Consider the following 230686-nt stretch of genomic DNA (forward strand, 5'->3'; position numbering starts at 1 on the left):
ATCTCGTCGAGGACCTCGACCTGCCCTCGCCGCTCGGCCCGCCTGTCCCTGACGCGCCGAGCTGCGTACGGCACCGTCGCACCAGCAGCGAGGGCGAGGAGCAGCCACTCCATCGTGCCTCCTCCCCACGGCGTGCGAGGCCCCACGGCTGCCCGCGGAACCTCGTGCTCCGCGGGCAGCCGCGCAGTCCCCTGGCGACTCGCCGTCATCCGCAACCACTGGTCCGTAGACGCTACGCCTCGTCACGGCGCCCGGCGAGGTCACTCGTCGGTGACTAGTCCAGCGGTTCAGCCGAAGAGCTCCCCCAGCCAGTGCTCCTTCTTCTTGCCGCGATGATCGCGGTCGTCACGACGGTCACGGTCGTCGTAGTCCTGTCGGGGGCGCCCGCGCGTGTCGCGGGGAGCCGCAGCCGGCGGAGCGGCCGCGCGCGAGGCATCCAGCTCCGCACGCTCGAGGATCTTGTCCAGCTCGCCGCGGTCCAGCCACACACCGCGGCACTCCGGGCAGTAGTCGATCTCGACGCCCGCCCGCTCGGACATGACCAGGGTCGTGGAATCGTTGGGGCACTTCATGGAGTCCTCCTCGGGACGGGCGAGTCCTGCCACCCTAGGCCGGTGGCGCCCACACCGGGGTCCGTCGACCTCGCGGACCACGCCTCCTGGCGCACCGCCGTACGAGCGCCGGACCTGTTCACGAGATCCACATCCGGCGTTCATCGACTCGGCTGCCGGGTCGGGGGGACGGTGGGACGGCGGGAGACGACCCACCCCGCCCCCACCTCGGAAGGACTCACGTGAGCCACCCCCACGACGCAGGCCACAGGCACGACCACCCGCACGACCACGCGCACTCCCACGACCACGAGCACGACCGCGCGCATGACGACCTGAGCGACGTCGCCCACGACCCGTCCGTCCCGGACAGCGACCTCTCCCCCGCCGAGATGACGCGCCGCGGCATGCTCCGCGCGGCCGGGATCACCGGTGCCCTCGTGGCTGGCATGTCGGGCATGCAGGGCGTGACGCCCGCCGCGGCCGCGGCCCCCGCGTCGGCGTACCGCGGCCGGGGTCGCGGTCGGCCGCTCGCCCGGTACTGGTTGGCCGGCGACCACCACATCCACACCCAGTACTCGTCGGACGGCCAGTACCGCGTCATCGACCAGGCGCAGCACGCCGCGGCGTACGGCCTCGACTGGCTCGTCATCACCGACCACGGCGGGGCGACCCACGCCCGCATCGGCGTCGACCTGGTCAACCCCGACATCGTCGCGGCTCGCGCCGAGCTGCCCGGGACCCTGATCTTCCAGGGCCTGGAGTGGAACATCCCGGCCGCCGAGCACGGCACGGTCTTCGTCGCCCCCGGGCCCGGCGAGGTCGAGGTGCTCAAGCAGTTCGAGAACGCCTACGACGGCTCCGTCAAGGGCGCGAGCGGCAGCTCCCCCGCCAACGAGGCCCTCGCGGTGACTGCCGTGCAGTGGCTCGGCCAGCAGGTGGACCGCCGACGCGTCGACGACGCGCTGTTCCTCGCCAACCACCCGGCCCGCAACGGCATCGACAGCCCGCACGAGATCCGGGCCTGGCGCGACGCCGACCCGCGCATCGCCATCGGCTTCGAGGGCGCGCCCGGCCACCAGGCGGCCGGCCTCCCCGCCGGCTACGGACCGGGCTCGGCCCGCGGCTTCTACGGCAACGCGCCGGGCGCGGCGTCGTTCCCCGGCTACCCGCCGGAGAGCTACCGCACCTGGGGCGGCTTCGACTGGATGACCGCGACCGTCGGGGGCCTCTGGGACTCCTTGCTGGCCGAGGGCAAGCCGTGGTCGATCACCGCCAACTCCGACTCGCACGTCAACTGGAGCGACACCTCCCGCCGACCCGACGGGTCCGACTCCGCGCAGTTCAACCGCGACGGACGCTACGGCGGACCGGTGTACGCCGGCGGGATCAACCTGACGGCCGGTGACTTCTGGCCCGGCTTCTACAGCCGGACCCACGTCGGCGCGACGAGCCGCGACTACCGCGCCGTCATGAGCGGCATGCGCGACGGCCGGATCTGGGTCGACCACGGCGGCCTGGTCAAGGCGATGGACGTCACCGTCCGGGCCACCGGCGGCCCGGGCCGAGGTCGCTCGGAGACCCTCGGCGGCACCCTGGCCGTCAAGCGCGGCACCCGCCTCGAGCTCGTCGTCACCATCGACGCGCAGGACGTGCCCAACTGGTCGCAGTTCGTCCCGCAGCTCAACCGCGTCGACGTCGTCCGCGGTCGCGTCGACCCGATGTCCGCCGCCACCGACCGGGACCGGTTCACCGCCCCCGACACCAAGGTGATCGCCCAGTCGGACACCTCGGGTCGTGCCGGCCGGTTCACGCTGACGTACGACCTCGGTCCGGTCGAGGAGCCGTTCTACGTCCGGCTGCGCGGCACGGACGGCAACCGGTCGCAGCCGGGCTTCCTCGGCCCGCAGGTCGACCCGGCCGGGCCGGCGATCGACGTGGTCGGCTCGGCCGACCCCTGGGTCGACCTGTGGTTCTACACCAACCCGATCTGGGTCGTGCCGACCAGGTGACGACCCGCTCCCCGCGGGCGTCCACGACCTGCGTGGCCGTGGACGCCCGCACCAGCGACAACGCCGGCGCCGAGCACCTGGTGCACCTGCTCGACGCCGTCCTGCCTGCGGCCGAGCCCGGGTACGTCGCGTCGACGCACCTCGTCCCCGGCGAGGGTCCGCACACCGCCGTCGCCGCGTCGTGGCCGTGTGTGGAAGGAAGCGCGCCCGCGGCCGAGGACGTGCTCGAGCTGGTGGCAGCTGCGGTCGACGCGCTCGGCGGCGTCGGGATCGTGGTCCACGGCGAGACCGGCACCGCGTCGCGAGGTCCGGAGGAACTGGTCGCGGGAGCGCTGCGGGCCGGCGGCGAGCACCGCGCCCGCAGCACCGGCCGGCTGGCGCGCTACCACGGCCGCTCTGACGTGGAGCGCCGCACCACGGTGGCCGAGGTGGTCGCCCTCAGCGTGGTCGACGCGGTCGAGGCGCTTGCCGGGACGGACGTCGAGCCGACCACACCTGTCGACCTCACCGGGTGGGCGCGTCCGACCTGGCAGCACGGCCGGGTGGTCCTCCTCGTGCAGCAGGGACACGCAGGACTCGTGCCGTTCGAGTCGCGGGACCAGATCCCCTGCTGCTCCCACCACTGACCGTCGGGGGCCGCAGCCGCGCCGGCGCCGGGCTCAGTGCACCGAGAAACCTCCGTCGACGAAGATCGACTGACCCGTGACGTAGGCCGAGGCGCGGCTCGCCAGGAACACCGCCGCTCCCGCGAAGTCCTCCGCGAGGCCGTTGCGGCCCACCATCGTGCGCGCGGCCAGCGCCGCCGTCCTCTCGGGGTCGGCCGACAGCCGCGCGTTGAGGGGCGTCATCACGAACCCCGGGACGAGCGTGTTGCAGGTGACCCCGGACGGTGACCACGCCTCGGCCTGTGAGCGGGCCAGCGACTCCAGCGCCCCCTTCGAGACACCGTAGGCGCCGCTCTGCACGAACGCTCGGTGCGCCTGCTGCGAGGAGACGTGGATGATCCGCCCGAAGCCTCGCTCGGCCATGCCGGGCCCGAACCGCTGTCCCAGCAGGTACGGCGCCTCCAGGTTCAGCGCCATGGTGGCGTCCCAGACGCCCTCGTCCAGCTCATCCATCGCCGGCCGCAGGTTGATCCCTGCAGAGCTGACGAGGATGTCGGGCTCCCCCCACACTCCCGCTGCCTCCTCGGCCGCCGCGGCGACACCGCCGCGAGTGCCCAGGTCGGCGCTCACCCAGGCCGCCCGGCAGCCGTCGGCCGCCAGCTCGTCCACCGTCGCGACCAGCTCGGACTCCCGGCGCGCCACCACGACGACGCTCGCGCCCGCGCGGGCGAGTGCGCCGGCGATGGCTCGCCCGATGCCCGAGCTGCCGCCCGTCACGACGGCAACCCGGCCGTCCAGGGAGAACAGGTCCGAGAGGAAGGCCTGGGAGCTCATCGCAGCACCCTAGACGGGGCCGGGCCGGCACTGCTGGGACGCGGCCGCTCACTAGGGTGGCCGCGTGAGCGAGCTCCCCCGCGCCGACATCGCCGTGATCGGCGGGTCGGGCTTCTACTCCTTCCTCGACGACGCGACCGAGCACGACGTGACCACGCCGTACGGCGACCCGTCGGCGCCGGTCGCGGTCGGCGAGGTGGCCGGCCGCCCGCGCCTTCCTCCCCCGCCACGGCCGGCACCACGACCACCCGCCCCACGCCATCAACTACCGCGCCAACGCGTGGGCGCTGCGCGCGCTCGGGGTGCGCCAGGTGCTGGCCCCCTGCGCCGTCGGCGGCCTGCGGGAGACCGTCGCCCCGGGCGACCTCGTCGTCCCCGACCAGCTCGTCGACCGCACGCACCGGCGCGTCGGCTCGTTCGTGGAGTCGGGCGCTGTCCACATGCCGTTCGCCGATCCCTACTGCCCCGGGATGTCGGCCGCCCTCGCCGGAGCCGACCCCGACGTCCGCGCCGGCGGGACCATGGTGGTCATCGAGGGTCCCCGCTTCTCGACCCGCGCCGAGTCCCGCCACTACGCCGAGCAGCGCTGGGACCTGGTCAACATGACCGGCGCCCCGGAGGCAGCGCTCGCGCGGGAGATGGGCCAGTGCTACGCCGCCCTCGCGCTCGTCACCGACATGGACGCCGGGGCGGACGCGGGCGACGGCGTCGGCCAGGACGAGGTCTTCGCCCGCTTCCGGCAAAACCTCGAGCGGCTGACCGGGCTGCTGTCCCGCGCGATCGCCGCGCTGCCGGACCCCACCGGGTGCACCTGCAGCACCTGGGCCGACGGCCTCGAGCTCACCTACGACGTCCCGGCGCGAGCGAGCCGCCCGCCGGGGTCCATCACCTCGACGTCCGGCCCCAGCCATCGATCTGAGGCGAGCAGGTGATGACCACCCGGTTCGGGTGACCAAACGGCCTCAGCCCGTCCGGCAGGCTCCCGGCATGCCTGGCACCAAGGTGAACGCGGACAACTTCTCGCGAGCCGAGACCCACCGCATGATGGCCGACCTGCAACGAGACGCAGGGCGGGTGAACCAATTCATGCACAACCGAGAACCGGCCGCAATCGACAAGCAGACCGTGATCCGACTGAACCGCGACACCCTCTACAGCTTCGCGGTCGTCGACATCTCCGCCGGGGCCGTCCTCACCGTCCCCGACGCCGGCGATCGCTACCTGTCGGTGATGGTCGTCAACGAGGACCACTACATCAACCGCGTCCTCCACGACGCAGGGGACCACCACCTCACCGCCGAGGAGCTCGGCAGCCCGTACGTCGTGGTCGCCGCTCGCACTTTGGTCGACCCGCGGGACCCCGACGACCTGGCCGCCGTCGCCGCCGTCCAGGACCGGCTCGGCATCAGCGCGGCGTCCGGGCGACCGTTCGGGCTGCCCGACTACGAGACGGGCAGCTTCGACCGCACCCGGAGCGCCCTGCTGGCTCTCGCTGCCGAGCAGGCGTCCTTCGAGCGGAGCTTCGGCCGGCAGGAGGACGTCGACCCGGTCCGCCACCTCATCGGCTCGGCCGCCGGGTGGGGCGGACTGCCGGACGCCGAGGCGGCGTACGTCGGGGTGGCACCCGGCCTTCCCGTCGGCGAGTACGAGCTCACGGTGCCGGTCGACGTCCCGGTCGACGGGTTCTGGTCGATCTCGGTCTACAACGCCGACGGGTTCTTCGAGCCGAACGTGCACGACGCCTACACCGTCAACAGCATCACCGCCGCCCGCAACGGCGACGGCAGCGTCACCGTCCGCTTCGGCGGCAGTGGTGAGAACTCCATCCCCGTCCCGGAGGGCTGGAACTACCTCGTCCGGCTCTACCGACCGCGCCCCGAGATCCTGTCCGGCGCCTGGAGCTTCCCGGCGCTCGATCGCTAGACCCTTGTCCGCGCAGGCACCGCCCCGGTTCAGCTGCTCGCGAGCAGGTGGCACGCGTCCGACGTGGCCTCGTCGGTCGGCAGCCAGTGCTCGATGCGCAGCTCGTCGAGGGCGACGTTCTGGGGGGCCTGGAACGCCGTCACGAGCGTGACGAACCGCAGCTCGAGGTCCCCGAGCCGGAAGTGCACGACCACCGCCGGGTCGGCCGCGACGCCCAGGTCCACCGAGCGCCAGTCGTCGTGGACGGTCGGCATCGCGAGGACGTCGTCGAGCAGTCCCCGCAGGACCGGGTCCCCCGGCTCGGCCAGCACCTCACGCTGCAGCCGCCACAGCAGCAACCGCCCGACCTCGTCAAAGTTGACGATGACCGGGTGCGCGCCGCCGGGGTCGAACGTCGTCCGCACGAGGTTCAGCCCCGTCAGCCCCACGTCGTCAGGCAGGATCGTCCCGAGCAGCCGGTGCGCCGCCGTGTTGGCGTCCACCACGTCGTACGCCCGGTCGACCACGACCAGCGGGAACGGCTCCGAGTGCCGCTTCAGGTGGTCGAGGGCGGTGCGGGCCAGCGGTGGGAGCGAGTCGCCCTCCTCGTACGCCGCCGGGTGGCCGGCCGACCTCAGCATCGTGTTCACCTGGCGCAGCGGCACGTCGAGCGCCGTGGCCAGGCGGAGCACCATCTCGGCCGAGGGCGTGGCCCGGCCGGTCTCCAGGAAGCTGAGGTGGCGGCTGGAGACGTCGGCGGCGATCGCCAGGTCGAGCTGGCTCAGTCCGCGCTGCCCGCGCCAGTACTTCAGCAGGGCCGGGAGAAGACCCCGGCGTTGGTCGTGGTCGGGCACCCCGCCACCGTAGGGAAGGACCCGATCGCGCGCACCTACCTGCCGAGGTCGTTGTCGCGCCGGCAGGGCCGTCCGATGCTTGCCGCATGACCCTCCTGAGCGCCTCCGCCGCCACCGACCTGTTCCGTCGACCACCGTCGCGATTCGTCGCGGTCCCCGGCACCGGTGCGGAGGTGGCGGTCCGCACGGTCGGCTCCGGTCCCGACGTCGTCCTCGTCCACGGCTGGCCGGTGTCGGGTGCGACCTTCCGCCAGCTGCTGCCGCTCCTCGCCGAGCACCTGACGTGCCACGTCGTCGACCTCGTCGGAGCGGGTCAGAGCAGGTTCGACCGGTCCGTGCGGGTCGGCCTCGCCCTCCACGTGAGCGGCGTGCGCGCGGTCCTCGACGACCTGGGGTCGGACTCGGTCGCCGTCGTGGGCCACGACAGCGGTGGGCTGGTCGCGCGCCACGCGGTGGCCGACGACCCCCGCCTGCGCGCGCTGGGCCTGATCGACACCGAGCACACCGGCCGGCCCGCGCCCCTGTTCCGCGCGGTGCTGGCCGCCGGCCGCCTGCCCGGCTTCGGCCATGCCCTGGCCTGGGCGGCGCTCCGTCCGCGCGTACGCCGCCTTCCGCTCGTCCTGGGCGGCGCGTTCCGCGACGACACGCTGCTCGGCGGGGAGTTCGAGGAGTTCTTCCTCCGGCCGCTCCACGACGACCCCGACCGGCAATGGGCGGCCGGACGACTCGTCGCGAGCTTCGACCAGGGCTACCTCCGCGACCTCGAGTCGTTGCACCGGCGGATCGCCGCGCCCACCCAGCTGGTGTGGGGCGAGCACGACCCGTTCCTCCCCGTCGCGCGCGCCCGGGCGATGGTCGCGACGTTCCCCGACGCCCGCATCCACGTCGTGCCGGGTGCGAAGCTCTTCGTCCACGAGGAGGAACCGGCGCAGGTGGCCGCCGCGCTGCTGCCGGTCCTGGCACCGAGGGCCATCCGCGGAGCTCAATGACGCAGCACGTCGAGTGCGTCCTGCAGCGCCTCGGCCAGCGACACCTGCGGGTCGTCGAGCCACCGATCGACGGCGCAGTCGAACGCCGCGGCGGCGCACCGTCCGATCACCCGGGCTGCCTCGCGGGCCGCGCCTCGCGCCACCAGCTCCTCGGCGATGACCTCGGCGTGGCGGTCGAGCTTGACGAGATGGCGCGCGGTGAGCGCGGCCGAGCCCGTGACCAGCCGGCGGCGTCGTACGCCCTCGCGACGCTGGTCGGCCCACAGGTCGGTCAGCTTCACCAGCGCCGCCTCGACCGCCGACCACGCGTCCACCTGCGCCGGCTCCTTGCGCAGGACCTGACGCAGCTCCTCGTCGACCACCGCCTCGTCGGCGAACACGAGCTCGGCCTTGTCGACGAAGTAGCGGAACACCGTGCGGCTGCCCACGTCGGCTGCCGCGGCCACGTCCTGCATCGTGACCGCGTCGAAGCCGCGCTCCGAGAAGAGGTCCACGGCGGCGGCCGCCAACCGTCGTCGGGTCTCTGCCTTCTTGCGCCCGCGAAGTCCTGGTGCCGTCACGAACGGCATTGTGGCACTCGTTGTCTTCTGGCAGTGGCTGCCATATTCTCGCCGGTATGTGCGTCCTCGTCACAGGAGTCACGAGCGGTCTGGGACTGGCCGTCGCCGAGGCGCTGCGTGCGCAGGCAGTGGAGGTCTGGGGCACCGGTCGGGACCCGGTGCGGCTCCGGTCCGTCGCCCAGCGGACGGGGCTGCACCCGGTGGGGCTCGACCACCGCAGCCTCAGGAGCGTGTCGGCGGCGGCCACGCAGCTGCCCCGCTTCGACGCGGTCGTGTGCAACGCCGGCGTCCAGGTGCTCTCCGGTCGCGCCACGACCGACGAGGGGCTCGACGAGACCGTGGCGGTGAACCACCTCTCCCACCTGGCGCTCCTGGACGCCATGCGCCGCGGCGGGAACCTGCCGGCGACCGTCGTGCTCATCGGCTCTGCCACCCACGACCCGGAGCAGTGGACCGGCACCCCTCCTCCGGACGGGTCGGGCGTCGTCGCTGTGGCCCATGGCCGTCGGAGCGAGGCATCGGTGCGCGACGGACTCGCGACCTACACCACGACGAAGCTGATGGCCGTCGCCATGTCCCAGGCGCTCGCGCGCGAGCTCCCCGACACCACGGTCATCGCCTTCGACCCCGGGCTCATGCTCGACACCCGGCTCGGTCGCCAGCACCCGGCGCTCCTGCGCGCGATGTACCGCTCGGTCCTCCGCGGCGTGCGCTTCCTGCCGTTCGCCTCGACGAGCACCGTCTCCGGCCGGGTGCTCGCCGGGCTCGTGACCGGCTCCGACGCCGTCGCCTCGGGCTCGTACGTCGACCACCGCCGGCGGCCCCTGAAGCCGTCGGCGAAGGCCCTCGACCGGGACTACCAGGCCGCCCTGCTGGCTGACAGCCGGCGGATCGTCGCGGACGTGGTGGGCAGGTCAGAGGAGTCCGCAGGTGACGCAGCCGGTCATTGAGGCCGTCGCTGCGCCGCTGGGCGGTCGTTCGCCGGGGCGTACCTCACCACGAGCAGGGCCAGGTCGTCGGCGAGCTCGTCGCCGTGGAACTCGCGGACGGCGGCGAGCACCACGCTCGCGAGCTCGTCGGCAGAGGATCCGCGATGGGTGCGCAGGAGCTCGGCGACCCGCCCGGAGCCGAACTGGTCCCGGCCGTGCCGGGCCTCCACCAGGCCGTCGGTGAAGAGGCACAGCACGTCACCGGGAGCGAGCTCGACCTCGGCGTCGTGCAGCTCGGGGTCGTCGAAGAGCGCGAGCGCCGTGCCGAGCTGACCGACCTCGTCGACCGTGCCGTCCGCTCGCAGGACCAGCGGCCAGTGGTGCCCGGCCAGGGTGAGGGTGATCCGCACCGGGGCGCCGGAGGTGTCGTCGCCGCGAGGCGGTCGCAGGTGGCCGAAGACGAGCGTGCAGTGTCGCTCCGACTCCGTCTGCGCCTGCAGCACCGCATTCACCTGACGCAGCGTCGCTGCGGGCGTCGCGCCGGGGGCCGCGAGCGCGCGGAGCGTGTAGCGGGCCGCCGCCGTGACGGTGGCCGCCTCGGCGCCCTTGCCGCTGACGTCGCCGAGCACGAAGGCCCACGCCTGCTCGTCGAGCGCGAAGACGTCGAGGAAGTCGCCGCCGATCTCGCCGCCGTCGCCGGCCGGGACGTAGCGGCTGGCCAGCTCGCACGCCGGTAGGACCGGCAACCGGGCCGGCACCATGCTGGCCTGCAGCGTCGCGGCGACCCGGGAGCGGTCGTCCAGGACCTGCTGGAGGCGCCGCTGGTCGTCGACCCGCTGGGTCACCTCCCGGAGCACCAGCAGCTCCCCGGCCGTGCGGCCCGAGACGTCGGTGAGCGGCTGCAGGTTGACGTCGAAGGTCCGCGGGTCGCCGCTGTCCGGGTCCATCAGCACGAGCCCACTGGGACCCACCTCCGCGATGCCCGCGACCGACAGCAGGTCGCGCCCGCGCCGGCCGATCAGCTCGCCGCGCGTCCTGCCCGCGAGGGTCGCGGCGGCCGGGTTCACGTCGACGACCCGTCCGAACGCGTCTAGCACGAGCACGGCGTCCGTCATGCTCTCCACCACGGCGCTCCGGGCGAGCGGCGCCAGGTCGATCAGCCGCTCCTCGAACAGGCCCCACACCAGCAGCCCGCCGGTGACGATGAAGGCGAAGGGCGTCAGGTCGATCCGGGCGAACCAGCCGACCTCGAGGTTGTGCAGGAGGTTCGCCGCCCAGGGCAGGAGCGCCGACAGCAGGAGCACCCAGGCCATCCGGCGATAGCTCCGCGCCAGTCGCACCATGCTGGCGAGGAACAGGACGGTGGCGGCGACCAGCAGGACGTTGTTGTAGGCGAAGATCGCCCAGAAGGCCGGACCGGTCTCGACGATCGGGAGGTCCTCGGTGTGCGCCTCCGCCGGGTAGGAGCGCACCAGGTCGTGCGTGGCCGGCACCGCGAGCACCGCCAGGGCGATGACCGGCGGGATCGCCAGCAGCGCCACGAGCCGACGGGTGACCAGCCGGCCGCGCCCGGTGTACTGCAGCACGAAGACGAACCACGCCGGCGCCAGCGTGACGATGCCGGCGTACTTCAGGTCCCCCCATCGGCTCTTGACCGCGACGTCGTCGGCGGAGAGCTCGACGGAGTACGTCACCCCCCACCACGCCACGGCCACGAGCAGCACCGCGAGGCTCCAGCCCATGAGTGTGCCGCGGCGCCAGGCGACGTACGCGGCCAGCACGGCCAGCACCACGCCGGCGCCGGCCATGAGGGAGGCGAGCAGGGTCAGCACCCGGGTCCCTCCGCCATCGTCGTCCTCCCACGCGACGCCGCGCGGCCGAACGCCCACGGTAACCGGAAGACGCACTAGGGTCTGGGCACCACACGTTCTCGGGGGAGACACACATGCGACTCGGACACCTCGGCCCTGCCCGCGCACGCGCCGGCGTCATGGTGGCGGCGGTGGTGGCACTGTGCGCCACGCTGCTGTCCGGCGGCCCGGCCGCGGCGGCGGAGCGCCGCTCGGACGGCCTCACCGGCTACGCCTTCGACGCCCGATGCGCGCCGACGCAGGACCAGATGGACGCCTGGCTGACCTCGTCGCCGTTCTGGGGTGCCGGCATCTACATCGGCGGCTCGATGGCGTCCTGCCAGCCTTCAGCGGTCGACCCGGGCCAGCCGCACCTCGACGCCACCTGGGTGGCCCGGCAGCGCGCCAACGGGTGGCGCCTGCTGCCGATCTGGGTCGGACCGCAGGCCGCCTGCCACCCGCTCTACGCCGACCGGATCGACCCGGCGCCCGCCGGCTCGTACGCCGCGGCCGACGCCCGCGGGCGCGCCGAGGCCGCCGCAGCGGTGGCCCGTGCCCGCGCACTCGGACTGCCCGCCGGGAGCACCCTCTGGTACGACCTCGAGGGCGGCTTCGACGTCGCGGGCGAGGACTGCCGCCGCTCCGCCCTGCGCTTCCTGAGCGGGTGGACGCTCGCCCTGCACGACCTCGGCTTCCGCTCCGGTGTCTACTCCAGCGTCTCGGCCGGGATCCACGCCCTCGACAACGCCGACCACCTCTCGACGGGCTCGTACGCCATGCCGGACCAGGTCTGGTACGCCTGGTACAACGGCCGGGCGGACGTCGACATCGACCCGCGCTGGGTGCGCGCGGACAGCTGGGACGGCCAGCGCGCCCACCAGTACGAGGCGCAGACGACGGTCGCCCACGGCGGCGTCGCTCTCACCATCGACCGCAACTTCTTGGAGATCGACGGCGGCTCGCAGCCGCCCCGCTCGCTGAGTGCGTGTGGCGGCACCGGCCTCGACTTCGGTGCGTACCCGCGCCTGAGGTCGGGCGCACGCGGCGATCGCGTCGAGGCGCTGCAGTGCCTGCTCAGGAAGAACGCCCGCTACCGGGGCAAGCTCGACGCCCGGTTCGACCAGGACGTCGTCACGGCGGTGCGGTCCTTCCAGCGCCGTCAGGACCTGCGTGTCACGGGCAAGGCCGACGCTGCCACGTGGACGGCGCTCTTCGCGCGCGGCTCAGCGCCCCTGCTGAAGGTCGGCTCCGCCGGCGAGCCCGCCCTGCGCCTGCAGCGGGCCCTGCGCGCCGCCGGGTTCCGGTCGGTGCAGCCGACCGGTGTCGTCACCGACCGCACGACGAGGGCCGTGGGCCGCTACCAGCGGCGCCTCGGCCTCGACCCCACGGGCGTCGTCACCGCCGACACCTGGGCCGCGCTGCAGCAGGGTCTGCGCTGATGCCGGTGGCTGTCGTCGCGCGGCCGGTCACGGACGGAAGGGAGCGGCGGACCGGGCTCAGGATGACAGCCAGCTCGTGAGCCCCACGACCCCGCTCACCAGTACCCACCCGAGCACCAGGGCGACCAGCCGCCACTTCCACACCGCCAAGCGCCTCGCCGCGCGGCTGGGACCGTCGATCGCCGCCACCTGAGTTCGTCGACGCTGCTGCCGTTCGGCCGCCTCCGCCTCGTCGGGGGCCACCGGGATGGGGATCGGCTGCCAGTCGTCGAGCACGCGCCGAAGCGCGCGGTTCTCGAGCAGGTCGAGCACACCGGCGGCGACGGCGAGCAGACCGGCCAGCACGCCGAGGACGGTCGCGACGGCCTCGTTGGCCCCGCTGCCCGCAGCCCGCACCCACACGACGGAGAGCGCGCACAGCGCGACGAGGAGGAGGGTGTAGCCGGGCACGATGGCCCGGTCGTCGGTGCGCAGACCTCGGCGCAGCTCGTCGCACCCGTCCCGTCCGACACGGTCGAGAAAGGCTCCCATCGCATGGCCCGAGCCGGCGAGCTGGAAGGCGAGCGCCGATGACCTGGCACTCATTCCGGGGCCATCCTCACCACGGGCGCCGGCGCGGGTCTGTCGTGGGACAGGGCGTGCCAGTTGGCGTCGCGCCAACCCCCGATCGTGGCGAGCAGCGCCCGGGTGGCGGCCTGGTCCCCCTGGCGCCAGGTGGCGGAGCCGAGGAAGGAGGACCCGGCGACGCCGGTGGCCGGGTAGTCCGCCAGCAGGGACTCGTACTCGCCGAGGGTCCACGACGCATCCACCTGCGCGAGCGCGTCGACCAGGCGCGTCATCGCGGTGCGGTAGCGGATGACCCGGTGCGGGTCCCACTCGAACTGCTCCACGAGCCGGTCACCGGCCTCGGCGCCACGGGCGACCAGCGCCATGATCACGTCGGGCGGCATGGCGAGGTTGAGACCTCCCTCGCCCGGCCGGAGCCGGATCTCGACCACCCTCTCGGCGTAGCCGCGCTGGGTCACCTGGGTGTTGTCCGACCAGTTCTGCACCGTGTCACGCAGGGCCTGGGCGAAACCGGGCACCGTCTCGAACGGCACGGCGCGCGGGTCGACGCCACCCGTCGCCGCCGGCGGCAACCAGGTGAGGTCGTCCGGGTGGACCGGGTGCGGCGGCGACAGGTTGATGCCGAACGTCGGGCGCGTCGGCAGCAGCGAGTCGAAGAAGTGCATCGGGAAGTTGCTGCTGATCCCGCCGTCGGAGAAGAGGTGCCGTACGACGCCCTGGTCCCCGTTGCGGTCCACCGCATAGAGCGGCACCGCCGACAGCAGGCCGGGGAAGCTCAGGCTCATCCGAGCCATCACCACCAGGGGCAGCGACTCCGGACCCGGACGCACGTCGCCCCGGCTCGACCGGCCCGGACCCGGGAAGTAGAACAACGGCTCCCCCGTCGCCGGATGGCGATGGCGTGACGCCGCGACACCGCCCTTCATCGTGGCGACCACCCGGTCCGGGAACAGCCGCCGCATCTCCTCCTCGTCGAACAAGAAGTCCTGCTGACCGAACGGCAGCCGGAACGGACGACGCAGCGTCAGGTCCGTCGTCATCGTCTGGAGATCGATCGCCCGGGCCTGCCGGACCTCCCCCACGGGCGTGCGGCCGCGACCCTCGACGTACGCCGTCCATGCCGTGAGGCCCTCCGGCCCCCACAGGTCCCCCAGCGTGAGGCACCGACCGGCCGGGAGTCCGGCCACGCCGTCGACGGCGTCTGCCAACCACTCGGTGAGCCCCGGCTCCCGGGGGCTCCCTGAGTACGTCGCGCCGTCGGTCAGCCCGTAGTCGTGCTGCGGCAGCACCCGGAGTGCCGCGGACGCGAAGCCGGCCACCGCCGCGGCCACACCCACCACGAGCGCGAGGGGCAGCACCAGCAGGAGGCCCACGCCGATGCGCACCCACGTGACGCCCTCGATCGGGAACCCGGCGGCGAGCACCTGGGCGCCGAACGCCAGCGCGAGCACGAGTCCCAGCCCTGCGCAGAACGCGAGCCGCTGCTGACGCACCACCGCGGCCACCGCTCCCCGGACGCCGTCGCCTCCGATCGCGGACAGCAGCACGCGGAAGACGCCCTCGGTCTCCCGCGTCGGCTGGAACAGCGACTCCAGGCGCTGCGACACGTCGAACGGCAGCACGGCGAGCGACTGGAAGCCGGCTGCCGGCGCTCGCTCGTCGTGCCGCCGCCGGTACTCCGCGGCCGCCGCGACCACCGCCGCGATCGCACCCGCGGACGTGCCGCCGATGTTGCGCAACCGGTAGCGCGTCGCCAGCTTGCAGATGGTGAGGGGGTAGACCACACCCGACGTGATGCCGCCCTTCATGATCACGTCGCACTCCACCGGGCGGGACGCCGACCCGGTCTCGGGGACGTCGTACGTCGCCATGCTGAGCACGTCGATCTCCCGCTGCGCCCGCTCCTGCTCGGTCTCGGCCATGTCCCAGAGTCCGCCCCGTGCAGCGGCGGCGCAAGGTGGTCTGGCGCGCCCGTCCGATGCTCGCGACTGCGTCGCCCCACGGAGCGTGGGACGACCATGAGTAGCGTGCGCGTTGTGAACACATCGACCTCTACCGGCATGACGCGGACCCTCCGAGGGGGCGAGCAGTGACCGGGCCTGAGCTCCTGGACGAGCTGGTGGCCCAGGAGGCGCGCCTCGTCTTCGACTCCTTCGACGAGGAGACCGCGTGGGCGCTCGGCGTCGCCCTGCGCGACGCCGCGCTGGCCGCCTCCCTGCCGGTGGCCATCTCGATCCGTCGCAACGGTCAGCGCCTCTTCCACGCGGCGCTTCCGGGCGCGTCAGCGGACAACGACGGCTGGCTCGAGCGCAAGAGCGCCGTGGTCGACCGCTATGGGCGATCCTCGCTGCGCGTGGGCGAGCAGTTCAGGGTCGGCGGCGGATCCTTCGACGCGGACTCCCGCCTGGACGTGTCCGACTACGCCGCCCACGGTGGGGCGTTCCCCGTCCTCGTCCGGGGCACCGGCTGCATCGGCACCGTCGCGGTCTCCGGGCTGCCGCAGCTGGAGGACCACCAGCTCGTCGTCGACACCATCGAAGGCTTCCTCGCCGCCCGTCCCGAGTAGCACGCCTGCCGACGAGGAGAACCCACGCCCATGACACGGATCCTCTTCGTCACGCCCCACGCAGGCGGCAACGTCCCACCCACCCTGGCGGTGGCGGGCACCTTGAGCGAGCGCGGTCACGACGTGCGCGTCCTGGGTCACCCGCAACTGGCGTCCACCGTGGCAGCGGCTGGAATCTCGTTCTCGTCCTTCCGCCACGCTCGTCCATGGAGCCCTCACTCGGCGAACCCGGGCCTGCGGAGCATGCTCCAGTGGTTGCGAGTGGCGTCGGACCGCGGGATCGCCACCGACCTGACCAGCGAGCTCGAGCGATCAGCCGCCGACGTGGTCGTCGTGGACTGCATGACACCCGTGGCGCTCGGCGCCGCTCGACGTTCCGGAGCTGGGGTCGTCCTGCTGATGCACGCCTTCTCCGGATACTGGACGAGCCAGTGGTCGACCACGAGCCCGATCGGCATGTGGTTGCGGCTCACCCGCACGCATCCCACCCGATGTCCCGCGGACTGCGCCATCGTCACCACGGCGCCCGAGCTCGACCGCGTTCGCGCGGATCTCGTTCCCGCCCGGGGCGTCCACCAGACGGGTCCGATCGTGCCGCCGGTGCACCGGCCGGCCCAGCTGCGGGACGACGACCCCGTGCTGGTCAGCTTCAGCACGATCAGCTACCCCGGACAGCAGGACGCGTTGCAGAGGACCTTGGACGCGATCGCTGGTCTGCCGATGACGGCTGTCGCCACGATGGAGCCGCTGCTCGCCTCGGGACTCCGGGTCCCGCCCAACGTCGAGCTCCGCCGGCCGGAGCCACACGCCGATGTCCTGCCGGGGGTGCGCTTGCTGATCGGGCACGGGGGTCACGGCACGACGATGGCTGCGCTGGCCCACGGGGTGCCCGTGCTGGTGATGCCGATGAGCCGTCACGCGGACCAGCCACTCGTCGGCACCGCCGTCGCGCGGGCGGGGGTCGGCCTCGAGGTCAGCCGCAGGGCCTCGGTGCACGACATCCGTCAGGCCATCCAGGCCGTGCTCAGCAAGCCGGCGTACGCGGCGAGAGCCGCCGAGATGGGGAAGCCGTTCCGGGACGGAGCAGGGGCTCGGGACGCGGCCGACCACATCCTCGAGGCCGCCAGCGATCGAGCCGCGGGATCGTGATCGGGTGTCAGAAGGCCGAGACGGAGCCGGCCGAGCGCTCGAACCGGCTCAGCGCACGCAGCACGCCGGTCTGGCCGCGACGCCGCGCGGCCAGTGCCGCAAGAAGCGCGAGCACGGGCTCGAGCACGTCCGGACCGAGCGCCGGGGGCGGTACGCCGACGCTGCAGGCCAGGTCGTCGGCATGCACCACGATCTCCATCAGCCGCACCACGAGGAAGTCGTCGGTCGGCAACGAGCAGTCCTGCCACGGCACGTACGTGACGGGACCGGCCGCGCCGATCGCCGAGTCCAGCTCGGCACGAGACCGTACGAGCGCCTCGACGCACTCCGCGTGCCCGGCCAGGCCCATGTGGTTGAAGTCGTCGCGGATGGAGGTGTTCTCGGCAGCGTCGACCGGCGCACGCCACCAGTCGACCAGGTCGTAGTGCCCGACCAGGGTCATCACGGGAGCGTCCGCGGGCCCGGGAGTGGTCAGGAACTCGACCGCGCACTCGGACTGGCTGACCAGGTGACGGGCGACGCCACCCACGGTCATGCCCGCCAGCGCCGACTCCTGCTCCCACGCACGGGCCACCTCAGGTGATCCGACCAGCTCCCGGATCTCGTCGAGCGCGGCGCTCACTGCGGAGCGATCGAGGGTTCCGACGAAGGTGAGCGGCATGCCGCCACGGTGACACCTGATCCGGTCGTTCGCCATCCGCAATGTTCCGGCAACGGACGGGCTGGTCCCGGGTCGGGACGTCGCGGCGAGGGGAGCTCAGGCGTGCTCGTCCGACGCGTGTTCGCTCGGCTGGACGGACCACTCCGGCGGCTCGTCCGCACCGGACTGCTCGTCCCGCTCGGCGTCCTCGGCCGTCGCCTGCACAGCGTTCGCTGCGTGGTGCACCGGTGCGTACACCGCGTACAGGCGGAGCGGCTCGTCGCCGGTGTTGGTGACGTTGTGCCAGGTGCCGGCGGGGACCATGATCGCCCAGCCGTCCTCGACCACCTGGTCGAAGTCGAGCTGGTCCTCGGCGGAGCCCATCTGCACGCGACCGCGCCCGCCGTCGACGCGGAGGAACTGGTCGGTCTCGGGGTGCGACTCGAGACCGATGTCGTCGCCGGGCGGGATCGACATGAGCGTCACCTGGAGGTACGTGCCCGACCATGCGACGGCTCGGTAGTTGTCGTTGGCCAGCGTTGCCTTCTCCAGGTCGAAGCTCTGGGGCTGAGGTCCGATGTCAGCGATGGTCATGGTGATCTCCTGATAGACGACGGTGTTCCGGGGCGCGCGTTCCACGCTAGGCCACGGTGGTTCGAGTTCCTGACCCGGAGCATCGCGCACCGGGTGGAGGGCGCGACACACTTGCGGAGGTCAGTCCTCGAGCAGCGCGAACGTTGCGAGCGCGTGGACGAGCGACGAGCCGTCCTGTTCGACGTCGGCCTCGCACACGGTGAGGCTCTCTCCCCGCTTGCGGACCTCGGCGGTGGCGCGCAGCTCGCCTGGCTTGCCGGGGCGCAGATAGGTGATCGTGAGCTGGCTGGTGGCAGGAGTCTCCCCGTCCACGGCACTCCGGATGGCGGCACCCATTGTCGCGTCGACCAGGGTGGCGAGCATCCCGCCGTGGACGGTGCCGGCAGCGTTGAGATGCCGCTCGTCGGCGTCCACCGTCAGCGTTGCTCGTCCGTCGTCGCCCTCGGGGGCCTGGGCGCCGATCGTCGACATGAATCCGTTCTGTGTGTCCGTCACGCGCTCTCGTACCCGAGATCGAGCCGTTCACGCCGACCGTCGGTGCCGCGCCCCAGCCGTCGCGAGCCGTGAGTGACGACTCGTGCTCAGCGACGTCCTCGGCAGGCCCGAGCGGCTGAGCAGTCGTTGTGACCTCGCTCTGATCTCGTGATGAGGGACGTCGACGACCGTAGGACCTAGACGGCGAAGCACTCGCCGACCGAGGCGCAGGCCTCTCCAATCAGCAGAGATGAGTCAGTCATGCCCACCATCCACCGCAGCATCCAGGACAGCACCGCGGCGATCCCCGTACCGGGAACCGGGGACCGCGATGTCGAGTTCGTCTTCGACGCACCCGGGCTCTCGGCGTCGACGAGCCGGGACGACCGGCCCTTCCTGTCGTACACCGTGAACCCGCTGTCGAACGCCGAGGCCAACCTCGTCGTCTCCATCAACGGGACGGAGATCGTCAACGAGACGTTCACGTCCTCCCCGAAGCGCACGCTGGTCGAGATCTTCGACCGCTCGGTGCTCGACAGGACCGACAACGACCTGCGGGTGCTGGTCCCCAGTCCGGGCTCCCTGTCGGTGTCCGACCTGATCGTCGGCTACACGTCGGCCTGACCCCGACCCGCAGGACGACGCCGGCCCGGCGGAGCTGAGCGCCGCCGGGCCGGCGTCACGGTCTTCAGTGTTCGACGCGGAGCACCTTGTCGTTGCCCTGGCTGTCGGTACGCGAGTCCCAGCCGTCGCCGCCGTCGAGGAGGTCATCTCCGGCGTCGCCACCGAGGAAGTCGTCGTCCACCCCACCGAGCACCGAGTCATCCCCGTAGCCGCCGTGCAGGTCATCACTCCCCTCGTCCCCCGCCAGGCAGTCCCTGCCGGGCCCTCCGAACAACGCGTCGTCGCCGGGACCGCCGATCAGCACGTCGTCACCGCCGCCGCCGATCAGGACGTCGTCGCCGCCGAGCCCGAAGATGCGGTCGTTGCCGGGTCCGCCGGTGAGCACGTCGGGGCCGGCGCCCCCGACGATGACCAGCCCGCCGGCACCGCAGTCGCCGCTGACCACCGGGACGGCGCCCGCCGCCACAGGGGCGAGGACGGCAGCCGACAGGCCGGCGGCCAGCGCTGCACGGGCGACCCGGGCGCGGCGGCGTGACGAGGTGTGATAGTGCGTGTGGTCCATGGCGTGGTCTCCTGAGAGTCGCGGTTGATGCCAGGACGGTCGCACGCACCCGTCACAACGCGGTCACAACCGCCGATCCGGGGTCGCGGAGGCGTCGTCAGACGTCCGTCAGCCGCGGCCCGCGCTCCGGTGGTGGAGCGCCGATCATGATCATCGCCTCGCGCCACCGGTCGAAGGCCCGCTCGGCCTCGCCATGTCGACCGGACCCAGCGAGCGAGCGGACGAGCAGCCGGTGGACCTGCTCGTCGAACGGCTCGATCGCGAGCAGCCGGACGAGGGTGTCCTGGGCTTGCGCGGCCCGCCCCAACCGGCCGAGCGTCGTCGCGAGGCGGCGCAACGTGCGCAGCTGGGCGATGCGGACCTCCTCGCGCAGCGGCGCGGCCCACGCCTCGTCGGCCTCGTCCTCCAACGCCTGACCCGGATGCCGTCGGTCGAGGTCCGCCAGGACCAGCAGCGCGGCCTCGGCCCGTCCCTCCTGCAACAAGGAAGCGGCCTCGTCGGCGTCGGTGAGGTAGTCCTCCACGTCGACCGAGACCGTGTCGAGGTTCAACCACAGGCCCCGGCCGTCGGAGGCCACGAACTGCTCCGCCGGCCACGCCTTGTCCGGATCCAGCACCGTGCGCACCGTGGAGAGCAGGACCGAGAGCCGGTGCGGGGTCCGGACGGGGTCGTCATCGGGCCACAGCAGCTCACACAGCCGCTCACGGGACACCGGACGACCACGGTGCGCGACGAGCACCTTGAGCAGCGTGCGCGCCTGCCGCGAACGCCACTTCTGCAGCGGTACCACGCGGCCCTGCACACTGACCCGGAAGCGACCCAGCACACGCACCCGGATGGCGCGATCGCTCGAGCCCGCGCCGTGCAGGACCCGCGACTCGGGCACGCCCAGCCGGCGCAGGGTGTTGGCGGCGTCGCGTGCCGTGGCCCGAGCGGTCGCGTCGGCACCGACCAGGCGCCCGAGCTCGACCTGCACGCGGGCGCAGGCCGGGGTCGCGCCGCCGGCGGACCAGATCGACAACGCCTCGTTCAGCAGCATCCTGCTCCGGTGCGGGTCGGTCTCCACGGCTGCGGCCAGCTCGAGCGACTCGGCCAGCAGGTCGGCGGCCGCCTGGTCGCGAGACTCCCGGACGGCTCGCTCCACGGCGTCCCGAGCCACGGGCCACTGCTCCAGGGACACCGCCGTCCATCCCAGCCCCAGCAGCGCGAAGGGCAGCAGGGCGGGTGTCGCCAGCTCGACCGCCCGGGTGGCGGTCGCCATGGCCCGATCGTCGCCGTGGCCGGCCTCGAGGCGAGCCAGCCCGGCCAGCGCGGGCACGAGCACCTGCAGCTCCCCCGTCGCCGTGGCGAGGTCGACCGCCTCGCCGTACGCCGCCCTGGCCTGCTCGTCGCGACCGAGCTCTCGATGGATCTCGCCGATCCCCAGCAGGCCGAGACCTGCGCGGCCGGCGCCGAGCCTGCTGGAGACAGCCGCTCCCCGGCGGTACTGCCACGCAGCCTCGCCGTAGTCGCCGATCCGCATGAGCGCCTCGCCGAGGTTGTGCATCGCGGCCGGCAGGCGTCCCGACCCACCAGCCAGGGTGCACAGTCGAACCGCCTCCCGTCCGACGCGCGCTGCCTCCAGGAACCGAGCGCCGGCGAGCAGGAGATGGGCCTGGTTGACCCGGACACCCGCGGCGGTGGCCAGGTCACCCGCCTCGACCGCGTGCCGCAGCGCCCGGTCGAGGTGCAGCTCCTTGCGGGTGCCGGTGGAGACCCGGGAGGCTGCCAGGTGAGCCGCTGCCAGCGCTCCCGGCGTGCCGTCCTCCACAGCTTCCCGCAGTGCCTGCGCCGCCACGTCAGCAGCCGCACCTCGTCCACCCAGCATGGACAGCACCTGTGCCCGAGCGGCCAGCCACTCGACGCGCACGATGCCCGAGCCAGCTCCGACGTCCGGCACGCGGTCCAGGGCGGCGAGCGCTGCCCGGTGATCGCCCTCGGTGTAGAGGCAACCCGCCAGGCACGTCGCCAGCCCGGGCGGCAGATCCGTCCCACGGCTCTGTTCGAGCAGCGGGCGGAGGATCCGGCGCCCCGCCTCCGTGTCGCCCGCAAGCCGCAGGGCCTCGGCTCGTACCAGCAGCACGCTCGGGTCGGTTGCCGCAGCCAGCAGCTCAGCCACCTCATCCGGGTGTCCCCCGCGCGCCAGGAGACGGCCGTGCTCCGTCGCCAAGGCGATGACCGCCCGCTCGTCACCCGCCGTGGTCCACGCGCGCAGCGCCGACAGCCACAGCCCCTCCTCCTCGTAGGCCCGCGCCACCCGCTCGAGCACCTCGCCAGGCACGGCCGCCGCTCGGTCGGCAAGACACGCGCCCACCACCGGCACGACCGTCGGCGGCCCCGACCGGTCGAGACCCGGGCGTCGCACCACGAGACCGGTCTCCTCGAGCTCTCGCAGGACAGCCTCAGGATCGGTGGCGCGCGGGCCCGGCACAGCGTCGACGAGAGCGGTCATGACGCCCGGGACGGCAGGCCCGAGCCTGAACAGAGTTCCGAGGAGGGACGCGGTTCCGGGAGGCAGGAGTGCCGCCACGTGAGCGTCCACCCAACCCGCGCACCCGGACCCCGCCCGCGCGAGGTGCTCCACGATGTCGGCTGTCGGATCTCGACGCAGGACGTCACCCGCGAAGTGGACCAGGGCCGGCCAGCCATCGGTCGCCTCCACCACGGCCGATGCCGCCTCGGGGTCGTCGATGGCGTACTCCTCCTCGAGCACTCGAGCGACGCGATACTCGCCGAGCGCGAGGTCGGCCGGACCGCTACGAAACACCGGACCACGGAGCTGTGCGAGGGCGGCAGCAGCGACGGGCGTGCGCGAGGCGAGCATCAGGGTCACGGAGGGCGGCACCTGTCCGAGCCGGTGGGCGAGCCGCGGCTGGTCGTGCGCGTCGAGGCGGTCGACGTCGTCAACGCCCAAGAACGACACGGCGGGGAGGTCGCCGTCGAGCAGCGACGTGGCCGGGGCGACGAGGCCGTCAGCCGGACAGGCGATCTCGAGGGCCGCGGACTTGCCGTAGCCCGCAGCCGCGACGATCAGGCGAACAAGGCCATCGCGGTCCCGAGCCGTCTCGATGCCCATCGTGCACCTCCGCATCGGTGGTCCTCGTCCATTCGACCGCCGAAAAGGGAACTTGTCGAGATCTGGACGACGAGCGACGGCGCCGACACGGACGCGGTCGACGACGCCACGAGAGGACTCCACTGAACTGCCCGGGTCTGCCGCGATCAGCTCGCCCGGATCCGCGGATGAGATTGCACTGTCGAGGTCGTCCCGGACGCTGCGATCGACCCGGTCAGACCACGTCCTTGCTGCATACTGCAGTCATGAAGGTTGCTCGCGATACGTGGCACCTGGCCGTCACGCGAGTCAGACGGGCAACGCAGATGTCACGGCTGCTGTGGTGGGGCTCGATGCTGGTCCCGCCGCTCGTGGCCTTCGTGGCTTTCCCGGAGTTCCTCCTGGAGTCACTCCTCGCCGCCTGTGCGTCACTGGTGGCCATGCGTCGTACCGCCTTCCGTCTGCTCGCAGGGGAAACCGTGCGTTCCATGCAGACAGTGATCAGCACGTCAGGTCCGGACCTGACGTGGCACCAAGTCGCTCAGCTGCTTCGTGACGGCGCCACCCCGGGCAAGGGCATCACATGGGTGACGGTGCACAACGGGACGCACGTCCGCCTTGTTGCCGAGGGAAGTGAGCCCGGTGCGCCTCCACGTTCGTCTTCGCCGTGGGTGTGGGCCATGGGCGGCGGCGGGGGCGTCTGACCACGGACCGCGTGAGGTTCCGTTCACGTCCGGAACTGCCGCGATCCGAGCATCCGCACATGCCGATGAGCGGATGTCGGCAAGAGCATCCGGCCTGAGGACGGGGCGCATGTTCTCTGCGGGGGGGCCGCGCACTCGAGGCGAGCGAGGGCACGTGGGCAGAGGGATGGCTACGGCCACCGAAGCCAAGGCAACTCACCAGTTTCAGTGCGCATGTTCCCCGCCGACGGACCCCATGATCGTGGCCCGGGTGACCTCGACGTGGGTGATACAACGAGAGTCATGAACCGACCCCGGACTGCTCCAGCCACCGTTGCCATCGCCCTGGTCCTCCTGAGCGGCTGTGGTGTCAACGCGGTGCCGCAGGCCGAGTTGGAGAATGGCGTCGGCGACAAGGTCACCGAGCTGGTGGGGACCGCGCCCGACGCCATCGAGTGCCCAGGCGACCTGGACGCCGTGGTCGGCACGACCATGCGCTGCACCTTCACAGACGGTGAGGACGAGCTGGGTGTCACCGTCCGGGTCACCCAGGTCGACATCGGGGACGTCAGCTACGACGTCGCGGTCGACGTGAGCTGAGCCGCGGCCCGCCTCGGCCAGGTGGGAACCCGAGACGCCGACCCCCGGGTAGTTTCCGTGGGGTGACGAACGGCTGCTCCAGCGTCCGGATCTGCCGGGGCCAGCTCACGGATCTTCGATGAGCGGAGTTGTCGGCGCTAGCCTGCTGGCCGTGCCCGAGGACCACCTGACGACGCTGCTGGCGGAGGCTCTTCGCGACCTGGTGCTGTTTGTCGAGAACCGACCCGAGGATGCGACGCCCGAGGACGACGTGCGTGCTCTGGAGGATTTCGTCTACGTGCTCGGTCAGGCTTCGCCAGCCGACAGGGCGCGGGTGAGGCATCTGCTGGGCGATGAAGTCTCCGCGTTCCTCGGCTGGGACTGAGGGCGCACGACATCCCGATCTGCCGCGATCAGCTCGATCGGATCTTCCGATGACCGGACGACCCTGCCCATAGGCTCGTCCGCGTGATCGTCGAAGGCGTAGATCCTCGGGACACCCAGTGGGAAGTCGACTGGCCGGTCTACTGCGTCTACTTCTGGCATCAGCCGCCCGCGCCGGCTGGCGTCGCGCAAGAGCACGCGATGTGGCAGTGCGACGAGTACCGGGTGAGCGATGTAGCCGACGTCGAGGAGGTCCTTGATTGGGCACGGAACAAGGCGCGGTCAGACCAGACCTTCGTCATCTACGTCGAGCAGCGTGACGCTCACCGACGCGGACTCGTGCGCCTTTTCGGAGTCGACCCCGACAGCGCCGCTTAGGCGCCCGGATCTGCCGATGAGCGATCAGTCGCTTAGCGCTGCTACGCGGTCGAGTACCGCCGCAGCAGGTGCGTGCCGATCGAGTGCCGCGAAGCTCCAATAGGTGCTGTCGAGTGCTTCAAGGACCAACAGCGGCTCGGCCTCTTCGGGCATGAAGGCTGAGATGCGCCCATCGATCAACTGGTCCACCTTCGCCGCGAAGACCAGCAACTCATCCCATGCGAAAGACACCGGCTCGCCGCGATCAGGCGCTTCTCAAGTTCGAGGGCGTTGACCCCTACGCCCGGCACAGTCGTGCCGTGGAACTCCTCCAGATGCCATGTCCAGTCGTTGGCTTGGACTACGTCGAGCAAAGCATGTAAACCGAGGTACTCCCCGTCGTCGTTCCACGCCTGCGCGATGACCTCCACGGAGCCAGCGTGTCAGACAACCGGGGTTCGGCGCGGACGGAGTGCGCACTCATCTGCCGCGATCAGCTCGACCGGATCTGCCGAGATCCGGTAGCCAACGTTGCCGAAAGCCCCTTGTCCGAGTGAGCAGGGACGACTGGGCTCCTAGCGCTTCTTGAGCGTTGCCGTGATGGCTTCTACGAAGGTGTCGACGTCCTGTTCGGTGGTGTCGAAGGAGGTCATCCACCGCACTTCGCCGATAGCAGGGTTCCAGTCGTAGAACCTGAACTGCTGCCGGAGTTCGTCGGCGGCGCCGGGGGGTAGTACCGCGAACACGGCGTTGGCTTGCGTGGCATGGGTGAACTCGAGTCCCGGCAGATCGGCTTGTTCGAGTGACGAACGCAGCCGCGCGGCCATGGCGTTGGCGTGCCTGGCGGAGCGCAGGTAGAGGTCGCCGGTGAGCAGTGCCAGGAACTGGGCCGACACGAACCGCATCTTCGAGGCGAGCTGCATGGAGAGCTTGCGCAGGAACAGCAGCCCTTCGGAGGCTGTCGGGTCGAGAACGACGATGGCTTCGCCGTACAGCATGCCGTTCTTGGTGCCGCCGAAGCTGACGATGTCGACGCCGACGTCGGTGGTGAAGTCGCGGAAGGGGGCGTCGAGTGCTGCGGCTGCGTTGCTCAGGCGGGCGCCGTCGAGGTGGAGGACCATCCCGTTGGAGTGGGCATGCTCGGCGATGGCCCGGATCTCTTCGACGGTGTAGAGGGTGCCGAGCTCGGTGCTGTTCGTGATGCTCACGGCAAGGGGTTGGGCACGGTGCTCGTCGCCCCATCCCCAGGCTTCCTGGTCGATGAGGTCGGGGGTGAGCTTTCCGTCGGAGGTCTCGATGGGGAGAAGCTTGAGGCCGCTGATGCGTTCGGGGGCGCCGTTCTCGTCGACGTTGATGTGGGCGCTCTTGGCGGTGATGACGGCGCCCCAGCGTGGGAGCAAGCTGGTGAGGGCGGTGACGTTGGCGCCGGTGCCGTTGAACACCGGGAACGTCTCGGTGGCCGGGCCGAAGTGCTCCTTCATCACCTGCTGCAGGTGCGCCGTGTAGGTGTCCTCGCCGTACGCGGGTTGGTGTCCACCGTTGGCTTGTGCCAGCGCGGCCAAGATCTCGGGGTGTGCTCCGGCGTAGTTGTCGGAGGCGAAGTCGCGCTGGTGGGGGTCGTGGAGCTGGCGCATCGTTGTTCTCTCAGTGTCGGTTGAGCGAGGGGGTCGGACTGGACGTTGCTGCCGTGACCGTGACCGTGGCCGTGGCCGTGGCGGTGTGGGCGGGTGGTCATCTGACGGGGTCGAGGCCGGGGACGCCGTTGGCTCGCATGGTGGCGATGGCGTCGCGAACCTGGTGGCGGGTCGTCGGGTCGAGTCCGCGGACTGGACGGGGGAGGTTCGGGTGCGCCACCAGGCCGAGTTCTTCGGCGACCGCGGAGGTGACTCGGTAGCTGCCGTGGTCGAAGAACAGGTTCCACAGCGGCATCAGCCGGTTCGAGAGCTCGGCGGTTCGGGCGGCGTCCCCAGCGCCAGCGGCATCGACGATGGCTCGACACGGGTCGGGGACGGTGCCGGCGAGGACGCTGTACCAGGTGTCGCAGCCGGCGTTGAGGCCTTCAGCGGCGACGTCGTCGCCGCTGATGCCGATGGTCACGCCGGCGGGGAGCTGGGAGCGGAGGTTGTCGACGCGCTCCCGCAGAGCGTCGGGGCCGTCGTGGTCGGGTGGGATCTTGATGGAGGCGATGGCGGGGAGTTGGGCGATGCGGGCGTGCAGGTCGTCGCTGAAGGTGAAGTGGGTGGTGCCGGGGTTGTCGTAGACCACGACCGGGACCGACACGGCGGCGGTGACGTCCTCGAACAGTGCGTAGACCTCCTCGTCGGACAGCGGCTGGTAGGACACGGGTGCCAGTAGGAGGGCGGCGGCGCCGGCTTGTTGGGCGTCGTCGATGTAGCGGAGCACGTCGCGGGTGCGGGTGGCGCCGACGCCTGCCAGCACGGGAACGTCCCCGGCCTCCTGGACAGCGAGCTGCACGACGCGACGGCGTTCGTCGCGGGCGAGGTAGGCGTAGCTGCCGGTTGAGCCGAGCACGGTGATCGAGTCGACCGCCGCGGCGGCGGCTCGGGTGACGAGGGTACGGAACGCGCCTTCGTCGATGCCTGCGTCTGTCTCGTCGGTGAGGGGGGTGAGGGGGAAGGCGCTCAGACCGGTGAGCAGTCGTGGCGCCACTGGGGGTGCGGGCTGGGCCATGGTGCTCCTCGGGGTGGGTGGCAGCGATGCGTCGGCACGGGTGCGTGCGCCGGTGGGACGGGGTGAGTCAGTGGATGAGCCCGGTGACGGCGGTGCGCGCTGTCCCGGACAGGTGCACCCGTCCGGCGGTGCCGGTGTCGACTCGCAGTGCTCCGCCGCGCGGTGATGCTTGTTCGGCGAGGAGGGTGGTGCCGAGCTGGTCTTGCCAATAGGGACCGATGGTGCAGTGGGCTGAGCCGGTGACCGGGTCCTCGGGGATGCCGTAGGCGGGGGCGAAGTAGCGGGACACGACTCCACCGGTGCGCGTCTTCGCGGTGACGATGAGACCGCCGGCCGGGAGCTGCGTGATGGCCTGCAGGTCGGGTGCGAGACCGCGCACGGCGGCCTCGGTCTCGAGGATCGCGAGCACGTTGCGTTCTCCCGGGTCGTCGTTGCTTGCGATGCCCGTCCAGACCGGGACCGCTCCGTCGAGTGCCGCGCGAAGGTCGGCGTGCAGGTCGGCGGATGGTGGCACCGGCTCGGCGGGGACGGACGGGAAGTCCAGCACGACCTGGTCGCCGTCACGCACCGCGCTCAGGGGACCGCTGGCGGTGGTGAAGGTGATCGTCGAGCCGTCGGAGACTGTCCCGCTCTCCCACAACCAATGCGCGCTGGCGAGGGTGGCGTGACCGCATAGGGCCACTTCAGCGACCGGGGTGAACCAGCGCAGCCGGAACGACGCCGGATCCTGCGCCGGCACGAGGAACGCTGTCTCGGCCTGGTGAAGCTCATTGGCGACGCCCTGCATCCACGCGTCGTCGGGGTAGGCGTCCAGGACCACGACCCCGGCCGGGTTGCCGGAGAACGGGTGCTCGGTCGTGAACGCGTCGACGATGGCGAAGGTGGTCTCGACAGGCATGGTCAGCGCGGTCCGTAGGCGGTGGTGAGGGCGGCTCCGAGGTCGGCCATGAGGTCGTTCTCGGCCTCGAGACCGATGGCGAGGCGGACGAGCCCGTGCTCTCGGAACGGCTGCGCGAATGCCTTGGCGGGGCCCTCGGGGTACTCCTCGTAGGCGACGAGGGTCTCGTCGTGACCCAGGCTCACCGCGGAGGTGATGACGCGCAGATCGTTGACGAACGTCAGCCGGTCGGTGTGGGTGCCGCCGATGGCGAACGAGACGACACCACCGAAGCCGCCGGAGAGCTGGGACACGGCGGCGGCGTGCTGGTGGTGGCTGACCAGTCCCGGGTAGGAGACATGCACGACGCGGGGATCCGCTTCGAGGAACTCAGCGACCGCCTGGGCGTTCTCGCACTGCCGCTGTAGACGCAGCGGCAGCGTGGTGGAGCCGCGCATGATGAGCCAGGCGTTGAACGGGGAGATGGCGCCGCCGGCGTGCCACATCGCCCCGGTGCGCGTCGGCTCGACCAGGTCGCGGGCGCCGATGACGACGCCGCCCATCGCGTCGCCATGGCCGTTGTAGTACTTAGTCAGCGAATGGATGGCGAGGTCGGCGCCGTGGTCGAGGGGGCGCATCATCGGTGGTGGCGTGAACGTCGAGTCGATGGTCAGCAGCGCGCCGGCGTCGTGGGCGATGCCGGCGAGTGCAGGGATGTCGGCGACGCGGAGGTCGGGGTTGGCGATGACCTCGGTGTGCACGAGGCGGGTGTTGGGGCGGAGGGCGGCGCGGACGGCGTCGAGGTCGGTGATGTCGACGAAGTCGACCTCGATGCCGAGCTTCTGGGGGAACACGTCGGTGAAGAGCCCAGCGACGCGCATGTAGACGACGTTGGACACAATGGCGTGGTCGCCGGGGTTGAGGATGGTGAAGAAGGCGGCGTGCAGTGCGGCCATGCCGGTGCCGAACACGGCGGCGGCTTCGCCGTGGTCGAGCTTGGCAAGCTTCTCCTCGAGGCCGCGCTGGTTGGCGCCGTGCTCGCGCGTGTACACCAGACCCTGGTAGTCGGGGTGGTCGATGTCGCTGGGGTCCTCGGGAAGTCGGTAGGAGTTCGCCATGACGATGGGGGTGCGGATGGCGCCCGTGGTCTCGTCGGCGTGGTTGCCGCCGTGCACCGACCAGGTGTTGCCGGTGAGGGTGGCGAAGTCGTGCTTGTCCGGGCGGGTGCCGGCCGTCGGGGCCTGGGTCATGACTGCTCCTGATGGGTGGCCCGGTCGGTCGGCTGGCCGGCTGGGGGGTCTGAGGTGGTGGCTGAGTCTGGGGTGGTGTGGGCGGAGGGTGGCGCTGGGAGGCGCCCGTCGCCGTAGGTGGCGCTGACGTCGGAGACGACGATGCGGTAGCCGTCGTACCAGCGCGCGACCTGGCCCTTGGCCTGGCGGTGCTGTGGGAACCGGCCGAGCTGCGCGACGGACGAGCGGTCGGCGAAGTAGTACATGGCGTTGACGACGTCCCCCTCGGGCGAGAGCCACTTCTCGACCCGGTCGAAGCCCGGCAGGGCTCTGGCGTAGTCGTCAATCTCTGCGTCGAGGCGGTGGAACTCGTCGTCGTAGGTGCCGGGCTTGAAGATGAACTGACAGCAGATCACGGGTGGTCCTGTCGGTGCTGCGGCGCGGTCGGGGCGGTCGAGGTGCTTGGGGCGATGAGGCGGGTGGCGACCTCGACGCGGGGACCCAGGCGTGCAAGGTGCTCGGCGAGCTCGTCACCGGCGGCGACGAGGGCCCCATCGGACAGCGGGGCCAGGGCGTCGAGGATGAAGACTGCCGACGTGGTCTGCGGGGTGAGCTGAGTTCGGCGGCATTGGCGCCAGTTCCAGCGCCGGCATGTCACACCGACTGCGTCGCGCCACACGACCTCCCCCGGTTCGGGGTTCTCGTCGACGTCGGCACCGGCCGCGACGGTGTCGAAGACCTCGGAGCCTGTCGCGCGGACGAGTCGCGGTGGACCGGCATACGCCGGGAGGTCCTCGCCCCCGAGCGGCACCTGGTGGATGACGCTGATGGCGTTGTAGACGTCGGTGAGGCGGTTGACCCGCGGCAGGCCGGCTGCGGCTCGGCGCACGAGGGCTTCGAGGCTGTTGCGGGTGCGCTGCGGCTTGGCGCCGAAGGACCGGTACGCCTCACGCCAGGCTGTGACGTGCGGCAGGTCCTCCACCGCGGTGCCAGCGAGGAGTTCGCGAGCGACCGACTCGGCTCGCACCAGCATGCGTTCGCTGGCGTCGTCACTGGCGCCCGGCGTCATGCCGTCCACCGCGAGCAGCAGCACGCGGTAGTCCGGGCGGAGGGCGACTACGGCGGGGTCCACCTGTGCGGCGGCCAGAAACGCCTGGAGGTCAGCGGGGCGGGGGTGGTTCTCAGTCATGGCTCGGCTCCGCGGTGGTTGAGGCGCCCACGCCGGGCTCGAACACCGTCAGCGCGAAGCGCGCCGGCTCGTCGCTGTCGTTGGCATAGGAGTGCGTGACGTCGCTGGCGAAGGAGATGGCGTCGCCTACGGCGAGGACTTCCACCTGGTCGGCGACCCGCACGGTGACGCTGCCCTCACGTACCTGGAGGATCTCCTTCGTGCCAGGCACGTGGGCCTCGCTGTCGTGCCGGTCCCCGGGCGCCAGGGTCCAGTCCCACAGCTCGAGCACGTCCGGCGGTGTCGTGCCAGCCAGCAGGACCCCGCGGCCGCCGCCGGGACCGGTCCACAACGCGGCCCCCTCGCCGCTACGAACCACCTTCACGCGCTTGGTCTGCGGGACCGCCACGAGCGCCTGCAGTCCGATGCCGAGCGCGTCACTGATCCGCAGGAGCGTGGTGACGCTGGGGTTGGCCGAACCCTGTTCGACGTTGATGAGCATGCGGCGGCTGACGCCGGTGGCCTCGGCGAGCTGGTCAAGCGTCCACTTCCGCGACTGTCGCTCACCACGTACCTTGCCGCCGATGGCGGCGGAAAGCTCGTTCGCCCGGTTGTCCATGAAGTGCAGCATAGTGCATTCTTGGTGCAACGCAACGAGGAGTTCCACATGCCTGCCACGGCGACCACGACCGACACAACTGCCGACACCTCCGATACCTCCGATACCTCCGGAGCCTCCGTCGACCGGGCCGGTGAGTCCGGCGATGTGCTCCGCTCCGTAGCCCAACGGGTGCTCTGGCTCTCGGCCGCGATCGTCGACGCCGCCAACCGCGGCCGCCCGAACAGCAGCGGCGTGAAGGTCGGCGGCCACCAGGCCTCATCCGCCTCGATGGTGGACATCATGGTCGCGCTGTGGTTCCACACGCTCCGCGGCGAGGACCGGGTCTCGGTCAAGCCGCACGCCTCCCCGGTCCTGCACGCCATCAACTACCTGCTCGGCGACCTCGACCCGGCCTACCTGACGACCCTGCGCGACAAGGGCGGCCTCCAGAGCTACCCCAGCCGGCTCAAGGACCCCGACACCGTCGACTTCTCCACCGGGTCCGTCGGCATTGGCGCCACCGCCGCGCTGTGGGCCGCCATCGCCCACCGCTACGCTCGCAGCCACTTCGCCGACACCCCTGACGCGGGCCGGTTCGTCAGTCTCCTCGGCGACGCCGAGCTCGACGAGGGCGCCATCTGGGAGGCCGTCGCGGACCCCCAGGTCGCCTCGCTCGGCGAGCTGCTGTGGGTCGTCGACCTCAACCGGCAGTCCCTCGACCGTGTCGTACCCGACATCCAGATCGAACGCCTCCAGGGCATGTTTGCCGCCGCGGGCTGGCAGGTCGTGACGCTCAAGTGGGGCCAGTTCGTCTCCGAACTGTTCGAGCGACCCGGCGGCGCCGAGCTGCGGCGGCGGCTGGAGGAGATGCCGAACGAGGAGTACCAGCGCATGCTGCGCGTCCCGGCAGGCGAGGTCGCCGAGCGCATCCTGGCCGGCCAGGACTCCTTGGCCCTGCGCAACCTCGTCGGCTCGCTCGGCACCGACGACCTCGCCCACGCGGTGCGGGACCTCGGTGGGCATGACCTGCCGCTGCTCGTGGACACCTTCGACGGTGCCGACGACCACCGCCCGACCGTCGTGTTCGCGTACACCATCAAGGGCCGCGGCCTGGCCACCGAGGGCCACCCGAACAATCACTCCGCCCTGCTGACGGAACCGCAGATGCGCCATCTGGCCGACGTCTGCGGCATCGACACGACCGACCCGTGGGCCCCGTTCCCCACCGACACCGCCGCCGGGCGGCTCTGCACGCAGCGCGCCGACGCGCTCGCCCGCCCGGCCACCACCACGACCGGAGCCGTCGAGGTGCCGACGGCGTTGGGGCACCCGCACCGCAAGCCCGTCTCCACCCAGGCCGCCCTCGGACGGCTGCTTGCCGACGTCGTGCGCGACGCCCCGGAGCTGGCTGCCCGGCTGGTGACCTGCAGTCCCGACGTCGCTTCGTCGACCAACCTCGGAGGGTGGATCAACAAGACCGGCGTCTGGTCGGTCAAGGAACGCCACGACTGGTTCGCCGACGACCGCGAACGAGTCCTGCGCTGGTCCGAGAGCGAGACAGGACAACACATCGAGCTCGGCATCGCCGAGGTCAACCTCGTCGGCCTCCTCGGCGAGCTCGGCACCACCTGGTCACGCTGGGGCCAGCGTCTCATCCCCGTCGCGACCATCTACGACCCGTTCGTCAGCCGCGCCCTCGAACCGTGGTCGTACGGCATCTACGCCGGCGGACAGTCCATCCTCGTCGGCACCCCCTCCGGCGTCACCCTCGCGCCCGAGGGCGGCGCGCACCAGTCCATCACCACCCCCTCCATCGGTCTCGAGCAACCCGGCTGCATCGCCTGGGAGCCCGCCTTCGCCCAGGACCTCGAATGGACGTTCCTTCACGCGGCCAGTCGCGTCGGGGTGGAGGGTGGCACGTCGTCGTACTTCCGGCTCTCCACGCGACCCTTGGACCCGGCTCTCGCAGAGGTGCCCGATGAGCCGGCGCTGCTCGAGCGCCGTCGCCAGCAGGCCATCGCCGGCGGTTACCGCCTCAGCCAGCATCCCGCCGACCAGGACGAGGTCACGCTCGTGGGCGTTGGCGCCCTCATGCCCGAGGTCATCGACGCCACCCGGGTCCTTACCGCGAGCGGCGTCCGGACGGGGGTCGTCTGCCTGACCAGCCCCGACCTGGTCTTCCGGTCCTTCCAGCAGCGCGGCAACCGCGCTGCACGCGACGGCAACGTCATCGACGAGCTGTTCCCGGCCCACGCACCTGCGCCTCTCGTCACGGTCCAGGACGGGCACCCGCACACGCTCGCGTTCCTCGCCGGGGCGCGCGGGGACCGCATCCGGTGCCTCGGCGTCTCCGAGTTCGGACAGTCCACCAGCCTCGCCGACGCCTACGCCTTGCACGGCCTCGACACGGCGTCCATCGTGGACGCCGCGCTCGGGCTGCTGGGGCGTTGAACGGAGTGCTTTAACGTCCGGATCTGCCGCGATCAGTTCGCCTCGATCTGCCGGTGGGAGCCTGCGTAGATTGGCACTCAGCCGAGGGGGGCCTCATGTCAGCACGGAAGCGCGGGACGCTTCAGGTTGCGGTGGTGGTGGTTGGCGCCCTGCTGTTCGTCAGCAACCTCGTAGACGGTGTGGGGGTCTTGGACTTCCTGCCCTTGGGCGCTGCGGCCTGTGTCCTCGTTGCGATCGACCAAGGACGTCGGGATCGGGAGCGCGACCTGTCGGACTAGCAGCAACGACCGGATCCGCCGCGATGGACGCGCAGCATCTGACGCGATCGTGGGCTGACAACACGAATACGATCCGATCGTGACCTTCCAGCAGGCGGCGAGAAGGGCTCAGTCCAGCGCCCTGCCGATGGGCGCCCGGGTGATCGCCTTGCACCAATGCGCGGAGAAGTACTCCCCGATCGGCTTCCACGCGACCCTTGACTACCTGGAGTCGACCGCTGGGCCTTACCGGTCGAACGAAGCTGCCCTTGTCGCGGCGGTTGCGGTGCTCCGGCAGGCGCACTCCCTGTGGCAGGAAGAACTAGGTAGTTATGCGGCAGAGCGGCGGTCCGCAAAGCGCGCCGGGCAACGGGTTCCGCGACGGAGCGACCCCAATCCCAACGCGCTCACGACCTGGCACGGGCACCAGAGAGTGGCAGCCTTGTTCGCCGTCGGCCGTTGGAGGAGGCTCACCGGGGACGGTCACTCGAGCAGTGACCAGGAGCGCCTGGTGAGGGAACTTGCCGATCTGGCGCTCTCATCGAAGTTCTCACCCGACGACGACGCAGCGCTCGAAGAACTCCGTGCTGTCTTGGATGAGTCGGCTTCCTGGGACTTGTACCGACAAGATCCCGCCGCGTACTTCAGAGCTCGAAGCCTCGGCCGGATCGTTCACCACCTACGTGTGGCTACCCGGGAAGCGGCTGACGCGTAGAGGGCATTCGGCCCACCCGGTGAGCGATCGCGACGCCACTCATATCGCCGCCTGTGAGATCGCCCCAGCCCGAGATCCGGAAGCCCTGCGGCCCGGGTGCGTCACTGCGGTTTGGCACCGCTGCGACGGAAGCGTCTCGAGGCCCACCACTACGGTCCGAAGCTCGACACGTCCGAAGCCTCGTCCCTCGCTTGCCGGGTCGCCGCCACGATGAGCGCCTTGCGCATGCGCTCGCGGGCCTTCTCCTTCGCGGCCGTCAGAGCCAGATGGGTCGCGAGCGATTTGGATGCTGCCGTCCGGTCTCGGACCGTCGCCCGGCGTGACACGGACCGATCCAGCCGCCTCGTCGCCGTTGCGGGGTTGGACACCCCGTCCGGGCACACGTCACTTGTCACCGTCACGGACGCTGTGGCGGTGCCTTGTCTCAGCACCCGAGCATCCGCTGTGAATCCTGGGCCAGCGCGCGTCACGCGGAGCATCTCCACCTCTGTCAACCGCACAGTCACCGACGAGGCGAGAACCTCCTTCGAAGATTCCGTCTCCGGACAGACGCGTACGACTGCGCGTGGCTGTCCGGCCGCGGCCGGGGCGCCCGGAAGCATCGCGACAACCAGCGCAACCAGCACCGTCACGAACGTTTGCCGGACTTGTACCGGACCGCTCATCAGTGACCTCCCATCTGGGCCCACCCTATGTAGCCCGACGTCCGGATCTGGCGCGCTGAGCGCACGAGCTGAGTCGCTACGCACCTCGATCCGGCGCCGACACGGTGCTCGCCTGGACCGGCCAGTCGACCGGTTGGTCTTCACCACGTCGGCCGAGCGCGGGCGGTTCACGTTCCGCGGCACCAGCGGCACCGAGCACGTCAAGGTCGTCGCGCCGACGACGTACGACCGTGACGTCGCCCTCCGCGGCGGCAAGGACTCCTACGAGTCGAACAGCCTGGGAGGGAGGTCGACACGGCTCAAGGGTGACGGCGGGCGCAACGAGCTGCTGCTCGAGCTCGGCAGCCATGACCGGGTGCGCGCCAACATGAGCCGTTCCCGGGTGACGGCCACCAAGGCGGGCAAGGACATCGTGATGGGGCGTTCGGGCGGGTTCGATGTGTGCCAGGACGAGAAGATTTGGGAGTGCGAGAAGCGCACCTGACCGTGCCTCGGCGCACGAGCATCAGCGGTCAGTCGTCGAGTGCGTCCTGGTCGTCGCGGGTCCGCACCCAGGGCGGCGGTCCGAGACCACTGCCGCCCGGAAGGGTCACGGAGACGACCGCGATGGCTCCGTCGTCGTCCTCGAAGAGGTCGATCGTGAGCTGGCACCCGAGCTCTGGTCCGTCCCCCGGCCCGTCGCCGGCTCGTGCGCCGCTGGCTGTGAGCACCACTCGGGTGGGAGCCCCAGCGACGCCGGACGGGCTCGGGGTGGGGACGCCGCACGTGGTGGGCGGTGGCGACCCACGCGTGATCGAGACGACCGGCTGACCCAGGTCGTTGGCCACGGGGCGCACCGCGTAGGCCACGACGGGGTCGCGCAGGCGCCGACGCCAGTCGGGCGAGGTGGCCGACTGGGTCCCGTCGGCCGTCCCGGCCGCCTCGCCGTCGACGTAGAGCCGCACCTCGGGCGCGAGGCGCGGGCGGGCCGAGCCGGAGACGAGGAAGCGCAGGAACGCCCACGCCTGGACGCGGCCGGCGGCGTCGGCGGGACAGCGCCACGACGGCGTCGCCGTCGCGATGACGACCACGACCTCGTCGGGCCCGACCGTGTCGCCGGACGGCGGCACGGACCCAAGCACCTGCCCGGCCGGGTCGCACTGGGGCACCGGGTCGACCCGGGTCGCGATCCCGGCGCGCCCCAGCGCGCTGACGGCCTCGGCGGAGGTGAGGCCCACGAGGGCGGGCACCGTCGCGGCCCTCCGCTCGACCTCCTCGCGGTCGGGCGCGCCGGTCACGATCGCGACCGCGAACGCCGCCGCGACGACAGCGGCGAGCACCAAGACCGCGAGCGAGGGGCCGCGGGACCGCCGGCCGAGCACCTCCTCCCGGAGCGCGGGAACGACGACCTCGTCGGGGTCGGCAGATCGAACGATGCGGCGCCGCTGGTCCTCGATCACACGATCGACCACCTCCGCGGCCTGGTCCGCCGGCACGCCGAGCTCGGTCGCCATCTCGACGAGTCGCCGGTGGCGCGCAGCTCGGTAGTCCCTGAAGTCCATCTACCGCCCCTGGTCCCGAGATCCGGGGTCGTCGAGCCCGGCGCCGTTCCGTGCGAGCCACTTCTCGTCATCGGTGGGCGCCATCCGCTGAGTTTCGCACGCCGAGGACGGCGCAGCTCTCTATCGTCCTCGAGCGATGGTCACCCAGAACGACGTCCGGCCGGGGTGGGCGACTGTGTCGCCCTCCCCGGCCGAACGATGCTGCTGCGGGCTAGGCCCCGAGCGACCTCAGCTGGCCTCGGCCTCGTGGTCGTGGTCGTGGCCGTCGTCGCCGCCGAGGGGCCCGGCGAAGGTGTGCTCCGGACCGGCGGGAGCCGGGATGGTGAACTTGCCCGGCACCTTGCGACCCGGCACACCGTTGACGCCCTCGGTCGAGTAGGCGTAGGTGAGCACGGCGAACGCGACGGCGTCGGAGTTGACGTCGAGCGCCTTCTGGTTGACGTTGTCGATCGTGTCGCAGGCCAGGTGGTAGCACTGGTCGAAGGACTCACCGGCGACACCACCCCAGATCGCCTGCTGCTGCGGGGTCTTGACGACCTCCGCGCCCGTGAAGAGGCCGCCGGACGGGATGCCGTTGTTGATGAAGGCCTGGTAGTCGCTGCGTCCGCTGAAGGCCGAGTCGTCGTACGGCTCGCTGCGCACGGTGTAGAACGACTCCAGCGTCCCCTCGATGTGCTCCGAGCCCTCGGGCACCGGCACGGGCGCCACGAAGCTCGACTCGTTGGCGTCGTAGATGCCGAAGTAGTAGTTCGGCGAGCCGATCATGTCGAAGTTGAGGTAGAGCGCGATCTCGTCCTTCTCGGCCTGGGTCCGCTGCCCCACCCATGCGGTGGACCCGAGCAGGCCGATCTCCTCGGCACCCCACCACGCGAAGCGCACGGTGTTGTGGGGCTTGGAGTTGCCCATGGCCTCGACCACGTCGAGCAGCCCGGACGAGCCGCTGCCGTTGTCGTTGATGCCCGGTCCCGCAGGCACCGAGTCGAGGTGGGCGCCGGCCATGACGACGTTGTCGTCGACCTCGCCCTCCAGCTCGCCGATGACGTTGAAGTCGGTCACCTCGCGGAAGTCGACGGCGACCCGCGCCCGCGAACCCGGCTGGGCCAGGGCCTGACCGGCCGCGAAGCTCGTGCCGACGACGGGGATGTCGACGACGATCGGGTCCTCGGCGGTCGGGGCGAGGGTCGGGCTGATCACGCCGAAGCGATCCCCGGCGGAAGCGTCGCCCTGGTTGAAGATGATGACCGCGGAGGCGCCGGCCTCCTCGGCGTTCAACGCCTTGACCCGGAAGGAGCACGTGGGTGCGGGTGCCGGGGGGCCACCGCGCTGGAGGAGCGCGATGGAGCCGGCCGGGAAGCCGGCGAAGTCGGCGTCCTCGCATCCGCTGGTGTTCTGCCGGGTGCCGGCCAGGTTGATGTCGACCGGTACGACGGCTTCCGTCACGTCGCCCTCACCCGTGCCGGTCGCGCCGGCGTGGGGGTGCGCCGTCTGCGTCGGCGCGACCTGCTGGAGCACCGTGTCGGTGGCGTTGTAGGTGAACGGCACGACGTCGGCCGACCAGCCCGACTTCTCGAGGACCTCGACCACGTAGTCGACGCTCGCCCGGTAGCCGGGGGTCTCGGTGGCTCGGGTGCCGCCGTTGGCGTCGGCGATGGCCTGGAAGGCCTGGAGGTGCTTGGTGACACCTTCCGCCGAGACGCACTCGAGCAGCTTGGAGTAGCTGTTGTTGTTGCGGCTGTCACACGCCTTGCCGGCGGGTGCCGCGGCCGAGGACGACGCCGTCACCGGTATCACCGCACCGGCAGAGGCGACCATCAGACCGGCTGTGGCAACGCCGAGAGATCGTCGAGAACGCTTGCTGACCATCGAGGACTCCTTTGTCACTCGTGCATGGAGCGCGGGCACTCGGGGGTGTTGCCCGCAAGCGCTCAACCTAGGCACAACGATGCTGCGATGACTAGGGCTCCTCATCCCCAGGAGCCATGTCGGCACCCCCCGTCCAGACCATGCCGAGGTGGCCCGTCCGGGTCACCCGCCCGTCCGAGGAGAACCTCCTCCCCGATCGCGACGTCGGGCAGCAGGCAGAGGCCCCGCGGCCACGAGGGGATCCGGCCGCGGGGCGTGCTCCCCCCAGGGGAACCCGGCAGCCACGGGAGGCCGTCGGGGTCCCGATCAGCGGAGTCCCCACTACCGCCGGTCGTTGCTCGGATCGTACGGCGTCCAGCGGGGTGGGTGTTCCACCCTTGAGGCGGGACCGACCACATTCCCCCCGCGACCTGCCCCGGTAGTCCCCATCAAACGGGTCGTTGGAACGGGCCCCGGACGACCCGTTCGATGGGGACTATCCGGAGGCGGCGCGTGGTGGGTGGGCGGTGGCGGCCCGCTCCTGTGCCGGCTAGCGCGAGGTGGCGGCGTACCACGCGGCGAGGGCCTCGAAGCCCGCCTCGAGCCCGACGGTGGGAGCCCATCCCAGCAGAGTCCGGGTGCGGCGCTGGTCGAACCAGTGCGCCGTCGTCAGCTGCTCGGCGAGGAACCGGGTGACCGGCGGGACGTCCGTACGCCCGGTGACCGCCCAGACCCGGTCGGCGACCGCGCCGGCGGCCAGCGCGAGGGGCACGGGAACGTGGCGCCGCGGTGGGGGCACCCCGGCCGCCCGGCAGACCCGGTCGAGGATCTCGGCCACCGGTCGGGGGTCCCCGCCGCTGACGACGAGCGCCTCCCCGTGGGCGTCGGGTCCGCAGGCGTCGACCGCAGCGACGAGCGCCGCGGCGGCGTCGTCCACGTAGGTGGTGTCGATCAGCGCGGTGCCGCCGCCGAGCAGCGGCAGGCGCCCGCTGCGGGCGCGGGTCACGAGGCGGGCGACGAGCTGGACGTCCCCTGGGCCCCACACGAGGTGCGGACGCACGGCGAGCACCGCGAGGTCGGGCCCGTCGGCGGACAGGGCGAGCACCTCGGCGGCGGCCTTGGTGCGCGAGTAGTGCCCGCGGGCGTGCTTCGGGTCGGCCGGCTCCGCACCGGCGCCGACGAGCGGTCGGCCGGTGTGCGCGACCGACGGGGACGACACCTGCACGAACCGTCCCACCCCGGCTGCACGGGCGGCGGAGACGACGGTCGCTGTTCCCGTCACGTTGGCACGCTCGTACGCCGCCCGCGGACCGACCACGTCCACCTTGGCGGCCAGGTGCAGGACGGCGTCCTGGCCGCGGACGGCGCGCGCGACCGCCTCGTGGTCGGCGACGTCGCCGAGCACCTCGCGGCAGTCGAGACCGGCGTGGCGGCGTTGCATCACCGTGACGTCGTCACCACGGGCGACGAGCAGCCCGGCAGTGGTGCGCCCCAGGAGCCCGGAGGCGCCGGTGACCAGGACCTTCATGCCCTCACGAGCCCCCGCGCCCGGCGAGGGTCCGTGCCGCCTGCCGCGCGACCTCGAGCCGGTCGACCTTCGACGCGTGGCGGATGTCGAGGGGCAGCCGGTCGCTGCGCAGCACCGCCGCCAGGGCGGTCCCCGCGGCTGCACGGACGTCCTCGGCGAGGTCGTACGGCGCCACGCCGAGGTCCATCGCACCCCGTCCGCCGGCGCGCGATCGGTCCGGGGCGCCCTCGGGGACGACGACGGCCACGACCACCTGCGCCCCCGGGGGGCCGACGCCGACGACGGCCGCAGCGCTCACGGCGTCGAGGGACTCCAGCCGCTGCTCGATCGCGACCGGCGTCACCAGCGCGTCCGCGGTGCTGACGACGTGCGCCGCGCGGCCCTCCACCCACAACCGGCCCTCGTCGTCCAGGTGTCCGACGTCGCCGGTGGCGTGCCAGCCGGGGTGGCGGCTGGCGGTGTGCTCGGTCCCCCACAGGGAGTCGTAGCGGTCCTTGACGTGCGCGGCGCGGACGCAGATCTCGCCCGTCACCCCGGGCTCGACGACCAGTGACGTGTCGCCGTCGGAGTGCGTGAGCGGCTCGAGGGCCACCTCGACGCCGGGCAGCGGCCGGCCGACGCAGACGCCTTCCCCCGCACCGGCCTCCGTGATCTCGTCGAAGGAGACGTCGGTGACGGGAAGCACCTCGGTCATGCCGTACGGCGTGTGGAGGCTCGCGTGGGGCAGCACCTCCCCCACGGCGGCGAGCAGCGAGGCGGGCACGGGTGCACCGGCCGACATCAGCAGCCGGACGCCGGACAGGGCGTCGCGCTGGCCGGCGGTCAGGCCGGCCCGCGTCGCCACCACGCGTCGCAGGGCCGCGGGAGAGGCGAACACGATGCGCGCGTCGACGGCCTTCGCCGCGTCGGCGAGGAGCGGGGCGGTGAGGGTGTCCGGCGCGGTGACGTCGATGTCGGGCACGACCGAGCCGAGCCCCAGCGCGGGACCGAGGATCGAGAACGGAGCGAACGCCGCGACGAACGTGTCGTCCGGCTGCAGGCCGTACGTCGCGCGCACGAGGTCGACCTGCGCGCGTACCTGCCGGTGCCGGTAGACGACTCCCTTGGACGGCCCGGTGGCCCCGGAGGTGAAGACCACGGCGCAGTCCGCGTCGGGGTCCGGGGGCGTCGGTGCCGCAGCGGTGCGACCGCGGCGCGCCAGCTCGTCGAGGTCGTGGTCGACGCCGAGGAGGCGTCGCGCCGACGCGGGCAGGGGGTGCGCCGCGATGCGCGAGCCCGGCAGGCCCATCGCCCGGGCCGCGGCGAGACCGGCCCGGCCGGCGACGAGGTGGTCGAGGGAGGCCCCGCGCAGGGCCCGGCGCATGCCGGTGAAGCCGAGTCCCTTGTCGGCCACCACCACGACGGCACCTGCCCGCCACACCGCGTAGACAACCGAGGTCAGGTCGGCGGACGGCTCGACCAGCAGGCCGACCCGGTCGCCGGGGCGTACGCCCGCCGACGCCAGCCCGGCGGCCAGCTCGGTCACCCGCCGCGAGAGCGCGGCCCAGCTCACCGTGGTTCCGTGAGCGGAGAAGACGGGGCTGGTGTCGTGGGAGCGCCGCTCGAGCGGGGCCCACAGCGGCTCGTGGTGACCGGTGTCCGGGGAGGCCGGGGACGCCGGGGACGCCGGGGACGCCGGGGAGGTCGCGGCACCGGCGGGACCCGACAGCTCGTCGAGCTCCTGCACCCAGGTGGACACGAGGTCGGCGTACTCCGGCGCGTCCTCGGTCACCAGGTGCGAGGCGCCCTCGAACCGGTGGACCCGGGCGTGCGGCAGCCGCTCGCGCAGGTCCGCCAGGTAGCGCTCGCCGAACACGGGGTCGCGGGGCCCCCAGAACATCAGGGCCGGCACGTCCAGGGTGCGCACCCCCTCGGCGAGCTCGGCCACGACGTCGTACGACGGGTGGCCGGCGGAGAACGGGATGTCGGCGACGAAGGCCCCGACCGCCCGGCGGTCGTCGGCGGTGCGGTAGGGCGACGCCAGCGCGTCGCGGACGTCGCGGGGCAGCGCGGGCCGCGACAGCGCCGAGGTGGCGCGGACGAACGTGGGCGTCACCACGCACCCGAGTGGACGCACGCCCGGCAGGTGGGCGAGGCGGATCAGCGGCGGACCGAGGTCCCCCGGCGGCTGTGCCACGGCGGTGTTGCCCAGGACAACACCGCGCAGCTGGTCGCGGTGCGCCAGCGCCCAGCCCAGCGAGATGATGCCGCCCCAGTCGTGCCCGACGGTGACGACGGGACCGGTGACGCCCAGGGCGTCGGTGAGCCGGCCCAGGTCGGCGACGCGCTGCGCCACCGAGCGGTCGGCGTCGGGGCGCTCGGACCAGCCCATGCCGAGGTGGTCAGCGGCGACGACCCGCCAGCCCGGCGGTGCTGCGGCGAGGAGTCCGCGCCAGAGGTAGGACCACGTCGGGTTGCCGTGCACGCACAGCAGGGTGCCCGTCGTGGGCTCGACCCCGTTGTCGAGCACGTGCCAGCGTCGCGTGCGGCCCTCCGCATCCGGTGCGTCGACCATGCGTGACCAGGCCGGGTCGAGGCCCGGCAGCTCGTCCAGCTCAGGTCCTCCACGGGGTTGCGCTGATCCTGGCCGCGAGGGCGACCTCACCAGCGGACCTCGATGCAGCTGGCGTTCAGGCCGGACCCGATGCCCATGAGCAGGACACGGTCACCCGGTGCGAGGGTGTCCGCCTCACCGGCGAGCGTGAAGGCCACCGACGCGGGTCCGATGTTGCCGAACTCCGGGAAGCTGCGCGGCACGAGCTCGGGGTCGATCTTGAGCCGCTCGCAGATGGCGTCGGTGTGGACCTGGGAGATCTGGTGCAGGAAGTAGCGGCTGATGTCGTCGTCCCAGCCGAACTCGCTGGCGGCCCCGTCCCAGAGTCCTGATGACAGGTCGAGACCGGCCTCCAGCAGGCCCTTGAGGTCGGTCCTCATGACGTCGTTGTCCCCCACGCACAACTCATGGTGCTGCGTGGCCGCCCGGCTCACGCCCGCCACCAGCCCGTGGCCCTCGGGGTGCTGGTCGGCGCGGGCCAGGACCATCGCCACCGCACCCGAGCCCAGGGTCAGGGCGGCGAACTCCGACATCAGGTCGCGCGACGTGACGCCGTCGACCGACAACCGCCTGATCGTCGACTCCTGGACGGGCTGCGAGTCCTCGCTGTCGACCACCAGCGCGACGTCGATCATCCCCGACTCGATCATCGCCGCGGCGATCTCCATGCCGTTCATGAACCCGAGGCAGGCGTTGGTGACGTCGAAGTTCTGGCACCCGGGCGACAGGCCCAGCGCGTCGTGGATGACGACCGCGGTCGAGGGCTCCAACCAGCTGCGACTCAACGAGGTGTTGACGAGCAGGTCGACCTGCTCCGGCCGTACGCCGCTCACTGCCAGCGCAGCCTCACCGGCAGCGACGGCACCATCGGTGAAGGCCACGTCGTCGGCCCACCGACGCCGTTCACGGATGCCGACCAACCCCTCGAGGAGCCCCGGACGCATGCGCGTACGCCGGTAGACGTCGCTGAGACGCTCGTCGAGCTCCGCGGACGTGACGACCACGGACGCCTCCACCCGCTCGACCCCCAAGATGACGGTGCGGTCGTAGCGATGGGTCGAGTTCCGGGACATGCTTCTCCTGACGCGCCTCTGAGGCGGTCGCTGCGGAGGCCGTCGAAGAGTACCCGTGCTGCACGTCTGCATGCGCTTCGGCGATCGTTCGGGGTCAGTCGGGCTCGACGGTGAGACGCGTGTCCATGAACCCGCGCTGGGCGACCTCGAACGACGCGACCAGGTCGATGAGGAGGGTCGAGGCGGCCCCGGCCAGCTCGGCTGCCTCGTCCACCCGGCGCGCGGTGGTGAGGACCTCGAGGAACAGGTCGTTGTGCACGCGCACCACGTCGAGCAGGCCGACGGACTCCTGCATCGCGCGTCGCCCCAGCTGGTAGGCGGCCTGGAGCCCGGACTCGTCGCGCTGAGCGAGGTGGCGCAGGAGGAGCGGCGCGTAGTCGAGGCGGAAGCGCTGCAGCGGGTCGGTCACTGCCCCAGCCACTCGAGGCCCTCCTCGAGATCCAGTGCCGTCTGCGTGAGCGGGATCCGCACACCGAGGCGGACCAGGGTCATGGCGACGTCCGGGGCGATGCCGACCACGACGGTCCGCGCACCTCGCAGCTGGGCCATGTAGGCGAGGTCGGCGAGCGTCCTCGCAGCGAAGGAGTCGAGGACGTCGAGCGCGGCGACGTCGATCAGGATCCCCCGCGAGCGCTCCCGGCCCACCCGCTCGAGCAGGTCGCGCTGCAGCCGGACGAGCTGCTCGTCGTCGAGGGCGGCGTGGATCGAGACGATCAGGTTCGGCCGCTGCGAGAGGATCGAGGCGGGCAGCGGCGCGAGCGGGGCGGTGGGCGTGTCAGTCGGCATCAGGCACCTTCGAGACGCGGAACCCGAGCTGTCGCTCCGCTTCCTCGATGCCTCCCTGCAGGTCGCCGACCGTGTGCATCTTGCTGAGGTCGACCCCGATGGTGACGAGGGTCTGGGCGATCTCGGACGACAACCCGGTGATGATGACGTCCGCACCCATGAGCCGGGAGGCCGTCACGGTGTCGACGAGCGAGTTGGCCACGGTCTCGTCCATGTCCGGGACCCCGGTCACGTCGATGACCACCAGCTTCGCCCGGTGAGCGCGGATGGCGTGCAGCAGCTGCTCGGTGAGCTGCCGGGCGCGGTCCTGGTCGAGCACGCCGATGATCGGCAGGATCAGCAGCCGCTCGCGCACCTGCAGCACGGGGGTCGACAGCTCCAGCAGGGCGTCCTGCTGGTCACGGATCACCCGCTCGCGCTGGTCGACGAAGCTGACGGCCACGGTGTTGGCGATGCGGTTGGCTGCCGGCTCGTAGGCGTTGAGCACGTGGGTGAGCAGCTCGAAGTCCTCGCGGTACTTCTCGAAGAGCGAGCGGGCGAGCACGTCCCTCAACAGCAGGACGATGCCGATCACCTCGTGGGTCTCGACACCGCGCGGGATGATCCGCTCGGACAGGTCACGCGCGTAGTCGCGGAGCGCCTCGACGCTGCCGGTCTCGAGCACCCCGACATAGTTGTCGTAGACCGAGGTCGCCTCGGAGAAGACCTCCTCGTTCGTCATGGCGGACAGCAGGTGGGCCCCGGTGATCCGCTCGGCCCACTGCTGCCGCAGCTCGGTGCGGTGGTCGCGCAGGTGGGCGACCAGCTCGGGGAGCAGCTTGTCGTCGCTGCGGTCGGTCTGGGCCGCCCCCGGGATGGTGGAGTCGTCGGTCATGTCTGGACCTCTCTCGTCTTCTTCGCTGGTAGGTGCTGATCGGTTCACCGCAACCACTTCTCCATCGACACGGTCGTCCCCTCGCCGGGGACCGACCGCAGGTGGAACCTGTCCATGAGGCGCTTCGCACCGGGCAGGCCCAGGCCGAGGCCCTGGTAGGTGCTGTAACCGTCCTGGAGGGCCTCCTCGAGGTCTGCGATCCCCGGCCCCACGTCGCGGACCACCACGCGGATGCCTCGGCGCCCGTCCTCGTCGAGCAGCGAGATCGTCACCTCACCGCGCTCGGCGAACTTGACGATGTTGCGGGCGATCTCGGAGATCGCCGTGGCGATGACCGTCTGGTCGGACGCCGTGAAGCCTGCCTGGGCCGCCGCCTCGCGACCCTGCTGCCTGGCCGCGACCACGTCGGCGTCTCGCGACACCGGCACCCGCACGAGGCTGTCCTCGGGGAGGCGCCCGCGGCGCTCGAAGAGGCGGTCGGCGAGCTGCGCGCACGCCCCGCACCCGAGGAGGTGACCGTGGACGTCCAGCTCCCCCTGGCGCCTCCGGTCGCCGATCGACAGCGCTCGCAGGACCGGCCGGCACCGGTCTGTTGCCGGGTCGACGCCCTCCGCGACGAGGAGGTACTCCACCCGGAGGCTGGCTCGGGCGCGAGCCAGCCTGGCCGCGACCGCACCCGGAGTGGAACCCCGCTCGGCTGCCATCGTGCTGGTGTCGTCGCCGTCGACCTCGTGGGCGACCAGCAGGTCCCGGTCGTCGGCGGGCAGCTGGGCCAGCGCGGCCGCCATGAACGCACGGTCCTCCTGCCGCAGCACCCCGTCGGTCGGCGGCTCGACCTCCTGAGCCTCGACGAGGAGGTGGGACCGGCTCCGGGCGCGGTCGTTGCGCTCGGCGTACGACGCGACGACGTGTCGCGCCGTCACCGCCGCATAGTGGTGCAGCTTGGCCGGATCGACGTGCGTGGAGGACGACATCAGCCGGGCCAACGTCTCCTGGACGAGGTCGTCCAGCGTGTGCGGGTCCTTGATCCTCGCCCCGACCACCCGGCGCAGCACGGGGACGAGCTCCGCCACGACGCTCTCGTCGTACGGATGCGCACCGCCACGCACGGGCTCGCTCGGCACAGGGTCCTCCTCCCCACCGAGAAGCAGGACCTGCGGTCCCTTGGATAAACCTGCACCAGTCTATGACCAGCCTCGTCACGACGCATGACGCGAGCCTCTCGCCGCTGGTCCCCCGACGACGTCTCGTACGGCGCCCGGACCCGGCCGGCCGCGCCCGGTGCCCGCGTCATGCACCGGCGCCGAGCAGGTCATGGGACGAACGACGACGACAGCAGGACCGAGGAGGGACCACGTGCACGACCGAGACGAACAGCAGGGCGACCACGCGCAGGGGCTGCGCGAGCGCGACCTCGAACAACGGATGGCCGAGCTCGAGAAGCAGATGGTGACGCTCGCCGCGGCGGTCGACGCCGCCTCACGGATGCAGGTCGCCACGCCGAACCGGCTCGACCACGACATCAGGATCGCCGGGGGCCGGCTGGTGCGCCGGATCCTCGAGAAGGGTCGTCTCGTGGAGGACTACCGCGACACGCGCCGCGCCGACTAGCCCCGGCGACGCCGCGTGCGGTCAGACCCCGCGGCGTCGTCGGTCATCACCGCCGGCATGCCGGTGCTGCCCGCACCAGGACCGAACCCATCGGCCGATCCGGCCGTCGACAGATCGGAGTCACGAGTGACACAGACCATGCAGATGAACGGGACGAGGGACGTGGCGCGGACCCCATCGAGGGTGCCTGCGGTCCGGACGAAGGGCGGGACCGGCGCACGACCGCCGCTGCGCATCGCGCAGGTGGCGCCCCTCTACGAGGCGGTGCCCCCCGGTGCCTACGGTGGGACCGAACGCGTCATCGCGACGCTCTGCGACGGCCTCGCCGCGCAGGGGCACGACGTCACCCTGTTCGGGCCGGCGACCTCCGACACCGCGGCACGGCTCGTGGCCTTCGAGAAGCCGCTCCGCGAGCGCTTCAGCGCCGACGAGATGGCCGGCGTGGCGCCCCACCTCCACCTGGAGATGATGGCCGAGGTGGCCGCCCGGGCCGGTGAGTTCGACGTCATCCACTCCCACCTCGACCTGCTGGCGCTGCCGTTCACTCCGCTGATCGCCACGCCCAGCGTGCTGACCCTGCACGGTCGACTCGACCTCGACTTCGTGCGCGAGCTGCTCCCGCGCTACGGCTCCGTGCCGCTCGTGTCCATCAGCAACGACCAGCGGCGCGCGGTCGAGGACCTCGACCTGACGTGGGCGAGCACGGTCTACAACGGACTCGACCTCGGCCACTACCGCGACGTGCCGCACGACCCCGACGGCTACCTGGGCTTCGTCGGCCGGATCGCCGAGGAGAAGGGGCCGCTGGCGGCGATCGAGGTCTCCCGCCGGACCGGCCTGCCGCTGCGCATGGCGGCCAAGGTCGACCCGACGGACGTCCGGTACTACGAGGACGAGGTGGCGCCGCACATGGGCAGCCACGTCGACTTCGTCGGCGAGATCACCGAGGACGAGAAGCCGGCCTTCTACGCCGGCGCCCGCGCCACCCTCTTCCCCAGCGACTGGCCCGAGCCGTTCGGGCTGGTCATGATCGAGTCCCTGGCCGCCGGCACCCCGGTGATCGCGCTCCGCCGCGGCTCGGTTCCCGAGGTCATCGAGCACGGCGTCACCGGCTTCATCTGCGACGACGTCGACGACATGGCCGACGCCGTCAGCCGGATCGACCAGATCGACCCGGACGCGTGTCGTCGCGGCGCCGAGCGCTTCACCGCCGAGCGCATGTGCCGCGAGTACGTCGACGTCTACCGCACGCTGCTGCGCACGCGCCGCCCCGGGCCGGGTCAGGGTGTCGCGCAGCAGCTGCTGTCGGCCACGGGCGAGAACTGACCATGACGTCCGACCGAGTCGTGTCTCCCCTCCGGTCCGTCAGGCACCGGTCGCCAGCCGGGCGCCGGCTGGCCCGTGAGCTGATCGAGGACCACCACGACGTGGCCGTCTCGATGGCGTGGCGCTACCGCAACCGCGGCGTCGACCTCGACGACCTCCAGCAGGTGGCCCTCCTCGGACTCACCAAGGCCGCCCAGCGCTTCGACCCCGACGCCGGACACGCCTTCATGTCCTTCGCCGTTCCCACCATCCGCGGGGAGATCCGGCGCTACTTCCGCGACAACGGCTGGATGGTCCGACCGCCTCGACGCGTGCAGGAGCTGCAACCACGGATCCACGAGGCACGCGAGGAGCTCGAGCGCGAGCTGGAGAGATCACCGCGACCCACCGAGATCGCGGAGCACCTCGGCGAGCCGCTGGACTCCGTGGTGGAGGCACTGACCGCGGAAGGAACGTTCGCACCGACCTCCCTGGACGGCGTCGTCGGCGACGGTTCCACCACCTTGGGCGAGCTGCTCGGTGGCGCCGACCCGGCCCTGCGGGCGGTCGAGGCGAAGGTCCTGGTGCAGCCACTCCTCGCCCAGCTGTCCGAGCGCGACCGTCACGTCGTACGGCTCCGCTTCTACGAGGACCGGCCGCAGCGGGAGATCGCCGACGACCTGGGGATCACCCAGGCGCAGGTGTCGCGCATCCTCGCGCGCCTGCTCGCGCAGCTCCGCCGCGGCCTCGAGGGAGAGCCGACCGCCACCCTCGCGACCCGCTGCGCCACCCACTCCACGCCCATGACCCGCGCCAGCTAGCCCTTCCAGCACCGCAGCGGGACCCGTACCCCGCGTCGGCGCGGGACGATCAGCCGACGAGCGCGCAGGTGGCCGTGACCCGCAGCGTCTTGGTGCCGTCGGTGTCGTTGAAGCCGTAGGCCGCGCCGCTGTTGAGGTTGGGGTTGATGCTGGTCGCCGTGGGCCGCACGCTCGCAGTCCAGTCACCGGAGACGCCGAGGATCTTCTTCCCGCCCGGGCACACCGCGACCACGGCGCCGCCGACCCCGGCCGACAGGTCCTTGGTGGCCTCCAGGTGCTGCAGGCCGTTCGCGCCGTTGGACCCGACGATGGACCTCGAGGCTCCTGCCGCCCGCTCGTGGCTGCGCCTGGTGCACCTGGCGGTCGACGACATGGAGGCCGGCGGTGCGTTGTTCGGCTCACCCCTCGCGGCCGTGCACTTCGAGCAGACCCTCATCTCCGGACTGCTGGCGCTCCAACCCAGCTCTGCGCAGGAGGTGGAGCGGCCGACGCGACCCTGCCCACCCGTCGTACGCGCCGTCGTGGACCTCATCGAGGATCAGCCCGAGCACGCGTGGACGATCGCCGAGCTGGCTCGGCATGCAGGGGTCTCGCCGCGCACCCTCCAGGAGGCGTTCCAGCGCGAGCTGGGCATGAGTCCGCTGGAGCGACTGCGTCGCACACGCCTGGAGCGCGCGCGTCGCGACCTCGTCTCGGCAGATCCCGCGCGGACCTCGGTCACCGACGTCGCGGCTCGCTGGGGCTTCTTCCACCTCGGCAGGTTCGCTCAGACCTACCGGGCGGCCTACCAGGAGCTCCCCTCGCAGACACTGGCGGGCTGAAGCCGCTCGGCACCGGCGTCTCGCCGACCGATGCCGCTCGGCCCGTGGGGCAGCGCAACGTCGTGCCGTGGCAGTCATTGACACTGTCGCCCCCGATCGAGGCCGTCCTAGCGTGATCTCGCCGCGTCGGCAGGGCGACCAGCCCCCGCCCGACGCCTCCCGGACGCAGCTCCGCCCGCGTCCGCCACCTCGATCCTCGATTCTCGATCCTCGAAGGAGATCCTCATGCGCAGATGGTTGGTCGTCACCGGCCTCCTCGGCTCGCTGGCCCTCACCGGGTGCGGCGCGTCCGACACCTCCGACACCTCCGGCGCCGTCGACGATGCCATCACGGCAGCCGCGGACAGCGGCCCGGTGACCGACACCTCGGACCTCGCGGCCGACCGGGCGGTCCTGACCGCGCTGTGCGAGCAGCACTGCGCCTCGCTGAGCCTGGACGGCATCTCGATGTGCGAGTCCGGCGCCGAGTGCGACGCCAACGTCGCCGAGGCGCACGGGCGGCTCGAGGCGCTGGTCGACGCGGCGGCGGAGAAGGGGCTCGACATCACCGCCGCGCCCGCCATCGAGGGCCCGATCGCTGTGTCGCGGCGCGCGCACGAGGAGTACGGGTCGACGCAGCCCTGCCGGGACGAGGTCGCCGGGGAAGAGCTGTCCTCGACCTGCTTCGCCGGCGTCGCCGACTACCTGGTCACCGTCCAGCTCGTCGGCATGAGCCTGGAGCGGAACTCGTGATCGTCACCGGGACCTACACCACCACGACCACCACCACACCGGCAGCGCGAGAGCGCCGGGACGTCTCCCAGGTCCCTGCACGCCGGTGACACTCGCGCACCCACCGCGACGTCGCGATCGTGCGGGCACCGGGACCGCTGACCGCTGTGCGGAGGTCACCCGGTCACCGGGCGGCTGGTGACGCCGCGTCCGGGACAAGAAGGACGCAAGGACGGGGCAAGTGGCCGACGTGAGACTGCATCGACGCCCAGTGCGTACGACGACCACTCGAGAGGACCTTCCATGCACCTGAAGAACCCCGCCGGCGCAGCTCGGCGGTTCCGCCCGGGACCACGAACGGCGGCGATGTTGGCCGCTGCGTCCCTGACCGCGAGCGTGGTGCCAGCAGCGTCGGCCGAGCCACCGACGCGGCCCGACCTCACCACCACGTCGGTCACCGTCACAGCCGCGGCGAAGCCCGGCGAGGCCATCTCCGTCTCGACGACGGTGAAGAACGCCTCCAAGCGCAAGGCGCCGGCCACCCGGACGACGTACGCGCTGTCGACAGACACGTCCGCCGGCGGCGACATCACGCTGCCGGGGACGAGCAAGGTCAAGGCGCTGAAGCCGGGAAGGAGCGCGTCGGTGAAGACAGCTGTGGCGCTGCCCGGCAGCACCCCGGACGGCAGCTACTTCGTGATCGCCTGCGCTGACGCCGCGAAAAAGGTGCGGGAGAGCAGGGAGAAGAACAACTGCCGCGCCTCCGACGCACCCGTCGAGGTCTCGGGCGACATCGAGGGAACCCTGTCCGGGACCCTCACCTTCACGGACGTCGGCGCGAGCAGCACGGGCCTCTGGGACACGTGGAACCGCTCGGCCCAGGCCACCGTGCACATGTCGGTCAGTGGTCCCCGGCTCGACGAGGTGTTCGCCTCCACGGGCAGCACCTACACGGTCAACGGCACGCGGGACGACGCCAACACCGCCCCCGGCTGCCAGCGTCGGCGCAGCGAGACAGGTGGAGGCACCCTGGCCTACACCGGCAACCCGTACACCGACAACGTGCAGGGCAAGTTCACCAAGACCGACCTCAGCGGCCTGGGACTGCTCGTCACCATGCCCTACACCGCGGTGACCACCGAGTCGGGCTGCGAGGAGCCCAGGACGACCACCTCCTCGTCGATCGACCTCAACGACATCACGCTCACCCAGGTCAGCCGGACGGCGACCAGCGTGACCTACCGGGTCTCGGAGTTCCTCGGGCCCTACAGCGGTACGTCGGAGTGGGACTCCATCACGGGCGACCTCGTGCTCACCCTCACGTGACCCCCGACTGACGGTCCAGGCGCGACCGGGTATCGCACCCGCAGGCCACGACGTAGCCCGGGCTTCATCGTTGGCTCAGGCCCGGGTGCTCTGGAAGCGGGCACCCGGGCCGCTCGACGACATGCGAGAGCCAGGCTCGGGGTCAGCCGATCGACAGCGGCAGGGCGAACTGGTTGCCCGTCGTCGCCGGCAGTCCCAGCTCGTCGGTCGTGGCCGAGCGCATCTTCCAGGCGGTCTGGTTGGGCTGGCTGGCCGGGACGCCGCAGTTCCAGCCGCTTGCGCCCGAGTTGTCGAAGCCCCCGATGACGGGCATCGCGGCCGAGGTGGCGTAGCCATCGGCGACCGTGCCGATCACCATCCACTGGTTGAGCGAGTGCGAGTAGACCGCGCTCTTGCCGTACATCGTCTGCGGCGTCGAGCTGCCAGCGTTCCAGTAGGCGTCACCCGAGCAGCTGCCGGTGTAGTAGAGCTGGCCCTTGGCGGCCTGGCCGTCCCAGCCGACGTTGACGATGTAGCCGGTCGAGGTCTTGATCAGCACTCCCCGGCTGTACTGGGCGACCCCGTTGCCGCCGACGGGCGAGCCCGCGGACACGATCGTGCCGAGGGTCACGCCGTTGCGGTCCTTGAGGACGGCGCCGCTGCCCGCGGCACCCGCAGGGCCGGCCGGACCTGTGGCGCCCGCGGCGCCCTGCGGACCGGTCGCACCGGTGTCGCCCTTCGGCCCCTGCGGACCGATCGGACCCAGCGGTCCGATCGGGCCCTGCGGACCGGTGGCGCCGGCGGTGCCCTGCTGACCGTTGGCACCCGGCGCGCCCACGGCCCCTGTCGCGCCAGTCGCACCAGTCGCACCGGCCGCACCGGCAGCTCCCGTCGCGCCGGTGTCGCCCTTCGGTCCGACCGGACCGCGGAGGTTCACGACGGCGGCCCAGCCGCCGGCGGTCTTCTCGTAGGCGTCGTAGGTGGTGGTGTTCAGGTACCAGTCGCCCACGACACCCGTGGCGGCCGCCGGGGCGGTCGTGCCCTGGAGCCACTTGGTTCCGTCGACGCCGGTGTCTCCCTGGTCTCCCTGGTCGCCCTGGTCACCCTTCGCGCCGGTGTCGCCCGTGTCACCCTTGGCGCCGGCGTCACCCTCCGCGCCCTGTGCTCCCGTGTCGCCCTTGGCGCCGGTGGCACCGAGTGCGCCCGCCGCTCCCTGCGGACCCACCGCTCCGGGCGCGCCGGTGGCGCCCATGATGTTGACACGCAGCTCCCAGCCCGACGGGGTGTTCTTGTAGGCGTCGCCGGTGGCGGTATCGAGGTACCAGTCCCCCACGACGCTGCCCTCGTCGGTCGGTGCCCCGACACCCGAGTTCCACCGAGTCTTCAGCGTGGCCACGGCCTCGGTGCTGAGCTGGCGGGTCTCGATGGTGCGGTTCTTGATGTCCGCGGACGTGATCGAGCCGTCCTTGATGTCGCGGCCCGTGATCATGGCACCGGCGGTGGCGCCGCCGACACCCGCCGAGACGATCAGGGCACCGGCGACGACCAGGGCAGGAATGGTGCGGCCCTTGAGGCGGGCAGGGATGGACAAGGGCACGACGAGGACTCCCGGAGTGGGGTGGCGCCCACCCGGTTGGCGGCGCGGCGACTGGAGCCTGTCAGCGTCTCGGACGCGTGTCCGGCGAATGGAGCAAGAACGCGAATCGGTGGCGGCCGCGTCAGACTCGGTGCTAGCGCCGGGCGAGATCGCGGCCCCCACCTCGCCGCCCCGGGCGGCGTCGGGCTCGCCCTCTCCTCGCTGCTGTTCGTGGCCGGCGCCGCGACCAGTCCGCCCCAGGAGGACGGCAGCGCGGGGGCCCACATCGAGTCCCTGGGTGCGGATCCCTTCCTCGCCGGTCTCTCGGGGAACCTCTTCCACTGGGTCGATCCAGTTCACCGGCCTGCTCTACAGCGACTGGGTGCTCCCGGCGCTCGACCACCAGCTGTTGCTGCCGATGATCGCGTTCGGGGTCGTCGGCGGCCCGCTCGGGATCACGTTGGCTCTCGCGTGCTACGCGCCGTCGTACGTCGTGGGCTGGCGGCTCGTGCAGCGTGCCCGAGTGCACGCCTGACGGCGCAACCATCGGCGACGACAGCCTCCTGCGACGAGGACCCGCCTACGACACGGGCGGGTGGTCGGCGTGCCTCAGCCGCGAGCATCCACCAGACGTGCCAGCTCGGTGCGCGAGCCCACGCCGACCTTGCGGAAGATGTTGCGCAGGTGGCTCTCCACCGTCTTGGTCGACAGGAAGATCCGCTGGGCTATCTCCGGGTTGGTCAGCCGGTCCACCACGAGGTCGGCGATCTCGCGCTCGCGTGCGGTGAGTGAGGCGAGCCCCGCGACCCCGGATCCCGGTGAGGTCCTCCGGTGGGGTCGCCGCCCCACCCGTCCGAGCTCGCGCTCGGCCTCGTCGCGGAAGCGACGTGCGCCGCAGGCGTCCAGCGTGGCGGCCGCCTCGGTCCAGAGCGCGACAGCGCCCTCGAGGTCGCCCGTCCCTTCTACGGCTCGACCTGCGAGGGTCCTGGCCCGGGCAGCGTCGACCCGGGCGCCGACGAGGTCCGCAGCGGTTGCCGCGGCGCGGGCCGCCTCGGCCGCTCGAGCGTGGTCGCCGCCGGCCAAGGCACACGCCGCCACCGCCCGGCGAGCCAGGGACTGCGCGAACGGCAGCCCCACGACGTCCGCCCACGCGGTGGCGCCAGCGGCACATTCCTCTGCCCGGCGTACGTCACCGCGCGCCACGTGGGCACGTACGGCGATGTCGAACGCGTAGGTGCGCCACCCGCCGGGGATCCCCGTCAGCTGGGCCCCGCCGCAGGTGGCGTACAACGTCTCGAGCGCGAGCTCTGGGCGCCCGCTCTCGACCTCGATGAAGGCCAGGACCGCTCCCGCCCACGCCTCGATGCCGGTGTTGGAGCGGCGCCCAGCCAGCTCGAGGCTCTCGCGCCCGCGGTCGGATGCCTCCTCGAGGCGGCCTGCGACGGCCAGCGCGAAGGCCAGGTTGAACAGGCCCCAGGCCGTGGTCTCCGGACGCCGGGCAGCGCGCGCCGCCTCGACCATGGTGTCGCAGTGGCGGATCGACTCCTCCACCCGACCGGCGACCCACAGTGCCGTGCCATAGGCCGGGCCGAGGGTGGGGACGGCCCACATGTCCCCGCTGGCCAGAGCGAGTGCGAGACCGCGGGCACCGTGCGCGATGCACGCGTCGTAGCGGTCGAGGTAGAGCTCGGCACCGGCCATCCCACCCAGGACGTCGAGTCGGCGGGCGAGGTCGGCGTCGGTGAGGAGCGGCAGCAGCTCGAGGGCGGAGCCGAGGTGGGCCTCCGCAGCCTCGGTGGCTCCCCCCAGAGCATGGGCGAACGCCGCACCGGCGTGGGCGGCAGCGCTCAGGACCGGCTTCTGCAGTCGTTCGGCCTCGCTCGCCGCGGCGGACGTCCAGGACCTGACCGCCTCGTGGTCGCGGTTGTAGAAGGCGTCGAGCACCATGGCGACCATCACCGAGACCGCCGGCTCGCTCCGGCGGTCCAGTGGCTCGAGCGTCCGGACCAGGCGACGATGAGCGTCGGCGTACCGGCCCAGCCCCTGCTCGATGGCGACACTCGTCAGCGCGAGCTCCACGCGGGTGGCGTCGTCGGTCGCGAGCTCCAGCGCCTCGACGGCCGATGCCAGCGCGGCCTCGGGCTCGCCGAGCGCGGCGAGCAACGGCGGCTGCCGCCGCGCCAGACGCAGCCGTTGGCTCGGGTCCGCCGTTCCGGGAAGCAGTCGCAGTGCAGTGCCCAGCCACCGCACGGCGCTCGCGGGGGCGCGTGCGGCTGCCTGGTCGGCCGCCTCGACCAGCACGTCGACAGCCTCCTGGTCCCCCACTCGTGCGGCGTGCTCCAAGTGGCCCGCGAGATCGGTGGCCGGCGCGCCGAGTTCCGCGAGGCCGGCGACGCACCGCTCGTGCAGCGCGAGCCGTCGCCCCGGAGGCAGCGCGTCGTAGACGGCGCGACGCACCAGCGGGTGGCGGAACGCGAACTGCCGAGGGACGTCGCCGCTCTCGACGATGCCGCGCAGGACGAGCTGGTCGATGAGCTCGTACGCGCTCTGCTCGTCCACCCCGGCGACCCAGCCGGCGAGGTCCAGCCCGAACGGGTCGCCCACCACGGCCGCGCCCTCGGCCAGGCTCCGGGCCGGCCCGGCACGGTCGAGCTCCGCCAGGATCGCCTGCGAGATCGCAGGCGGGAGCCCATCGTCCAGCTGCGGGGCGTGCTCTCCGGTGCCCGCCAGCGTGAGCAGGTAGAAGGGGTTGCCACCGCTCACACGGTGCAGCTCCTCGGCCGAGCGACGGTCCGTCACGCCCATCAGGTCGCCCACCTGCTGGACGTCGAGGGGGTTCACCTCCACGTACCTGGCGACCCCGTCGAACACCGCGCGCGCCACGTCGGCGGCCAGGTCGGCGTCCACCTGCCGTGGTCGGTAGGCACCCACGAGCAGCAGCCGGGCCGCGCCGGGGCGACGCAGCAGGAAGGCGAACAGCTCCAACGAGGAGCGGTCGGCCCAGTGCAGGTCGTCGAGCACCAGCACGAGCGGACGCTCCCGCGACACGAGCTCCAGCAACCTGCGGATCGCTGCGTAGCCGCTCACCCGGTGCTCGGGCGTCCCCACCGACACCCCGCCGGCAGGAACGCGGATGCCGAGCGACGGGAAGAGCGTCGCAAGGCGAGTCCGGTCCTCGTCGCTCATCGCCTCCAGCACCGTCTCGTCCAAGGCGTGCAGGTGTGCGTCAAGGGCGTCGACGAACGGGCCGAGCGGGTGCTGCTCGAACTCCGAGGCGCGCCCGGTGAGAACGAAGCCACCCAGCTCGTCCACCCTCGTGCGCAGCGTGCTGAGCAGGAACGTCTTGCCGATCCCCGGCTCCCCGGCGACGACGACGGCCGTGCTGTCACCGCGGAAGGCTTCGTGCACCGCACGCATCAGTGCCTTCAGCTCGCCATCACGTCCGACAAGTCCAGCGCGCAGCACGCCTCCCCCTCCTCGCTCGCTCAGGATAGGACGAGAGTGCCGTCGGCCTCCATGCCTGAGACGAGGTACGTCCACGACGCCGCCTCCCGCAGTGCGGGGCCTGGCCCGACACGGCTCAGGGTGCGCCTCAGGGTGTCCGCCCGATGTCGGTGCGCCGGCTCGTCGACACCATCGACAGGTGCCTCGATTCAGACTCTGCCACCACCACACACCCGACGAGTGCGCCGCCGCCATGGCGTCCTGGCGCGTCTTCGCGAGCCCCCTGCGTGGGCAGTCGGCGACGGCGTCCTGCGCTCACGGTGGCCACCACGTCTGGTTCGACGTCGAGGCACCCGACCGGGAGGCAGCCCTGTCGCTGCTTCCCGGCTTCGTCGCCCACCGCACGGAGGTCGTGCGCGTGGCCGAGCTCGACCTGCCCTGAACACCGTCCGAAGGAAACCGTCATGACGTTCACCACCTCACCTGCGCCTGTCCACCGGTCGTCGACTGCTGCCGTCGCGCTCATCCTCGGCAAAGCCGGACGCGCCGGCGCATGAGTGACCCACTGTCCGCGGCTCTCAGCCTGCTCGGCGTCGCAGCGCTGGTCATGGCGCTGTGTCTCGGAGGGACGCTCGTCGCGGCCGAGACCTGGCACGTCCGTCGGCGCGGCCGGACCGCTCGCAGCCCGAGGGCGTCGGCGCAGCCGTCCACGTCCTACGGCGCTCCCCCACAGCCGACACGAGTGCATTCGGGCGGAAAGCCATGAACACCGCGCGCAGGCTGGCCGTCGCCGCCGTCCTGGTCATGGGCGCGTCCCTGGCCGTCCAGGGATCGGCCGTGCTCACCCACCCGATGTTCGCCGAGCTCGGCGCGAGCGGGGTCTCGGGGTTGCGCTTCCTCCTGGCCGCCGGTCTTGCTGTCGCGCTGGTGCGACCGCGCTGGGCCGGGCGCTCCACGACCTCATGGACGTGGATCGTCATCTACGGCTCCATCATCGCGGCCATGAACGTGGCGATGTACCGCGCCCTCGAGCACCTTCCGCTCGGAGTCGCAGTCACCATCGAGCTCCTCGGTCCACTGGCCCTGGGCGCGACCCGTCTGCCGCGCCGTTGGCTGCGTGGGCTTCCCCTCGTCAGCGTCGCCGGTCTCGTCCTCGTTGCCCGACCCGACAGCGACCTCCCGGTCATCGGGCTGGTGTTCGCAGGCTGTGCGGCCGCAGCCCTGGCGGCGTACGCCGTGGTCGCTGAGCGGATCAGCACCATGACCACGGGCAACGGCTGGGACGAGCTCGCCCTGGCCCTGGTGGTCGCCGCCGCGTGGACACTGCCGCTCTCGTGGCATGCCTTGCCGACACTCGGGGTGACCCACCTGCCCCGGCTGCTCGTCGCCGCAGGGGTCGGGGTGCTGCTGGCCTTCAGCCTCGACTTCCTCGCCGTGCGCCGAAGCTCCGCCCGCATCGTCGCCGTGCTCCTGTCGTTCGACCCGGTCCTCGGAGCCGCCCTCGGGTGGGTGTTCATGGCGCAGACCCTCAGCGTGGCGACGCTGCTCGGCATCGGCCTCATCGTGACCGCCGGCGTGGCGACCTGCGCATGGCACACAGAAGGCACCAGCCGAGCTGGGCACGAAGGGACAGCAGCGACCGGGCGGCTGGGCAGTGCCGGTGATTGAGAGCTGGTTGAACGGGGCACCAGTGTCGTGGACTGTCCGGGTGATGTGGGGGCAAGACCCGGCAGCCCGGCCCGGGCGCTCGACTCGAGCGCCCGGGCCACCTGCTCCTAGCAGCTGCGGCGTCGGGTCGCGGTCGCCACGAGGACGCGGCCATGGGCGAAACTCCTCTGGCGCACCTGACTTCAAGTCGATAGAGTCAGACCGTGGAGATCGCCCGGCGTCTTCTCGGACGGCACGCAGAGCAGGAGCAGATGCGCGTCCTCCTGGGTCATGCCCGCAACGGTCGGGGTGGTGCGCTCTTCGTCACGGGCGAACCGGGCATCGGCAAGACGACACTCCTCGATGCGACCACAGCCAGCTTGCCCGGGATGCGGCTGCTGCGGGTGAACGGCTTCGAGGCGGAGGCGACGATCCCGTTCGCTGGGTTGCAGCGGCTCGCCATCCCCCTACGTCCGCACTTCCACAAGCTGCCTGAGAATCACCGCAACGCGATGCGGATCGCTGCGGGCGCGGCAGAAGGGGCGCCGCCCGACCGGTTCCTGGTCGGGCTCGGCGTGCTGGGGCTCCTGGCTGCGGCGGGCGACGCGGAGCCCGTCGCCTGCGTGATCGACGACGCACACCTGCTCGACTCCGAGTCGCTGGACGTCCTGGGCTTGGTGGCGCGCCGACTCGAGGCGGAGTCAGTCGCGCTCGTCCTGGCGGCCCGAGACACGTCGCACCTCGAAGCGCAGCTGGCCGGGGTTCCCGTCCTTCGCCTTGCAGGTCTCGAACCCGAATGGGCGCTGCGGCTGTTGACGGCATCGCTTCCCGACGCGATCGACCCGGCTGCCGCGGCGCAGGTCGTGGCTGCAACAGGAGGCAACCCGCTTGCCCTCGTCGACCTGGCCAGCGAGCTGAGCGCCCGACAGCTGACCGAGAGCAGCCTGGCCGACGAGCCCCTGCCCATCGGACACCACCTGGAGACGCTGTACCTGCGCCGCATCCGCCACCTCTCGGGCGACCTGCAGCTGTGGCTGCTGCTCGCTGCTGCTGACTCGACCGGCAGCATCGACCTCGTCCGTGCCGCCGGCCACGCGTTGGGGCTCCCCGGTGATCCGGTCGAGGAGGCGGAGTCCGAGGGCCTCGTCGAGCTGGGGCGGACGATCGCTTTCCGGCATCCGTTGGTGCGCTCCGCTGCCTACAACGCTGTGCAGGGCGCGCAGCGGCGGCGCGCGCACCGTGCGCTCGCGTTGGCTGCCGAGGAGCTCGGACTGCTGGAGCTGGAAGCCTGGCACGCTGCCAAGGCCACGCTCGGCACCGACCCCGACGTGGCCGACAGGCTGGAACGTGTCGCGGACACGGCCGGGCGACGAGGAGGCCTCGCGTCGCGTGCCCGCGTGCTGGCGACGTCCTCGACCCTCACACCACCAGGGCAGGTGAAGTTCACGCGACTCGTAGCGGCTGCCGAGGCGGCGCTCGCGTCGGGCGCCGCCCAGCTGGCCAAGTCCTACCTGGACGACGTCGACGAAGACGCTCTGGATCCGATCTCGCGCGGGCGGCTCGTCTCGACCCGAGCAAGCATCGCGTTGTTCACGGCCGACCCGGCCCTCATGGAAGCCGGCGCCCAGATGCTGGCAGCAGCGGAGTGCTTCCACGGTCATGACGTGGCACTCGAGCAGGACGCCCTCATCAAGGCGTTCGAGTACACGCTGCCGGCAGAGCGCCTGGCACAAGGGCTGACACTGTCCGAGCTCGGCGCTCGGCTCCACAAGGGAGCCGAGCTGCGCCAGGGAACGGCCGGCACCATCCTGCGCGGACTGAGCGCGCACATCCTGCTCCCCTACGAGCACGCGGTGCCGTTGATGCGCAGCGCCGTCGACACGATCCTCGCGTTGGACGCTTCCGAGCTCCTGCGGTACGGCGCCACCAGTGTGGCTCTCACGACAGCGCTGTGGGATGCCACCGCCCGTCGCGAGTGCCTCACCCGCACTGCCACAGCAGCCCGAGACGCCGGTGCCCTGCAGCTGCTGGACTCGACGCTGTGGATCATGTCGCTGGCGGAGCTGACAGGCGGCACACCGCGCCACGCCCGCCAATACATCGAGCAAGTGCGCGAGCTGCGGCGAGCGATCGGCTACGACGCCGAACACGTCATCAACGTCGCCCTGCTGGCCTGGGCGGAGGCACCGCGACCGCAGGTGGAGACGATCGCCGAGGGCGCCGGCGCGATGGGCTTCGGCGGGGTGCAGTCCGCGGGGGCGGCTGCCCTGGCCGTCCGGGACCTCGCCGAAGGCGACTACGAGCAGGCCTACCGCCGGCTCAAACCACTCATCGAGGACCCGTTCCTCCAGGTGACCCCGCTCGAAGTACCTGACTTCGTCGAGGCGGCGTGCCGCAGTGGCCGCGCCCACGAAGCCACCTCGCACGTGACACATCTCGAAGAGCTGGCCTCCGCCAACGGCTCGCCGTGGACCCAGGGCGTGGCCCACCGATCTCGGGCGCTCATCGAGGAGGACGCAGAACCGCACCACCAAGCAGCCATCGAGACGCTGACCCCGACCGACCTCGACATCGAGCTCGCCCGGGCCCACCTGCTGCATGGTGAGTGGCTGCGACGGAACAGGCGCCGGCGTGATGCACGCGAGCAGCTCCACACCGCCTTGCGCCTCTTCGAACAGGGACAAGCCCCGGCCTTCGCGCAGCGAGCGCGCGCCGAGCTGAGCGCGATAGGCGACCGGCAGCCTGCAAGAGGCTCGCGAGACAACCTCGATCTCACTCCCCAGCAGCTGACCGTCGCCCGGCTGGCGGCGAACAACCACACCAACGCCGAGATCGCCGCCACCATGTTCCTCAGCCCCAACACGGTCGACTACCACCTGCGCAAGGTGTACCAGAAGCTGGGGATCTCCTCGCGACGCCAGTTGGCGGAGCGCCTCGGAGCCGACACCTAGCAGCAGGACACGGCCGGCGGGTCAGCAGCGCGACGGCCGCCGCCACGACTACGAGCGACACGTGGTCCAGCGCCGTCCGGTCTGCCTCACGCTCGGACACACCCCGAGCCAAGGAGGCCCCCATGCCCTTCGTGACCGCCGACGACGGCGCCCAGATCTTCTACAAGGACTGGGGCACAGACGGCACCCCAGTTCTGCTCAGCCACGGCTGGCCACTCAACGCCGACGCCTGGGAGTCCACCGCCCGCTACCTCGCCGAGCACGGGCACCGGGCGATCGCACACGACCGACGAGGACACGGTCGCTCCACCCAGACCTGGCACGGCAACGAGATGGACACCTACGCCGACGACCTGGCCTGTCTGATCGATGCGCTCGACCTCGCAGACCTGACGCTGGTCGGCCACTCCACCGGCGGTGGCGAGGTCGTGCACTACGTGGGCCGACACGGAACAGCTCGAGTCGCCAAGCTGGTCCTTGTCTCGGCCGTGCCCCCACTCATGCTCCGGAGCGACGACAACCCCGAAGGTCTTCCTGTCGAGGTGTTCGACGAGATCCGCGCCGGCGAGGCCGCCAACCGGTCCCAGCTCTATCGCGACCTGGCCGACGGCCCCTTCTTCGGCCACAACCGCAACGACGTGGCCCAAGGCTTCCGGGACGCTTTCTGGCTGCAGAGCATGGCGTGCGGGCACCGGGCCGCCTTCGAGTGCATCGCCGCCTTCTCGGCCACCGACTTCAGACCCGACCTGGACAAGGTCGACATCCCCACCTTGGTCGTCCACGGCGACGACGACCAGATCGTCCCGTTCGAGGTGGGCGGCAAGCGTTCCGCGGAGATGGTGGAGGGCGCCGTGCTCAAGGTCTACGAAGGAAGCGGCCACGCGCTGCCGGACACCGACCGCGACCGCCTCCACACCGACCTGCTCGAGTTCATCAACGCCTGAAAGGAAGCAACCTCATGGACGACACGACCCACGAGACCATCGTCCTCGTGCACGGACTGTGGATGACCCCCCGCAGCTGGGAGCACTGGGTGACCTACTACGAAGCCAGAGGCCACACCGTGCTCACTCCCGGCTACCCGGGCTTCGACATCGAGGTCGAGGGCCTGCGGGCCAACCCCCAGATCATCGCGGACCTGACCGTCCCGGAGACGGTCGACCACATCGCCGCGGTGATCCAGTCGCTACCCGCGCCGCCGATCATCATGGGCCACTCCTTCGGCGGCACCCTCACCCAGCTCCTGCTGGCGCGCGGGCTCGGGTCGGCAGGCGTCGTCATCGACTCGGCCCCCACCGAGGGCGTGCGGGTCAATCCGATCTCTCAGGCCAGGTCGCTCTTCCCGGCGCTCAAGAACCCCGCGAACCGCCGCAAGGCCGTCGGCTTCACCCCCGAGGAGTTCCACTACGCCTTCACTAACACCCTCTCCGAGGAGGACTCCCGAGCCGTCTGGGACCGCTACCACATCCCCGCTCCCGGGAGCTGGGTCTGGGAGTTCGGTCTGTTCGCGAACTTCAAGCCCGGCCACCAGGACACGTGGGTCGACTACAGCGCCGACCGGGCACCGTTGCTGTTCCTCAGCGGATCGGAGGACCACATCATGCCGCCCTCGGTGAACAAGTCGAACGCCAAGCACTACCACAAGTCCCCCGCGGTGACCAACTACTACGAGTTCGAGGGTCGCGACCACTGGACGTGTGCCGCGCCGGGGTGGGAGGCCGTCGCCGACCACGCCCTGGCATGGGCGCAGGACCACGCACGCGGCCCGAAGGCGGCAGTCCCCGACGCCTGAGCCGTGTCACCCACCGACGGGTCCGACCCCACCCGCCCCGGGTGCGGTCGGACCCGTCCTCGACTGCTGGACCGAGCCATCGCGAGTGCTGATGGTGCGGACGAAGCACACGCTGCCGCACCACGTACGAACTACAGTGACGAGGTGTCCATGAACCTCGAGGGGGCGCTCGCCCATCGTGACAACAGACCCGTGGGTGCCTACTGCTCCATCGAGCGAGCCCTCGACGTGCTGAGCACTCGATCCGCCATGCTGGTGCTGCGCGAGGCGTTCTACGGGGCCACTCGCTTCGAGGAGTTCGCCGCCCGCGCCGACCTCACGGACGCCACCACCGCGGCCCGCCTCCGCGACCTCGTCCGAACCGGCATCCTGGACACACGCCCATACCAGGAACCCGGCCAGCGCCGTCGGCACGAGTACGTCCTGACACCAGCCGGGAACGACCTGATGCCTGCGCTGTTCGCGCTGCTCCAGTGGGCCAACCGCCACGACCCCCCGCCGTACCCCCCGCAGCTCACCCACCACCAGTGCGGCCAACCCGTCAGCATCGAGGCCCGCTGCGAGGCAGGACACCCGGTGACGACGGACGACATCACCGTGACGGCTGCAGGCCCCTTCGGGCTGGACGATCCCATCGCGCCGGACGGCTAGCCCACCCGGGCGCCGTTGCTGGGATCGACGAGGTGGTCGACCGGTGCGTGGCATGCGCCCGCGCACAGCAGACGTGGGGCCGGCGCACGCGCCGGCCCCACGTCTGTGCCACTACCGTGCGGCTCGCTGGATCAGCTTCGTGACCGCTCGCGGGTGACTCATCATCACCACGTGCGAGCTGTCCACCTCCACCACCTGCGCACCGGCCCGCTCCGCCATGGCCCGTTCGGCCTCCGGCGGGATGATGCGGTCCTGGGTGGCCACCATGTACCAGCTCGGGATCTCAGCCCATGCCGGAGGCCCGGAGGGAAGCCCGAGCGCGGCCAGGGCCCCCGGGCGCTGGGTCGCCGCCATGAAGCGAGCGGTCCTTCGCGGCAGGTCTTGGGCGAAGAGCCGGGGGAACCACGCAGGGTCGATGTAGGCGTCGGCGTCCCCCTCCGCCGCCCCGGGGAACGGCCGCAGCACCAGGTGGTCTGTCACGACCGTGTCCCCACCGCCCAGGTGGTTGGCCTCCGCGACGCTCTCACCCTCTGCCGGAGCGTACGCGGCGACGTACACCAGCGACTTCACGTCAGGGTTGCCGGTCGCCGCGTTGCTGATCACCACGCCGCCGTAGGAATGACCGACCAGGACGATCGGGCCCTCGACGGTGCTCAGGAACGTCCGGAGGTACTCACCGTCGGCGCCGGGTCCGCGCAGCGGGTTCGAGAACGCCAGCACTGGATAACCCTGGTCCATCAGCTGGGCGGCGACCTGACTCCAGCCGCTGGAGTCCGCGAAAGCGCCGTGGACCAGCACCACGGTCGGCTTGGCGCGGTGCGGCCCGTCCGGGCCGCTGTCGTGGGCGGAAGCACGCGCGCGCTCCCCCGGTGGCGATGCCGCTCCTGCGGCGCCGAGCAGCACTCCCACCAGCACCAGCGCCAGCACCACTGCGCTCAACGGACGGGACAACATCTTTCGCATCATCGGGACTCCTCGAGGTCGAAGGGTGACTCGCTGATCGTCGGCGGACACACGCCGTGTCGGACCACGTACGCCTCGTAGTCCCCTCGGCGAGGGCCGACAGGTCTCTGGTGGGCCGGCCAACCAGCTCGGGCCCGCAGCCCCCGTCCGGGGCGCCGGGCATCTCCATCCCCGTGCCACGATGCGGAACGGCGTGCTCGAGCTTCCTGTGGTGGTCCTTGAGCCAGCCTTGAGCCGTTCTGGCCATCCATGCGCACACCGGTTGCTACGTTGATCGAGCTCATTCCGGGGGGCGGTCCGACCAGTTACCGAGGATGCGATGTCCGGTGCCGCGAGAGTCACGCTGACGCTGTCGCCTGAGCCGGTTGCGGCCAGCCGCGCGCGCCATGCCGTGCGGGAGGCGTTGACCGAGTCGGGTGCTGAGCACCTGCTCGACGCGGCGCAGCTGGTCGTGTCCGAACTGGTGACGAACGCCGTCGTGCATGCGGGCACGCCCGTCCACGTGCGTGTCACCGCGGAGACCGATGCGGTGCGCGTCGAGGTGGAGGACGCCAGCCCGCACCTCCCGGCCGAGCGGAGCAGAACGGTCACAGCCGGCACGGGCCGCGGTCTCAAGCTCGTCACGGAGCAAGCCGACCGCTGGGACGTCGTAGCCACCGGCGAAGGCAAGATCGTCTGGTTCGAGATCGGAGTTCTCTCCGTCCCGTTCGCGGGACACCGGAGGCCCGCCACGCCGCCACCGCGAGTGACGCCGGTGGTCCTGCGTCACGTTCCGCTGCTGATGCACTGGGCATGGCAGGAACATGCGGCGGCACTGTTGCGCGAGTACCTGTTGTTCCGCCTGGACAAGGACGACGCGGCGATCGACGACCACGCGGCCGCGAGCACTGCACTCAACGTGCTGGACGCCCAGCTGCCCAGACCGGAGCTCCCGGAGGATCCCGACGCCCTGCTGGCAACCGTCGTGGAGCCGCAGGCCACGTGCGACGAGGTGGTCGTGCTGGTCCCGACCGTCTCGGTGCATCACTTCGTGGTGTTGGACGACCTCCTGGAGCGGGCCATCGCAGCCGCGCACGACGGTCGACTGCTCAGTGCGCCCATCCAGCCGGAGATCCGTCAGATGCGTGCCTGGCTCTGCGCCCAGGTGGGCAAGCAAGCAGCGCACGGACCGCCCACCCCGTGGCGGCCCGCCGCGAATCCCGGCGTTGACATCGGTGACGTCCTCGACCGTCGGCCGGCGTACGCGCGGCTCCTCGCTCCGGACTCGCTCGCACTGGTCACGAGCGACGCCCACGTCATCCTCGCCGTCTCCCCACGCCTGGTGAGCTTCCTGCGCTACCGCGAGTCGTCCGAGCTCCTCGGACGACGCGTGCTGGCGGTGGTTCCTCCCCGGTTCCATCAGGCCCACGTCGCCGGTGCCACGCTGCACGCCACCAACGGGCGTGACGTGCTGCTGCACCAGTGGGTGTCGGTTCCCGTTGTTCGCGCCGACGGCGGGGAGTCCCTCGTGGAGCTGCACGTGGAGCCACAGCACGTGGGTGACGAACGCGTCTTCGTCGCCGAGTTCCGGGAGCTGTGAGCGCGGCCGGGCGAGAGCAGTGTGGGCAGCAGGCGCGATGCGCGGCGGCGGTCCCTCCCGTCTCGGCCGATGCGGCACCGCAGCTGAACCTGCTGGACGAGACGCGCCCTATCGCTCACCCAGCCCATTTGGTAGGCATTCCGGACGACCGCCAGCGAGGGAGGCCCACCATGTCCGACCGTCCGCACCACCCACCGTCCCATCCGGTCGCACGCCGCCGTCGCCTCGCCGCCACCGCAGCTCTCGCGATGACTGCTGTGCTCGCACCGGCGACCGACGTGTCGACGGCCGGCGCCGCCCCGCCTAGCACCTCGTCACCGGCCGGCGCTGCTCCTCGCGCCGCTGAGATCTCGACCGGCGCACTGGACCGGCTGGTCCAACGCCTCCGCACGGACGGCAAGGCCGTCGCTGTCACCGCCGAGCTGCGCCGCGGCGCCCGGACGTGGACGTTCGACGCCGGTCGAGCCCGCCGGGCACCTGCCCGGACGGTGCAGCCAGGCAGCAGCTTCCGAGCCGCCAGCGTCACCAAGCAGCTCGTCGCGGTCCTCGCGCTGCAGCTCGTCGAGAAGGGGACGTGGACCCTCGACACCACCATCGGCGACGTCGACCCGGGCCTGTGGCCCGGCCGGGAGGCGATCACCGTTCGCCAGCTGCTGAGCCACACCAGCGGCATGCCTGACCACCTCGGCGCGGTCGTCGCGGAGGCGACGACCGGTCGGAAGTTCGTGCGCGCCATCTCGCGGCGCTCGACCGACCAGGAGATCATCGCCCTGGGACGAAGCCTGCCGTGGGCGGCCGAGCCGGGCACCTTCTCCTACAGCAACACCGGCTACGTCGTGGTCGGCCAGATGCTCGAACGGGCCACCGGCACATCGGTCCGCCGTCTCGTCGAGCGACGGATCCTGCGACCGGTCGGCATGACGGACAGCGCCTTCGCCGTGAGCAAGAGCTCTCCACGGCCGGGCCTGCACGAGTACGCCCGATGGCCAGGACGCACCCTCGACCTCCGCTCGTTCGAGCCGTCCCTCTTCTCCTCGGCCGGGGCACTGGTGTCCACCGCCCGCGACCTCAACGAGTTCCGACGCGCGCTCGAAGCCGGCGAACTCATCGGCAAGCGATGGGTACGCGTCATGCAGCATCCGCTGACCGACCAGGGCTACGGACTCGGCAGCTACCGCCTGCCGAGCCCCTGCTCGTCCGGGCCGCGGTGGGTGCATGGTCACGACGGCGGGTCGTTCGGCACACTGACGTTCTCGGTCGGGCTCGGCGGCAACCGGCAGCTCACCATCGCCATGACCGGCCGCGGCTACACCGAGGACACGATCACCTCCCAGAGCCGTCTGCTGCAGAAGTTCGCCTACACCGCGCTGGCCGCCACCTGCGCCGACGACCGCAAGGACCGGCGGAAGGACCGGCGCCCGGGCGGGGCTCCTGAGTGGCCGCAGCTCCTGGACGTGGTGGCCGCGCGGGCCCCCGCCTCCTGAAGAGAGCCTTCTCGCGGGGTTCGACCCGGAAGGCGGGCGCAATCGGGCCCCCGTGGGTCTTCCCACCGCGTCCGAGCGCGGGGTACAACGAAGGTCCCTCACGCTTTCTCGGACACGGCGGCCACGGTCGCCGGAAGGGACCCACCGATGCACCTCAATTCTCGGGTCGGAGGAGTCGGCGCTGCCCTCGTGACGCTCTCCCGGGCAGCAGCTCTCGCACCGTTCACCTCGTCGGCCTCCTCGGCCGGTTCACCACCAGCGGGTCCACCCGGCGGAGGCGCCGGCTTCCAGGGTGAGGACTCCGCGTCCCGCGACAAGGACGTCCGTGACGGCCGGGCCGCGCCCACCGCCCGGCAGCGGTCCGCGCTGGACGACCTCGACGCCACGGCCCGCTGGAACAAGCTCGGCACACCGGCGGTGCTGATGGCCACCGACACGCCCCTCGCGACGGGGCTTCCCGCCGACCCCGAGACAGCCGCGCTCGAGTTCCTCGCCGGGACCCGCGACGTCCTGGGTCTCACCGCGCGGGGCGCCGAGTCGGTCGAGGTGCTCGCCAGCCGCCCGCTGGGTGAGGACGCCGACGTGGTGATCGTGCGCCAGCAGTTCGGCGACCTCGCCGCCGGTGTCGACGGCATCGCCGCCGTGGGGATGCGCAACGGCTCAGTGCTCTACGTCAGCTCGTCGCTGGCGCGCGACGCGGCGGCGCCGGCGCCGGCCACCCTGACGGAAGCCGACGCCCAGGGCCTCGCCGCGCGCGACGCCGGCATCGCCGACCCCGTCGTCCTCGGCACGACCGAGGTCGCCGTACCGGTGCCGGGGGCCGCGGCCCGCGCCGCCTTCCAGGTGGTGCTGCGTTCGGAGGACGACGAGACCGCCGGCTTCGCCAGCTATGTCGACGCGCGCTCCGGCGAGGTGCTGGTCCGCGAGGACCTCGTCGACCACGACGCCGACAACCCCGAGTGGGAGGTGTTCCCGAGCAGCCCGCCGGTGGACTACTCCTCCCGCGACACCCGGGTGACGTGGTGCTGGACGCCGCTGACGGGGTGTGAGGAGACGGTCGGCACCAGCGCCTCGCTGCCCTGGGACGTCGACCCGACGACCAACCAGCCGACGTTCACCACGCTCGGCAACAACGCCATCGCGGTCGAGAACCGCAACAGCAACAACTCCCGCACCGTCGGCACCGAGACGGCGACACCGTCGCCGACCCGCGACTACGCCGACCCGTGGACCAACCAGTGGTACGAGGAGGGGTGTGACCCCGCGACGTTCGGCTCCCCGCAGAACGTCGACCTCGACGCCGCCCGCGCGAACCTCTTCGCCATGCACAACCGCATGCACGACTGGTCCTACCACCTCGGCTTCGTCGAGAGCACCTGGAACATGCAGAAGGACAACCTCGGCCGGGGTGGTCTCGGTGGTGACTACGAGCAGGGCAACGCCCAGGCCGGCGCCGTCTCGGGCGGTCCGCCGACCTTCGCCGCACGCAACAACGCCAACCAGTTCACCCCGCCCGACGGCCAGGCGCCGATCACCAACATGTACATGTGGCAGCCGATCGCCGGCTCCTTCTACGCCCCGTGCGTCGACGGCGACTACGACATGAGCGTCATCGGCCACGAGTACGGCCACGCGATCACCAACCGGATGATCGCCGGACCGAGCGGCGGCGTCAGCTCGCCGCAGGGCATGAGCGAGAGCTGGAGCGACCAGCTGGCCATGGAGTACCTCCACGAGCACGGCTACGCCGCCCCGGGACTCCAGGCCTTCACGATCGGCCAGTACACGACCGGCGACGCCGTGGCCGGCATCCGCAACTACAACATGAGCCGGAGCCCGCTCAACTACACCGACATCGGCTACGACGTCACCGGACCGCAGGTGCACGCCGACGGTGAGATCTGGACCGCGACCAACTTCGACATCCGGCAGGCCTTCATCGCCCGGTACGGCGCCGGCGACGCGGCCCTCAACAAGTCGTGCGCCAACGGGCAGACCCCGGTCAGCGGCTGCCCGGGCAACCGGCGCTGGATGCAGCTGGTGTTCGACTCGTTCCTGCTGATGGCCAACAGCCAGGTCAGCCAGGTCGACTCCCGCAACGCGATGCTGGCCGCGGACCTGCTCCGCTTCAACGGCGCCAACCAGGACATCCTCTGGAACGCCTTCGCTGCTCGGGGCCTCGGCGAGGGCGCCACCAGCGCCGGCAACGCCGACCCCGACCCCACGCCGAGCTTCCGGTCGGCGTACGCCAGCGAGTCGGCGGTCACCTTCGCTCCGCGCGACGAGCGCGGCCGCCTGGTGCGCGGTGCCCAGCTCTACGTGGGCCACTACCAGGCACGGGCCGTGCCGGTGGCCGACACCGACCCGACCACGGCGCTGCCCGACCGGGTGGAGATGGTGCCGGGCAACTACGAGTTCGTGGCCCGCGCCCCCGGCCACGGCCACGCCCGCATCCCGCTGACGGCGCTCTCCGCCGGCCGGGCCAAGACACTTGCACCGCGGATGGACACCAACCTGGCGTCCGTCACCAACGGCGCGGCGGTCGAGGGCACGGGCACCGACCTGGTCAACCTCGTCGACGACGAGGAGGGCACCCAGTGGGCGGCCCTGGGCGCTCCGGTCGCGCAGCAGCACGTGGTCGTCGACCTGGCCGGCACCAAGCGTCAGGACGTGCGGCGGGTGCAGGTCAGCACCCACCTGCGGCCCGCACGCACCAACCCGGACGGGACCCCGGCCGAGCCGAGCCAGAGCCGCTACTCGGCCCTGCGTCAGTTCGAGGTGTGGTCGTGCTCCATCGCCCGCGGGGTCGACTGCGACGAGCAGGACGAGTTCACCCGGGTGTTCCTCAGCCCGGAGGACGCGTTCCCGGCCACGGCCCCGCGGCCGCGGGCGCCGGACCTCGTCATCCGGTCGTTCGACATCCGACGCACCAAGGCGACCCACCTGTGGCTCCAGGTCGTCACCAACCAGTGCACCGGAGGTCCGGAGTACGCCGGTGAGCAGGACCAGGACCCGCGCGCCGTGACCGACTGCTCGGCGGGCAGCGACCAGGACCTGAACGTACGGGCGACGGAGTTCCAGGCCTTCGGCCGCTGACGTGCACCGCTGACTGAGTCCGGGGCCCCGACACGCTCGCGTGTCGGGGCCTCGGCACGGTCACTTTCGCCCGCCACCACAGGGGGCGGTGCAGCCAGCCCGCGGGACGCAGGTCCGGGAGGCCACTTCTCGGTCGGGCGGACGAGATGTGGATCCCGCGTCATGCCGAGCCGCGCGGCAAGTCATGGGTGGCATGCAGCCCACGACAACGACACGCAGTCCCCGCGCCCGGTCCTCCCAGGAGGGACCAGCGACGAGTGGCGACGACCCCGCAGCGCTGGTGTCTGACGAGGACCACGGGAGCGAAGCGGAACACGATTCGAGCCCGGCTGTGGGCGGGATGGCCGACGACGCCACCGTTCCGCCGTCAGGAGCGCTGCAGCCAGACCCCACGGGGCTGGGAGCACTTGCCTGATGTGTCCGGCGCACCTCCCACGACCCCGTCAGCGTCGTTCCGACATGCTCGACCACCACTGGGGCTGGCGGCCGGAGTGGACCGAGGACCGGCCCTGCTTGTACTGGTACCTGTCCTTCGACCCGGCTCAGGTGGCCCGGGCAGTCCCGTCCGCGCTCCTGGACTCGATCAGTGACACATCGTGGCTCGAGCCGATCCCTCTCCGCTGGATGCACCTGACCTTGTGCGAGGTCGCCTTCGTCGACGAGGTGACCGACGGTCAGGTCGACGAGGCGGTCCGGAGCATCACGCGACGTCTCCCGGCGCTCGACCTCACTGCGCTCACGGTGGGACCCCCCGGGGGGATGGGCAGCGCGGTCGTGCTGGGAGCCCGGCCACGGCAGCAGCTCGCACGATTGCAGCAGAGGCTGTGCGCGCACACCCAGGATGCTCTCGGCCTGACCACGGACCACACGGTCGAGGACGACTTCCAGCCACACGTGAGCCTGGGTTACGTCAATCGCTCCGTGGCGGCAGCCGAGGTCCAGGAGCTCACGTCGCGACACAGCGACTTCGAGGCCGAGCTCCCGGTCTCGTGCCTGATCCTGGCCGAGGTGACGCGCAACCGCACGCACTACGAATGGACGGTGCGAGCCGCGGTCCGCCCGCCTGGTGCGGTCGCCCGTCACGGTGCGGGTCGGCAGACGACGGGCTGACCGCTCGCGGAGCTCGTGGGCAGCGCCGCTGGCTCCTTACGTCCGCCCACCATGACCGAGGACGAGGATCGATCGCGGATCGCCGGCTGAACTGCTCCGAGTGCTCTGGACCCCCTCGCGCCGCTGAACCGATCGCTCAATTCCGAGTCTGACCAGACACCGACCCCCGTCGGACGTAGTGTGTGGCTCGATTGTTACTCGATTGAGGCATTCCCGAGGAGGGAGTGACGGGGCAGCGTGCCGTCACGTCGGGGGCGCCCCGGAGCTGTGAAGGACCACCATGCTGGGCGCTCGTACCCCCGTCTCCTCGTGGCTGCGCATCGGCGCCTCGCTCCTGCTCGTGGCGGTGAGCCTCGCCCTCGCGGTGGTGCTCCCGGCCGACCGGGCGGACGCGGCGGTCATCCGTCCCTTCACCGAGGTGTTCTCCACCCAGACCAACGGCTCGATCCAGGTCACCGGCAACTCCGTGCTCAGCTGCGGGACGGCGACGGGGTGCGCCCAGGCGCTGAGCGGCGCGACCGCGTCGAGCAACAACAACTTCACGATGGTGCCGCTGGACACCGACGCCGACCCGTCCACGACCCGCTCGTCGTCGGCCAACCTCGCCATCCCGCCAGGCGCCCGCGTCCTCTACGCCGGTCTCTTCTGGGGCGGCGCGCGCACCGCCGGCACCAGTGGCGTGGCCGCGTCCGGGACGGTCGGCAACATCCGGTTCCGCGTGCCCGGCTCGGCGTCGTACCAGACGGTGGCTGCGCAGCAGGTCGACAACCAGACGACCAGCGGAACCCTGGACTACTCGGCATACAGCAACGTCACCGACCTCGTCCGTGGCGCGGGCCCCGGCACCTACTGGGGCGCCGACATCGTGGCCGCCACCGGCGTCGACCGGTATGCCGGGTGGAGCCTCGTGGTGGCGGTCGAGGACCCCGCCGCCCCGCTTCGCGACCTCACCGTGTTCAGCGGCTATGCGACCGTCGTCAGCAACGAGACCGTCGACACGACCATCTCCGGGTTCCTCGCTCCTCCGACCGGCGCCGTCGGCGCGCGGTTCGGGGGCGTGACCTACGAAGGGGACGCCGGCATCACCGGCGACTACTTCCAGGTCGGCACCAGCCGCCTCGCCGACGCCCAGAGCCCCTCGGCCAACTTCTTCGGCAGCCGCATCACCAACGGCGGCGCCAACCTCACGAACCGCACGCCGGCCTCGCTCAACAACCTCGGCATCGACGCCAAGGTGGTCGACGCGCCCGGCACCATCCCCAACGGCGCCACCTCGGCGAACCTGCGCTTCGCCTCGACCGGCGACTTCTACTACCCCGCGGCCCTCACCACGCAGATCGACCTCTACGCGCCGACGATCCAGGGCAGCAAGTCGGTCACCAACCTGTCGGGCAACACCCCGGCCAAGGTCGGCGACGTCCTCGAGTACTCCGTGACGTTCAGCAACACCGGCGAGGACGCGGCCACGAACGCCGTGGTGACCGACCCCATCCCGGCCGGGACGTCCTTCGTGCCCGGTTCGCTGCGCGTGACCGCCGGCGCCAACCAGGGCGCGAAGACCGACGCGGCCGGCGACGACCAGGGCGAGTTCGTCGCCGCCAGTCGCACCGTGCGGCTGCGGGTCGGCACGGGGGCGACCGCGACCGTCGGTGGCCGCCTCGCTCCCTCCGCGACGACGACCGCCGCCTTCCGTGTCCGCGTCGACACCGCCGGCGCCGGCACGACCCTGCGCAACAGCGCCGCGCTGGCCTACCGCGCGGAGACCATCGGTCGCGACTACACCTACACGACGGCCGAGGTGGCGACCCCGGTCGCTGCGGAGGCGGACGTCTCCCTCACCAAGTCCGCCGCCCCGGAGCCGGTGCTCGCCGGCAACCAGGTGACGTACGCCCTCACCGCCCGCAACGCGGGCCCGAACGCCGCCGCCGGGGTGCAGGTCGTCGACACGCTCCCCGAGGGCGTCGTCCTGGTCTCGAGCAACCCGTCGACCGGGACCTGCTCGTTCAGCAGCCCGACCCTGACCTGCGGCCTCGGCGCCCTCGCCTCCGGCGCCACGGCGACGGTGTCGGTGGTCGTGCGCGTGCCTCCGGGCTCGGCGGCCACCGCGCTGACCAACGTCGCCCGGATCTCGGCGGCGACCTCGGACCCGAACCCCGGCAACAACAGCGCCTCCGCCACCACCACGGTCCTTCGGCAGGCCGACCTCGGCCTCACGAAGTCCGCGTCCCCGACCGACCCCGTCCCCGGGACGGCCGTGACCTACACCCTCGTGGCGACGAACGACGGCGCCTCGCGGGCAGCCGACGTCACGATCACCGACACCCTTCCCGCCACCCTCGCGGTCCGCTCCGCGACGACGGACCGCGGCACCTGCGAGGTCACCGGGAGCCAGGTGTCGTGCACCGCAGCGGGTCTCGACCCGGGCGAGTCCGCCACGGTCACCGTGGTGGCGGACGTCCCGTCCGGTGCCACGAGCGTCCCGCTCACCAACAACGCACGCGTCGGCTCCACCACGCCGGATCCCGACTCCTCCAACAACGCCGCCACCGTCACCGTCACGCCCCAGGCGCCGCGTGCCGACCTCGTCGTCACCAAGGAGGCGGTCACCTCCCCGGTGGTCGCCGGACGCGGCGTGCAGTACGTCGTCACGGTCCGCAACGACGGACCCTCCGACGCTGCCGCCGTGACCCTCGACGACCAGGCGCCGGCCTCCCTGTCCGGCGTGGCAGCCACCCCGACCGCCGGCTCCTGCACGGTCTCGGCCGCCGGTCGCGTCCAGTGCGACCTCGGGACGCTCGCCGCCGGCCGCTCGGTGGAGGTGGCCGTCAACGCCCAGCTCGACGCCGGAGCCACCGGCACCCTCGTCAACTCCGCGACGGCCACCTCACCCACCGCGGACCCGGCGCCGGGCAACAACACCGGCACCTCGAGCGTCCCGGTCACCACCAGCGCGGACCTCTCGGTCACCAAGTCGGCCACCCCGGTCCCCGTGCTCGCCGGCAACGTCGCGACGTACTCCGTCGTGGTCACCAACGACGGTCCGTCGATCGCCCGCTCGGTGACCGTGGTGGACCCGGTGCCCGCCCCGCTGACCTACGTCGGCTCGTCGACCACGCAGGGCACCTGTGCCACGAGCGGGACGCCCACGACCGTGACGTGCGCCGTGGGCGACATCCCCGTCGGCGGCAGCGTCACCGTCACCGTGCGCGCCGGCACGCCGCAGGACGGGAGCGGGCAGGGCGTGACCAACACGGCGAGTGCCTCCTCCCCGACCCCCGACCCGGTGGCCGGCAACAACAGCGCCGCCTTCACCCTCCCCACCGCCGCCCAGGCCGACGTGGAGCTCACCAAGACCGTCACCCCGAGCCCGGTCGTCGCGGGTCAGACCGTGACCTACCGGATCGTCGCCCGCAACACCGGCCCGTCGGCCGCCAACGGCGTCACGGTGACCGACACCATCGGCGCGCGCGTGACCGGGGTGGTCGCCACGTCGCCCACGACCGGCGCGAGCTGCGCCGCGACGAGCGGCAACAACGTCTCCTGCACGGTGGCCACGCTGGCCAGCGGGGCCGAGCTCGTGGTGGAGGTGACCGGCACGGTGGCTCCCGGCGCGGCCGCCGGCGCCCTCACCAACGACGCCCGGGTCACGTCCGCGACGCCGACCGACCCCTCCCTCGACAACAACACCGCCTCGGCGACCACCGAGGTGGTCCGCAGCGCCGACCTGTCGGTCACCAAGAGCGGTACGTCGACGCTGGCCGCGGGTCGTGAGGGCGAGTGGACGCTGCTCGTGAGCAACGACGGTCCGTCGACGGCCACCGACGTGCGGCTCACCGACTCCCTCCCCACCGGGGTGACGTTTGCGGGCGCCACGGGAGCGACCTGCACCGTCGACGGCGGTGTCGTGACCTGCCCCCTCGGTGACCTCGCCCCCGGCGCCTCGACGACCGTCACCGTCCGCGGCACGGTGGACTCGGGCGTCGTGGCGGGCACGGAGCTCGTCGACACCGGCAGCGTCTCGTCCACGACCAGCGACCCGGCCCCGGCCAACAACACCGACGACCACACCACGACCGTCACCGAGGTGACGGACGTGCGGGTCGCGAAGTCCGCCCAGTCGGACTCCTTCGTGCCGGGCGCCGAGGGCGTCTACCTCGTCGACGTGACCACCGACGGGCCCTCGGACGCCCGCGACGTCGTCGTGACCGACACCCTCGACGCGTCGCTCGACGTGCTGGAGGCGACGTTCGACGGCGGCACCTGCACCGTCGTGGGCCAGCTCGTCACCTGCCGGCGGGACCTCCTGCCCGCCGGAGCGACGGCGCAGGCGCGGATCCGCGTGTCGGTCGACCCCGACCGGTCGACCCCGGTGACCAACGTCGCCGAGGTGACCAGCAGCACCGACACGGGCACGGGCGGCAACAACCGCTCCGAGACCACCACCCCGGTGACCCCCAGCGCTGACCTCGCGATCGTGAAGACCGCCTCCGCCACGGAGGTCGCGGCCGGTGAGGGCGTGACCTACACCCTGACGGTCGTCAACAACGGTCCGTCGCTGGCCGCGGACACCGTGGTCGCCGACGTGCTGCCCGCCGGCATCGTCCCCGCCGCCGCCACCGCCTCCGCCGGCTCCTGCACGATCAGCGGCCAGGTCGTGGCCTGCGACCTCGGTGACGTCGAGCCGGGCGCCCCGGTGACCATCGTCGTGGTGGGCGGCACGGGTCCGGGCGCCGCCGCCGGTGCCCGGGCGAACCAGGCGGAGGTCTCCTCCGCCACGGCCGACCCCGTGCCCGCCAACAACACGTCGCAGGTCACCGTCGACGTGGTGACGGAGGCCGACGTCCAGGTCACCAAGACCGCCAACGGGGACAGCCTCGTTCCCGGTGGCGCCGTGAGCTGGAGCATCGTCGTCAACAACGCGGGCCCGTCCACGGCCCGCGGCATCGTCGTCACCGACACGGTGCCCGCCGCCGTCACCGTGACGTCGGCGTTCCACGGCACGGCCACCCCCTGCACGGTCTCCGGTCAGCAGGTGACCTGCGACCTCGGTGACCGGACACCGGGCCAGCGCGTGGTCACCATCGTCGGCACGCTGGCGTCGTCGTACGCCGGCGCCACCCTCGCCAACACGGTGCAGGTGAGCGCAACGACGCCCGACCCGGTGCCGGGCAACAACACCGCGACGGCGACGTCGCCGATCACCCGGATCACCGACCTCGAGATCATCAAGACCATCGACGACCCGACCCCCGTCGCCGGGCAGCGGATCACCTACACGCTGTCGACCTACAACAACGGCCCCTCCGACGCCCTCGACGTCGACTTCATCGACCAGCTGCCCAGCGGCCTCACGGACGTCGTGGTGCGCCGCCCGACCCTCGAGGGCCAGCCGGCGACGGCGGAGTGCGAGCTGCGCCAGCCCGTCAACGCCGGCACGGTCGACAACCCGGCGGCGGCGACCGTCTTCTGCTCCGGACCCGTCTTCAGGTCGGGGCTGCCCGCACGGGTCATCGGCTATGTGGACGCCACCATCGCCCCGGGATTCACCGGCGCGCTGACCAACTCCGCCCGCATCAGCTCCGAGACCATCGACCGCGACGCCGAGAACAACGAGGACTCGGTGACCACGCAGGTGGGGACCAGCGCCGACCTCTCGGTCACCAAGACCGTCGCCCCCGAGCGACCGGTGCCCGGCGCGGACGTGACGTGGACCGTCACCGTGGCCAACGCCGGCCCGTCCGTCGCCCGCCAGGTGCTCCTCACCGACGACGTGGCGGACGCCGTGACCGGCCTCACCGCGACGGCGGCCGGACGTCCGGGTGCGTGCACGGTCGCCGCCGGCAACGCGGTGACCTGCGACCTGGGGGACCTGGCCGCCTCCGGCACCGGCTCCCAGGCCGTCGTGACGTTGTCCGGACGCCTGCCGGCCGACTACACCGGCGCCCTCGACAACACCGCGACCGTCACCTCCCCGACCGACGACCCCGTGCCGGGCAACAACAGCGACACGGCCGAGTCGACGGTCCTCGCCCAGGCCGACGTGTCCATCACCAAGGCCGTCGCGCCGAACCCGCCGGTGCCCGGCCAGGACGTCACGTGGACCGTCACCGTGGCCAACGCCGGACCCTCCGTCGCACGGGACGTCGTCGTCGCCGACGACGTCGACGACGCGATCACGGGCCTGACCGCCACGACCGGCGCCACCCCGAACCCGTGCACGGTCGCCGCGGGCAACGTCGTCACCTGCGAGCTGGGGGCCGTGGCGCCCGGCTCCGTCGTCGTCACGCTCACGGGCGGGGTGCCCGCCGGCTTCACCGGCTCGCTCGGCAACACCGCCACCGTCGCCTCCCCCACCGACACCACCCCGGGCAACAACAGCGCCTCGGTCAGCACCGGTACGGCGCCGAGCGCGGACGTGTCGGTGACCAAGTCGCTGGCCCCCGCCGCACCGGTCCCGGGCGAGGAGGTCGCCTACACCGTCGTCGTCACCAACAACGGACCCTCCGTCGCCCGCGGGGTCGTCGTCCGCGACGACGTCGCGGACGCCCTCACCGGCCTCACCGCCACCACCGGCGCACCGTCGAACCCGTGCACCGTCGTCGCCGGCAACGAGGTCACCTGCGAGCTCGGCGACCTCCCGGCCACCGGTCCCGGCGCCACCGTGACCATCACCATCCGCGGCGACCTGCCCGCCGGCTTCACCGGCGACCTCGACAACACCGCCGCCGTCACCGCCCTCACCCCCGACGGCGACCCCGCCAACAACACCGACACCGCGAACGGCACCGCCGCCCCGACCGCCGACGTCTCGGTGACCAAGTCGCTGACCCCCGCCGCACCCGTCCCGGGCGAGGACGTCACCTGGACGGTGGTCGTCGCCAACAACGGTCCGTCCGTCGCGCGCGACGTCGTGCTCACCGACGACGTGCCGGTCGCCGTCACCGGCGTGACCGCCTCGAGCCAGGTCCCGGACGCGTGCACGGTGTCGGGCAACGAGGTCAGCTGCGACCTCGGCGACCTGCCCCCGTCGAGCACCACCGTGACGCTGACGGGCCGGCTCGACGCCGACTTCACCGGCACGCTCGCCAACACGGTCACCGTCGCCTCGGCCACCCCGGACGCCGACACGGACAACAACACCGCCACCGCGACGGGCACCGCCGCGGCGCGGGCCGACGTGGGGATCACCAAGACGGTGTCGCCCGCGAACCCGGTCCCCGGCGCGGAGGTCACGTGGACCGTCCTGGTCACCAACACCGGCCCGTCGGTGGCGCGCGACGTCGTCGTGCGCGACGACGTCGACAACCGCATCACCGGCCTCACCGCCGGCACGGGGTCGAGCCCGAACCCGTGCACGATCACCGCGGGCAACGACGTCACGTGCGACCTCGGCGACCTGCTGCCCAGCACCTCGCCCGTCGTCATCACCCTGACCGGACAGGTGCCCGCGGGCTTCACCGGCCCGCTGAGCAACACCGCCACGGTGGCCTCCCCCACCGACGACACTCCCGGCAACAACTCCTCGACCGCCGACCCGACGACCGCACCCGGCGCGGACCTCGAGATCGTGAAGACGGTCTCGCCCGCCACGCCGGTCCCGGGACGCGACATCACCTGGACCGTCACCGTCACCAACCGAGGCCCGTCGGTGGCCCGCGACGTGGTGGTCACGGACGACGTCGTCGCCGAGCTCACGGGCGTCACGGCGAGCTCGCCGTGCAGCGTCGGGACCGGCAACCGCGTGTCGTGCGACCTCGGCGATCTCGACGTGGGCGGCGCCGCCTCCACCATCACGGTCACCATCACCGGTCGCGTGCCCGCCGCGTTCACCGGCGACCTCGACAACACCGCCGAGGTCTCCTCGGCCACGCCGGACGGCGACCTGAGCAACAACAGCGACACCGCCCAGGCGACCGTCGCACCCGAGGCCGACGTCTCGGTCACCAAGCAGGTCGCCCCGGCGAGCCCCGTGCCGGGTCGCGACGTGACCTGGACGGTGGTGGCCACCAACGCCGGCCCGTCGGTCGCTCGCGGCGTCGTCCTGACCGACGACGTCCCCGACCAGCTCACGGGCGTCACCGCGACGACCGGTGCGCCCGCCACCTGCAGCGTGGCGGCCGGCAACGAGGTCACCTGCGACCTCGGCGTCCTCGCGCCCGCCACGGGCGTCACGGTCACGATCACCGGTCGCGTCCCGGCCGGGTTCACCGGGGCCTTGGCCAACACCGCAGTGGTGGACGCGGACACGCCAGACCCGGTCCCGGGCAACAACAGCGCCACCGCCAGCAGCGGCACGGCGCCGAGCGCCGACGTGTCGGTCACCAAGACCGCGACGCCGGCCGACCCCGTGCCCGGCCGGGACACCACCTGGACCGTCGTCGTCGCCAACGCCGGACCGTCCGTGGCTCGCACCGTCGTCCTGACCGACGACGTACCGGACGAGCTGACCGGCGTCAGCGCCACGACAGGTACGACGACCTGCACGGTGGACCCCGGCAACGAGGTCACCTGCCAGCTCGGCGACCTCGCCCCCGGTGAGGACGTCACCGTGAGCATCACCGGCGGCGTCCCCGCCGGTTTCACGGGCGAGCTCGAGAACACCGCGGTGGTCGAGGCCGACACTCCCGACCCGGTCCCGGCCAACAACACGGCCACCGCCACCGGCGACGCCGACGCGCGCGCCGACGTGTCGGTCACCAAGACGGCGACGCCGGCCGACCCGGTGCCGGGCCAGGACACCACGTGGACCGTCGTCGTCGCCAACGCCGGACCGTCCCTCGCCCGCGCCGTGGTCCTGACCGACGACGTGCCCGACGAGCTGACCGACGTCACCGCCACGACCAGCGCCACCGCCACCTGTGAGGTGGACCCTGGCAACGAGGTCACCTGCGGACTCGGCGACCTGGCCCCCGGCGACGACGTCACCGTCACCATCACCGCGCGACTGCCGTCGGACTACACCGGCGACCTCGCCAACACCGCCGTGGTGGATGCCGGCACGGCGGATCCGGACCCCGACAACAACAGCTCCACCGCACGCGGCACGGCGCGCCCACGGGCCGACGTCTCGATCACCAAGACGCTCGACGGCGGACCGCCGGTGCCGGGCCGGACGGTCACCTGGACCGTCACGGTGGCCAACGCCGGTCCGTCAACCGCTCGCGACGTCGTGGTCACCGACCCGGTGCCCGACGCCGTGACGGGAGTGACCGCCGGCGCGCCCTGCACCGTCGCTGCTGGCCTGGTGACCTGCGAGCTGGGCGACGTGCCGTCCGGCAGCACCGAGACGCTCACCGTCTCGGGAAGGCTGGACGAGGCGTTCACCGGACGTTTGCGGAACACCGCCACGGTGGCGTCCCCGACCGACACCACGCCGGGCGACAACACCGCGACCGCCGCCGCCGACAGCGCGCCGAGCGCCGACGTGTCCATCACCAAGACGGTGTCACCGGCGACTCCGGTGGCCGGCGAGCAGCTCACCTTCACCCTCGTCGTGCGCAACGACGGCCCCTCCGCGGCGCGCGACGTGGTGGTCTCCGACCGCCTCGACGAGGTCCTCGGCGAGGCGGCCGCGACCGCGACCGATGGCGGCACCTGCCGCATCGAGGGCCCCGAGGTCACCTGCACGCTGCCGACCCTCGGCACCGGCCGATCCGCCACGGTCACCGTCACGGCGACGGTCGACCCGGCGCACACCGGTGCGGTGAGCAACACGGCGAGCGTCACTGCGGCCACGCCGGACCCCGACGGGACGGACAACAGCGCCACGGTCACCGCGACGGTCGGCACGGGCACCGGTCTCACGATCGAGAAGTCCGCCTCCTCCCGCACCGTCGACGCGGGCGAGCGGGTCACCTACACGATCACCGTGGGCAACCGCGGCCCGTCGGCGGCCCCCGACGTCCGGGTCGTCGACGAGCTCGACGAGGACCTGACCGTCGTCTCGGCCCGCATCACCGCCGGTGAGGGCGAGGTCACCACGACCGCGCGCCGGCTCACCGCCGTGTTCCCGGCCCTGCGGCCCCGGACCGAGGGAGTCGTACGCCTCGTCGCGCGGATCGACGCCGACGCCTCCGGCCGGGTGCCCAACACCGCGGTCGCCACGACCTCCGCCACGGGGGGCGGGACGGTCGAGGTGCAGGACCAGGCGGTCGTCGAGGTCCTCGCCGACGAGGGCGGCGGCGGTGACGACGGGGACACCGGTGGCAGCGACGGCGGCGACGGCGGCGACGAGGTTGCTGACGACACCGGTGGCGGCGGCCTGCTGCCGGACACCGGCCTGCCGGCCGGCGTGGTCCCGCTGACGGCGCTCAGCCTTCTGCTGCTGGCCCTCGGCCTCTGGCTGGTGCGCCGCTCGCGCGTCGACGGTGGACGGGGTCCGAGCTCGCGCGGGTGAGGGACTGGCGCCGCTCGCACACTGCGGACCGGGCTCCGACGCGCACCGGCGCCGAACGTCACCGACGCGAAAGATCTCATCCTTTCGTCGCCTACCGGCGTTACCTTCGCGTGGCTCGCGCGTTGATCTGGTAACAATCCGTGTGCCAACCATGGGGCCCTCGCGGCCCCGCCGCTCAGCATCATCATTCCGAGGGGGAACAGATGCACCCGAACGACCACCGCCGGCAGTTCCGCCGGCCCCCACGTTCGTCCCGGTCGGCTGCAGCCGCCCTGGCCGTCGTCCTGCCCGTCTCCGTCCTCGCACTGGCTCAGGCGCCGGCGTCGGCCGCGCCGCTGCCGGCGGACTACTCGGGCAGCGCCAGTGCCCAGCTGCTCGACCTCGACGTGGCCCTCGTCGGCCAGTCGCTGGCGGGACTCCAGGTCGGTGACAGCGCTGCCTCGGCCATCAGCGACGTCGACGGCACCAGCGGCTCGTCCGCGACCTCGGCCAACATCGCGGCCGCAGTCGCGGGGCAGAACCTTCCGCTCAACCGCATCACTGCCGACCAGGCCCCTTTCGACGCTGATTCCCAGACGGTGGTGCCACTCAACCTGCAGCCCCTCCTGGGCCTCGGAGCGATCACGGGCGACGTCTCGTCCAGCTGGGCCGGCACCAACCAGTGCGTCCAGGCGAACGGCGGCGTACGCCCGCTCGCGACCTCGCAGACCACCCTTGCCGGTGGCACCGTCGCTCAGGTCCTCGGCAGCTCGGTCGTCACCGTGGAGGCGTCCGACACGACCACCACCACGGCGCTCGTCGACGACGGGGCCGGCGGTGCCGACGTCGTCTCCCGCGCCACCACCACTGTCGGCGACGTCGTGCTCTTCGGCGGACAGGTACGCGTCGAGGTCACCAACGACGTCGTCCTGGAGGCCCGCTCGGACGGCACCACCGGCACCGCCGGCTTCGTCACTCCCCCGACCATCGTCGCCACCGTCGGCTCGCAGCAGGTGCCGATCCCGCTGAACGGCAACCCCGTCAACATCGGCGCGCCCGGCAACCCGCTGCTCCGAGCGACCATCCGCGCCTTCAACCCGACCGCGCAGTCCACGGGCGCCACCGGCCGGGCCACCCTCGACGCGCTGTTCAGCATCGACCTCGAGGTCCTGCCCGTCATCCCCGGCGCGACTCTCGCCGACGTGTCGCTGGCGGTCGCTCCCATGGCTGCGTCCGCCACCGCACCCGCCGGTGGCGTCGAGTGCGACGGCGGCCCGTCCTCCGGGTCCATCGCGCCCCCGGCGATCACGTCGCCCGCGGCGAACGCGTCGGTCACCGACTCCACGCCGGCGGTCTCCGGCACCGGATCGCCCGGCGCCACCGTGACAGTGCGCGAGGGCGGTACGACGCTGTGCACCACGACCGTGGCGCCCAACGGGTCGTGGACGTGCTCCCCCACGACGCCTCTCGGTGCCGGTCCCCACACCATCACCGCGACGCAGAGCCAGGGCGGCACCACGAGCACTGCGGCCCAGGTCACCTTCACCGTCGTCCCCGACACCAGCGACTCCGACGGCGACGGCGTGCCGAACAACGAGGAGGTCGCCAACGGCTCGGACCCCAACAATCCCGACTCCGACGGTGACGGCCTCACCGACGGCGACGAGGTCAACGTCCACGGCACCAACCCGACCGTGAAGGACACCGATGCCGACGGCCTCACCGATGGTCAGGAGGTCACCGGTGTCACGATCCGCGAGCGCTTCGAGGTCTGCGGCACGAAGGCCCGCACGTCGATCACGGTGAAGCCCGACCCGCTGCGCAAGGACACCGACAAGGACGGGCTGAGCGACGGCAAGGAGGTCAAGGGCGTCAAGGTGAAGCAGAAGGTGCGGATCCCCCAGGGCCGCAGCATCAAGATCGGGCTCACCCGCACCAACCCGACGAAGAAGGACACCGACCGCGACGGCTTGAAGGACAAGGTGGAGCTCAAGGGCACCGCCAACAAGCGGTTCAGGAAGGCCAAGACTGACCCCAGCAAGTGCGACACCGACCAGGGTGGCGTCTCGGACGGAGCCGAGGTGAAGGCCAGGTCCAACCCGGCCGACATCAGGTCCACCCCGCGCAACCCCCGAGGACGCGCGAACGCCGCAGGCTGATTCCCCACGGATCGGCTGACGTCGCGCGCAGAGGTGCCGTCGCACCGGGCAGCTACCCCCCGCCCGGTGCGACGGCACCACCACATCCGGTGCGACCGGTGGGCGCGCTCGCGAAGTCGACAGGACGACCAGACGGCTAGAGAACCGCGCCGCGAGGCGCGACTTCCACCGCGGCGACGCCCCTCGCGTACAGCACCACGAGACGACCGCCGTGCGTGCAGCGGAGCGCACCTGACTCCTGCGAGAGAGCGTCGACCACGTGATCGATCGCCTCGGCCTCACTCACCGCACTGGGGTTGTCGTAGGTGACATCCATGCTGTCGCCGCTCACGAGCCGGACCCGAAGCACAAGCTCTTCCATGCCTCGCACACTAGGCGCGAGCGACCCCTTCGGGCGAGACGCAGCTGGGTCAGCCGGCGAGGGCGCGCTCGATCTCGGCTACCGCGTCGGTCTCGTTCGGCGAGGTGTCGTCCGCGGCAGCCGCGACGTCCTTCGCCGACTGGACCACCACGCGCTTGTACTCGTCGACGAGCTCCGGGGCCTTCGCGCTCAGGATGCCGACCGCCTGCTTGAGGAGCTCGAGGGTGCGTGCCTTCACGTCGTCCCTGCCCCCGGATGGCATCTCCGGCAGTCCCCCGGTGACCAGCTTCTGCACCTCGGGCGAAGCCGTCTTGACCGCCTTGCTGCCCGCGAACGACTCCTTGAACGTGTCGAAGAATCCCGGTTCCGCCTGGCCGACAAGGGCGCTGGCGCGAAGGGCAGCTGAGCGGACGGTCTTCTGCTCGTCCTCGGTGAGTGCGGATGTGGGCTGCTGCGGCTCCGTCATGAGTTGCTCCTCTGTCGCTCTGCGAAGTGATCACCCGACGTCCTTGTCTACCGCAACCCACGTCAGATGTCGCGGCTCCGTTGCCCGGCAGGCACGCCGGAGCCCTCCCGTGCGCGGCTGGTAGAACCGTCTCATGGCGTCCACACCAGAACAGGACCTGCGGGTTCGCCCTGTGCGCGACGAGGACTTCGGCCAGTGGCGAGCGCTCTACGGGAAGTACGCCGCGTTCTACGGAGTGGCGCAGTCAGACGACATGGCTCGGCAGGTGTGGTCATGGCTCTGCGACCCGAGCCACGACGTGAGTGGCCTCGTGGTGGAGGACGACGGCCACACCCTGGTGGGGCTGGCGCACTTCAGACCGTTCGCTCGGCCGCTGTCGGCCACGATCGGGTGCTTCCTGGACGACCTCTTCGTCGACTCCGCCGTACGCGGCGCAGGCGCAGCCGACCTCATGCTCACCGAGCTCTCCCGGATCGCCAGCGCCAACAGCTGGAGTGTCGTTCGGTGGATCACCGCGGACGACAACTACCGGGGTCGCGGGAAGTACGACCAGTACGCATCCCGCACGACCTGGGTCACGTACGACATGGAGCCCGCGCCGCGCGCCTGACCGGGAAGACCCTCGGCACCTGCGCGGTTGAGCACGTCATGACCTCCAACACCTATGACTTCCACGGTCGCACCGTCCTTGTCACCGGCGGCGGTACCGGCATCGGCCGCGCGATCGCGGAAGCATTCATCGCGAACGGGGCGAACGTTGCCATCAGCGGTCGCCGGCGCGAGAAGCTCGACGAGGTCCTGACCGGACACCCCGCCGACCGCACGCTGGCCGTCGAGGCCGACGTCGCCGACGACGCCTCGGCGGCCGCCATGGTGCGGGCCGTGGTGGACCGCTTCGGGTCGCTCGATGTCGTCGTCAACAACGCCGCGGCGTACACGAACGGCGCCTTCGACGAGCTCGCCCTCGAGGACTGGCAGGCGATCCGTGCGACCAACATCGACGGGTTCGTGCACGTCGCCCGCCACGCGCTGCCTGAGCTGGAGCGCTCGGGCGGCAACCTCGTCGTCGTCGGCTCGGTCTCGGGGCTGCGCGGCGACTGGTCGCAGGCGGCCTACAACGCCACCAAGGCCGCGATCATGAACTTCGTGCAGTCGCTCGCCCTCGACTATGGCCCGCGCGGAGTCAGGCTCAACGCCGTGGCCCCCGCCCTCACGATCACCGACCTGACTCGGGCCGTCGAGGAGGACGACCAGGCGCTGGCCGCGGCCACCAACCGGATTGCTCTGGGTCGTCCCGGGCGGCCCGATGACATCGCGCCGGCGGTGCTGTTCCTGGCCAGCTCGGACGCCGCCTACATCACGGGCGCCTGGCTGGCCGTCGACGGCGGTACGTCAGCGAGCACGGGTCAGGCGCACTGAACGGAACGCGCACCGTCCCCACGCCGTCTTCGCTGCGAGGTCGCCGTGCACTGCCGGGAGGTCGGCCGAGTGTTCGAACCCGGCTCTCCCCGGCGCGTTCGCTCCCGGGGACGCACGTCGGCCGGCCCATCTACTCCCGACGCTCATACCTCGACGGCTTTAGGACTGCCGGTGCGTCGCGTGCGTCCAGGAACTCACAGGTGAACTCCCCGTCGTAGCCGAAGAGGAAGCCGAACACCGGGTTGGTGACAGTGAGGTCGACCCGGAAGACGTCGCCTTCGTCGTCGTACCGTTCCCGCAGCTCGGCTCGTCCGCTGAACAGCATCGGGAACGAGAAGCCGACGCGACCCTCGTAGAAGCGCTGCGCGCCGGACCGCAGCAGCAGACTGCCGTCGTCCTCGACGCTCAGATCGAGGTCCACGACGAGGTGCTGGTGGCTGCCGAGGTAGTCGAGGACGTGACCGTCAGACGCTCGCACCATCGTGGCGTCGAAGCGTCGTGCTCGCCCGCCGATCCAGTACTCCCGGACGAAGGTCACGGCCTCGCGCCCCAGCGGATCGCGGTATGGATAGTTGTGGATGACGAATGGCACATCGGTGCCGATGTCCGGCACCAGGATGTTGCGCAACCGACCGAGCTGGAGGAAGGGCACGGTCCACCACGGACCGCGCCGGATCCGCCGCATGGTGCCGCGCCCGACGGACGCGTACCCCGCCTCCAGCCCTACGCCGAACCGTCGCTGCAGCATGGGGTGCAGGCGCTGGAAGTCATCGCCCATCCCACCTTCGAAGATGCTGCTCACGGAGCCTCCAGCTCGTCCAGGGTCGCGGGTGCCGCGTCCATCACGCGGCCGTCAGAGGCGCGTCGCCGACATCGCGCGGCTCGCGGACGTTCGGGCCGCCACCACCACAGCACGGAGTGGAGCGGCCACCGTTCGGGCTCCTGGCCCCGCTCAGCCCAGATGCGAAGCCGGTCGAAGCTCCACGCCGTCAACCACCCGACGCAACGGCGCAGCACGAGCCGATCGACCAACCCGCCCCACCCCGGGCGGTAGTTGTAGCCGGTGGTGAACCGCACCCCCGAAGGAGTCGGCTCATAACGCCAGTAGCCACGCCCGTCGCCGAGAGGAGAAAGTCGGTCGTCCGTGGCGAATCGCAGCGCTGACGTCCTTGACCCGTCGGGTCGGCGCTTCTCGCCCACGCTGGTGCCCTCCCCCGTCAGCACGTGTCCCGGGAGTCGGAGCTCGTACCGGAAGCGCTGACCGCCGCCCGACAGCTCGGCGGTGGGTGTGATCGAGCTGAACCGTGCGTTCCACCGCGGATGAAGGTCGGTGTCCTGGGTCATCCGCCACACCTCGTCCATGGATGCCTCGATGTCTATCGAGACGTAGATCGGCGGACCACCCCCGAGTCGCGACATGTGCCGGATCTTGCCATCGAAGCTCGCCGGTGGGCGCACGTGCCACGCGGTCGGAATCGCGGCCACGCCAGACCTTCGAGGCGGACGGTCGTGACGACGGAAGGTCGGGTCGACTGCTCAGCCGGACGGCGGGCTGAACTGGCTGAGCGTGAGCTGCGCCCCCTGGGGGTCTCGGACGCGGGCCGTCCGGGTCCAGTCGGTGTCGTCGGAGGCCAGGACGGTTCCGCCCAGCCGTACGACATCGGCGGCCGCAGCGTCACGGTCGGCGACGGTGAACGTCACGTGCCAGTGAGGGCTCTCCTCGGGGTCGCGGGCGACGATCCAGCCGATCGCGTCGGCGAAGCCGTCGGGCACGGAGACGCCGGCCTGGCGCTCGTGGATGCCCGGATCGACCGTGGCCGCCACGTGGTCACCGTAGCCGGGGCGGCGGATCATTCGGCCGAACCCGACGTCCGTCACGACCCAGCCGAACACGTCGGCGTAAAAGCGCTCGACCGTGTCGGCGTCGACCCCGTGCAGGTCGCTGAAGTTCCACGATCCGGGCGCGTTGGTGACCTGCGCGCCGAGCCGGTGCCCGGCCTCCCAGAGCCGGAACCGGGCCCCGGCCGGGTCCTCGACCACGGCCATCCGCCCGGCCGAACCGACCACGCCCACCGGCTCGACGACGGTTCCGCCCGCCGCTGCGACGCGCGCGGTCGCCGCGTCGGCGTCGTCCACCGCGACGTACGTCGTCCACGTGCTGCCGTCGCCGTCGCCCTCACCCAGCCCCGCCGCGTCTCGACCGTCAAGCCGGGCGATGACGTACTCGCCGCCGCCCACCACCTCGAACTGCCACCCGAACAACCCTCCGTAGAACGCCTGCGTGGCGCCGAGGTCGGGCTGCTCCAGGTCGACCCAGGACGTGACGCCCGCGGGATAGGTCCGCTGCTGTGTCTGCATGTCTCGAGGGTAGGAGCGGTTCAGGTCAGCCGCTGTCCGCAATCCCGAGCTGACTGCTCAAGCCCGGGAGCGTCGCGGGCGAGCGTGGCCACCCTCAACGCGGCAGATCGGTGCCGCCGCCCACGCTCCCCAAAAGACGTCGTTCCTGGGGCGGGCGGACCGTACCTCCATGGGCGGCCCCACCGCTCGATCCTCGACCAATCCGCCCGAGGAGTTCGCCCAGACCAGGCTCGGGGCGGAGGTGTAAAACGCCCGCCATCTGCCCCGTCGAGGGCGGCTGAGCTCGCCCGATCCGCGCGATGCAACTCCCGCGCCGTGCGCAGGCCAACGGCCGGCACTCCCACCGCGGCGGCATCACCCTTCATGGAAACGTCGCTGTGACCGCGAGCGGACGACTGTGGAATCCATCCGCTGACGGGTCGCACTGGCTGATCGTGTGTCCACTCCTGCGACCTCGAGCAGCGCTGGCACCAGCCGTACTCGGGATGACGGCGAGGCACCAGCACCCGCGCTGCGCCTGCTGGGCCGAAGCCGTGTTGTCCATCAGGTGCGAGCCGCGCTCTGTCACCGCGGTCTTCAGTTCGGACTTGATCCGCTTGGGCTTGGCGTCGCAGGCTCGGCGTCGGCGGTGCGGCTGATCTCCGTGAGGCGCTGCTCGAGGAAGGCGCGCTCCGCGGCGTTCGCCGTGAGCTCCATCGCGCGCCGGTAGGACTGAGCCGCGCCGGCGGCGTCGCCGAGGCGACGTAGCAGGTCGGCCCGTGTGGCGGGAAGGTAGGGGTAGTCGGCGAGCCGGGGGTCGTTCGCCAGCTCGTCGAGGAGTGGCAGTGCGGCGGCTGGTCCGTCTGCGAATGCCACGGCGGCGGCCCGATTGAGTGCGACCACTGGGGTGTCCCAGGCCGCGATCAGCATGTCGTAGAGGTGCACGATGCGTGGCCAGTCGGTTTTCTCGAAGGACGGAGCCACCGCGTGGACGCCGGCGATCGCCGCCTGGAGGGTGAACCGCCCCGGTGGGCCGGCCGCGAGTGCCCGGGCCGTCACGGTGAGGCCCTCCACGGTGGCGCGGTGGTCCCAGCGGGTCCGGTCCTGGTCGGCGAGCAGGAGCAGCCGGCCCTGGTCATCGGTCCGGGTGGCCCGGCGGGCGTCGGTGAGGAGCAGCAGGCCGAGTAGCCCGCGTGCCTCGGCCTGCTCGGGGAGCAGCGCGGCGAGGGTGCGTGCCAGGTGCAGGGCTCGGTCGCAGAGGTCCTCGCGGACGAGCGCGTCCCCTTCGCTGGCCGTGTGGCCGGTGCTGAAGAGCAGGTGGACGGCGGTGAGGACGCTGTCCAGGCGCTCGGGCAGCTCGGCGCGGCTCGGGACCCGGTAGGGGATGCGCGCTTCTGTGATCTTCTTCTTGGCGCGGGTGATCCGTGCCGCCATCGTGGACTCGGATACCAAGAAGGCTCGGGCGACGTCGGAGGTGGGGACGCCGCAGACCAGGCGCAGGGTGAGGGCGACGCGGGCCTCGGGGGCGAGGGTGGGGTGGCAGCAGGTGAACACCAACCGGAGCCGGTCGTCCGGCACCGCGGCATCGGGCCAGTCCATGGCAACACAGTCCTCACGGTCGTCCGGGTCGTGGGGATGGATGGTCGCCGGCTCCACGAGCAGCGGGAGCTTGCGCCGGAGGGTGGCTTCGCGCCGCAACCGGTCGAGCGCCTTGTTCCGCGCCGCCGTGGTCAGCCAGGCGCCGGGCCGTTCCGGGATGCCGTCGCGGGTCCAGGCCTGCAGAGCGCTCACATACGCCTCCTGCGCGCACTCCTCCGCGACGTCGAGGTCGCCCGCGACGCGGATCGTGGCGGACAGCACGAACGCCCACTCGGAGCGGTGGGCCTCCGTGAGCGCGGCTGCGACCGCGTCCGCCTTCACGGCGGACGCGGTCGGCTGCTCGTCGCTGTGAGTGCTCAGAACCGGCTCAGAAGGGGTTGGCCTGCGTCGGGTCCACGATGGGGCGCACCTCGACGCCACCGAACGGGGCCGGGCAGAGCTTCGCCATCTCGAGGGCGTGGTCGAGGTCGCGCGCCTCAACGACGTAGAAGCCGCCGAGCGCCTCCTTGGTCTCGACGAACGGGCCGTCAGTCACGGTGCTGCCACCCCTGATGGAGGTAGCCGTCCTCGTCGCCGCGAGCGCCTCCCCGCCCGCTAGGGACCCGCCGAGCTCGAAGACCCCCTTCACGAACGCGCTGTGCGCGTCGATGACCGCGGCCCACGCCTCGGGCGACATGGTCTCGTAGCCGGCCGGGTCGTCGTAGATGAGGATCGCGTACTTGGTCATGCTCATGGGACTGCCTCCTGCACTGGGTCGCGGGCCGGCCTTCCCGGCTCCGTCATACCCCCGACGAACACCCTGCCGCCGGATCGACAGCCCGGCCTAGATCCATTTCGAGACTTTTTTCGGTGCCGCCGCCGTACGTGCCGGAGTCCGCTCTGCGTGCCCGTAGCTTCCGCGATCAACTCGACCGGATCTGGCCAATGGAACAAGCAGCCAAGATGTGGAAGTCACGGGGTGGGCAACGACCTGACGAGTGCTGCGATGCGCCGTTGTCGTGTTGCTGGTTGGGCAGCGTCGTCGACCGGTTGCAGGAGACGTCGGCGTTCGGCGGGGCGGAGGTTGTCGAAGGCCTGCTGCCTGTCACCGGTTTCGAGGGCGGTCCTGACGTCGTCAGGCACTGGAACGTGGTCGGGGTCGGCCGGTCGCAACCGACACCCCACGACGTCGCCGGCCTGTGCCCCCAGCCGCCGCCGCAGAGCGGTGCCGACGTAGAGGAATGGTGCGTGCGCCACATCGGCCTTGTTGATGCCCAGGTTGACCTCGACCCCGTCGACACGGCCCTCGACGCGCCTCGTTCGTTCCTCCGCGGCGGCTCTGTCCAGCCGCGCGTCGAGGAACAGGACGACGTAGACGTGGCGGCCCCACGTCATGAGCTCCAGCGGAGCATCGAACTCGACCCAGTGGTCACTACTGTCCCGCACCGCCCCTCCCTTGTGGTCTCAGTACGCCGGCGTCGTCCAGGTACGGCGCTACGACGCGACCCACGTCGCCAGTGGCTCCGGTGACCAACACCGTCACGGTGTTTCACGCCGTCCGCATCAGAACGGGGCGGGACCCGGCGTCAACGACGCGCTGATCTCACCGGAGAGGGAGATGTCGTCTGGGTCCAGCAACAGCGTCGGCCGACCGGGTGCGAAGTCGAGGTTGTCGAGGTCGATCCACACGACGTTCGGGCTGGTGGACAGCTCGAAGAAGTAGCGTCGGTTAGTTAGGTCCACCACCGTGCGGTACTCGGTGTTGTACAGACCGAAGCCCTCATAGGGGGCACCGAACGGGATTGACACATTCCGTGCCACGGCGAGGACCCCGGCGACAGCTTGACGCTCGCTCGACGGCGGCGGCAGCAGCCCGGTGAAGTACGCCGCACGCTGGAAGCGAGCAACCGGGTCGACGTTGCCGGCCAGGGGCGTGGTGTCGCTGGGAGCGCTGAAGTCCTGTTGTGCGAGCAGTCTTCGCTGCTCGGCATAGGGCGGCTCGTTCGTCAGCACGATGTGGTCGCGGTCGTGATGGATGAATCGTTCGCCGTCGAGGTACTCGATGATGGCTGAGTCCCCGGTTGCGTCCTCCAGGGCCAGGTGCACCGTCGCCTTGTGTCCCTCCGCCTCCATCATCACCACCTGAACGCCGGCCATGAGAGCGAGTGCTTCGGTGACCGTGGCCGCGTTGTCGAGCAGGTACTGAGGCCACAACCCGGCATGGACACCTGGGCGCGACTCGTCACGGTCTCCGAAGTTCGTGTCAGCGAGGTACAGAAGATGGGCTGCGAGTCCGTGTTCGTTGACCCCATCCGCAGTGCCGACGCCGTACATGGTCGTCACGACGCTGCCGTAGCGCGACGTCCACATGGCACCGACTTCCCCCACCACCGAGGTGCCGGCCACCTCGCCGCCCCGCCGCTCCATGCCGCGGGGCAGGACTGTGAGCACGGGGGCGGTGCTGTCGGGCCAGTCCATGGTCCGAGCGGCCAGGACGGCCACGTCGGTGGTGTTCCACAGGATCCGAGTGCACATCGCAGTCTCATCTCATCTCGTCACGGGGGCGGCCACGGGTGGGTGGGCGATCCCAAATTCCTGCGCGTGCACGCACCGAACCACCCCCATATCGGGTGATGTGGGCCGGCGCCGATCCTCGCGCGGGACATCCACCCTCGGGCGGCCCCTTGAATCCCCTGTGCCGGCACCCACCATGGCGTCCCTGCGCGCCTGGGCGGTCGACGACGAGACCGGCAACTGGTGGGCACATGTCACCTACCCAGACGGCGCCAACCTCACGCGCCTCGGGTGCTTCCCGCCGAGCAGGTGCGGCCGGCCGTCTCACCGACTACCGCGGTCAATCACTGCAGATCGACGGTCACAGCGGTACCGCCCGGAGGGTTTCGGGGACCCCACGCGGGATCAGCCAGATGGCTCAACCGCGACAGTGGTCCCCGACCCGCGTTTCCGCAGGTCAGAGGCCACTTCTCGGTCGGGCTGACAGGATTTGAACCTGCGACCCCTTGAAGCCCGGCGTACCTGTGCAGTCGCACCGCTAGTCTTTGCCGACATCGGCGCAACAACGCCCTGACCTGCGGTAACGCGGCGCACCGCGCGGCCCCCGCATGGAGGCGTACTGCTGCGAGGGGTCGCTTTCGGGCCGGTTTTGCGGGGGTTTTCGGTGAGTAAACGTGGCGCGCCTCGAATCGCTGCCCGTGTATGACCAGGGTGCGGCGGCGCTCCGTCACACGCGCGGAATCGGACGGCGCTGCCGCCCCTCCCCCACAACTCACTCGACCGGCATCCTCCCCCGCTGCGTCAGCGACGCCGGGGAGCCTCCCGCAACGATCCGAGTTCAGCAGATGAACTGGTTCAGCTGCCGTCCGCTGCTGCCCACCTGGCGACGCGCTCCGGAGTCCGGGGCATTCGCGATCCGCCGCGATGCGAGTCCGGATCTGGCGCCCGTCTGTCTCAACGGGTGCTTGGAACGAGGTTCTTCACGGGGTCGCTGTCTGGGCGTGGCGTCGGCTTCGCGGGTCCGGGAAGTGGCTGATCCGAGGTGTCGATGAGCGGGTGTGAGTCGGCCGCGGTGGGTGAAGAGTCGCCCCGCAGTGCCCTCCCGGGCCCGTTCCGGTCGCCTGGGTATCAACGATGAGTTGGCGGTAGACGACGTCGGACAGTCGCCGTACCCTCGAGACGAGGTGGTCGACATGTTCCCATGGATCCTGTTCGTCCTGACGATCGTCTTCGTCATGTGGGCGGCTTGGCGCCAGAGGCGTTACGGCGGAACCACGAGCTATGACCGTGATGCCCATCAGGCCGACCGGTGGCATCACTCCGAGTACCACCCGTGGGGACACGGACACCGACGAGGTGACGACAGGAACTCAACCTGACGTCGGGTCCGCGCCGCCGGACCGGAACACCTCGTAGCCGGCCTGCTTCAGCAGCCGGTCCTGAGCCACGATCCGCGCACCGCAGCGGGCTCGACATGTCGACGTGGGCGTGGTGCTGGTCGCCGCCCAGGCGAAGTCTGTCAGTGCGGCTCGTCCGGCTCCCCCGGACTTGGTCGGCTGGGCGGGGTGTTCCAGGCCGGATCGATGTGGCCGGATGTGCGGTGGTGCACATGCGTCCTCAGGGAGAGAGCTGACCGGTGGGGAGGACGACGTCACGGTCGTCGACGCGGGTGACGCGGATGCACGTCGTGGAGTGCACGTCGCACGCGAGCAAGGCGCGCGAGGCTCCCTTGCGAGCGGAGTAGTCGAAGCTGAGGGCGGCCACGGTGTTCGCGTCGAGCCACTGGTACACGCTGAGGTAGACGCCGCCGGCGGTGGCGTCGTTGGTGCCGGTGTCCGGGGTGAGGACGCGTCGCTCGCCGGTGGCCAGCTCGACCACAGATGGGAGCGCTGTGCCGTCGAGGATGAGGACGTGCTTCCCGTCGGGGGTGAGGCGTCCTCCTTCTCCTTCGATGGTGAGACCGGTGGTGAGGTCGTTGCCGACGCGTAGCTGGGGAACGAGGGAGGTGGTGGTCGATCCTTCGCCTTCGTGCGGCGTGAGGATGCTGACGCTGTACAGGAGCAGCCCGGCCTGCACGTCGAGCGTTCTGCTGGTGGAGGCGGAGGGGTCGGCGGGCAGGAGCACAGGTTGTTCGCCGTCGAGTGCGTTCCAGGCCATGACGCCGTCGGAGTCTGCGACGTAGACGGCGCGCTCGTCGAGGGCAACGATGAGGCGTCCGTCGCCGCCGTCGGGTACGCCGGCGTTGGTCGGGGGGTTGCCGGGCCAGCTGGCGAGCTCGAACGCGGCCACGTCGCCGGTGGCGATGTCGAGGGCGGTGAGGGTGCCGCCATCGGCGGCGTCGACCCAGGCGACGATGTCACCGTCGGAGACCAGCGCGGTGCCGCGGTCGGTGTCAGTGAGCTGTCCGACGCGGGTGGTCTCGTCGTTGATGACGGTGTGGACACGGCCTCGTGGGTCGGCGATGACGTACCCGCGCGGCGTCTGGGTCAGGGCGCGGATGCGGACGCCGGTGTCGGTCGTGTGGTCGCCGCCGTGGATCGTCGTGCCGCTGGCGTATGCCACCTCGTAGGTGTGCACGGTGGGGTCGGGGGCTGGTGTCGGCGTGGGGGCGGGACTGGCGGCGGTGTTGCTGGACTGCAGCGGCGGGTTGGCGGGCGGGTCTGTGCGGGTCGCGTAGAAGGTGGCTCCGGCTGCGATGACGACCGCAGCGGTCAGGCCGGCGTACGCCCGACGGGCCCAGGGCCGTGGTGGGCGTGTGGACCCGCCCTCGAGGATGTCCGGTAGCGCGCCGCGCGCGACCGGGCGGTGGTCGGGGTCCGTCATGGGTGTCATGGTGCCGTATGCGACGCCACCTGCATCCGATCCTCGGTGCGGCCAGTTCGTGTTGCTCATCGCGGCGGGGAAGCCGTGGCGCGGCGGCGCGCGGATGCGTACACGCTTGGGCTGCCGGCCCGTGGGGCGCATTCTTGCTCACAGCGAGGCGCAGCGGGCGCAGTGGGCGTAGTGGGCGTAGTGGGCGCAATGGGCGCAGTGGGCGCGTCATTCATCGCCTGGGACGGACCCGCGCAACCGTTCGAGGTCGTCCTTGAGGGCCGCCGCTCGGGGCTCGCCCAGCAGATCCGCGATGTCCCTCTCGATCTCCGGCACCAGCTCGCTGAGCACGTCGAAGACCTGACGTCCCCTGGGGGTGAGGATGACGAGCTTGGCGCGGCGGTCGGAAGGATCCGGCTCGCGGGTCACGTACCCGTGTCCTTCGAGGTAGGCCACGACCTCGGCCATCGCCTGCTTGGTCACCTGAGCGCGCTTCGCGAGGCTCGCGACCGAGGACCCCTCGTCGTCGACGTGCTGGAAGACGACGGCGTGTGGCGGACGGATGTCCCCGTGCCCGCGCTCGGCGAGACGCTCGAACGCTCGTCGGTTGAGCACCACGTAGGCCTCGCGCAGCAGCGCAACGGTGTTGGTGCGTCCCTGCACGGGATTACGTGCCCTACCCGTTGACATCAGACAAGCCACCTGTCTATCTTCCTCATATGGACATGCTACCTGTCGAAACGCCAGTTGTGTTGAATTCCGGAGAGCGGCTCGCCATGGGCACGGATGAGTTCGTCGTGCTCGCCGACTGCGCCCGTACGGGCGGCGCCCTCTTCGCCGGACTCGTCAAGATGCCGCCTGGCGGCGGTCCGCCCGTGATGCACCGCCACGACCCAGGCGAGGTCTACCACGTCCTTGAAGGCGAGTTCGCCTTCTACGTCGGCCCACCCGGGGGCGACATCCGTCGGACGGTGGTCAGCGCCGGAGAAGTCATGTCGTTGGCCGGCGGCACCCCGCACACGATCCGCAACGAGTCCGACGCCGGCGCCGTCGCGTTCGTCGTCCACGCACCGGGGGCACCCATGGAAGGGTTCACCCGAGCAGCCGCAGCATTGGCCGAAGACGGCGACACCACCATGGCGGCCGTGCTCGACATCGCCGCCGAGCACGGGATCGAGCTACTCGGCCCCCCGGTCGAGTAGCGCCCAGCGGAAGCGTCGCTCACGAGTCCGACGACATCGATCCCGTCTCTCCCTAGACCACATACACCCCTCATGCCGACCCCTCATGCCGACCTCTCATGCCCTGTCGAAGGAACACTCATGCCACTGACCGCCCCGCTGTCCCAAGTCATGCTGCCTGGTCAGCACGCTGCGCCCGAGGGCCCTGTCGACCTGCAGGCGATGTACGTCATGCACCACGCCTTCCGACGGGACCTGCGCCGCTTCCGCGCCGTCGCGGACCGGGTTCCGGCGACCGACCGGCAGCAGTGGCGGCGCCTGCAGCGGCGGTGGCACTTCTTCGCTACTGCCCTGCATCACCACCACGCAGCAGAGGACGCCGGCCTGTGGCCCCTGCTCCTCTCCCGCATCGCCGACTCCCCCGACAGCCGAGCCGTCGACGTCCTGCGCGCCATGGCGGCCGAGCACGCCCAGATAGATCCGTTGCTCGCGGAATGCGCCGACGGGTTTGCCTCGCTCGCCACCGATGGCACGCCCGAAGCCCGCCGAGCTCTTCAGGAGTCCCTCGAGCACGCGTGGGAGGTGCTCGACGGCCACCTGGGTCATGAGGAACGCGAAGCGATGGCGCTGCTCCAACGCCACCTGGACGAAAGCGATTGGCGACGCCTGGAGCGGGAGCACTTCCGACCGGCCTACACACCGCGCGAGATGTGGACTGTGATCCCGTGGAGCCAGGAAGGTCTTCCCGCGGAGGTCGGCCGCCGAGTGCGCGCCGCCGGCGGCCCAGCGGTGCGCGCGCTGTGGTGGCTCAGCCGTCGATCGTTCGCCCGGAACGAGCAAGCGGCCTTCGGCACCGCGCGGGACGTCACGGCGCCCCTGGCCGCCGAGCGAGACCCCCGGCACCCCACATCGACCAGGCAGCGGAGGACGACGGTCGTGGAACTGACCAGGAGCATCGACGTGGCTGTCGGTCCCGACGAGTTGTTCGCATACGTCAGCGACTTCAACCGGGCCCATGAGTGGCGGACCGAGGTCATCGAGTCCACGATGGAACCACCGGGCTCGATGCAGGCAGGATCCCTGCTGCGCGAGGTAGCGGTCGTGGCCGGTCGCAGGCTCGTCACCGACACCATCGTCGACATCTTCGAACCGCCCCGCCGCCTCACCTTCGAGCACCGCACCGGCCCGCTGCCCGTCAGTGGCGAGTACGTCGTCGAGACGCCTCACGCGAGCGCGACGCAGGACGAAGCGACCCTCCACTACACGCTGCGGATCCACCTCACAGGCGGGCAGCGCCTGCTCGCCCCCCTCCTCACCATGACCGCCCCGAGAACAGTGCAGACATCACTGCGCACGCTGGCCCACGTGTTGAAAGCGGGCCGAGCGAGGTGACCCTCCCAGCCGGGACGCGTCAGCGCGAACACCACCACTCCTGAGAGCGCCGGCTGACCTCCGGCGACCCAGATGACGTCAATGGTCCAACCGGAATTGCGAGCGATGCCCGATGCTGCCTCCGGGCTGCTGACCTGGCGCGCCGCTCCGAGACATACGAAGCATGCCTCCGCGCTGGGGGCGGGTCGAGTCGGCACGAGTCGGAGTCGGCTCTGACGCGGTCGCATGGACCGAGGCATTCGAAAGGCAGGGCGACCGACCGCCAGCGGACCGTCGGCATGTGGGTCGGCGCCTCCGAGCCGCGGGCGGTGAGGTGTCTGACGGCGTCGCTGTCCCGCCTGGCGAGGAGCTCACCCGCTGTGGCTGTGACCGCGACCGTCACCGCCACGGCGGGTCGGCGCCCGCTTGGGCCTCAGGTGGGGATGACCGGGAGGTAGCGAAGCCGCTCGGGGCCGGTGGGGTCAGCTGGACTCGAGCCTGCCCCGCACTGCCACACCTCGTGTCGGTCCTCGTCGGGCACGACGACCGCCTACCGCCACACGGCGTCACGATGCCCTCGGCAGAGTGACTGTGAAGGTGGAACCGCGGGCGACCGATGAGACGCACTCGAGGGAGCCGCCGTGCGCTTCCACGAGTGCCCGCACGATCGACAGGCCCAGCCCGGAACCTCCGGACCGACGGGAGCGACCAACATCGGCCCGGTAGAAGCGGTCGAAGATCCGGTGCTGAACCTCCGCCGGCATGCCCGGCCCGTCATCCCTGACCTCGAGCACTGCCACCCCGTCGGTTGTTGCCGCGGCCACGACGATCGCCGACGGCGTGTGCGCGATTGCGTTCGTGACGAGGTTGGCCACGACCTGCTGCAGGCGACCGGGGTCACCCTCCACTTCGACGGGTCCTTCGACCTTGAGGTCGAGTCGGCGCTCAGGATGGCCAGCACGCGCTGCAGTGAGGACGTCGTGGGCTATCTCGACAAGATCGACTCGTTCCTTCACCAGTTCGGGTTGCTGATCCAGGCGCGCCAGAAGCAGGAGGTCCTCGACGATGCCACTCATCCGGTCGGCCTCGCTGTCGATGCGGGACACCACCTCGGCGCGCCGCTGCTCGACGTCGTTGCGCGCTTCCCGGGCAATGGATGTGCCCGCATCTGACCCTGTGTTCCGTGCGGCCATCTGCGCATACAGCTGGGCGTAGCCCTTGATCGAGGTCAGAGGGGTGCGCAGCTCGTGGCTGGCATCGGTGGCGAACTGTCGGATCCTCTGTTCGCTCTCGCGCCTCTTCTCGAAGCCACGTTGGATCTCCTCGAGCATGGAGTTGAGCGCTGTGGAAAGGTCAGCGACCTCGGTCCCCGGCTTGCCCGGCGGCACTCGGGCGGACAGGTCGCCGTGCCGGATCTCGCGGGCCGCCTCCCGCACGCCGGTCAGCGGGCGCAGACCGATCCGAATGACCATCCGACCCGCCAGCGCGAGAACCGCTAGGACGACGACGCCGATGGCTGCGCCGCCAACAGCAACGCGGTGGACCGTCAGGTCTGCGTTGCGCAGGGAAATGGCGACCATGACATAGCCCTCCCCGCCGTCTCGGCCGGGCTGATCGAACGCATCCACCGACGTGGCCCACGACCCTGAGTCATCCCCGACGACAGCCGCGGCGTCATCATCCGCCCAGTCACGGAGCTCGTCCACTGACGGAACCGGCGGACCCGTCTGGTCGCCCGGAACCCGACACCGTACGGAGCCGTCGGCCTCGATCACCGTGAGCCTGAAGTCGCTCGGGAGGACCGCCGGGGCGTCAGTGACCTCGCAGAGTCGCGAGGGTGCGATTGCGCCCGGCCGCACATCGGGAGCCTGGGACAGTCCGCTCACCTGCTCCGCGACCCGACCGTAGAGATAGTCCCGCAGCAGCACGGTTCCCGCCACGAGTGAAAGCGCCAGACCCAGCCCCGAGACGGCCAGGACGCCGATCAACAGTCGTGCAGCCAATGACCGAGGGGGCCAGCGCCTCACGTGGACCTCGGACCAGGGCCCGGACCTGTCGGAGCCGGCAACCGCAACGAGTAGCCGACCCCGCGCACTGTCTGGATGAGGGGCGGGTCGAGGTGGTCGATCTTCTTGCGGAGGTAGCTCACGTAGGACTCCACGATCGATCCGTCGCCGCCGAAGTCGTATGACCACACATGGTCGAGGATCTGTGCCTTCGACACCACCCGACCGGCGTTGATCATCAGGTAGCGCAGCAGTCCGAACTCGGTCCGCGACAGGTGAACGAGCTCGCCCGCACGCCAGACCTGGTGGCGGTCCTCGTCAAGCGTCAGGTCGGCGACACTCATCACCGAATCGGCAACGGCCTCGTCCGGGGCCAACGATCTGGTGCGCCGCAGCACCGCCTCGATGCGAGCCACCACTTCATCGAGAGCAAAAGGCTTGGTGACGTAGTCGTCGCCCCCCTGCGTCAGCCCGAGAATCTTGTCGTGCGTCGCGTCCCGAGCGGTGAGGAAGACCACGGCCACCTGCTGACCACTCGCTCGGAGCTGCCGGCAGACCTCGAACCCGTCGATGTCGGGCAGGCCGACGTCGAGCACGACCAGGTCCGGTCTTCGCTGCTCAGCGGCGGCGAGTGCCTCGGCTCCGGTCGAGGCGGTCGTCACGTCGAAGCCCGCGAACCCCAGGCTGCTGCGCAGGAGGTCGGCAATGAACGGCTCGTCGTCGACCACCAGCAGCGTGGCTGCCTGCGGACGATCCGTGGTCGGCGTCATGTCCACCATTGTGGCCGCCCCGTCGCCACGGCGGTCGAGATCATCATCGTGAGGTCGGGTCAGGTCACTCGGTCTGAGCGACGACTTCGGCGAGGATGGTGCCCGCATCGTCGACGTCGCCTTCGACGGTGACGGTGTTGCCGGGACGCAGGTCGGACGTGGCACCTGCGGTCAGCTTGCGGACCTCGGTCGTCGGAAGGGTCACGACCTTGACCGTGCTCCCCGTAGCGTCCTTGAGGTAGAGAGTGCCGCCGTCGACGACGGTCACGGTATAGGTCGAGCTCCCCCCGAGGGCGGCAAGCTGGCCGGCGTCAGGTATCGCGCCACCACCGCCGGGCGCGGCGCCGCCGGCCGGGGGCTCGAACCCGTCTGGCAGCTCGAGGCCCTCGGGGAGCTCCATGCCCCCCGGGAGGGCAGACGATGTCTGCTCCTGCATCTGCTGAGTGGTGACGATTCCGCCGAGGAAGCCGAGTGCACACACCACCAGTGCAGCCAGGAAGATCTGGGATCGGCGGCTTGCGGGTCGGCGTGGGGACAGCTCGGCTGCCCAGTCCGTCTCTGGTTCGTGGACGTCCTGCTCGGACGCGTCCTGCAGGTCCTCCTCGCGGACGTCGATCTTGCTCACGGCTTCTTCCTCTTCATCATGTCTGGCGGTCATTGACACATCTCGATCTACTCGTAACGCAGCGCATCGATGGGACGGAGGCCCGCTGCTCGGCTCGCGGGGAAGCTCCCGAAGAACAGTCCGACGAGGACCGAGACGCCGAACGCCAGGGCGATGCTCGACGGCACCAATGTGGGTTGCACCCCGACGATCTCGACGTTGCTTCCCAGCACGCCGACCACCACACCGACGAGGCCGCCGAGCACCGACAACAGGGTCGCCTCCACGAGGAACTGGGCGAGGATGACGCCCCGGCTGGCGCCGATGGCTTTGCGAATGCCGATCTCTCGCGTTCGCTCGGTGACCGTGACCAGCATGATGTTCGTGATGCCGATGCCTCCCACCAGGAGACTGATCGCAGCAACGGCGCCGAGGAGGACGGTGAACACGTCGCTCGACTCAGTCAGTGCGGACACGATGGTCTCCGAGCTGAGGGTCGACCAGTTGCCCGACTGCCCGCCGGCGAGGTTGTGACGGGCCGCGAGCACTGCAGACGTCTCTTCTTGAGCCGCCTCTACAGAGGCGCTGTCCGTGGCCTGAACCGTGATGCTCGAGATCGACTCATATCCCGCCAGTGACTGCTGGACTGTCGAGATGGGCGCGATGATGGTGTCGTCCGAGTCCTGGAAACCGACGCTTCCCTGGGCGGCGAGCACGCCCACCACGCTGAGTCTCACGCCGTTGCAGGTCACGGACTCACCCACGGGATCGACCTCGTCCGGGTCACCGAAGAGGTTCTCCACTACGGTTCGGCCGATGACCGCGACCGGCTGTGCTTGGTTCACCGCTTCGACGTCGAAGTAGGTGCCGGCAGACACCGGGCTGTTGGACGCCTCGAAGTACGTGGGCCACGTACCGGTGATGCTGACCGAGTGGCTGCTCGCACCGACCGTGCAGTCCACCTGTGCAGTCGCCACCGGTGAGGCGCTCTTGACGTGAGGTGCGGCTCGAGCGTCGTTGAGTGCCCGCGCATCGTCCATCGTGAGGTCCAGACTGGCGATGTCGGTGCCGGTGGACGTCGATTCCTCCTCGCCGCCACCGAAGCCACCGGCCGGTCCGCCCGGACCACCGACAGCCGCGCCGCCACCGGCCCCCGTCCCCGTGACGGTGATGGTGTTGCTTCCCAGAGACTCGATACTGTCTTCGACCGCGTCGGCGGAGCCTTGGCCAACGGCCACCAGAAGGATGACCGCAGCAACACCGATCAGGATCCCCAGCATGGTCAGCAGGGACCGGACCTTGTTGGCCAGCAACCCCACGACGGCGAACCGGAACACCTCGCGCGGATTCACAGCGACGTCCCAGCGGTCGATCCCGTCGGGGCGCCGCCACAGGCGGACGCAGTAGGCGTCCATGCTTCACGCGTCGGGGGGGCTTCCTCCAGACGGACGTCCTCGATGATCTTCCCGTCACGCATCCGGATCACTCTGCTGGCGCGTTCTGCCACCTCGTCCTCGTGGGTGATGACGACGATGGTCCTTCCGGCGTCATGCACGGCATCTAGGAGGTCGAGGACGTCGGCGGTGGACGTGCTGTCGAGATTGCCCGTGGGCTCGTCAGCCAGGATCAGCGCCGGTTCGCCCGCCAACGCCCGGGCAACAGCGACGCGTTGCTGTTGTCCACCGGAGAGCTCGTTGGGAAGGTGCTTCGCGCGGTCCGCGACCCCGACCTGCGCCAGCGCTGCCAGGGCGCGTTCGCGGCGCTCACGGGGCCGGACGCCGGCATACGCCAACGGGAGCTCCACGTTAGCCAACGCCGAGGTACGGCGGATCAGGTTGAAGGACTGGAAGACGAAGCCGATCAGACGGTTACGGGCGACGGTCAGCTGGGCGTCGTCCATGGCTGACACGTCGAACCCGTTCAGCTCATACCTGCCCGACGTGGGTACGTCCAACAGGCCAAGGATGTTCATCATCGTCGACTTTCCCGAACCCGAAGCGCCCATGATGGCCACGTGCTCGCCGTGGGCGATGTCGAGGCTGACCCCGTCCAGCGCTCGGACCACTGTGGCCGGGTCGTCGCCGTAGACCTTGGCGAGGGACCGCGCCCGGATGACCGGCGCGTGCAGCTCCGCACGCACCGAGCTCACCGCTTCAGGGACACCTGTCTCGACTTCGCCGGCGGAATGGCTCATCCGAGACCACCGCCACCAGGCAGCTCGGGCAGCTCGCCACCGGGGAAACCTGTGAGGCCGCCACCGCCGCTGCTCGTGACCACCAGGTCACCCTCGTCGAGACCGGACAGGATCTCGGTGGTCGAGTCGCCCACGACGCCGGTCTCGACCTCGCGCTGCTTTTCCTCACCGTCGACGAGGACGGTGACGGTGGAGCTCTCCCCCGTGGTCTCGATCGCCGAGGAAGGCACCTGGAGCACATCCTCCGCCTCGGCGAGCACGACGTCCAACGTGGCCGTCTGGCCGACCTTGAGGCGCTCTGGAGGAGCGTTCAAGGTCGCGAACACCTCGTACGTCACGACATTGTCCGTGACCACGGACGTGGGCGCGATGCTGGTCACTTCTGCGTTCGTGCCGCTCGCGACACCCGCGTTGTCGAGCGCCTCGAAGTTGACGCTCGCTCCTCGACCGAGGGACAGCTGGGACACGTCGGCCTCACTGAAGTCCGCCTGCACCTGCAACCCGTCGACGCCGGTCAGCACCACGAACCCGGACGCGTCCACGGACGTCTCCGTCGTGGTGCCGGTGGTCGTCGAGCCGGTGGTAGTCCCCCCGGAGCCGGAACCTCCGACGTACTCACCTACGCTCCCCGAGATCGAGGCGACGATGCCGGCGGCAGGAGCACGGAGAACAGTGTCGGCGACGGCTCGTTGTGCCGTCCGGAGGGTGACTTCGGCGGATGCGACCTGGGCCTGCGCTGACTCGACCTCGCCGTCCGTCGCCGGCTGCGTCTGCTGTCTGGCTGATGCGACCGTGTAGGAGTAGGAGGCTCGTGCCGACCTCAGTGACGACTCGGCCGATCCGACGGACTGCGCCTGTTGCGCGGAGCCCACCGACCGGTTCTGCTCCGCCGTCCGCAACCCGTCCTGCGCACTGTCGACCGATGCTTCGGCGGTGCTCAACGACGTCTCCGCCGAGGTGATCCTCTGCTCGTTCGCCTCGACCGCGCTCTGTGCGTTGCTGCACACGGCGGTTGCGGGTCCTGTGGTCCCATCGGGGGACGACGCGCACGCGCTCGCCTCGAGCTGCTGAGCCTCCTGCAACGCCGTCCGAGCCGAGGTGAGGGCTCCGCGGGCGTCGGCACGGTCGTCCTGTGCTCGGCTCACGTCCCGTCGCGCCACCCTGACCTGTTCGTCGTACACCCGACGATTGGTACGGGCGACCCGTCTGGAGTCTGCGAGTGCCTGTTCTGCGCTGTCCACCGACGCCCCGGCCTGGCGGACCGACGCGTTGCCGGCAGCCAGGTCCGCATCGGTCGGGCCCTGGGTCAGCTGACGCAGGCCGGCGACTGCCTGGTCGTACGTCGCCTGAGCGCTGTCGCGCTGGTCGATCGCGTCGGTGTTCTCGATCCTGGCCAGGACGTCGCCGGCCTCGACGCGTTCGCCCACCTTGACGGACACCGTTGCGAGCTTCCCTCCGGCGTCGAAGTCGACACCCACGTCGCGGGCGGCGACGACATTGCCAGTAGCGGACACCATCGACACGACGTTGCCGCGCGTCACTTCAGTCGTGGCGGGCGCCGCCGCGCTCTCCTCTTCGTCGAGGAGGAGGTAGGCGCCTCCTGCAGCGGCGATGAGAAGGAGCACCAGCAGGCCGTTGATGATCACCCGCGGGGAGCGCAGGGATGTCGAGAGTCGTTCACGCATGCCGAGCAGCGTGCGCGTCGAACCTGACAACTGCCTGGGAGCCGGCTGGAAGGGACGTGCCAATGCGTGATTCGGCCCAGTGCGTGGTCTCCCAGGCAACTGCCAGCGTGAAGTCAGGAGGCTTCCAGTACTGGGTGTTTCTCTGGTCGAGCCATCCGGTGTGGCGCTCGTGTTCGCTCTCGCGGTGGCCGAGCGCGCACCGGATGGACCACTCGACTGCCACGACGTCATCCACGGAGGACCAATGTCCCATCGCAACCGAGCTCGCGCCCTGTCTCGCGCGAGTGCACTTCTTCTCATGGTCGTCCTCTTCGCAGCCGGGTGCGGGTCCGACAGCGCGAGCACCACCGAGTCAGGCGACGCCAGCTCGTCCGCGAGCTCGCCGGCGGCGTCCGGCGAGACTCCGGAGATCTCCGAGGAGTTCACCGCATGCCTCGAGGAGCAGGGGGTCGAGCTGCCCTCCGAGCAGCCGACTGAGGCACCGTCCGAGGGCACGATGCCCAGTCTCAACCCCGAGATGCAGGAGGCGATGCGAGCGTGCGCCAGCCTGGCGCCCTCAGGCGGTCCGGGCGGCGCAGGCGCACCGGAGGTCGACCAGTCCGCCCTGGACGCGTTCGCCGATTGCATGGACGAGAACGGCGTGGAGGTCGAGGCGACGCTCGAGGCCGTCACCGAGCTGGACCAGTCCGAGCAGAAGGTGCGCAAGGCACTCGAGACGTGCTCCGCGTTGATCCAGCCGTAGAAGTCGACGGTGGCGGACAAGCACCACCCACGTGGCGCCCTCGCGGTCGCGTGAGCGGCCGCACTGGCCGGATCCACGGCGCAGACAGGGCCCCGGCGCGACCGCCGGGGCCATCGGGACGAGGCCTCGAGCCTCGAGGACCAGTCGAGCTTGATCGCTCGCTTGATCGTGCCCTTGAGTCAAAGGCGGCCGGTCGCCATGCCCGGCCTGGGCGTGCAGCCGGCCCATCACGAGTTCGGCGGCGCCCTGATAAGCGACGTCTTTGGTGTCGCGGCCAATGGGCCTCACTCGGATGAGCAGAGACGACCGACGTGGCACCACGGGGGCTTTGCGGTTCTGCTGGCGACTCGCTCGTCGCGAGCTGGCCGTGTAGACGAGCGCCTGCAAGCGGGAGTCGGGTTCCGCGATCTGCGGGGTGTCGTCGAGCTTCCGTCCATGTCGGACATGCGGCCGGTGGCGTTCATGCACTTCTCCGGCGGGTCCCACAGGGAGTGTTCGACGGCTCGTTCGCCGTCGGTGGTGTGGTGGACGTTGGCCGGCAGCTCCGGTAGCTCCGGTAACTGGTGGCCCCGCGTGCCAAGGGGCTGGGCGCGTTGTCGGCGGGCAGTGGGACCGGGGCTGGCGCCCGGGGTGCGAGCGCCGCAGCCCGCTGCGCGTTTCCATGGGAAACCGGGCGCCGGTCGAGAACGGACACGTGGTCCGCTTCGTCCAACGCCCGGTCCTATGGTCCGTGTGGCGCCGAGCGGCTCAGACGTCGCGTCGCACGGTTGACAAGGTGGCTCCACCCAGGATGACGACCACCCAGGCGGCCAGGACGAGCGCACCGGTGACCGGCCCCAGGACCTGGTCGGTCGAGGCCTGGACGGCGGTGAAGCCGGCAGCGGCGTTGGTGGGCAGTAGCTGCAGGACGCCGTCCCAGCTCTCGGGGAGCAGCGCGCCGGCGAGGGCCGGCACGATCAGGACACCGGCGGCGAGGGTGCCGATGCTGGCGGCGACACTCCGCATCAAGAGCCCGAGTCCCAGGCCGATGAGGGCGACGGCGGTGAGGTAGAGGGCCATGCCGACCAGGGAGCGGAGCACCCCGTCATCGCCCAGGCCGACGGTGGCCGCGTCGTTCGCGGCGAGTACGCCCATCCCGAGGCCGAAGGCACCGATGGTGCCGATGGCAGCAGCGGGCAGTACGAGCATGGAGAGCACGCCCGCCTTGGCCACGACGACCGGCCATCGGCGCGGGGTGGCCGCCATGGTGGCGGTGATCATCCTCGACGCGTGCTCACGGGCGCCGGCCAAGGCGCCGAGGACGCCGACCAGGAGGGTGGCGAAGGTGGCGCCGGTGAGGACGGTCGACAGCGGGTCGTCGCCGCCGAATTGCGGGCCGCCGTTGTCGGGGGTGCTCACGGAGCCGCTGGACACGGCGGCGGCGATGGCACCAAAGCCCGCGAGGACGACGACGATCGCGAGCAGGAAGATCCATGTGCCGCGCAGGCTGCGAAGCTTGATCCACTCCGAGCGCATGACGCGGCCCAGGGTGACGGGCTTCGCGATGGCAGGCCGGGGCGGCGAGGCGGGGGACCCGCTCGGGGTGGGGTGTGCGGTCGTGGTGCTCATCAGGCTGCCTCTCCGGGCTGGTCGGTGGACTGGTGGCTGGTCTGCTGGGTCGTGCCGGCGTACTCGACCGCGTCGCGGGTGAGCGCGAGATAGGCAGTCTCCAAGGACGCCGCGGAGCTCGAGAGCTCGTGCAGGGTGACGCCGTGGCGGCTGGCGACCTCGCCGATGGCCGCGGCGTCGAGTCCGCGGACCTCGAAGCGACTGGCCTCGCGCGAGGTGAGGGTGACGCCCTCGCCCGCGAGCAGTCCGGCGAGCCGGGAGGCCTCGGGCGAGGCGACCACGACGGCGCCGGTGGACGATCTGTCGATGAAGTCCTGCAGGGGGGTGTCGGCCAGGATGCGGCCGCGGCCGATGATCACCAGATGGTCAGCGACCAGCTGCATCTCGCTCATGAGGTGAGAGGACAACAGCACGGTGCGGCCCTCGGCGGCGAGCTCGGTGAGCAGGGAGCGGATCCACTGGATCCCGTCGAGGTCGAGGCCGTTCACGGGCTCGTCGAGGATCAGCACGCCGGGGTCGGCCAGCAGTGCCGAAGCGATGCCGAGCCGCTGTCCCATGCCGAGCGAGAACGACCCGGCCGCCCTGCTGGCCACCTCCGAGAGACCGACCGACTCGAGCACGTGGTCGACGCGCCGGGCGCCGATGCCCACTGTGGCTCCGAGGGCCAGCAGGTGGTTGCGTGCGCTGCGGTTGCGGTCGACGGCCTTGGCGTCGAGCAGCGCGCCCAGCTCGCCCATGGGCGCGGCCGCCTCGGCATAGGGGTGGCCGTTGACAAGGGCGGTGCCGGCCGTCGGCCGGTCCAGGCCCAGGATCATCCGCATCGTGGTCGACTTCCCGGCGCCGTTCGGGCCGAGGAAGCCGGTGACGACACCGGGGCGGACGGTGAACGTGACGGCGTCGACAGCCAGCGTCTCGCCATAGGTCTTGGTGAGCTGGTTCAGCTCGATCATGGTGTGCTCCTCCGGGTGGTGGGGTATGACTCCACGCTCCCGTGGCAGGGTCGTGCTCGTCGTCGTCCGGGTGCAGGCTTCTCGGCGTACTGCACCTGCGGTAGGCCGATGCCTGCTGCCGCTCCGGCGACTTGAGGGCCTGGCCGGTCAGTCGCCGGCGCGGACCAGGCCGGACTGGTAGGCGTGCACGACCAGCTGGGCCCGGTCACGGGCGCCGAGCTTGGCCATCGCCCGGTTGACGTGGGTCTTGGCTGTGAACGGGGAGACGAACAGGCGTCCCGCGATGTCGTCGTTGCTGAGCCCGCGCGCCACCAGGGCGACGACCTCCCGCTCGCGCTCGGTGAGCACGTCGAGGGAGGTGTCGACCGTGTCGCCGTCGCGCGGCTGGGAGAGGAAGCGGCCGATCAGGGCGCTGGTGGCGCGCGGCGAAAGGAGCGACTCCCCCGCGGCGACCACGCGGATCGCCGCCACCAGGTCTTCCGGCTCGACGCCCTTGCCGAGGAAGCCGCTCGCCCCCGCACGCAGGGCGGCGACCACGTACTCGTCGGCCTCGAAGGTAGTGAGGACCAGCACCTTGACGTCGGCCAGGTCGGGGTCGCCGGTGATCAGCTCAGTGGCCGAGAGACCGTCCGTGCCGGGCATCCGGATGTCCATGAGGACGACGTCGGGGCGCGCGGCACGAGCCTGGCGGACGGCGTCCGCTCCGTCGACGGCCTCACCGACGACCTCGAGATCGGGCGCGCTGGCGACCAACCCGACGAAGCCGGCGCGGATCAGCCGCTGGTCGTCGGCGACCAGGACGCGCGTCGTCGCCTCGCTCACGCGGTCACCCCCGCGAGCAGCCGCGCCCGGACGACCCACTCGTCGCCCTCGCGGCCTGCCGTCAAGGTGCCGCCGACCGCCGCTACGCGCTCGCGCATCCCGATCAGCCCGTGCCGGGCCCCCTGGCTCTCGGTGGACGGCCGCTGCACCGGGTTGCGGACCTCGAGGTGGCAGCCTCCGGCGTCCCACTTGAGCATCAGCCGGGCCTTCCCGCTGCCGTGCCGCAGGGCGTTGGTGAGGCCCTCCTGGACGACGCGGTACGCCGTGAGGTCGGTGGCCGGTGGCAGCTCCAGCGGGGTGCCCGTGGTCTCCCAGGTCACTAACAGCCCCGAGCGGCGGGCCCGCTCGACCAGACCGCCGACGTCCCCGAGGCGCGGGGCGGGGGCGGTCTCCAGCTCGTCCTCCGTGGAGCGGAGCAGGCCGAGCAGGCCGGGGACCTCGTCGAGGATGGTCTGGCTGGCCTCGCGCACGTGGCCCATCGCCTCGGCCGCGGCGTCGGGGTCGGCTCGCAGCAGGTGTCGCGCGAGCCCTGCCTGCACGTTGACCACCGCCACGTGGTGGGCCACCACGTCGTGAAGCTCGCGGGCGATCCGCAGCCTCTCCTCGGCGACGCGGCGCTGCGCCTCCTCCTCACGCGTCGCCTCGGCCTGACGGGCCCGCTCGTGCGCGGCGGCGACCATCGCACGCTGGTTGCGCACCGCGATGCCCGACATGGTCGCCAGTCCGCTCCACGGCGTCATGCCGTAGGCCAGAGCATCGATCACGTTGACCGAGCCCAGTCCCAGCAGCGCGACCCCTGGGGCCAACGCGGACACGACCCCGGCTGCGGCGGCCCTCCCAGTCGGGCTGGTGACCGCGACGGTGTAGAGCGCCACGCACGCGGGCAGGAAGGCAGGGGTGGTGCCGCCGGCATCCACGACGGCCACGAGTCCGACTGCCGTGGTGAGCAGCCACACCGGCCACGGAGCCTGTCGTCGCAGGACGAGCAACAGGCTACCGGCCGTGAGGCTGATGAGGGCCACCGTGGTGAGCTCGAGGTCGACGTCGGCGGCGTCGGGGCGCGCGGCGTACGGGATCAGAGCGGTGACGTTGACCAGCAGCGCGAATGCGGCGTCCGACGTCGTCGGGTGCCGCCGAAGCCAATCGCGGTAGCCGGCCACCTGGGACGCGCCGCGACTCATGCCGCGACTCTAGGCGGACGGTGCCGATGCGGCATACAGCAGGCGCAGTACGCGCGGTCGGCCTCCCCGGCGGTGGGGGTCAGGAGGGGGAGGTCGGTCCTGGACCGGCCGTCACGACAGACGAGTCGAACGGCGGGTGCCCCTGACCCCTCCCCCGCACACAGTTCGCGGGGCGATGCTCTCCCCACTGCCCCCGGCGTGGCTGTGCCACGCTCCCAGCGACGTCCGGCTGCGGGACCCGGCGACGGACCGGAGCTCGCCTGCCAGCCCAGGATCGACCTCATCGAGGACGACGACGCAGCCATCGCGGTCGTCTCCGTGATCCCTCCGGGCGGCAGGGGTCCCGGACCACCCGGCCGCTCAGCGACCACATCGGTTGCAGGGCGGCTTCACTTCGCAGTGGCGAAGAACGGCGCCTGCCGGACGTAGGACCCCTGATCGATGACGTCGGCCACGAAGGCTGCGAGATCGGCTCGGACCACCTGGGTCGACCGCGTGGAGCGGTGTGCGAAGTGCTCCAGCCTCCCTGTCGCCGCCCCGTCGACCAGGCGCGGCGTGCGGACGAGCGTCCAGTCCAGGTTGCTGGCGGCGTAGACCTCGTACTCGGCCGGCTTGTCCTTGATGACGTCGCCAGCGAAGGTCTGGATCGCCTTCGAGATCATCCGGGCGGACAACGACTTCTGGTCACCCGGCACGTCGATGCCCGCACCGCTGACGCCGACGAAGCGACGTACTCCGGCGCGCTGCATGGCCCCGACGAGCGCCGTGGCGGTGTCGGTGTGGAGCGATGCTTCCTTGACGGTCGGCCCCAACGCCGACACGACGGCGTCGGCTCCGGTGACCAGACGGTCGAGGTCGGCCGCGCTGCGGCTGTCACCACGCACGACGTCGACGCGTTGCGCCACGTCGCCCAGCCGCACCGGGTCCCGGACGAGCGCGACCACGGTGTGGCCTCGCCGGAGCAGCTCTTCGACCAGAGGGCGGCCGGTGCGGCCGGTGGCACCCAGGACGACGATCCGCATGATGTCTCCTTCAGTCACTACGAGGACCGAGGGTGGGCCTTGGCGAGCGAGCCAACCGGGGGCTACCAGCCGCCTTACCGAGTCCTCATGAGTGTCGCCTCTGGACCCACGTCCTACATCGGTGCGCAGATCAAGGTCCGCGTCACGCCCTCAACGCAACCCGTACCGGCCGCTCTTGCCCGCCACGCCACCGTGCAGGACGGGGGCCGGGTGTTAGCTCAGGTGCGTTGCGTCGACGGCTACGTCAAGGCAGTCAGAATGCGCGTACACAGCGTGGCGTGACCCGCCAATGGGCATCCGGACATCGGCAGATCCGGGCGTCCCGCACGCCGTCGCGCGACTGGTCTCTCCGATGCTCAGGGGCGGCGAGGCTGGCCGAGATCCGCCGGGGTGTCGCCTACGACAGCTACACCGATCGCTGCCCGGGAGCGGGGCCCGCGGGGGCCCCTGCGTCGTCTCAGTCGGCCAGGGACCAGGTGCGCACGTAGTCGAAGCGGGCGGTGAGGTCTTCCGGTCCGCCCATCGACACCAGGCCGATCTGCGGGTCTGGGCCGAGCTCGCTGTGGGTCCAGGCCCCGCCGCGCACCCAGCGGACACCGTCCTGGCTGGTGTACGCCGTGAACCGGTCCGCGCCGTCGCTGCCGGCGCCCGCCTCGCGGACGATCCGCAGCCACGTCTCGTCGCCCGGGGCGCCCACGACGGTGTTGCCGTAACGCGGCTGTCCGGCCGGAGCGCTCGGGACCTCCTTGGCGAACTCGGTCTGCCGGGTCTCCCACAGGGACGCGTGGGTGAGCTTGAGGAACGCGTCGTCGGAGCCGTAGACCACCAGGCCCGCCTGCACGAAGTTGTAGCAGTCCAGGCCATCGGCGCCCGCCTCCGGGGGACAACCCTCCGGCGGGACGTCGAAGGCGACCTTGGTCTCCACCACGTAGTCCCCGGGCGGTGCCGGTCGCGTCAGCACCGAGGCTGTGTTGCTGTCGACGTACAGGTCCGCGTCCTGCACGTCGAAGGCGAACCTCCCTCTCTCCAGCCGCGCCGACGCCGCGTCGCCGCGCACCCACTGCCAGCCGGCGAGCTCCTGAGCGTCGAACTCGTCGGAGTACTGCGCCAGCAGCGCGCCGGGGACGTGCGGCGGGACAGGGTCCGGCGTGTACGTCGACGCCTGGCCGTCCTGCGCCGCGGGCGCCGGCATGGGCTCGTCAGAGGCCCAGCGACCGGCCCGCACCATCGGCCAGCCGCCCTCCCAGTCCACGGGGTCCAGCAGGGCCGGCCGCTTGGTGAAGCTCGTGGTGCCCGCGAAGTACGGCTCGAACCGGTCGACCGCGTGGTAGGCCATCCACCACTGCCCCGCCGCGTCCTGGAACGTGGAGTTGTGCCCGGTGCCGACCCAGCGATTGCCGTTCATGCTCAACGCGGGCGTGCCCCCGACCCGGCCGGCGAGCAGCGAATTGCCCTCGCGGTCGAGGAACGGTCCCATCGGGCTCGCCGAGCGTGCCGTGAGCACGCTGTAGCCGGTCAGCGGGCCGTTGCAGCAATTCGTCGCGGAGCCGAAGTAGTAGTACCAGTCGCCGTACCTGACGACGTTGCTGCCCTCGTAGCGGTTGCCGATCACGATCTGCCGGCCGGCCGGGCCGCGCAACTGCGCGGCTGCGGCGCGCTGCTGCTGGACCGGGTCGAGCTTCGGCTTCTCATCGGTGCCGGCGGCGATGGAGCGTTCCGGGCCCGTGGTGACCATTCCGTTGCCGGTCAGCGTCACCGCCTGCGCGAACACACCGCCGTAGTAGCTGCCGTAGTAGAGGACGCTGCGCGAGCCGACGCTGTCACCGAGCACGTCGGGGTCGTACGTCCAGTAGAAGTCGCACCCGGGGCCGGCGCGCCGGGGGTCGACCAGCGGCTTCTCGCTGACCTTCCACGGCCCGGTGGGGTTGCGGCTGACCGCGACGCCGAGGGCGCTGTCACCGCCGCAGCCCGCCTCGCCGCTCACCTCGGTGGTCGTGTCGGTGACCACGAAGGTCAGGTAGTAGCGCTTCTTGGTCTTCGAGTAGACCAGGTCCGGCGCCCACATGGCGGCCTCCGGCGCCGCCCAGGACGGCTTCTGAGGCAGGGCGTCGCCGACGTACTCCCAGCTGACGAGGTCCGTGCTCCGCAGCATCGGGATCGGGTGGAACACCGGCGAGCCGTCCGCGGTCTCGGAGTCATTGAGGGGGTCGGTCGTGCAGTACATGAACCACGTGCCGCGGTCCCTCCCCTGTCCCCGCAGCACGACAGGATCGGCGCAGTTGTCCACGGAGCCACCAGAAGCAATTGTCGGCGCTAGCGGGTTCTGGTACGAGCCGGGCTCGGCCGGCGCAGACACCTGGGCCGCGGTCAGCATCGGCGCCGTCGACGCCGGTGGCGCGAAGGAGACCAGGAGCGACGTCAGGACGAGGGGGGCGACGGCGTGCGCCAGCCGCGAGATCCGAGTCATCCTGTCAGCATGCGGTCCACCTACAACGTTGTAAAGAGCGCCATCGCCGACGCACTCGAATGCTTCGCGTCCGGCAACCGCATCGCCCAGCGAAACAACCGGCGCCACGAGCGAGCACTCGGACCACAGCACGCGAGTCACGATCGGATTTTGCAAACTGTGTGACGGCGGCTCCGTGATCGAACACGACCGCATCTGCCGCGTTGAGGGCGGCTACGCTCGCCCGGATCTGCCGCGATCCGATCGACCGGATCTGCCGATGACCGGATGTGCCGACGACCTTGTTGAAAGATGTGTAGCGACACGGGCAACACAGACTTGGGGGGCGCATGCTGGAACTGGTGGTGCCGTCACCGAGCTTCCGCGAGTCTTGGCTTGAGTCCAGAGACGAGTGGGGCAAGGGCGTTCCTCAGTCCAACTCTGGTCTGACTGTTATTGACACGGTTGACTCTGTTGAGGGCTTCCGTGTCTGGACAGAGCGCCTGCGCGCTGAGGCAGATCATGGCGTGCCGTCGCCGACGGGACGTGTGCACGCGACCAACTTGTGGGTCGTTGAGGACGGAGCGTATGCAGGGGCCATCCAGGTGCGGCACTACTTGAATGACGCTCTGCAAGAAACCGCAGCACACATCGGCTACGGGATTCGTCCCTCCGCTCGTGGGCGCGGGATCGCGACGTGGGCTTTGCGCGAGGCCCTTCCCATCGCGCGTGAACTCGGACTGGATCGGGTGCTGGTCACATGCGACAGCGCCAACGTAGCTTCCAGGAGGGTCATCGAGCGGAACGGCGGGGCGCTGGAGGACGAGCGTCCGACTTCCCGTAGGTCGGAGCGCCGCTATTCGATTTTGCTCGGCGGCCGATAGGGAGGCTCCTTCTCGCACCATCTCAAACGCCCGGATCTGCCGATGTGCGGACGGCTCCCGAGTTCAGTCGATGTAGTCCTCAAGAGCGAGGGCTACGTCCAAGCGCCACCGCTCCTGAACCCTTTCGATTGCGTCCGAGACGTCGTCCGAGGTCTGAACTGCGCCATGGAGCAGGTTCGGCGGGGGTGTCGACTCGACATCACACTCTGAGCGCAAGTGTGACCAGTCCATCTCCAGAAGCCGCGTCTGGACTTCGTCAACCATGTCGGACAGGCGCTCTCGCTCGGCGGCGAGTAGGGCATCAACGCCCCGTCGAAACTCGCCGGTCATGACGTCAGCTGGGTCTGGCAACCCGACGGTATGAAGCACGCCGTTGCTGTCCACCCACATGGGCCAGAGTCTGGCAGGCACGACGGCCGAGTGTCCGGATCTGCCGCGATGAGCGCCCAGTTCTGCCGATCGGCCAGCACGAGGCACTCGTAGACGCAACCTCACTCGACCGGCTTCATCCTGGCATCGTTGATGAGCCCTGGTGGGGTGGGTCTGCTGACACGGCGCATGAGGGCCTCGATGGGGCCGCTTCCCCGCCACGTGCGCCACGGACCAGCCACTAGCGCGAGAACGGCCAAGTAGCCGGCTGCGACGCCTGTAGCTGTTCCAAGGTCCCAGTCAGCTGTGCGGGCCAGCACAGTGAACAGCAGCGCGTGGCCTACGTAGGCCGTCAGCGGCATACCGCCGGCTGCGACTAGAGGCGACCACCAACCCGCCTTGCGCGGCACGATCCGAAGACACAATGCAAGAACGACAACGGAAAGTCCCATGGTCGATACGAGCGCCGCCGCTGGCTCGACGCGACCCTCGACCTCAGTGATGTCCCACGCACCCGTGTGGGCAAGAAAGGCCAGTGCTGGCAGGGCCATGAGTGCGCCGACGGCGCCCAACCTGACCAGGTACGCATCGTTCGTAAGGTCTGCTCGACCGATGACTAGCCCGATGCAGAGCAGGGGGACCATTTCCCCGACGAGAAGCAGGACGTTGGTCAAGGTGTCGTCTGCGAACGGACTAGCTGCCAAGCGCAGGACACCTGCTGCGGCCACGACCGCCGCGATGGCCAACAAGGACCGACTGTCGAGCCGCATTAGCAGCACCGCAACGACGAACAAGACGCCGTAGAACACGAGAATCAGATCGCCCCAGCCAACTAACGCGAGCCCGGTTCCGAGCAGCGCGAGGAACAGCGCCCGACGCAGAAGCACCCCTGCACCGGCCCCCTGACGGCGGGACATGAGAGCGACCCCCACACCGGCGAGTAGGAAGAAGAGCAACCGTGCTCGGTTCGTGGCGATGCTCTGGGAGATCTCCAGCCAGAGCGCCGCCGAACCCGCCGCGTCCTGCGCTAGGACATCGCGTGCATGCACCAGGACCATTCCGGCAACGGCGAGGAAACGAGCCATGTCGAGGCCAGGGAGGCGGCTGAGGCTGGGAGTGCTGCCTGGTGGCGGGTTGACCATTCATCAACGGTGGGCGATGGACCGACACCTGACCATCGGGATCTCCCCTGACTCAGCCACGAGAACCCGTGATCAAAGCCCCTAGGTCCCAAGACCCGAGTCATCCGCTCATGCCGCGGTGAGTGCGCAGAAGTAATGACGTGCTGGTCGAGGCCCAGCCGTGGTGGAAACGCAAGTCTGGGCCGCTACCAAGGCCTATGCTTCCGAGCGATGGTCGTCCCCTTTCCACCTCCGTTGACATCGGTCCCCGAGCCGGTCCCAACGCGGTGGTCACGACGCCGCGTGGTGACCACGATGTTGATGGCCGCTGTCGCGGTCGCCCTCGGCGCGGCCGGATGGTGGGGCGCTCACCCACCGCAGATCCTTGCTGGTGGCTACGGTTTCGAGTCCTCCCGAGACCCTGGTCAGACTTTCTGGACCTCGCTAGTCCACTCCCAGTCCGATGGCGCCGAGGAGGTGGTCATCACCGGGCTCGCACCGCGCATCCAGACGGACACCTCTGGCGCAGCCGTGGACTACCTGATCTGCGTGCTGAACACGGAGGTGCTGGCAGACGAGGGCGTAGGAGGCTTCATGTTCGGGGGACGAGACCGCGATGTCGACCACTACTGCTCAAGGACTCGCCCAGCCATCGGGTCGACACTGCACCTGCGCGCCGACCCTCCGGAAGAGATCATCGTCGGCATCACCCCAACCCGACATGGCCGCATCGTGATTGCCGACCACCGCATCGCTTACACGGTCGGATGGCAACGCGGTCATGCCACGATCAACGTCTCGACGAAACTAAGGTCGCCCCAGCAACCGTGAGAGCCCGGGGCAGGTGCGACGCCCGGATGCAAGATGGTGCATACGCGACACGGACGAGTCGAACAACCGGATCTACCGCGATGGGAGTGCGCGGATCTGCCGACATGCGTGCGCCACCTCGTCCGTTCTCTGTCCCGTCTCTCGTGGGACAGGTAGCCCCATATGAGCGCAGGAGGCGGGCGGTTGACCGCTTTCTCGGATGCGCGCACGCTGATGCTTGAAGCAGGAGGTATGCCGTTTGAAGAGCGTCTTGTGCCGTGTCGGCAAGCACGACTGGTCTGACAGGACCAACGATGATGGCGAGCGTTACCGCGAGTGCCGTCGTTGTGGGGCGATCAAGGACGACGAGTTGCCACCTGATGTCGGCTCGGCTGCCATCGTCACCGGTGGCGGATGAGCGCGCGGTGGTAACCGCCCCGATCTGCCGCGATGAGTGAGCTCGAAGGGGTGCGTCACTTCGCCGCCTGCCGGCGGAGTTCACAACGTCCGCTCAAGGCGAGACTGAATCGTCGACGGGGGCGAGGGCGACCACCGGGCCGGCCTCCGACACCGATGGGCGGACGGTGGTCCAGCTGCGTGCAGAGGCGACGAAGCAAGGGGCTTCGGGCTACTACCGTATGTCGAAGGCGCAGCTGGTCGCCGCACTCGACTGACCGGGCTCGGCTCGGACGGGTCACACGCGTCGGGCCGCACCCCGGTACGCCAACGGCGGAGCATCGGCCCGTCGTCCGGACACGCGGCGTCTCGGCCAACGCGCTCGGCCGTACGTGCGACAGGCGCCGCCGCGCAGTCGCGGTTCCAGAGGGTCTGGCACGGAACTCGGGTAAGCACCGCCGGAGGACCGCGAACGCCGGACGCAGCCGTGCTGTCTGGCTCCATGGTCATCGTGCGATCTTTCCTGCGCCGGGACCGCACGAATCGAGGGGATGAATCTGGGTACGTTCTGCAGTCCGCCCAATCGAGCAAGAACAGGCCTAGTCCAGTGACTTCTTTCCCCCATTCCTCGTCGAGCACCGACGAGGCCTGGGAGACCCGCGAGCTGGCCCAGTTGCGCGGAACCGTCTATGCGTTCCGCGTTGACGCCGACGGCACGCCGTCATTCCCTTTCGTATCTCAGGCCTGCACTGACCTCTACGGCTTCACCGCCGAGGAGGCCATGGCGGACGTCACCCTGATGCACCAAGCCGTGCACAGCCACGATCAACGGCGCTTCAACGAAGCGGGCCAGCACTCTCTGCGCACCCTGCAGCCCATGCGGTGGGAGGGCCGCATCATGCGAACCGACGGTCGCGAGGTGGCCGTCGTCGTCAACTCTCAGCCCCGGCGCGACGAAGCTGGCAACACCGAATGGGTTGGCGTCGTCACCCAACAAGCCGACTCCGCGATCGCTCCCACCACGGCATCTTCCCGGGACGCCGCCCTCTCCGACGTCCAATCAGACGCGATAGCCATGCTGGGTCACGACGTCGCCGGACCGCTGACGGTCATCGTCGCTTCAGCGGAATTCGCGCTCGATGAACTGACCGAGACGTCACCTCGACCGTCCGCGCACGTGGACGGGACCGCTCTGGAACGTCGGCTCCGGACAATCCTGAAGCAGGCGCAGCGGCTCAGCGATCTCCGCGACGACCTCCTCGCCACCGCAGCCGCAGACGCGCACGTCATTCGAGCCGAACCGGTCACGGCAGACGTGCTGCCCTACCTCCGCGCAGCGGCAGACGTCGAGGGGACGGCCGCCAAGCTGGTCGTCGATTGCCCCAGTGACCTGTACTGCCGGGTACAGCCCAGCCACCTCACACAGATGCTCACCAACCTCGTCGGTAACGCGCTGCGGTACGCCGCCAGCGAGGTGACGCTCACCGCATCCCCAGCAGGTAGTCGTGTGCTCATCACCGTCCGAGATGACGGACCGGGAGTGCCCCCTGAGGTCACCGCGCGCCTATTCCGACGGTTCAGCCACGCCGGGATGAGCGCCCGGCCCCCGGGCGCCGGATCCGGGCTCGGTCTCTACATCGTCCGCACCCTCGCCACGGCCAACCAAGGGACGGTGCTCTACACGCCGGGCAAGCAGGGGGCAAGATTCACGATTGCCCTGCCGGGTGCTCGACCATTCAGCGGAGACTCGTCAAGCTGAAACAGCCGTACTGACGGTGTGAACGCCAGACCGAGGTCCGATGTGCGGCGAACGAGATCGCCACGAAGCCATCGATCCCAACCCCAGCACGGCCGGGCGCGTGACCGGCCGCCCGTGCATCGCGCTGGTGGTGGCGGCTCGGGGAGCCGCTGCTCTGGACCCCCCGAGCCTCGCCAAGCGAGCGTCCATGGCCGGCCGAGTGACTTGATGGTGTCGTACCCGCAAGCGCCCGAACCATCCCCACCGAGGCGTGACTCACGTCCGCACCGACGCTGAGACGCGGCGCGTGCGCTCCACCGCTTTCCACCGCAAGGTGATCGAGACCGCCGCCGACACCAGCGACCAACGGTCGCTGCCGACCGGTTGCAGCACGACCTGGGTGACGGTCCCCTGATCTCGACGAGGTCTGGGAACACCCCGCCCTCTACCCCCCCCCCCCCCCCCCCCCCCCCGCGCCACTGGCCCACCGCCGCGGGGGGCGAGTTGCGGTCCACCGGACTGCTTCCCCAAACCCCGTCGACCTAGCACAGCCACAGGGCGCGCTGAACGCGTTCCGCGTGACACCCCCAGGATCAAAGCGGACACGAGCACTCGTCGGCAGATCGGATGCCCCCACTCATCGCGCGGTCGTGACGCTGTTCTCGGGCGCCGGAGCGCCTGGGCAGCGACGCGCCGGGGGCGATGCCCAGGCGCCCTGGTGCCACCTCGAGCTGCGGGTCGCGCTGCTGGGACTTTGTCGTCAGCCAGGCAGCTGGCGGGTCTGCACAATCTCGGCAGCAACGTCGCGCACCTTGCGGTTGAGGTGCGAAGAGAGCCTGACGAGTACCGCGAATGCGGCGGGCTCTTCGAGTGAGAAGCGCTCCATGAGGATGCCCTGGGCGCGCGCGATCGTGCTCCGTGTGTCCAACGCCACGGAGAGGGTCTCGATCTGCTGGGCAGCTCTGATTGCCACCGAGACGTGGGCGGACAGGGCGAGTCCATACTCGTGGTCCTCCGTCCCGAACCCGTCGGCGGTGCGCGAGAAGAGGTTGAGTGCGCCCACGTTGTCCTCGTCGGTGAACAGCTGGAACGCCAGGACGCTCTTGAACCCGGTCTCCTCCACCACCTTCGGAGCCCAGGTCGGCCACCGAGGGGCATTCGCCAGGTCGGGAATGTAGACGGTCTGCGTCTCCTTGATCGCGTCCCAGCACGGCCCCTCCTTCAGCTCGACCTCGATCTCATCGACGCGCTTGGCGCCATCCCCGGTTGCCGAAAGGTTCTCGATCACCCCGCTGCCTCGCACGATCAGCAGCGCCGCCGCATCGCAACCGTCGATGTCTCGTACCGCCAGCTGAGTGGCCGTGTCCATCAAGTCGTCGCTCTTGCTCATGCTGCTCTGAAGCTCGCGCGCGGCATCTGCCATCAGCTCGGGCAGGGTTGGGTCAGACATGGCCGGGAGGTACCCCTTGATCGGCTTGTGCAGTCCCCGCCCGGCGCTCGGGCCGGTAGACAGGGCCGGTCGAAGCGCATGACATCACCGACCGGGGGGCGCCGGGCTGGCCGACTCTCACGCCCGACAGGGCGAGCTACCGGGCCGCTGGTTCGGCACGTGTGCCCCGCGCAGGTTTTCGGTGAGTTGAGGCGGGATCAGCCGAAATGGTTCACGTACGACAGTGGCCCCCGACCTGCGTTTCCGCAGGTCAGAGGCCACTTCTCGGTCGGGCTGACAGGATTTGAACCTGCGACCCCTTGACCCCCAGTCAAGTGCGCTACCAAGCTGCGCCACAGCCCGAATGCTCCCCGGCACGAGGCCTGCGGAGCGAGGGGAACACTACCGCAGCCCCTGCGGACGCACGGAATCGACCCGCCCACGTGCGTCCGCAACCGCGCTCGTTGCGCACGTTCGGGGGGTTCACATGGCCCGACCGGGTCATTCCGCGGCGATCGGCACCTGCCGCAGGCACAGGCGACGGACCATGGGTCCTCAACCTGTGGGGAGCCTCCGTGTCACACCTTCTGCGCCGTGCCGGCCTCGTGGTCGCCGTCGTCGCCGCGGCCGCGGGGCTCAGCCTCACCGCGCCCCGGGCCGACGCCGTCGCTCCCGAGACGGTGGTGCGCGAGGTGGCGGCCCCGCGGAGCGCCGCGCTCGACCTCGCCCGGCAGGTCCGCGAACGGCAGCAGACGCTGGCTACGCTCAACCGCCAGGCCGACGCGCGCGACCGGGCACTGCTGGGTCGCCAGGCCGTGCTCGCGACCTACGGCTATGTCGGCGACCCCGACGCGGCGCGCGTGGTGCTGCCGCTGGCGTCGTACGGCCTCTCGGCCGGCTTCGGACTGACCGGACCCCTCTGGGAGGCCGAGCACGGCGGCCAGGACTTCAGCGCCTCGGCGGGCGAGCCGCTCGTCGCGGTCGCGGCCGGAGAGGTCACCGACGTCGCGTACGCCGGCCCCTACGGGCTGCGCACGATCCTCACGCTGCCCGACGGCACCGAGGTCTGGTACTGCCACCAGACCGACGTCTCGGTGCAGGTCGGCCAGCTCGTCGACGTCGCCGAGGCCATCGGCACCGTCGGCTCGACCGGCAACTCCACCGGTCCGCACCTCCACCTGGAGGTGCGACCCGACGGCGCGGACCCGGTCGACCCGCTGGAATGGCTGGTCGAGGCCGGGCTCACGCCCTAGCGCCGCCCCCCACGCCTCAGCGCTTGCGCTTCTCGCGCGGCTTCTGGTTGATCACGATCGGCGTGCCGACGAAGCCGAACTCCTCGCGCAGCCGGCGCTCGATGAAGCGCTCGTAGGCCGCGTCGAGCTTGCCGCTGGTGAACAGCACGAAGGTCGGCGGAGCCGTGGACGGCTGGGTCGCGAAGAGGATCTTGGGCTGCTTGCCGCTGCGCACCGGGTGCGGGTGCTCGGCGACGAGGCGGCCGAGGAAGGTGTTGAGCGCACCGGTGCCGATGCGCGTCTCCCAGCCCTCGAGCGCCTTGTCGATCGCCGGCACGAGCCGGTCGACGTGCCAGCCGGTGCGGGCGGTGAAGTTGATCCGCGGCGCCCACTTCAGCTGCACGAGGTCGCGCTCGATCTCGCGCTCGAGGTAGTAGCGGCGCTCCTCGTCGACGAGGTCCCACTTGTTGAACGCGATCACCATCGCCCGACCGGCGTCGCGGATCGTCTGGATGATGCGCATGTCCTGCTCGGAGACCGTCTCGCTGGCGTCGAGCACCAGCACGGCGACCTCGGCCCGGTCGATCGCGGTCGTGGTGCGCAGGGAGGCGTAGTACTCGTGGCCCGAGGCCTGGTTGACGCGCTTGCGGATGCCGGCGGTGTCGATGAAGCGCCAGGTGCGCTCGCCGAGGGTGATCAGCTCGTCGACGGGGTCGACGGTGGTGCCGGCCGCGTTGTCGACGACGACCCGGTCCTCCTGGGCGAGCATGTTGAGCAGCGAGGACTTGCCGACGTTGGGCTTGCCGACGATCGCGATGCGCCGCGGGCCGCCCACCTCCTCGAACGACTCGGCGGGGGTCTCCGGCAGCGCCTCCAGGATCGCGTCGAGCATGTCTCCCGAGCCACGACCGTGCAGCGCGGAGACGGGCCACGGCTCCCCCAGCCCGAGGTTCCACAGCCCGTAGGCCTCGGCCTCGGTGCGCTGGTCGTCGACCTTGTTGGCGGCCAGCACGACCGGCTTGCCGGACGCCCGCAGGATGCGTACGACGGCCTCGTCGGCGTCGGTGATCCCGACGGTCGCGTCGACGACGAACAGCACGGCGTCGGCCAGCGAGACCGCCACCTCGGCCTGGCCGGCGATCCGCTCGGCCAGCCCGCGCGCGTCGGGGTCCCAGCCGCCGGTGTCGACGACGGTGAAGGCGCGTCCGTTCCAGTTGGCGTCGTAGGAGACGCGGTCGCGGGTCACGCCCGGGCGGTCCTCCACCACGGCCTCGCGCCGACCGATGATCCGGTTGACGAGGGTGGACTTGCCCACGTTGGGACGGCCCACCACGGCCAGGACGGGCGTCGGGCCGGACTCGGCCTCGACGGCGACGGTGTCGTACTCACTCATGCGTGATCACAGCTCTCTACGGTGCTCGACGAGCCCGGTGTCGGGGTCGTCCTCGGATTGTCCCGCAGGAAGGGGCCCGGGCAAGGATCGGCGCGTCTGCGAGAGGGCGCTGTCCAGCTCGGACAGCATGTGTCCCCTCAACAACACCGACGTGGCACCCACCTGTTCCCGGGTGCGCGGCCAGGGCTGCTGTGTCGTGTGCCACGGCCGTCCGAAGACGACGTCGATCGCTCCCCCGCGCTCGGGCAGGGCGTTGCTGCCGCCGCCCGGCGGGCGGGTGCCGATCATCGTGACCGGCACGACCGGCGCCCCCGAGACGAGGGCGAGGTAGGCGGCGCCGTGGTGGAACCGGTGCAGCTCCCCGTCGCCGCGCGTGCCCTCCGGGAAGATGCCGACCACTCCCCCGTCCCGCAGGACCCGCAGGCACGAGCGGACGGCACCGGGGTCGGGGTGGTAGCGGTCCAGCGGCACCTGCCCGGTCCGGCGCAGGAACCCGCCGAGCCGGCCCTCGAACATCTCCAGCTTGGTCAGCGCGTGCACCGGCCGCGGCGCGAGGACCGCCAGGAGCGGGCCGTCGATGATCCCGACGTGGTTGGCGGCGAGGATCACGCCGCCGCGCGGCGGCACGCGGTCGTCCCCGTGGACCCGCACCCGCCAGCGGCGACGTACGAGCCAGCCGGCGGGCGGCCGCAGCGCGCGCAGCAGCCGGGTGGCGGGGTGCTGCTCGCTGCTGCGCGGCAGGTCAGCGGGGACCTCGGTCCCCGTCACGAGCCCTCCCGGGCCTCCGGTGCGACCTCGGCTCCCGCGCGGGCGGCCAGGTCGACGATCGTGTCGATCACCTCGGCGAGGGTGAGGTGGGTGCTGTCGACGTGGACGGCGCCCTCGGCCATGGTCAGCGGGGCGGTGGCGCGGCCGGAGTCGATGCGGTCCCGCTCGAGCAGCGACTGCTGCGTGCTGGCCACGTCGGTGCCGCCCTGCTCCGCCGTACGCCGCTGGGCGCGCGCGTCCGGGTCAGCGCTCAGGTAGACCTTGACCCCCGCCTGCGGCCAGACCACCGAGCCGATGTCGCGACCCTCGACCACGATCCCTCCGTCGCCGATGACCTCGCGCTGCAGCTCGAGCAGCCGCGCGCGGACCTCCGGCACCGCGCTCACCGGGCTGACGGCGGCGTTGACCTCGTCGCGGCGGATCTCGATCGAGACGTCGGCGCCGTCGACGGTGATGGTGGGGGCCACCGGGTCGGTGCCCGACTCGATGCGCGGGCGTCCGGCGGCGGCCGCCACGGCGGCCACGTCCCGTACGTCGACGCCCTCCCGGAGCAGCCACCAGGTCATCGCGCGGAACATCGCACCCGTGTCGAGGTAGCGCAGCCCGAGGCGGGCGGCCACGCCGCGCGACGTGCTCGACTTCCCCGAGCCGGAGGTGCCGTCGACGGCGATGACGAGACGGTCCCCATCGAGGGAGGTGCTGTCGGCAGGAGTCACGGGCGAGAAGATTACCGGTGGGTCGTCCAGCCGCGGGACTCGAGAGCCGCGAGCAGCCGATCGGCGCTGACGCGGTCGACGACCAGCTCGGTGAGACCGACGGGCCGTGCCGGGTCGTGGTCGATGTGGACGTCCTCGATGTTGACCCCGATCTCGCCGGCGTCGCCGAAGAGGCGGGCGAGCTCGCCCGGGTGGTCGGGGACCGCGACGAAGACCGAGCGCGTCGGCCGCGCCGGGCCGCCGTGCTTGCCGGGGATCGCGGCCGTGCCGGCGTTGCCGCGGGCCAGGATCTCGACCAGGTCCGGCCCGGTCCCCGTGACGGGACCGGACTCGGCGGACGGTGCGGCGACCGCTGTCATCAGGGCGTCCAGGTCGGTGCGGACCTCCGCGAGCAGGTCGAGCACGGCCGACGCGTTGGCCTCGAGGATCTGCTGCCACAGGGCGGGGTCGCTCGCCGCCACGCGGGTCACGTCACGCACCCCCTGGCCCGACAGCGCCAGGTGCTCGGCCGGCGCGGCGGCCAGCCGGCCGGCGACCAGCACCGCGGCCAGGTGCGGCAGGTGCGAGATGCGCGCGACGGCGCGGTCGTGCTCCTCCGGCGACATGCGGATCGGCGCTGCCCCGCACTCGAGGACGAGGGACTCGACCAGGCCGACGGCGTCGGGGTCGGCCGCCGCGTGCGGCGTCACGGCCCACGGACGGCCGTCGAACAGCGCGGCACTGGCGGCCAGCGGCCCGGAGCGCTCACTGCCCGCCATCGGGTGCGAGCCGACGTAGCGGGCCAGCTCCCCCGGGCCCACGCGCGCGGCGACCGACGCGAGCGGCGCGGCCTTGACGCTGCCGACGTCGGTGACGACCGCGTCGGTGCGGTGCAGCGCGTCGACGACGGCCTCCGCCACGGCGGCCGGCGGCACGGCCACGACGACCAGCTGCGGCCGGTCGTCGGGCGTCGCTGCCCGGCCGGCGCCGAGCCCGTGGGCGGTGCGGAGGTGCTCGACGGAGGTGTCGCGGAGGACGACGTCGAGGCCGAGCCGGCGGCAGACGAGGGCGACCGACGCGCCGATCAGTCCGGCGCCGACGACCTCGACCGGCCCGACGAGGGCCGGCAGGGCGTCGTCAGTCATGGCTGGTCGTCCGGCTCAGGTCGCGGCGGAGGTTGGCCGCACCGTGCAGGTAGACGTGGGTGACGTCGGCCCGCGGCAGGTCGGTCTCGACGTGCGCCATCAGCCGCACGACCCGCGGCATCGACCCCTCGATCTCCAGCTCGCGCGCACACACGAGCGGGACGTCGGAGAAGCCGAGCTGGCGGGCGGCGTACGCCGGGAACTCGCTGGTGAGGTCGCTGGTCGCGGTGAAGATGATCGAGATGAAGTCGTCCACCTCGAGGTCGTTGGCCGCCATCACGTCGGTCACGAGCTCGGCCACCCGGTCGAGCATGTGCTCGCGGGTGTCCTCCTCGAGCTGGGTCGCCCCACGCACTGCCCTCACTGCCACGGGGAGGAGCCTAGGCCAGCCCGCCGGGGCGTCCGCGCCGCGTCTCGCCCGTCGACGTCAGGCGGGCTGGTAGGTCCCGAAGGACCAGTGGTTGCCCTCCGGGTCGGTCACGCTGCCCCCGCGCCCCCCGTAGTCGTGCTCGACCATGGGTCGCACCACGGTGGCCCCGGCGGCGACGGCCGCATCGAGGACCGCGTCCGGGTCGGGGGTGACGAGGTACGCCGCCGCCGGCCCGGTGCCGGTGATGGCGCTGTCCTCGCGGTCGGTGCCGAACATGATGCCGCCGCCGCCCGGCCACGCCCACTCGGCGTGCACGACGACGGAGGCGACCTGCTCGTCGCGGTAGGTCGCGTGCTCGGTGAAGCCGATGGCGCGCAGCCACGCCATCATGGCGTCGGCGTCGCGCACCGAGAACGTGTGCCACAGGGTGGTGCCGGAGACGTCGGTCATGGGTCCTCCTCGTCGGGGTGGTGGCCCTCAGCCTCGCTCGGCCCGGCGGTCGGTGGCTTGGACGTTCGGGAACTCCCGCCGCACCCACTCCGTCGGGCTGCACCCCGCGAGCTCGGCCCACTCCCGCGCCAGGTGTGCCTGGTCGGCGTAGCCGGACGCCGCCGCCACCGCGGCCACCGACACCCCTCCGGTGAGCGCCGCGTCCCGCATCCGCGCGTGGGCACCGCCGAACCTGGCCAGCCGCTGGTAGACCTTGGGGGCCACGCCGAGCTCGTCGCGGACCAGGGTGGACAGCCGCCGGCGGCTGTAGCCGACCTCCGCGGCCGTGTCCGCGACGGGTGTGCCGCGGGTCAGCAGGGCCATCGCGCGGGCCACCTCGGGCCGGGGCGCGGGCCGCTCGTGGCGGCGCAGCGCCTGCAGCAGCGCCCCCTCCAGCAGGTCGAGCCGTGCGCGCCACGTGGTCCGCTCCCCCAGCTGGGTAGGGAGGTCGCCGAACCCGGGGTCGACGTCGGGCAGCTCGGCCAACTGCCCCGCGAGCGCCGCGGCGGGCACTCCCCACAGCGCCCGGGCTCCGGCCGGCGTGAGCGCGAGCTGGATGCCGCGCTGCCGCACACCGTGGTGCACGGCCGCGGCGCGCGTGTGGAGCCCCGACACCGACGTCCAGCCGGAGGTCCGGGTCTCCGGGGCGGCGTCCCACGACACCGCGAGCGGCTCGTCGAGCGGCAGCACCCACGTCAGCTCGGTCGACGGCATCCCGATGTGGATCCCCGAGCCGTCGAAGGCGACGTCGTACGCCACCAGCGAGCGGACGTAGGGCGCCAGCGCGGGGTGCACGGTGGCCATGGCGCCACCGTACGCCCGCTCAGAGCTCGGCGCTGTCCATCAGCTCGCCGAGCTCGGCCACCGTCAGCTCCCGCATGTCGCCGGACCGGAGCCTGGCCAGCGTGACCGGCCCGATCGAGGTGCGGGTCAGGCGGCGGACGGGGTGTCCGACGTGGTCGAGCAGCCGGCGCACGATGCGGTTGCGGCCCTCGTGGATGGTGAGCTCGACGAGCGAGCGGTTGCCGCCCTCGCGGCGGGGGTCGCCGCCCAGCACCCGCGCCTCGGTCACCGTCACCGGGCCGTCGTCGAGCTCCACGCCCGCGAGCAGCCGGCGGATGGTGCGCAGGTGCACCTCGCCCTCGACCTCGGCGACGTAGGTCTTGTCGACCTCGTGCGAGGGGTGGGCCAGGCGCTGGGCGAAGTCCCCGTCGTTGGTGAGGATGATGAGGCCCTCGGTGTCGGTGTCGAGCCGTCCGACGTGGAAGAGACGCTCGGGACGCTCGGCGACGAGGTCGCCGAGCGAGCGACGCCCCTCGGGGTCGCTCATGGTGGACACGACGCCGCGGGGCTTGTTGAGGACGAGGTAGACCTTGTCGCTGATCGGCGGCAGCCGCTTGCCCTCGACGCGGATCACCGCCGTCCGCGGGTCCACCTTCGTCCCCAGACGGGTGACGACCTCGCCGTCCACCTCGACGAGCCCGTCGAGCATCAGCTCCTCGCACTTGCGGCGGCTGGCCACCCCCGACTGCGCGAGCAGCTTCTGCAGCCGGATCAGGCCGTCCTCGTCGGTCGCCGGCCGCTGCGAGGACGGCTGGTCGTTGTCGGGTGCGTCGTGGGGCTTCACGTGACCTCGGTCCCGCCGTCGGGCTCGGTGCCGGCACCGCTGTGCGGCGAGCTGTGGGGGTGGTGGACGGGGACCTCAGGAGCGGCGGCGGGCTCGGGAGTCGGCTCGTCGAGCCCGGCGACGCTGGCCAGCTCGTCCTCGAGGTCGTCCATGTCGGGCAGGTACGGCGCGAGCTCGGGCAGCTCGTCGAGCGAGGTGATCCCGATGCGCTCGAGGAAGTAGGAGGTGGTGCGGTAGAGGTGGGCACCGCTCTGCTCGTCGTGGCCCGCCTCCTCGACGAGTCCGCGGGACAGCAGGGTCCGCATCACGCCGTCGACGCTCACGCCGCGGATGGCGGAGACGCGCGCGCGGGAGACGGGCTGCTTGTAGGCCACGACCGACAGTGTCTCCAGCGCGGCCTGGGTGAGCCGGGCCTGCTGTCCCTCGAGGACGAACGACTCCACCACGCCGGCGAACTCCGGTCGCGAGTAGAAGCGCCAGCCGCCGGCCACGGACCGCAGGTCGAAGCCGCGGCCCTGCTCGGCGTACTCCGCGGCCAGCTGCACGAGCGCCTGCTCCACGTCGGTGACCGGGTGGCCGACGACGGACGCGAGCCGGACGGTGCCCAGCGGCTCGTCGGAGACCATGAGGATCGCCTCGAGCGCCGGCCGCAGCTCGGCGACCGCCACCGCGAGCGTGTCGACGGCGTCCTCGGTGACCGGCTGGTCGGACGGTTGGTCCGTCGTCACCTCGGCCTCGCTCACTGGTCCTCCTGCTGGTCGTCTGCTGCGCCGGTCGCGGGTGCGGGCGGCAGGGGGACATCCTCGTCCGCGTCGGGCGCCCCGTCGAACTCGTCGGTGATCTCGACGTCGCCGTCCTCGTCGCCGGTCCAGCGGACGGTGAGCTCGCCGAGGGGGGTCACCTGGTCGAACGACACCGCTCCCTCGCGGAACAGCTCGAGGAGGGAGAGGAACCGCGCCACGGTCGTGAGCCGGTCGGGCGAGTCGCCGCACAGCGCCCGGAAGGTCATGGTGCCGCTGCGGCGCAGCCGGTCCACCACGATCTGGCCCTGCTCGCGGACGCTGACCTTGGCGGCGTGGATGTGCTGCAGCGACACCTCGAGGACCGGCTTGGGCTCGAGCGCGCGTGCCGCGAGCCGGGCGAACTCGTCGAGCCCCATCCCGATGAGCACCTCGGGCAGGAGGGTGGCGAAGCGCTCCTCCAGACCGACCGCGCGAGGGTGGCTCCGCGACTCCGCGGCCAGGCGCTCCTCCATGACCGAGGCGACCTGCTTGAACGCGCGATACTGCATGAGCCGGGCGAAGAGCAGGTCGCGGGCCTCGAGCAGCGCCAGGTCCTCCTCGTCCTCGACGTCGCCCTGCGGCAGCAGCCGCGCCGCTTTGAGGTCGAGCAGCGTGGCGGCGACGACCAGGAACGACGTGGTCTGCTCGAGGTCCCAGGCGCCGCCCAGGTTCTTCACGTGGGCGATGAACTCGTCGGTGACCTGCGACAGCGCGACCTCGGTGATGTCGAGCTTGTGCTTGGCGATCAGCCCGAGCAGCAGGTCGAACGGCCCCTCGAAGTTGTCGAGGCGTACGGCGAAGGCCGGCGTCTCGCCGCCCGGCTCGAGCCCGGCACCGGTGGCGAGGTCCGGACCGGGGCTGCTGGCCAGCTCGGGCGTGGCGCTCACTCGTCCAGCAGTCGCTGGACCAGGGCGCTGTCGGCGCCCTGGGTCTCGAGGTCGGCGAGCACGAGCGCGAGCGCCTCCCGCACCAGGCGGCCGCGGTCCACGGCGAGGCCGTGGCGACGCAGGGTCAGCCGGGCGTGCTCGATGTCGAGCAGCTCGTCGGCGGTCACGTAGACGGTCATCTTCTCGTCGTGGCGCACCCGCCCGCTGGGCCGCTTGGGCCCGGTGGGCTCCACCACCTCGACCGCGACCTCGGCGTCGTCGGCGACCGCGCGGACGCGGCGCGGCCGCTGCTCGGGTGCCGGCTGCGCGCCCGTGGTCGGGTCGGTCGTCAGCCGGAACAGGTCGTCCGCGGCCGGCATGCTCACTCGGCGGGCCACCGGGTCAGCACCTCCCTCGCGAGCTGGCGGTAGGCGTCGGCGCCGGTCGACGACGAGGCGTACGAGGTGATCGGCTCGCCGGCGACCGTGGCGTCGGAGAACTTCACCGTCCGGCGGATGACGGTGTGGAACACCTTGTCCCCCCACGCCGAGACGAGCCGCTCCATGACCTCGCGGCTGTGGAGCGTGCGCCCGTCGAACATCGTGCCGAGGACCCCGTCGATCTCCAGCTTGGGGTTGAGCCGCTCGCGGACCTTGTCGATCGTGGTCTTGAGCAGCGCCACGCCGCGCAGCGCGAAGTACTCGCACTCCAGCGGGACGATCACGCCGTCGGAGGCCGTGAGCGCGTTGACGGTGAGCAGGCCGAGCGAGGGCTGGCAGTCGATCAGGATGATGTCGTAGTCGGCCAGCGCGGGGGCCAGGACCCGCTGGAGGGTCTGCTCACGCGCCACCTCGTGCACGAGCTGCACCTCGGCGGCCGACAGGTCGATGTTGGAGGGCAGCAGGTCCATGCCCTCGATGCCCGAGGGGACCACGACGTCGTCGAGCGTCGTCTCGCGGTCCATCAGGAGGTTGTAGATGGTCAGGTCCATCTCGTGCGGGTTGAGCCCGAGCCCCACCGACAGCGAGCCCTGCGGGTCGAAGTCGACGAGCAGCACCCGGCGGCCGGTCTCGGCGAGGGAGGCACCCAGGTTGATGGTGGTGGTGGTCTTGCCGACCCCGCCCTTCTGGTTGCACATCGAGATGACGCGGGCGCCGCCGTGCTCGGTCACCGCCGCGGGCTCCGGGAAGACCGGCATCGGGCGTCCCGTCGGGCCGATCGTCACCTCCGCCGGGGACTCGACCGTCGCCTGCGCGGCAGGCGCGACGACGGGGCGTTCGAAGGGCAGGGGCTGGGTCACGGTGTGCTCGTCTCGGGGGGAAGGACGCGACTGGGCGGGTGGCTGGGGTTGGGGAGGTCGGACGAGCGGCGGCATCTCGGAGGCACTGCTGCCCGCGTTCGAACCGGGGAACCCCGCACCGCTCATGTCCACTCCTCGACTTCGTCCTGGGCTTCGATTGGACCACGCCGGGGGGCCCGATCTTTGTCGACACGTCGACAGTTCCGAGAACGGCGTCGCGCGACTGTAGGACCGCCCCGGAGCAACCCACAACACGGGACGCCAGTCCCACAGGGCCGGTCCTCGATCTGTGCACCGGGCCCCGGTCCCCTGCACAGGCAGCGGCCGGCTGTGCACAACCCTGTGCACTCCCGGGACGGCCGGTTCAGGTGTCGCCGAGCCGTCTCATCGCCGTCGTGGCGAGCACCAGCTCACCGGCTGAGTCGGTGGCGTCGCAGTCGACGACGGCGTCGATCACCCAGTCGTGGTGGCCCTCCGGGTCGTGGATCGTCTGGCGCAGGTCACGCAGCCGGGCGGTCGTGCCCTCCTCGGCACCGACCGGCTCCCCGGTCCGCTCGTCACCGACGACCAGCAGGTCGGGACCCCGGGCGTCGCCGTCGGTGAGCACCGAGTCGTGCTCGGCGTAGTAGTCCTCGAGTGCGGCGTCCCAGACCGAGCGGCCCACGACCACCTGCCGCGGCGGGTCGGTCCGGTCGGCGGCGGCACGCTCGAGGCGTACGAGCCCGTCGAGGTCGTCGCGCGCGACCGCGTCGACCCGGGCCCACATGGCGTTGCGGAGCATCACCCGGAACGGTCGCTCCTGCCTGGACAGCGGCCGGGGTGGCGGCGGCGGCTCATGGTGGGCCACCGCCGTGGAGGCGTGGTCCGGGTCGGACAGGGCCTCCCACTCGTCGAGGAGCGAGGAGTCGGTCTGGCGCACCGTCTCCCCCAGCCACTCGATGACGTCCTCGACCTCGGGTGAGCGGTGCGTCTCGGGCACGGTCTGGCGCAGGGTCCGGTAGGCGTCGGTGAGGTAGCGCAGCACCAGGCCCTCCGAGCGGGCCAGCTGGTAGCGGCCGACGAAGTCGGTGAACCCCATCCCGTTCTCCCACATCTCGCGCACGACCGACTTGGGGCCGAGCGCGTCGTCGCGCAGCCAGGGGTGCGTCTGCTGGTAGGTCCGGTAGAGCGCCTCGAGCAGCTCGCGCAGCGGCTGGGGCCAGGTGACCTCGTCGAGCAGGGCCATCCGCTCGTCGTACTCCAGGCCGTCGGCCTTCATCTCCCCGATCGCCTCACCGCGCGCGGCGTGCTGCTGGGCCATGAGGATCTGCCGCGGCGCCTCCAGCACCGCCTCCACGACCGAGACGACGTCGAGGCCGTAGGTCTCCGACTCCGGGTCGAGCACGTCGAAGGCGGCCAGGGCGAAGTGCGCCAGCGGCTGGTTGAGCGCGAAGTCGACGGGCAGGTCGACGGTCAGCACGAAGCGGCGACCGTGCTCGTCGACCTCGGGCAGGCGGGTCACGATCCCGGTCCGCAGCAGCGAGCGGGCCAGCCGCAGCGCCCGCCGCGCCAGCCGGAGCTGCCCGCGCCGGTCCTCGTGGTTGTCGGTCAGCAGCCGGCGCAGGACACCGAACGCGTCCTCCTCGCGGGACACGACGTTGACGAGCATCGCGTTGTCGACCTTCATCCGGCTCGTCAGCCGCTCGGGCACGCCCGCGACGAGCTTGTCGAAGGTCTGCTCGGTCCACACCACGGTGCCCTCGGGCGCCTTCTTGAGCTGCGCCTTGGACTTCTTCTTCCCCGCCGCCTGCCGCGCGGCCGACTTGGCCTTGGCCTGCTCGTTCTCGATCACGTGCTCCGGCGCCTGCACGACGACGTAGCCGGCCGTGTCGTAGCCGGCCCGGCCCGCGCGGCCGGCGATCTGCTGGAACTCCCGCGTGCGGAGCACCCGCTGCCGGTTGCCGTCGAACTTCGCCAGCCCGGTGAAGAGCACCGTGCGGATGGGCACGTTGATGCCCACGCCGAGGGTGTCGGTGCCGCAGATGACCCGCAGCAGCCCCGACTGCGCCAGCGTCTCGACGAGCCGGCGGTACTTCGGCAGCATCCCGGCGTGGTGCACGCCGATGCCGTTGCGCACCAGCCGCGACAGCGTCTTGCCGAAGCCGGCGCCGAACCGGAAGGCGCCGATGCGCTCGGCGATCGCGTCCTTGTCGACCTTCTTCGGCGGGTGGCGCAGCAGGTTGGTCGCGTGCTCGACGGCCGCCGCCTGCGTGAAGTGGACGACGTAGACCGGGTCCTGGCCGGTGCTCACCAGCTCCTCGAGCGTGTCGTCCAGCGGCTCCATCGACCAGCGGAAGCTCAGCGGCACCGGCCGCTCGGCGTCGTCGACGACCGCGGTCTCGCGACCCGTGCGGCGCCGCAGGTCCTCGACGAAGAACGAGACGTCGCCGAGCGTCGCCGACATCAGCAGGAACTGCGCGTCGACCAGCTCGAGCAGCGGGACCTGCCAGGCCCACCCGCGGTCGTGCTCGGAGTAGAAGTGGAACTCGTCCATCACGACGAGGCCCACGTCGGCGCCGCGGCCCTCGCGCAGCGCGATGTTGGCCAGCACCTCCGCGGTGCAGCAGATGATGGGGGCGTCGGGGTTGACCGCCGCGTCGCCGGTGAGCATGCCGACGTTGTCGGCCCCGAAGACCTCGATGAGGGAGAAGAACTTCTCGCTGACCAGCGCCTTGATCGGCGCGGTGTAGAAGCTGACCTCGTCGCGGGCGAGCGCAGCGACGTGGGCGCCGATCGCCACCATCGACTTCCCGGAACCCGTGGGGGTGGCCAGGACCACGTGGTTGCCGCCGAGCAGCTCGATGACCGCCTCGTCCTGGTGGGGGTAGAGCTCGAGCCCGCGGTCGGCCACCCACCCGGTGAAGGCGTCGTAGACCGCGTCCGGGTCGGCGCCCGCAGGGACCCGGGTGTCGAGGCGGGCGGGATCGGACATGCGTCGATCCAACCACCCGCCGGTTTCACCGCCCGACCCGGCGCGCAACCGGGGTGAAACCGCGCAGGCGCAGTGTTCGGGTCATGACCACACACCACCTTGGGCACAGCCCCGGATCCGGACCCGAGCTGGCCGTCAGCGCCTCCGGGCTCGTCAAGCGGTTCGGCGACCAGCGCGCCGTCGACGGCATCGACCTGCAGGTCCACCGCGGCGAGGTCTTCGGCGTCCTCGGCCCCAACGGGGCCGGCAAGACCACGATGCTGCAGATGCTCGCGACCCTCCTCCGCATCGACGAGGGCGAGGCGACCGTCTTCGGCCGCGACGTCAGCGCCGAGCCCCACGCCGTACGCCGCCTCCTCGGCGTCACCGGGCAGTACGCCTCCGTCGACGAGAACCTGACCGCCACGGAGAACCTCTGGCTCTTCGCCCGGCTGCAGGGGCTCGGGCGCACCGAGTCCCGGACCCGCGGGGCCGAGCTGCTCGAGCAGTTCGACCTGACCGAGGCCGCGAAGAAGCCGATCTCGGCGTTCTCCGGCGGCATGCGGCGCCGGCTCGACCTCGCCGTCAGCCTCCTGACCCGGCCGCCGCTGATCTTCCTCGACGAGCCGACCACGGGCCTGGACCCGCGGACCCGCGGCCAGATGTGGGACACCATCCGCGACCTCGTCCGCACCGGCTGCACCGTGCTGCTCACCACGCAGTACCTCGACGAGGCCGACCAGCTCGCCGACCGCATCGCGGTGATCGACCGCGGCCGCAAGGTCGCCGAGGGCACCGCCGACGAGCTGAAGTCATCGGTTGGGCAGTCCACCCTCCAGCTGCAGCTGGCCGACCCCGGGGACCTCCCGCTGGTCGTGGAGGAGGTCCGCCGCCTCCTCGGCGAGGAGGCCGTCCTCACCCCGGAGGCCCGCCGGATCAACGTGCCGCTGACCCGCACCGACCAGTCGGTCGACGTCCTGGTCGCCCTCCGCGACCGCGACGTGACCATCGAGTCGGTCACCGTCCAGAAGCCCTCGCTCGACGAGGTCTTCCTGGCCCTCACCGGTCACGACACCCAGGCCCCGGACGGCTCCGACGAGGAGCCGGCTGCCGGGACCACCCCCACCGACCGCACCCACCAGATGGAGGCCACGCGATGAGCACCGTGCCGATGACCGACCCCGCCGACCTGGCGGGCCGTCCCGACCACGTCAGCGTCTCCGACACCCTCAGCCAGGTCTGGACCCTCGCCTGGCGGGCCGCCATGAAGATGCGGCGCAGCATGGAGGTGATGTTCGACGTCACGATCCAGCCGCTCGTCTTCACGGCCATGTTCGCCTACATCTTCGGCGGCGCCGTGTCCGGTGACGTGCAGAGCTACCTGCCCCTCATCATCACCGGCCTCATCGGCCAGACCGTGCTGACGGCGTGCGTCGCGACCGGCGTCCAGCTGCGGCAGGACATGGACACCGGCGTCTTCGACCGGTTCAAGGTGCTGCCGATCTCCCGGATCGCGCCCCTCGCCGGTCCGATGGTCGCCGACCTCCTGCGCTACTTCATCGCCTCGGTGCTGACGTTCGCGGTGGGCATCGCCATCGGCTACCGACCCGGAGGAGGTGTCCTGGGCGTCGCCGCCGCCGTGCTGCTCGCGATGCTGGCCGGGTGGTCGCTGGCGTGGATCTTCACGCTGTTCGGCATCGTGGGCCGCAACGCCGCCGGCGTGCAGGGCATCTCGCTGCTGGTGATGTTCCCGCTGACGTTCCTGTCCAATGCCTTCGTCCCGACCGACACGATGCCCGAGCCGCTGCAGACCTTCGCCGAGGTCAACCCGGTCTCCCTCGTGATCACCGCCATCCGCGACCTCGCCAACGAGGGGGCGGTCACCGCCGCGGTCGGGTGGGCCCTGCTCGGGTGCGGCGTGATCATCGCCGTCTTCGCGCCGCTGTCGGTGCGGGCGTTCAACCGGAAGATGTGACCGGCGGCCGCCGCCACGTGCGGCGCAGCCGGCCGACGACCTCCGCCGCCGCGGGAAGCAGGTCGAAGCCGGGGCGGTCGGCCTGCTCCTCGAGGAGCCGGTCGACCCGCCCCGGCACCGCTGCGTCCGCGAGCGCCACGAGCGGCTCCCACGCCATGACGGGGATGCTGCGGTTGTAGGCCCAGCGGTGGGCGGTGGCCAGCAGCAGGGCGGCGTCCTCGTGCTGGTCGGCCTCGCCGAACCGCAGGATCCAGGCGGCCAGCGCCACCATCAGCACGCCGTTGAGCGGCAGGTCGGTGAACCACAGGGCACCGTCGGGCAGGCCCGCGCCGGTGCCGACCAGGAGGTCGCGCAGCTCGTCGGCACGGGGGTCCTGCTCGCGGGTGCCGAAGCGGGCGTGGGTGACCAGGGCCGCGGACCCGGCCAGCATCAGCCACGGGTTGGCGGCACCGGGCTCGCTCTCGGAGACCATCCGGACGATGGCGTCGTAGCGACGGATCGCCTCGGCGTGGTGGCCGCGGGCCAGCGCGAGCTCCGCCTGGGCGACCTGCCAGGTCAGCCGAGCGCCCATCTGCGAGTGCTCGCCGTCGGGCGGCCCGATCCCCTCCAGCAACCGCTCGGCCCGGTCGAGGTCGCCGTCGAGCAGGGGCGAGATGGCCGTCGCCATCCGGAGGCTGTAGGCGTCGGTCATCGAGTGCACGAGCCGGAGCAGCGGCCACGCCACCTCGGCGTGGTGGGCGGCCCCGTGGTGGTCCCCCACCGCCATCGACAGCTGGCTCAGCTCGGCATGGACGGACGCCATGAGGTAGGGCGGCAGCGGCCCCGCCGCCAGCGCGCCGGTGGCGTACGACCGCGCGGCCGCCACGTCTCCCGCGTTCTCGGCGACGATCGCCGCCCACATCAGCAGCGCGCCGGCCATGGCCGGGCGCTCCTGCCGCGCGGCCACCTCCGCCATCCGCGTCCCGACGTCGACCGGCGTGTCGACGACGTGCACGGTGTGCGCGATCAGGCCCCACGGGCCGGTGGGCGTGTCCCGCTGCACCAGGAGGCCGCGGAGCCCGGAAAGGTCGGCGGCGGGTATCCACCCCAGGTGGATCATCAGGACGCCGCCCGCCTCCTCGGCGTAGCGGTGCAGCCCCGGCGGCACCTCCCACCCCGCCATGAGCTCGGCCGCGGCGTCGCAGACGGCGAAGATCCTCGGCTGGTCGCCGGTCACGGTCCACAGGCTCCCGAGCAGGGACACCAGGCGGGCGACGAGCTCGCGGTCGCCGACGTCGAGCGCGTGGCGCAGCACGTCGGTGAGGTTGTTCTGCTCCCGCACGAGTGCGTCGACCATCGCGACCTGGTCGTCGGCGAGCACCAGGTCCTGCGACCGGGCCGCCACGTCGACCGCCCACCGCCGCTGCGCCGCCACGGCAGCGTCCTGCTCACCGGTGCGGACGAGCTGGTCGGCGGCGAACTCTCTGATGGTCTCCAGCGCCCGGAAGCGCACGCCGGAGCCGGCCTCGCCGACCACGAGGAGCGACTGCTCGACGAGCTCCTCCACGACGTCGGGACCGTCGGCGCCGAGCACGGCCAGCGCCGTGGACCGGTCGAAGCCGTCCTGGAACACCGAGAGGTGCGCGAGGGCGCGGCGCTCCCGCTCGCCGAGGAGGTCCCACGACCACGCGATCACCGCCTCGAGCGTGCGGTGCCGGTCGGGCATGCTGCGGTCGCGGGTGCGCAGGGTGGCGAAGCGGTCCTCGAGGGCCGCGGCGACCTCGCTGACGCTCATGGTGCGCACCCGCGCCGCGGCGAGCTCGACGGCGAGCGGGAGGCCGTCGAGCCGCTGCACGACCGATCGCACGGCGGCCGGGTCCAGCACCGTGCCCGGTCGCGTCGCCGAGGCGCGGCGGACGAACAGCTCCTCGGCGTCGACCGTCGACAGCTGGGTCAGCGGCACCGCCCGCTCGGCCGCCAGCCTGAGCGGCGCGCGGCTGGTCGCCAGCACCCGTAGGTCGCGCGTGGTGGCCAGCAGGAAGGCGACGAGCGCCGCGACCGGCTCGAGGACGTGCTCGCAGTTGTCGAGGACGAGAAGGGCGGGGCCGGCATCGAGCTCCTGGGCGATCCGCCCGCGGACGTCAGCCTGCTGAGCCGGGCTGAGCGCGAGCCGGGGGGTGACCGACCCCCGGACCCCGAGCGCGGCGCCCACCGCCGCGACGACGTCGTCACCGGCGCCCACCCCGACCAGCTCCACCACGTGCACCCGCGCCAGCGTCGACTCCCCGGCGAGGACCTGGGCGATGCTGGTCTTGCCGATGCCGCCGGGACCCAGCACGGTGACCAGCCGCGACGTCGCGAGCGCCGCCCGCAGGCTGGCGAGGTCCTGCTCGCGCCCGAGCAGGCCGGCGCCGTCGTACCTCAGGCCGGTGCGCACCGGCTCGTCCGCCGCGAGCAGCTCGGCGTGGAGGCGCTGCAGCGCCGGGTCGGGGTCGACGCCCAGCCGGTCGGCGAGGTCCGCGCGATAGTCCTCGTAGCGCGTGAGCGCCGCGGCGGGGCCGGCCGTCGCCGCCACCGAGCGCAGCAGGGCGACGAGGACGTCGGTGTCGTCGGGCCGGCGCTCGTGCGCGGCCACCAGCCCGTCGTGGGCCTCGGCGTGCCGGCCCAGCCGGGAGGCCGCGAGCGCCACGACGTCGCGCGCGGTCGTACGCCGCTGGGCCGCGGCCAGCCGGACCTCGGCCAGCGGGCCGTCGTCGGGCACGCCGACCGCCACCGCCGCCGCCTCCGACGCGAGCCGGAGGGCGGTGTCCGGGTCCCCCGCGGCCAGCGCCGTACGCGCGGAGGCGAGGGCGGCCGCCTGGGCGCGCACGTCGACCTCGTCGTCGGACAGGCCGAGGCGGTAGCCGCCGTCGACGCGCTGGATGACGTCGGCCGAGGAGGCCGAGCGGGTGCGTGACACCAGCACCTGCAGCGCCTTGGCCGGGTGCTGCGGCTCGGCGTCGGGCCAGATCTCCGCGACGAGCCGGCCGTCGGACGCCCCGGCCGGGTCCGAGGCCAGCACGGCGAGCAGCGCGCCCACCCGGTCGCCCGGCAGTGCGACGCCGTCCCACGAGACGCCGTCGAGCAGCCGCAGCCGCGGCGCCGGGATGGTCATCCGCGGGCCCGCGGGTGCGCCGTCGCGAACACCTCGCGCAGGTTGTCGACCGTGACCAGCGTGTAGACCTGCGTCGTGGTGACGGAGGCGTGGCCGAGCAGCTCCTGCACGACGCGCACGTCGGCGCCCCCGTCGAGGAGGTGGGTGGCGAAGGAGTGGCGCATGGTGTGCGGCGAGACGGAGGCGGTCACCCCGGCGCGCTCGGCGGTCCGCACCAGCACCGACCACGCGCTCTGACGCGACAGCCGGCCCCCACGTGCGTTGAGGAACAGCGCCGGTCCCCCGCGGCCCGTGCCGACCAGCTCGGGGCGGGCCCGGCTGAGGTAGGCCGCCACGGCGTCGCGCGCGAAGCCGCCCACCGGCACCAGCCGCTCCTTGCCGCCCTTGCCGCGCAGCAGCACCGTGCCGTCGACCGGGTCGAGGTCGTCGACGTCGAGGCCGACCGCCTCGGAGATGCGGGCACCGGTGCCGTAGAGCACCTCGAGCAGCGCACGGTCGCGCAGCGCCAGCACCGTGTCGGGCGCGCCAGCGGCCTCGAGGATCGCCTCGACGTCCGACAGCGGCAGCGCCTTCGGGAGCCGCTTGGCCGGCGTCGGGGGCTTCACCGCCGCGGCTGGGTCGGCGGTGGCGAGGCCGTCGGACACCGCGAACCTGTGGAACCCGCGCACCGCGACCACCGTCCGGGCCGCCGACGTCGCGCTCAGCGGCGGGTGCGCCTCGCTGCCCTCGCGCAGGCTCACCAGGAACGCGGCCACCGTCGCCTCGGTGACCGCGTCCAGGTCGTCGATGCCCTGGCCGGTGAGGAACTCGTCGTAGCGGGCCAGGTCACGGCGGTAGGAGCTCAGCGTGTTGGCCGCGAGGCCGCGCTCGACCGCGAGGTGGTCGAGGTAGGTGCGTACGGCGCGGCCCAGCGTCACCCGCCCAGTCAAGCGCCTCTCACCCGAGGATGCTGTCGAGACCCACCGACTCGATGCCGACGGCGTCGCCGACCGGGCCGTTGGTGAGCTGGCCGGCGTGCGTGTTGAGGCCCAGCGCGAGGCTGCGGTCGTCGCGCAGCGCCTGCTCCCAGCCCTTGTCGGCGAGCGCGACGGCGTAGGGCAGCGTCGCGTTGGTGAGGGCGTACGTCGAGGTGTTGGGGACCGCGCCCGGCATGTTGGCCACGCAGTAGAACACCGAGTCGTGCACCTCGTAGGTCGGGTCGTCGTGCGTGGTGGCGTGGGAGTCCTCGAAGCAGCCGCCCTGGTCGATGGCGATGTCGACGAGCACCGAGCCCGGCTTCATCCGCGACACCAGGTCGTTGCTGACCAGCTTGGGCGCCGCGGCGCCGGGGATCAGCACCGCGCCGATCACCATGTCGGCCTCCATCACCTGCTGCTCGATGGCGAGCTTGGAGGAGGCCAGGCCGTGGACGCGGTTGTTGTAGCGCCAGAACGACATCCGCAGCTTGTCGAGGTCGGTGTCGAGCAGCGTCACGTCGGCACCCATGCCCAGCGCGATGTTGGCGGCGTTCTGGCCCGAGACGCCGGCGCCGATGATGACGACCTTGGCGTTGGCCACGCCGCCGACCCCGCCCATGAGGACGCCGCGGCCGCCGTTGGCCTTCATCAGCGAGTGGGCGCCCACCTGCGGGGCCAGGCAGCCGGCGACTTCGGACATCGGGTAGAGCAGCGGCAGGCCGCCCGAGGGGAGCTGGACCGTCTCGTAGGCGATGGCGGTGACCTTGCGCTGCACCAGCTCCTCGGTCAGCGGCTTGTCGGCGGCGAGGTGGAGGTAGGTGAAGAGGGTCTGGCCCTCGCGCATCTGGGCGTACTCCTCGGCGACCGGCTCCTTGACCTTGAGGACCATGTCGGCGCTGCCCCACACGTCGTCGGCGGTGTCGAGCATCGTGGCGCCGGCGGCGACGTACTCCGCGTCGGGGATCTGCGACCCCTCGCCGGCGGTCTTCTCGACGACGACGTCGTGGCCGTGCTGGACCAGCTCGTGCACGCCGATGGGGGTCAGAGCCACGCGGTACTCGCGGTTCTTGACTTCCTTGGGTACGCCGACCTTCATGCCTTGCTCCTCAGTGTCTCGGGGCGCACGCCGGTGTGGCAGCCCTCACAGCGGGAGCGAGACTACTCCCGGACGGGGTCAGGACGCGTCCAGGGTGCCGCGCTGCCGCAGGACCTCGTAGGCGAGCACCGCCTGCACCAGCGGACCCTGCCGCACGCGCCCCTCGAGCGCCGCGTCGAGCAGCTCGGACATGGGCACCCGGAAGGTCTCCATCTCCGCCTCCTCGTGGTGCATCTCGAAGTCGCCGCGGGAGGCCGGCGTCAGTCCGCGGGCGAGGAAGATCTCGTGCACCTCGTCGCTGATCCCCGCGCTGGAGAACGTGCTCAGCAGCGGGCGCCAGTCCGACGCCTCGAGCTCCACCTCCTCCCTGAGCTCGCGCTTGGCCGTCTCCACCGCCGGCTCGTCGCCGGCGTCGCGCAGGCCCGCGGGCAGCTCGACGAACTCGTAGCCGCTCGTGTGCCGGTACTGGCGCAGGCACACCACCTGCTCGTCGTCGTCGACCGCCAGCACGATCACGGCTCCGGGGTGCTCCAGGCTGAGCCGGCTGAACTGCTCGGGATGGCCGGGCCGGGTGATGACGTCCTCGCGGAGCGCCACCACCCAGTCGTCGCGGTGCAGGTCGCGGCTCGACACCACCGGCCAGGTCATCGGCCGGTCGGCGAGCGGCTGCGCGGGTGCGGTCAGGTCGGTCTCGTCGGGCATGCCCCTGACGCTAGGGCATGCCTCGCAGGCGCTCGCACGCAGTGAGTACGGTCACCCCATGACGTTGTCGACCCTCACGCAGCACGAAGCAGCCACCCGCTCCGCCCTCCTCGAGGTCCAGCGCTACGACATCGCGGTCGACATGACCGGGCTGCTCGACGGAGAGGTCTTCGCCTCCACCAGCACCGTCACGTTCACCTGCTCCGAGCCCGGTGCGACCACGTTCGTCGACGTCGCGATGGACCTGCACCGCGCGACGCTCAACGGCGAGGAGCTCGACGTCTCCGCGGCCGCGGACGGCCGCCTCCCGCTGCCGGCGCTCGCCGCCGACAACGTCCTCGTCGTCGAGGCCAGCACCACCAACACAGCGACCGGCGAGGGCATCCTCCGCACCGTCGACCCGACCGACAAGCTGGTCTACGTCTGGACCAGCCTCGAGCCCGACGAGGCCCGCCGGGTGTGGGCGTGCTTCGACCAGCCCGACCTCAAGGCGCCCCACCGCTTCGTCGTCACCGCGCCGTCGTCGTGGCTCGTCACCTCCAACGGCGCCCCCGAGACCGTCGAGGACCACGAGACCGACGACGCGCGGGTGTGGACCTTCCCCGACACGCCCCGCCTGTCGACGTACGTCGTGGTGGTCAACGCCGGCCCGTTCCACGAGGTACGTCGCCAGCACGACGGCTACGACCTGGGGTTCTACTGCCGCCAGTCGCTCGTCCCGGTCCTGGAGCGCGACCTCGACGAGCTCGTCACCCTCACCCGCCAGGGGCTGGCCTTCTTCGGCGAGCGGTTCGCGTTCCCGTTCCCGCAGGAGCGCTACGACCAGGTCTTCGTGCCCAACCTGGGCGGCGCGATGGAGAACTGGGGCTGCGTCACCTACGGCGACGGCCAGCTGTTCCGCACTCCCCCGACCCACGCCCAGCGCGCCGTCCGCGCCGAGTTCATCTTCCACGAGATGGCGCACATGTGGTTCGGCGACCTCGTGACCATGCAGTGGTGGGACGACCTCTGGCTCAACGAGGCGTTCGCGTCGTGGGCCGCCAACTGGGGCATGGCCCACGCCAGCGACTTCACCGAGCAGTGGGCGACCTTCCTGGCCGCCTCCAAGCGCACGGCCTACGAGATGGACATGAGCCCGGCCCGCCACCCGATCCGGGGCGAGGTGGCCGACGCCTCCGCCGCGATGTCGAACTTCGACGCCATCACCTACGTCAAGGGCCAGAGCGTGCTGCACCAGCTCGTGGCCTACATCGGCGAGGACGCCTTCGTCGAGGGGCTGCGTGACTACTTCAGCCGCTTCGCCTTCTCCAACACCCGCCTCGACGACCTCATGGACTGCTACTCCCGTGCCTCGGGGCGTGACCTGTCGGCGTGGACGAGCGCCTGGCTGGACGAGGCCGGAACCGACGTCATCTCCCTCACCGCCGACGAGCTCGTGGTGGAGACCCCCGAGGGCGGGGAGCCGCGGCCGCACCGCCTCGACATCGCTGTCTTCGACACCTCCGGCGAGCGCCTCGTGCCGGTCGGCCGTTCCTCGCACGAGGTCGGCGGCCGGCGCACGCCGGTCGAGCTGCCGGCGGGCGACCTGCGCCTGGTCAACGCCGGCGACTACACGTTCGCCGCGGTCAAGCCCGACGAGCACTCGCTCGAGCTGATGCTGCACCACGTCGACCAGCTCGACGACCCGCTCGACCGGGCGCTGGTGGCGGCGACCGCCGGCCAGCTGCTGCTCCTCGGCGACGTGGCCCCGCGCGAGGTGTCGGCGGCCCTCACCCGGGCCCTCGCCTCGGAGACCAGCCCCGCGCTGATCGAGCCGTTCCTCGGCCAGGCGCTCCAGGTGGCCGACCGCTGGGCACCCGCGGCCGAGTCACCCGCCCTGCTGCGCGCACTCGCCGACGCGGTGCTCGGCCTCGTCGAGGTCCCCGACGCCCGCCAGGCCGCCCTGCGGACCCTCGCGGCCTCCGCGTCCACCGACGCCCACTGGTCGGTGCTGGAGGCGGCCGCGGAGCAGGCCACCGACCTCGACCTCGCGTGGCGCATCGCCGTACGCCGCTCCGAGCTCGGCGACTACGACGAGGACCGCGTCGCCCGGCTGCTAGAGGCCGACCCCGACCCCGACGCCGGCATGCGCCGGCTCGGCGTGCTGGCGGCGCGGCCCGACGTCGAGGCGAAGGAGGAGGTGTGGCGCGCGTTCTTCGTCGACTACGCCGTGCCGGCGAGCCGGGAGACGCTCGTCCTCGGCTCGACGTTCTGGCGCCCCGGCCAGGCCGAGCTCCTCGCCCCGTTCACCCACCGCTACCTGGAGGAGCTGCCCAGGCTCAAGGGCGGCCTGCTCAACCAGGGGCTCACCATCCGGGCGATGTACCCCCTCGGCGCCGGCGACGCGACGTTCCTCGCCGCGGCGGAGGCGGCGGCGGAGGACCCCTCGCTCATGGCCTACGCCCGCACCCAGCTCCGCTCGAACTCGTTCGTGCTGAGCCGGATCCTGGAGGCGCGGCAGCTCTGACCGGGCACTTCGTGCCCGTCCCAGCCGCCGACCGGGCACTTCGTGCCCGTCCCAGCCGCCGACCGGGCGGTTCCTGCCCGTCCTGGTGGTACGGACGGGCACGACGTGCCCGCTCGGCGCTCAGGCGTCGGCGGCGTCCTCGGCCTCGTCCTTGCGGCGCAGCCCCGACTCGTCGATCGGGAACCGCTCGGAGCGCTGGCGCTCGATGGCGGCACCGACCAGCCCGGCGAACAGCGGGTGCGGCCGGGTGGGACGCGAGCGCAGCTCGGGGTGCGCCTGGGTGGCGACGTAGTAGGGGTGCACCTCGGCGGGCAGCTCCACGAACTCGACCAGGCCGAGCTCGGGGTTGATGCCCGAGAAGACGAGTCCCGCTTCGGCGAGGGTCTCGCGGTAGGCGTCGTTGAACTCGTAGCGGTGCCGGTGGCGCTCCTCGATGATCGGGGCGCCGTAGGCCTCGCGCACCACGCTCCCGTCGGCGAGCTCCGCACGCTGCAGGCCCAAGCGCATGGTGCCGCCGAGGTCGCCCGCGCCGTCGACGTACTTCTTCTGCTCCTCGATGGTGGAGATCACCGGCTCGACCGTCTCGGGGTCGAACTCCGTGGAGCCGGCCTTGCCGAGGCCGGCGACGTTGCGGGCGAACTCGATCACCATGCACTGCAGGCCCAGGCACAGGCCCAGGGTCGGGATCCCGTGGGTGCGGGTGTAGCGCAGCGCCCCGAGCTTGCCCTCGATGCCGCGCACACCGAACCCCCCGGGGACCAGCACGGCGTCGACGTCGGAGAGGTGCTTGGCGGCCCCCGCCTCGGTCTCGCACTCGTCGGAGGCGACCCAGCGGATGTTGACCTTCGCCTCGTGGGCGAAGCCGCCGGCGCGCAGCGCCTCGGCGGGCGAGAGGTAGGCGTCGGGCAGGTCGATGTACTTGCCGACCAAAGCGACGGTGACCTCCTCGGCCGGGTGGTGCACCCGACGCAGCAGGTCGTCCCAGTCCGTCCAGTCGACGTCACGGAACGGCAGGTCGAGGCGGCGTACGACGTAGGCGTCGAGGCCCTCGCGGTGCAGCACCTTGGGGATGTCGTAGATCGACGGCGCGTCGGCGGCGGTGACGACGGCCTCGTCGTCGACGTCGCACATCAGCGCGATCTTGCGCTTGATGCCGTCGGGCAGCTCGCGGTCGGCGCGGCAGACGATGGCGTCCGGCTGGATGCCGATCGAGCGCAGGGCCGCCACCGAGTGCTGGGTGGGCTTGGTCTTCAGCTCACCGGACGGGCCGATGTAGGGCACCAGCGAGACGTGGATGAAGAAGCAGTGGTCGCGGCCGATCTCGTGCCGCGTCTGCCGGGCCGCCTCAAGGAACGGCAGCGACTCGATGTCGCCGACGGTGCCGCCGACCTCGGTGATCACCACGTCGATGTCGGGGCCGCCCATCGCGAGGATGCGGTCCTTGATCTCGTTGGTGATGTGCGGGATCACCTGCACCGTGTCGCCGAGGTAGTCGCCGCGGCGCTCCTTGGCGATCACCGTGGAGTAGACCTGACCGGTCGTCACGTTGGCGATCTGGTTGAGGTCGGTGTCGAGGAACCGCTCGTAGTGACCGATGTCGAGGTCGGTCTCCGCACCGTCGTTGGTCACGAAGACCTCACCGTGCTGGAACGGGTTCATCGTGCCCGGATCCACGTTGAGGTAGGGATCGAGCTTCTGCATCGTGACGCGCAGTCCGCGCGCCTTCAACAGGTTGCCCAGGCTGGAGGCGGTGAGCCCCTTGCCGAGGGAGGAGGCGACGCCTCCGGTCACGAAAACGTGCTTGGTCGGCGTCCGGCTCTTCACGGGCTTCGATCCTACCCGAGAGGGACGGCGCCGTCGGCACCCGAGGCCCCGAAGGCGCCTCCGGGCGTCGTCAGCGAGCGCTGGAGGGCGATGACCGTGGCCACGCGGCCGGCGACGGTGTCGATGCCGTCGACGCTCGCGACACCGGCAGCGACGGGGTCGGCGCGGAGCCTGCCGAGCTGCCCGGGCTCCCCGTCGGCGCTGACGCCGTCGGACGTCACGCCGGCCACCACGACGCCGGCCGCCTGGGCGGCCAGGCCCTGGACGAGGCCTGCGAGGACGGCGTCCGCACCCTCGTCCTGCGCGTCCTCGCCGAGCACGAGCAGCACGAGCGGCGCGCGCCGACCGGCCTTCTCGGGCGCGGTGAGCAGCCCGGCACCGCTGATCGCGTCGGCGACCGCACGGGTCTTGCCGGTGGGGTCCTCACCGCCGGCCTCCTTGGTGGCCAGCGCGAGCCCGAGCAGCTGGCCGATCCGGTCGTACGTCGACGCCTCCGCGGGCACGTCGCCCTCGGCCTGCTGGGTCAGCAGCTGGCTGCCGAGCGTGTCGACGAGGGACTTCTGCCCGGGGTCGACGAGGTCGTCGCCCAGCTCGTAGCGGGCGCTGATCGTGCCCCCGGCGGAGCCGACCTGCTCGGCCAGCGCGGTCACGAGCTGCTCGTCGGCGCCGGGGACCGTCACGACGGCGACCGACCGGTCGGCGAGGCGGCCCGCGAGGACCGGCGGGGCGAGCGTGGACACGAACTGCTCGGTGTAGTCGGCCTGCGGCTGCGACCGGTCGGCCGCGGCGTCGTCCTGAGGGCTCGACGTGGCCACGGTCGGCCCGACGTCGGAGAGCGGTCCCCCGCCCAGCACGATGCCGGCGGCGAGGGCCAGGAAGACGGCCACGATGGTGAGCGCGTGGTGGCGCAGGGAGATCACGGGAGGAGTCCTCGAACGTCGTCGAACAGGTCGGTGGTGGTGCGGGAGACAGAGGGTGAGACGTCGTCGACCCACTGCTGGCCGACGGGCGTCACGCTGATGGCGGCCCCGACGGCGAGCACGCCCGCCAGGACGGCGCCGAGCAGGTGGCGCGGGCGTACGGCGCCGTCGTAGAGCCGCGGGAGCGCGGCGGCGTCGACGAGGTCCGGCCCGAGCTTGAGCCGGGTCAGGAAGGTGCTCGCGAGCCCGGCACGGCGGCGGTCGAGGAACTCGTCGAGGGTGGCGTGCATGCCGACGCCCACGATGAGGGCGGCCTCCCGGGCGGACGCCAGCAGCAGCGCGGCGTCCTCGGTGGTGGCGGTGGTCTCGAACCGCAGGGGGCGGATGCCGAGCCGCTCGAGGCGCTCGGTGGCGGTGCGCGGGGCGCCGCGCTCCACGAGCACGACGACGTCGCGCGCCTTGCGGAGCACGGCGGCGCTGGGCAGGTCGTCGGTGTCACCGGTGACCACGACCACGTCGGGCTTGTGCCCGGCGCTCACCAGCGCGTCGGCGCCGCGGTCGACGGCGATCAGGACCGGCTTCTGCTCGCGCACGAACGGCTTGATGCCGCGCAGCTCGTCCTCCCAGCCGTGCGAGCGGACCACCACGACGACGGGGCGCCCGGCCATCTCGGTGGCGGTCCTCGGCACGCCGTGGCCATGGAGGAGCAGGTCCTGCTCGCGCCGGAGAAACTCGGTGCTGTTGTGCGTGAAGCTCTCGAGCTGGGCGGCGAGGCCGCTGCGGGCCCGGGCCATCTCGGTCCGCACCACGTCGGGGGTCAGCTCGCGCGCGGGCGCGACGAGGGCGTCGCCCGAGTGCACCACGCCCCCGTCGATGCGGACGTCGGAGCCGTCCTTGAGGCGGTCGAAAATCTCCGGCCCGGCGCTGTCGACCACCACGACCCCCGCCTCGACGAGCCGCTCCGGCCCGAGGTTGGGGTAGCGGCCCGAGATCATCGGGCTCGCGTTGACCACGGCGACGACTCCGGCGTCGATGAGCGACTGGGCGGTGTCGCGGTCCATGTCGACGTGGTCGAGGACTGCGACGTCACCGGCGCGGAGGCGACCCAGGACGCTGGCCGTGCGTCGGTGGATCCGGGCGGGGCCGTGGACGCCGGGGAGGGCGGAGGCTGGGCGGGGGCGGACTGCGAACTTCATCCGCGCCATGTTCTCAGCCGCGACCCCGCCTCCCGGGGAGGCACGCCCGCTCGGGCGCGGCGGCCTGCAGCAGCTCGCGGGCGTGCGCTCGGGCGCTGTCGGAGTCCTCCACGCCGGCGAGCATCCGCGACAGCTCGCGCTCCCGCTCGGTCTCGTCGAGGGTGACCAGGCCGGACGTGGTGACCGACCCGTCGCTGGACTTGTGGACGACCACGTGGCGGTCGGCGTAGGCCGCGACCTGGGGCAGGTGCGTCACCACGAGCACCTGCGAGCCGCGGGCCAGCGCGGCGAGCCGGCGGCCGACCTCGATGGCCGCCTTGCCGCCGACGCCGGCGTCGACCTCGTCGAAGACGAAGGTGGGCACCGACCCGGTCTCGGCCAGCGACACCTCGAGCGCCAGCATCACGCGGGAGAGCTCACCGCCCGACGCGCCCTTGTGGAGGGCTCGCGCCTCGGCGCCGGTGTTGGCCGCGAGCAGGAACTCCACCTCGTCGACGCCGTGCGAGCTGGCCCGCACCCAGCGGCCGTCCACCTCGAGCTGGGGTCCGGCGGGCGTCTCGGGGCGGGGCGTCTCGTGCTGGGTGACGGCGATGGTCACCGTCGCGTGCGGCATGGCGAGGGACGTGAGCTCGTCGCTCACGGCCGCGGCGAGCCGTGTCGCGGCCTCGGTGCGCTGCGCGCTCAACGTGGAGGCCAGGGCGCCGAGCTCGCCGCGGATCCGGTCCCGACGCTGCTCGAGCTCGCTGATCCGGCCGCCGGTGTCCTCGAGGTCGAGCAGCCGCTTGGAGCCGTCCTCGGCCCACGACAGCACCTCGTCGATCGTCTCGCCGTACTTGCGGGTCAGGGCGGTCAGGGCGGCGCGGCGCTCGGACACCGCGGCCAGCCGGGCCGGGTCGGTCTCCAGGCTGGAGGCGTACGACGCCACGTCGCCGGCGACGTCGACGAGCAGGTGGTTGAGCTCGGCCAGGCGGTCGGCGAGCTCGCCTGCGGTCGCGTCGTGCTCGCGGACTCCGTCGAGGGCCTGCCGGGCCGCGCTGGTCGTGGCGAGCGCGTCCGGGCCGCCCTCCTCGCTGGAGAGCGCCTCACGGGCGGTCTCGGCCGCCACCCGCAGGGTGTCGGCGAAGCCCAGTCGGGTCTCCTCGGCGGCGAGCTCCGCGTCCTCCCCGGGGAGCGGGTCGACGGCCTCCACCTCGCCGAGCCCGAACCGCAGCTGGTCGGCCTCGCGCGCCCGCTCGCGGGCGGACCCGACGACCTCGGCGAGGGTGCGCTCGGTGGCGGCCAGCTCGGCCCACAGCTCGGCGTAGGCCGTCGCGGTGGCGGCCAACGACTCACCGCCGAACCGGTCCAGCGACGCGCGCTGCGCGCCGGCTTTGAGCAGGCGGTGCTGGTCGGACTGGCCGTGCACGGCGACGAGGGGCTCGGCGATCTCGCCGAGGGTGGTCACCGGGACCGAGGCACCGCCGACCCAGGCGCGGGAACGGCCCTGCGCGGCGACGTTGCGGGCCAGGACGACGTGGTCGTCCTCGACCTCCCCGCCGGAGTCCTCGACGGCCTGCCGGAACCCTGCGAGCGAGCCGGTCGCGACGAGGCCCTCGACACGGGCCTGCCGGGCACCCGTGCGGACCGCGCCCGAGTCGGCCCGTCCGCCGAGCAGCAGGCCGAGCGCGGTGACGACCATGGTCTTGCCGGCGCCGGTCTCCCCCGTGATGACGGTGAGGCCGGGGCCGAGCTCGAGCGTCGAGGAGTCGATCACGCCGAGCTGGCTGATCCGCAGCTCCTCAAGCATCGGAGTCCCCGTTCTCCCGGCGCCGGCGCTCCGCGGCCCCGCGCCACCCCTCCACGGGCAGCCCGAACTTCGCCACGAGCCGGTCGGTGAACGGTGCCTGCTGCAGCCGGACGAGCCGCACCGGCCGCTGACCACGGCGCACCTCGATGCGGGCGCCCGGGGGCAGGTCGACGGTGCGCCGGCCGTCGCACCACAGCACGCCGGACCCCTCGGTCCTGGAGAGGACCTCGACGGCGAGCACGGAGGTCGGCGCGACGACCAACGGTCGCGCGAAGAGGGCGTGGGCGCTGATGGGCACCATGAGCAGCGCCTCGACCTCGGGCCACACGACCGGTCCGCCGGCGCTGAAGTTGTAGGCCGTCGAGCCCGTGGGCGTGGCGCACACGACGCCGTCGCACCCCCACCTCGACAGCGGGCGGTTGTCGACTTCGACGACCACCTCGAGCATGCGCTCGCGTGCGGCCTTCTCGACGCTCGCCTCGTTGAGGGCGAAGGTGGAGAACACCGTCTCGTTGCCCACCATGACGCGTACGTCGAGCGTCAGGCGGTCCTCGGCGGTGTAGTCGCGGGCGACGATCGCGCTGATCGTGGACTCCACGTCGTCCTGCTCGGCCTCGGCCAAGAACCCGACGTGGCCGAGGTTGACCCCGAGCAGGGGCGTGCAGGTCTCGTGCGTCACCTCGGCGGCACGCAGGATCGAGCCGTCCCCGCCGATGACCAGCACCAGCTCGCAGCCCTCACCCGGGAGGTCGCCGACCGGTGTCGTCTCGACCAGGCCGTCGGCATCCTCGAGGCCGAGGTCCGCCGCCTCGTCGGGCAGCAGCCGCACCGCGATGCCGTGACCGGTGAGCGACTGCACGCACTGGCGGGCGACCTCACGCACCTCGTCGCGGCCTGTGTGGGCGACCACCAGCACGCGGCGCCGGGGGGTGTCGTTGGTCACGGGTCTACCCTCTCACCCGCCACCCCCATCGAGGCGGCGCGCTCCACCTCCGCGGCGATGTCGTCCGCCCCGACCTGCGCCGGACCCCGCCTCAGCAGCAGGAAGAACTCGACGTTGCCGGACGGCCCCGGCAGGGGGCTCACGGTCACCGCGACGGCACCCCAACCACGCGCGGCGGCGAGGTCCGCGATCGTCGTGACCGACTCGGCACGCAGCGCCAGGTCGCGCACGACGCCACCCTTGCCGACCCGGTCCTTGCCGACCTCGAACTGCGGCTTGACCATCAACGCCAGCTCGCCGTCCACGCGGGTCACCGACAGCAGCGGGTCGAGCACCAGCGCCAACGAGATGAACGACAGGTCGCCCACCACGAGGTCCACCGGCTCACCGACGACGTCGAGGGTGAGCTCCCGGATGTTGGTGCGGTCGTGCACGTGGACGCGGTCGTCGCTCTGCAAGGACCAGGCGAGCTGGCCGTAGCCGACGTCGACCGCGACCACCTCCCGCGCCCCGGCGCGCAGCAGGACGTCGGTGAAGCCACCGGTGGACGCCCCCGCGTCGAGGCAGCGCTTGCCGCGCACCTCGAGCCCGTGCGCGGCGAACGCCTCGAGCGCGCCGGCGAGCTTGTGGCCGCCGCGCGACACGTAGTCGACCGACGTGGGGTCCTCGCGGACGACGATCGCCACGTCGGTGGTCACCTGGGTCGCCGGCTTGGTCGCAGCGGCACCCGAGACGGTCACCCGCCCTCCGGCGACCAGCTCGCTGGCGTGCTCACGTGACCGGGCCAGGCCTCGCCGGACGAGCTCCTGGTCGAGACGAAGTCGTCGGGGCGGCACGGCGCGTCAGGAACCCTGCTCGTCGACGGACGGCGGCTGGTCGAGGGCACGGCGCAGCTGCTCGTGGGCCCGCTCGAAGACCTGCACGTGCTCGCCGATCGGGGCGTCGGCGACGGCCGCGACCTCGGCGAGCACCCGGTCGACCGACTCCACGCCGGTGGACTCGTGGTCGGCGTACGCCGCGTCGTCAGGGACCTGCTGCATGGCCGCGAGCCTACCCGTCGCCGAGCTGTCGGGACGGCCCGGGCGGAGTGGCGTCGGCGGTGTCGGCCGGCGTCCCCGCCTCGTCCAGGTGGCCCCAACAGGCCGTCGCGGCCACCCGCCACCAGTCGGCGTCGGTGCCGTCCCCCGTCACCTCGAGCCGACCGTCCGTGACCGAAGCCGACCAGCCACCGAGCTCGGCTCGACGGCCGGTCCACTCCGGGACGGGCTGCGGCTCGAACAGTCCTTGCAGCGTCGGGGAGATGTACGACGGCCGCAGCCGGGGCGGGGCGGCGGCCAGCTCGGGCAGCCACGTCACGCCGGTCAGCACCAGCAGGGACGGGACGTCGATGGCGTGAGCCCCTTCGATGTCGGTGTCCAGGCGGTCGCCCACCATGATCGGGCGATCACCGCCGACGCGCAGGACCGTCTCCTCCATCAGAGGCCTCTCGGGCTTGCCCGCCACGACGGCGGGGACTCCCGCGAACTCCGTGATGGTCCGCACCAGCACGCCGTGCCCGGGCGCCAGGCCGTAGGGGGTCGGGATGGTCAGGTCGGCGTTGCTCGCGACGTAGGGCAGGCCGTCGCGGATCAACGTCGCAGCGCGCATGATGTCCCGCCATCGCACGTCCGGCCCGTAGCCGCTGGCCACGGCCACCGCGCCCTCCGGGTCCGCCACCGGCTCCAGACCGGCGTCGAGCAGCGCCACCCGCAATCCCTCGCCGCCGAGGAGCAGGACCTTGGCACCGGGGTCGTGGGCGTCGGCGAGCACGCGCGCGGCCGCCTGCGCGGAGGTCACGACGTCGGTGCCCGAGGCCGCGACGCCGACCTTCTCGAGCTTCTCGGCCACCTGGTCGGGAGTGCGCGAGGCGTTGTTCGTCACGAAGGCGACGTGCCGACCGCTGTCCCGGATCTTCTGGATGCGTTCGGCCACGCCGTCGATGGCCGCACCCCCGACGTAGACGACGCCGTCCAGGTCGAACATGACGAGGTCATGAGCGTCCACAATGGGCGTCGACGACTCGACGAGCATCCTCCACCCCTCTCCGGACGGTGACCGACGTCCCCCTACGATGCTCCGATGGACTTCGCCAGCGTCGTGCCGCCGTACGTCGCGAAGCCCCTGACGCTCCAGCCCTTCCGGGCCGTGATGCTGGCGCCCGGTCGGGTCGGGGACCCGGCGTCTGCGCGAGCGCTGGCGCGACCCTATCGCGACGTCGCCTCCCGCCTGCTGCAGTGGATCGAGGAAGGCCGCGCCTCCGCCGACGTGGCGCCGGCGATCTACCTCCACGAGTACACCGCCGAAGGCCTGACGGTTCGCGGGCTCGTCGGGGCACTCGGTGTCGCCCGCCGGGCCGACTCGATAGCGGAGCGCGCCGTCTGGCCCCACGAGGCCATCCATCCCGAGCAGGCCGGCGAGCTCGCCGACCGGATGCGCCAGATGGAGCTCAATCCCGCCCCGATCCTCCTCGTGCACCACGGCGAGCAGGAGCTGCGTGACCTGGTGACCGACATCGGGCGCGGCACCCCCGACTGGCGCTACTTGGACCGCACCGGTCAGCGGCAGCGCATCTGGGCGGTCCGGGACGCGGAGACGCTCGCCAGGATCGCCACGCTGCTCGCCGACACCCGATGCTTGGTGGCCGACGGCCACCACCGCTACGCGGCGTACCTCCGCCTGCAGGAGGACAACCCCGGCACGGCCTGGGACGCAGGGCTCGCCATGCTGGTCGACCAGCGTGACACTCCCCTGTTCCTGGGCGCCATCCACCGCACGTTCCAGGGCGTCACGATCGACGACCTGGCAGGGGCGTGCCGCGCCGCGGGAGCCGACGTCAGCCACCAAGACCGTCACCACGCCCTCAGCGCCCTCGACAGCACGCACCTCGTGCTCACCGACGGGGACACGTGGCAGACGGTCGGTCCGGGCGACCTCGCCCGAGAGGCAGCCGTTTCGTGGCTCCACGAGCAGGTCCTGGGTCGACTGCTCGTTCCTCCCGTCCGGATCGAGCACCACCACAACGTGGAGGACGCCCTCACCGCCTCCAGCAGTGTCGCACCGGCCGTGCTGCTGCCGAGCCCGGACTTCGAGCAGGTGCGCGCACTCGTGGAGTCTGGCGGCCTGCTGCCCGAGAAGGCCACGTCCTTCCAGCCGAAGCCGAGCCTCGGGGTGCTCATGCGGCCGATGAACGACGCATGATCCGGGCCGCGAGCACCTCCACCTCCACACGGGACCGCGTCGCCCCTCCCGCCTGGTAGAAGCGACACCTCACCGCCCCCGAGACGTCGACCAGGTCCCCTGTCCGCCAGGTCAGGATGCTGCGGCGCAGCCGCGGGGTCCACGCGGTGCACGGCACCGAGTCGGCGCGCTGCCCCGCCCCCGCGGCAGATCGCGGCACTGCTGACGTCGGGCTGCGAGGCACGGTGATCCGGAACGTCACCAGGGCGTCTCCGCTCGGCAGCTCCACCACGACCGGGTCGCCGCTGAGGCGACCGACCAGGCGGACGTCATTGACGACAGCCAGCGGCTCGCCGGCGTCGTCCACCTCCGCCTTGTCCCGTGGCCTTCCCTGTGGCTTGGTCCGATTCTTGTCCGGCGTCCTGGCCGGCGTCTTCGTCTGTGTCTTGGTCACAGTGCACCTCCTGGGACCAAGCCTCGTCCCGCACGCCGACAACCGACGGTCGTCCGTCGACCAGGTGTGGACAAGCCGATGCAGGAAGCAGTTGTGGACAGCCAGTGGCGCGGGACGGAATCACGGCTTCCGATGTGGAAGGGTCGCCGAAATGCAGAAGTGGGGCCACCCGAAGGTGACCCCACTTCCACAACCCACTTCCACAATGTATGTCCGGCGGCGTCCTACTCTCCCACAACCTCTCGGTTGCAGTACCATCGGCGCTGAAAGGCTTAACTTCCGGGTTCGGTATGGGACCGGGTGTTTCCCGTTTCGCTATGGCCGCCGTAACTCTTTCAACCATGTCCCCTGCCCCACGGTGCACGTCAGCTCTGTTGCTGGGTGGTGTGGGGGTGGGTGTGTTGGTTGGGAACTGCCTAGTGGACGCGAACTGTGTGTTCGTTTTTTTGCGCGTGGGTCGACCGTGGTGCGTGTGTGGTCTTGTACGTGGTTGGGACAAGCCCTCGGCCTATTAGTACCGGTCGGCTGGGCATTGCTGCTGTACACCTCCGGCCTATCAACCCCATGTTCTGTGGGGGGCCTTACCCACTTACGTGGTGGGAAACCTCATCTTGAAACGTGCTTCCCGCTTAGATGCATTCAGCGGTTATCACTTCCGAACGTAGCCAACCAGCCGTGCTCTTGGCAGAACAACTGGCACACCAGAGGTTCGTCCATCCCGGTCCTCTCGTACTAGGGACAGCCTTTCTCAAGTTTCCTGCGCGCGCGGCGGATAGGGACCGAACTGTCTCACGACGTTCTAAACCCAGCTCGCGTGCCGCTTTAATGGGCGAACAGCCCAACCCTTGGGACCTACTCCAGCCCCAGGATGCGACGAGCCGACATCGAGGTGCCAAACCATCCCGTCGATATGGACTCTTGGGGAAGATCAGCCTGTTATCCCCGGGGTACCTTTTATCCGTTGAGTGACCACGCTTCCACATGCCGTGGCCAGATCACTAGTTCCGACTTTCGTCCCTGCTCGACATGTCTGTCTCACAGTCAAGCTCCCTTGTGCACTTACACTCGCCACCTGATTGCCAACCAGGCTGAGGGAACCTTTGAGCGCCTCCGTTACATTTTAGGAGGCAACCGCCCCAGTTAAACTACCCATCAGGCACTGTCCCTGATCCGGATAACGGACCTAGGTTAGACATCTAGTACGACCAGAGTGGTATTTCAACGTTGACTCCACCCACACTGGCGTGAGGGCTTCACAGTCTCCCACCTATCCTACACAAGCCGTACCAAACACCAATACCAAACTATAGTAAAGGTCCCGGGGTCTTTCCGTCCTGCCGCGCGTAACGAGCATCTTTACTCGTAGTGCAATTTCGCCGAGTCCATGGTTGAGACAGTGGGAAAGTCGTTACTCCATTCGTGCAGGTCGGAACTTACCCGACAAGGAATTTCGCTACCTTAGGATGGTTATAGTTACCACCGCCGTTTACTGGGGCTTAAATTCTCAGCTTCGGCACAAGTGCCTAACCGGTCCTCTTAACCTTCCAGCACCGGGCAGGAGTCAGTCCGTATACATCGTCTTACAACTTCGCACGGACCTGTGTTTTTAGTAAACAGTCGCTTTCCCCTGGTCTCTGCGGCCCTTCACGCTTCCCCAGCAAGTGGGTACACGATCCGGGCCCCCCTTCTCCCGAAGTTACGGGGGCATTTTGCCGAGTTCCTTAACCATGGTTGTCTCGATCGCCTTAGTATTCTCTACTTGATCACCTGAGTCGGTTTGGGGTACGGGCGGCTCGTTGCTCGCTAGAGGTTTTTCTCGACAGCATAGGATCACCCACTTCGCCCATACGGGCTCCGCGTCACGTCTCAGACTCCACATCAAAGTGAGTGGTACGGATTTGCCTACACCACGTCCTACGCGCTTGCCCACAGACAACCATCGCTGTGGTTGGGCTACCTTCCTGCGTCACCCCATCGCTTGACTACTACCAGCTCGGGTCCCACGCTCCGCCCACCAGCCTCGCCCCGAAGGGTCCGGTCCGATGAGTTTCGGGTGGTTAGCATCACCAGGTTCGTCATGGGCGCAACTTCGCCGGTACGGGAATATCAACCCGTTGTCCATCGACTACGCCTGTCGGCCTCGCCTTAGGTCCCGACTTACCCAGGGCAGATTAGCTTGACCCTGGAACCCTTGATCATTCGGCGCACGGGTTTCTCACCCGTGATTCGCTACTCATGCCTGCATTCTCACTCGTGTGGCCTCCACGCCTGGATCACTCCGACGCTTCACTGCCCACACGACGCTCCCCTACCCATCCACACACCTGAACACCGATCAAGTCGATGCTGAGCTTGAGTGTGAATGCCATAGCTTCGGCGGATGACTTGAGCCCCGCTACATTGTCGGCGCGGAATCACTTGACCAGTGAGCTATTACGCACTCTTTCAAGGGTGGCTGCTTCCAAGCCAACCTCCTGGTTGTCAATGCGACTCCACATCCTTTTCCACTTAGTCACCGCTTAGGGGCCTTAGCTGATGGTCTGGGCTGTTTCCCTCTCGACTACGGAGCTTATCCCCCGCAGTCTCACTGCTGCGCTCTCACTTACCGGCATTCGGAGTTTGGCTAACGTCAGTAACCTTGTAGGGCCCATCGGCTATCCAGTGCTCTACCTCCGGCAAGAAACACGCAACGCTGCACCTAAATGCATTTCGGGGAGAACCAGCTATCACGAAGTTTGATTGGCCTTTCACCCCTATCCACAGGTCATCCCCTCAGTTTTCAACCTAAGTGGGTTCGGTCCTCCACGTCGTCTTACCGACGCTTCAACCTGCCCATGGATAGATCACTTCGCTTCGGGTCTTGAGCGCGCTACTGAATCGCCCTATTAGGACTCGCTTTCGCTACGGCTACCCCACACGGGTTAACCTCGCAACACACCGCAAACTCGCAGGCTCATTCTTCAAAAGGCACGCCGTCACCCACCCACAAGGGGCAAGCTCCGACGGATTGTAGGCACACGGTTTCAGGTACTATTTCACTCCCCGCCAGGGGTACTTTTCACCTTTCCCTCACGGTACTTGTCCGCTATCGGTCATCAAGGAGTATTTAGGCTTAACGGGTGGTCCCGCCAGATTCACACGGAATTTCAGGGGTTCCGTGTTACTTGGGAACACGCTCCAGAGCCAGCGCTTTACGTCTACGGGCCTATCACCCTCTACGGTACGGCTTTCCAACCGGCTTCGACTTCCACACTGGTTTCTTACTCTGTACCCCACCGGCAGATGAGGTCGAGCGGTCCCACAACCCCCTGCGTGCAACCCCTGCCGGGTATCACACACGCAAGGTTTAGCCTCATCCGATTTCGCTCGCCACTACTCTCGGAATCACTGTTGTTTTCTCTTCCTGTCGGTACTGAGATGTTTCACTTCCCGACGTTCCCTCCACACACCCTATGTGTTCAGGTGCAGGTAGCACGACATGACTCGTGCTGGGTTTCCCCATTCGGACACCCCCGGATCACAGCTTGGTTGCCAACTCCCCAGGGCTTATCGCAGGCTCCAACGTCCTTCATCGGCTCTTGATGCCAAGGCATCCACCATGTGCCCTTCATAGCTTGTCTCAACAACGTCAAAACAACACACGCCGTGTCGACACGCACAAAGAAACACCCGCCACTCCCCAATCAAAGAAGCAGCAGGCTCACACAACGTGGCGCACCGGCAAGGAAAGCCGGCCACGCCACAACAATATTCACAACCAGAAACTTCCTAGTTGCAAAGATGCTCGCGTCCACTATGCAGATCTCAAACAACAACCCCACCAACCCTCTCGACCCCACACAGTGAGACCTCGAACGAAGGGAGGACCAGAACAACCAACCCACACCCCCAGACAAGCTGGGGACGAAACGGCTGATCCTTCAGGACCCAACAGTGTGCTTGACCCCACCCCCACCAACGCAGGGCCTGAGTAACACCACACCCCCCGAAGAGGGCCGGCCCACCCACCCCCGAAGGAGCAGACAGACCCGGTGCGTCGACGATTCCACTAGTGAACACCACCATGCGCCAGTGAACATTCGCCACTGGTCGGGGCGTGTGCTCCTTAGAAAGGAGGTGATCCAGCCGCACCTTCCGGTACGGCTACCTTGTTACGACTTCGTCCCAATCGCCAGCCCCACCTTCGACGGCTCCCTCCACAAGGGTTGGGCCACCGGCTTCGGGTGTTGCCGACTTTCGTGACGTGACGGGCGGTGTGTACAAGGCCCGGGAACGTATTCACCGCAGCGTTGCTGATCTGCGATTACTAGCGACTCCGACTTCATGGGGTCGAGTTGCAGACCCCAATCCGAACTGAGACCGGCTTTTTGGGATTCGCTCCCCCTCACGGGATCGCAGCCCTTTGTACCGGCCATTGTAGCATGCGTGAAGCCCTGGACATAAGGGGCATGATGACTTGACGTCATCCCCACCTTCCTCCGAGTTGACCCCGGCAGTCTCCTATGAGTCCCCATCACCCCGAAGGGCATGCTGGCAACATAGAACGAGGGTTGCGCTCGTTGCGGGACTTAACCCAACATCTCACGACACGAGCTGACGACAGCCATGCACCACCTGTACACCCCCAAAAGAAGCCCCATCTCTGGAGCGGCAGGGTGTATGTCAAACCCAGGTAAGGTTCTTCGCGTTGCATCGAATTAATCCGCATGCTCCGCCGCTTGTGCGGGCCCCCGTCAATTCCTTTGAGTTTTAGCCTTGCGGCCGTACTCCCCAGGCGGGGCGCTTAATGCGTTAGCTGCGGCACGGAATCCGTGGAATGGACCCCACACCTAGCGCCCAACGTTTACGGTGTGGACTACCAGGGTATCTAATCCTGTTCGCTCCCCACACTTTCGCTCCTCAGCGTCAGGTCATTCCCAGAGAACCGCCTTCGCCACCGGTGTTCCTCCTGATATCTGCGCATTTCACCGCTACACCAGGAATTCCGTTCTCCCCTGAATACCTCTAGTCTGCCCGTATCGAAAGCAAGCGCCGTGTTAAGCACGGCGTTTTCACTCCCGACGCGACAAACCGCCTACGAGCCCTTTACGCCCAATAATTCCGGACAACGCTCGCACCCTACGTATTACCGCGGCTGCTGGCACGTAGTTGGCCGGTGCTTCTTCTGTACCTACCGTCACTTGCGCTTCGTCGGTACTGAAAGAGGTTTACAACCCGAAGGCCGTCATCCCTCACGCGGCGTTGCTGGATCAGGCTTCCGCCCATTGTCCAATATTCCCCACTGCTGCCTCCCGTAGGAGTCTGGGCCGTGTCTCAGTCCCAGTGTGACCGGTCACCCTCTCAGGCCGGCTACCCGTCGAAGCCATGGTGAGCCATTACCTCACCATCAAGCTGATAGGCCGCGAGCACATCCCTGGCCGAAAAACTTTCCACCCACAACCATGCGGTCACGAGTCATATCCGGTATTAATCACCGTTTCCGGTGGCTATCCCAAAGCCAGGGGCAGATTACTCACGTGTTACTCACCCGTTCGCCGCTCGAGTACCACCGAAGTGGCCTTTCCGCTCGACTTGCATGTGTTAAGCACGCCGCCAGCGTTCGTCCTGAGCCAGGATCAAACTCTCCATCGAAAACTACACCCCACACACCCCAAAGAGCATGCAAGGAAAAGAGAGCCACATCCCCTAACAGAACAAAACTGACATCAATTGCCAGAATCATCGTCAAAGAAACCGCGACACCATCAACCAACCCACCCAAAGGCAAGCCAGCCAACAACGTCAACGGGGCATAACAAACTAATTCGTCGACTAATCAAACACACTGTTGAGTTCTCAAGAATCAGACGCACCCGTTCCTCGCCGGCCTGGCCGGTCTGGTCGCGGGGCAACCTGAGCAAACTTACCGGGCGCCAGGCTCACCGTCAAACTCATGAGCCTTGCACTTCGGTGTGGTCGCAGCTGGTCTCCGCTTCATCTGACCTTCTGGCCAGGAGGCGGCGCCGCTTGCGGCGACAGGAAGAACATTAGACCCTCCTCGGCGACCATGCAAAACCGGGGTGGCCATGAAGGCATATCCGCAGGTCAGCGGCCTGCCGGACGCCGCGGGGCCGCCGGGCGGTACGTGCTGACGGTGCGATCACCGCTCACCCAGAACCGCCACGGACGGTCCGCCGCATGGCGCAGGCCGACCCGCGGGCCGGTGCTGATCTGCTCCGGAGGCTCCCCCGCCGCCAGCTCGGGGACGATCCCGTTGCCGGTGAGGTCGATGCCGAGGGCCCGGCACAGACGGGCCGGACCTCTGGCCAGGTCGCGGTCGGTGCTGCCGGGGCGGCGCTCGCGGGCGAGGTCGGTGCCGGCGACGACCTCGCCGGCTCGCAGCAGCACCGCACCCGGGCCGCCGTCGGGGCCGGTGACCAGGTTGGCGCAGTGGTGCATGCCGTAGACGAAGTAGACGTACAACCGTCCCGGCGGGCCGAACATGACGGCGTTGCGCGCGGTCCGGCCGCGGAAGGCGTGGGAGCCGGGGTCCTGGGGACCGGCGTACGCCTCGACCTCTGTGAGGCGCACCGAGACGCCGCCGTGGGTGAGCACCGCGCCGAGGAGCCGCGGGGCGACCTCGAGCGGGTCGCCCTCAGCCCAGGCGGGCACGGTGGGCGGCGCTCGCGGCGCGGAGCTCGTCGAGCTGCTCGCGGACCCGGACGGGCGCGGTCCCCCCGCGGCCGGACCGGGAACCGACCGATCCCTCCACGGTCAGGACCGAGCGCACCTCGGGCGTCAACGACGGCGAGACGGCGGCCAGCTGCTCGTCCGTCAGGTCGGGCAGGTCGCAGCCGAGCTCCTCGCAGCGGCGTACGCACGCACCCGCCACCTCGTGGGCGTCGCGGAACGGCACGCCCTCACGGACCAGCCACTCGGCGACGTCGGTCGCCAGGGAGAAGCCCTGCGGGGCCAGCTCGGCCATCCGGTCGCCGTCGAAGACCAGGGTGGCGACCATCCCGGTCACCGCCGGCAGGAGCACCTCGAGGGTCTCGACCGAGTCGAAGACGGGCTCCTTGTCCTCCTGCAGGTCGCGGTTGTAGGCGAGCGGGAGCCCCTTGAGCGTGGCCATCAGCCCGGACAGGTTGCCGATGAGCCGACCGGCCTTCCCGCGCGCCAGCTCTGCGATGTCGGGGTTCTTCTTCTGCGGCATGATGCTCGAGCCCGTCGACCACGAGTCGTGCAGCGTGGCGAAGCCGAACTCGCGCGTGGTCCACAGGATGACGTCCTCGGCGAGCCGTGACAGGTCGACGCCGACCTGCGCGGTGACGTAGGCGAACTCCGCGGCGAAGTCGCGCGCAGCCGTCCCGTCGATCGAGTTCGCGGACGAGCCGGAGAACCCGAGCTCGGCGGCGACGGCGACGGGGTCCAGGCCGAGGGTCTGCCCGGCGAGGGCGCCCGAGCCGTAGGGCGAGTCACCGGCCACGCGGGCGTCCCAGTCGCGCAGCCGCCCGACGTCACGCACCAGCGGCCAGGCGTGCGCGAGCAGGTGGTGCGCGAGCAGCACGGGCTGCGCGTGCTGGAGGTGGGTGCGCCCCGGCATCACCACGTCGAGGTGGCCGGCCGCCTGCTCGGCCAGCACGTCGACCAGGTCGAGGAGCAGGCCGGAGACGGTGCGGGCGTGGTCGCGCAGGTAGACCCGGAACAGCGTCGCGACCTGGTCGTTGCGCGAGCGTCCGGCGCGCAGCCGACCGCCCACCTCGGTGCCGACCTCCTCGAGGAGCAGCCGCTCGAGGGCGCCGTGGACGTCCTCGTCGGTGTCGGCGGGGTGCAGCTCGCCGGCGGCGTACCGCTCCCCCAGCACCGAGAGTCCCCGCAGCAGCTCGGCGTGGTCGGCGTCGCTCAGCAGCCCGGCCCGGTGCAGCGCGTTGGCGTGCGCCCGCGAGCCGGCGAGGTCGTACGGCGTGAGCTGCCAGTCGAAGTGCGTCGACCGCGACAGCGCCTGCAGCTCGGGCGACGGGCCGCTCGCGAAGCGGCCGCCCCACAGGGAGCCCTCGTTGGTGGTGCCGGAGCCGGTCGGCGGCGGTGCGTCGGCCATCAGTCGTTCCCGACGTCCATCGCGGCGTGGTCGAGCGCCTCGTCGTCGAGGAAGTCGCCGTCACCGGCGCGGGCGATGCGGTCCGCTCCCCCGGGCTCGATCTCGCCGAACAGGTTGCCGTTCTCGACCAGGACGTGGCCCTGGTCCTGCGGCTGCATGGCGTAGAGCTCGAGCTTGCTGCGCGAGTCGGCGATGTCGAGGTTGCGCATCGTGAGCTGCCCGATCCGGTCGGTCGGCCCGAACACGGCGTTGTCGGTGCGCTCCATGGACAGCTTGTCGGGGTGGTAGGAGAACGCCGGCCCGTCGGTGGCGAGCACGGTGTAGTCCTCGCCGCGGCGGAGCCGGAGGGTGACCTCGCCGGTGACCAGCGAGGCGACCCAGCGCTGGATGGCCTCCCGCATCATCAGCGCCTGCGGGTCGAGCCAGCGGCCCTCGTAGAGCAGGCGGCCGAGCCGGCGGCCCTCGTAGTGGTAGTTGGCGATGGTGTCCTCGTTGTGGACCGCGTTGAGCAGCCGCTCGTAGGCGATCCACAGCAGCGCCATGCCGGGGGCCTCGTAGATGCCGCGGGACTTGGCCTCGATGATGCGGTTCTCGATCTGGTCGGACATCCCCAGGCCGTGGCGCCCGCCCACCTCGTTGGCGCGCAGCACCAGCTGCACCGCGTCGGCGTACGTCTCGCCGTTGATGGCGACGGGGCGGCCCTGGTCGAACCGGATGGTGACGTCCTCGGTCTCGATCTCGACCGTCGGGTCCCAGAACTTCACGCCCATGATCGGCTCCACGGTCTCGAGCGAGACGTCGAGGTGCTCGAGGGTCTTCGCCTCGTGGGTAGCGCCCCAGATGTTGGCGTCGGTGGAGTAGGCCTTCTCCTGGCTGTCGCGGTAGGGCAGGTCGCGCTCGGTGAGCCAGGCGCTCATCTCGTGCCGCCCGCCGAGCTCCTGCACGAAGTCGGCATCGAGCCATGGCTTGTAGATGCGCAGCTCGGGGTTGGCGAGGAGGCCGTAGCGGTAGAACCGCTCGATGTCGTTGCCCTTGAAGGTCGAGCCGTCGCCCCAGATGTCGACACCGTCGTCGTGCATGGCGCGCACCAGCATCATCCCGGTGACGGCCCGGCCCAGCGGCGTGGTGTTGAAGTAGGCGCGTCCGCCGGAGCGGATGTGGAAGGCACCGCACGCGAGCGCCGCCAGGCCCTCCTCGACCAGCGAGGCGCGGCAGTCGACGGCGCGGGCCAGCTCGGCGCCGTACTGCAGGGCCCGGGACGGCACGCCGGAGATGTCGGGCTCGTCGTACTGGCCGATGTCGGCGGTGTAGGTGCACGGCACCGCCCCCTTGGCGCGCATCCACGCGACCGCCACGGAGGTGTCGAGGCCGCCGGAGAACGCGATGCCGACGCGCTCGCCGACGGGGAGGGAGGTGAGGACCTTGCTCACAGGGAATCCTTCTCTGCTGGGGTGGCTGCCGCGGGGGTGCTGGAGCCGGGGGGGTGGTGCGGGTCGTTGGCGAGGTCGAGGAACCGCTGGGCCAGCGCGTCGCCGCCGGCCGGGTCGCGGCCGATGACCAGGAGCGTGTCGTCGCCGGCGATCGTGCCCAGGATGTCGCCGAGGTCCGCCTTGTCGAAGGCGCTGGCCAGGAACTGCGCGGCGCCGGGCGGCGTACGGAGCACGACGAGGTTGGCGCTGGCCTCGGCGCTGACGAGGAGGTCGGCGCACAGCCGGGCCAGCCGGTCGCGGCCGGCGGCGCTGTCGCGGGGTGCGGAGACGGTGCGGTCGCCGCCCTCCCCCGGCACGGCGTAGACGAGCGCGCCGTCGGCACCGCGCACCTTGACGGCGTCGAGCTCGACGAGGTCGCGGCTCAGCGTGGCCTGGGTGACGCGGACGCCGTGGGCGGCGAGCAGGTCGGCCAGCTCGGTCTGCGAGCGCACCGGGTGGGCGGTGACGATGTCGATGATGCGCTGGTGGCGGGCGCTCTTGGTCAGCGGCGTCACGGCGGTCACGGCGACCGCTCCAGCAGCCAGGTGAGCACCGCCTTCTGGGCGTGCCGGCGGTTCTCCGCCTCGTCCCAGACGACCGACTGCGGGCCCTCGATGACGGCCTCGGAGATCTCCTTGCCGCGGTAGGCGGGCAGGCAGTGCATGACGATGGCCTCCGGGTCGGCGTGGCTGAGGAGCTCCTCGGTGACACCGTAGGGCGGGAAGATCCGCAGCCGCTCCTGCGACTCCTCCTCGCGGCCCATGCTCACCCACGAGTCGGTGACGACCACGTCCGCCCCCTTGACCGCCTCGACGGGGTCGACGATCAGCTCGACGGACCCTCCGGTGTCCTGCGCCACGGCACGGGCGTCGGCGACGACTGCGGCGTCGGGGACGTAGCCCTCGGGCGCGCCGACCACGACGTGCAGGCCCGCGGCCGCTCCGGCCAGGACCCACGAGTTGCCCATGTTGCAGGCCCCGTCCCCGACGAACGCGACGCGGACCCCGGCGAGCCGGCCCTTGTGCTCGCGCACGGTCTGCAGGTCGGCGAGGAGCTGGCAGGGGTGGAACTCGTCGGTCAGCGCGTTGAGGACGGGTACGCCGGCGTGCTCGGCCATGGTCACCACGTCGCTCTGGTGGGCGGTGCGCCACACGACGGCGGCCGCCTGCCGGCCGAGGATGCGGGCGACGTCCTCGACGCCTTCGCGCGAGCCCATCGCGGCGAGGCCGCCGTCGACGGTCATCGGGTTGCCGCCGAGCTCGGCGATGCCGGCCGCGAAGGACACCTGGGTGCGCAGCGTCGGCCGGTCGAAGACGAGCGCCACGGTCCGGGGTCCGGCGAGCGGCTTGTGGTCGAAGGGCGCGGCCTTCATCGCAGCCGCCAGGTCGAGGACCTCGAGCAGCTCGGCGGGCGACAGGTCGTCGTCGCGGAGGAAGTGGCGGGTCATGGGCGGGTCTCCTGGGTCTCCTGGTGCAGGCCGGCGACCGTGCGCGCGGTGTGGAGGACGGCGGGCAGGGCGGCGGCGAGGACGTCGAGGTCGTCGCTGGTGATGACCAGCGGCGGCACGAAGCGCAGCCGCGAGGGCCCGGTGGCGTTGAGGATGAGGCCCGCGTCCCGGCCCGCGGCCACCGCCTGGGCGGCGTAGGGGCCGTCGAGCTCGGCGCCGCGCATCAGGCCGGCCCCGGTGACCTCCACGACGCCCGACTGCGCGGCGAGCAGTGCGGCGAGCTGGTCGCCGCGGGCCCGGGTGGCGGCGAGCAGGTCGTCGGAGCCGATCGTCCGCAGCACGGCGAGCGCCGCCGCGGACGCGACCGGGTTCCCGCCGAAGGTCGTGCCGTGGTTGCCGGGCTGGAGCAGCGTCGCGGCGGCGCCGCGCGCGACCGTGGCGCCGATCGGGATGCCCCCGCCGAGGCCCTTGGCGAGCGTGACGACGTCGGGCTCGACGCCGTCGAGCAGCTGGTGGGCGAACCACGCGCCGGTGCGTCCGATGCCGGTCTGCACCTCGTCGAGCCAGAACAGGGCACCGTGGTCGTGCGCCACCTGCTGGGCGGCGGCGAGGTAGCCCGCGGAGGGGACCACGACCCCGGCCTCGCCCTGGATCGGCTCGAGCACGACGGCCGCGACGGTGTCGTCCACAGCGGCCTCGAGCGCGGCGACGTCGTCGTAGGGCACGAACGTGACGTCGCCGGGCAGCGGCTCGAAGGGCTCCCGGTAGGCCGCCTTGGAGGTGAGCGACAGCGCACCCATCGTGCGCCCGTGGAACGAGCCCTCCGCGGCGACCAGTCGGGTCCGGCCGGTGCGCCGGGTGAGCTTGAGCGCGGCCTCGTTGGCCTCGGCGCCGGAGTTGCTGAGGAACACCCGGGCGTCGGTCCAGCCGAGCAGGTCGAGCAGCGTCTCGGCCAGGCTGACCTGCGGCTCGGTCGCGAAGAAGTTCGAGACGTGGCCGAGCGTCGAGAGCTGGGTGGTCACCGCCTCGACCAGCGCGGGGTGGGCGTGGCCGAGGGCGTTGACGGCGATCCCGCCGAGCAGGTCGACGTACTCCCTGCCGTCGGTGTCCCAGACGCGAGCACCGGCGCCGCGCGCGAGTGCGAGGGCGGGCGTCCCGAAGGTGTTCATGACGGAGCCGGTGTAGCGCTCCTGCAGGTCGCTCATGCCTCGTCCTCCGTCGGGTAGGGCTTGCGCATCCGCGTCGGGACGCCGGGCAGCACCTGGGTGCCGACGCCCTCGTCGGTGAAGATCTCCAGCAGCACCGCGTGGGGCTCGCGGCCGTCGACCACCGTGGCCCGCGGCACTCCCCCGGTGACGGCCTCGTAGCAGGCGCGCATCTTGGGGACCATGCCCGCGTCGAGGGTGGGCAGCATCTCGCCGAGCGCCTCGGGGCTGATCTCCTGGATCAGGTCGTCGGAGTTGCCGTAGTCGCGGTAGAGGCCCTCGACGTCGGTGAGCACGAGGAGCTTCTCCGCACCGAGCGCGATGGCGAGGGCGGCGGCCGCGGTGTCGGCGTTGACGTTGTGCACGACGCCGTTGACGTCGGGGGCGACGGAGCTGACGACGGGCACGCGGCCGGCCTCGATGAGGTCGAGCACCGCCTCGGGGCGGACCTCGGCGACCTCGCCGACGAGGCCGAGGTCGACCTCCTCGCCGTCGACCACGGTGTTGGCCGGCTCGGCGGTGAAGAGGCCCGCGTCCTCGCCGGAGAGCCCCACGGCCAGGGCGCCGTGCTGGTTGACGAGACCGACCAGCTCGCGCTGGACCTGGCCGACGAGGACCATGCGGACGACGTCCATCGCCTCGGGGGTGGTGACGCGCAGGCCGCCGCGGAACTCCGACTCGATGCCGAGCCGGTCGAGCATGCGGGAGATCTGCGGGCCGCCCCCGTGCACGACCACCGGCTTGAAGCCGGCGAAGCGCAGGAAGGCGATGTCCTCGGCGAACGCGACCTTGAGGGACTCGTCGGTCATCGCGTTGCCGCCGTACTTCACCACGATCGTCTGGCCGTGGTAGCGCTTGAGCCACGGCAGGGCGGCCGCCAGGGTCCGGGCCTTGGCGGGGTCGGGGCGGCGGGGGCTCGAGATCGTCTCGGGGGTCGGTGTGGTCATGAGCTGTAGGCGCTGTTCTCGTGGACGTAGGCGTGGGTGAGGTCGTTGGTCCAGACGGTGGCGCGGGCGTCGCCGGACTTGAGGTCGATCGTCACGCTGACCTCGCGGGCGCTGAGGTCCACGGACGCCGGGTCCTCGGCCGGGGTGGACTCGCGGCACACCCAGACGCCGTTCATGGCGACGTCGAGGTCGGCGGGGTCGAACTGCGCCGAGGTGGTGCCGATGCTGGCCAGCACGCGGCCCCAGTTGGGGTCCTGGCCGAAGATCGCGGCCTTGAAGAGGTTGCTGCGCGCGACGCTGCGGCTCACCTCGACCGCCTCGTCCTCGGACGCCGCGTGGAGCGTGGTGATGGCGATCTCGTGGTCGGCGCCCTCGGCGTCGGCGAGCAGCTGCATCGCGAGGTCGGTGCAGGCCTGGGTGAGGGCGGCCGTGAAGTCCTCCGGGGTGGGTGTGATGCCGCTGGCGCCGCTGGCCATGACGGTGACGGTGTCGTTGGTCGACATGCAGCCGTCGGAGTCGAGGCGGTCGAAGCTGACGCGCGTCGCCGCCCGCAGGGCCGTGTCGAGCTCGGGCGCCGGCACCACCGCGTCGGTGGTGAGCACGACCAGCATCGTGGCGAGCTGCGGTGCGAGCATGCCCGCGCCCTTGGCCATGCCGCCGATCGACCAGCCGGCGCCCTCGACCACGACGTTCTTGCTGACCGAGTCGGTGGTCATGATCGCGCGGGCCGCCTCGGCTCCCCCGTCGGCCGACAGGGCGGCGGTGGCCGCCTCGACTCCGGCGAGCAGCTGCTCGCGGTCGTTGGCGAGGCCGATGAGGCCGGTGGAGCACACGACGACGTCGATGGCGCCGACGCCCAGGCCGGCGGCCACCTTCTCGGCGACCGCGTGGGTGGTCTGGAAGCCGTCGGGGCCGGTGTAGCAGTTGGCGCCGCCGGAGTTGAGCACGACGGCCTTGACGACGCCGTCCTTGACGACCTCCTGGCTCCACAGCACCGGGTTGGCCTTGCAGCGGTTGGCGGTGAAGACGGTGGCGGAGTCGGAGGTCGGGCCCTCGTTGACGACGAGGGCGAGGTCGGGGGCGCCGGTGGACTTGAGGCCGGCAGCGACGCCGGCGGCGGTGAAGCCGGAGGGGTGGGTGACACTCATCAGGGAGCGAGTCCGATCGTGGAGAGCCCCGTGGCCTCGTCGAGGCCCAGGGCGAGGTTCATGCACTGGACGGCGGCGCCGGCGGTGCCCTTGGCCAGGTTGTCGACCACGGCCACCGCCACGAGTCGTCGTACGCGCTCGTCGACGGCCACCTGCACCTGCACGGCGTTGGAGCCGAGCACCGACTGGGTCTGCGGCCACTGGCCCTCCGGCAGCACGTGGACGAAGGGCTCGTCGGCGTAGGCCGCGGCGTAGGCGTCGCGGACCGCACCCGGCGTCACTCCGTCGAGGAGGGGCGCCTGGACGGTGGCGAGGATGCCGCGGGACATCGGCACGAGGAGCGGCGTGAAGCCGACCGCGACCGGGGCTCCGTGGACGGCGCTGAGGTTCTGCACGATCTCGGGCGTGTGGCGGTGGGTGCCGCCGACGCCGTAGGCGCTGGCGTTGCCCATCACCTCGCTGCCGAGGAGGTGCGGCTTGGCGGCCTTGCCGGCGCCGCTGGTGCCGGACGCGGCCACGACGGTGACGTCCGGCTCCACGAGCCCGGCGCCGAGGGCCGGAGCAACGGCCAGGGTCGAGACGGTGGGGTAGCAGCCGGGGACGGCGATGCGCCGGGCGCCGCGCAGCCGGTCGCGCTGGCCGGGCAGCTCGGGCAGGCCGTAGGGCCAGGAGCCGGCGTGGTCACCGCCGTAGAACGCGCTCCACTCCCCCGGGTCGGTGAGCCGGAAGTCCGCTCCGCAGTCGATGACCACGGTGTCCTCGCCGAGTGCCTGTGCGATGGCGGCGGACTGGCCGTGCGGCAGCGCCAGGAGGACCACGTCGTGCCCGGCGAGGTTCTCGACCGTGGTGTCGGCGAGGACGGTGTCCGCGAGCGGGACCAGGTGCGGCTGGAGCGTGCCGAGCCGCTCCCCGGCGTTGGAGCCGGCGGTGAGGGTCCCGATCTCGACGTCGGGGTGCCCCAGGAGCAGGCGCAGGGCCTCACCTCCTGCGTAACCGCTGGCTCCGGCGACGGCAACTGATACGGACATGTGCATGACTATACAGACCTGTGCATGTCGTGCGGAATCGCCGCGCCCGAAAGAGGAAGCGGTCCGTCCGGGTCCTGCCCTACCGTTCGTGCGTGCCCCGACTGACTGCCGATGCCTACCTCGACCACCTCCGCTCCGAGTCAGCGCGCTTCCGCGACGTGCTCGCCGCGTGCGACCCCGCCGCCCGCGTCCCGGCGTGCCCCGACTGGGACGCCGCTGACCTGCTGTGGCACCTCGCGACCGTGCAGCGCTGGTGGGCGGAGGTGGTGACGGCACGCCCCACCCAGCCGGAGGAGGTCGAGCCGCCCCGCCCCGCGACGTACGACGAGCTGCTCGCCACCTACGACGAGTGGTCCCGCCACCTGGCCGAGGTGCTGGTGGGCGCCGACCCCGCCGACGAGGCGTGGAACTGGTCCTCCGACCACACGGTCGGGTTCATCCTCCGGCGACAGGCCCACGAGGCCCTGGTGCACCGGGTCGACGCCGAGCAGACGGCCGGGCTCCCCAGCGAGCTCGACCCGGTGCTCGCCGCCGACGGCGTCCACGAGTGCCTCGACGTGATGTACGGCGGGATGCCGCCGTGGGGCACCTGGGAGGCCGGCGAGGGACTGGTGCGCGTCGACGTCACCGACACCGGCGAGGAGCTCTGGCTCCGCTCCGGCACGTTCGCGGGCACCGACCCGGACAGCGGCACGACCTACGCCGACGAGGAGGACTTCCACGTCGTGCCGGCACCCACCGACGTGGACCTCGAGCCGGACGTGGTCGTCGACGGGACGGCGCAGGACCTGGAGCTCTGGCTGTGGAACCGCGGCGACGACGCCGGCATCTCGGTCGCCGGCGACCAGGCGACCTACGCACGCTTCCGCTCGATCGTGGAGTCGCCGATCAACTGATCGCAGGCAGACGGAGCGCAGCGGGCGACAGAGGAGCCCCGGGCCGCACCTGGCGGCCCGGGGCTCGTCGGTCGTGAGCGGCGCGTCGTCAGGCGCGCTGGACGGCGCCCGTCCGCTCGGCGGCGAGGGCCACGGCCGCGTCGCGGGCGGCGGCGGCCTCGCCCTCCTTGAGCGTGCGGTCCGGGGCCCGGAAGCGCAGGGCGTACGCGAGGGACTTGCGGCCGGCGCCGACCTGGTCCCCCGTGTAGACGTCGAAGAGCCGGATCGACTCCAGCAGCTCGCCCGCACCCTCGCGCAGCGCGGCCTCCACCTCGGCGGCCGGCGTGGCGTCATCGACCACGAGGGCGACGTCCTCCTTGGCGACGGGGTAGGACGAGAACGTCGGGGCCTGCCGCAGGTGGACCGCTCGGGCGATCAGGAGGTCGAGGTCGACCTCCGCCGCGACCGTGCGCCGGGGCAGCCCGAAGGCCTCGCACACCCGCGGGTGCACCTCGCCCGCGTGACCGACGACCTCGCCGTCGACGCTGAGCTCCGCACAACGCCCGGGGTGCCACGGCGCGAGCTCGACCGGCGCCGCGGCGACGTCGAGACCGAGCGCGTCGGCGACCGAGCGGACCGCCTCGACGGCGTCGGACCACGAGACCGGTCGGCCCTGACCCCACCAGCCTCCCGCGACCGCGTCGCCCGCGGCCACGACCGCGAGGTGGAGCGGCTGGGCAGGGAGCGCGGCGTCGAGCGCAGCCAGCTCCTCGTCGGTCGGGCGCCGGTCCACCGGCAGGATCGGCGCGGGTCCCGCGTGCGTCGGCAGCGTCACGGTGCCGGTCTCAAACACCGCGACGTCCGCCGTGCCGTGGCCGACGTTGCGGCCCGCCGCCCGGAGCACGCCCGGCAGGAGGGTCGTGGTCATGAAGCCGGCCTCGGTGTTGAGCGGGTTGGAGAGCCGGAGCACGTCGCGGCGCGGGTCCTCGGGTGCGAGCCCGAGCGCGTCGAGGTCGGTCTCGCCCACGAACGGGAAGCTCACCACCTCGACGTAGCCCTCACCGGCCAGCGTGCGGCCGACCCGGCGGCGCAGCTGCTGGGCGCGGGTGAGACCGCGCCCGGACGGGGGCGTCGGCAGCACCGACGGCACCCGGTCGTAGCCGACGAGCCGGATGACCTCCTCGGAGAAGTCCTGCGCGTCGGTGAGGTCGGGTCGCCACGGCGGAGGCGTGACGGACAGCGTCCCCGTGCCGGACACGTCGCAGCCCACAGCGCGCAGGCACTCGATGCTGCGCTCCTCCGTGATCGGCATGCCGGACACGCGTGCCGCGAGGTCGCCGGGCACCTGGACGGTGGGCATCGCCGGCGGGGTGCCGACGACGGTCACGCCCGGGTCGGCCACCGCGCCGCCGTGCTCGACGAGGAGCTCCACGACCCGGTCGGCCGCGGCCTCGCAGATCGTCGGGTCGACGCCGCGCTCGTTGCGCTTGCCGGCCTCGGAGGTGATCTTGTGGCGGCGCCCGGTGCGGAACATCGACACGGCGTCCCAGTGGGCGGCCTCGACGAGGATCGAGGTGGTGGAGCCGGACATCTCGGTCGTCTCCCCACCCATCACGCCGCCGAGGCCGATGATCCCGGAGTCGTCGGTGACCACGAGGTCCTGCGGGTCGAGGGCGCGGTCGGTGCCGTCGAGGGTGGTCAGCCGCTCTCCGTCGAGCGCACGGCGTACGACGAGCGGGCCGCGCACCTTGTCCGCGTCGTAGCCGTGGATCGGACGACCGGTCTCGAGCATGACGTAGTTGGTGACGTCGACGGCCAGGGAGATCGGGCGCATGCCCGCCGCGGTGATCCGCTGGACGATGTGGTCCGGCGTGGGGGCGGTGGGGTCGAAGCCGCTGACACGGCGGGCCACGAAGACGGGGCAGCCCTCGGCGTCCTCGACGACGACCGGGTGGCCGTCACCGTTCGCGGCCGGCGTGTCCCGGACGGCGGGGTCGCGGAAGCCGCTCGCACCCTCGACCGAGACCAGCACCTCGCGGGCGATGCCGCGGACCGACAGGGCGTAGGCCCGGTCGGGGTTGATCTCGAGCTCGACGACCTCCTCGTCGAGGCCGAGGACCGGGCGGACGTCCTGACCGGGCTCACCGGCGTCAGCGGGCAGCACGATGATGCCGTCGTGGTCCTCGCCGAGGCCCAGCTCGCGGGCCGAGCAGATCATCCCGGCCGACACGTGCCCGTAGGTCTTGCGGGCGCTGATCTCGAAGCCGCCGGGCAGCACGCCACCGGGCAGCACGGTGACGACCAGGTCGCCGGCAGCGAAGTTGTGGGCCCCGCAGACGATGCCCTGCGGCTCACCGGTGCCGTTGGCGTCACCGACGTCGACGGTGCACCAGTTGATGGTCTTGCCGTTCTTCTGCGGCTCGGGCTCCATCGTCAGCACGCGGCCTATGACGAGCGGCCCGGTGATCTCACGACCGGGGCTCTCGACGGCCTCGAGCTTGAGCCCGGTCAGCGTCAGCCGGTCGGTGATCTCGTCGGTCGTCGTGCCGGCGGGCACGTCGACGTGGTCCAGGATCCAGGACAGGGGTGCCTTCATGTCGCTGCTCCCCTCTCAGATCTCGCTGCCGAACGCGGCAGAGAAGCGGACGTCACCCTCGAACAGCGGACGCAGGTCCTCGAGGTTGTGGCGGAACATGAAGGACCGGTCGATGCCCATGCCGAAGGCGAAGCCGCTGTAGACCTCGGGGTCGACGCCGCAGGCGACCAGCACGCGCGGGTTGACCACGCCGCAGCCGCCCCACTCGATCCAGCCCTCGCCGCGACAGGTGCGGCACGACTCGGAGTCGGCGCCCATCCCGCTGCCCAGGCACACGAAGCACTTGACGTCGACCTCGGCCGACGGCTCGGTGAAGGGGAAGTAGGACGGCCGGAACCGCGTGGTGATCCCCTCGCCGAACAGCTGCGACGCGAAGTGGTCGAGGGTGCCCTTGAGGTGCGCCATGGTGATGCCCTCGTCGACCACGAGTCCCTCGACCTGGTGGAACATCGGCGAGTGGGTGGCGTCGTACTCGTCGGTGCGGAACACGCGTCCCGGGCACACGACGTAGATCGGCGGCGTGCGCGTGAGCATGGTGCGCGCCTGGACCGGCGAGGTCTGCGTGCGCAGCACCACGTGGTGGTCGGCCGGCTCGGTCCAGAAGGTGTCCTGCATGGTGCGCGCCGGGTGGTCCGGGCCGAGGTTGAGGGCGTCGAAGTTGAGCCACTCGGCCTCCACGACGGGCCCCTCGGCCACCTCGTAGCCCATGGCGACGAACAGGTCCGCGATGAGCTCGGACTGGAGGGTGAGCGGGTGGCGGCCGCCGCGACGCCGACGGGTGGTCGGCAGCGAGACGTCGACGGTCTCCTCGACGAGCATCCGCTCCTCGTGCTCGGCCTCGAGCTCGACCTGGCGGGCCGCGAGGGCCTGGTTGATCGCGCCGCGGGCCTGGCCGACGCGCTGGCCGGCCTCCTTGCGCGCCTGTGGCGGGAGGGCGCCGATCTCGCGGTTCGCGAGTGCCAGCGGCGAGCGGTCCCCCGCGTGCTCGAGGCGCACCTGCTTGAGGGCGTCGAGGTCGGCGGCGCCCGCGATGGCGGCCAGCGCCGCCTCGCGCATCGCCTCCACCTGGTCGGCCTTGAGAGGGGTCACTTCGACAGGGTCGTAGTCGGTGTTGGGGCCGGACATGGCTCCCTTTCGCGCGGCGACAGCAGGTCGCCGCAGATTCTAGGAGTGGATGAGCATCGGGTCGGACGGGGACTCCCCGGACCCGGTGACGTCAGCTGCCCGACGGACCAGGTCCGGGGCGCAGAAATCGCAAGCTCGTGTCCATGTGACGCATCCTACTCGCCGTACGCGCTCCAGACGCCGGCGCACTCGTCGCCGGCGCCGCGCGCCTCGGCGAGGTCGAGCCCCGCGACCGCCTCCTCCGCGCGGGAGCGCGCCAGGTTCCACGCCCGGGCGTCCTCGAGCACCTCGGGCTGCAAGGAGCCGTACGCCAGGTCCTGCAGGACGCAGCGCGCCACCTCGGCCGGCAGCCGCTCCACGATCTCCGGGGCGGCGTCGGCGGACAGGCTCTGGAGGTAGCGCACGTCGAGCCGGGCGGTGGCGTCGTAGCGGTCGAGGTTGCGCCCGGCGACCCAGGCGTCGGGGTTGACCGCCGCCAGTCCGATGAGCGCGACGGCGCCGGAGACCAGCGCGATCCGCGGCAGCCAGCTGCCGCGGCCGGCGGCGCCCGCCACCATGATCGCCAGCACGACGAAGCCCAGCCAGCCCTCGAAGACGTCGACGAAGAGCCGGAGCGTGGTGAATCCGTAGGCGTCCTGGTAGACCGCCATGCCCCGCAGGGCCGAGGCCACCACCAGCAGGGTGAGTGCGCACAGCAGCCCGAGCGAGGCGAGCAGCCAGCGCCGGTCCTCGGGCGCGTCGCCGGCACGGCGGGCGGCGACCCACACCACGAGCACGGTGAGTGCGGTGGCGAGGGTCAGCTGGCCGAAGCCCTGGTGCACGAAGTCGGCGTACGTCAGCCCGGTGGTCTCCTCGATGTAGTCGCGACCGCCGATGAGCGCCCCGGCCTGCGCGGCGATGAAGGCGACGAAGACCGCGTCGACGACGAGCACCGGCACGAGCCACTCGAACCGGTTGGCGAGGGCGGCCGGGCGGCGCCCACCCAGCACCTCCACGTGGGACGGGTTCAGCGCGAGGTAGGCGGCGCCGAGGGTGGCGGCGAAGACGAAGCAGGCGACGAACCCGCGTCCGACGAGGTCGTTGAAGGTCAGGTTGGGCACCAGCCGGTCGACCCAGGATCCGAACACCGGGTTGGCGCTGGCGAAGATCGTGCCGAAGACCGCGAGCCCGAGGAGCGACCACACGAGGGTGCGCACGAAGGCGGGGGCGCGGGACCCGGTGCCGGCGATGCGGAGCGAGCGGCCGAACCACGGCAGGCCGCGCAGCGACGCGAGCGGCCACGAGATGCCGGACAGCAGGATGCCGGGCATCGTGCGGGCGCCGGTGACGCCGCAGAGGAAGACGGCCGTTGCCGCGAGAAGGCCGAGCATCTGCACCCACCACGCGTCCAGCAGCGTCATGGGCAGGACGAGCAGCACGGCCAGCACGGCGCAGAGGGCGGTCCACGGCTCGCGTCGACGGCGGGCGGTGAACAGCGCCGCGGCGCCGCAGACGAGCGCGACGAGGGTCCACGTGATGCCCACCGCGGTGAACGAGAGCGCGACGCCCGCGACGAGCCCGGCCCCTGCGGCCGCGGCCACGGTCGGCAGGCCCGACGGCAGGCCGCGCTCGGGCCAGAAGCGACCGAAGAGCGCGTCCAGCCCGGGTGTGGTGCGCGGCACCGCAGCCGCAGCCGCGGCCGGGATCATGACCTCGGACCTGCTCGGCTCCGGGGCGGGGAGCGGTCGGGCGTCGGGTGCGGGGACCCGGCTCGGTCCGCGGGACCCGGCGGCAGTCGGCTCGGGGACCTCGAGGCGGAGGCGGGCGCCGCGCCCGGAGGCGGGATCGACGAACCGGAGCGTGCCGTCGTGGAGCTGGGCGACCCAGCGGGCGATCGCGAGGCCGAGGCCGGTGCCGCCCGCGCCGTCGGTGCCGAAGCGCTCGAAGACGCGTTCGCGGTCCTCGGGTGCCACTCCCCCGCCGTCGTCGGTGACCTCCAGCCACCAGCCGGTCCCGTCCCCGTCCCCGTCCCGGAGCGCGTCGGCCGGGGCAGCGGCGCCACCGGTGACGCGGACCCGGGTGTCGGGCGGCGCGTGCCGCCCGGCGTTGTCGAGGACGTTGACGAGCAGCTGGCGCAGCCGCGCGGGATCGCCCTGCACGTGCAGGTCGTCCGGCACCTCGACGTCGTACGACCCGGGGCGGCCGGCACCGGCGACCTGGGCGACCGACTCCTCGACGAGCCGGTGCAGGGCGACGTCCTGGCGGTCGAGGTCGACGACCCCGGCCTCGAGCCGGGACAGCTGGAGGAGGTCGTCGACGAGCCGGCCGAGGCGCTGGGCCTCCTCGAGGGCGGCCTCCAGGCTCACGGCGTCGGCGGGGACGACGCCGTCCGCGAGGTTCTCGAGCAGGGCGGTCATCGCCGTCAGCGGCGTCCGCAGCTCGTGGGACACCGTCGCGATGAGGTCCCGGCGCTCCCGGTCGACCGTCGCGAGGTCCTCGGCCATCCGGTTGAAGGCGGCGGCCAGCTGGCCGACCTCGTCGGTGGCGCGGGTGCGCACCCGCCCGGAGTAGTCGCCGCGGGCCATCGCCCGGGTCACCTCGGTCATCCGGCGCAGGGGCGCCACCATCCCGGCGGCGAGCAGCTGGGTGACCCCGAGGGCCAGCGCGACGCTGACCGGGAGCACCAGGAGCGGCGACACGTCGGCCGCGGACCCGAGCCAGGTCAGCAGCACGGCCGTGACCACGGACGCCGCGACGAGCAGGCCGAGCTTGGCCTTGAGGCTGGAGACGGCGTCGAGGAGGGCGCTCATCCGACCTCCTCCAGCGCGTAGCCCACGCCGTGCACGGTCCGGATGCGCTCGGCACCCACCTTGCTGCGCAGCGCCTTGACGTGGCTGTCGACGGTGCGGGTGGCGCTGGCGCTCCCCCAGGCGTCGCCCCAGTCCCAGACCTCGCGCAGCAGCCGCTCACGGCTGAGCACCTGGCCGGCCTCGCGGGCCAGGCAGAGGAGCAGGTCGAACTCGGTCGGCGTGAGGTGCACCGCTGCGTCGCCGACCGTCGTACGCCGGGTGCCGGGGTCGAGGCCCAGCGAGCCCACCCGGATCACGGCCGGGCGCTCGTCGGCGAGCGCGGCGGCCCGCTCGACGCGGCGGAGCAGGGCGGAGACGCGGGCCACGACCTCACGCATGGAGAACGGCTTGGTGAGGTAGTCGTCGGCGCCCACCCCGAGCCCGACGAGCAGGTCGGCCTCGTCGTCGCGGGCGGTGAGCATCAGCACGGGCACCGGCCGGGCGGCCTGGATGCGGCGGCACACCTCGAGCCCGTCGAAGCCGGGCAGCATCACGTCGAGGAGGACCACGTCGGGGCTCACCCGGGCGGCGAGGTCGACCGCCGACGGCCCGTCGAAGGCCTGCTCGACCGTGTAGCCCTCGGCGCGCAGCCGCTGGGCGAGCGCATCGTTGATCGTGCGCTCGTCCTCCACCACCAGGGCCGTCCGCGCGGCCGTCCTCGACGTCATGCCCCGACCCTAGGAGCACGACGGTCTGCGTCGTGGGGACGACTCGTGAAGGTTCTGTGGAGGTCGACGTGCTCCCGCTGCCGTCTCAGTCGGGCCGCAGGTCCTGGCTCGGCCAGTCGACCATCACCCGCGCGCCGCCTCCGGGCGCGTCGTCGATGGTGACCCAGCCGCCGTGGGCCCGGGCCAGCCCGCCGACGATGTACATGCCGAGGCCGGTGCCGCCCGAGTCGCCGGTGGTCCAGAACTTGGTGAAGACCCGGCGCCGCAGCTCGACCGGGATGCCGTCGCCCTTGTCGTCGACGGTGATGCGCACCCCGTCGAGGCTCTCGGACGCGGCGAGCCGGAGGCTGACCTGGCCCTGGCCGTGGCGCACGGCGTTCTCGACGAGGTTGGTCACCACCTGGGTGAACTTGTCGGGGTCGGCGAACACCTCGGGGAGGTCCTCCTCGACCTCGAGGTGGATCTCGCGGGCCGTGCCGGCCTCGATGGAGTCGACCACCCGCCGCACCAGCACCTCCGCGGACGACTCGCGGGGGTAGAGCTGGAGGCGGTCGGTGTCGATGCGGGCCACGTCGAGCAGCTCCGCGATGAGCCGCGCCAGCCGGTCGGCGTCGGCGTTGACGGTGGTGAGCATGAGCTTGCGCTGGTCGTCGGTGAGCTTGTCCCACCGGTTGAGCAGCGCCTGCACGAACCCCTTCACGCCGGTGAGCGGGGAGCGCAGCTCGTGGGCCACCATCGCGACCAGGTCGGAGCGCTCACGGTCGAGCCGCGCCCGGCCACGACCGCTGCGGAGCCCGACCGCGATGCCCAGCACACGGCCCAGCGGCTCGTCGCGCACCAGCTTGGCGGTGGTGAGCACCTCCTCGCCCGACGCGTTGACCCACGACTGCTCGGGCACGCCGCGGACGATCGAGATGCTGTCCCACGGCCGGTTGACGTGCAGCCAGGTCTGTCCGTCCTGGTCGAGGAGCCGCAGCACGTCGTCCAGCGGCAGCCCCATGGCGTCGTGGGGATCCACACCCAGGAGCGCGGCTCCCTGTGAGTTCAGGATCGTGACGATCCCGTCGCGGGTGGCGCCGAGGATCCCGTCGGGATAGGCGTCGGCGAGGAGGCGCAGCCGGCTGGGGGTGCCGTCGACGCGGCGGCTCTCCTCGGACACGCGCTCACCCTAGCCGCGCGAGCGGGCCTTGGGCCGCCGCAGGCCCGCGGCGCGCAGGGCGGCCACCAGCTCGCGCGAGCTGACCGGCACGGCGCCGGCGGCCACCATGGCGGCGTACGCCTCGTCGGGCACGTCGTAGTGGTCGCGGTCCCACCCGCGGGCGGGGATGCCGTGCGCGGCGGCGAAGGCGTGCGCCTCGTCGTACGACGTGTCGCTGGCCAGGTGCGACCACAGCCGGCCCCACCGTGGGACGGCGGGTGGATCGATCATGATCATCGCGGGCGAGCGTAGCCCAGCGACGGACGGTCGTCAGGCGCGCTGGGCCCGCGCGCTCGCGTAGAGGCAGACCGCGGCGGCGGTCGAGAGGTTGAGGCTCTCCGCCCGGCCGTGGATCGGGATAGCGACGCGCTCGTCGGCGAGCGCGGCCAGCTCCTCGGGCAGGCCCCACGCCTCGTTGCCGAAGAGCCACGCGGTGGGGCCCGAGAGGTCGGCGTCGAAGAGGTCGAGGTCCCCGGCGCCGTCGGCGGCGAGCACCCGGAGCCCGCGGGCCTGCGCGGCGCGGACCGCCTCGGCCGCATCGGTGGCCCGGGCGACCGGGAGGTGGAACAGGCTGCCGACGCTCGCCCGCACCGTCTTCGGGTTGTAGGCGTCGACGGACTGCCCGGCGAGGACCACGCCGTCGGCCCCGGCCGCGTCGGCCGTGCGGATGACCGTGCCGGCGTTGCCCGGGTCGCGCACGTCGGCGCAGATGACGAGCAGGCGGGGCGAGGCCCGCACGACGTGCTCGAGGGGGGCGTCGATGTGGTGGCACACCGCCACCACGCCCGCCGGCGTCACGGCGTCGGACAGCGCGGCGATCGCCCGGTCGTCGACGAGCGTGACGTCGGTGCCGTCCAGCAGGTCGGCGTACTGGTGGGCGGCGTGGGAGGTCGCGAAGACCTCCACCACGCAGTCGACCGAGAGCGCCCCCTCGACCGCCTTCGGACCGTCGGCAAGGAAGAGCCGCCGCTCGGTGCGTACCGAACGGCGGCTCAGCTTGCGAGCCTCCTTCACCCGGGTGCTCCCCACGGTGAGCGGGGTCCCGGCCGACGGAGTGCCCATGTGGCTCAGGCGGAGACCTTGGGCGCGTTGACGTCGTCGGGCAGCGCGGCCTTGGCGGCCTCGACGAGCACCGCGAACGCCGGGGCGTCGTTGACAGCCAGCTCGGCCAGGATCTTGCGGTCGACCTCGATGCCGGCCAGGCCGAGGCCCTGGATGAAGCGGTTGTAGGTCATGCCGTTGGCGCGGGCCGCGGCGTTGATGCGCTGGATCCACAACTTGCGGAAGTTGCCCTTGTTCTTGCGGCGGTCGTTGTAGCTGTAGACCAGGGAGTGGGTGACCTGCTCCTTGGCCTTGCGGTAGAGCCGCGAGCGCTGGCCGCGGTAGCCGCTGGCGCGCTCGAGGGTGGTACGACGCTTCTTCTGGGCGTTCACTGCGCGCTTGACGCGTGCCATGGTGCTACTCCTTGTTGCAGGCGAAAATCAGGATGGACGGCGGCTGAGCCACCAGGTGGGACGAGGCTCAGATGCCGAGCATCTTCTTGACGCGCTTCACGTCGGACTTCTCGAGCTCGACCATGCCGGCGTTGCGGCGGTGCTTCTTGCGGCTGCCCGTGGTCGGCGCGGACGCGAACGCAGCGCCGGACTTGCGGCCGGCCTGCAGGCGGCGGACCTTGCCCGAGCCGGTCACCTTGAAGCGCTTGCTGGTGCCCGAGTGGGTCTTGTTCTTCGGCATGTCTGCCTCAACTTCCTTCTGCGTGGGTGGTTCGGGGGGTTCGACCGTCCTGTCGGCGGTTCTCGCCGTCAGTCCTCGGCCGTTGTCACGGCTTCGCCGCGACGTGCTCGATCGAGGCCTTCGCTCCGCTCAGGCCTCGATCTCAGGATCGAGGTTCTCGGAGCGGCGACGCTCCTTCTTCTGGGCCACGGGGCCGGCGGCGTGCGCAGCCTCGCGCTCGGCGTCCTCCTCGGCCCTGCGGTCGGCGCGGGCCTGCTCCTTGGTGGCGCGGGCCGCCTCGGCGTCGACCTTGGCGTCGGCCTTCTTCTTGTGCGGGCCGATCACCATCGTCATGTTGCGGCCGTCCTGCTTGGGCGCGGACTCCACGAAGCCGAGCTCCTGGACGTCCTCGGCCAGCTTCTGGAGCAGGCGGAAGCCCAGCTCGGGGCGGTGCTGCTCGCGACCGCGGAACATGATGGTGATCTTGACCTTGTCGCCCGCGCCGAGGAACCGCACGACGTGACCCTTCTTGGTCTCGTAGTCGTGCGAGTCGATCTTGGGACGAAGCTTCATCTCCTTGATGATCACGTTCGTCTGGTTGCGGCGCGCCTCACGGGCCTTCTGGGCGTTCTCGTACTTGAACTTGCCGTAGTCCATGAGCTTGCAGACAGGGGGGCGTCCCTGCGGAGCGATCTCGACGAGGTCGAGGTCGGCCTCCTGGGCCAGCTTCAGTGCCTGGTCGGTCGGCACGATGCCAACGGTCTCACCGTTGGGTCCGACGAGCCGGACCTCGGGTACGCGGATCCGCTCGTTGATGCGCAGCTCGGTGCTGATGTGTCCTCCAGTGATCGGGTGGGTGGGAGCCCCAGCCTTCCCGGCCCTGGATCGGGCCGGAAATGAACAATGGCTCCCGCTGCTGCCAAGCGGGAGCCAGTCACGACACGCCTCCCCTCTCGGGAAGACCTGGTGTGCCACGCCTGTCTCTCGACAGCCGTGTCACGAGGACCGGGACCCGACGATCTGTGGTGCAGGGCGATCGGTGCGGGTGGGAGACGGGTGGTGCGGTGCCTCCGCTTGGCGGGACCAGTGTCGCGGGTGGTGCAGTGGTGCTGTGCGGCACTGATCGGTCAACACCGAAGGCTAGCCGATCATTCCGGCGCGGGGCCAATCCAGCCGTGCCCGTCGCCCTCCCCGAGCCGGACAAGTCGCCACCCGGCGGCCAGCCGGGTGAGGTCGTCGCCGTCGACGACGTACGTCGCCGGGCCGGCCAGGTCGACCAGCAACGCCTCCGCGCCGTCCTGCACCGCCGCGGTGGCGGCGGTCGCTGCGGTGACCGGCACCGGACGCGCCGCCGGGTCCCAGCGGGCCATCGTCTCGATGGAGGTGAAGGCGAGCAGGCCGAGGCTGCCGTCGCCCGCCCGGACCAGCACGGCGGCCATGTCGGAGGACTTGTCGTGGGCGAGGCCCTGCTCGTCGTGCTCGACCTCACCGAGCACGGCGACGACCGGCACCAGCAGGCGGGCGTCCTGAAGCGCGGCGAGGACCGTCCCGGACGACGCCCTTCCCTCGAGGTGGTCGACGAGCAGGCGACGCAGCCCGGGGTCGACCGCACCGTGGTCGTCGGCGAACCCCGGGTCGGGGATCGTCCGGACCAGGGGGCTGCTGTCGCGGTCGTCGGGCACGGCGCCATTGTCCCGGACGCGTGGTGCGTTGTGGGACTCTGGGGCCGTGGAAGAGACGACCTGGGCCGCCCTGACCGCAGCGCTCACCGTGGCGGGCGCGATCTGGACGTGGATCGCCTTCCGGCGGCGCGGGTCCGCCAACGGCCTGCGCGCGCTCGGCTTCACGCTCCTGCCCGCGGCGGCCTGGCTGACGGGCACCCTCGAGATGGTCGTCGAGATCGGCGGCTCGGTCACCGACTGGGCGACCAGCCTCGTCTTCGACGTCCGCACCTGGGTGGGGGTCGGGCTCGCCGGCCTCGCTCTCGTGCTGTGGGTGGTCAGCGGCATCATCCGTGACCGCCAGCTCGCCCGGGGCCAGTCCTCCGGGGGCGCCACACCCACGGGCACCGCGCGCGACCGCAGCCTCCCCGAGGCGTCCTCGACACGGTCGCCGGGCAAGGGCGGGTCCCCCGTCGACGACGACATGGCCGACATCGAGGCGCTCCTGCGGAAGCGCGGGATCGAGTGAGCGACCGACTCGTCGACCGCAACCGCCTGTGGTCGAGGCTCGGTGCCGCCGTCGACGCCCTCCCGGAGGCGCCGGCCACGCCCATCGCCGTCGTCGACCTCGACGCCTTCGACGCCAACGCCGACGACCTGGTCCGCCGCGCCGGCGGCAAGCCCGTCCGGGTGGCGTCGAAGTCGCTCCGGGTGCCGGCCATGGTCGAGCGCGCGCTCGCGCGCGACGGGTTCTCCGGGGTCCTGGCCTTCACCGTGGCCGAGGCGCTGTGGCTGCACGAGAGCGGCGTCAGCGACGACATCGTCGTGGCCTACCCGTCTGTCGACACCGCCGCCCTCCGCCGGCTCACCGCCTCGCCGTCGGCCGCGGCGGCGATCACGATCATGGTCGACGACACCGCCCACCTCGACGTCGTCGACGCGGCCCGGTCCTCCTCGCAGGTGCCGGTCCGGGTCGCCCTGGACCTCGACGCCGGGCTACGGCTCGGTCGGCAGCACATCGGTCCCAAGCGCTCGCCGCTGTTCGACACCGCGGACGTCGTGGAACTCGCCGAGCACGTGGTCGCCCGTGACGGCTTCCGGCTGGTCGGCGTGATGACCTACGAGGGACAGGTCGCCGGCGTGCAGGACGACGTCCCCGACCAGCGGACCCGCTCGCTGCTCGTACGTCGCCTCAAGCAGGCGTCGATGGCGCAGCTCGAGGTGCGCCGCCGCGAGATCTCCGAGGCGCTCGCCCGGGTGGCCGACCTCGAGTTCTGGAACGGCGGCGGCTCGGGGTCGGTCGAGGCCACGGCCGCCGACGGCGCGGTCACCGAGATCGCCGCCGGGTCGGGACTGCTGGTCCCCGGGATCTTCGACCACTACGCCTCCTTCGACCCGCGCCCGGCCGCCTTCTTCGGCCTCCGGGTCACCCGCAGGCCGACACCCGACCTGGTCACCGTCCACGGCGGCGGGCTGATCGCCAGCGGGGCGACGGGTGCCGACCGCTCCCCCGTGCCGTGGGCCCCGCCGGGCCTGCGCCTCACCGGGCTGGAGGGCGCCGGCGAGGTCCAGACGCCGCTGACCGGGCACCCCGCGGCCATGCTCCGCATCGGTGACCTCGTGTGGTTCCGCCACGCCAAGTCCGGCGAGCTGTTCGAGCACGTGCGCGACGTGCACCTGGTCCGGGGGGACGCGGTCACCGACGTGGTGCCGTCCTACCGCGGCTGCGACCGTGCCTTCTGAGCCGTCCCCATCCCACCCGTCCCGGGTGGCCCGCGAGGTGGCCGACCGGGTGATGTCGGCACCTCCGACGCTCGGACCGGGCCGCCTGGTGTGCGTCGACGGTCCGGCGGGCTCGGGCAAGACGACCCTCGCCGCCTCGATCGCAGAGGTCGTCACGGGGACGCAGGTGGTGCACACCGACGAGCTCCTCGAGGGGTGGCGCGGACTGCCGGGGCTGGCGGCCAGCGTCGCGGCCCTGCTCGCGCCCCTGGCGGCGGGCGAGGCCGGTCACTGGCGACGCTGGGACTGGCACGCCGACGGGTGGGCCGGGACTCACGCGGTGCGGCCGGGCGGCCTGCTCGTGCTCGACGGCGTCGGCAGCTGGTCGCCGGCCGTCGCGGACCTGGTCGGGCTCCTCGTGTGGGTCGAGGCCGAGCCGTCGCTGCGGCTGGCCCGCGGCATCGCTCGCGACGGTGAGGCGCTCCAGCCGCACATGGCGCAGTGGCGCCTCGACGAGGACGACCTCTTCGCGCGGCTGCGCACGCACGAGCACGCCGACCTCGTCGTGCCGACCGACGACTGAGGCGGACGCCGCTCGGGGACCCCGGCCTACGGCAACGGTGGCTCGACGAGCTCGTAGGAGTCCTGCTGGTAGAGCTGCCGGAAGCCGGCGCGCTCGTAGACGCCGAGGGCGCCGGTCGGGTTCGCGGTGTCGACACTGAGGCTGGCGGTGGCATAGCCGGCTTCGCGTGCGAGGCCGAGGACCCGGGTGAGCAGCCAGGTGGCGACGCCCCGGCGGCGGTGGTGCGGGAGGGTCCCGACGTAGGGCACGTGCAGCTCGGGTCCCGGCCCGCCCGACTGGGGGACGGTGTACTCGTGCGCGAACACGTAGCCCGCAACCCGCCCGGCCTCGTCACGCGCCACCGCGGCGAGGTGGTGCCGGTTGTGCGCCGCACGGACCATGAAGAGCTCCCAGAAGTCCGGCCCCATCGGTGTGCGGCCCGGATGGTCGCCGAAGGCGGTGTTGTGCGCCAGCCGGAGCTCATCCGCCGCGGCCGGGTCGAAGGACGACGCGACCAGACCACGGGGAGCCTCGGGCACTGCGACGGGCCGCGCCAGGTCGGCCACCATCATGACGCTGTGGCCGGTGGGCACGAACCCCGCCGAGGTCAGCAGGCCTGCCTGGTCGGCACGTCCCGCGAGCGCCGTGGCGGCGTACGTCGCAGACAGGTCCGGCGCCACCTGGCGATGGACGGCTCGCGCAGCCTCCAACGCCCGGGACAGCATCAGCGTGCCGATGCCCTCCCGCAGCCGCGCGGGGTCCACGTCGCCGAACAGGATGAACCGCTGGCCCGTGCTCTGCGGCGAACCGGGCATGACGGCCGTGAACGCGACGAGGTGCTCGCCGTCGAAGGCACCCTCGAACCGCGACTCCGCGCCGGACATCAGCTCGCGTGCCTCCGGCTCCCCGAGGCAGAAGCCCGTCGGGTGGTCCGCATCGATCCGGCGCATGAGGCCGGCGAGGGCGGCGGCGTCGGCCGGCGCGAGGTCCCGCGCGGTGAGGGCCATGCAGTCACGCTAGTGCTGTCTAGGGTGGGCGTCATGGTGTTTCCGAGCGGGGAGCAGTTCGAGATCTCGGCGGCCGGCTACGTCGCGGTCGTCACCGAGGGCGGGGCCGCGCTGCGCAGCCTCGCCCACGAGGGGCGCGACCTCGTGCACGGCTTCGCCGAGGACGAGATGTCCTCCGGTGGACGCGGCCAGCTGCTGATGCCCTGGCCCAACCGGATCCGCGACGGCCGCTACTCCTTCGGCGGGCGCGACCTCCAGCTCGGGCTGACCGACCCGTCGCGCGGCAACGCCTCGCACGGCCTCGCGCGCTGGGCGGCGTGGACGGTCGAGGAGCACACCGGCACGTCGGTGTCCCTCGTCCTCCGCGTGATGGCGCAGACCGGCTACCCCTGGGCGCTCGACCTGCACGTCCTCTACGACCTCTCCGCCGACGGCCTCGTCGTGACCCAGACCGCCACCAACCTCTCCCCCGAGCCGGCGCCGTTCGCCAGCGGCGCGCACCCCTACCTCGCCGTCGGCGAGGCCATCGAGGACCTCGAGCTGCACCTGCCGGCCCACACCCGGCTGCTGGTGGACGACCGACAGCTGCCGACGGGCACGGAGCCGGTGTCGGGCGCCCACGACTTCACGACACCGCGCCGCATCGGTGACGCGGTGCTCGACGACGGGTTCGGGGCCCTCGACCACCGCGACGGCCGCGCCACGGTGACGCTCGCCGACCCGCGCACCGGGCGCGGGGTGGCCCTGTGGGTGGACGAGCGCCACCGGTGGCTGCAGGTCTACACGCCGCCGGTCGAGGGCCCGCGACCCGCGATCGCCGTGGAGCCGATGACCGCGCCGGCGGACGCCTTCAACTCCGGCACCGACCTCGCGGTCCTCGCCCCGGCAGGGACGACGGGCGACGAGCAGTCGTCGTCGTGGGGCATCCGCGCGCTGGCGAGCTAGCCCTCGGGCGAGCCCGACCGGTCGATCAGCGCCCGCACCTGACGTACGCCGTCGCGGGCGCGCCGCCCGTCGGAGCCCTGGAAGGCCATCGCCGAGATGGTGGTGCCGTCGGCCAGATCGAGCGTGGCCCACGGCGCGCCCGAGGCGAGGTGGATCGCGACGACCTGCTCCCACGCCAGCCTGCGCGTGCGGAAGCCGTTGACCACGACGAGCACGTCCATCTCGGCCCTCACCCGCGCCCGGCCGAGCGCCCAGCCGCACAGCGCCAGGGCCGCGCCCATCACGAGCAGCGTGACGCGCTGGAGCCAGTTGAAGCGGTCGCGCACCGAGTCGTCGAAGCCGAACCAGGCCGCGGCGCAGACGACGAACAGCATCACGCCCACCCCCACCACGGCGTAGCGCACGCCGACGGGGCGCCAGGTGTGCGGCAGGGAGGGCAGCCGTTGCCCGGGCGCAGGCTCAGAGCCGGCAGGCATGGATGTCCGTCAGCAGGATGGCCCGGGCGCCGATCGAGTAGAGGTCGTCCATGAGCCGCTGCGAGCCGGCGCGCGGCACCATCACCCGCACGGCGACCCAGCCGGCCTTGCCGAGGGGCGAGATCGTCGGACCCTCGCGGCCGGGCGCCAGCACCGTGGCGCGGTCGAGGTGGGCCTCCTCGATGTCGTAGTCCATCATCACGTAGCTCCGGGCCACCAGGACGCCCTCGACCCGACGGCGGAAGATCTCGAAGTCGTCGGGGATCTCCCCGCCGCGGGTGATCAGCACGGCCTGCGAGTCGAGGATGACCTCACCGAAGGTCGCCAGGCCGGCGGCGCGCAGCGTCGAGCCGGTCTCCACGACGTCGGCGATGACGTCGGCCACGCCGAGCTGGATGCTGGTCTCGACGGCGCCGTCGAGGCGGGTGACGGTCGCGTCGATGCCGTTGCGGAACAGGTAGTCCTCGACCACGCCGACGTACGACGTCGCGATCCGCAGGCCGCGGAGGTCCTCGAGCGAGGAGTAGCGACCGGCGGGGCCGGCGAAGTGGAACCGCGAGCGGCCGAAGCCGAGGTTCATCACCTCGTCGGCCTTGGCACCGGAGTCGAGCAACAGGTCGCGGCCGGTGATGCCGGCGTCGAGCGTGCCCTCGCCGACGTAGAGCGCGATGTCGCGCGGGCGGAGGTAGAAGAACTCGACGTCGTTCTCGGAGTCGACGAGCGCTAGCTCCTTGGAGTCGGTGCGCTGGCGGTAGCCGGACTCCCGCAGGATGTCGGTGGCGGCCTGGGACAGCGACCCCTTGTTGGGGACGGCGATGCGGAGGGTCATGCGGATCTCACCGGGGCTCTCACAGGTGGGCGTAGACGTCGTCGAGGGTCAGGCCGGAGGCGAGCATGAGCACCTGGGCGTGGTAGAGCAGCTGGCTGATCTCCAGTGCCGTCGCCTCCTTGCCCTCGTGCTCGGCGGCCATCCACGACTCGGCGGCCTCCTCCAGGAGCTTCTTGCCGATGGCATGGACGCCGGCGTCGAGCTGCTGCACGGTGCCGGAACCCTCGGGGCGCTCCGCGGCCTTCGTGGACAGCTCGGCCCACAGGTCCTCGAACGTCTTCACGGGAGCAGCCTACGGCGCACCGGGCGGGCGCCCCGCGCCGGTCCCTCACCCGGACCGGCCCCGGACCAGTCCCGAACCAGCCCCGGACCAGCCCGGACCACCCATCGGGAGGGTTGTCCGGTCGCCGGGCCGCGCTATCGTCGGAGCATGAGCGAATCGAACACACATTCGGACGAGACCCCGCTGGCCGAGCAGACCCTCGGCGGTCCCCAGGGTGACACGACGCGCAAGGACCCCGAGGAGTGGGTGACCGGTGACGAGCCGATGACCGGCGCGCAGCGCAGCTACCTCGACACCCTGGCCCGCGAGGCCGGCGAGGAGCTCCCGGGCGACCTCACCAAGGCGCAGGCCTCCGAGCAAATCGACCGGCTGCAGTCGGCCAGCGACCGCACGTCCTGACCTCCCGCTGAGCGTGTCCCCGGCCATCGGCCCGGAGGCGCCTTAACCGGCGTGCAGGTCCCGCAGCACCCGGGCCGTGTCGAGGGCGGCGGCCGTGGCCTCCCACCCCTTGTCCTCGCTCGAGCCCTCGAGGCCGGCGCGGTCGAGGGCCTGCTCCTCCGTGTCGCAGGTCAGCACGCCGAAGCCCACCGGCACGGCGTGCTCGACGCTGACCCGGGTGAGGCCGTCGGTCGCGGCCGAGCAGACGTACTCGAAGTGCGGGGTGCCGCCCCGGATGACGACGCCGAGCGCCACGACGGCGTCGTAGCCGCCCCGGGCGAGCGCCGCCGCGACCACGGGCAGCTCGAAGGTTCCCGGCACGCGCAGGACCTGCGGCTCGGTGATGCCGTACGCCGCCAGCGCGCGCTCGGCGCCCCCGACGAGGCCGTCCATCACCTGGGTGTGCCAGCTCGCGGCGACGACCGCGACCTTGAGGCCACTGGCGTCGTAGGGCTGGGAGGTGGGTGCTCCGGCGCCGCTCATCGGTGCTCTCCTTCGGGGGACGGGGTGGTGGGTCCGGTGTCGGGCGCGGCCTCGTGCTCGAGCTGGTGGTCCAGCGCGAGGTCCACCACGAGGTCGGGCAGGTCGTGGCCCATCCGGTCGCGCTTGGTCCGCAGGTAGGCCAGGTTGTGGTCGTTGGGGTGCGGGGTGAGCGGCACCCGTTCGGTGACCCGGATCCCGAAGTCCTCGAGGCTCGCGGTCTTGTCGGGGTTGTTGGTCATCAGCCGCACCGACTCGATGCCCAGGTCGCGCAGCACCTGGGTCGCGGTGCCGTAGTGGCGGGCGTCGGCCGGCAGCCCGAGGTCGACGTTGGCGTCGACGGTGTCGCGGCCGCCGTCCTGGAGCTGGTAGGCCTGGAGCTTGGCGACCAGGCCGATGCCGCGCCCCTCGTGGCCGCGCAGGTAGACCACCACGCCCGTGCCCTCCGCGACGACAGTGCGCAGGGCCTCGTCGAGCTGCGGCCCGCAGTCGCAGCGCTCGCTGCCGAAGACGTCGCCGGTCAGGCACTCGCTGTGGACGCGGGTGAGCACCGGCTCGCCCCTCTCGACGGCCCCCGCGACGTCGCCGTGCACCAGCGCGACGTGCTCGCTGCCGTCGATCGTGATGCGGTAGCCGTAGGCGGTGAACTCGCCGTGGCGCGTGGGCAGCCGGGTCTCGGCGACCCGCTCGACGTGGCGCTCGTGGCGGCGGCGGTGGCGGACCAGGTCCTCGATGGAGATCATCGCCAGGCCGTGCTCGTCGGCGAACTCGCGCAGCTCGGGGCCGCGCTTCATCGTGCCGTCGTCGTTGACGACCTCGACCAGCACACCGGCCGGCGTGAGCCCGGCGAGCATCGCCAGGTCGACGGCCGCCTCGGTGTGCCCCCGGCGTACGAGGACGCCGCCCTCCCGGTAGCGCAGCGGGAAGACGTGCCCGGGACGGGTGAGCTCCCACGGCTCGGTTGCGGAGTCGGCGAGCGTGCGGGCGGTGTGGGCGCGGTCGGCGGCGCTGATGCCGGTGGTGACGCCGTCCCGCGCGTCGACCGAGATGGTGTAGGCCGTGCGCAGCCGGTCCTTGTTGTGCGGCGTCATGAGCGGGATCTCGAGCCGGTCCAGCATGTCGGCCGGCATCGGGACGCAGATGACGCCGCTGGAGTGGCGGATGGTGAAGGCCATCAGCTCCGGGGTCGCCTTGGCGGCGGCGAAGATGATGTCGCCCTCGTTCTCGCGGTCCTCGTCGTCGACCACCACGACGGCCCGGCCGGCGGCGATGTCGGCGACGGCCCGCTCCACGGAGTCCAGCCGGACGGTGCTCGCCCCGCTCATGCGGGGATCACCGCGTCCTCGTCGACCGAGGAGGTGTCGACGACCGTCCGGGCGTCGCGCAGCCACACGACGAAGCCGATGACCACGAAGACGGCGTAGAACAGGTACATCCCGGCGGTGGGGTAGAACCCGGCCTGCACCAGCGTGGTCACGCCGACGACGTCGACGAGGATCCAAACCAGCCAGAACTCCACCCAGCCGCGGGCCATGCCGTAGGTCGCGAGCATCGAGCCCGCGAGGATCCAGGCCTCGGTCGTCGGTCCGTAGGAGCCGACCTGCAGCAGCAGGACGTACGCCGCGGCGTAGCCGACGACGCCGAGCACGAGGAGCTGCAGCCGCTCGCGGTCGGTGGCCCAGCGCGGCGCGACGGCGCCGCCGTCGGAGGCGCCACCGGCGCTGCTGACCTGCGACCAGCGCCACCAGCCGTAGACCGACACCACCGCGAAGAACACCTGCCGGCCGGCCTGGCCCCACAGCGGGTCCTCGATCTGCCCGGAGAGCTCACCGGTCGCGAAGACGGTGAAGAGCAGCACGTTGCCGACCAGGCCGACGGGCCAGGCCCACACGAAGCGCTTCATGCCGAGGATCGCGCTGGCGAGGCCGAACAGGTTGCCGATCACCTCACGGGCGCCGAGCTCGCCGCCGGGCACGGGGATGGTGCCGTCGATGAGCCATTCGAGCAGGGACATCATTCTTCCTCGTCGTTCGCAGTGGGCGTGGAGGTGGGGAGGTAGCCGCCGAGCAGCTTCTCGACGTGCTTGGCGATGACGTCGGCCTCGAGGTTGACCAGGTCGCCGACGCGGCGGCTGCCGAGCGTCGTACGGGCGAGCGTCTCGGGGATCAGGCTGACGGTGAAGCTCGCGTCGTGGACCTCGACGAGCGTCAGGCTGACGCCGTCGACGGTGATCGAGCCCTTGTCGACGAGGTAGCGCGAGAGGTGGATGGGAAGGGAGATCTCGACGACGTCCCAGTGCTCGCTGGGCGAGCGGGAGACGATCTCGCCGACGCCGTCGACGTGGCCCTGGACGATGTGGCCGCCCAGCCGCTTGTCGACGGTGACCGCGCGCTCCAGGTTGACCCGGTCCCCCGGTGCGGCGCCCCTCAGCGACGTCTTGTCGAGCGTCTCCTGCATGAGGTCGGCGGTCCACCGCCCCTCGTCGAGGGCGGAGACGGTGAGGCAGCAGCCGTTGACCGAGATCGAGTCGCCGAGGACGGTGCCCTCGAGCACCGTGCTCGCCTCGACGGTGAGCCGGATGGCGTCACCCTGGTCGGTGACCTCGGCGATGGTGCCGAGCTCCTCGACGATGCCGGTGAACATCAGGTCCTCCTGGGGGTGGGGCTGGGAGTGGGGCTGGAAGTCCGACCGGGAGTCGGGCCGGGGGTCATGGTGAGGCGGACGTTGGTGTCCTCACCGTCGTCCCCGGGCAGCACGGTCACGTCGCTCACGTCCAGGTGCACGGCGTCAGCGATGGTGCCGATGCCCAGGTCGGCGACGGCGCTGGCCCCCGCGCCGAGCAGCATCGGGGCGACGTAGGTGACGACCTCGTCGACGAGGCCGGCGGTGAGGAAGGCGCGCGCGAGGGTCGGCCCGCCCTCGAGGAAGACGTGCTGGCGGTCGCGGGCGAACAACGCGGCAAGCGCCTCGTGGGGGTCGCGGGTGCGGAGGTGCACGGTCTCGGCGCGGTCGTCGAGGACGCGCCGGTCGGGCGCGAGGTCGCGCAGGCCCATCACTGCTCGCAGCGGCTGGACGTCGAGCGGCTCGTCGGCCTCGTCGCGGACGGTGAGCGCCGGGTCGTCGACCTCGACGGTGTTGGTCCCGACCAGCATCGTGTCGCACAGCGCGCGCAGCCGGTGGGTGTCGAGCCGCGCGGCGCGGCTGGAGACCCATCGGCTGGTGCCGTCGGCGGCGGCGCTGCGACCGTCGAGCGTGGTGGCGAACTTCCAGGTGACGAAGGGTCGCCCGGAGGTCACGGCGAAGGTCCACACCTCGTTGACGGCCCGCGCCTGGTCGGCCAGCAGGCCGCCCACGACCTCGACCCCGGCCTGGCGCAGGCGGTGGCCGCCACCTCGCGCGACGGGGTTGGCGTCGGCCTGCGCGAAGACGACGCGGGACACGCCCGCCGCCAGCAGCGCCTCGCTGCACGGACCGGTCCGGCCGGTGTGGTTGCAGGGCTCGAGGGTGACGACCGCGGTCGCGCCCCGCGCCGCCGCCCCGGCCCGCGCCAGCGCGTCCACCTCGGCGTGCGGCGAGCCGGCTCCGCGGTGGAACCCCTCGGCGACCGTCGTGCCGTCGGGAGCGAGGAGCACGCAGCCGACGCGCGGGTTGGGGCCGAGGGGCACGCCGGGGGTGGCGGCGAGCGCCAGGGCGCGCCGCATGGCGCTGCGCTCTGCCTCGCTGGTCGTCATCTCCGCCTCCGGTCCGGTGGTGCGGACTCACGGGGGGCGGGCGACGGGGCGCGCCCCCGACTGGTCGGGACGGCGCGCGAGCCGTCAGCGTGCACTTCTCATCCGGACTGTGACCGTCGGTCCAGGATTTCCACCTGGTCAACCGGCCACTGGATGTGGCCGGGTCGCGGACTGTGACCGCCGGTGCGGAGTTCCACCGCCCCCAGAGCACGCAAGCTCTTGCGGTGGCAACTGTGCCACAGCGTGGCGCATTCCCTCACCCGTGTCCGGCTGTGGCGTGCGCGACACCACCGAGGGGGTGTGCGGTGGGGGCTGTCGTTCGGGCGGGTTGCCGGAGGCCGGCGCGGTTTCCCCGCATAGGCGGGGAAACCGGAACTTCTGGGGGCGTGCACACCCCCAGATGTTCCAGAGTCCCTCGAGAGGTCAGGCCTGCTCGAGGAACCGGTCGAAGACCCGCGCCCCGAACTCGAGCGCGTCCACCGGGACCCGCTCGTCGACGCCGTGGAACAACGCGGTGAAGTCGAGCTCGGCGGGGAGCCGGAGGGGCGCGAAGCCGTAGGACCGCATGCCGAGCTTGCGGAAGTGCTTGGCGTCGGTGCCCCCGCTCATCAGGTAGGGCGCGACGAGGGCGTCGGGGTCCTCGGCGAGCAGGCTGCGGGTCATCGCGGTCACCAGGTCGCCGTCGTACGGCGTCTCCCAGGGGTCCTGCTTGGACTCGAAGTCGAACTCGATCCCGTCGCCGGCCAGCTCGTGCAGCGTCGCGAAGAACTCGTCCTCGTAGCCCGGCAGGAACCGGCCGTCGACCGTGGCCTGGGCCTCGGTGGGGATGACGTTGGTCTTGTAGCCGGCGCGGAGCATGGTGGGGTTGGCGGTGTTGCGGATCACCGCACCGAGCATCCGGGCGGCGTCGCCGAACTCCTCGACGAGGGCCTCGGCGTTCTCGGGCGTGGCCTCGGTGCCGGCGAGCTCGCCGACGGTGGCCAGCAGGACCTCCATCGTCGGGGTCAGCCGGACGGGCCACTGGTGGGCGCCGATGCGGGCGACGGCACCGGCCAGGCGGGTCACGGCGTTGTCGTCGTTGATCATCGAGCCGTGGCCGGCCCGGCCGCGGGCGGTGAGCCGCATCCAGGCCATGCCCTTCTCGGCGGCCTCGATGAGGTAGACCCGCCGGCCGCGGATCGTCGCGGAGAACCCGCCGACCTCCCCGACCGCCTCGGTGCAGTCGGCGAGCAGGTCGGCGTGCTGCTCGACGAGCAGCTTGGCGCCGTGCCCCCCGCCCGCCTCCTCGTCGGCGGTGAAGCACAGCACGACCTCACGTTGGGGCGCCGCGCCGGCGGTGGCGCGCGCCCGGACGACGCTCAGCAGCATCGCGTCGAAGTCCTTCATGTCAACGGCGCCGCGGCCCCACACCTGGCCGTCCTTGATCTCCCCGCTGAAGGGGTCCACCTGCCAGTCGGACGCCTCGGCGGGTACGACGTCGAGGTGGCCGTGGAGCAGCAGCGGGGCGCGGCCGTCGCCGCCGCCCCAGCGCGCCACGACGTTGGTGCGGCCGGGCTGTCCCTCGACGAGCTGGGCCTCGATCCCCACCTCGTCGAGCAGCGCCGCGACATGCTCCGCGGCCTTGCGCTCCCCCGGTCCGTCGTCGGTGCCGTAGTTGGAGGTGTCGATGCCGATGAGCTGCTGGCACAGCTCGACGACCTCCGCTGCGGGGTCGTACGACAGGTCCTGCGAACGGTCGGTGGGCGCCTGGTCCATGCCGTCCATCCTGCCCCACGAGTGCGCACCAACCCCGATGCAATGTCGAGCCATCCGCTTTGCTACTGTTCTCCAGCACTCGTCCGGGTGGCGGAATTGGCAGACGCGCTAGCTTGAGGTGCTAGTGCCCGTATTAGGGCGTGGGGGTTCAAGTCCCCCCTCGGACACACAGGAAGAACCCCAGGTCGTCGGCCTGGGGTTCTTCGCATCCCGGACGCGTCACCCGTGGCAGGTCAGGCGCCGGGTCGCCCGACCGGGCACGGTGGGACGGACTGCGCCGCGACACCGGGGCGAGCGGGACGAGAGAGGGGCACCGTGAGCCTGATCCTGCCGGTCCTCCTCCTGGGCCTGATGGCGAGCCTGTCCCCGGCGACGATCGTCGTGTCCGTCCTGGTGCTCGGCACGGCGAGGGCTCGCGTCAACGCGGCGGCGTTCCTCACCGGGTGGGTCCTCTCGCTGACCGTCGTGTTCACCGCGAGCTACGCGGTGGCGGCCTCGGGCGCCACGGAGCGCGGCGACGGACGTACGTCGGTGGCGGTGCTGGAGACCCTGCTGGGCGCGGGCCTGCTGTGGTTCGGAGCGCGGAGGTGGAGCCGGCGCGCGACCGACCCGCCGGCCTCCCCGGACCCGGCGGGGTCCTCGAGGGGGACCCAGCGGCTCGTGGGCCGGATGGCCCACCTCACGCCCCTCGGCGCCGCCACCGTCGGCGTGCTGAAGCAGCCGTGGGCGCTCACCAGCGCCGCCGCGCTGGTCGTGGTGCGTGACCAGGTGTCCCTGGTCGTGGTCGCCGTCGCCTTCGCGGTGTTCACCGTCGCCTCGACCGCCACGGTGGCGGGCATGTTCGGCTACTACGCCCGCCGTCCCGGGGAGGCGCGGGTCCGGCTGGCGATGCTGCGCGACCGGGTCGTGCGCTCCGGCCCCGCGGTGTGGACGGCGGTCGCGGTGCTGGTGGGGACGGTGCTCCTCGTCGACGGTCTGCTCGCCCTCACCTGAGCGAGGGCGAGCAGCTCGTACGGCTCAGTCGTCGAAGGCGTGGACGACGGCGTCGTCGATCGTGTTCTTCGGGCCGGTGAACCAGCGCTTGGCCGAGACGTTCCACCAGATCGCCAGCACGATGAGCGTGCCGATGGTGAGGACCGGCGCGTAGTTGACGCTGCTCCAGGCGAACTCGTCGCTGAACGGCACGCCGGCCGGGGTGAACGGCAGCACGAAGTAGACCGAGATGATCGCGATCTCGACCACCGCCACGAGGTTCATCCACTTGTACTTCGCGCCGTTGGTCCAGGTGCCCGCCTCGAAGGCGTCGCCGATGCGCCAGCGCAGGTAGATCGGGATCAGGAACGACAGGTAGAGCCCGATGACCGCGACGGAGACGACGGCGTAGAACGCGACCGGCACGCCACCGATGCTCTTCAGCGCGGGGAGGGTGATGATCGCGCCGATGACCGCCACGAACATGACCGCGTTGGCCGGGATCTTGGTCGTCTTGTTGACCGTGGAGAGCCACCGCGATCCCGGGATCGCGCCGTCGCGGCTGAACGCGAACGTCATCCGTGAGGCGCTGGTCAGGCACGCCGTGGTGCAGAACAGCTGGCCGGCGGTCGAGATGAGCAGGATGAGGAAGTGCCAGCCGTCGGGCAGAGCCTGGCCGAAGATGACGTCCACGGCACCGAAGCCGTCGCTCACCCCCTGCGGGTCCTGGACGGCGAAGAGGAACGCCAGCAGGAGGACGTAGCCGCCGATGGCGGAGTAGAAGATCGAGCGCCAGATGCCCTTGGCGGCGCCCTCGGCCGCGCCCTGGGTCTCCTCGGAGAGGTGGGCCGAGGCGTCGAAGCCGGTGATCGTGTACTGCGTGAGCAGGAAGCCGAGGGGCAGCACGAGGAACCAGTAGGCGCCGCTGCTGAAGCCGGAGTTGTTGATCCGCTCGGTGAAGACGAAGTCGAGGCTCTGGTGCGTGGGCGGCACGATGATCAGCACCAGGATGACGATCGCCGCGCCGGCGACGTGCCACCACACCGAGATGTTGTTGATGACGGCGAGCAGGTGGCCGCTGAAGATGTTGAGCACCGACGCCAGGGCGAGGATGGCGACGAAGATCAGGAAGACCCGGGTGAGCGAGTAGCCGTCGGCCCAGCTCGTGCTGATCGTGCTGATCGTCAGGTCGAGGAAGGTGGCCGCGCCGTAGGCGACGCTGGCCGTCACCGCGAGCAGCCCGATGAGGTTGAGCCACCCGGTGAAGAAGCCGGCGGCCGGACCACCGAGCTTGGCGGCCCACCAGTAGATGCCGCCGGACGTGGGATAGGCCGACACGAGCTCGCTGAGGGTGAAGCCGATGATGAGGATGAACGCCGAGATGATCGGCCAGCCCCACGAGATGGCGATGGGCCCGCCGTTGTTCCAGGCCTGCCCGAAGGTGGTGAAGCAGCCGGCCAGGATCGAGATGATCGAGAACGAGATGGCGAAGTTGGAGAAGCTCGACCAGCTGCGGCTCAGCTCCTGCGAGTACCCCAGCTTCGCGAGGTGCTTCTCGTCATCGGTCAGCTCGCGTTCGCGCGAGGACTCTCCAGCGGATCCAGCGGTCTCTGCAGCGGACATGGGCACACCTCTCGGGGCGTCAGTGGGTGTTCGGCACCGTAGACCCGCCCGCAGGGGCCGTAAAGGGTCCGAGCAGAAATTGGTCTGAACTCTGACCATTGACGTGTGGCCCTGCCGTGCACAGACTGGCCCGCATGACGGCCCAGCCCCACGAGCACCTCACGGACGCGGTGCTCCGGCCGGTGCGCGGCCACCACGCCTTCGAGGGATGCGTGGAGCAGCTGGCGACCGCGATCCGCCTCGGGGTCTACCCCGTCGGCAGTCTCCTCCCGCCCGAGCGCGAGCTCGCCGAGCGGCTCGCCGTGAGCCGGGCCACCCTGCGCGAGGCGATCGCCGCCCTGCGACAGGCGGGGCTGGTCGAGACCAGGCGCGGCCGCGGTGGCGGGTCCACCGTCACGTCGCAGGCCCGCGCCCGGTTCCGCGGCGGGTTGTCGCGGCTGTCCGCCGCCACGAAGTCGGAGTGGCTCGACGCGCTCGAGTTCCGGCGGGTCGTCGAGCCCGGAGCCGCCCACCTCGCCGCGAGCCACGCGCTCGCCGATACCGACCGCGACCGCCTCGCCGCCACGGAGGCCGCCGTCCACGACGCGTCCGGCAAGCGCGCGCACCGGCAGGCCGACTCGCGGCTGCACCTGACCATCGCCGCGCTCAGCGGCTCGGCGCGGCTGCAGGAGGCAGTCACCTCGGTGCAGTCCACCCTCGACTCCATGCTGGGGGCGATCCCCTCGCTCGAGCCCAACATCGGCCACTCGCACCGCCAGCACCGCCTGATCTGCACGGCCATCCTCGGTGGGCGCCCCGACCGGGCCCGCACGGTGATGGAGGACCACTGCGACGACACGGCGGCGCTGCTGCGCGGCCTGCTCGTCTGACCACGACCGAGCCCGACACCCCGGACCCACCCGGAGACCCAGGAGCCACCGTGAGCACCCGCAACGACCGCCACCTCACCATGGAGGGACTGTGCCAGCGCATCGACGCCGGCGAGGTCGACACCGTGGTCCTCGCCTTCACCGACATGCAGGGACGGCTGCAGGGCAAGCGCCTGCACGGGCAGTACTTCGTCGACCACGTCGTCGGCCACGGCACCGAGGGCTGCAACTACCTGCTGGCGGTCGACGTCGACATGAACACCGTCGACGGCTACGCCATGACGTCGTGGGAGCAGGGCTACGGCGACATGGAGTTCGTCATGGACGAGCGGACGATCCGCCTGCTGCCGTGGCTGCCGGCCACGGCGATGGTGCAGTGCGACCTCGAGTGGGCCGACCACCGCCCGGTCGCCGCCAGCCCCCGGGCGATCCTCCAGGCCCAGCTCGACCGCCTCGCCGAGCGCGGCCTCGTCGCGATGGCCGGCACGGAGCTGGAGCTCGTCGTCTACGAGGACACCTACGAGGAGGCCTGGCGCAAGGGCTACCGCGACCTCGTGCCCGCCAACCAGTACAACGTCGACTACTCCATCCTCGGCACCTCACGGGTGGAGCCGCTGCTGCGCGACATCCGCAACCACATGTACGCCGCGGGCATGGACGTCGAGGGCGCCAAGGGCGAGTGCAACCTCGGGCAGCACGAGATCGGGTTCCTCTTCAACGACGCCCTCACCACGGCCGACAACCACGTGGTCTACAAGAACGGCGCCAAGGAGATCGCCGCGCTGCACGGCAAGTCGGTGACCTTCATGGCCAAGCCCAACCAGCGCGAGGGCAGCTCGTGCCACATCCACCTGTCGCTGCGGGGCGAGGACGGCGACCTCGTCTTCTGGGACGAGGACACCGGCGCGCGCACGCCGCTCTACGACCGCTTCATCGCCGGGGTGCTGGCGACGGCGGCCGACTTCACGTTGTTCTTCGCGCCCAACATCAACTCCTACAAGCGGTTCGCCGACGGGTCCTTCGCCCCCACCACGATCGGCTGGGGCACGGACAACCGCACCTGCGCCGTACGGCTGGTCGGCCGCGGCGCCGGGGCCCGGATGGAGAACCGCATCCCCGGCGCCGACGCCAACCCCTACCTCGCGCTCGCCGCGATGATCGCCGGCGGGCTGCACGGCATCGACGAGGAGCTCGAGCTGGAGCCGGAGCTGACCGGCAACGCGTACGCCTCGGACAAGCCGCGCGTGCCCCACACGATGGCCGGGGCCCGCGAGCTGTTCCACTCCTCCGCGGTCGTGCGCGAGGCGCTGGGCGACGAGGTCGTGGACCACTACGCCAACATGGCCGACGTCGAGATGGCGGCCTACGACGCGGCGGTCACCGACTGGGAGCTCGCCCGTGGGTTCGAGCGGCTCTGACCGACGCTGTGAGTGACGTGGAGAGAGGCTGAGATGAGCACCCTGATCAACCCGACGACCGGCGCGGAGCTCGACTCCTCGCCGGCCTCGGCCTCCCTCGAGGAGGCCGACGCCGTCATCGAGCGGGCGCACGATGCCTTCCCCGGCTGGCGCGACGTCGCGCCGGGCGAGCGCGCACGGCTCCTGCGCGCCTTCGCCGCCGTGGTGGACGAGCACCTCGAGGAGCTCGCGCAGCTGGAGGTCCTCAACGCCGGGCACACCGTGGGCAACGCGCGGTGGGAGGCCGGCAACGTCCGGGACTGCCTGAACTACTACTCCGCGGCGCCCGAGCGGCTCTTCGGTCGGCAGATCCCCGTCGCCGGAGGCACGGACGTCACCTTCCACGAGCCCCTCGGCGTCGTCGGCATCATCGTGCCGTGGAACTTCCCGATGCCGATCGCGGCCTGGGGCTTTGCCCCCGCGCTGGCGGCCGGCAACACGGTGGTCCTCAAGCCCGCCGAGCTCACGCCTCTCACCGCGATCCGCATCGGTGAGCTGGCACTGGAGGCGGGCCTGCCCCCGGGCGTCCTCAACGTCGTCCCGGGCAGGGGCTCGGTCGTCGGCGAGCGCTTCGTCACCCACCCGCTGGTGCGCAAGGTCTGCTTCACCGGGTCCACCGCCGTGGGCAAGAAGATCATGGCCGGCTGCGCCGACCAGGTGAAGCGGGTGACCCTCGAGCTCGGCGGCAAGAGCGCCAACATCATCTTCGCCGACACCGACGTCGCCGCCGCGGCGGCCAGCGCGCCCTACGCCGTGTTCGACAACGCGGGACAGGACTGCTGCGCGCGCTCGCGGATCCTCGTGCAGCGCTCGGCCTACGACGAGTTCGTCGGTCGCCTCGAGACCGCGGTCCGAGCACTGAGGGTGCTCGACCCCGCCGACGAGCAGAGCGAGATGGGTCCCCTGGTCTCCGCCGCCCAGCGCGACACCGTCCAGGCCTACGTCGACGGCGCCACCGTCGCGTTCACGGGGACCGCCCCGGACGGTCCGGGCTGGTGGCTGCCGCCGACGGTGGTCGAGTCGCGCGACACGAGCGAGCCGGTGTGGCGCGAGGAGGTCTTCGGCCCCGTGGTCGCGGTGAGGGCGTTCGACGACGAGGACGAGGCCGTGGCGCTGGCCAACGACACCGACTACGGCCTCTCCGGCTCGATCTTCACCTCCGACGTCGGCCGCGCCCTGCGCGTGGCGCGCCGCGTCGAGGCCGGCAACCTCTCGGTCAACAGCCACTCCTCGGTGCGCTACTGGACGCCGTTCGGCGGCTACAAGCAGTCCGGCCTCGGCCGCGAGCTCGGACCGGACGCGCCGAACGCGTTCACCGAGGAGAAGAACGTCTTCATCGCCCACTGAGCAGCCGCACCGGCGGCTCCACGACCGGCTCCCCCGCCGGCCCACACTGAAAGGCACAGGACATGGCAGGACGCATCGAGGGCCGTACGGCGGTCGTCACCGGCGGTTGCAGCGGCATCGGGCTCGCGACCGTGCGCCGCTTCGTCGAGGAGGGCGCGCGGGTCGTGATCGGCGACATCGACGACGCCACCGGCGAGTCGCTGGTGGCGGAGCTCGGCGGCCCCGACGTGGCGACGTACGTCCACGTCGACGTGACGTCCAAGGACGAGGTGGACGCGCTTTTCCGCACTGCCCAGGACACCTACGGATCGGTCGACATCGCGTTCAACAACGCCGGCATCTCGCCGCCCGAGGACGACTCGATCCTCGACACCGACCTCGAGGCCTGGCGCCGAGTGCAGGAGGTCAACCTCACCAGCGTCTACCTGTGCTGCAAGGCAGCGCTGCCCTACATGCTCGAGCAGGGCCGCGGCTCGATCATCAACACGGCCTCGTTCGTGGCCGTGATGGGCGCGGCGACCTCGCAGATCTCCTACTCCGCGTCGAAGGGCGGCGTGCTGTCGATGTCGCGCGAGCTCGGGGTGCAGTTCGCCCGCCAGGGCGTGCGGGTCAACGCCCTGTGCCCCGGACCGGTGAACACCCCGCTGCTCAAGGAGCTGTTCGCCAGCGACGCCGAGCGCGCGGCCCGGCGGCTGGTCCACGTGCCGATGGGCCGGTTCGGCGAGCCCGAGGAGATGGCCAACGCCGTGCTCTTCCTCGCCTCCGACGAGTCGAGCTTCATGACCGCCAACACCTTCCTCGTCGACGGCGGCATCTCCGGCGCCTACGTCACGCCGCTGTGAGGACGGGTTCGTGGACGCACCGCTCATCGGCCTGACGACCTACCGCCAGCGGGCGGCCTGGGGCGTCTGGGACGCGCGCGCCGACCTCCTGCCCACGGAGTACGCCGCCTCGGTCGAGGCGGCGGGCGGCGTGCCGCTGCTCCTGCCGCCCGTCGCCGCGCCGGGCGCCGCGGCGCGGGTGGTGGCCCGCATCGACGCCCTCGTCGTGTCCGGCGGAGCCGACGTCGACCCCGCGGCATACGGGGCTGAGCCCCACCCGGAGACGGCGGCGTGGCAGCCAGACCGGGACGAGTGGGAGCTCTCCCTGCTGACGGCGGCCGCCGAGGTGGGCCTCCCGGTCCTCGGCATCTGCCGGGGCATGCAGCTGATGGCCGTGCACGCCGGCGGCACGCTCGACCAGCACACGCCCGACCTCGTCGGGCACGCGCAGCACTCCCCCGGCGGCGACGCCTACGGATCGATCGAGGTGCGCACGGCGGAGGGGTCGCGGCTCGCCGGCCTGGTCGGGGCGACGGCCGAGGTCAGCTGCCACCACCACCAGTCCGTGGCCACCCACCCGGGCTTCACGGCCGTCGCGCGCGCCGAGGACGGCACGCTCGAGGCGATGGAGGCCACCGGCGACCGCTACTGCCTCGCCGTGCAGTGGCACCCGGAGACGCGGCTCGAGATCGGCCTGATGGCCGGGCTGGTGGCCGCCGCGCGGGAGCACGCGGCGTCCTGAGCGACGTGCGGACGACGCGCGGACGCCCGCCGCGCCCGGCGGTACGGTCGGCAGGTGGAGCGGTCCGGACCGTCGCTCGGCATGACACCTCGGCTGGCCGCGCGGCCGGGGCTGCGCGTGCTGTCCTACCTCGCCCTGCTGCCGGCCGGCGCCGTCGAGCTCGACGCCGCCGTGGACCGGGCGGTGGCGGAGAACCCGCTCCTCGAACGCCGCTCCTGGCGGCCGTGCCCGACCTGCGGACTGGCGACCACCGGCGAGCGCTGCACGGTCTGCTCGACGGCTCGCTGGAGCGCCGAGCCGGAGGCGACGTCGGACTGGCGCGCGGACCTGCTGCGCGACGCGGTCACCGAGCTGCCGGACACGTGGCGTCCGGTGCTCGAGGAGGTGGTGGCCTCGCTCGACGACCACGGGCTCCTGCCCGACCCGCCGCCGGTGCCCGCGGAGACGCTCGCGGCCGTCGTCGCCGGCCTGCGCCGGGCGGGTCCGCCGGGCATCGCCGCCACGTCGCCGATCGACTGCGTCCGCGTCCAGGCGGCCGCGCTGGTCGAGTCGGGATCCGTGGATCCCCTGGTCGGCGAGATCGCCGAGCGGTGGCTGCCGGAGGTCGCCGAGGAGCGCTTCGCGGACGTCGCCGAGGCGGCGGGAGCCACGGAACAGGCGGTGGCCGCGGCGGTCGCCGTGCTCCGTGGGCGCACCCGCCCGTTCGTGTCGCTCCCGGGCGGTGCGGCCCGCAGCGCGCCCACGGACGTGGTCTTCACGCAGCCGGACCGCCCCGGTCCGGTGGTCGCCCACGTCGCGGGTCCCGACTCGGCGGGGATCGAGGTGGTGACCGACGTCCTCGCCGACACCGACGAGGCCCGCGCCTGGCTCGCGCCCCACCGCGAGGCGGCGGCCAGGCTGGTCGCCCAGGTCGCCGCCCGGGGCCGGATGCTCCAACGCGTCGCCGACGAGGTGGCGCTGCGCCAGCAGGGGTTCATCGTGGCCGGACCGGAGGAGCACCGGCCCCTGCTGCGGCGGGACGTGGCAGCCGCTCTCTCGGTCCATCCCTCGACCGTCGGTCGCGTCGTCGGCGGCAAGCTGGCCCGGTGTCCGGACGGGCGCGTCGTCCCGCTCGCGGACTTCTTCGGCGCCAGCCCCTCCACGGCGGTGCGGGTCGCCGCGGCACGGGCCGAGCACCCCGGAGCCACCGACCAGCAGGTGGCCGACCTGCTGTCCCGCGACGGGGCGGCGATCTCCCGGCGCACCGTCGCGAAGTACCGCGCCCGGGCCGCGAACCCCGCTTCGCCCCGACCCTGACGCCGCTCGCCACGGAGCGAAGCGCGCTTCGCCCGCCACGGCGACGTACCGCCCGGTGGGCGTGGCACGGAACTTGCATGGAGGGGTCGAGAGCCATCGACCGAGAGGGGACACCCCATGCACGACATCGACCGCGCCATGTTCGAGCTGAGCGGCGAGACCGGCGAGACCGGTTACGAGACCTACGAGCTCCAGGAGGCGGCGCAGGAGTACGAGTCCTACGAGGCCGGCCACGAGGCCGAGGCAATGGAGATGGAGCTGGCCGGCCGGCTGCTCGAGGTGAGCAACGAGGCCGAGCTCGAGGACTTCCTCGGCAGCCTCGTCCGCTCGGCCACCTCGGCGGCCCGCGGCTTCGCGGGATCGGCCGCCGGCCAGGCGCTCGGCGGCGTCCTCAAGAACGCCGCCCGCCAGGTGCTGCCGCAGGTCGGCGGCATCGTCGGGTCCGCCCTCGGCGGCAGCTCCGGGGGCCAGCTCGGGACCGCTGCCGGTCGCTGGCTGGGCAGCCGCTTCGAGCTCGAGGCGATGTCCCAGGAGGACCGCGAGTTCGAGGTCGCCCGGGCCTTCGTCCGCACCGCGGGCGACGCGGCCCGCATCGCGGCCCGCACGCCCCAGCTCCCACCGAGCCAGGCAGCCACCCAGGCGGTCGCCGCCGCGGCACGCCGCCACCTCCCGGGACTGGTGCCCGTCGTGACCGGGACCGCCGGGCGCAGCCGGGCGGCCTCGGGGCGCTGGGTGCGCCAGGGCCGCCGCATCGTCATCTACGGCGCCTGAGCGCCGCCACCACGCACCGTCCCCGTCACCGAAGGAGTCAACCGATGAGTGTCCACGAATCATTCGAGTGGGAGCAGCCCGAGCTGCACGAGTCGTACGAGTGGGAGCAGCCCGAGCTCCACGAGTCGTACGAGTGGGAGCAGCCCGAGCTGCACGAGGCCTACGAGCTGTCCGGCGAGCTGCACGAGAGCCTCGAGCTCGAGCTCGCCCAGGAGCTGCTCGAGATCACCAACGAGGCCGAGCTCGAGGAGTTCCTCGGCAAGCTGGTCCGCGGCGTGGCCCGCGGGGCCAGCTCGTTCATGAAGTCGGGCGTCGGCAAGGCCGTCGGCGGCGTGCTCCGCAACGTCGCGAAGACCGCCCTGCCGATGGTCGGCTCGGCGCTCGGCTCCTTCGTCGCGCCGGGGTTGGGCACCGCCATCGGCGGCAAGCTCGGCAGCATGGCCGCCAAGCTCCTGGAGGCCGAGGAGCGCGAGACGATGGGCGAGGCCGAGGCCGAGCTCGAGGCCGCTCGGCGCTACGTGCGCTGGGCCAACGGGACGGTCCGCAGCGCCATGCGCGCGCCGTACGGCGTCGCCCCGCGCCTGGTCGCCCGCAGTGCCGCCGTGTCCTCGGCCCGTCGCTATGCCCCGACGCTGCTGCGCCAGGGCCAGGGCCAGGGCCAAGGCCGTGGCCGGCAGGCCTACGGCCGCCAGGGCCAGTGGCGCGCGCGTCGCGCACCGCGCTGGGACGCTCCCGCCTGGGACCCGTCGCCGTTTGCGCCGTCGCAGGGCTGTCGCTGCGGTCGAGGCACCGGGGGCGACGGAGGGTTCGAGCCGTTCGACGACGACGACGCGTCGGCCATGGAGAGCCTCGAGGCGTTCGAGACCTTCGAGACGCACGAGTCGCAGGAGTCGCAGGAGGTCGGTGGAGCGGCCGGCCGCTGGTACCGGCGCGGCAACCGGATCGTGCTGGTCGGGGCCTGAGGTCGGCCATGGACACCCGCCTGCGCAGCGACGTACTCCTCGAGATGGAGGCCCGCGGGCTGCTGGCACGCCTCAACCAGATCCGGCCGCTGGCCCTGCACGAGACCATGGTGCCCGCGGCCATGCTGCCGCTGCGGGCGGCGCTGGACATCGAGCGGTTCCTCCACACCGGGCGCACCGTCCTGCGACGACGCGTCGAGGACTACCTGACGTGGCTCAGGGGACCGGGTCGGCAGGCTCCGCCCGCCGAGCAGCAGCACCGCTTCGTGCTGATCCGGATGAGGTTCAACTCGATCCTCAGCCAGCTCGACATGTTCACCGAGGTCGTCACCCAGCGCAGCGAGAGCCGCACCGGGACCTGGCTGTCGGGGCTCGACGTGCTGGCGGACGACGCCCTCCGGATCAGCCCGCTGATCACCGACCCACCGCCGGCGGTGTGCTACCTGGCTCGCGGGCCGGGCGCGGCGATCCGACGGGCGCGGACCAAGATGCCCGGCGGCGACCTGAGCCCGGCCGCCATCATCCGGATCCCGCGCGAGCGGATGGTCGGGCACGGCATCGCGTCCTCCCTCGTGCACGAGGTCGGGCACCAGGGAGCGGCGCTCCTCGGCCTCGTGGAGAGCCTGCGCAAGGACCTGGCCGCCCGTCGACCGTCGGGCGCCCGGGAGCAGGCCGTGTGGCGCAGCTGGGAGCGCTGGATCTCCGAGATCGTGGCCGACCTGTGGTCCGTCGCGACGCTCGGGATCTCCTCGACGCTCGGGCTGCTCGCCGTCGTCAGCCTGCCGCGCTTCTTCGTCTTCCGGCCGTCCGGGGACGACCCGCACCCGATCCCCTACATCCGGGTCCTGCTCAGCTGCGGGATGGGCGAGGCGCTCCACCCGCACCCCCAGTGGGCCGCCATGCGTGCCTCCTGGAAGGCGCTCAACCCGGTGGCCGGGCTGCCGCCGGTGCGCCAGCAGGAGCTGGCCGCCCTGGAGGCGGGCATCCCGGCCTTCGTCCGGGCCCTGCTCGCCCACCGCTCCCCCGCGCTGAGCGGACGAGCGCTGGGGCAGGTCTTCCCGACAGCCGAACGCACGCCGGCCCGGCTGCTCCAGCTCCACGCCACCTGGCGCGGCGACCTCGGCGCCATGGCGCGCCAGCGGCCGAGCCTCGTCTTCGCCGTCGCCGGGCAGGCCCGCGCTGCCGGACGCATCACCCCCGAGGCGGAGAGCCAGCTCATCGGCGCCCTCCTGAGGGCCTGGGCGCTGCGCAGCACGCTCGCCTCCGCGGAACAGATCACCACCACCCGACGCGTGCTCGCACGCGCCTCATGAGAAGGAGTCAGCATGTCCAAGGACAGGCACAACGCGATCCGGCCCACGAGCCAGGTCTTCACCCCGGAGGAGGACGTCCTCTTCGAGGTCGCCCTCGAGTCCAGCGTCAGCGCCTTCACCTGGGCGGTCCTGCACGAGGGCGCCGACGAGGCCACGGCGGTCGCCGTCGGCTGGAAGCCTCGGTCCGGCGGCCGCAAGCCCGCTGCCGAGCACACCATCTCGCTGGGATCGGCGGTCGAGTGGGACGAGAGGTACGTGCACGAGCACGAGGACGACGACGTCCACCTCGACGAGGGTGAGTACCGCCTGGTGCTCTACGCCGGCAGGCCCGGCTCCGGCGAGACCGGTTCGGCCTTCATCGAGCACGCCGAGGAGCTCGACCAGGACGCCTTCGCGGTGTCCACGCACCCGGCCGCCGGCTCGGACACCGGCCACGACGGCGACATCGGCCAGCCGCTGCGCGTCGCCCTCGTCCGGGAGGGTCCGACCGGACAGGTCGAGCGGTCCTCCCCCGTCACGTACGCCGAGTTCCGCCGCTTCCTCGAGGCCGACTGGGGCCCCGGGGAGGCCTACGACGACGCGAACGCCTGGCCGGCCTTCGGCGGGCGCCCCTACCAGGCCCTGCGGCGCGCCGCCCGTGACTTCGTCTCCCGGTCGAAGGTCACGTCCTTCGGCGACCTCGTGCCGCCCGGCTACGAGGAGCACAAGCTCGAGGAGACCGCCGCGCAGTTCCCCGGCATCCTGCTGCCGCGCGACGCCGGGACGGCGTACCTCCCGGGCGTCGAGCTGATCTGGAACTACTGGCTCGAGGAGGGGATGCTCGTGCAGACCCTCAACGTGATCCTCGCGCGGTTCCAGAACCGGCGGATCCCCGGCCGCGACCCGCTGGCGCGGTTCGACGTCACGCCGCTGCTGCCGCTGCGCAACCGGCTGTGGGGCTATGCCGAGGACGAGCTGCACCGGCTCACCGTGCGCAGGCGCGCGGTGGAGTACGAGTACGAGTACGGCTTCTCGCTCATCGGGCGAGCGGTCCCCCGCCCGCACGTGGTGGTGGAGCGCCGCAACGGCTTCCTGGCCACGTTCCACCAGGTGCTCTTCCTCGCCCACCGCTACTTCAAGGAGCTCGACGACCTGACCGTGCAGGCCGACGCCTTCCCGCTCTACAGGGCCCTGCGCGACTGCCACATCGTGCTGTCGCAGGGCACGCAGAACCAGTACGGCGAGATGGCGGTGGCGGCGCGCGCCGAGTTCCTCGTGATGCAGAGCATCCTGGCCGAGCCGCAGATGCGCGAGTTCCTCGGCGGCCGTCCGATGACGCCCTACCCCGAGGCGTGGATGGACCGGGTGGACAGCATGAAGTCGATCCAGGGCTGGACCGACACCAGCATCATGCACTTCAACGACCTCGCCACGATCGGCGAGCAGCTGGTGCTCACCATCCGGCTCGGCAACTGGGCCGATCCCGGCGTCGGCGGGATCGAGGCGGCCACCTGGGCGCAGGCGTTCCGCTACGGCATCCAGAAGTACGCCGCCGCCTACCGGTCGGCGACCGGCGTCGACCTCGCCCAGGAGCCCAGCACGGAGATGCCGTCGACCCTGCTCGCCCGCCGGCTCGCCGGTGCCCGGATCCGTGCGTGACGACTTCACCTCCGCCCACTTCCTCGGTCTCCGGCCGTCCGGCACACCGGCCGGCCTGACGACCGGGCGGCCGGCGGCGGTCGAGGAGACGGAGGCGGGCCGGCCGCTCACGAGGCGGCTGGCCCGCTGGCACGGCGCCGGCGACGGCGTGCTCGCCCGGACCAGCCTGCACGCGCTCATCGACGTGCTGTCGACCCGCGTGCCCGACGCGGTGATCCTGCTCGACGAGGCGGTCTACCCGATCGGCCGGTGGGCCGTGGGTGCCGTGGGTGCCGTGGGCGGGAGCGGTCCGGAGGTCGTGCGCTTCCGGCACCACGACGCGGACGACGCGCGGCGCCGCGCTCCTCGCCGACGACGGGCGGTCGTGGTCACCGACGGGCTCTGCGGCTCCTGCCTGCGTCCCGCGCCGCTGGGCGAGCTGGCGGACGTCGCGCGGCGCCACGACGGCGAGCTGGTCGTCGACGACACCCTCGCGGCCGGCGTGCTCGGACGTCGTACGCCCACGGCGCCGGTCCTCGGCAGCGGCGGAGGCGGCACCGCGGCCTGGCTCGGGGTCGAGCCGGGCCACGTGACCGTCGCGTCGCTGGCCAAGGGGCTCTCGGCGCCGCTCGCGGTCGTCACCGGGCCCGGCCCCCGAGTCGCCCGCGTCCGCGCCGACGGACCGACCCGGGTGCACGCCGGCCCGCCGACCACGGCCGACGTCGCCGCGCTGCGCCACGCGCTCGACGACCCGAGCCTCGACGACCGCCGGGCGCGGCTGGCGGGTCACGTCGTCCGCGTCCGCAGCGTCCTGGCCGACCTCCGGATGCGTCCGCTGGGCGTCGGGTTCCCCCTCGTCGCGACCGAGGGCGGCCGTCGCGACCCGCTCGAGGTGCACCGCGCGCTGGCGGCGTCGGGGATCCGGTCCCTCGCCACGACAGGACGGTGCACCGGCCGCCCGACGCTCTCGCTGTGCCTGCGCGCCGACCACGGCGAGGCCGAGATGCAGCGGCTGGAGCAGGCCCTCGCCGGCGCGGTCACCGGGAGGGCGGCATGAGGGATCCGCTGGTCATCGACGCGCACGTGCACATCGGCACGGGCGACGGGCTGCGCGGGCCCTGGGACACCGAGGGCTCGCTGCCGGTCTACCTGCGCCGGGCCCGTCCCGCCGGCATCCGCGGCGCCGTGGTCATGGCACCCCTCACCTCGGACTACCCGCGCGCCAACGCCGACATCGCCCGCCTGATCACCCGCCCCGGGTTCCTCGGCTACCTCTTCGTCAACACCCGCACCGAGGCCGGCCACGTCGGCGAGCGGGTCGCCGTCGCCGTGCGCCGGGGCTTCTGCGGCATCAAGGTGCACGCCCACGACGCACGCATCACCCGGGAGGTCGCCGAGGCGGCCCGGCGGTGGGCCCTGCCGGTCCTCTACGACCCGGCCGGCGACACCGCCACCGTCGAGATGGTCGCGCGGGCCTACCCGGACGTCGCCTGGGTGATACCGCACCTGTCCTCCTTCGCCGACGACTGGAAGGCGCAGTGCGCGTTCGTCGACCAGCTCGTCCGGATCCCCAACGTCTTCACCGACACGTCCGGCGTGCGCTACCACGACCTGCTCGAGGACGCCGTGCGTCGTGCCGGGCCACGGAAGGTGCTGTTCGGCAGCGACGGTCCGTTCCTGCACCCGGCCGTCGAGCTCGCGAAGGCACGGGCGCTGCCGGTCGACCGCGACGGGCTCGCCGACGTCCTCGCCGGCAACGTCCTGCGGCTGACCGCCCCTGCCCGTCAGCGCTTCCGCGCCCGTCGTGGCCGGCGCGTCGCGCACCGGCGGGCGGTGACGACGTGAGCACGGCGGCAGCGGCGCGGGCAGACGTACGGTCCGCGGTCCACCGGCTCGCACCGGCACTCCTCGCGCTGTCCCACGACCTGCACGCCCGTCCCGAGACGGCCTGGGCGGAGCACCGCTCGAGCCGCCGGGTGGCCACGTTCCTCGCCTCCGCGGGACTCCGCGTCGATCTGCCGGCGCACGGCCTGGCCACTGCCTTCCGCGCCCGTGCCGGTCGTGCGGGTCCGCTGGTGGTCCTGTGCTGCGAGTACGACGCCCTGCCGCGGCTCGGCCACGGCTGCGGCCACAACGTCGTCGCGGCAGCGGCCGCCGGGGCGGCGGCCGTGCTGGCCCCCCTGGCCGCGACCAACGGCGGCCGCGTCGTCGCCCTCGGCACCCCTGCCGAGGAGGGCGGCGGCGGGAAGATCGAGCTGCTCCGCCGCGGTGCGTTCCACGGCGCGGCCGCCACGCTCCTCGTCCACCCCGGCTCCCGGGATCAGGCGCGGGCGACGTTCCGGGCGGCGTCGACGTACGACGTGGTCTTCGGCGGTCGTGCCGCGCACGCCGCGATGGCACCGGCCCACGGCCGCAACGCGGTGGACGCCGCCGTGCTGGCCTACGGGGCCCTGGGCGTTGCGCGGTCGCGGCTCGCGCCCGGCGACCAGGTCACCGCGGTGGTGACGCGAGGTGGTGACGCGCCCAACGTCGTGCCCGAGGCCGCCGAGCTGCGGGTCATGACGCGGGCGGCGACGACGCCCGGCCTGCGTCGGCTCCTCGCGGTGGTCGAGCGGTCGGCCGCCGCCGGTGCCTTGGCGACGGGGTGCTCGGTGCACGTCGAGCGACGGGGTCCGGTCTACCACGAGCTGCGCACCGACCCGTGGCTCGCGGCCTCGCTGGAGCGGCACCTCCGCTCGCTGGGCCGGGCTGCCGCGCCGGGCGACCCGCTCGACGTGCTCACCGCGGGGAGCACCGACCTCGGCAACGTCAGCCACGTCGTGCCCGTCGCCCACCCCAAGCTGGCGATCGGCCGCCTCGCTCCGCACTCGCGCGCGTTCGCCGCAGCGGCCGCGTCGCCCGCCGGGGACCGCGCCGTCCTCGACGGCGCCACCCTGCTCGCACTTACCGCCCTCGACGTGTGGGCGGCAGGACCACCAGGAGGAGAACCGTCATGACAACGACACGGCAGAGCCGCCACCGCTGGGACTCGACCACGAAGCCGACCGCATGGCCGCAGGACCTCGTGAGGTTCCCCCGCAAGGGCGTCGTCGGCGAGATCAAGCCGCACAACGCCGAGGGCATCGCCGACGGGATCCGGCAGCTCGTCACGCGCACGGCGGGACGCCGCTCGGTCACCCCACAGCTCCTCACCTACCGCCAGGTGCCGGGCCAACCGTCACGCTACGAGGTCCTCGCTGCCGACTCGGGCGAGCTCAAGCGGATCATCGCCGGCTGGCGCCCTCGCCAGCGCGTCCCGAAGCCGACGACCTGGTACCAGCTCCGCCACCCGATCTCCGTGCCGGCTGCCGTGGAGCTGATTCCGCGCTGGCAGTGCCCCACCCAGCTGGGGAACCTGGTCGAGGCGCAGGTGCGAGCCAAGTACGCCATGCAGCTCGGCATCACCCTGCCGGCCAGGAGCGCGTCCCGCACCGGGGCCGACATCGAGCACGAGCTGCTCGAGATGGCGGAGTTCCTCCGCGAGCTGGCCGCCGAGCTGGAGGCCGAGGTCCACGGCTGAGCCTCCGGGCGAACCGGGGGCGGGGCCCAGGGGGCTCACTGAGCCTTCTTGCCCGCTCGCGGCCGCGGCACCTGCCTGCGCAGCTGGACGGCCCGGTCGGTCACCCCGAGCAACGCCGCCGCGCGGTGCACGTTGCCGTCGCACCGCGCGAGCGCGGCCTCGACCGCGACGTCCCCGACGAGCGTCTTGAGGTCGGGCAGGCTGAGCCCCTCGGACAGACCGGCCCGGACGGCCCGGTCGAGCAGCCGTCGCGACGGCACGGGCGGGTCGGCCGCGGGGCCGGCCGGTCGGTACTGCAGGGGCACGTCGCCCGGGCTGACCGCGCCGGGACCCGCGTGCCGCGCGGCGACGGCGTACGCCAGCTGGCGCAGCTCTCGGAGGTTGCCCGGGTAGTCGCGGTCGTGGAGCAGCGCCACCACGCTCGGCGCCACCTCGAGCGGTCGGCCCGCCGCCTCGGCGAGGAAGTGCCGGAACAGGTCCTCGAGGTCGTCGGTGCGCTCGCGCAGGGGCGGGAGCCGCACGATCCCGGAGGCGATGCGGTGGTAGAGGTCGCTGCGGAACCGGCCCTGGCGCTGCTCCTCCTCGAGGTCGCGGTTGGTGGCGCTGACGAGGCGGAAGCGGGTGCGCGACCAGGTGTCCCCGCCGACGCGCTTGTAGGTCCCCTCCTGGAGCACCCGGAGGAGCTCGACCTGGAGCGCGAGGGGCAGCTCGCCGATCTCGTCGAGGAACAGCGTGCCGCCGTCGGCCGCCGCGAAGGCACCCGCCCGGGCCCGGTCCGCGCCGGTGAAGGCGCCCTTCTCGTGGCCGAACAGCTCGCTGCCCGACAGCGACGCGACGATGGTGGTGCAGTCGACGACGACGAGCGAGGCCGACTCCTCGTTGACGGCGTGGACGAGACGTGCCGCCAGCTCCTTGCCCGTGCCGGTCTCCCCGACCAGCAGGATCGGCCCGGAGCCGTAGACCGCCAGCTCGACGAGGTCGACCAGCAGCCTGCGCGTGGCCGCCGACCCACCGTGCACCAGTGAGGCCACCACCCGCGAGGAGAGCACGCGGTCGACCTCGCGCCAGCGCTCCAGCCGCGCCACCACCACGGCGACCGTCTCCTCGCCCGTCCAGCTGATGACGTCCTCGACACCCTGGGCGAGCAGTCCCCACACCCCGGACTCGTGCCGCTCGCCGCAGGCCACGACCAGGACGCGGCCGTCCCCGTCCTCGACCCAGTCGGGGGCCGGCGGCAGGGGCGCGTCGAGGAGGCGTACGCCGTAGGGGTCCGCGCCCTCCTCGAAGCCGCCGTCGTCCAGGGCGCGACGCAGCAACGCCATCTCGGCGCTGTCGGACCTCCCGATCACCGTCGCCATACCGGTCCCGAACTCGGTGGTGCTCCCTCGGTGGTGCTCCCGCAGCGACCCGGCCAGCCGCCGACCCTCGATCATGGCACCCCCGGCGGTCCACGGGCGACCACCGGTCCAGTCCGGCGTCCGGTCCGCCGGCTCCCGAGTGAGGCCTCAGACGTGCATGCTCTGCTCCCGCTGCTCCCGCTCACGCTGCCGCCGGCGGCGCAGCGTGGCCGGCAGGGTCAGCACCAGCGCGAGGAGGATCCCCAGGAACATCCCGATCGAGTTGGCCGCCACGTCGCGGGGGTCCGAGACACGCCCCGGGATCTGGCGCTGCACGTTCTCGATCATGGAGGTCAGCACGATGCCCGCGGCGAGGGCCACCCACCACAGCCGCGAGCCGACCAGCAGCAGCAGGAACACGCCCAGCGGCACGAAGAGGCCGATGTTGGCGAGGAACTCGACCCGGTCGACGCTCAGCCGGCTCGTCAGCGCGTCGAGATCGGGGTAGCGCTCGAGCCGGGCCAGGAGGCGCGCCGCCAGGCTCGAGTAGTCCGGCTGGTCCTCGGCGGGCGTCAGGGTGACGAGCCCGACGAACCCCAGGTAGAGGAGGGTCAGCAGGCTCAGGAACGGATGTCGGTGCAGCACGCGCCCATCATCCGGGTCGGGCCCAGACGCTCGACCGGCGTTCAGCCGAGACGCATGCCGGTCAGCTGCTCCGAGACGTCCCACAGGCGCCCGGCGTCAGCCTCGCTGCGCAGTGGTGGCCACGGCTTCTGGAGCCCGGGCGGACCGCCGGCGTTGCCCGGCCACTGAGGTCCGTAGAAGCCGCCGTCGTCGCCCGTCGTCACCGCGAGCAGTGCGGGCAGCGTCGCGGTCTCAACCGTCCCGACCACCAGCCCGTGGGACGAGAGCCAGCGGATCACCCGGACGCTGGTGGTGTCCTCGGACCGCCCCAGCTCCGGCCGCGCGGCGAGCAGGCTCGTCGGCGCCACGCCCGGGTGGGCGATGTTGCTGGTGAGGCCCCACCCGCCGGCCGCGCTGCGCCTGCTGAGCTCGAGGCCGGACAGCCCGCAGGCGATCTTGGACTGCTGGTAGGCCGCCATGCCGTCGTACGAGCGCTCCCAGGACAGATCGTCCCAGTTGATCCGGCCGCGGCGCGCCGCGACGCTCGCCTGCGACGTGACGCGCGCCCGACCGGCGCGGAGCAACGGCAGCAGGTGCGCGGTGAGCGCGAAGTGGCCGAGGTGGTTCGTGCCGAGCTGGAGCTCGAAGCCGTCGGCCGTGGTGCGGCGCTCGGGGGGCGTCATCACGCCGGCGTTGTTGACGAGGAGGTGGAGGGGCTCCCCCTCGCCGACGAGCCGCTCACCGAGGGCGCGGACCGACGCCAGCGACGCGAGGTCGAGGTCGTGCAGCACCAGCCGGGCGCCCGGCACCCGTGAGCGGATCGCCGCGACCGCCGCCTCCCCCTTCTCCCTGTTGCGGACGGGGACGAGCACCTCGGCTCCGGCACCGGCGAGCGTGGCCGCGATGCCGAGCCCCATCCCGTCGCTGGCGCCGGTGACCATGGCGCGCTTGCCGGTCAGGTCGGGGAGGGTGATGTCGTAGTGCCTGGGTGCCACGGTGGCTCCTCGTGTGGGTCGGATGTCTGTGCACTCGAGCCTGCAGGCCGCCGCCCGTCCCAACCACGGCCTGACGATCCGTGGCTGGGACGCCCCGCACCGGTCAGGATGGGCACATGATCGATCGCGCGGGACTCGCCGACTTCCTCCGTCGTCGCCGGGAGGCGCTCCAGCCCGAGGACGTCGGCCTGCCGAGGGGGGCGCGACGCCGGACGCCGGGACTGCGCCGCGAGGAGGTGGCGGCCCTGAGCCACATGTCGACGGACTTCTACTCGCGCATCGAGCGCGAGCGCGGACCGCAGCCGTCGGAGCAGATGGTCGCCTCGATCGCCCAGGGCCTGCACCTGTCGCTGGACGAGCGGGATCATCTCTTCCGCCTCGCCGGGCACCACCCGCCGACGCGCGAGGCCGCCGGCGACCATGTCGCGCCCGGGATGCTGCGGATCTTCGACCGGCTGGCCGACACCCCGGCCGAGGTCGTCACCGAGCTGGGCGAGACCCTGCGCCAGACGCCCCTCGGCGTCGCGCTCGTCGGCGACAACAGGCGCTTCGTGGGTCCGGCGCGGAGCATCGGCTACCGGTGGTTCACCGACCCCGCCGCCCGCAGGCTGCACCCGCCCGAGGACCACGAGCACTACTCCCGGATGTACGCCTCCGGGCTGCGCGGCGTGCTGGCCGTGCGGGGCCCGGACTCGCGGGCGGCGCACCTCGCCGAGCTCCTCCTCGAGCAGAGCGAGGAGTTCCGCACGCGGTGGGCCGCGCACGAGGTGGGGATCCGACCGCGGGAGGTCAAGCGCTACCTCCACCCCTCGGTCGGGCTGCTCGAGCTGAGCTGCCAGGTCGTGCAGGACCCCTTCCAGTCGCACTCCCTGCTCGTCTACACCGCCACGCCCGGCAGCGCGAGCCACGAGGGGCTGCAGCTGCTCGCGGCGACGGACGTCGCGGTGACCGCCTGACGCGGGGTGGGAGAGGGTGTCCCCATGTCCCGGGTGCACCTCTCACGCCTTCCGGGCGACCGTGTCCGGGTCACCGGCGACGATCCGGTGACGCTCGACCGCGCCCACCTGGCGGCGTACGTCCGTGAGCGCGAGCCGGACCAGCCGCGGTGGGTCTGGGACGACACCGGGCGGTGGTATCCCGAGCTGCTCGCCGCCGCCGTCCGGGTGGCCCGGTGCCACGACCTGCGGCTGTGCCACCGGCTCCTCGTCCGCGCGCCGGCCGTCGACGCCGACCTGCTGCGCGGGGAGGAGTCGGAGCACTGGGACCGGCTGGGTCCGGCGGCACCGACCGACCCGGTGCTGTTCAGCACCGACGACGCCGCCGAGCACCTCAGCGCCGACCTCGAGGACGCGCGGCAGCTGGCCGCCATCGACGCGTCCGCCGAGGCCGCCCGCCTGCGGCTGCTCGTCGCGGCCGAGTCCGCGGGCGCGCTGGCGGCCGCCGAGATGACGTACGCCGGCGTGCCGTGGCGCGTCGACGTGCACGAGGAGCTGCTGGCCGGGCTGCTCGGCCCCCGCCCGCCGCGCGGTGCGCGGCCACGGCTGCTCGAGGAGCTCGCGGACCAGGTGCGCCGGCTGCTGGGCTCGCCGGGCCTCAACCCCGACTCCCGGCCCGAGCTGCTGGCGGCGCTGCGCCGCTCGGGCGTCGAGGTGGCCGACACCCGGGCGTGGACCCTGCGGCGCATCGACCACCCGGTCACCGAGCCGCTGCTGCGCTACAAGAAGCTCGCCCACCTCTTCCAGACCAACGGGTGGGCGTGGATCGACGAGTGGGTCCGCGACGGGCGCTTCCGCCCGGTCTACCAGCCCGCCGGCTCGGCCACCGGCCGGTGGTCGTCCAACGGCGGTGGCGCGCTGTCCTTCCCCGTGCAGGTCCGCTCGGCGGCCGTCGCCGACGAGGGGTGGGCCCTCGTGGTCGCCGACGTGGCGCAGCTCGAGCCGCGGGTCCTCGCCGGCATGAGCGGCGACGAGGCGCTGGCGAGGGCGGCCCGCGGCACCGACCTCTACCAGGGAATGGTCGACGACGGCGCCGTCGCGACGCGGCAGGACGCCAAGCTCGGCCTGCTCGGCGCGATGTACGGCGCCACCAGCGGCGAGAGCGGCCGGATGGTCGCCGGGCTGACCCGCCGCTACCCCGCCGCCTTCGGCCTCGTCGAGGACGCGGCCCGGGCCGGTGAGCGCGGCCAGGTGGTCCGGACGCTGCTCGGTCGGGGCTGTCCAGCACTCGGCGGGTCGTGGGACGAGTCACCCGACGCACCACCGGCCGACCTCGACGACCAGGACCGGCGACGCCGCGCCTACGGCCGGTTCACCCGCAACTTCGTGGTGCAGGGGACGGGCGCCGAGTGGGCGTCGTGCTGGGTCGCCGACCTGCGCAACCGGCTCTGGCGCCTCGGAGCCGACGGCCCGGTGGACGCGAGGCCGCACCTGGTGTTCTTCCTCCACGACGAGGTCGTCGTCCACGCACCCGCGCACCTCGCGGAGGCGGTGACAGCGGCGGTCACCGAGGCGGCAGCGACCGCCACCGCCCTGCTCTTCCGCGACCAGCGCGTCGACTTCCCGCTCAGCATCGCGGTGGTGCGGTCCTACGCCGAGGCGGGCAAGGCCACGGAGCCTGCGGCCGCGGTGTCGACGGGTGGCCCGGCGCCCGCGCCGGACCTATCGTGAACGGATGAGCGAGGACACCCAGCAGGACACCCAGCAGCCATCAGCGGACGCCCTGGACATGTTCGACGACGAGGCGGCCCGTGAGGCCGGCCCCGCGCTGGTGTGCCGGGTCTGCGGAGCGCTGGTGTCGCCCGCGGGCGACTACGCGCAGGCGCACTGGGACTGGCACGAGGCGTCCAACGGCGCCTGACCCGTCGCCGGCCGTCGCGTCAGGCGCCCTGGCCGAGCGGCTCGATCTCGCCGCGCTCGACGAGGTCCTCCAGCGCGAGGCGGCAGCCGGAGCGCCACCCCCCGTGGCCGTCCTCGAACGAGACGACGGCCTCCCCGGCACACTCGCCGGAGCCTCCGTCCTCGCCGTGGTGCGAGCACCGGCCCTCCGCGGCGGGGGTGCCGGGCTCGTGGATCTCCGGGTCGAACGTCTGCGAACGGTGCATCTCGCTCACCTCCGTCCCCAGCGTGCCACCGCACGACCGCCGGCCGCCCCACCCCTGAGGTCCTTCCCTGAACGCCTAGGGTCGGTCCCATGACCGACCCGCTGCGCATCGGCTTCGTCACCGGAGCGACCCCCGACAAGTGGGCGCGCCACTGGCGCGACCGGCGTCGGGAGCCGTTGGAGCTGGTGCCGGTGACGGAGGCCGACCAGATCGACGGCGTGCTCGACGGGAGCCTCGACATGGCGCTGGTCCGGCTGCCCGTCGACCGCGACGGGCTCCACTGCGTCCGGCTCTACGACGAGCTGCCGGTCGCCGTCGCGTCACGCGAGCACCTCCTCGCCGCGGCCGACGACGAGGTCACGACCGACGACCTCGCCGACGAGCAGCTCGTGCGCCCCCACGGCAGCGGCTGGCGACCGCGCGCCGACCAGCTCGAGTGGCCCCCGATGAGCGAGCAGGAGGCGATCGAGACGGTGGCCGCCGGCACGGGCGTCGTCATCCTCCCGATGTCGGTCGCGCGGCTGCACCAGCGCAAGGACGTGGTGCACCGCGTGGTCTCCGACCTCGAGCCCACCACGATCGCCCTGGTGTGGCGCACCGAGCGCGACGACGACACCACGCAGGCCTTCGTCGGCGTCACCAAGGGGCGCACTGCCAACACCTCCCGCTAGCCGAGGGGCGGACCGTCGCGTCCCGGTGGCGTGGGACCGTGAGCGATGGGTACGGGCCACCGGGAGCGGGACGGTGGTCGTCCTGCCCGACGAGGAGGCAGCATGCGGATCGTGATCACGGGTGCGACCGGCAACATCGGGTCGGCCCTGCTCCGGCGGCTCACCGCCGACGGCGAGCACGACCTCGTGGGCGTCGTACGTCGGCCTCCCGGGCCGGCCGAGCCCTACGACGCGGTGGCCTGGCACCCGGCCGACCTCACCGAGGTGCAGCCGGCGGAGCTCGCCGCGGCCTTCCGGGGCGCGGACGCGGTCGTGCACCTGGCGTGGGGGTTCCAGCCGTCGCACCGCGAGGACTACCTCGAGGAGCTCGGCGTCGGCGGCACCCGGCGGGTCATCGCGGCCGTGCGGGCCGCGGGCGTGCCGCACCTGGTGCACATGTCGTCGGTCGGCGCCTACTCGCCCAAGCGCGACGATGTGCCGGTCGACGAGTCGTGGCCCACGGGAGGTGTGCAGACCTCGATGTACAGCCGGCACAAGTCCACCGCGGAGCGGCTGCTCGACGGGCTCGAGCGTGACGCGCCCGAGCTGGTGGTCAGCAGGATGCGCCCGGGCATCGTCGGCCAGCGCGACGCCGGCAGCGCGCTGCTGCGCTACGGCCTGCCCGCGCTCGTCCCGGGGGGCCTGCTGCGGCACGTCCCGGTGGTGCCGCTCGACCGGGGCCTCGCCATCCCGATGGTGCACTCCGACGACGTCGCCGATGCCGTCACCCGGGTGCTGGGCGCCCGGGCCCCCGGTGCGTTCAACCTCGCCGCCCCGCCGGCCGCCGTCACCGCCCAGGACATCGCCGACGCGCTGGGCGCCCGGCTGGTCCACGTCCCGTCCGCGGTCCTGCGCGCCGCGGTGTCGGCGAGCTGGCACGCCCGCGTGCAGCCGCTCGACCCGGGCTGGATCGACATGGGGTTCGCGGTGCCGCTCCTCGACACGACCCGGGCGCAGTCCGAGCTGGGGTGGTCCGCCACGACGGACTCGCGCGCGGTGCTCCTCGAGACGATCGAGGGCATGCAGGACGCGGCCGCCGGCTCGTCGCCCGTGCTCCGGCCGCGCTCGGTCGTCGGCACGGTCGCCCGGGCGGTGCGCCGCGGTCCGGTCAGCAGCCGGCGTACGCCCTGACCTCTGGCGCTGCCACCCCCTTGGGCGTGGGCGGCGCACCCGCCGCCGGGCAGGCTGGGGGCATGGCCGACACCCCCAGCGTCCCCGCCGACCAGCTGACCCCGGGCCAGGTGCGCCGCGCCGGCCCCTGGGCCGTCGGCAACCGCGACGGGGAGCTGTTCGCCGTCTCCCGCCGCTGCCGCCACCAGCTCGGCGACCTGTCCGAGGGCACCATCGACGCCGACGGCTGCCTGGTCTGCCCCTGGCACCAGGCCCGCTACGACGTCCGGACCGGCAAGATGGTCGAGGGGCCCAAGGGCTTCCTCGGCTACCACGGCCCGACCCCGGGCTACACCGGGCTCGTCCGCGGCTACAGCCAGGTGCTGCGGCTGCGGGTGGCCCGCGCCGTACGCCGTGGCGCCGAGATCGTGGTCGAGCGCACCAGCAGGTAGTCGCAGGCGCACGACGAGCCCGCGTCACCCCCTGACGGGCGTTCGACGGCCGCTGACTAGGAGTCGTCGCGGTGCTTGCCGCGCCGCGAGTGCGGCGTCGCCATGATCTCGTGCACCCGGCCGGCGTCGAAGTCCTCGCCCAGCCACTCGAACAGCCCCCGCAGGGCCTCGGGGTCGGCGACGTAGTCGTCGTAGTGCACCCGGTGGACCACGTCGCCCAGTCCGGCCGCGGCGCTCAGCATCCGGTCCTCGATCCGCTGCACGCGGCCCAGCGGGTCGTCCTTGTGCGTCCAGAAGTTGCTGGCCGCGACGTCCTCGAGGCGGCGCGTGTTGAGCACGAAGCGCGCGCCCGGGAACACCTGACGCAGGAAGTCGAGGTAGTCGGGGAGGTCCTCGTCGTACCAGCGGATCTCCTTGTAGCCGCTCACCCGGGTGTCCGGCTCCGGGCGCAGCAGGGTCGCCTCCGCGAGCGCCCGGATGTGGTGGAGCGAGTCCGCCTCGGGGAAGGACTCGATCCCGAACCACGGGTGCGTCGGCTGGCTCGCGCGCCGCGCGTCGACGCGCTCGCGCTCGGCCAGCCCGCTGCGGTGGAAGTCGTAGAGGTGGCGCATCGCGTGGCGGTTCTCCCCGCGCAGCAGCCAGCCCGGGATCGAGTTGAGGATGCCCATCAGCAGCGTCGAGCCCGACCTGCCGTAGGTCATCACGAAGACGTAGTCGCGCTCCGCCATCTGCGAGCCGCTCCCCTCACCAGGACTTCTCGAGGGGGCGGCCCTCGTGGAAGCCGGCCGCCGACTGCACGCCCACCAGGGCACGCTCGTGCAGCTCGGCGAGGTTGCCGGCGCCGGCGTAGGTGCACGACGACCGCACGCCCGAGCAGATCTGGTCGATGAGGTCCTCGACGCCCGGGCGGTCGGGGTCGAGGTACATCCGCGAGGACGAGATGCCCTCTTCGTAGAGGCCCTTGCGGGCCCGGTCGTACGACGACTCGCCGGCCGTGCGGTTGGCCACCGCGCGGGCAGACGCCATGCCGAAGGACACCTTGAACGGGCGGCCGTCGGCGTCGTGCACCATGTCGCCGGGCGACTCGTGCGTGCCGGCGAACCACGAGCCGATCATCACCGACGAGGCGCCGGCGGCCAGCGCGAGGGCGACGTCGCGCGGGTGGCGTACTCCCCCGTCGGCCCACACGTGCCTGCCCATCTCGCGAGCGGCGGTGGCGCACTCGAGCACCGCGGAGAACTGCGGCCGCCCGACGCCGGTCATCATCCGGGTGGTGCACATGGCGCCCGGGCCGACGCCGACCTTGACGATGTCGGCGCCCGCCTCGATGAGGGCGCGGGTGCCCTCGGCGGAGACCACGTTGCCCGCGGCGACCGGGACGGTGGGCGTGAGGGCGCGGACGGCGCGCAGCGCCTGGACCATGCGGTCCTGGTGGCCGTGCGCGGTGTCGACGACCAGGCAGTCGACGCCGGCGGCGAGCAGGTCGGCGGCGCGGTCGGCCACCTCACCGTTGACGCCGACGGCGGCGGCGATGCGCAGCCCGCCGTTTCCGTCGAGCGCCGGGCGGTAGAGCGTCGCGCGCAGCGCGCCGAGGCGGGTGAGGACACCGACGAGGTGGCCGGTGTCCGACACGGCCACGGCCAGGGGCGCCTTGGCCTGCTCGATGGCGTCGTAGACCTCGCGCGGGGCCGTCGTGGCCGAGACGGTGACCAGGTCCGGGTTCATCACCGTCGACACCTGGGCGAAGCGGTCGACCTCGACGCAGTCGGCCTCCGACACCACGCCGACAGGCCGGCCGTCGTGGACGACGACGGCGGCCCTGTGGGCGCGCTTGGGGATCAGCGAGAGCGCCTCGGCGACGGTCTGGTCCGGCCGCAGCTCGATGGGGGTGTCGAAGACGTGGTGCCGCTGCTTGACCCAGGCCACCACGTCGGCGACGACGGGGATCGGGATGTCCTGCGGGATGACGGTGATCCCGCCGCGGCGGGCCACCGTCTCGGCCATCCGCTTGCCGGCGATGGCGGTCATGTTGGCGACGACCAGCGGGAGCGTCGCCCCGGTGCCGTCGGAGGTGGCCAGGTCGACGTCGTAGCGACTGGCGACCGCGGAGTGGCGCGGGACCATGAACACGTCGTCGTAGGTCAGGTCGTGGCCGGCGGTGTCGTGGAGGAACTGCACTGGCAGCAGTCTACGCAGCGGTGCCGGGCAGCCTCTTCGGCCGCAGCCCGACGTCGGCGAGCTCGAGGGCGGCGAGGCGTCGTACGACCTCCGGGTCCCGGGCGCGCCACGCGCCGGCCGGGTCGTCGCTGACCCGCGCCAGCACCCGCATCGGCTGGTGGGCCAGGGCTCGCAGGGCGAAGAGGTCGAGGTCCTCCTGCGCGTCGATGAACCGCGCGCCCGCGGTCGCCTCGCGGACGAAGCGCCACCGGATCGGCAGGTGGATCGCCGCCGCGATGAGGATCGGGATGAGGGCGACGGAGAGCCCCAGCAGGAGCGCGAGCCGCTCGACGGCGTCGACCGTGTCGCGGCCCGCCGCCGCCAGTCCGTCGGAGGCGTCGGCGGCCCTGTCGAAGGGGACCTCGAGCTCGTCGCCGACCAGCGGTGCGTCGCCGAGGCGGCCACCCGCGTCGCGGAGCTGCTCGGCCATCGACGTCGCGGCCGAGTCGGTCTGGCGGGCCGGCGCGGCGAGCTCCATCGTGCCGTCGTGCACCGCCGCGCCGATCCAGACCCAGAGCACCAGCCACACCACGAAGAGCAGGTCGGCGACGACCTGCAGCGTGCGACGTACGGGGGTGTCCGCGAAGAGCTTCATGTCCCCAGTCTCACGCCTGCGCGGCCGCCGCCTCCTGGAGGGCGCGCCAGGTGCGCTCGACGTCGGCGCGCGTGGTGCGCCAGCTGCCGACCGCGAGCCGGATCGCCGCGCGGCCCTCGACGGTGGTGTGGCTGAGGTAGGCCTCGCCTGAGGCGTTGACGGCCTCCATCGCGGCCATCGTCGCCTCGTCGCCGGCGCGCAGCCGGAACACGACGAGCGACAGTGCGGGCTCGGTGACCAGCTCGAAGCGCTCGTCGGCCGCGACCAGCCCGGCGACGTGGTCGGCGAGGTCGACCCCGCTGCGGATGTGGGCCCGGAGACCGTTGAGGCCGTACGTCCGCAGCACCGCCCACAGCTTGACCGCGCGGAACCGCCGGCCGAGCTGCGGGTGCCAGTCGCGGTAGTCGACGACCTCGCCGCTTTCGGTCGCGGCGTTGCGGAGGTACTCCGGGAGGATCGACAGCGCGCCGGTGAGCGCGGCCCGGTCGCGCACCCAGAACGTGCTGCAGTCGAAGGTCGTCAGGAGCCACTTGTGCGGGTTGGTGACGAACGAGTCGGCCGCCTCGACGCCCGCGAGGTGCTCGCGGTGCTCGGGGCACACGGCGGCGACGCCTGCCCACGCCGCGTCGACGTGGACCCAGACGCCCCACGGGCGCACCGCCTCGGCCACGGCGGCGATGTCGTCCATCGCGCCGGTCGACGTGCTGCCGGCGGCGACGTGCACCAGGAGCGGGCGGAGACCCGCCCCGACGTCCTCGACGACCGCGTCGTGCAGGGTGTTGACGTCCATCGCCTGCGTCGCGGGGTCGACGGCGACCGTGCGCACGGCGTCCTCGCCCAGGCCCGCCATGATGGCGGCCTTGACCAGCGACGAGTGGGCCTGCGTCGAGCCGTAGACCCGCCAGCCCGCGCCGCCGACGCCGTGACGCCGGGCCTCCCCCCCGCTGGCCCGGTGGAGCGCGGACAGCAGCGCGGTGAACGTCGCGGTCGAGGCGGTGTCCTGGATGACCCCGCCACCGGGTCCGTCGCTGCGGAACGCCACGGGCAGGCCGAGCGCCTCGGCGAGCCAGTCGAGGACGACCTGCTCGACCTCGGTGACGGCCGGGCTGGTCGCCCAGATCATCCCCTGCGCGCCGATGCCGCTGGAGAGCAGGTCGCCGAGGATCGCGGCCGGCGAGGAGTTCGCCGGGAAGTAGGCGAAGAACCGCGGGTGCTGCCAGTGGGTGAGCCCGGGCACGACGACGCGGTCGAGGTCGGCGAGCACGGCGTCGAACGGCTCGCCGTCCTCGGGCGCCGACGCCGGCAGCAGGTGGCGTACGTCCCCGGGCGCGACCTGCGCGCGGACCGGCAGGTCGTCGAGCGAGGCCCAGTAGTCGGCGATCCAGTCGATCGCCGCGTGCCCCTGGCGGCGGAACTCCTCGGGCGACATGTGCCCGGTGATCGCGTCGGACGGCTGGTCGGTCGACTCCTCTGGCATGGCCCGAAGGTACTCGGACGGGTTGGGTCGTCGTACTCAGTGGTGGTCGGGTAGTCCGACAGGTCCGCGAGCCCCGACGGACGGCGACGGTTGACCCATGACCACCACGACTCCCACCAAGAACACCAACGCCTTCTTCCTGCAGGCCGGCGTCTCCTTCGCCGTCGCCCTGCTCACGATGATCTTCGCGATCTTCTACCTGCCGGTCGACCCGTGGATCCGCGCCTTCCTGGGCCTCGGCACGATGTTCCTCACGACCTCGAGCTTCACCCTCGCCAAGTGCGTGCGCGACGCGCAGGACGACAACTACGTCGTCACCCGCCTCGACCAGGCCCGCGTCGACAAGATCCTCGCCGAGCACGACCCCTTCAAGTCCGTCGGCTGACCGACGGGACGGGCGAGTCCCGCACCCGTCGGCCTCCGCCACACCCCGTCACTTGAGCTGCGAGCTCGTCAGCCCCAGCACCCGCCGGGCCACGATGAGCTGCTGGATCTGCTGGGTGCCCTCGAAGATGTCGAGGATCTTGGAGTCGCGGGCCCACTTCTCCAGCAGCTCGGCCTCGCTGTAGCCGAGGGTGCCGCACAGCTGCACGCACGACAGCGTCACGTCGGACCCGACGCGGCCCGCCTTCGCCTTGGCCATCGACGCCTCGAGCGAGTTCGGCCGGCCGTTGTCGGCCATCCAGGCGGCCTGCATCATCAGCAACCGGGCGCCCTCCCAGTCGGCCTCGAGCCGGAGGAGGGTCGCGGCCGCGGCGCTCTGGCTCTGCGCCGGCCGGTCGTGGTCGACCACCACGCCGGCCTGCTCCAGCAGGTCGCGGGTGAGGTCGAGGGAGGCGCGGGCGCACCCCACCGCCATCGCGGCGACCAGCGGGCGGGTGTTGTCGAAGGTCGCCATCGCGCCGGCGAAGCCGGACCTCGTGTCGATCTCGGGCGAGCCGAGCAGGTCCTCGGCCGGCACCCGGCAGTCGGTGAAGGTGATGGCCGCCGTGTCGGAGGCGCGGATCCCGAGCTTGTGCTCGAGCCGCTCGACCCTGAGCCCGGGGTTGTCCTTGCGGACGAGGAAGGACTTGATCGCCGCCCGGCCGAGGTCCTTGTCGAGGGTGGCCCACACCACGACGCTGTCGGCGCGGTCGCCGGAGGTGACGTAGATCTTCTCGCCGTTGATGACGTACTCGTCGCCGTCCTTGACCGCGGTGGTGGTGATGGCGGCCGAGTCCGACCCGACGCCGGGCTCGGTGATCGCCATCGCCGCCCAGGTGCCGCGGTAGCGCTCGAGCTGCTCCTCGTTGGCGACCGCCGCGATCGCGGAGTTGCCCAGTCCCTGGCGCGGCATGGACAGCAGGAGCGCCGTGTCGCCCCAGCACATCTCGGCGACGGACAGCACGGACGCCAGGTTCGCGCCGTTGCGCACCCGGCCGTCGTCGCCGGAGCCGGAGCCGGAGCCCGAGCCGGAACCAGGGCCGGAGCCGCGTCGTACGCCGCTCGCGCCGGCGCCGCCGGTGGCACCGGTCTCCGAGACGCCGTCGATGAGCGCGGCGAGCATGTCGAGCTCCCGGGGGTAGGAGTGCTCGGCGCGGTCGTACCTGCGGGAGATGGGACGCAGCATGTTCATCGCCAGCTGGTGGGCCTGGTCGATGAGCGTCGCGTGCTTGCGGGGGACCTCGAGGTCGATCATCAGACCAGCACCGCACCTTCCATCACGCCGACGGCCCGCAGGTCGCGGTACCACCGCTCCACCGGGTGCTCCTTGACGAACCCGTGGCCACCGAGCAGCTGGACGCCGTCGAGGCCGATCCGCATGCCCTTCTCGGTGCAGAGCTGGCGGGCCAGGCCGACCGCGCTCGCGACGTCGTCGCCGCGGGTGGCGCGCGAGGCGGCCTTCCAGGTCAGCAGGCGCATGGCCTGCACCTCGATGGCCATGTCGGCGACCATGAAGGCCACCGACTGCCGGTGGCTGACCGGCTCGCCGAAGGCGTGCCGCTCGTTGACGTAGTCCTTGACGTGGTCGAGCACCGCCTGGGCGGTGCCGACCGCCAACGCGCACCAGGCCAGTCGCGAGAGCCGGACGCACTCGGCGTACGCCGTGCCGTCGGTGTCGCCGAGCACCGCGTCGGCGCCGACCCGCACGCCGGTGAGGTGCAGGCGCGACAGCGCGGCGGCCCGGACGCCCATCGACGGGTCGGCCTCGACGGCGAGGCCCTCGGCGCCCGACTCGACCAGGAAGAGGGCGGGCGTGCCGTCGAGGTCGGCCGCGACGACGAACAGCTCGGCCTCCGCGCCGCGGACCACCGCGGACTTCAGGCCGTCGAGGACGTAGCCGTCGCCGTCGCGCCGGGCGGTGGTCGCCAGCGTGAACGCGTCGAAGAGGACGGCCGGCTCGGCGATCGTGAGCGCGGCGGCCGGGACGTCGTCGCCGGTGAACGCGGGCAGGTAGGTCTGCTGTTGCGCCTCGGTCCCCCACAGCCCGATGGCCGTGGCGACGGCGCCCGGGGCGAGGGCGGCGACGGCCAGCCCCATGTCGCCGTGGGCGAGCGCCTCGGCGACCAGCGTGCCGGCCATCGCCGAGCGCTCCTCCATGATGCCGCCGAGCTCCTCGGGGACGCCGAGGCCGGGCAGGCCGACCTCATGGGCCGCGGCGAGCACCGCGGCCGGCGGCGCGCAGGCCTCGTCGGCCCCGGCAGCGGCGGGGCGGAGCAGGTCGGCGGCCAGCTCGGTGGCGACGTCGACGAGCGTGGCCTCGTCGTCGGTCGGGGTGAGGTCGAAGACGCCGCGGGGCGCCGCACTGGCCGGCCGGGCGCCCGCGGTGCGCCGGCCGGTCCTGGCGAACGTACGGCCCGCCGCGGTGGCGGCCCGGAAGCCGTTGCGGGTCGTGGAGTAGACGGCCTGCTCCGCCTGCCGGCGCAGCCCCACCCGGTCCAGGAGGTCGCTCTGCGCGAGGCGGTTGACGGCCGCGACCGCGAACCCGATGGGGTCGCGGGTCTCACGGGACGACAACCCGTGTCGGCCGCCGGGGCGCAGGCTGGGGAGGAGGGACATGGCTTCAAGGTAACTGTGAGTTACACCGTTGGCCAGCGCCCCCTCCGGGCGCGGACGCCGTCGGCCCGCTGGCTAGGATCCCCCGCATGCCCGACGAGCAGCCCGACGACGTCCACGCACCCCACGGCCCCCTGCCGGAGGGCGGGACGGTCCGGGCGATCACCCGCTGGGGGACGCCCGTCATGCACCGCCCGCAGGCCTCCGTGACGACGTACGACGACGAGCTGGCCGGGCTGGCCGCCGACATGGTCGCCACGATGTACGCCGCCGAGGGTGTCGGGCTGGCCGCCTGCCAGGTCGGCGTCGACCTCGCGATGTTCGTCTTCGACTGCCCCGACGACGAGGGCGTGCGCACGGTCGGCGTGGTCTGCAACCCGGTCCTCACGCTGCCCCAGGGCAAGGACCGGAACCTCGACGAGGACGACGAGGGCTGCCTGTCGTTCCCCGGGTCCTTCGAGCCCTGCGCCCGGCCGGGCTGGGCCCGCGTGGACGGCCGGGGGCTCGACGGCGAGCCGGTCACCTTCGAGGGCGACGGGCTCCTCGCCCGCTGCCTCCAGCACGAGACCGACCACACCCTCGGGACGGTCTTCGGCGACCGGCTGTCGGCCAAGTCGCGCAAGCGGCTGGGCAAGAAGCACGACGCGGCCGCGGAGGACTACCCGCCGTCCTGGCCGGCGGAGCCCGACCATGCATGAGCTGCGCATCACCCGGGAGAACGCACGCTTCCAGCAGTGGGAGGCGCTCCTGGGCAACCGGTCCAAGCGCCACCGCAACCGGGAGTTCCTCGTGCAGGGCGTCCGGCCGATCACCCGGGCGGTCGAGGAGGGGTGGACCGTGCGGGCGCTGCTGCGCTCCGACGGCTCGTCCTCCGCGTGGGCCGACGAGCTCTGGTCGCGGGTCGACGCCGAGCACGTCACCCTCTCCCCCGACCTCCACGCCCGCCTGAGCGGCAAGGAGGAGGGCGCCGAGCTCGTCGCGGTGGTGGAGATGCCCGAGGACGGGGTGTCCCGGCTCGCGGGGACCGCCCGCCCGCACGGACCAGTGGTGGTCCTGGACCGGCCGACGAGCCCCGGCAACATCGGCGCGCTCGCCCGCTCGGCCGACGCGTTCGGCGCCTCGGCCCTGGTCGTCACCGGCCACGCCGCCGACCCCTACGACCCGCGCGCGGTGCGCGCGAGCACGGGCTCGCTCTTCGCACTGACGGTGCTGCGCGTCCCGGGCCCCGGCCCGGTGGTCGAG

General features: G+C 71.8%; 206 protein-coding genes, 2 tRNA genes, 3 rRNA genes and 1 riboswitch (2 of these 212 cut by a window edge). Of the genes, 80 read left to right on the forward strand and 131 right to left on the reverse strand.

Annotation, left to right across the window (positions count from 1 at the left end; translation table 11 throughout):
- Both SHK17_RS10685 and SHK17_RS10690 read right to left on the reverse strand, forming a co-directional pair.
- Window positions 1-113: the 5' portion of a hypothetical protein gene (locus SHK17_RS10685; protein WP_322919176.1), read on the reverse strand. It extends 652 nt beyond the left edge of the window; 113 of the gene's 765 nt are visible here — the first part of the coding sequence; the start codon lies at window positions 111-113; its stop codon lies beyond the left edge, outside the window.
- Between the two features lie 174 nt (window positions 114-287).
- Window positions 288-572, reverse strand: coding sequence for a TFIIB-type zinc ribbon-containing protein (locus SHK17_RS10690; RefSeq protein WP_322919177.1), 285 nt, complete (start codon window positions 570-572; stop codon window positions 288-290).
- A 221-nt stretch (window positions 573-793) separates the two neighbouring features.
- Here SHK17_RS10690 and SHK17_RS10695 point away from each other — a divergent pair, with 221 nt between their 5' ends.
- Together SHK17_RS10695 and SHK17_RS10700 are read left to right on the forward strand one after the other, a co-directional pair.
- Window positions 794-2563 carry a PHP domain-containing protein gene (locus SHK17_RS10695; RefSeq protein ID WP_322919178.1) on the forward strand — a complete coding sequence of 590 codons (1770 nt, stop codon included), beginning with the start codon at window positions 794-796 and terminating at the stop codon, window positions 2561-2563.
- Window positions 2560-3189, forward strand: coding sequence for a hypothetical protein (locus SHK17_RS10700; protein ID WP_322919179.1), 630 nt, complete (start codon window positions 2560-2562; stop codon window positions 3187-3189). The genes SHK17_RS10695 and SHK17_RS10700 overlap by 4 nt, the downstream gene beginning before the upstream one ends.
- Window positions 3190-3222: 33 nt before the next feature.
- Here SHK17_RS10700 and SHK17_RS10705 read toward each other — a convergent pair whose 3' ends face one another.
- Window positions 3223-4002: an SDR family NAD(P)-dependent oxidoreductase gene (locus tag SHK17_RS10705; protein WP_172271998.1), complete on the reverse strand. Its 780-nt coding sequence runs from the start codon at window positions 4000-4002 to the stop codon at window positions 3223-3225.
- 260 nt (window positions 4003-4262) lie between these two features.
- Between SHK17_RS10705 and SHK17_RS10710 the strand changes: the two genes are divergently transcribed.
- Together SHK17_RS10710 and SHK17_RS10715 are read left to right on the forward strand one after the other, a co-directional pair.
- Entirely contained in the window at window positions 4263-4934 is a 672-nt protein-coding gene (locus tag SHK17_RS10710) for a phosphorylase family protein (RefSeq protein WP_322922021.1), read from the forward strand.
- Window positions 4935-5046: 112 nt separating this feature from the next.
- On the forward strand, window positions 5047-5925 hold the full coding sequence (locus SHK17_RS10715; RefSeq protein ID WP_322922022.1) for a DUF1254 domain-containing protein: 879 nt from the start codon (window positions 5047-5049) through the stop codon (window positions 5923-5925).
- 29 nt (window positions 5926-5954) lie between these two features.
- Here SHK17_RS10715 and SHK17_RS10720 read toward each other — a convergent pair whose 3' ends face one another.
- Entirely contained in the window at window positions 5955-6758 is an 804-nt protein-coding gene (locus tag SHK17_RS10720; RefSeq protein ID WP_322424312.1) for a helix-turn-helix domain-containing protein, read from the reverse strand.
- An 86-nt stretch (window positions 6759-6844) separates the two neighbouring features.
- Here SHK17_RS10720 and SHK17_RS10725 point away from each other — a divergent pair, with 86 nt between their 5' ends.
- Window positions 6845-7747, forward strand: coding sequence for an alpha/beta fold hydrolase (locus SHK17_RS10725; protein ID WP_322919180.1), 903 nt, complete (start codon window positions 6845-6847; stop codon window positions 7745-7747).
- Here the strand turns inward: SHK17_RS10725 and SHK17_RS10730 are convergent.
- Entirely contained in the window at window positions 7741-8307 is a 567-nt protein-coding gene (locus SHK17_RS10730) for a TetR family transcriptional regulator (RefSeq protein WP_322919181.1), read from the reverse strand. The genes SHK17_RS10725 and SHK17_RS10730 overlap by 7 nt on opposite strands.
- 56 nt (window positions 8308-8363) lie before the next feature.
- Between SHK17_RS10730 and SHK17_RS10735 the strand changes: the two genes are divergently transcribed.
- Complete coding sequence (locus SHK17_RS10735; protein ID WP_322919182.1) at window positions 8364-9257, forward strand: SDR family NAD(P)-dependent oxidoreductase; 894 nt, start codon at window positions 8364-8366, stop codon at window positions 9255-9257.
- Here the strand turns inward: SHK17_RS10735 and SHK17_RS10740 are convergent.
- Entirely contained in the window at window positions 9251-11068 is a 1818-nt protein-coding gene (locus SHK17_RS10740) for a histidine kinase N-terminal 7TM domain-containing protein (RefSeq protein WP_322919183.1), read from the reverse strand. The two genes, SHK17_RS10735 and SHK17_RS10740, sit on opposite strands and share 7 nt — an antisense overlap.
- Before the next feature lie 113 nt (window positions 11069-11181).
- Here SHK17_RS10740 and SHK17_RS10745 point away from each other — a divergent pair, with 113 nt between their 5' ends.
- Complete coding sequence (locus tag SHK17_RS10745) at window positions 11182-12525, forward strand: glycoside hydrolase domain-containing protein (protein ID WP_322919184.1); 1344 nt, start codon at window positions 11182-11184, stop codon at window positions 12523-12525.
- 57 nt (window positions 12526-12582) lie between these two features.
- On the opposite strand, the gene SHK17_RS10750 is transcribed toward SHK17_RS10745, so the two are convergent.
- Window positions 12583-13110 (reverse strand): hypothetical protein, encoded by a 528-nt coding sequence (locus SHK17_RS10750; RefSeq protein ID WP_322919185.1) that lies wholly within the window; start codon window positions 13108-13110, stop codon window positions 12583-12585.
- Window positions 13107-15014 (reverse strand): hypothetical protein, encoded by a 1908-nt coding sequence (locus SHK17_RS10755; protein WP_322919186.1) that lies wholly within the window; start codon window positions 15012-15014, stop codon window positions 13107-13109. Before SHK17_RS10755 ends, SHK17_RS10750 begins: the two co-directional genes overlap by 4 nt.
- A gap of 167 nt (window positions 15015-15181) precedes the next feature.
- Here SHK17_RS10755 and SHK17_RS10760 point away from each other — a divergent pair, with 167 nt between their 5' ends.
- The gene (locus SHK17_RS10760; RefSeq protein WP_172271973.1) at window positions 15182-15658 is read left to right on the forward strand and encodes a heme-degrading domain-containing protein; all 477 of its coding nucleotides are present in this window, start codon (window positions 15182-15184) and stop codon (window positions 15656-15658) included.
- Window positions 15659-15688: 30 nt separating this feature from the next.
- A complete protein-coding gene (locus SHK17_RS10765; RefSeq protein ID WP_322919188.1) occupies window positions 15689-16807 on the forward strand; it encodes a glycosyltransferase in 1119 nt (372 codons plus the stop codon).
- A 7-nt stretch (window positions 16808-16814) separates the two neighbouring features.
- Here the strand turns inward: SHK17_RS10765 and SHK17_RS10770 are convergent, their stop codons facing one another.
- From SHK17_RS10770 to SHK17_RS10780, 3 genes are all read right to left on the reverse strand, one after another.
- Window positions 16815-17468, reverse strand: coding sequence for a maleylpyruvate isomerase N-terminal domain-containing protein (locus tag SHK17_RS10770; RefSeq protein ID WP_322919189.1), 654 nt, complete (start codon window positions 17466-17468; stop codon window positions 16815-16817).
- Between the two features lie 96 nt (window positions 17469-17564).
- The gene (locus tag SHK17_RS10775) at window positions 17565-18041 is read right to left on the reverse strand and encodes a cupin domain-containing protein (RefSeq protein ID WP_322919190.1); all 477 of its coding nucleotides are present in this window, start codon (window positions 18039-18041) and stop codon (window positions 17565-17567) included.
- Window positions 18042-18161: 120 nt separating this feature from the next.
- Window positions 18162-18512: a PaaI family thioesterase gene (locus tag SHK17_RS10780; RefSeq protein WP_322919191.1), complete on the reverse strand. Its 351-nt coding sequence runs from the start codon at window positions 18510-18512 to the stop codon at window positions 18162-18164.
- A 264-nt stretch (window positions 18513-18776) separates the two neighbouring features.
- On the opposite strand from SHK17_RS10780, the gene SHK17_RS10785 reads away from it, so the two are divergent.
- A complete protein-coding gene (locus SHK17_RS10785) occupies window positions 18777-19139 on the forward strand; it encodes a hypothetical protein (RefSeq protein ID WP_322919192.1) in 363 nt (120 codons plus the stop codon).
- A gap of 64 nt (window positions 19140-19203) precedes the next feature.
- Here the strand turns inward: SHK17_RS10785 and SHK17_RS10790 are convergent, their stop codons facing one another.
- Entirely contained in the window at window positions 19204-19701 is a 498-nt protein-coding gene (locus tag SHK17_RS10790; protein WP_322919193.1) for a calcium-binding protein, read from the reverse strand.
- A 97-nt stretch (window positions 19702-19798) separates the two neighbouring features.
- On the reverse strand, window positions 19799-22816 hold the full coding sequence (locus SHK17_RS10795; protein ID WP_322919194.1) for a BTAD domain-containing putative transcriptional regulator: 3018 nt from the start codon (window positions 22814-22816) through the stop codon (window positions 19799-19801).
- Between the two features lie 245 nt (window positions 22817-23061).
- Here SHK17_RS10795 and SHK17_RS10800 point away from each other — a divergent pair, with 245 nt between their 5' ends.
- The 4 genes from SHK17_RS10800 to SHK17_RS10815 all read left to right on the forward strand — a co-directional run bounded on the left by SHK17_RS10800 (window position 23062) and on the right by SHK17_RS10815 (window position 24819).
- On the forward strand, window positions 23062-23499 hold the full coding sequence (locus SHK17_RS10800; protein ID WP_322919195.1) for a hypothetical protein: 438 nt from the start codon (window positions 23062-23064) through the stop codon (window positions 23497-23499).
- 282 nt (window positions 23500-23781) lie between these two features.
- Window positions 23782-24078 (forward strand): DUF4333 domain-containing protein, encoded by a 297-nt coding sequence (locus tag SHK17_RS10805; RefSeq protein WP_172271946.1) that lies wholly within the window; start codon window positions 23782-23784, stop codon window positions 24076-24078.
- Between the two features lie 151 nt (window positions 24079-24229).
- Window positions 24230-24442 (forward strand): hypothetical protein, encoded by a 213-nt coding sequence (locus SHK17_RS10810; RefSeq protein ID WP_322919196.1) that lies wholly within the window; start codon window positions 24230-24232, stop codon window positions 24440-24442.
- Window positions 24443-24525: 83 nt separating this feature from the next.
- Window positions 24526-24819, forward strand: coding sequence for a hypothetical protein (locus SHK17_RS10815; protein ID WP_322919197.1), 294 nt, complete (start codon window positions 24526-24528; stop codon window positions 24817-24819).
- Window positions 24820-24843: 24 nt separating this feature from the next.
- Here SHK17_RS10815 and SHK17_RS10820 read toward each other — a convergent pair whose 3' ends face one another.
- From SHK17_RS10820 to SHK17_RS10855, 8 genes are all read right to left on the reverse strand, one after another.
- Window positions 24844-25029, reverse strand: a complete 186-nt coding sequence (locus SHK17_RS10820; RefSeq protein ID WP_322919198.1) for a hypothetical protein — start codon at window positions 25027-25029, stop codon at window positions 24844-24846.
- A 344-nt stretch (window positions 25030-25373) separates the two neighbouring features.
- On the reverse strand, window positions 25374-26432 hold the full coding sequence (locus SHK17_RS10825; protein WP_322919199.1) for a threonine aldolase family protein: 1059 nt from the start codon (window positions 26430-26432) through the stop codon (window positions 25374-25376).
- A 97-nt stretch (window positions 26433-26529) separates the two neighbouring features.
- Complete coding sequence (locus tag SHK17_RS10830; RefSeq protein WP_322919200.1) at window positions 26530-27489, reverse strand: dihydrodipicolinate synthase family protein; 960 nt, start codon at window positions 27487-27489, stop codon at window positions 26530-26532.
- Window positions 27490-27556: 67 nt separating this feature from the next.
- Window positions 27557-28387 (reverse strand): PhzF family phenazine biosynthesis protein, encoded by an 831-nt coding sequence (locus SHK17_RS10835; protein ID WP_322919201.1) that lies wholly within the window; start codon window positions 28385-28387, stop codon window positions 27557-27559.
- 2 nt (window positions 28388-28389) lie between these two features.
- Window positions 28390-29616, reverse strand: a complete 1227-nt coding sequence (locus SHK17_RS10840; RefSeq protein WP_172271928.1) for a trans-sulfuration enzyme family protein — start codon at window positions 29614-29616, stop codon at window positions 28390-28392.
- Window positions 29613-30011: a hypothetical protein gene (locus SHK17_RS10845; protein WP_322919202.1), complete on the reverse strand. Its 399-nt coding sequence runs from the start codon at window positions 30009-30011 to the stop codon at window positions 29613-29615. Before SHK17_RS10845 ends, SHK17_RS10840 begins: the two co-directional genes overlap by 4 nt.
- Window positions 30008-30784: a B3/B4 domain-containing protein gene (locus SHK17_RS10850; RefSeq protein ID WP_322424333.1), complete on the reverse strand. Its 777-nt coding sequence runs from the start codon at window positions 30782-30784 to the stop codon at window positions 30008-30010. Before SHK17_RS10850 ends, SHK17_RS10845 begins: the two co-directional genes overlap by 4 nt.
- On the reverse strand, window positions 30777-31382 hold the full coding sequence (locus SHK17_RS10855; RefSeq protein ID WP_322922023.1) for a helix-turn-helix domain-containing protein: 606 nt from the start codon (window positions 31380-31382) through the stop codon (window positions 30777-30779). The genes SHK17_RS10850 and SHK17_RS10855 overlap by 8 nt, the downstream gene beginning before the upstream one ends.
- 48 nt (window positions 31383-31430) lie before the next feature.
- Between SHK17_RS10855 and SHK17_RS10860 the strand changes: the two genes are divergently transcribed.
- The 3 genes from SHK17_RS10860 to SHK17_RS10870 all read left to right on the forward strand — a co-directional run bounded on the left by SHK17_RS10860 (window position 31431) and on the right by SHK17_RS10870 (window position 35936).
- Entirely contained in the window at window positions 31431-33815 is a 2385-nt protein-coding gene (locus tag SHK17_RS10860; RefSeq protein WP_322919203.1) for a transketolase-like TK C-terminal-containing protein, read from the forward strand.
- Between the two features lie 357 nt (window positions 33816-34172).
- A complete protein-coding gene (locus SHK17_RS10865; protein ID WP_322919204.1) occupies window positions 34173-34787 on the forward strand; it encodes a hypothetical protein in 615 nt (204 codons plus the stop codon).
- Window positions 34788-35585: 798 nt separating this feature from the next.
- The gene (locus SHK17_RS10870) at window positions 35586-35936 is read left to right on the forward strand and encodes a hypothetical protein (RefSeq protein ID WP_322919205.1); all 351 of its coding nucleotides are present in this window, start codon (window positions 35586-35588) and stop codon (window positions 35934-35936) included.
- 28 nt (window positions 35937-35964) lie between these two features.
- On the opposite strand, the gene SHK17_RS10875 is transcribed toward SHK17_RS10870, so the two are convergent.
- The 9 genes from SHK17_RS10875 to SHK17_RS10915 all read right to left on the reverse strand — a co-directional run bounded on the left by SHK17_RS10875 (window position 35965) and on the right by SHK17_RS10915 (window position 46813).
- A complete protein-coding gene (locus SHK17_RS10875) occupies window positions 35965-36993 on the reverse strand; it encodes a PASTA domain-containing protein (RefSeq protein ID WP_322919206.1) in 1029 nt (342 codons plus the stop codon).
- Between the two features lie 228 nt (window positions 36994-37221).
- Complete coding sequence (locus tag SHK17_RS10880; protein WP_322919207.1) at window positions 37222-38805, reverse strand: M28 family peptidase; 1584 nt, start codon at window positions 38803-38805, stop codon at window positions 37222-37224.
- Between the two features lie 580 nt (window positions 38806-39385).
- Window positions 39386-40363 carry an NAD-dependent epimerase/dehydratase family protein gene (locus SHK17_RS10885; RefSeq protein WP_322919208.1) on the reverse strand — a complete coding sequence of 326 codons (978 nt, stop codon included), beginning with the start codon at window positions 40361-40363 and terminating at the stop codon, window positions 39386-39388.
- A 4-nt stretch (window positions 40364-40367) separates the two neighbouring features.
- Entirely contained in the window at window positions 40368-42917 is a 2550-nt protein-coding gene (locus SHK17_RS10890) for an alpha/beta fold hydrolase (protein WP_322919209.1), read from the reverse strand.
- Window positions 42918-43003: 86 nt separating this feature from the next.
- On the reverse strand, window positions 43004-44029 hold the full coding sequence (locus tag SHK17_RS10895) for a 3-oxoacyl-ACP synthase III (RefSeq protein WP_322919210.1): 1026 nt from the start codon (window positions 44027-44029) through the stop codon (window positions 43004-43006).
- A gap of 94 nt (window positions 44030-44123) precedes the next feature.
- The gene (locus SHK17_RS10900) at window positions 44124-44438 is read right to left on the reverse strand and encodes a phosphatase RsbU N-terminal domain-containing protein (RefSeq protein ID WP_172271897.1); all 315 of its coding nucleotides are present in this window, start codon (window positions 44436-44438) and stop codon (window positions 44124-44126) included.
- A complete protein-coding gene (locus tag SHK17_RS10905; RefSeq protein ID WP_172271895.1) occupies window positions 44435-44815 on the reverse strand; it encodes an STAS domain-containing protein in 381 nt (126 codons plus the stop codon). Before SHK17_RS10905 ends, SHK17_RS10900 begins: the two co-directional genes overlap by 4 nt.
- Window positions 44805-45689, reverse strand: a complete 885-nt coding sequence (locus SHK17_RS10910) for an STAS domain-containing protein (RefSeq protein WP_172271893.1) — start codon at window positions 45687-45689, stop codon at window positions 44805-44807. Before SHK17_RS10910 ends, SHK17_RS10905 begins: the two co-directional genes overlap by 11 nt.
- Window positions 45690-45733: 44 nt before the next feature.
- Window positions 45734-46813 (reverse strand): sigma-70 family RNA polymerase sigma factor, encoded by a 1080-nt coding sequence (locus SHK17_RS10915; RefSeq protein WP_322919211.1) that lies wholly within the window; start codon window positions 46811-46813, stop codon window positions 45734-45736.
- A gap of 232 nt (window positions 46814-47045) precedes the next feature.
- On the opposite strand from SHK17_RS10915, the gene SHK17_RS10920 reads away from it, so the two are divergent.
- The 3 genes from SHK17_RS10920 (at window position 47046) to SHK17_RS10930 (ending at window position 49426) form a co-directional block, all read left to right on the forward strand.
- Window positions 47046-47300: a hypothetical protein gene (locus SHK17_RS10920; RefSeq protein WP_172271889.1), complete on the forward strand. Its 255-nt coding sequence runs from the start codon at window positions 47046-47048 to the stop codon at window positions 47298-47300.
- 183 nt (window positions 47301-47483) lie between these two features.
- Window positions 47484-48626 (forward strand): glycosyltransferase family 4 protein, encoded by a 1143-nt coding sequence (locus SHK17_RS10925; protein ID WP_322424342.1) that lies wholly within the window; start codon window positions 47484-47486, stop codon window positions 48624-48626.
- A 2-nt stretch (window positions 48627-48628) separates the two neighbouring features.
- Window positions 48629-49426 (forward strand): SigB/SigF/SigG family RNA polymerase sigma factor, encoded by a 798-nt coding sequence (locus SHK17_RS10930; RefSeq protein ID WP_172271887.1) that lies wholly within the window; start codon window positions 48629-48631, stop codon window positions 49424-49426.
- Window positions 49427-49475: 49 nt separating this feature from the next.
- Here the strand turns inward: SHK17_RS10930 and SHK17_RS10935 are convergent, their stop codons facing one another.
- Window positions 49476-49799: a hypothetical protein gene (locus tag SHK17_RS10935; RefSeq protein WP_322922066.1), complete on the reverse strand. Its 324-nt coding sequence runs from the start codon at window positions 49797-49799 to the stop codon at window positions 49476-49478.
- Here SHK17_RS10935 and SHK17_RS10940 point away from each other — a divergent pair.
- The 3 genes from SHK17_RS10940 (at window position 49777) to SHK17_RS10950 (ending at window position 52284) form a co-directional block, all read left to right on the forward strand.
- Window positions 49777-50247: a helix-turn-helix transcriptional regulator gene (locus SHK17_RS10940; protein WP_405030360.1), complete on the forward strand. Its 471-nt coding sequence runs from the start codon at window positions 49777-49779 to the stop codon at window positions 50245-50247. The two genes, SHK17_RS10935 and SHK17_RS10940, sit on opposite strands and share 23 nt — an antisense overlap.
- Before the next feature lie 225 nt (window positions 50248-50472).
- Complete coding sequence (locus SHK17_RS10945) at window positions 50473-50979, forward strand: hypothetical protein (RefSeq protein WP_322424345.1); 507 nt, start codon at window positions 50473-50475, stop codon at window positions 50977-50979.
- A gap of 345 nt (window positions 50980-51324) precedes the next feature.
- On the forward strand, window positions 51325-52284 hold the full coding sequence (locus SHK17_RS10950; protein WP_322919213.1) for a CARDB domain-containing protein: 960 nt from the start codon (window positions 51325-51327) through the stop codon (window positions 52282-52284).
- Between the two features lie 142 nt (window positions 52285-52426).
- Here the strand turns inward: SHK17_RS10950 and SHK17_RS10955 are convergent, their stop codons facing one another.
- Complete coding sequence (locus SHK17_RS10955) at window positions 52427-53860, reverse strand: collagen-like domain-containing protein (RefSeq protein ID WP_322919214.1); 1434 nt, start codon at window positions 53858-53860, stop codon at window positions 52427-52429.
- 277 nt (window positions 53861-54137) lie between these two features.
- Between SHK17_RS10955 and SHK17_RS10960 the strand changes: the two genes are divergently transcribed.
- Window positions 54138-54374 (forward strand): hypothetical protein, encoded by a 237-nt coding sequence (locus tag SHK17_RS10960; protein WP_322919215.1) that lies wholly within the window; start codon window positions 54138-54140, stop codon window positions 54372-54374.
- Window positions 54375-54448: 74 nt separating this feature from the next.
- On the opposite strand, the gene SHK17_RS10965 is transcribed toward SHK17_RS10960, so the two are convergent.
- The gene (locus SHK17_RS10965) at window positions 54449-57538 is read right to left on the reverse strand and encodes a helix-turn-helix transcriptional regulator (RefSeq protein ID WP_322919216.1); all 3090 of its coding nucleotides are present in this window, start codon (window positions 57536-57538) and stop codon (window positions 54449-54451) included.
- On the opposite strand from SHK17_RS10965, the gene SHK17_RS10970 reads away from it, so the two are divergent.
- The 6 genes from SHK17_RS10970 to SHK17_RS10995 all read left to right on the forward strand — a co-directional run bounded on the left by SHK17_RS10970 (window position 57483) and on the right by SHK17_RS10995 (window position 64324).
- Window positions 57483-57725: a hypothetical protein gene (locus SHK17_RS10970; protein ID WP_172271878.1), complete on the forward strand. Its 243-nt coding sequence runs from the start codon at window positions 57483-57485 to the stop codon at window positions 57723-57725. The genes SHK17_RS10965 and SHK17_RS10970 overlap by 56 nt on opposite strands.
- A gap of 320 nt (window positions 57726-58045) precedes the next feature.
- Complete coding sequence (locus tag SHK17_RS10975) at window positions 58046-58951, forward strand: EamA family transporter (protein WP_322919217.1); 906 nt, start codon at window positions 58046-58048, stop codon at window positions 58949-58951.
- 203 nt (window positions 58952-59154) lie between these two features.
- Window positions 59155-61881 (forward strand): helix-turn-helix transcriptional regulator, encoded by a 2727-nt coding sequence (locus SHK17_RS10980; RefSeq protein ID WP_322919218.1) that lies wholly within the window; start codon window positions 59155-59157, stop codon window positions 61879-61881.
- Window positions 61882-62003: 122 nt separating this feature from the next.
- Window positions 62004-62825, forward strand: coding sequence for an alpha/beta fold hydrolase (locus SHK17_RS10985; RefSeq protein ID WP_322919219.1), 822 nt, complete (start codon window positions 62004-62006; stop codon window positions 62823-62825).
- A 14-nt stretch (window positions 62826-62839) separates the two neighbouring features.
- Window positions 62840-63673, forward strand: a complete 834-nt coding sequence (locus SHK17_RS10990) for an alpha/beta hydrolase (RefSeq protein WP_322919221.1) — start codon at window positions 62840-62842, stop codon at window positions 63671-63673.
- A gap of 150 nt (window positions 63674-63823) precedes the next feature.
- The gene (locus tag SHK17_RS10995; protein ID WP_322922024.1) at window positions 63824-64324 is read left to right on the forward strand and encodes a winged helix-turn-helix transcriptional regulator; all 501 of its coding nucleotides are present in this window, start codon (window positions 63824-63826) and stop codon (window positions 64322-64324) included.
- A gap of 111 nt (window positions 64325-64435) precedes the next feature.
- Here the strand turns inward: SHK17_RS10995 and SHK17_RS11000 are convergent, their stop codons facing one another.
- Window positions 64436-65278 (reverse strand): alpha/beta fold hydrolase, encoded by an 843-nt coding sequence (locus tag SHK17_RS11000; protein ID WP_322919222.1) that lies wholly within the window; start codon window positions 65276-65278, stop codon window positions 64436-64438.
- 328 nt (window positions 65279-65606) lie between these two features.
- On the opposite strand from SHK17_RS11000, the gene SHK17_RS11005 reads away from it, so the two are divergent.
- The 6 genes from SHK17_RS11005 to SHK17_RS11030 all read left to right on the forward strand — a co-directional run bounded on the left by SHK17_RS11005 (window position 65607) and on the right by SHK17_RS11030 (window position 85090).
- Complete coding sequence (locus SHK17_RS11005) at window positions 65607-66866, forward strand: ATP-binding protein (protein ID WP_322919223.1); 1260 nt, start codon at window positions 65607-65609, stop codon at window positions 66864-66866.
- Between the two features lie 248 nt (window positions 66867-67114).
- Window positions 67115-68350 carry a serine hydrolase domain-containing protein gene (locus tag SHK17_RS11010; RefSeq protein ID WP_172271872.1) on the forward strand — a complete coding sequence of 412 codons (1236 nt, stop codon included), beginning with the start codon at window positions 67115-67117 and terminating at the stop codon, window positions 68348-68350.
- 147 nt (window positions 68351-68497) lie between these two features.
- Window positions 68498-71446: a M36 family metallopeptidase gene (locus tag SHK17_RS11015; RefSeq protein WP_322919224.1), complete on the forward strand. Its 2949-nt coding sequence runs from the start codon at window positions 68498-68500 to the stop codon at window positions 71444-71446.
- A 459-nt stretch (window positions 71447-71905) separates the two neighbouring features.
- Window positions 71906-72556 (forward strand): 2'-5' RNA ligase family protein, encoded by a 651-nt coding sequence (locus tag SHK17_RS11020; RefSeq protein ID WP_322424356.1) that lies wholly within the window; start codon window positions 71906-71908, stop codon window positions 72554-72556.
- 280 nt (window positions 72557-72836) lie between these two features.
- Entirely contained in the window at window positions 72837-82952 is a 10116-nt protein-coding gene (locus tag SHK17_RS11025; protein WP_322919226.1) for a hypothetical protein, read from the forward strand.
- Window positions 82953-83155: 203 nt separating this feature from the next.
- Window positions 83156-85090 (forward strand): Ig-like domain-containing protein, encoded by a 1935-nt coding sequence (locus tag SHK17_RS11030; protein WP_322919227.1) that lies wholly within the window; start codon window positions 83156-83158, stop codon window positions 85088-85090.
- A gap of 136 nt (window positions 85091-85226) precedes the next feature.
- Here the strand turns inward: SHK17_RS11030 and SHK17_RS11035 are convergent, their stop codons facing one another.
- A complete protein-coding gene (locus tag SHK17_RS11035) occupies window positions 85227-85451 on the reverse strand; it encodes a hypothetical protein (protein ID WP_172271862.1) in 225 nt (74 codons plus the stop codon).
- A gap of 49 nt (window positions 85452-85500) precedes the next feature.
- On the reverse strand, window positions 85501-85917 hold the full coding sequence (locus SHK17_RS11040) for a hypothetical protein (protein WP_322424376.1): 417 nt from the start codon (window positions 85915-85917) through the stop codon (window positions 85501-85503).
- A gap of 133 nt (window positions 85918-86050) precedes the next feature.
- Between SHK17_RS11040 and SHK17_RS11045 the strand changes: the two genes are divergently transcribed.
- Window positions 86051-86527 carry a GNAT family N-acetyltransferase gene (locus SHK17_RS11045; RefSeq protein WP_322424377.1) on the forward strand — a complete coding sequence of 159 codons (477 nt, stop codon included), beginning with the start codon at window positions 86051-86053 and terminating at the stop codon, window positions 86525-86527.
- Between the two features lie 38 nt (window positions 86528-86565).
- Window positions 86566-87336, forward strand: a complete 771-nt coding sequence (locus SHK17_RS11050) for an SDR family NAD(P)-dependent oxidoreductase (RefSeq protein WP_172271856.1) — start codon at window positions 86566-86568, stop codon at window positions 87334-87336.
- 130 nt (window positions 87337-87466) lie between these two features.
- Here SHK17_RS11050 and SHK17_RS11055 read toward each other — a convergent pair whose 3' ends face one another.
- The 9 genes from SHK17_RS11055 to SHK17_RS11095 all read right to left on the reverse strand — a co-directional run bounded on the left by SHK17_RS11055 (window position 87467) and on the right by SHK17_RS11095 (window position 97278).
- Window positions 87467-88138, reverse strand: a complete 672-nt coding sequence (locus SHK17_RS11055) for a DUF4166 domain-containing protein (protein ID WP_322424378.1) — start codon at window positions 88136-88138, stop codon at window positions 87467-87469.
- Window positions 88135-88821 carry an SRPBCC family protein gene (locus tag SHK17_RS11060; protein WP_322919228.1) on the reverse strand — a complete coding sequence of 229 codons (687 nt, stop codon included), beginning with the start codon at window positions 88819-88821 and terminating at the stop codon, window positions 88135-88137. The genes SHK17_RS11055 and SHK17_RS11060 overlap by 4 nt, the downstream gene beginning before the upstream one ends.
- Window positions 88822-88872: 51 nt before the next feature.
- Entirely contained in the window at window positions 88873-89694 is an 822-nt protein-coding gene (locus SHK17_RS11065) for a VOC family protein (RefSeq protein WP_322919229.1), read from the reverse strand.
- 576 nt (window positions 89695-90270) lie between these two features.
- Window positions 90271-91593 carry an RNA polymerase sigma factor gene (locus tag SHK17_RS11070; protein ID WP_322919230.1) on the reverse strand — a complete coding sequence of 441 codons (1323 nt, stop codon included), beginning with the start codon at window positions 91591-91593 and terminating at the stop codon, window positions 90271-90273.
- A 46-nt stretch (window positions 91594-91639) separates the two neighbouring features.
- A complete protein-coding gene (locus tag SHK17_RS11075; protein ID WP_216652499.1) occupies window positions 91640-92005 on the reverse strand; it encodes a YciI family protein in 366 nt (121 codons plus the stop codon).
- A 218-nt stretch (window positions 92006-92223) separates the two neighbouring features.
- Window positions 92224-92646 (reverse strand): YdeI/OmpD-associated family protein, encoded by a 423-nt coding sequence (locus SHK17_RS11080; RefSeq protein WP_322919231.1) that lies wholly within the window; start codon window positions 92644-92646, stop codon window positions 92224-92226.
- 168 nt (window positions 92647-92814) lie between these two features.
- On the reverse strand, window positions 92815-93786 hold the full coding sequence (locus SHK17_RS11085) for a linear amide C-N hydrolase (RefSeq protein WP_322919232.1): 972 nt from the start codon (window positions 93784-93786) through the stop codon (window positions 92815-92817).
- Between the two features lie 1596 nt (window positions 93787-95382).
- On the reverse strand, window positions 95383-96588 hold the full coding sequence (locus tag SHK17_RS11090) for a hypothetical protein (RefSeq protein WP_322919233.1): 1206 nt from the start codon (window positions 96586-96588) through the stop codon (window positions 95383-95385).
- Between the two features lie 216 nt (window positions 96589-96804).
- A complete protein-coding gene (locus SHK17_RS11095; RefSeq protein WP_322919234.1) occupies window positions 96805-97278 on the reverse strand; it encodes a MarR family winged helix-turn-helix transcriptional regulator in 474 nt (157 codons plus the stop codon).
- Between the two features lie 17 nt (window positions 97279-97295).
- Here SHK17_RS11095 and SHK17_RS11100 point away from each other — a divergent pair, with 17 nt between their 5' ends.
- Window positions 97296-97778, forward strand: a complete 483-nt coding sequence (locus tag SHK17_RS11100; protein ID WP_322919235.1) for a cupin domain-containing protein — start codon at window positions 97296-97298, stop codon at window positions 97776-97778.
- 120 nt (window positions 97779-97898) lie between these two features.
- The gene (locus tag SHK17_RS11105) at window positions 97899-99149 is read left to right on the forward strand and encodes a hemerythrin domain-containing protein (RefSeq protein WP_322919236.1); all 1251 of its coding nucleotides are present in this window, start codon (window positions 97899-97901) and stop codon (window positions 99147-99149) included.
- A gap of 545 nt (window positions 99150-99694) precedes the next feature.
- Here SHK17_RS11105 and SHK17_RS11110 read toward each other — a convergent pair.
- The 6 genes from SHK17_RS11110 to SHK17_RS11135 are packed head-to-tail and all read right to left on the reverse strand — an operon-like array spanning window position 99695 to window position 106348.
- Entirely contained in the window at window positions 99695-101131 is a 1437-nt protein-coding gene (locus SHK17_RS11110; protein WP_322919237.1) for a sensor histidine kinase, read from the reverse strand.
- A gap of 20 nt (window positions 101132-101151) precedes the next feature.
- Window positions 101152-101913 (reverse strand): response regulator transcription factor, encoded by a 762-nt coding sequence (locus tag SHK17_RS11115; RefSeq protein ID WP_405030412.1) that lies wholly within the window; start codon window positions 101911-101913, stop codon window positions 101152-101154.
- 55 nt (window positions 101914-101968) lie between these two features.
- On the reverse strand, window positions 101969-102529 hold the full coding sequence (locus SHK17_RS11120; RefSeq protein ID WP_322919238.1) for a hypothetical protein: 561 nt from the start codon (window positions 102527-102529) through the stop codon (window positions 101969-101971).
- Between the two features lie 47 nt (window positions 102530-102576).
- Window positions 102577-103923 (reverse strand): ABC transporter permease, encoded by a 1347-nt coding sequence (locus SHK17_RS11125; protein ID WP_322919239.1) that lies wholly within the window; start codon window positions 103921-103923, stop codon window positions 102577-102579.
- A complete protein-coding gene (locus tag SHK17_RS11130; protein WP_322919240.1) occupies window positions 103857-104702 on the reverse strand; it encodes an ABC transporter ATP-binding protein in 846 nt (281 codons plus the stop codon). The genes SHK17_RS11125 and SHK17_RS11130 overlap by 67 nt, the downstream gene beginning before the upstream one ends.
- Entirely contained in the window at window positions 104699-106348 is a 1650-nt protein-coding gene (locus tag SHK17_RS11135) for a biotin/lipoyl-binding protein (protein WP_322919241.1), read from the reverse strand. The genes SHK17_RS11130 and SHK17_RS11135 overlap by 4 nt, the downstream gene beginning before the upstream one ends.
- 337 nt (window positions 106349-106685) lie before the next feature.
- On the opposite strand from SHK17_RS11135, the gene SHK17_RS11140 reads away from it, so the two are divergent.
- Window positions 106686-107129, forward strand: coding sequence for a hypothetical protein (locus tag SHK17_RS11140; protein WP_322424390.1), 444 nt, complete (start codon window positions 106686-106688; stop codon window positions 107127-107129).
- A 747-nt stretch (window positions 107130-107876) separates the two neighbouring features.
- On the opposite strand, the gene SHK17_RS11145 is transcribed toward SHK17_RS11140, so the two are convergent.
- From SHK17_RS11145 to SHK17_RS11170, 6 genes are all read right to left on the reverse strand, one after another.
- Window positions 107877-108737: a hypothetical protein gene (locus SHK17_RS11145; RefSeq protein WP_322424391.1), complete on the reverse strand. Its 861-nt coding sequence runs from the start codon at window positions 108735-108737 to the stop codon at window positions 107877-107879.
- Window positions 108737-109687, reverse strand: coding sequence for an ABC transporter ATP-binding protein (locus tag SHK17_RS11150; protein ID WP_322919242.1), 951 nt, complete (start codon window positions 109685-109687; stop codon window positions 108737-108739). The genes SHK17_RS11145 and SHK17_RS11150 overlap by 1 nt, the downstream gene beginning before the upstream one ends.
- A 147-nt stretch (window positions 109688-109834) precedes the next feature.
- Complete coding sequence (locus tag SHK17_RS11155; protein WP_322424393.1) at window positions 109835-110509, reverse strand: response regulator transcription factor; 675 nt, start codon at window positions 110507-110509, stop codon at window positions 109835-109837.
- Window positions 110506-111690, reverse strand: a complete 1185-nt coding sequence (locus SHK17_RS11160) for a sensor histidine kinase (protein ID WP_322919244.1) — start codon at window positions 111688-111690, stop codon at window positions 110506-110508. Before SHK17_RS11160 ends, SHK17_RS11155 begins: the two co-directional genes overlap by 4 nt.
- Before the next feature lie 389 nt (window positions 111691-112079).
- Window positions 112080-112712, reverse strand: coding sequence for an NAD(P)-dependent oxidoreductase (locus tag SHK17_RS11165; protein ID WP_322919246.1), 633 nt, complete (start codon window positions 112710-112712; stop codon window positions 112080-112082).
- 457 nt (window positions 112713-113169) lie between these two features.
- Complete coding sequence (locus SHK17_RS11170; protein WP_322919248.1) at window positions 113170-115179, reverse strand: family 43 glycosylhydrolase; 2010 nt, start codon at window positions 115177-115179, stop codon at window positions 113170-113172.
- A gap of 329 nt (window positions 115180-115508) precedes the next feature.
- Between SHK17_RS11170 and SHK17_RS11175 the strand changes: the two genes are divergently transcribed.
- A complete protein-coding gene (locus SHK17_RS11175) occupies window positions 115509-116042 on the forward strand; it encodes a GNAT family N-acetyltransferase (RefSeq protein ID WP_172271816.1) in 534 nt (177 codons plus the stop codon).
- Between the two features lie 63 nt (window positions 116043-116105).
- On the opposite strand, the gene SHK17_RS11180 is transcribed toward SHK17_RS11175, so the two are convergent.
- Both SHK17_RS11180 and SHK17_RS11185 read right to left on the reverse strand, forming a co-directional pair.
- Complete coding sequence (locus tag SHK17_RS11180) at window positions 116106-116432, reverse strand: hypothetical protein (protein WP_172271814.1); 327 nt, start codon at window positions 116430-116432, stop codon at window positions 116106-116108.
- 101 nt (window positions 116433-116533) lie between these two features.
- Window positions 116534-117553 (reverse strand): DUF418 domain-containing protein, encoded by a 1020-nt coding sequence (locus SHK17_RS11185; protein ID WP_301539528.1) that lies wholly within the window; start codon window positions 117551-117553, stop codon window positions 116534-116536.
- 282 nt (window positions 117554-117835) lie between these two features.
- On the opposite strand from SHK17_RS11185, the gene SHK17_RS11190 reads away from it, so the two are divergent.
- Both SHK17_RS11190 and SHK17_RS11195 read left to right on the forward strand, forming a co-directional pair.
- Window positions 117836-118363 (forward strand): hypothetical protein, encoded by a 528-nt coding sequence (locus SHK17_RS11190; protein ID WP_172271810.1) that lies wholly within the window; start codon window positions 117836-117838, stop codon window positions 118361-118363.
- A gap of 982 nt (window positions 118364-119345) precedes the next feature.
- A complete protein-coding gene (locus SHK17_RS11195) occupies window positions 119346-120497 on the forward strand; it encodes an ATP-binding protein (protein ID WP_172271808.1) in 1152 nt (383 codons plus the stop codon).
- A gap of 739 nt (window positions 120498-121236) precedes the next feature.
- Here the strand turns inward: SHK17_RS11195 and SHK17_RS11200 are convergent.
- Window positions 121237-121926: a GAF and ANTAR domain-containing protein gene (locus SHK17_RS11200; protein ID WP_172271798.1), complete on the reverse strand. Its 690-nt coding sequence runs from the start codon at window positions 121924-121926 to the stop codon at window positions 121237-121239.
- 268 nt (window positions 121927-122194) lie between these two features.
- Window positions 122195-122268: transfer RNA gene (locus tag SHK17_RS11205), tRNA-Pro, on the reverse strand.
- Between the two features lie 212 nt (window positions 122269-122480).
- Here SHK17_RS11205 and SHK17_RS11210 point away from each other — a divergent pair.
- Window positions 122481-123158 carry a M23 family metallopeptidase gene (locus SHK17_RS11210; RefSeq protein ID WP_322919251.1) on the forward strand — a complete coding sequence of 226 codons (678 nt, stop codon included), beginning with the start codon at window positions 122481-122483 and terminating at the stop codon, window positions 123156-123158.
- A 16-nt stretch (window positions 123159-123174) separates the two neighbouring features.
- Here SHK17_RS11210 and der read toward each other — a convergent pair whose 3' ends face one another.
- From der to SHK17_RS11275, 13 genes are all read right to left on the reverse strand, one after another.
- On the reverse strand, window positions 123175-124530 hold the full coding sequence (gene der / locus SHK17_RS11215; RefSeq protein ID WP_172271794.1) for a ribosome biogenesis GTPase Der: 1356 nt from the start codon (window positions 124528-124530) through the stop codon (window positions 123175-123177).
- Between the two features lie 6 nt (window positions 124531-124536).
- Window positions 124537-125298, reverse strand: coding sequence for a 1-acyl-sn-glycerol-3-phosphate acyltransferase (locus SHK17_RS11220; RefSeq protein ID WP_172271792.1), 762 nt, complete (start codon window positions 125296-125298; stop codon window positions 124537-124539).
- On the reverse strand, window positions 125295-126014 hold the full coding sequence (gene cmk, locus SHK17_RS11225; protein ID WP_322919252.1) for a (d)CMP kinase: 720 nt from the start codon (window positions 126012-126014) through the stop codon (window positions 125295-125297). Before cmk ends, SHK17_RS11220 begins: the two co-directional genes overlap by 4 nt.
- Window positions 126015-126025: 11 nt before the next feature.
- Window positions 126026-127138 (reverse strand): prephenate dehydrogenase, encoded by a 1113-nt coding sequence (locus SHK17_RS11230; protein WP_322919253.1) that lies wholly within the window; start codon window positions 127136-127138, stop codon window positions 126026-126028.
- The gene (gene aroH / locus SHK17_RS11235) at window positions 127131-127508 is read right to left on the reverse strand and encodes a chorismate mutase (protein ID WP_172271786.1); all 378 of its coding nucleotides are present in this window, start codon (window positions 127506-127508) and stop codon (window positions 127131-127133) included. Before aroH ends, SHK17_RS11230 begins: the two co-directional genes overlap by 8 nt.
- 57 nt (window positions 127509-127565) lie before the next feature.
- Entirely contained in the window at window positions 127566-127958 is a 393-nt protein-coding gene (locus SHK17_RS11240) for a VOC family protein (RefSeq protein ID WP_322919254.1), read from the reverse strand.
- 27 nt (window positions 127959-127985) lie between these two features.
- On the reverse strand, window positions 127986-128801 hold the full coding sequence (locus tag SHK17_RS11245; protein WP_322919255.1) for a helix-turn-helix domain-containing protein: 816 nt from the start codon (window positions 128799-128801) through the stop codon (window positions 127986-127988).
- Between the two features lie 19 nt (window positions 128802-128820).
- Window positions 128821-129624, reverse strand: a complete 804-nt coding sequence (locus tag SHK17_RS11250) for a pseudouridine synthase (protein ID WP_322919256.1) — start codon at window positions 129622-129624, stop codon at window positions 128821-128823.
- Complete coding sequence (scpB, locus tag SHK17_RS11255; protein WP_322919257.1) at window positions 129621-130367, reverse strand: SMC-Scp complex subunit ScpB; 747 nt, start codon at window positions 130365-130367, stop codon at window positions 129621-129623. The genes SHK17_RS11250 and scpB overlap by 4 nt, the downstream gene beginning before the upstream one ends.
- Entirely contained in the window at window positions 130364-131293 is a 930-nt protein-coding gene (locus tag SHK17_RS11260; protein WP_322919258.1) for a segregation and condensation protein A, read from the reverse strand. The genes scpB and SHK17_RS11260 overlap by 4 nt, the downstream gene beginning before the upstream one ends.
- A complete protein-coding gene (locus tag SHK17_RS11265; protein WP_322919259.1) occupies window positions 131290-131670 on the reverse strand; it encodes a hypothetical protein in 381 nt (126 codons plus the stop codon). The genes SHK17_RS11260 and SHK17_RS11265 overlap by 4 nt, the downstream gene beginning before the upstream one ends.
- Window positions 131655-132647 carry a ParA family protein gene (locus tag SHK17_RS11270; RefSeq protein WP_405030413.1) on the reverse strand — a complete coding sequence of 331 codons (993 nt, stop codon included), beginning with the start codon at window positions 132645-132647 and terminating at the stop codon, window positions 131655-131657. Before SHK17_RS11270 ends, SHK17_RS11265 begins: the two co-directional genes overlap by 16 nt.
- Window positions 132648-132936: 289 nt before the next feature.
- Entirely contained in the window at window positions 132937-135543 is a 2607-nt protein-coding gene (locus SHK17_RS11275) for a DEAD/DEAH box helicase (RefSeq protein ID WP_322919260.1), read from the reverse strand.
- Between the two features lie 83 nt (window positions 135544-135626).
- Here SHK17_RS11275 and SHK17_RS11280 point away from each other — a divergent pair, with 83 nt between their 5' ends.
- Window positions 135627-136682, forward strand: coding sequence for an ATP-binding cassette domain-containing protein (locus SHK17_RS11280; protein WP_172271778.1), 1056 nt, complete (start codon window positions 135627-135629; stop codon window positions 136680-136682).
- On the forward strand, window positions 136679-137497 hold the full coding sequence (locus tag SHK17_RS11285; protein WP_172271776.1) for an ABC transporter permease: 819 nt from the start codon (window positions 136679-136681) through the stop codon (window positions 137495-137497). Before SHK17_RS11280 ends, SHK17_RS11285 begins: the two co-directional genes overlap by 4 nt.
- On the opposite strand, the gene SHK17_RS11290 is transcribed toward SHK17_RS11285, so the two are convergent.
- The 4 genes from SHK17_RS11290 to SHK17_RS11305 form a co-directional block, all read right to left on the reverse strand.
- Entirely contained in the window at window positions 137481-140630 is a 3150-nt protein-coding gene (locus SHK17_RS11290; protein WP_322919261.1) for an ATP-binding protein, read from the reverse strand. The two genes, SHK17_RS11285 and SHK17_RS11290, sit on opposite strands and share 17 nt — an antisense overlap.
- On the reverse strand, window positions 140627-141547 hold the full coding sequence (xerD, locus tag SHK17_RS11295; RefSeq protein WP_322919262.1) for a site-specific tyrosine recombinase XerD: 921 nt from the start codon (window positions 141545-141547) through the stop codon (window positions 140627-140629). Before xerD ends, SHK17_RS11290 begins: the two co-directional genes overlap by 4 nt.
- 19 nt (window positions 141548-141566) lie before the next feature.
- Window positions 141567-142682 carry an alanine dehydrogenase gene (ald, locus tag SHK17_RS11300; RefSeq protein ID WP_322919263.1) on the reverse strand — a complete coding sequence of 372 codons (1116 nt, stop codon included), beginning with the start codon at window positions 142680-142682 and terminating at the stop codon, window positions 141567-141569.
- Window positions 142683-142760: 78 nt separating this feature from the next.
- Window positions 142761-143384 (reverse strand): NUDIX domain-containing protein, encoded by a 624-nt coding sequence (locus tag SHK17_RS11305; RefSeq protein WP_172271768.1) that lies wholly within the window; start codon window positions 143382-143384, stop codon window positions 142761-142763.
- Between the two features lie 58 nt (window positions 143385-143442).
- Between SHK17_RS11305 and pepN the strand changes: the two genes are divergently transcribed.
- A complete protein-coding gene (pepN, locus tag SHK17_RS11310) occupies window positions 143443-145890 on the forward strand; it encodes an aminopeptidase N (protein WP_322919264.1) in 2448 nt (815 codons plus the stop codon).
- 120 nt (window positions 145891-146010) lie between these two features.
- On the opposite strand, the gene SHK17_RS11315 is transcribed toward pepN, so the two are convergent.
- Genes SHK17_RS11315 through SHK17_RS11350 form a run of 8 tightly spaced genes read right to left on the reverse strand, consistent with a single transcriptional unit; the run spans window position 146011 to window position 154581 of the window.
- Complete coding sequence (locus SHK17_RS11315; protein WP_322424417.1) at window positions 146011-147714, reverse strand: CTP synthase; 1704 nt, start codon at window positions 147712-147714, stop codon at window positions 146011-146013.
- A gap of 11 nt (window positions 147715-147725) precedes the next feature.
- Window positions 147726-148634 (reverse strand): copper transporter, encoded by a 909-nt coding sequence (locus SHK17_RS11320; RefSeq protein ID WP_322919265.1) that lies wholly within the window; start codon window positions 148632-148634, stop codon window positions 147726-147728.
- Entirely contained in the window at window positions 148631-149830 is a 1200-nt protein-coding gene (steA, locus tag SHK17_RS11325) for a putative cytokinetic ring protein SteA (protein ID WP_322919266.1), read from the reverse strand. The genes SHK17_RS11320 and steA overlap by 4 nt, the downstream gene beginning before the upstream one ends.
- Window positions 149831-149843: 13 nt before the next feature.
- Window positions 149844-151616: a DNA repair protein RecN gene (gene recN / locus SHK17_RS11330; protein WP_322919267.1), complete on the reverse strand. Its 1773-nt coding sequence runs from the start codon at window positions 151614-151616 to the stop codon at window positions 149844-149846.
- Window positions 151609-152559, reverse strand: a complete 951-nt coding sequence (locus SHK17_RS11335; protein ID WP_322424421.1) for an NAD kinase — start codon at window positions 152557-152559, stop codon at window positions 151609-151611. Before SHK17_RS11335 ends, recN begins: the two co-directional genes overlap by 8 nt.
- Window positions 152556-153395, reverse strand: a complete 840-nt coding sequence (locus tag SHK17_RS11340; protein ID WP_322919268.1) for a TlyA family RNA methyltransferase — start codon at window positions 153393-153395, stop codon at window positions 152556-152558. The genes SHK17_RS11335 and SHK17_RS11340 overlap by 4 nt, the downstream gene beginning before the upstream one ends.
- Window positions 153396-153401: 6 nt before the next feature.
- Complete coding sequence (locus tag SHK17_RS11345; protein WP_172271752.1) at window positions 153402-153599, reverse strand: hypothetical protein; 198 nt, start codon at window positions 153597-153599, stop codon at window positions 153402-153404.
- A 10-nt stretch (window positions 153600-153609) separates the two neighbouring features.
- The gene (locus tag SHK17_RS11350; protein ID WP_322919269.1) at window positions 153610-154581 is read right to left on the reverse strand and encodes an HAD-IIA family hydrolase; all 972 of its coding nucleotides are present in this window, start codon (window positions 154579-154581) and stop codon (window positions 153610-153612) included.
- Between the two features lie 96 nt (window positions 154582-154677).
- Here SHK17_RS11350 and SHK17_RS11355 point away from each other — a divergent pair, with 96 nt between their 5' ends.
- Entirely contained in the window at window positions 154678-155796 is a 1119-nt protein-coding gene (locus SHK17_RS11355) for a DUF1015 family protein (protein WP_322919270.1), read from the forward strand.
- On the opposite strand, the gene SHK17_RS11360 is transcribed toward SHK17_RS11355, so the two are convergent.
- The 13 genes from SHK17_RS11360 to argC all read right to left on the reverse strand — a co-directional run bounded on the left by SHK17_RS11360 (window position 155771) and on the right by argC (window position 171550).
- Window positions 155771-156142 (reverse strand): single-stranded DNA-binding protein, encoded by a 372-nt coding sequence (locus tag SHK17_RS11360; protein WP_322919271.1) that lies wholly within the window; start codon window positions 156140-156142, stop codon window positions 155771-155773. The two genes, SHK17_RS11355 and SHK17_RS11360, sit on opposite strands and share 26 nt — an antisense overlap.
- 298 nt (window positions 156143-156440) lie before the next feature.
- Window positions 156441-156558 (reverse strand): 5S ribosomal RNA (rrf, locus tag SHK17_RS11365).
- Between the two features lie 162 nt (window positions 156559-156720).
- A 23S ribosomal RNA gene (locus tag SHK17_RS11370) occupies window positions 156721-159849 on the reverse strand.
- A gap of 489 nt (window positions 159850-160338) precedes the next feature.
- Window positions 160339-161860 (reverse strand): 16S ribosomal RNA (locus tag SHK17_RS11375).
- Together the 16S, 23S and 5S rRNA genes form the textbook arrangement of a ribosomal RNA operon.
- Before the next feature lie 453 nt (window positions 161861-162313).
- Window positions 162314-162880 carry a DNA-3-methyladenine glycosylase gene (locus SHK17_RS11380; RefSeq protein WP_322919272.1) on the reverse strand — a complete coding sequence of 189 codons (567 nt, stop codon included), beginning with the start codon at window positions 162878-162880 and terminating at the stop codon, window positions 162314-162316.
- Complete coding sequence (gene argH, locus SHK17_RS11385; protein WP_322425224.1) at window positions 162864-164306, reverse strand: argininosuccinate lyase; 1443 nt, start codon at window positions 164304-164306, stop codon at window positions 162864-162866. Before argH ends, SHK17_RS11380 begins: the two co-directional genes overlap by 17 nt.
- A complete protein-coding gene (gene argG / locus SHK17_RS11390; protein ID WP_322919273.1) occupies window positions 164306-165736 on the reverse strand; it encodes an argininosuccinate synthase in 1431 nt (476 codons plus the stop codon). The genes argH and argG overlap by 1 nt, the downstream gene beginning before the upstream one ends.
- Complete coding sequence (locus SHK17_RS11395) at window positions 165733-166299, reverse strand: arginine repressor (RefSeq protein ID WP_322919274.1); 567 nt, start codon at window positions 166297-166299, stop codon at window positions 165733-165735. The genes argG and SHK17_RS11395 overlap by 4 nt, the downstream gene beginning before the upstream one ends.
- Complete coding sequence (argF, locus tag SHK17_RS11400) at window positions 166296-167222, reverse strand: ornithine carbamoyltransferase (protein WP_322425227.1); 927 nt, start codon at window positions 167220-167222, stop codon at window positions 166296-166298. The genes SHK17_RS11395 and argF overlap by 4 nt, the downstream gene beginning before the upstream one ends.
- Complete coding sequence (locus SHK17_RS11405; RefSeq protein ID WP_172275057.1) at window positions 167219-168427, reverse strand: acetylornithine transaminase; 1209 nt, start codon at window positions 168425-168427, stop codon at window positions 167219-167221. Before SHK17_RS11405 ends, argF begins: the two co-directional genes overlap by 4 nt.
- Complete coding sequence (gene argB, locus SHK17_RS11410; RefSeq protein WP_322919275.1) at window positions 168424-169374, reverse strand: acetylglutamate kinase; 951 nt, start codon at window positions 169372-169374, stop codon at window positions 168424-168426. Before argB ends, SHK17_RS11405 begins: the two co-directional genes overlap by 4 nt.
- Window positions 169371-170522 carry a bifunctional glutamate N-acetyltransferase/amino-acid acetyltransferase ArgJ gene (gene argJ, locus SHK17_RS11415; RefSeq protein WP_172275052.1) on the reverse strand — a complete coding sequence of 384 codons (1152 nt, stop codon included), beginning with the start codon at window positions 170520-170522 and terminating at the stop codon, window positions 169371-169373. The genes argB and argJ overlap by 4 nt, the downstream gene beginning before the upstream one ends.
- A complete protein-coding gene (gene argC, locus SHK17_RS11420; protein ID WP_322919276.1) occupies window positions 170522-171550 on the reverse strand; it encodes an N-acetyl-gamma-glutamyl-phosphate reductase in 1029 nt (342 codons plus the stop codon). The genes argJ and argC overlap by 1 nt, the downstream gene beginning before the upstream one ends.
- A gap of 92 nt (window positions 171551-171642) precedes the next feature.
- On the opposite strand from argC, the gene SHK17_RS11425 reads away from it, so the two are divergent.
- Window positions 171643-172446 carry a maleylpyruvate isomerase family mycothiol-dependent enzyme gene (locus SHK17_RS11425; RefSeq protein WP_322919277.1) on the forward strand — a complete coding sequence of 268 codons (804 nt, stop codon included), beginning with the start codon at window positions 171643-171645 and terminating at the stop codon, window positions 172444-172446.
- 88 nt (window positions 172447-172534) lie between these two features.
- On the opposite strand, the gene pheT is transcribed toward SHK17_RS11425, so the two are convergent.
- The 11 genes from pheT to SHK17_RS11480 form a co-directional block, all read right to left on the reverse strand.
- Window positions 172535-175021, reverse strand: coding sequence for a phenylalanine--tRNA ligase subunit beta (gene pheT / locus SHK17_RS11430; RefSeq protein WP_322919278.1), 2487 nt, complete (start codon window positions 175019-175021; stop codon window positions 172535-172537).
- 15 nt (window positions 175022-175036) lie between these two features.
- Entirely contained in the window at window positions 175037-176146 is a 1110-nt protein-coding gene (gene pheS, locus SHK17_RS11435; RefSeq protein ID WP_322425233.1) for a phenylalanine--tRNA ligase subunit alpha, read from the reverse strand.
- 155 nt (window positions 176147-176301) lie between these two features.
- A complete protein-coding gene (locus SHK17_RS11440; protein ID WP_322919279.1) occupies window positions 176302-178935 on the reverse strand; it encodes a DUF4153 domain-containing protein in 2634 nt (877 codons plus the stop codon).
- Window positions 178932-179642: a response regulator transcription factor gene (locus SHK17_RS11445; RefSeq protein WP_172275036.1), complete on the reverse strand. Its 711-nt coding sequence runs from the start codon at window positions 179640-179642 to the stop codon at window positions 178932-178934. The genes SHK17_RS11440 and SHK17_RS11445 overlap by 4 nt, the downstream gene beginning before the upstream one ends.
- Before the next feature lie 85 nt (window positions 179643-179727).
- Window positions 179728-180801 (reverse strand): sensor histidine kinase, encoded by a 1074-nt coding sequence (locus SHK17_RS11450; protein ID WP_322919280.1) that lies wholly within the window; start codon window positions 180799-180801, stop codon window positions 179728-179730.
- Between the two features lie 9 nt (window positions 180802-180810).
- A complete protein-coding gene (locus tag SHK17_RS11455; RefSeq protein WP_253943616.1) occupies window positions 180811-181071 on the reverse strand; it encodes a DUF4031 domain-containing protein in 261 nt (86 codons plus the stop codon).
- 39 nt (window positions 181072-181110) lie between these two features.
- Window positions 181111-181902, reverse strand: a complete 792-nt coding sequence (locus SHK17_RS11460) for a TrmH family RNA methyltransferase (protein ID WP_322919281.1) — start codon at window positions 181900-181902, stop codon at window positions 181111-181113.
- Window positions 181903-181907: 5 nt separating this feature from the next.
- Window positions 181908-182294 carry a 50S ribosomal protein L20 gene (gene rplT / locus SHK17_RS11465; RefSeq protein ID WP_172275028.1) on the reverse strand — a complete coding sequence of 129 codons (387 nt, stop codon included), beginning with the start codon at window positions 182292-182294 and terminating at the stop codon, window positions 181908-181910.
- Between the two features lie 67 nt (window positions 182295-182361).
- Window positions 182362-182574 carry a large ribosomal subunit protein bL35 gene (locus SHK17_RS11470; RefSeq protein WP_172275023.1) on the reverse strand — a complete coding sequence of 71 codons (213 nt, stop codon included), beginning with the start codon at window positions 182572-182574 and terminating at the stop codon, window positions 182362-182364.
- A 129-nt stretch (window positions 182575-182703) separates the two neighbouring features.
- Window positions 182704-183402 carry a translation initiation factor IF-3 gene (gene infC / locus SHK17_RS11475; RefSeq protein ID WP_172275155.1) on the reverse strand — a complete coding sequence of 233 codons (699 nt, stop codon included), beginning with the start codon at window positions 183400-183402 and terminating at the stop codon, window positions 182704-182706.
- A 299-nt stretch (window positions 183403-183701) separates the two neighbouring features.
- Complete coding sequence (locus tag SHK17_RS11480; RefSeq protein ID WP_322919282.1) at window positions 183702-184235, reverse strand: SseB family protein; 534 nt, start codon at window positions 184233-184235, stop codon at window positions 183702-183704.
- Between the two features lie 46 nt (window positions 184236-184281).
- On the opposite strand from SHK17_RS11480, the gene SHK17_RS11485 reads away from it, so the two are divergent.
- From SHK17_RS11485 to SHK17_RS11495, 3 genes are read left to right on the forward strand one after another with little or no spacing between them, the layout of a single operon-like run.
- Complete coding sequence (locus tag SHK17_RS11485; protein WP_172275019.1) at window positions 184282-184743, forward strand: cellulose synthase; 462 nt, start codon at window positions 184282-184284, stop codon at window positions 184741-184743.
- On the forward strand, window positions 184740-185957 hold the full coding sequence (locus SHK17_RS11490) for an amino acid deaminase/aldolase (protein ID WP_322919283.1): 1218 nt from the start codon (window positions 184740-184742) through the stop codon (window positions 185955-185957). Before SHK17_RS11485 ends, SHK17_RS11490 begins: the two co-directional genes overlap by 4 nt.
- Before the next feature lie 25 nt (window positions 185958-185982).
- Window positions 185983-186519: a nucleoside/nucleotide kinase family protein gene (locus tag SHK17_RS11495; protein ID WP_322919285.1), complete on the forward strand. Its 537-nt coding sequence runs from the start codon at window positions 185983-185985 to the stop codon at window positions 186517-186519.
- A gap of 26 nt (window positions 186520-186545) precedes the next feature.
- Here SHK17_RS11495 and SHK17_RS11500 read toward each other — a convergent pair whose 3' ends face one another.
- Window positions 186546-187505 carry a GNAT family N-acetyltransferase gene (locus SHK17_RS11500; protein ID WP_322919286.1) on the reverse strand — a complete coding sequence of 320 codons (960 nt, stop codon included), beginning with the start codon at window positions 187503-187505 and terminating at the stop codon, window positions 186546-186548.
- Window positions 187506-187538: 33 nt separating this feature from the next.
- On the opposite strand from SHK17_RS11500, the gene SHK17_RS11505 reads away from it, so the two are divergent.
- Window positions 187539-188450: an aldose 1-epimerase family protein gene (locus tag SHK17_RS11505; RefSeq protein ID WP_172275009.1), complete on the forward strand. Its 912-nt coding sequence runs from the start codon at window positions 187539-187541 to the stop codon at window positions 188448-188450.
- Here the strand turns inward: SHK17_RS11505 and SHK17_RS11510 are convergent.
- From SHK17_RS11510 to SHK17_RS11520, 3 genes are read right to left on the reverse strand one after another with little or no spacing between them, the layout of a single operon-like run.
- The gene (locus tag SHK17_RS11510; RefSeq protein ID WP_172275003.1) at window positions 188447-188926 is read right to left on the reverse strand and encodes a PH domain-containing protein; all 480 of its coding nucleotides are present in this window, start codon (window positions 188924-188926) and stop codon (window positions 188447-188449) included. The two genes, SHK17_RS11505 and SHK17_RS11510, sit on opposite strands and share 4 nt — an antisense overlap.
- Entirely contained in the window at window positions 188910-189755 is an 846-nt protein-coding gene (hisG, locus tag SHK17_RS11515) for an ATP phosphoribosyltransferase (RefSeq protein ID WP_172275000.1), read from the reverse strand. Before hisG ends, SHK17_RS11510 begins: the two co-directional genes overlap by 17 nt.
- Window positions 189756-189774: 19 nt before the next feature.
- A complete protein-coding gene (locus tag SHK17_RS11520) occupies window positions 189775-190038 on the reverse strand; it encodes a phosphoribosyl-ATP diphosphatase (protein ID WP_172274997.1) in 264 nt (87 codons plus the stop codon).
- Between the two features lie 147 nt (window positions 190039-190185).
- Between SHK17_RS11520 and SHK17_RS11525 the strand changes: the two genes are divergently transcribed.
- Window positions 190186-190437 carry a DUF3072 domain-containing protein gene (locus SHK17_RS11525; RefSeq protein WP_322425243.1) on the forward strand — a complete coding sequence of 84 codons (252 nt, stop codon included), beginning with the start codon at window positions 190186-190188 and terminating at the stop codon, window positions 190435-190437.
- 42 nt (window positions 190438-190479) lie between these two features.
- Here the strand turns inward: SHK17_RS11525 and ribH are convergent, their stop codons facing one another.
- From ribH to SHK17_RS11555, 6 genes are all read right to left on the reverse strand, one after another.
- Window positions 190480-190959: a 6,7-dimethyl-8-ribityllumazine synthase gene (gene ribH / locus SHK17_RS11530; protein ID WP_322425244.1), complete on the reverse strand. Its 480-nt coding sequence runs from the start codon at window positions 190957-190959 to the stop codon at window positions 190480-190482.
- Window positions 190956-192281 carry a bifunctional 3,4-dihydroxy-2-butanone-4-phosphate synthase/GTP cyclohydrolase II gene (locus tag SHK17_RS11535; protein WP_322919289.1) on the reverse strand — a complete coding sequence of 442 codons (1326 nt, stop codon included), beginning with the start codon at window positions 192279-192281 and terminating at the stop codon, window positions 190956-190958. The genes ribH and SHK17_RS11535 overlap by 4 nt, the downstream gene beginning before the upstream one ends.
- Complete coding sequence (pnuC, locus tag SHK17_RS11540; protein ID WP_216652654.1) at window positions 192278-192973, reverse strand: nicotinamide riboside transporter PnuC; 696 nt, start codon at window positions 192971-192973, stop codon at window positions 192278-192280. Before pnuC ends, SHK17_RS11535 begins: the two co-directional genes overlap by 4 nt.
- A complete protein-coding gene (locus SHK17_RS11545) occupies window positions 192970-193599 on the reverse strand; it encodes a riboflavin synthase (protein ID WP_172274978.1) in 630 nt (209 codons plus the stop codon). Before SHK17_RS11545 ends, pnuC begins: the two co-directional genes overlap by 4 nt.
- A complete protein-coding gene (ribD, locus tag SHK17_RS11550) occupies window positions 193599-194687 on the reverse strand; it encodes a bifunctional diaminohydroxyphosphoribosylaminopyrimidine deaminase/5-amino-6-(5-phosphoribosylamino)uracil reductase RibD (RefSeq protein WP_322425245.1) in 1089 nt (362 codons plus the stop codon). Before ribD ends, SHK17_RS11545 begins: the two co-directional genes overlap by 1 nt.
- A gap of 85 nt (window positions 194688-194772) precedes the next feature.
- Window positions 194773-194902, reverse strand: a riboswitch (FMN riboswitch).
- Between the two features lie 208 nt (window positions 194903-195110).
- The gene (locus tag SHK17_RS11555; protein ID WP_322425246.1) at window positions 195111-196442 is read right to left on the reverse strand and encodes a M20/M25/M40 family metallo-hydrolase; all 1332 of its coding nucleotides are present in this window, start codon (window positions 196440-196442) and stop codon (window positions 195111-195113) included.
- An 81-nt stretch (window positions 196443-196523) separates the two neighbouring features.
- Here SHK17_RS11555 and SHK17_RS11560 point away from each other — a divergent pair.
- Window positions 196524-196609, forward strand: a tRNA-Leu gene (locus SHK17_RS11560).
- Window positions 196610-196757: 148 nt separating this feature from the next.
- Window positions 196758-197435 (forward strand): GAP family protein, encoded by a 678-nt coding sequence (locus tag SHK17_RS11565; protein ID WP_322919290.1) that lies wholly within the window; start codon window positions 196758-196760, stop codon window positions 197433-197435.
- Between the two features lie 24 nt (window positions 197436-197459).
- On the opposite strand, the gene SHK17_RS11570 is transcribed toward SHK17_RS11565, so the two are convergent.
- A complete protein-coding gene (locus tag SHK17_RS11570; RefSeq protein WP_322919291.1) occupies window positions 197460-199037 on the reverse strand; it encodes an amino acid permease in 1578 nt (525 codons plus the stop codon).
- A 134-nt stretch (window positions 199038-199171) separates the two neighbouring features.
- On the opposite strand from SHK17_RS11570, the gene SHK17_RS11575 reads away from it, so the two are divergent.
- The 14 genes from SHK17_RS11575 (at window position 199172) to SHK17_RS11640 (ending at window position 213791) form a co-directional block, all read left to right on the forward strand.
- The gene (locus SHK17_RS11575; protein WP_172274972.1) at window positions 199172-199906 is read left to right on the forward strand and encodes a FadR/GntR family transcriptional regulator; all 735 of its coding nucleotides are present in this window, start codon (window positions 199172-199174) and stop codon (window positions 199904-199906) included.
- Window positions 199907-199956: 50 nt separating this feature from the next.
- Window positions 199957-201324 carry a glutamine synthetase family protein gene (locus SHK17_RS11580; protein ID WP_322425249.1) on the forward strand — a complete coding sequence of 456 codons (1368 nt, stop codon included), beginning with the start codon at window positions 199957-199959 and terminating at the stop codon, window positions 201322-201324.
- Between the two features lie 33 nt (window positions 201325-201357).
- On the forward strand, window positions 201358-202710 hold the full coding sequence (locus SHK17_RS11585) for an aldehyde dehydrogenase family protein (RefSeq protein WP_322919292.1): 1353 nt from the start codon (window positions 201358-201360) through the stop codon (window positions 202708-202710).
- A gap of 62 nt (window positions 202711-202772) precedes the next feature.
- Window positions 202773-203552 carry a 3-oxoacyl-ACP reductase gene (locus tag SHK17_RS11590; protein WP_172274968.1) on the forward strand — a complete coding sequence of 260 codons (780 nt, stop codon included), beginning with the start codon at window positions 202773-202775 and terminating at the stop codon, window positions 203550-203552.
- Between the two features lie 10 nt (window positions 203553-203562).
- Window positions 203563-204273 (forward strand): gamma-glutamyl-gamma-aminobutyrate hydrolase family protein, encoded by a 711-nt coding sequence (locus tag SHK17_RS11595; RefSeq protein WP_172274966.1) that lies wholly within the window; start codon window positions 203563-203565, stop codon window positions 204271-204273.
- An 81-nt stretch (window positions 204274-204354) separates the two neighbouring features.
- Complete coding sequence (locus SHK17_RS11600) at window positions 204355-205569, forward strand: RNA polymerase factor sigma-54 (RefSeq protein ID WP_322919293.1); 1215 nt, start codon at window positions 204355-204357, stop codon at window positions 205567-205569.
- 117 nt (window positions 205570-205686) lie between these two features.
- Complete coding sequence (locus tag SHK17_RS11605) at window positions 205687-206340, forward strand: hypothetical protein (RefSeq protein ID WP_172274961.1); 654 nt, start codon at window positions 205687-205689, stop codon at window positions 206338-206340.
- Between the two features lie 44 nt (window positions 206341-206384).
- Window positions 206385-207302: a hypothetical protein gene (locus SHK17_RS11610; protein WP_322919294.1), complete on the forward strand. Its 918-nt coding sequence runs from the start codon at window positions 206385-206387 to the stop codon at window positions 207300-207302.
- An 8-nt stretch (window positions 207303-207310) separates the two neighbouring features.
- Window positions 207311-208615 (forward strand): hypothetical protein, encoded by a 1305-nt coding sequence (locus tag SHK17_RS11615; RefSeq protein ID WP_322919295.1) that lies wholly within the window; start codon window positions 207311-207313, stop codon window positions 208613-208615.
- Window positions 208616-208627: 12 nt separating this feature from the next.
- Complete coding sequence (locus SHK17_RS11620; protein ID WP_322919297.1) at window positions 208628-210253, forward strand: hypothetical protein; 1626 nt, start codon at window positions 208628-208630, stop codon at window positions 210251-210253.
- Window positions 210246-211289: an aminotransferase class I/II-fold pyridoxal phosphate-dependent enzyme gene (locus SHK17_RS11625; RefSeq protein ID WP_322919298.1), complete on the forward strand. Its 1044-nt coding sequence runs from the start codon at window positions 210246-210248 to the stop codon at window positions 211287-211289. Before SHK17_RS11620 ends, SHK17_RS11625 begins: the two co-directional genes overlap by 8 nt.
- A complete protein-coding gene (locus SHK17_RS11630) occupies window positions 211286-212077 on the forward strand; it encodes an amidohydrolase family protein (RefSeq protein ID WP_322919299.1) in 792 nt (263 codons plus the stop codon). Before SHK17_RS11625 ends, SHK17_RS11630 begins: the two co-directional genes overlap by 4 nt.
- Window positions 212074-213228, forward strand: a complete 1155-nt coding sequence (locus tag SHK17_RS11635) for an amidohydrolase (protein WP_322919300.1) — start codon at window positions 212074-212076, stop codon at window positions 213226-213228. The genes SHK17_RS11630 and SHK17_RS11635 overlap by 4 nt, the downstream gene beginning before the upstream one ends.
- Window positions 213225-213791: a hypothetical protein gene (locus tag SHK17_RS11640; RefSeq protein WP_172274943.1), complete on the forward strand. Its 567-nt coding sequence runs from the start codon at window positions 213225-213227 to the stop codon at window positions 213789-213791. The genes SHK17_RS11635 and SHK17_RS11640 overlap by 4 nt, the downstream gene beginning before the upstream one ends.
- 35 nt (window positions 213792-213826) lie before the next feature.
- On the opposite strand, the gene SHK17_RS11645 is transcribed toward SHK17_RS11640, so the two are convergent.
- The 3 genes from SHK17_RS11645 to SHK17_RS11655 all read right to left on the reverse strand — a co-directional run bounded on the left by SHK17_RS11645 (window position 213827) and on the right by SHK17_RS11655 (window position 216747).
- Window positions 213827-215224, reverse strand: a complete 1398-nt coding sequence (locus tag SHK17_RS11645) for a sigma 54-interacting transcriptional regulator (protein WP_322919301.1) — start codon at window positions 215222-215224, stop codon at window positions 213827-213829.
- A 72-nt stretch (window positions 215225-215296) separates the two neighbouring features.
- Complete coding sequence (locus SHK17_RS11650) at window positions 215297-215773, reverse strand: VanZ family protein (protein WP_322919302.1); 477 nt, start codon at window positions 215771-215773, stop codon at window positions 215297-215299.
- Window positions 215774-215814: 41 nt separating this feature from the next.
- Complete coding sequence (locus tag SHK17_RS11655; protein WP_322919303.1) at window positions 215815-216747, reverse strand: SDR family oxidoreductase; 933 nt, start codon at window positions 216745-216747, stop codon at window positions 215815-215817.
- 116 nt (window positions 216748-216863) lie between these two features.
- Between SHK17_RS11655 and SHK17_RS11660 the strand changes: the two genes are divergently transcribed.
- The 3 genes from SHK17_RS11660 to SHK17_RS11670 are packed head-to-tail and all read left to right on the forward strand — an operon-like array spanning window position 216864 to window position 219603.
- Complete coding sequence (locus SHK17_RS11660) at window positions 216864-217703, forward strand: helix-turn-helix transcriptional regulator (RefSeq protein WP_172274932.1); 840 nt, start codon at window positions 216864-216866, stop codon at window positions 217701-217703.
- 24 nt (window positions 217704-217727) lie between these two features.
- Window positions 217728-219413 (forward strand): bifunctional 3'-5' exonuclease/DNA polymerase, encoded by a 1686-nt coding sequence (locus SHK17_RS11665; RefSeq protein ID WP_322919304.1) that lies wholly within the window; start codon window positions 217728-217730, stop codon window positions 219411-219413.
- 4 nt (window positions 219414-219417) lie between these two features.
- Window positions 219418-219603, forward strand: a complete 186-nt coding sequence (locus SHK17_RS11670; protein ID WP_322919305.1) for a hypothetical protein — start codon at window positions 219418-219420, stop codon at window positions 219601-219603.
- 19 nt (window positions 219604-219622) lie between these two features.
- Here SHK17_RS11670 and SHK17_RS11675 read toward each other — a convergent pair whose 3' ends face one another.
- Window positions 219623-219847, reverse strand: coding sequence for a hypothetical protein (locus SHK17_RS11675; RefSeq protein WP_172274924.1), 225 nt, complete (start codon window positions 219845-219847; stop codon window positions 219623-219625).
- 89 nt (window positions 219848-219936) lie between these two features.
- On the opposite strand from SHK17_RS11675, the gene SHK17_RS11680 reads away from it, so the two are divergent.
- From SHK17_RS11680 to SHK17_RS11690, 3 genes are all read left to right on the forward strand, one after another.
- Window positions 219937-220518: a LysR family substrate-binding domain-containing protein gene (locus SHK17_RS11680; protein WP_172274922.1), complete on the forward strand. Its 582-nt coding sequence runs from the start codon at window positions 219937-219939 to the stop codon at window positions 220516-220518.
- A 102-nt stretch (window positions 220519-220620) separates the two neighbouring features.
- The gene (locus SHK17_RS11685; protein WP_322919306.1) at window positions 220621-221688 is read left to right on the forward strand and encodes an NAD-dependent epimerase/dehydratase family protein; all 1068 of its coding nucleotides are present in this window, start codon (window positions 220621-220623) and stop codon (window positions 221686-221688) included.
- A 62-nt stretch (window positions 221689-221750) separates the two neighbouring features.
- Window positions 221751-222119: a Rieske (2Fe-2S) protein gene (locus SHK17_RS11690; protein ID WP_172274916.1), complete on the forward strand. Its 369-nt coding sequence runs from the start codon at window positions 221751-221753 to the stop codon at window positions 222117-222119.
- A gap of 56 nt (window positions 222120-222175) precedes the next feature.
- On the opposite strand, the gene SHK17_RS11695 is transcribed toward SHK17_RS11690, so the two are convergent.
- From SHK17_RS11695 to SHK17_RS11710, 4 genes are read right to left on the reverse strand one after another with little or no spacing between them, the layout of a single operon-like run.
- The gene (locus tag SHK17_RS11695; RefSeq protein ID WP_322919307.1) at window positions 222176-222847 is read right to left on the reverse strand and encodes a sulfotransferase; all 672 of its coding nucleotides are present in this window, start codon (window positions 222845-222847) and stop codon (window positions 222176-222178) included.
- Between the two features lie 16 nt (window positions 222848-222863).
- Entirely contained in the window at window positions 222864-224297 is a 1434-nt protein-coding gene (locus SHK17_RS11700; protein ID WP_172274911.1) for a GuaB1 family IMP dehydrogenase-related protein, read from the reverse strand.
- Between the two features lie 10 nt (window positions 224298-224307).
- Window positions 224308-224931: a hypothetical protein gene (locus SHK17_RS11705; RefSeq protein WP_172274908.1), complete on the reverse strand. Its 624-nt coding sequence runs from the start codon at window positions 224929-224931 to the stop codon at window positions 224308-224310.
- 10 nt (window positions 224932-224941) lie between these two features.
- Window positions 224942-226408: a pyridoxal phosphate-dependent decarboxylase family protein gene (locus SHK17_RS11710; protein WP_322919308.1), complete on the reverse strand. Its 1467-nt coding sequence runs from the start codon at window positions 226406-226408 to the stop codon at window positions 224942-224944.
- Between the two features lie 97 nt (window positions 226409-226505).
- Between SHK17_RS11710 and SHK17_RS11715 the strand changes: the two genes are divergently transcribed.
- Window positions 226506-226793 (forward strand): YiaA/YiaB family inner membrane protein, encoded by a 288-nt coding sequence (locus SHK17_RS11715; RefSeq protein WP_172274905.1) that lies wholly within the window; start codon window positions 226506-226508, stop codon window positions 226791-226793.
- Window positions 226794-226841: 48 nt separating this feature from the next.
- Here the strand turns inward: SHK17_RS11715 and SHK17_RS11720 are convergent, their stop codons facing one another.
- Window positions 226842-228086, reverse strand: coding sequence for an acyl-CoA dehydrogenase family protein (locus SHK17_RS11720; protein ID WP_172274903.1), 1245 nt, complete (start codon window positions 228084-228086; stop codon window positions 226842-226844).
- Window positions 228086-229447 (reverse strand): acyl-CoA dehydrogenase family protein, encoded by a 1362-nt coding sequence (locus tag SHK17_RS11725; RefSeq protein WP_322919309.1) that lies wholly within the window; start codon window positions 229445-229447, stop codon window positions 228086-228088. Before SHK17_RS11725 ends, SHK17_RS11720 begins: the two co-directional genes overlap by 1 nt.
- Window positions 229448-229533: 86 nt before the next feature.
- Between SHK17_RS11725 and def the strand changes: the two genes are divergently transcribed.
- Both def and SHK17_RS11735 read left to right on the forward strand, forming a co-directional pair.
- A complete protein-coding gene (gene def, locus SHK17_RS11730; RefSeq protein ID WP_322919310.1) occupies window positions 229534-230142 on the forward strand; it encodes a peptide deformylase in 609 nt (202 codons plus the stop codon).
- A protein-coding gene (locus SHK17_RS11735) for a TrmH family RNA methyltransferase (RefSeq protein WP_322919311.1) crosses the window boundary here: on the forward strand, window positions 230135-230686 show its 5' portion. Its footprint extends 243 nt past the window's final position; 552 of the gene's 795 nt are visible here — the first part of the coding sequence; the start codon lies at window positions 230135-230137; the stop codon falls past the right edge of the window. Before def ends, SHK17_RS11735 begins: the two co-directional genes overlap by 8 nt.

It is taken from the genome of Nocardioides renjunii (assembly GCF_034661175.1).
Lineage (GTDB): Bacteria > Actinomycetota > Actinomycetes > Propionibacteriales > Nocardioidaceae > Nocardioides > Nocardioides renjunii.

Bases quoted from the DNA above. Each gene is read 5' to 3' on its own strand.
- SHK17_RS11590 (WP_172274968.1), top strand. From the start codon at position 202,773: ATGGCAGGACGCATCGAGGGCCGTACGGCGGTCGTCACCGGCGGTTGC.
- SHK17_RS10860 (WP_322919203.1), top strand. From the start codon at position 31,431: ATGCCTGCCACGGCGACCACGACCGACACAACTGCCGACACCTCCGAT.
- SHK17_RS11045 (WP_322424377.1), top strand. From the start codon at position 86,051: ATGGCGTCCACACCAGAACAGGACCTGCGGGTTCGCCCTGTGCGCGAC.
- SHK17_RS11535 (WP_322919289.1), bottom strand. From the start codon at position 192,281: ATGAGCGGGGCGAGCACCGTCCGGCTGGACTCCGTGGAGCGGGCCGTC.
- SHK17_RS11050 (WP_172271856.1), top strand. From the start codon at position 86,566: ATGACCTCCAACACCTATGACTTCCACGGTCGCACCGTCCTTGTCACC.
- SHK17_RS11240 (WP_322919254.1), bottom strand. From the start codon at position 127,958: ATGACCGACGTCTCCGGCACCACCCTGTGGCACACGTTCTCGGTGCGC.
- SHK17_RS11170 (WP_322919248.1), bottom strand. From the start codon at position 115,179: ATGACTCGGATCTCGCGGCTGGCGCACGCCGTCGCCCCCCTCGTCCTG.
- SHK17_RS11680 (WP_172274922.1), top strand. From the start codon at position 219,937: ATGACCGACCCGCTGCGCATCGGCTTCGTCACCGGAGCGACCCCCGAC.
- SHK17_RS10895 (WP_322919210.1), bottom strand. From the start codon at position 44,029: ATGTCCCGGAACTCGACCCATCGCTACGACCGCACCGTCATCTTGGGG.
- SHK17_RS11125 (WP_322919239.1), bottom strand. From the start codon at position 103,923: ATGGACGCCTACTGCGTCCGCCTGTGGCGGCGCCCCGACGGGATCGAC.
- SHK17_RS11620 (WP_322919297.1), top strand. From the start codon at position 208,628: ATGTCCAAGGACAGGCACAACGCGATCCGGCCCACGAGCCAGGTCTTC.
- pheT (WP_322919278.1), bottom strand. From the start codon at position 175,021: ATGAAGGCACCCCTGTCCTGGATCCTGGACCACGTCGACGTGCCCGCC.
- SHK17_RS10995 (WP_322922024.1), top strand. From the start codon at position 63,824: ATGAACCTCGAGGGGGCGCTCGCCCATCGTGACAACAGACCCGTGGGT.
- ald (WP_322919263.1), bottom strand. From the start codon at position 142,682: ATGAAGGTCGGCGTACCCAAGGAAGTCAAGAACCGCGAGTACCGCGTG.
- SHK17_RS11285 (WP_172271776.1), top strand. From the start codon at position 136,679: ATGAGCACCGTGCCGATGACCGACCCCGCCGACCTGGCGGGCCGTCCC.
- SHK17_RS11715 (WP_172274905.1), top strand. From the start codon at position 226,506: ATGACCACCACGACTCCCACCAAGAACACCAACGCCTTCTTCCTGCAG.
- SHK17_RS11705 (WP_172274908.1), bottom strand. From the start codon at position 224,931: ATGAAGCTCTTCGCGGACACCCCCGTACGTCGCACGCTGCAGGTCGTC.
- SHK17_RS11455 (WP_253943616.1), bottom strand. From the start codon at position 181,071: ATGATCGATCCACCCGCCGTCCCACGGTGGGGCCGGCTGTGGTCGCAC.
- argB (WP_322919275.1), bottom strand. From the start codon at position 169,374: ATGACCACACCGACCCCCGAGACGATCTCGAGCCCCCGCCGCCCCGAC.
- SHK17_RS11290 (WP_322919261.1), bottom strand. From the start codon at position 140,630: ATGACCATCCCGGCGCCGCGGCTGCGGCTGCTCGACGGCGTCTCGTGG.
- def (WP_322919310.1), top strand. From the start codon at position 229,534: ATGCCCGACGAGCAGCCCGACGACGTCCACGCACCCCACGGCCCCCTG.
- SHK17_RS10910 (WP_172271893.1), bottom strand. From the start codon at position 45,689: ATGACCGACGACTCCACCATCCCGGGGGCGGCCCAGACCGACCGCAGC.
- pnuC (WP_216652654.1), bottom strand. From the start codon at position 192,973: ATGATGTCCCTGCTCGAATGGCTCATCGACGGCACCATCCCCGTGCCC.
- SHK17_RS10765 (WP_322919188.1), top strand. From the start codon at position 15,689: ATGACACGGATCCTCTTCGTCACGCCCCACGCAGGCGGCAACGTCCCA.
- SHK17_RS11460 (WP_322919281.1), bottom strand. From the start codon at position 181,902: ATGGGCACTCCGTCGGCCGGGACCCCGCTCACCGTGGGGAGCACCCGG.
- SHK17_RS11065 (WP_322919229.1), bottom strand. From the start codon at position 89,694: ATGCAGACACAGCAGCGGACCTATCCCGCGGGCGTCACGTCCTGGGTC.
- SHK17_RS10965 (WP_322919216.1), bottom strand. From the start codon at position 57,538: ATGGCGGCGGCGCACTCGTCGGGTGTGTGGTGGTGGCAGAGTCTGAAT.
- SHK17_RS11030 (WP_322919227.1), top strand. From the start codon at position 83,156: ATGCACCCGAACGACCACCGCCGGCAGTTCCGCCGGCCCCCACGTTCG.
- argJ (WP_172275052.1), bottom strand. From the start codon at position 170,522: ATGAGTGTCACCCACCCCTCCGGCTTCACCGCCGCCGGCGTCGCTGCC.
- SHK17_RS10750 (WP_322919185.1), bottom strand. From the start codon at position 13,110: ATGAGTGCCAGGTCATCGGCGCTCGCCTTCCAGCTCGCCGGCTCGGGC.
- SHK17_RS11615 (WP_322919295.1), top strand. From the start codon at position 207,311: ATGGACACCCGCCTGCGCAGCGACGTACTCCTCGAGATGGAGGCCCGC.
- SHK17_RS10855 (WP_322922023.1), bottom strand. From the start codon at position 31,382: ATGGACAACCGGGCGAACGAGCTTTCCGCCGCCATCGGCGGCAAGGTA.
- SHK17_RS11160 (WP_322919244.1), bottom strand. From the start codon at position 111,690: ATGAGTCGCGGCGCGTCCCAGGTGGCCGGCTACCGCGATTGGCTTCGG.
- SHK17_RS11695 (WP_322919307.1), bottom strand. From the start codon at position 222,847: ATGGCGGAGCGCGACTACGTCTTCGTGATGACCTACGGCAGGTCGGGC.
- SHK17_RS11500 (WP_322919286.1), bottom strand. From the start codon at position 187,505: ATGGCCCTCACCGCGCGGGACCTCGCGCCGGCCGACGCCGCCGCCCTC.
- SHK17_RS11405 (WP_172275057.1), bottom strand. From the start codon at position 168,427: ATGAGCGACCTGCAGGAGCGCTACACCGGCTCCGTCATGAACACCTTC.
- SHK17_RS11010 (WP_172271872.1), top strand. From the start codon at position 67,115: ATGACTGCTGTGCTCGCACCGGCGACCGACGTGTCGACGGCCGGCGCC.
- SHK17_RS11640 (WP_172274943.1), top strand. From the start codon at position 213,225: ATGACAACGACACGGCAGAGCCGCCACCGCTGGGACTCGACCACGAAG.
- SHK17_RS10770 (WP_322919189.1), bottom strand. From the start codon at position 17,468: ATGCCGCTCACCTTCGTCGGAACCCTCGATCGCTCCGCAGTGAGCGCC.
- SHK17_RS11000 (WP_322919222.1), bottom strand. From the start codon at position 65,278: ATGTTGTCCCGTCCGTTGAGCGCAGTGGTGCTGGCGCTGGTGCTGGTG.
- SHK17_RS11085 (WP_322919232.1), bottom strand. From the start codon at position 93,786: ATGTGCACTCGGATCCTGTGGAACACCACCGACGTGGCCGTCCTGGCC.
- argC (WP_322919276.1), bottom strand. From the start codon at position 171,550: ATGTCCGTATCAGTTGCCGTCGCCGGAGCCAGCGGTTACGCAGGAGGT.
- SHK17_RS11115 (WP_405030412.1), bottom strand. From the start codon at position 101,913: ATGGTGGACATGACGCCGACCACGGATCGTCCGCAGGCAGCCACGCTG.
- SHK17_RS11175 (WP_172271816.1), top strand. From the start codon at position 115,509: ATGCTGGAACTGGTGGTGCCGTCACCGAGCTTCCGCGAGTCTTGGCTT.
- SHK17_RS10945 (WP_322424345.1), top strand. From the start codon at position 50,473: ATGCGCAGATGGTTGGTCGTCACCGGCCTCCTCGGCTCGCTGGCCCTC.
- SHK17_RS11105 (WP_322919236.1), top strand. From the start codon at position 97,899: ATGCCACTGACCGCCCCGCTGTCCCAAGTCATGCTGCCTGGTCAGCAC.
- SHK17_RS11690 (WP_172274916.1), top strand. From the start codon at position 221,751: ATGGCCGACACCCCCAGCGTCCCCGCCGACCAGCTGACCCCGGGCCAG.
- der (WP_172271794.1), bottom strand. From the start codon at position 124,530: ATGAGTGAGTACGACACCGTCGCCGTCGAGGCCGAGTCCGGCCCGACG.
- SHK17_RS11710 (WP_322919308.1), bottom strand. From the start codon at position 226,408: ATGCCAGAGGAGTCGACCGACCAGCCGTCCGACGCGATCACCGGGCAC.
- pepN (WP_322919264.1), top strand. From the start codon at position 143,443: ATGACGTTGTCGACCCTCACGCAGCACGAAGCAGCCACCCGCTCCGCC.
- SHK17_RS10890 (WP_322919209.1), bottom strand. From the start codon at position 42,917: ATGGTCGACGCACCGGATGCGGAGGGCCGCACGCGACGCTGGCACGTG.
- SHK17_RS11140 (WP_322424390.1), top strand. From the start codon at position 106,686: ATGGTCGTCCTCTTCGCAGCCGGGTGCGGGTCCGACAGCGCGAGCACC.
- SHK17_RS11230 (WP_322919253.1), bottom strand. From the start codon at position 127,138: ATGACTGACGACGCCCTGCCGGCCCTCGTCGGGCCGGTCGAGGTCGTC.
- SHK17_RS10880 (WP_322919207.1), bottom strand. From the start codon at position 38,805: ATGGTCGCCTCTGCCGGTGCGGTGATACCGGTGACGGCGTCGTCCTCG.
- SHK17_RS10725 (WP_322919180.1), top strand. From the start codon at position 6,845: ATGACCCTCCTGAGCGCCTCCGCCGCCACCGACCTGTTCCGTCGACCA.
- SHK17_RS11270 (WP_405030413.1), bottom strand. From the start codon at position 132,647: ATGCCGCCGCTCGTCCGACCTCCCCAACCCCAGCCACCCGCCCAGTCG.
- pheS (WP_322425233.1), bottom strand. From the start codon at position 176,146: ATGTCCGGCCCCAACACCGACTACGACCCTGTCGAAGTGACCCCTCTC.
- SHK17_RS10800 (WP_322919195.1), top strand. From the start codon at position 23,062: ATGAAGGTTGCTCGCGATACGTGGCACCTGGCCGTCACGCGAGTCAGA.
- SHK17_RS10745 (WP_322919184.1), top strand. From the start codon at position 11,182: ATGCGACTCGGACACCTCGGCCCTGCCCGCGCACGCGCCGGCGTCATG.
- SHK17_RS11345 (WP_172271752.1), bottom strand. From the start codon at position 153,599: ATGCAGCAGGTCCCTGACGACGCGGCGTACGCCGACCACGAGTCCACC.
- SHK17_RS11165 (WP_322919246.1), bottom strand. From the start codon at position 112,712: ATGCGGATCGTCGTCCTGGGTGCCACCGGCCGCACCGGCCGCCCTCTG.
- SHK17_RS11440 (WP_322919279.1), bottom strand. From the start codon at position 178,935: ATGAGCGCCCTCCTCGACGCCGTCTCCAGCCTCAAGGCCAAGCTCGGC.
- SHK17_RS11200 (WP_172271798.1), bottom strand. From the start codon at position 121,926: ATGTCTGACCCAACCCTGCCCGAGCTGATGGCAGATGCCGCGCGCGAG.
- SHK17_RS11525 (WP_322425243.1), top strand. From the start codon at position 190,186: ATGAGCGAATCGAACACACATTCGGACGAGACCCCGCTGGCCGAGCAG.
- SHK17_RS11445 (WP_172275036.1), bottom strand. From the start codon at position 179,642: ATGACGTCGAGGACGGCCGCGCGGACGGCCCTGGTGGTGGAGGACGAG.
- SHK17_RS10795 (WP_322919194.1), bottom strand. From the start codon at position 22,816: ATGGGCATCGAGACGGCTCGGGACCGCGATGGCCTTGTTCGCCTGATC.
- SHK17_RS11575 (WP_172274972.1), top strand. From the start codon at position 199,172: ATGACGGCCCAGCCCCACGAGCACCTCACGGACGCGGTGCTCCGGCCG.
- SHK17_RS11145 (WP_322424391.1), bottom strand. From the start codon at position 108,737: ATGAGCACCACGACCGCACACCCCACCCCGAGCGGGTCCCCCGCCTCG.
- SHK17_RS11100 (WP_322919235.1), top strand. From the start codon at position 97,296: ATGGACATGCTACCTGTCGAAACGCCAGTTGTGTTGAATTCCGGAGAG.
- SHK17_RS11605 (WP_172274961.1), top strand. From the start codon at position 205,687: ATGCACGACATCGACCGCGCCATGTTCGAGCTGAGCGGCGAGACCGGC.
- SHK17_RS10780 (WP_322919191.1), bottom strand. From the start codon at position 18,512: ATGTCGACGATCGGCGCCCAGGCCCCCGAGGGCGACGACGGACGAGCA.
- SHK17_RS11150 (WP_322919242.1), bottom strand. From the start codon at position 109,687: ATGATCGAGCTGAACCAGCTCACCAAGACCTATGGCGAGACGCTGGCT.
- SHK17_RS11080 (WP_322919231.1), bottom strand. From the start codon at position 92,646: ATGACGTGGGGCCGCCACGTCTACGTCGTCCTGTTCCTCGACGCGCGG.
- SHK17_RS11025 (WP_322919226.1), top strand. From the start codon at position 72,837: ATGCTGGGCGCTCGTACCCCCGTCTCCTCGTGGCTGCGCATCGGCGCC.
- SHK17_RS11725 (WP_322919309.1), bottom strand. From the start codon at position 229,447: ATGTCCCTCCTCCCCAGCCTGCGCCCCGGCGGCCGACACGGGTTGTCG.
- SHK17_RS10715 (WP_322922022.1), top strand. From the start codon at position 5,047: ATGGCCGACCTGCAACGAGACGCAGGGCGGGTGAACCAATTCATGCAC.
- SHK17_RS11660 (WP_172274932.1), top strand. From the start codon at position 216,864: ATGATCGATCGCGCGGGACTCGCCGACTTCCTCCGTCGTCGCCGGGAG.
- SHK17_RS11585 (WP_322919292.1), top strand. From the start codon at position 201,358: ATGAGCACCCTGATCAACCCGACGACCGGCGCGGAGCTCGACTCCTCG.
- SHK17_RS10705 (WP_172271998.1), bottom strand. From the start codon at position 4,002: ATGAGCTCCCAGGCCTTCCTCTCGGACCTGTTCTCCCTGGACGGCCGG.
- SHK17_RS11545 (WP_172274978.1), bottom strand. From the start codon at position 193,599: ATGTTCACCGGCATCGTCGAGGAGCTCGGCACCATCGCCGAGGTCACC.
- steA (WP_322919266.1), bottom strand. From the start codon at position 149,830: ATGAAGTTCGCAGTCCGCCCCCGCCCAGCCTCCGCCCTCCCCGGCGTC.
- SHK17_RS10835 (WP_322919201.1), bottom strand. From the start codon at position 28,387: ATGCCTGTCGAGACCACCTTCGCCATCGTCGACGCGTTCACGACCGAG.
- SHK17_RS11505 (WP_172275009.1), top strand. From the start codon at position 187,539: ATGGTGTTTCCGAGCGGGGAGCAGTTCGAGATCTCGGCGGCCGGCTAC.
- SHK17_RS10985 (WP_322919219.1), top strand. From the start codon at position 62,004: ATGCCCTTCGTGACCGCCGACGACGGCGCCCAGATCTTCTACAAGGAC.
- SHK17_RS10990 (WP_322919221.1), top strand. From the start codon at position 62,840: ATGGACGACACGACCCACGAGACCATCGTCCTCGTGCACGGACTGTGG.
- SHK17_RS10850 (WP_322424333.1), bottom strand. From the start codon at position 30,784: ATGACTGAGAACCACCCCCGCCCCGCTGACCTCCAGGCGTTTCTGGCC.
- SHK17_RS11675 (WP_172274924.1), bottom strand. From the start codon at position 219,847: ATGCACCGTTCGCAGACGTTCGACCCGGAGATCCACGAGCCCGGCACC.
- SHK17_RS10950 (WP_322919213.1), top strand. From the start codon at position 51,325: ATGTTGGCCGCTGCGTCCCTGACCGCGAGCGTGGTGCCAGCAGCGTCG.
- SHK17_RS11630 (WP_322919299.1), top strand. From the start codon at position 211,286: ATGAGGGATCCGCTGGTCATCGACGCGCACGTGCACATCGGCACGGGC.
- SHK17_RS11555 (WP_322425246.1), bottom strand. From the start codon at position 196,442: ATGGACCAGGCGCCCACCGACCGTTCGCAGGACCTGTCGTACGACCCC.
- SHK17_RS11720 (WP_172274903.1), bottom strand. From the start codon at position 228,086: ATGATCGACCTCGAGGTCCCCCGCAAGCACGCGACGCTCATCGACCAG.
- SHK17_RS10840 (WP_172271928.1), bottom strand. From the start codon at position 29,616: ATGACCCAGGCCCCGACGGCCGGCACCCGCCCGGACAAGCACGACTTC.
- SHK17_RS11040 (WP_322424376.1), bottom strand. From the start codon at position 85,917: ATGACGGAGCCGCAGCAGCCCACATCCGCACTCACCGAGGACGAGCAG.
- SHK17_RS11305 (WP_172271768.1), bottom strand. From the start codon at position 143,384: ATGCCCGACGAGACCGACCTGACCGCACCCGCGCAGCCGCTCGCCGAC.
- SHK17_RS10775 (WP_322919190.1), bottom strand. From the start codon at position 18,041: ATGACCATCGCTGACATCGGACCTCAGCCCCAGAGCTTCGACCTGGAG.
- SHK17_RS11075 (WP_216652499.1), bottom strand. From the start codon at position 92,005: ATGAGCATGACCAAGTACGCGATCCTCATCTACGACGACCCGGCCGGC.
- SHK17_RS11670 (WP_322919305.1), top strand. From the start codon at position 219,418: ATGAGCGAGGACACCCAGCAGGACACCCAGCAGCCATCAGCGGACGCC.
- SHK17_RS10735 (WP_322919182.1), top strand. From the start codon at position 8,364: ATGTGCGTCCTCGTCACAGGAGTCACGAGCGGTCTGGGACTGGCCGTC.
- SHK17_RS10785 (WP_322919192.1), top strand. From the start codon at position 18,777: ATGCCCACCATCCACCGCAGCATCCAGGACAGCACCGCGGCGATCCCC.
- SHK17_RS11610 (WP_322919294.1), top strand. From the start codon at position 206,385: ATGAGTGTCCACGAATCATTCGAGTGGGAGCAGCCCGAGCTGCACGAG.
- SHK17_RS11185 (WP_301539528.1), bottom strand. From the start codon at position 117,553: ATGGTCAACCCGCCACCAGGCAGCACTCCCAGCCTCAGCCGCCTCCCT.
- SHK17_RS11090 (WP_322919233.1), bottom strand. From the start codon at position 96,588: ATGACGGACCCCGACCACCGCCCGGTCGCGCGCGGCGCGCTACCGGAC.
- hisG (WP_172275000.1), bottom strand. From the start codon at position 189,755: ATGACCCTCCGCATCGCCGTCCCCAACAAGGGGTCGCTGTCCCAGGCC.
- SHK17_RS10755 (WP_322919186.1), bottom strand. From the start codon at position 15,014: ATGGCCGAGACCGAGCAGGAGCGGGCGCAGCGGGAGATCGACGTGCTC.
- SHK17_RS11130 (WP_322919240.1), bottom strand. From the start codon at position 104,702: ATGAGCCATTCCGCCGGCGAAGTCGAGACAGGTGTCCCTGAAGCGGTG.
- argH (WP_322425224.1), bottom strand. From the start codon at position 164,306: ATGGCCGACGCACCGCCGCCGACCGGCTCCGGCACCACCAACGAGGGC.
- SHK17_RS11470 (WP_172275023.1), bottom strand. From the start codon at position 182,574: ATGCCGAAGAACAAGACCCACTCGGGCACCAGCAAGCGCTTCAAGGTG.
- SHK17_RS11510 (WP_172275003.1), bottom strand. From the start codon at position 188,926: ATGCCTGCCGGCTCTGAGCCTGCGCCCGGGCAACGGCTGCCCTCCCTG.
- SHK17_RS11015 (WP_322919224.1), top strand. From the start codon at position 68,498: ATGCACCTCAATTCTCGGGTCGGAGGAGTCGGCGCTGCCCTCGTGACG.
- ribD (WP_322425245.1), bottom strand. From the start codon at position 194,687: ATGACGACCAGCGAGGCAGAGCGCAGCGCCATGCGGCGCGCCCTGGCG.
- SHK17_RS11665 (WP_322919304.1), top strand. From the start codon at position 217,728: ATGTCCCGGGTGCACCTCTCACGCCTTCCGGGCGACCGTGTCCGGGTC.
- SHK17_RS10805 (WP_172271946.1), top strand. From the start codon at position 23,782: ATGAACCGACCCCGGACTGCTCCAGCCACCGTTGCCATCGCCCTGGTC.
- SHK17_RS10885 (WP_322919208.1), bottom strand. From the start codon at position 40,363: ATGAAGGTCCTGGTCACCGGCGCCTCCGGGCTCCTGGGGCGCACCACT.
- SHK17_RS11275 (WP_322919260.1), bottom strand. From the start codon at position 135,543: ATGTCCGATCCCGCCCGCCTCGACACCCGGGTCCCTGCGGGCGCCGAC.
- SHK17_RS11355 (WP_322919270.1), top strand. From the start codon at position 154,678: ATGGACTTCGCCAGCGTCGTGCCGCCGTACGTCGCGAAGCCCCTGACG.
- SHK17_RS11245 (WP_322919255.1), bottom strand. From the start codon at position 128,801: ATGGCCACCGTGCACCCCGCGCTGGCGCCCTACGTCCGCTCGCTGGTG.
- SHK17_RS11280 (WP_172271778.1), top strand. From the start codon at position 135,627: ATGACCACACACCACCTTGGGCACAGCCCCGGATCCGGACCCGAGCTG.
- recN (WP_322919267.1), bottom strand. From the start codon at position 151,616: ATGCTTGAGGAGCTGCGGATCAGCCAGCTCGGCGTGATCGACTCCTCG.
- SHK17_RS11020 (WP_322424356.1), top strand. From the start codon at position 71,906: ATGCTCGACCACCACTGGGGCTGGCGGCCGGAGTGGACCGAGGACCGG.
- SHK17_RS11035 (WP_172271862.1), bottom strand. From the start codon at position 85,451: ATGGAAGAGCTTGTGCTTCGGGTCCGGCTCGTGAGCGGCGACAGCATG.
- rplT (WP_172275028.1), bottom strand. From the start codon at position 182,294: ATGGCACGCGTCAAGCGCGCAGTGAACGCCCAGAAGAAGCGTCGTACC.
- SHK17_RS11600 (WP_322919293.1), top strand. From the start codon at position 204,355: ATGACACCTCGGCTGGCCGCGCGGCCGGGGCTGCGCGTGCTGTCCTAC.
- SHK17_RS11350 (WP_322919269.1), bottom strand. From the start codon at position 154,581: ATGTTCGACCTGGACGGCGTCGTCTACGTCGGGGGTGCGGCCATCGAC.
- SHK17_RS10930 (WP_172271887.1), top strand. From the start codon at position 48,629: ATGACGTCCGACCGAGTCGTGTCTCCCCTCCGGTCCGTCAGGCACCGG.
- SHK17_RS11005 (WP_322919223.1), top strand. From the start codon at position 65,607: ATGTCCGGTGCCGCGAGAGTCACGCTGACGCTGTCGCCTGAGCCGGTT.
- SHK17_RS10690 (WP_322919177.1), bottom strand. From the start codon at position 572: ATGAAGTGCCCCAACGATTCCACGACCCTGGTCATGTCCGAGCGGGCG.
- SHK17_RS10830 (WP_322919200.1), bottom strand. From the start codon at position 27,489: ATGGCCCAGCCCGCACCCCCAGTGGCGCCACGACTGCTCACCGGTCTG.
- argF (WP_322425227.1), bottom strand. From the start codon at position 167,222: ATGACCCGCCACTTCCTCCGCGACGACGACCTGTCGCCCGCCGAGCTG.
- SHK17_RS10790 (WP_322919193.1), bottom strand. From the start codon at position 19,701: ATGGACCACACGCACTATCACACCTCGTCACGCCGCCGCGCCCGGGTC.
- SHK17_RS11685 (WP_322919306.1), top strand. From the start codon at position 220,621: ATGCGGATCGTGATCACGGGTGCGACCGGCAACATCGGGTCGGCCCTG.
- SHK17_RS10875 (WP_322919206.1), bottom strand. From the start codon at position 36,993: ATGGACTTCAGGGACTACCGAGCTGCGCGCCACCGGCGACTCGTCGAG.
- SHK17_RS10935 (WP_322922066.1), bottom strand. From the start codon at position 49,799: ATGTCGTCGACCGCCAGGTGCACCAGGCGCAGCCACGAGCGGGCGGCA.
- SHK17_RS11180 (WP_172271814.1), bottom strand. From the start codon at position 116,432: ATGTGGGTGGACAGCAACGGCGTGCTTCATACCGTCGGGTTGCCAGAC.
- ribH (WP_322425244.1), bottom strand. From the start codon at position 190,959: ATGAGCGGCGCCGGAGCACCCACCTCCCAGCCCTACGACGCCAGTGGC.
- SHK17_RS11570 (WP_322919291.1), bottom strand. From the start codon at position 199,037: ATGTCCGCTGCAGAGACCGCTGGATCCGCTGGAGAGTCCTCGCGCGAA.
- SHK17_RS11645 (WP_322919301.1), bottom strand. From the start codon at position 215,224: ATGATCGAGGGTCGGCGGCTGGCCGGGTCGCTGCGGGAGCACCACCGA.
- SHK17_RS10975 (WP_322919217.1), top strand. From the start codon at position 58,046: ATGAACACCGCGCGCAGGCTGGCCGTCGCCGCCGTCCTGGTCATGGGC.
- SHK17_RS10905 (WP_172271895.1), bottom strand. From the start codon at position 44,815: ATGCCGACTGACACGCCCACCGCCCCGCTCGCGCCGCTGCCCGCCTCG.
- SHK17_RS10825 (WP_322919199.1), bottom strand. From the start codon at position 26,432: ATGCGCCAGCTCCACGACCCCCACCAGCGCGACTTCGCCTCCGACAAC.